This is a genomic window from Rhizomicrobium electricum (assembly GCF_011762045.1).
Classification (GTDB): domain Bacteria; phylum Pseudomonadota; class Alphaproteobacteria; order Micropepsales; family Micropepsaceae; genus Rhizomicrobium; species Rhizomicrobium electricum.
The window spans coordinates 211,868-442,553 of the sequence record NZ_JAASQS010000001.1; the positions used below are offsets into that span (position 1 = coordinate 211,868).

Here is a 230,686-nt window from a genome sequence, read left to right on the forward strand (position 1 = left end):
GCAGCGGAGGCTGCCGCGACGAAGCCCGCAGGGCGAAGTCGGGCTGGACCTCGGATAGCGCGCTCATACGCTGCCGCTATTCGCCGGCTCGGCAAGCCCCTCTTACCTCCGACGATTTTGCTATCTCGACCTACGCTGCGCAGCAGCGGAGGCTGCCGCGACGAAGCCCGCAGGGCGAAGTCGGGCTGGACCTCGGATAGCGCGCTCATACGCTGCCGCTATTCGCCGGCTCGGCAAGCCCCCTCACCTTCAACGATTTTCTGCTCTCGCGTTACGCTGCGCAGCAGCGGAGGTTGCCGCGACGAAGCCCCTTCAGCGAAGTCGGGCCGGACCTCGGATAGCGCGCTCATACGCTGGCGCTATTCGCCGGCTCGGCAAGCCCCCCTCACCTCCGACGATTTTGCTATCTAGCTCCACGCTGCGCAGCAGCGGAGGCTGCCGCGACGAAGCCCGAAGGGCGAAGTCGGGCCGAACCTCGGATAGCGCGCTCATACGCTGGCGCTATTCGCCGCCCCCTCACCTCATCCGATCCCACACCTCGCACAACTAGATCGCAGCTAGTACCGCTTAGGTTTATTCTGCTGTCTGAATCCGGCCGGGGGGCGAGCGATGAAGTATGTCTACATCCTTCGCAGTTTGGGTGCAGATGAGCGTTTCTACGTTGGGCTCACCGATGATCTTCGTGAACGGCTGAGAAAACATAACGCAGGCGAAGTCCCACATACTTCGAAATTCCGCCCGTGGGCCGTCAAAACCTATCTCGGATTCGATAATCCCGATCGGGCTGTCGCGTTCGAGCGCTATCTGAAATCGCCTTCAGGTCGTGCCTTCGCGCGCAAGCGGCTATGACGGCATTTCTTCGCCGTAATCCCCAAGCACGATCCCGTTCACGCGGCGCGTGTATCGTGTTGCGCGTCGCATCGGGGAACTGAACCATGAAATGGTTCGTGCGCGTGGCCGTTACCGGCATTGCCGTCTGTGGGATGGTGGCGCCCTCCTGCGCTTCGCCGGTTGCGGAAAAGTTCGTTGCGGCGGCCGTCGCGTTGCAGAATCCGGGGGTGATCTACGATCCGTCCTACCGGCGCATCGCTTATCCGAATGGCGACGTGCCCTCCTCGACCGGGGTCTGCGCAGACGTTGTCGTTCGCGCCTATCGCGGGATCGGCATCGACCTGCAGAAGCGCGTGCACGAGGACATGGCCAAGCACTTCGCGCTCTATCCCAAGACCTGGCACCGCACCAAGCCCGACAGCAACATCGATCACCGCCGGGTGCTCAATCTGGCGACGTTCTTCGGCCGAAACGGCAAAACCCTGAAGATCACGCCCAACCCAAAGGACTATGCGCCGGGCGATATCGTCACCTGGAATCTCAATCCGCGCGGCGCGCTGCCTCACATCGGCATCGTCACCGACCGTCGCAGCGCCGATGGCACCCGCCCGCTGATGATGCACAACGTCGGCGGCGGCCAAGTCCTGGAGGATGTGCTGTTCGGCTATCAGATCACCGGCCATTTCCGCTATGGTCTCGACTGAGATTCCGAGAGCCCGACTTTGCTGCAACGGAAAAAGCCCCTCACCCGCAAGAAGCCGCTGCGCGCCAAGGCGCCGATGCGGGCGCAGAAGAAAGTCGCGGGCGGCGACAGCGCCGCTGACCAGCGCGCCGATGAGGTTTCCGATGCCGCCGCGCGCAAGCTGTGGCCGCTTCTGGCGGCGCGCAGCGGACCGCCGTTCGTTCAGCACGAGCGCATCGGGCCGTACCGGGCCGATTTTGCCTGCCTGCCGGCGCGGCTCGTCGTTCTGATCGCGAACCAAGACGATCCGGAGCGGCAAGACTGGTTCGAATCCCAGAACTGGCGCGTGCTGCCGTTTGCCGCCGAGACCATCCTCGCCGACACCGACCGCGTGCTCGACGCCGTTGCGGCGGCGTTCACATTGCGCATCGTCAGGCGTTGACGGCAGCCCTGCCGGCACGGCGGTGCACAGCGAAAAAAGCTGCCGCGCGCGCAGGTTACATCTCGGGCAAGACTTCGCGACGAACGGCCGCTAATCTTCGAATCGGCAGTGGCTGTTGTCGGCGCGCTCCGGCTTGATTTCGAAAGGCTGACATCGTGGGTGCATTCATCGACGCCCGGACCGTTCCGTCGGGCACCGTCGTCCATGCGGACTTGGCGATCGTCGGCGGCGGCCCCGCCGGCATTTCCCTTGCGCTCGCCCTCGCCAACACGAAGCTGAAAGTCGTGCTGCTCGAAAGCGGCGGCATGGCCTTCGACGCCAAAACCCAGTCGCTTTACGACGGCTCCAAGGTCGGCGCCCCTTACGTCACGCTGGAAGCATCGCGCCTGCGCTATCTCGGCGGCAGTTCCAACCATTGGGGCGGCTGGTGCCGTCCGCTCGACGCCGTCGATTTCGAGGAACGCGCCTGGATGCCCTATTCCGGGTGGCCGATCACCAAGGCCGACCTCGATCGCCATTTCGTCAAGGCGCACGAGCTCTGCGAGGCCGGCACGCTCTACTACGACGGCGCCGCAAAAATCACCGGCAGCATCGGCCAACCGCTGGCGCTCGGGACGGGCGGGCTCATGACCCGCTGGTTCCAGTTCTCCAAGATGCGCAGTTCGGTGCTGCCCACCCACTTCGGCGAGCGCTATGCATCCGACCTGAAGAAGGTTTCTCGGCTCGCCGTCTATCTGTGGGCCAATGTCACGCGCTTGGGGCTGAACCCGTCCGGCACGTACGTCCGCCAACTCGATGTCGCGACTCTCGACGGCAAGAAATTCAAGGTCAGGGCGAAAGCCTGCGTGCTAGCCGCGGGAGGCATCGAAGTGGCGCGCCTGCTGCTGGCGTCGAACGACGTCATCAAAACCGGGGCCGGCAACAGCCACGACATGGTCGGACGCTTTTTCGCCGATCATCCGGTTCCCCGCGATAACGCCGTACTGGTGCTGTTCGGCGGCGAACCGGCGCCGTTCTATCTCGGCAATCAGACCACCCACGGCGCCATTTTGCGCGCGGGCCTGTTCCCGTCCGAGCACTTCCGCCGCGAGCACGAAGTCATGGCCTCCTCGATCACCGTCGAAGGCAAGGTCGAACTCGACGCCCTGGGCAAGGCGGCGGTGGCGACCACTGCGAACGCGCTCGGCGTCGATGCCTCTAGTGCATCGTTTCACTCGCTCGGCTGCGGCATGGAGATCACGCCCGATCCCGACCGTCGTCTGACCCTGACCAACGAACGCGACGCGCTCGGCATGCCGAAGCTCAAGCTGCACATGCGCCTCGCCGATCAGGACTTCGCCAAATACCGGCTGACGCTGAAGGAACTCGGGCGCCAGCTCCTGGAATCGCGCATCGGCATGTTGAAGCTGAACCTGCGCACCCGCGACGAATGGTATGCCAGTCTCGACTGGGGTAATCACCACATGGGCACCACGCGCATGAGCGTCGATCCCAAGAAGGGTGTGGTAGACGCCAACCTCAAAGTGCACGGCGTCGCCAATCTCTATGTCGCGGGCAGCAGCGTGTTTCCGACCTACGGCGCCGCCAATCCGACGGTGAACCTGCTCGCGTTGGTGCTGCGGCTGGCCGACCACCTCAAGGAAGAGCTGCCATGAAAACCGTGTCGCGGCGACAAACGCTTTGGCTCGGCGGCAGCGCCGCGGTGCTCGTGGCGGGCGGCGTCGGCGGTCGGCTGCTGCTGCGCAAGCGCTACGCGCCCACCCCCTACGACGACCTCATTGCCTTGGCGCACGATCGCGACGCCGCTGCCCAGATCGGCGAGACCGTTCTGGCCGAAGTGGACGATTTCGAGCCGATCGCGATGGCCGTGCGCCTGCGCGCCCGCATCGCCGGCCGCCCGCTCGCAACCGCGCTGACCGACGACGTCGCCAAAGGACACTTGGTGGAAGGCGGCGGCTGGGTCCTGCCCGAAATGCTGGGTCTTATCTGCGCTCTGGCGGCGAAGGCGGCGGGGTAACCATCGAACCTCGCACCAATCCCCTCAGCGAATTGCCGAGGTAGAATTCTTCGGCGAGATCGGCGGGCAGCAGCGGCGCTTCGACGGCGCGGCCTTCGGCGAGGAGCTCGCGACGCAGAACGCCATCCAGGCACCCCGCAGACAAAGGCGGCGTGACCAGCATGCCATCGCGAACAACAAAGACGTTGGTGCGGGCACCCTCCACCACTTCGCCGCGCTCGTTGAGAAAGACGAGTTCGTCGATGCCGGGCGGCGGCGCGATATCGTATGCCTCGCGCCAGTTGATCTTGTGGCGCGCCAGCAGGTCGGTGGATGACAGGCGGCGCTCCGCGAACGCGACAGTCCAAACGTCTTTTGCGGGAGCAAGACGCGCGGTGGTGCAAGCGATCTCGCCGGTTTCGTCGAGCGTCAGGCGCAACCGATGGGCACAGCGGTCCTGCGACGGCAAAGCGAGCGCGTAGGTCGCCTCGTCCAGCACATCCAGCGCGCGGGCGCGATCAAACGACAGGCCGAAAACAGCGGCGGATTTTTCCATGCGGTCGAAATGCAGATCGCGCCGCACGAAGCCCTCGTCCGCCGACCAGCGCAAGGTCTCGATCAATTCGAGCGGACGGCGGGCGGTTTCGAAATAACGGGCCTTGAGCAAGGCCTCGGCGTACTCGTCGGCGCATTCGGAATCCTGCACGATACCGCCGCCGATGCCGAGTTCGCCGCGCCCGCCTGCAAGGGTGAGGGTGCGGATCGCGACATTGAACCGGGCAGAACCATCGGGCGCGAACCAGCCGATGGCACCGCAATATGTCCCGCGCGGCGAGCCTTCCAGTTCGGCAATCGTCTCCATGGCGCGGATTTTCGGCGCGCCGGTAATCGAGCCGCAGGGAAACAGCGCGCGGACGATGGCGGGGATATCGATTCCCGGCTTCAAGCGGGCGGAAACGGTCGACACCATTTGATGCACGGTCGGATAGGTCTCCACGGTAAAAAGCTCGGGCACCGACACGCTGCCGAGTTCGGCGATGCGGCCGAGATCGTTGCGCAGCAGGTCCACGATCATCAGGTTCTCGGCCCTGTTCTTGGCGCTTGCGGCAAGAGCCTCTCGGGCCAAACGATCGGCTTCGGGATCGGCGGCGCGGGCGGCGGTGCCTTTCATCGGCTTGGCCGCGATAGTGCCGTTCGAGATTTCAAAAAACAGCTCGGGCGACAGCGACAGAATCTGCTGCATGCCGGTATCGAGGTAGGCGCCGTAGCGGGCGCCGGAAGCCGGACGCAGCTTGGCGTAGAGTGCCAGCGGATCGCCGGCGAAGGAAAATTGCGCCCGGAAGGTCAGATTGGCCTGATAGAAGTCGCCTGCGGCGATCAGCGCCTTCACCCGCTCGAAACGGACGGCGTAGGCCGCCTCGTCCCATTCCAGCTGCAGGGGACCGGCGTACGCCCTGCCCTCGATCCAGCCGTCCAGCGCAGCGGCAGAGGCTGTGAGGGGCGGGCTGAACACGCCGAACCACAGGAGCGGCCCATGGCGGTCGGGGGGCTCCAGCGGTGCCAAGCGGGGCTCCAGCGCATAGCCCGCCTCGTAGGCCAGATATCCCGCAATAAAGTTGCCAGCGGCGCGTTCGGCCTCAAGAATCTCCAGCGCCGGAGCGACATCCTGCGGCCGGTCAGCCCGGATTACCTTCCGCGGATCCGCGAAAATGGTTAATCCACCGCTGGAACCACCATCAAAAAAGACCGTCGGCCGACCGCGCAAGAATACCTCCGGAACCAGGGTGCAACACTCCGTTGAGGAAGGAGCAACACCCACCTTGAATGACGGTGGATTCACCCCACATTGTAGCCATGCGGTGCCGCTTCCTGGGCCGCACGCTTACGAAGCCGCTTAAGGAGGGCTTTGTCATGAACCGTACCGTCTATTTCAATAGCCCGTTCCTTTTGGGTTTCGAGCGACTGGAACAACTCCTCGAGCGTACCGCCAAGAGCGGTGGCGACGGGTATCCCCCCTATAACATTGAACAATCCAGCGACGACAAGTTGCGTATCACGCTCGCGGTGGCCGGTTTCTGCCGCGAAGAGCTGAATGTGACGGTCGAAGACCGTCAACTTGTCATCCGCGGCAAGCAATCCGATGCCGGCGATCGCAATTTCCTGCACCGCGGTATTGCAGCCAGACAGTTCCAACGCGCGTTTGTATTGGCAGAAGGCATCGAGGTAACCGGCGCAAGTCTGGAAAACGGACTTTTGAGCATCGACCTCGAACGCCCCAAGAGCGCCACGATCGTGCGTACCATAGAGATCGAGGCGGGACATCCGGAGGGAATGAAGGCAAAGCCGGAAAGGACGTTGCCATGAACGAGATCGACATCGAATTCACCCCGGAAGAAGAGCGGGTCGCATACATCAAACCGACCGGCAGTGCCGAAGCGCATCGCCTTGGCCTCATTCCTCCCGGAATCGAATTGCCGCCCGGCGGCAAACTCTATGTGCTGCATGCCGAAGACGGCAGCGTGATCGGCGTCACCGACGATTACGAAAGCGCCTGGGGCGCCGCGGTTCAAAACGAATTCACGCCGGTGTCGCTGCACTGATCGTGTAGAAAGCCGGTATTCCAGAAGCCGGAGGGTCCCCTCTCCCCTCCGGCTTTTCGTTTGCGCGTTTTACGCGTGATCTGAGTTAATCCGCGCTCTTGTTCGCCGATGATTTTTGGGTCCATGTACCTTCGTAAGAGGTACACCATGACCAATCCCGTCTGGACCCAACACTTCGACGTCAACACCATCGTTCTCGATCATCAAAAGCAGCTCAGCTTGGTCGGATTGCTGAACCTGCTGCAGGACACCGCCTGGATCCACGCCGAACAACTCGGCTGGGGTTACGACGCGCTGGTCGAGAAAGGCACCATCTGGGTGCTGTCGCGCCAGAAGGTGGTGATGAAGGAATGGCCGATGTGGCAGGACAAGGTGACCATCCGCACCTGGCCGCGCCGCTCGGGCGCCCTGATGGCGCTGCGCGAATTCGAAATCGTCGCGGAGAACAAGAGCGGCGAAACGCGACGCATCGGCGAATGCTCGACCAGCTGGCTGGTGCTCGACTGGAACACGCGCAAGGTCCAGAAGCTCGACAAGATCATGTTCGGCGTCCCCTCGCTCAGCGAAGGCGTGCTCGATATCTCTGCCGAACGCGTGCCGCCGCGCAGCGATCTTGGCGAGATCGCACGCTTCGAAGTGCGCAACAGCGATCTCGACGTCAACGGCCACGTCAACAACACCCGCTACGCCCAATGGGTGACCGACACGCTGTCGCTCGACGAAATGAAACGTTACGCCATCGACGAATACGAAGTGAATTTCCTCGCCGAGACGCTGGTCGGCGACACGGTCGTGATCGAAAGCGAGACCGGCACGCCGGACGCCGACGGCACGCTCCTGCGCCACTACCAGGGCCGCAAGACGACCGAAGAAAAGCCCGCCTTCACCGCCCGCCTGAAGCTGCGGCCGCGCTAATACTGGGTGGCGGGCGTCACGTAGAGCAATTGGTGCTTGAAATCGATGTAGAGATGCAGGCGCCGTAGCACGCCCATCCCCACGATCATGTTTCTATCCCAACGGCCGCCGCCCAAAACGGCGGCTTCACGGCCAGGCACAAGCTCGATCGCCGGGTTGGAAACACTGACGTCTCCAAACGACAGGGTCTTGAACGGATAGTGGCGCGACCGATCGAGCGCCTTCTTGTCGAGATCGAAGACCTTCGCTGCCCGTTCCAGACTCATGACGCTGTCGGCTGCGCCGGTATCCAGGATGGCGTTGATGTCTTCGCCATCGAGCTTCATCTTCACCACGATATGGTTGCGACCGACCACGAACGGCACGACCCCATAATGGGATGAGGTCCAGTAGGTTTTGTATTCACAATCGTTCGGCGCAATCAGTTTCAGCGAGGCGTTGGCGAAATCGAGTTCGAGATCGAAATTTCTGAGAACGTCCGTTCCCAACAGACCGGCGGAATCGAAATCATCGCTCCTGACGAAAAGCGGGACATCGCGGCCCTTCATCTCGCCGATCGCGAACTCCGAAATCGTCACTTGCTGGTCGTCGAACCTTCCACCAAAGCGTTTCATTCCGGCGCCATACGGCGCAGCCTTCGTCTTCAAGCCCAACGCCTCGACGGTCTGGTGGGCAATCATCGTTTGCGCCGCCCCGGTATCCAGCATGATCCGCTGCGGCGTGCCGTTGAGTGCAATCGGCACGGTGATACGGCCCGTGTTGTCCATCTCCATATCGAGAGCCGCATACAAATGAAGTTTGCACACCGACGGCGGCACCGCAGACGGTGCCGGGTCGGCCGCGACGGCCGCAACGGTCGCCATCATTGCCAGAGCCAAGCAACCGGCCGTACGTTTGAGCATCTCGTCTACTCCTTCGTGACCGGAACGCCGAGCCGCTTTAATTCCGCTTTGGCGGCGTCATATTCGATGAAGCCGAGCGGACAACTGCGCATGGCTTCAAGCAGCAGCGGCGTCGCCTGGGGCGTATCGTTCCGCCCAAGATGCCATTCTGCGATGTAGAAATCGGCTTCGCAGCGCCGGTCCTTGGCTACTCGCACCCGCAAGCTCTCGGCGTCGCTCTCGACGCTCGCCGGCGTGGCGTGTCCGAGATAGAGATCGACCAACGGCTTCGGCCAGCCGCTGTCGATGGCAGCAAGACCGGCCGCGATCTCGGCTGCATCGAGCTTTCCCGCACGATGGGCGACCATGGCCTGCCAAAGCAGCACATAAGGCGCGAGGTCGGAATCCTTTTCGTACTTCTTGAAGGCTTCACGGCTGCTCGCTACGGCCTCGTCATAGAGGCCATAGCGCCACTCCAGCCGCGCGAATTTCCACCAATCGTGGGCCGATATTTTGCCCTTGGCGAGGCTGTCGAGTTCCTTGCGTGCGCCGGCAGTATCGGAGAGGCAAAGATTCACCCATAGGCGCAAACGGATCGCGGGCCGGTCGCCGGTTTTCAAGCCGTCGTGGGTATCGAGGTCCTGCTTGGCCTTGTCGCATTGATCGAGATTGAGATAGGCCTCGGCCCGGCCGCGATAGGCTGCCGATTTGTAGGCCGGCACCAGATCGGGCGCCGCCAGCGCGACGGTAAACGCCGTCACGGCGGCCGCGTAGTCCTCGCGCAGATTCGCGGTCATCCCGCTGGTGAAATCGTCATAGCCGGCCGCGAATGCCGTGCCGCTCGCGGCCAGCAGTGCGGCGAACGCCGCCCCCATTCCCTTCACGAACAACTCCCCCCAGCCCGCAAGTCGCAACTCTAGGGGGAGATTTGGCCGGATGGCAATGCGACGTCTACTTCGCTTCCACCGGGGCTGCCGCCCTAATACTGCGTCGCGGGCGTGACGTAGATCATCTCTTCCTTGTAGCTGATATAGAGATGGAGGCGGCGCAGGATGCCCATGCCGAGCAGCAACCGCGGTCCGCCCCAGTTCAGCATCTTGCTCTTCTTTTCCGAGACCAGCGTGATGTCGGGATTGCTTACCGAGACGGAGCCGAACGACATCGTCTTGAAGGGATAATGCCCTTTGTGCTCGGTCAGGCTCTTCTCGTCGATGTCGAAAAGGTCTTCAGCCTTTTCCAGGCTCATCACCGTATCGGACGCGCCGGTATCGAGGACGGCCCTGACTTCCTTGCCGTCGATCTGAACCGTCAACTGGATGCTGCGATCCTTGTAATCGAAGGGCACCAGACCGACATCACCTTTGGTCCAATACAAAACCTTGCCCTTGCAGTGGTTGGGCGAGATGAGGTTGAGCGTCGCTTTGGCGAAGTCGAAATCGAGATCGAAATAGTAGAGGAAATCCGCTCCCAGCAGCCCGTCGAACGTTGCGGTATCGGTATTCATCACCATGAACTGGGTGCGCTCGCGCGCCAGCCGCCCGAACCCGAACTGGTCGAGATTGACAAAGTGATCGATCACCGCCCCGCCCCAGCCCCTGAGCTCGAAATTGCCGGATCGCTCCATTTTGACGCCGAGAATCTTGGCGGTGCGATCGGTGACGACGGAATAATAGTCGCCTGTATCGACAAGCAGACGGAACGGCGTGTGGTTCAGCGTAACCGGCACCGTCATCACGCCGGCGGGTTCGATGTCCATCGGCAGTTTCGAGACGATCACCAGGTCACAATCTTCAGCAGCCTGCGCCGCAGCGCCGGTCGCAAGCAGCGAGACAATCGCAAGGGCCGTTCGGCGGATCATTTCGCGCCCTCCTTCATACCCAGGCGTTCCGCCTCGGCCTTGGCACCGTAAAGCTCGATGAAGCCCGCCGGACAGCCGGACAGCGCCGATCCGATCAAAGGCTTGGCCGCCGCCGCATCGCCGCGCGCGACTTGCCATTCCGCCAGATAGAAGTCGGCTTCGCATTTCTGGCCGGGGATGGCGTCGCTGTCGCCGCGGGCCGCCTTGGCAACGACTTCTTCGACCTTGCGCTTGCCGAGATAGAAGTCGAGCAGCGGCCTGGGCCAATCGCTGCTGTCGAGAAAATCGACCAGCGTCTCCAGCTTGGTGCGATCGAGAGAACCAATGCGATCCGCCGTGATCGCGTACCACAGCACCAGATAGCGGGCGTGCGGCGTCCGGTCCTTGTCCGCCACCATCGCATCGACCGCCTTGTCGAGAACGCTGCGGGCGCCCCGGAAATCGCCGTACTGCCATTGCATCCGTGCAAAGGCGAAGGCGCGGTCATGGCTGAGGATCGGACCGTTGCCCGCCTCAAAATCCTGCTGGGCTCCGGCAAAGTCTTTGAGACACAGCTTGATGTCTGCGCGCAGGTAATAGCCGGAGCGGTCCAGCGGCCGGACGGCGACGGACGCATTCAGATCCGTCAACGCGTCGCTGCAGCGGCTTTTCTCCCGATAGGCTGCCGCCCGGCCCTGATGGGCCGCAACGACATAGGCCGGAACCAGATCGCCGGCCGCCAGTGCCGCCGTGAATCCCTTGATCGCACCATCCGGATCGTCCCGGATGTTTGCCGTCACCGCCTGAGCAAAATCGTCGTAACTCGTAGCCCCCGCGCCGCCGGCACACAGTGCGAATGTCACTGCGGCCATCACTCCACGCTTCACGGCAATCTCCCCCCGAAGCCCGCGGGAAGATCATATCGTCATGCACGCCGGACTAGCAATCTCCCGGCGCGCTACATTGCTGCCGTGGGGTTCGCCTTGTTCTAGTCCCTATGATGGCGAGCCAGCGCCAAAGCGGCCTCCCGGGTGCCGCCCTAATACTGCGTTGCGGGCGTGACGTAGAGCGTCTCTTCCTTGTAACTGATGTAGAGGTGGAGACGGCGCATGATATCCATACCGAGGATCATCTGAGGCCCTGCACCGCCCATAGATTTGCTGTGCTTGTCCGAAACGAGCTTGATCTGAGGATTGTTCACGGTAACGGCTCCAAAGGACATTGTCTTGAACTTGTCCTTCGACCAGCCTTCGACCGGTTTGCTTCCTCCGAACAAGCCGTTTGCTTCTTCCAGACTCATAACCGTTACGTTCGATCCCGTGTCGAGAACGGCGTTGACCGGTTTGCCGTCGAGCATGATCCTCAGGTTGATGTCGTGGTGCTGATACTTGAACGGAACCTTGCCATAGGCGCCTTGCGTCCAGTAGACGGCCTTGCCTTCGCAACGATCCGGAGAAATAAGATTCAGTTGGGCCTTGGCGAAATCGAAATCGAGGTCGAAATAATAGAGATAGTCCGCCCCGATCACACCGTCGATGGTTTCCGGCAAACTGTACGCAACCATCAAGTTGGTTCTGTCGCGTCCCATCCGGCCAATAGAGAACTGCTTGGCCTCGATGAAAAACGAAGTCATCCATCCACCCCAACCGATCAGAACAAGATCGAGCGTCGGTTGTATCTTCGACTTGAGTGCATCCGCGGTGTAGCCGGAAACGATAGTCGCATAAGCGCCGGTATCGATGATCATCTTGAACGGTCGGCGATCCACCAGAACCGGGACCCGAACCAATCCGTCGTCACCCAGGTCCATCCGGAATGCAGACTTGATCGTCAACGAACAATCCGGGCTTTCCGCGTGAACCGGAGCGGCAACCACTGCTGCCAGCGCCGCAGACAACACCATCCGCCGCATCATTGGTCGTCATCCTTATCGGCAACTTCGGGCAACCCGAGCCGGGCTGCCTCCGCCTTGGCTGCCGAATATTCGATAAAGCCTTTCGGACATTTCGCCACTGCGTCGGCGATCAGCGGCTTTGCGGCATCACCATTGCCATGCGCTATGTGCCATTCGGCGATGTAGAAATGGGCTTCACAGGTCTGACCGGCAGACTTGGCGCCCCACGTCACGGGGCGAACCTGCTCCGGCTTGATTTTGCCGAGATACAGATCCATCAGCGGTCCCGGCCAATCCTCCCGCGCCGCAGTCGCAGCATAAGCAGCGAGTTTTTCCCGGTCGAGACGACCAAGGCGAGCCTCCGTCATGGCGTACCAAAGCAGGGCATAGCTGTCGCTTTGGTCCTTGTTGTTCTGCGAAATCTCCAGCAACGTCTGAAAGCTGCTGCTGGCTTCCTGAAATACACCCTCTCGCCACAGAAGCATGCCTAGCTCCTTGTAGGGATAGACGTCGGACGCATTCGTTTTCATCGCCTCGTAGTCCCGACGCACCCCCGCAAAGTCCTTCGCACAGAGATTGGCGGCAGCGTGCAGCCGACGGACCGACCGGTCCGATGGGATCAGCGCAATAGCTGCATCGGCATCCGCCAACGCCTGCTGACAGTTTTTCTCGGCCAGCCAGATACGCGTACGAACGCGATAGATCGTGGTCTTGTAGGCTGGGGCCAAATCCGGAGCCGCCAACGCGCCCGTCAACGCAGCAATCGCCGCGTCATGATCCCCGCGCACTGCCGCCGCCATGCCTTTAGAAAAATCATCGTAGCCGCTAGCAACGGCGGCACTCGCGGAAGCCGCCAATATGATGGCGACCGCAATCATACGCTTCACGCCAACTCCCCCCTCGAAGCCCGCGAGTCGCACTCTAGGGGGAGCCTTGGCCGGATAGCAATGTGGCGTCTACTTCGCTGCCGCGGGCTTCGCCTTGTTCAAATCCTCAAGCAGCGGCTTCATGGCATCGAGTTCGGCGCCGAAGCCGGCCCAGTCGCCAGCCTTCAACTTGGCGATGGCTTTGTTGTAGTGCTCGAGCGCGGCTTTGGCAGAGCCGGCCGGCACGGCGGCCAGAACCGCTCCCGCCGCGGCTTGCGCCGGCCCGGTCTCGGCCGCAGACGGAGGACGGTCGATATCGAGCGAGCCTTCGGGGGCCCGGAACAGCTTGGCGAGCGTCTGCCCCAGCGTCTCCTCCATCACAACCTTATTGTTGTAGACGGCGATGACCCGCTTCAATTCGGGCAGCTGCCCCGACGCGGCGCGCAGGTACAGCGGCATGACGTAAAGCACCGAATTGTCGATCGGCACCACCAGAAGATTGCCGTGGATGACGCGGCTGCCCGACTGGTTCCACAGCGTGATCTGCTGCGACACCTCGGTGTTCTGGCTGATGAGCGCGTTGATCTGGAACGGGCCGTAGATCAGCTTGTCCTTCGGGAACGTGTAGACGATCAGCTTGCCGTAATGCTCGGGATCGCAGCGCGCGGCGAGCCACGCGATCATGTTCTCCTTCTGGCGCGGCACCATCGGCAGCATCAGCACGAACTCGGTGTCCTTCGCCCCCGGCAGCCGCATATTGATGAAATACGGCTCCATCTTGGATTCCCCGGTGTCGTCGTCGGCCGAGGGTTTCCGGGGGAACTGCCACTGGTCTTCGCGGCTGAAGAACACTTCCGGCGAATCCATGTGGTAGGAGGCATACATCTGCGCCTGGACGGCGAAGAAATCCTCGGGATAGCGGATGTGGCGCTTCAGATCGGAGGGCATCGCCGCGAGCGGCTGGAACAGACCCGGATAGATGCGGGCATAGGTCTTGACCAGCGGATCGCGCGCGTCGGCGAGATAGTACGTCACCGTGCCTTCATAGGCGTCGACCACCACCTTGACCGAGTTGCGGACGTAATTGCCCATGCCGCTGTCGGCCGGCTTCGAATAGGGGAAGACATCCGACGTCGTGTAGGCGTCCTGCATCCAATAGAGCTTGCCGCCCGACACGACGATGTAGGGATCGTGGTCGAGTGTCAGGAACGGCGCAATCTCGGTGATGCGCTGCTGGATATTGCGGCGGAAGACCAGACGGCTTTCCGGCGTCACGTATTTCGACAAGAGAATGTTGATGTCGCCGAAATACCAGGAGAACAGAAGCCGGTTGCCGAGACCGCCGATCGCAACGCCGTCACGCCCCCTGTAGGCGGCATAGACGTTGTTGTCGCCCTTGGGATAATCGAATTCCGGCGTCGAGCTCTTCACGAGGATATAGTTGTCGGTAGCTTCGCCGAAATAGATACGCGGCTCGGTGATCTTGGGGCCGCCGTCCGAAACCGGCGGAATATCCTTCACGTACAATGCCGGCAGGCCGCCGACCTCGGTCTTGGTCACCGGGCTCATCACCACGCCGTTGCCGTGGGTGTAGAGCACATGCAGGTTGACCCAGGTTTGGGCGCTCTGCGGCAACTGGCTGGAATCGAACTCGCGTGCCGTGGTCATCACCTGCTGGTACTTGCCGTCCAGCATGTAGCGGTCGACGTCGGCATCGCTGAATTTGTAGTAGGTGCGGATTTCCTGAAGCTGGGAATAACTCGCGAGCAGCGGCTTGACGTCCCAAAGCCGGATGTTGTCGATCGTCGGCCGGTTTGCGGAGATAGCCGCGGCGGTCAAATTCTCGTCGGCGACGAACGGCTTTTCCTGGATATTGTTGAGGCCGTAAGCCTCGCGCGTCATCGCGATGTTCCGCGCGATATAGGGCGCCTCGAACTGAAGCTGGTTCGGCTTGACGTAAACGCGCTCGTAAAGCCCGGTCATCAGGGGAGCCACCACGACCGATACCGCCATCAGCGCGACCGCCACCAGAGCGGGGTTCTTGAGCGAGTGGCCGCGGAGATTGGCGAACGATACCACCGCACCGGCGATGGCCAGGATCGTCAGCGCCCACAGGATCGGAATCTGCAGGTGCACGTCGGTATAGCTGGCGCCGACCACGGCGCCGTTGTCGCCGTAGACCACCTGAAAGCGCTGCAGCCAGTAGTCCCCAGCCTTGACCAGGAGCCAGGCCCCGAGCAGCACCGAGCCGTGCGCCACCGCGACCGGCGCGATGTAGCGGCGCTGCTGATCGAACAGGATTGCCCCGTGCACCCAGTACAGCACCGCCGCCATGATGCCGCCGACGGTGATGGTGAAAAGCAGCCAGTTCTTGAGCGCGACATAAGCGGGCAGCGAGAACAGGTAGAAGCCGATGTCCATCCCGAACAGCGGATCGGTCTGACCGTAGGGCACCTGATAGATGTAACGCAGCGCCACGCTCCAGTTGCCGAGTTCGGAGGCGGCGATCAGAAGCGCCACGACCAGCGAGACCACGACTATCAGGATGCGCCACGGGAACGACCGGTACAGCCGCTCCAGCAAAACCGGCGGCGTCAACCCTTCGATCGAATTCCACGGCGAGGACACCGCGTGCAAGTTCGGCCGGAACCCGGAGAGGCGCTGCGCGATCGCGGCGTTGGCATAGAGGATCGCCGCCGTCGGCACGAACGCCGCCAGGAAAACCACGATCTTGGCGTTCACGGTCGTCCAGAACACGCCGGCAAAGCCCAGCGAGGCGAACCAGGCCCAATCCACCAGGAAACTGGCGGCAAGGCGCAAGAGGATGAGCGCGAGGAAGATCGCGCCGACGACGATCGCAAGGATTCGGTTTCTGGGGGTCACGGTGGTCCTGCCTGAGAATCGCGGACGTGGGAACGGCGCAAAGTACACCGCGGGCGGGAACCGGGGCAAGCGAAGCCGGCCGCGCGCCCCGCTATGCCGCTTCCGAATCTTTCAGAAGTTTCACCTTGGGCAGGTGCTTCAACGGTCCGGCATCGCCAACGGCCGGCACCACGGATGATCCCCACAACCAGCGCACCCCGCGGGCAAGACAGGATTGCAGCGCCGCCGAAGAATCGACGTGGTCGGCAAATGATACCAACCCCGAGCGACGGGTCTCGGACATCAGCGCTGCGACCTCGGTTTCGCAGGCCGACGGCGAAAGTCCTCTGAGCGAGACCCCCAGCGCCTTGATACCGGCATTGCGGAATGCAGGCAGCGACACCGCGGCCGGACGCGGCGCGCGCGCCAGTACCGCCCCGCAGAACGTCTGCAAGATCGTAACGACCTCGGCGACGCGCGATTGCGGAATGCCGGACGGAAGGTCCTTGATCTCGTAGGCGAGATAGGGCCGCAAGGCGGCGTCCAGCAAGCGGCAGCCGGCCAGGAACTGCATGCGCACCATCGGCACGGACAGGATCACGGCCGATACCGGGACGGTCAGGATGTAGCGTTCGCCGCGGGCGAGATGGCGCTGCAGATCGCGCGTGCCGCGCCGCACCAGGTCCAGCGTTATCGCGGTGATGGCGCGAAGGCGTTCCGGAGAACTCTCCGGGCCATGGCTTTGCCAGCCGTTCGCAGGCTGACAGCGATAGGCGCGGATGACCTGCACTTCGGCATCCCAGACCGGCTGATAGAGGATCTCGAATTCGCCGGGCTGCGGCAGGGCGGCTTCGCAGAGTCCGTTGGCTTGCGACGGTGCGAGTTCCAGACCGGCCTTACCCGTCAGCGCCGTCAGCTCGTCGGGCTCGAACGCCTCCACCTCGATGATGCTGTCGCCGATCGCCTCTGCGGGCGCGACCGTCAAATTGTCGAGAGCACAGGTGCCGAGCAGGCCTTTGGTCAAGTCGTAAGCGATGCGCACGCAGATGACCTCGCCGTCGGCCCGCGCCGCCGCGGGCATGATGACGAGGCGGTTCATGTCGTCGAGCGGCAGGAAACAATCGGCCGGCCCAAGCTGCTCGCGCAGCAACTGGTCGAGACGGGCGGCTGCGATATCGCGCAGCTTCGGCCACCGTTCGCCGACCGCCTTGCGGATGCCGTCGAGGCTGATGACCGTGGCGCTGCCGCCGCCCTTCACCAAGCGGGCAGACGAAGTGACCCAGCTAGCGCTGCGGTCGACGGGTTCGGTGGTTTCGACGCGCATGACGGGAAAAAGCTACGCGCTGGTGGTTGCCGGGCTCTTAAGTGATGCCCGTGCGATGCAGCGAAAAGCGTTACCCGCGCACCAGTACAAAATGCGGTACGGCCGGGAAATTATCGTTACCAAAATCGCGCGTAGGGAGAATTACTTATGCAAACCCGACCGTATCAGGCCGCAACCGAACTGGCGCCGCCGACCGGTTCCGTCAGAATTGCATACAATGCTTCGGCGGTCGTCGCCTTGCGCAGCTTCTCGCAAGCCGCCTGATTGCGCAGGAGCCGCGACACGCGCGCCAGCGCCTTCAAATGATCGGCCCCCGAGCCTTCCGGCGCGAGCAGCATGAACACCAGCTCGACCGGCTGATTGTCCACCGCTTCGTATTCGATCGGCGTATCAAGCTTGGCGAAGATTCCGGAGATCTTCTTGATTTCGGAAAGGCGGCCGTGCGGGATGGCGATGCCCTGCCCCACGCCGGTGGTGCCGAGCCGCTCGCGTTCGACCAGGGTCTCGAGAATGCGCGCCTGCGGCACGCGCGTGATCTGCGCGGCCTTTTCGGCGAGATGATGCAGAAGCTGCTTCTTGTCTTTGGCTTTCAGAGACGGAAGCACACCCTCAGGACTGAGCAAGTCGGAGATTTGCATGACGGCCCTACGGTAACCTTCTCTGCGACGAAGAAGCGGGAAAACACCTATTCGAACGCGTACCCCGAACGCTTGTTGCCAAACTGTCTTATCTGTTTCTCCGGGCCGGTCCCGGCGATTTTCCTTAACCCTACGAGGGGTGTCGTTCGGAAGGCGCGGACCATTAGTCCGGAGGTTTTTTAAAGTCAACGCTTGAAATCAGCGGAGCCCGGAATTCAAGGATTCTCCCGCTTTCAGACGCCGCCGTTCGACCGAAGACGGAATGCGCATCGATTCGCGGTACTTCGCCACGGTGCGGCGCGCGATGTGCACCCCATCGGCAGTCAGCAGTGCAACGATACGATCGTCGGACAGGATTTCGCGCGGCTCTTCGCGCTCGATCATTTCGCGAATGCGATCGCGCACCGCTTCGGCCGAATGGGATTCGGAGCCGTCGAGCGACTGGATGGCGGCCGTGAAGAAGTATTTCAATTCGAAGAGGCCGCGCGGCGTGGCGACGTACTTGTTCGAGGTGACGCGGCTGACCGTCGATTCGTGCATGCCGATGGCGTCGGCGATGGTCCTCAGATTGAGCGGCCTAAGATGGCGCACGCCGTAGGCGAGAAAGCCGTCCTGCTGGCGCACGATCTCGCTGGCGACCTTGAGGATGGTGCGGGCGCGCTGGTCCAGGCTCTTCACCAGCCAGTTGGCGTTGTTGAGGCACTCGGTCAGATAGGTCTTCGATTCCTTGTCGCGCGCATGCGCCGACACCCGCGCGAAATAGCGGGCGTTGACCAAGAGGCGCGGCAAAGTCTCGGAATTCAGCTCCACCAGCCAGCCGCCGTCGGGGCCCTCGCGCACGATCACGTCCGGAACCACCGGCTGCACCGGCTCGGTCGTGAACTTCAGACCCGGCTTGGGGCTGAGGGCGCGGATCTCGGCCAGCATGTCGGCGATGTCGGCGGAATCGACGCCGCAAATCTGGGCCAGTTGGGACATGTCGCGGCGCGCCACCAGATCGAGATGGGCGACCATCGCGGCCATCGCCGGATCGAAGCGGTCTTTTTCCTTGAGCTGCAGCGCGAGGCATTCGGCGAGATCGCGCGCGGCCACGCCCACCGGATCGAAGCCCTGCAAGACGGCGAGGGTTTCTTCGATCAGCGTCTTCTCGCACCCGAGACGGGCGGCCATCTCGTCGAGATCGGCGCGCAGGTATCCCGCCTCGTCCACGGCGTCGATCAGGGCGACACAGATGAACCGTTTGTCCGCGTCGAAGGCGGCGATGGCGAGCTGCTCGAGCAGATGATCCTTCAGCGTGCCGCCTTCGGCGACAGTGGATTCGAGAAGGTCCTCCTCGCCCTCGTAGCGCTGGGCGCTGCCGCGCACCGTCGACCAGTCGGCCAGCGGCGCATTCTCGGCACTGGTCGCGCCGCGCTCCTCGCCGTCGGAATAGCGGTCTTCCCCGGTCGCATCCATGTCGGCGCATTTGGAGAAGTCTTCGCGCGCCAGTTCTTTGTCGAGGGCTTCCGCCGGAACGGCCTCGGCTGGGGGCGGTTCGCGTTCGGCTTCGAGCGCCGGCGTGCTGTCGTCGCGCTCCAAAAGGGGGTTCTTCTCCAGCTCCTGCTCGCAAAACTCCGCCAGCTCGATGTTCGACAGTTGCAGCAGCTTGATGGCTTGCTGCAATTGCGGAGTCATCACCAGGGACTGGCCCTGCCGGAGTTCGAGGCGCTGGGAGACAGCCATCTAGGTTTCCCCCTCCCGTACGCAACGCGGACGCATCGTCGTCATAGCGAGAACCGCTCTCCCAAATAGACACGCCGCACATCGCGATCCTCGACGATCTCGCCCGGCGTGCCTTCCTTCATTACGACGCCATCGTGAAGGATGTAGGCGCGGTCGATGATATCGAGCGCATCGCGCACATTATGATCGGTAATGAGCACGCCGACGCCGCGATCCTTGAGGTGCTTTACCAAGGTGCGGATTTCGCCGACGGCGATCGGGTCGATGCCGGCGAGCGGTTCGTCGAGCAGGATGTAGGACGGATGGGTGGCCAGCGCGCGGGCGATCTCCACCCGACGGCGTTCGCCGCCCGACAGCGCGATCGACGGCGTGTTGCGCACGTGGGTGACGCCGAATTCGGCCAGCAGCTCTTCGACGGCCGCTTCCAGAAGGCCCGGCTCGGGCTCGACCAGTTCGGCCGTGGCGCGGATGTTCTCTTCGGCGGTCAGACCGCGGAAAATCGAGGCTTCCTGCGGCAGGTAGCCGATGCCCATGCGGGCGCGCCGGTACATCGGCAGACGCGTCACATCATAGCCGTCGACCTCGATGGTCCCGGCATCGACCGGGATCAGGCCGGTAATCATGTAGAAGCAGGTCGTCTTGCCGGCGCCGTTGGGGCCGAGCAAACCCACCACTTCGCCACGCTTCACCGAGAGACTGACGGAGCGGACGACAGGACGCTGCTTGAAACTCTTGGCAATGCGCGTCGCAATCAGACCCTTGCCACCCTCGATCACGCGGGGGCGCTGGCCATCGGTTGCGGTTTCAGAAGTCGGGTCCATGCGAGAACTGTGCCTGTTTGTGCTTAAGGATCTCTAAAATTTAGGGTTTTTGCGTACCGTCTTCGTTTTTCGGGGTAAACAAAGCCTGTACTCTGCCGGCCTTGCCCTGACCGCCGTCAAGCGTGGCCTGACCGGTGATGAGGTTCACCACCAGCTTCTGGCCGCGCAGCACGTTTTTGTCCTTGGTGAGGACGACGTTGCCGGTCAGCGTGATGAGCCGCGGCTCGACGTCGTAGACGCCGCTATTGCCGGTTGCGATCCCGCTCGGCGCGTCGATCACCACCCTGCCGTCGGCATAGATGTGGCTGGGATTATTCTTGTCCAGCTTGGCCCGCATTTTGTCGGCGCGCAGCTTCACCTCGCCCTGCTTGACGATGACGTTGCCGGTGTAGACCACCATGCCGGTGTTCTGGTCGGCGAACATGTCGTTGGCCGACAGGTCGATCGGCGCGTTGGGATTGGACATGCCCTTGGTGACCGTCATCTGCTGCGCCAGCGCGGCGCCCATCAGGACGCCTCCGGCCAGCAGGATCGCGATTGATCGCCTCATCGTTTGTTCGCTTTCTTCGGATACAGCGTCATGTGGACGTGCCCCGACAGCCTTAGCTGTTTCTTGGCCCGGTCGAAATGGAAGCGGTCGGCACTGAACTGACCGGTCGGGCCCTGGCCCTTCACGCCTTCGGTGCCTTCCAGAATGTTAGCCTTGATCTGGGCGGTGGCGCTCTTGGTCTGCAGCTGGTAGCCGCTGTCGGTGAACACCGAGATGCCGCCGTCGAGTTTCAGGATGCCGCTGTCGCCGTCGATCCAGCCGTGCGCCGCAGTGGCGTTGATCCAACTTTCGTTGCCGAACTGCATGTCGGCGTCGATCTGCTTCAGCTCGGCGCGCATGGACTTGGCTTTGGGGTCCTGGATCACTTCGCCGGCGGTGATCTTGAAAGGATTGCCCTTCTCGTCGGTGCCGGTGAAGCTCGACTTGGTCATAGTCAGATCGCGGGCGAGATTGCCGCTCTGCTTGATGGCCATCATGCGGTTGTTGTGGCGCGGCAGCACCGAATAGGCCACCACCGACGCCATCAACAGGGCGGCGCTGATCGGCAGGATCTTCTTCATCACACTGACGAAGCGCGAATAGCGCAAGGCGTCGGTCGCCCTCAGACGCTGGCGGGCGGACCAGTCGCGCGGCGGCTGCGGCGGCAGCTGCTGCGCAACGGCGCTGTTGATTTGCTCGCGCCGCGTCATCTGAGACCGGCCCGCAGGCAATCGTGGATGTGCAGGATGCCGACCGGCTTCGCGACTTTCGCCTTGGGATCGAGCACGAAAAGCTGGGTGATCTGCTTGTCGTTCATCAGGGCGACCGCCTCGGCGGCGAGCTGGTCGGTGCGCACGATCTTGGGCGACTTCGTCATCACGTCGGAGGCCTTGGCATCCTTCAGGTTCTGATCGAAGCGGCGGCGCAGATCGCCGTCGGTGACGATGCCGACCAGCGCCCCATCCGCACCGGTGATCCCGATGCAGCCGAAATTGTGTTTCTCCATCACCGCAATGGCTTCGCGCAGCGGCGTCGCTTCGGCCGCCAGCGGCAATTCGGCAGGGCCGTGCATCAGATCCTGCACCCGGATCAAGGCGCGGCCGAGCGATCCGCCGGGATGAAGATTGCGGTATTCGTCGACCGAAAAATCGCGCCGTTCCATCAGCGCCATCGCGAGCGCATCGCCGAGCACGATCATCAAGGTGGTTGAGGTCGTCGGCGCCAGACCGTGCGGACAGGCCTCGCTCACATGCGGCAGCACCAGCGCCACGTCGGCGGCCTTGAGCAAAGTCGAGTCCGCGTTCCACGCCATGCCGATCAGCGGAATGCGGAAGCGCTTGGCATAGACGATGAGGTCCGAGAGTTCCCGCGTCTCGCCGCGCCACGACAATACCAGCAGCGCATCGTTGCGGGTGATCTCGCCGAGGTCGCCGTGACTTGCTTCGGAAGGATGCACGAAATGCGCCGGCGTGCCGGTCGAGGCCATGGTCGCCGCGATCTTGCGGGCGATATGGCCAGACTTGCCGATGCCGCTGACGATCACCCGCCCCTTGGCGGCGAGCAGAATGTCGACGGCTTTCGTGAACTCAGGCCCCAGGCTGTCGCCCAGAAGCCGGACTGCCTCTCCCGCCACCTCGATCACGCGGTGGGCGACAGCGAGATCACCTGCGGCAGGCGCAACATCGTCTAGAACGGCGGACCCCATTCAACCACCCATGACGGCCTCCCGCCGCGAAGTACTCGCGCGGCCGGGAACCTTGTGTTGTCGTCAAGCGCCATTCGCAAACGGCGCCCAGATAAGCGGACGGCACCGGGGGGCGACGCCCTAAAGCGAAATTCGTGCCAAATGTGGCCAAATCCAAGCCGCGGTTCAAGGCGGCACCCTTGCATGGCAGTAAATACCTGAACCGCATACTTAAATTTGTTTCAGTGGGCGAAGATATCGACCTCCGGCCAGCCCTTCAGGTCGAGTTCCACCCTGGTCGGCAGGAAATCGAAGCAAGCCTGGGCCAGCTCGGTACGGTGCTCTCTCGCCAGCATGGCGTCGAGCGCGTCCTTCAGCCGGTGGAGAAACGCGACGTCGTTGGCGGCGTACGCGAGCTGACGTTCCGTCAATTCCGCGGCACCCCAGTCCGAGCTCTGCTGCTCTTTATTGAGATCGACGCCGAGGAGTTCGCGCACGAGGTCTTTGAGGCCGTGCTTGTCGGTATAGGTCCGCACCAGCTTGGAGGCCAGCTTGGTGCAATAGACCGGCGCCGTCACCACACCCAGTTCCTGGCGAAACTTGGCCATATCGAAACGGGCGAAATGGAACAGCTTGAGGGTCTTGGGGTCGGTCAGCATCCGCTTGAGATTCGGGGCCGCGTACGCCCCCGGTTCGAACTGCACCGCATGGCAGACCCCGTCGCCGGACGACATCTGCGCCAGGCACAGCCGGTCACGATAGGGGTTGAGACCCATGGTTTCCGTGTCGATGGCGACGATGGGACCGAGATTGAGACCGTCGGGCAAATCGTTCTTATGGAGTTTGATTTTCAAATTGACACCTGTGTTGCGCACCAATGCGCCTTCCCTCGGGAGTCATAACCCCAAGCAATCGTTCGGACAAATCGGCGAAGCGGCTCTCGCGGCAGGCAACCGGGGATAAACAGCGGCTGTAAAGAGGTTTGACGGACGCCCACACCCAAATGATGCAAGGGCTTGAAAGCGCTGTGACAATTTTGCGGCATGGGGATTGCGAGAGAGGGAACCTTGGTTTCCGAGGGGTGGGATGCAAGCAACGACAATCCGGAAGAACGCGCTGGGACTGGCGGTCATTTTCCTGCTCGGAGGCGTGATCGGGAATCTGATCTATAGCGCGATGCAGAAAAACCAAGTCAGCGCCGCACCAGCCCAAACGGCAGGAAAACCGCCGGGTGACGGCAGTTCAAACGCTTGGTGGACGGTGAGTGGCAAGAAGCTGTCGAGCGGAATCTCGCAAGTTACCCGCCGCGCTGCGGCGCCGCTGAGACACGCGGCCGAGACGACGCTGGCGGCCGTCGATTCGAACGTGGTGCGCGCCGGGACAGGCGGCAGCAGCTCGTTCCATCAGAATACGGTGGTGATCGTGCCGGGCGGACCGACCACGGTGATCGGCGGCGGTGGCTCGGGGGGCGGCGGGTCCGGCGGAGGGGGTGGCGGTGGAGGCGGCGGAGGCGGAGGATCCAACAACGGCGGCGGCGGCTCGCACAACGTTCCCGAAAGCGATACCGCCCTACTCTTCGGACCCGCCCTCATCTGGGCGCTACGCCGCCGGTTCCGGCAAACGAAGACTGCGGCCGTGGCGCTCCAGGAAACCGTTGAACATCCATAAGAGCCATAACGTGCGGCTGTTGTCGGACCAGCCCTGGCGATGCGCCTCGGCCAGCTTGCGAACCGTCGCCATGTCGAAATGCTCGGCCAGCGGCGTAGCCTTGCCCAGCTTGGCGGCGAACGCGTCGCCGAACGAGCCGCGGAACCAGCGCGCCAGCGGCACCGAAAAACCCTGCTTCTTGCGATAGAGCAGATCGTTGGGCACCAGCGGCTCCAGAGCCCGCTTCAAGACCACCTTGCCCTCGCCGCCCGACAGCTTGAGCGGCCGCGGCAGTCCCATCGCCCATTCGACGAAGGTGGGATCGAGCATCGGCACGCGCACTTCCAGACTGTTCGCCATCGCGGTGCGATCGACCTTGGTGAGAATATCGCCGACCAGCCAGGTCTTGAGGTCGACATATTGCGCGGCACTGACCGGGTCCTTCGACGGCGCCTTGGCCATATGCTCGGCAATCAGGTCGGCCGGACGATAGCCGGAGGTGGCACGCTTCAGATCGGGCGAAAACAGCGCGGCGCGCTGCTCGTCGGACAAGACCGCCACGTTATGGAAATAGCCTTCCGCCGCCGATACCGACAATTCCCGGAAGGTCTGGCGGGCACGCATGAACTGCGGCGCCCAATCGAGTTTCGGATAAAGCCGTCCGAGGGTTCCGAACACCGAGCGGCGCACGGGCGCAGGCAACAGACCGCGCAAGGACTCTTCGCGGCCGTGGAACAGATAACGGCGATAGCCCGCGAACAACTCGTCGCCGCCGTCGCCCGACAGCGCCACGGTGACATGGCGGCGCGCGAGTTTGGCCAGGCGATAGGTCGGCAGCGCCGAGGAATCGCCGAACGGCTCGTCGAACATGCCGGGCAAGGCTTCGACGGTTTCCATGTCGTCGGGCGAAACGACTTCGACGTGATGACGGATGTCGTAGCGCGCGGCGACTTCCTCGGCGTAACGGCGCTCGTCGAACTTGGGATCGTCGAAACCAATAGTGAAGCAGGACAGCGCCTGCGGCACGGCTTGCGCCATCAGCGCGGTAATAGCGCTGGAATCGACGCCGCCGGAAAGAAACGCGCCCACCGGCACATCGGCGACAAGCTGGGACCGCACGGCGCCGGACAGCCGGTCGCGCAAGATATCGGCGGCATGATCGAGGTCGCGCTCGCTCACATTGGCCGGATGCGGTTCCCAATAGGTGCGGATTCGCGGAGACTGGCCGCGCTGCAACAGCATGCACTGGCCGGCGCCGAGTTTTCGCACGCCGGCATAGATGGTACGCGGATCGGTGACATAACCGAACGCAAAAAAGTCCTCGACCGCGAGCGGATCGATGACGCGCGGCAGGGCCGGATCGGCCATCAGCGCCTTCAGTTCCGACGCGAACAGGAAGGTGCGGTCGGGCAGGATGGAATAATACAGCGGCTTCTCGCCGAGGCGGTCGCGCGCCAGAAACAAAGTCTGCTCGCTGCGGTCCCAGAGCGCGAAGGCGAACTGACCGTGGATCTGATCGACCACGTCGGGGCCCCACTCCACCCAGCCGCGCAGGATCACTTCGGTGTCGGAGCGGGTGCGGAAGGTATGGCCGCGCCGTTCGAGCACGCGCCTGAGATCGCGGTAGTTGAAGATTTCGCCGTTGAAGACGATGCCGATGCGGCCCGCTTCGGTGAACATCGGCTGCTCGCCGGTGGCGAGATCGATGATCGCGAGGCGCCGGTGCCCGAGCGCCAGACCGGGCTCGAAATGGAACCCTTCGCCGTCCGGACCGCGATGGGCGATGGCGTCGTTCATCGCCTTGGCCAAACGCCGATCCGGGGACCTCAGTCCCGCCATGTCAAACCAACCGCTGATGCCGCACATGCCCTACTCCATCCTGGCGAGGCGGTCCTTGACCGGCTGAAGCGCCGCCGCCGCTTCCCGCAAACGCGCGCGGGCCGTTTCGGTTTCGCCGTCAACCGGCGTCGACAAGGCCAGCAGGGCCGCGCCGCGTCCGCCGGCGAACGCCGACTTCACGTGATCGAGCTTGACCGCAAGGCCGCTTTGGGTGAACGCACCGCCGCTGACATAGGTCCACCAGACAAGGCGCGTGAGGCCGGCCGATCCGATCTGCAATTCATGAAAGTTGACCGGCACCGCACCGACTTTTGCAGTGGCCTGCCTTTCGGCAATCGGATGCCAGACGTCTTCGTCCCAGAATTTGTTGGCGGACGAGATCAGATTGTGGCCCCCGCCGCCGTAATAGTCGACGAACACGTCCACGGCAGCGCCGTCTTCCGTTGCATTGGCACGGCGCATGGCGAATTCGAGCTTGGCATCGGGCGCCTGGAAGCCGGGGGCCCAATCGCGCGACACGGACTCCGTCGAGAAGCCCTGCACCTCCGGAACGACCGCGAACGCGCTCGCATCGACCGGCCTGCCGGTCGCGTGCCATGCGGCGAACGCCGGCACGGCGGAAACGGACAGCAGCGCCAGCAACACCGTCAGCGGCAACAGATGCGCGCGGATCGGTTGCGGCGCCGGTGCGACGGCCGGCTCGGACGGAAAATCGTCGGCAAATTTCGAACCGACGAACATCAGCACCGCCAGGATCGCGACCGAGAAGCCCCAGCCGTACACGAGATGATCGGCGCCGACAGCAATCCGGTTATCGGAGAAGTGCGCCAGGAGAACAATGCCGAGCGCGCGAAAACCGTTGCCGATGATCGGCACGATCACGCATGCCAGCATGAACAGCGCGATCTTGTTCCATTTGCGATAGGTGAGATGCGCGAACAGCGCACCGACCGCGATGGTCGCGATCAGGAAGCGCAACCCGGCACACGCCTCGGCGACCTGGAAGCGGCCGTTGGCAAGCTCGACGATGTTGCCTTCCGTGAAGTGCAGGATACCGAGCACGGTCAGTCCCTGGTCGATGAACCACGTGGTGAAGTGCTGCAGCGGCCCAATGAGATATTCCCCCATCGGGACCAGGAAGAACAAGTATAGCGCCGGAAACAGGATGACGCGATAAATCTTGGGACCGAGCAATGCCAGCGCCAGCACTTGCACAAAGGCGATCAGCGCGAGCTGTTCGATCTCGTTGATCGAGGCGAGTGCTCCGACGAACGCTGCGGCCATCACCGGCAGCGCCAGCAACAGCGCGCGGGGACAGGCGACCGGAGTCAGGCGCGCCAGCGCGCGGCGCTTGCCCCAGATGAGATACGCCACCACCGGAATGATGAGGAAGCAATGCGAAAACGTCGGCGAAACCCACCACACCGTGACGGCCGCGGCGACCGTACGCGCGTACAGGAGGCCGAGCAGAACGATCAGCCCCGCCAGCGCGGCCAAATGGATGGTCCAGGTGGAAACGCTGAGCGCTTGCGGACGGCCGGCACGATCGAGGCTGCTCATTCCGTTTCCCCCACCAGCGCTTCGCTCCACACCGCGGCTTTGCGCACGGCCGGAGGAACGCCGTCCAGAATGCGATCAAGAACGCCAAGCGTAATGTCCCAGCCGTATTCGCGTTCGACCAAAGCGCGGCCGTTGGCGGCAACGCGGTCGCGATCCGGACCGGTGGCGGCGGCGATCACGGCGTCGGCAAACGCCTGCGGATCATCGACCACCCAGAGATCGCGGCCGGGCACGACATCGAGACCGCGCGTCGCGGCAACGGTGGCGACGACGGGCCTTTGATGCGCCAGACCTTCCAGCACCTTGTTCTGCACGCCCCGCGCCAGACGCAGCGGCGCCACCACGGCAGCGGCGTGAGCGACATAAGGAGCAACCTCGGCCACTCTGCCGGTGACCGTCACGCCGTCGCGCGGCTTCTGCAACGCCGGCGCGGGCTTGGCGCCGACGATATAGAAGTGCGCCCGCGGCAGAACCTTGCGCACGCGCGGCAGAACCTCGTCCGCGAACCAGATCGCACCCTCGACGTTCGGCCAGTAATCCATGGTGCCGACCATCGCGAGCGGAATTTCATCGGCTGCATAAGGACTGGCTGAGGGCGGCGCCGGTGTCAGATCGACACCGTTGGCGACGCTGTGGATGCGTCCGTGTGCGTCCGGCGCCAGATCGGCAAACGTCCGCGCCTCGAACGGCGATACCAGCAGCGTGGCGCCGAACGCCGTCGCGGCGCGGCGCTCCAGATCGAGCAGCGTCTTCGCTTCGCGGGCATAGACCCACTTCATCGGCACGCCGGCAGTGCCTGCGTATTGCCGCCATTTGTCGGAATCGACGTCGACCATGTCGAGCACGACCTTGGCCGGATCGAAGTCGCGGCGCTTGAGCAGAAACGGCGCCATCGCCGAACTGAACAACACGACACGATCGATGGCGCGGCGCTTCAGAACCTCGCCAATCCAGCGGTCGAGCTTGGCCGAGGCGAAATAGGACGTGGTCAACGGCGTGCCGGCCAGAAGCGCCAGCGCCATGCGCGCCCGCGTGACAACACGGGACAGCGGCACCAGCAGCATCTCGCCCTTGACGTATTTGCGCAGGGCTTCGATATGGGCGAGATCGGCGGCATCGTCGACAAAGGCCGCCAGATGCACGGTGTGGCGGGCGGCGAGATGCTTCAGAATGTGAAAGGCGCGGATCTTTTCGCCCTTGTCCGGCGGATAGGGAATGCGGTGGCAGAGGAACAGGACGTTCATGGGCCACCCAGGAAGATTTCGTCCATCCGTCCCCAGCGAAAATCCTTCAAGAGGCGGACGAGCTTTCCCTCCATGGCGCCGAGATTGACGTAATGGCGCATGCGGGACTTGAGCGCGGCGCCCGCAATCTGTGGCTGGCCGGGATCGACTTCCCAGGGATGGAAATAGAACACGAGCGGCTGGCGGTCGCGGCGCTTGACGGTATCCAGCGCGAGATGGCTGACGCCGTACGGCAGCAGGCGAAAGTAACCGCCGCCGCCACAAGGCCAATTGCGGTTCATCCAGCGGACCGAACTGACCGGAATCTCAAGAAAGCTGCCGCCCAGCGGATGAAACGCGAACCGCGGCGCTTCGGGGATGCCATACGTGTCGTGCGCGATCGGATAGAGGCTGGAGGAATAGCAGTACCCGGCCCGCGCGAGGGTCTCGTGCGCCCACAGACTGGTGCGTGTGAGCGAAAAACTCGGCGCGCGATAGCCCTTCACCGCCACCCCGGCAATATCCTCGAGCACATACTTGGCGTGCAGCACGTCGCCATAGAACGCCTCGGGCGATTGACGATCGATGCGGCGGTGCTCGGAGCCGTGCGAGGCCAGTTCGTGACCGGCCTTGACGATGTCGTGTACCAGCCGCGGATAGCGTTCGGCGATCCAGGCGAGCGTGAAGAAGGTGCCGCGCGCCCCCGCTGCCGCGAACAGGTCGAGAATGCGGTGCACGTTGGCTTCGATGCGGCATTCGCGCGAGGACCACGACGCCGGGTCGATCACACGGGAAAACGCTTCGACCTGGAAATAGTCTTCGACGTCGACCGTGAGCGCGTTCAGCGACGACACCGCTTTCTCTGCGGGCGAGGCCTGCCACGCCGCGATGACGGTAGCGGGATCGGGGCGTTCGAGGAGGCCGGCATCCATGCGTCTACCCGCGAACCGGGCGCACGGGATCGATCATGTCGGCGAGCCCCACCGCCAACCGGCGCAGCGACTGCTCCTGATGATTGACGCGGGTTTCGAGCGTATCGACGCGAGCCGCCAACTGCTGCTTGTCCATGCGCGTGAGATAAGTTTCGTCCATGTTGTTGGCGACGGGCGTGAGCGAGCGGCCGCAGTATTCCTCGCGCAGATCCGCCGCGACGCGCTCGACATCGGCTGCGGAGAAAGCGTGCATATTGTCGAGGAAACCGAGCAGCAGCAGGCGCGAACACAGCGTATTGATCTGGCGCGGCACGCCGCCGGTCGCGGTATAGACCGCTTCCACCGCACCGTCGTCGAACTGCGGATCGCCGGTCCAGCCCGCGTGCTTCAGCCGGTGCGCCAGATAGAGCGCGACTTCGTCATGGCTCATCGGACCCAGATGATAGGATGCGATGATGCGCTGGCGAAGCTGCTCCAGGTTCGGATGCGACAGCGTCTCGCGGAACTGCGGCTGCCCGACCAGGAAGATCTGGCACGGTGCCGAGGTGCCGACCTGGAAATTCGACAGCATGCGCAACTCTTCCAGCGCGCTGGCGGACAGGTTCTGTGCCTCGTCGACGATGAGCAGCGCCTTGCGCCCCGCGCGTTCGAGGGATTCGAAATAGTCCTGCAAGCAAAGCAGCACGGCGTCCTTCTTCTCGGGCACGTCGCGCATCTTGAACGCGGAGCACACCATGCGCAGAAGTTCGGCGCCGGACAGCAGCGTCGTCACGACATGCGCAGCGACGACCTGCTCGCGATCGACGGTGGCGCAAAGGCGCTGCACAATGGTGGTCTTGCCGGCACCGACCTCGCCGGTGATGACGATGAAGCCCTCACCGCGCGACAGTCCGTACAACAGATGTGCCATCGCCTGCTCGTGGACCTGGCTTTCGTAATAAAAGCGATGGTCCGGCGTGAGCAGGAAGGGTTCGACTTTGAGTCCGTAGAACTCGGTGTACATCGTTTTCAGCCGGTCTTCTCGCCGTAACTGTAGTAGTAGGAATAAGGCGTCGACCGCTGCCATTCGGGCGCCTTGTTGAAGATGAGACTGATCGACGGGCACGCCACCACGCCGGCCAGAGCCTCCTCGACCTGATGGCGGGCCGACTGCCCCGCCGCCACCACCATCAACAGATGATGGACATGCATAGCGAGTGCGGAGGGTTCGGCAGTGGCCAGAACCGGCGGCGCGTCGATCACGACCACGCATTCGCGGAAACGCCGGGACAGCGCCGAACACACCTCGGCCATGCGCTGGCTGGCGAGAAGTTCGGGCGAGGAATCGTCGCGCCGGCCGGAAAACAGGATGTGCAGATTGGGAATGTCGGCGCAGCGGGTCAGCACTTCGTCGATGTTCTGGCGGCGGCCGGTGAGAAGATCGAGAAGACCTTCGGTCGGCGCGCCTTCGAAGTATTGCGCAACCGAAGCACGCACCACGTCGCCGTCGACCAGGATGACGTCGAGATTGCGCTCGGCCGCGAGGCAGATGGCGAGGTTTATCGCCGTATAGGTTTTGCCCTCGCCCGCCAGCGCGGAGGTGATCATCACGATGTTCTTGGTCGTCGCCCGCGTCTCGGGATCGCGCGTCAGCGGCAACAGCTTGCGTTTGATCGAACGGAACTCGTTGTAGGTCACCGAGGCGCGATTGTCGGGCGTCACCATGCGGCCTTCGCGCAGCCGGCCCATGTTGAGAGCGACAGTGTTCGGCCCATGAGGTGTTGCAGCCGGAGTGACGGACGCGCCGTTGGCCGGCTTATATTCCGGCGCCCGCACGGGTTCGGCCGGAGCAGGCGCCTTGGCGACCGGGGCCTCGAGCACGGGCTCGGCGACAGGTTCGCGACGGGGCGGCGCAAAGGCTTCCGCAGTGGGCGCCTTGGCCATCGCGCGCTGAATCAAATTGAGGCGCGGTGGAGTCGGTTCGTTCATATCAGGCTCCCGCCCGTAACGGTGGTATGGAAGAAGACAAGGACGACCATATAGCCGGCCACCAATGCTCCCGCCCCGGCGGCGAAGAACGAAGCGGACCTCCGCATACGGACCATGTCGGCTGCGGTACGCGCGATGGTGACGGCGCCGAGCACCGGCAGCGCAAAGGCCTGACCGAGCTGCTCCATGGTGAGGAAGCGCCCCGACACCGCGCCCAGCGCGATCGCCGCCGCGCCGCCTGCTCCCATCCCGGCAAACAGCACCAGGAGATTGAGCACGATGCGGTTCGGCGAGGCCGGGCGGTTCGCCACGCTCGGCGGCTCGACAACGCGGAAGACCATGTTCGACTGCTGGTCGCCGGCAGCCTGAGAGATATTGGCCGACTCGCGGCGTTCCACCAGCGCTTCGAAGTTCTTCTTCAGCGCCTGATAATCGCGGTCGAGATTGGCGTACTGCTGGCGTATCGCCAGCGACGAACCGACGTTCTTGCCGGCATCGTCGAGCCGCTTCTGCGCCGCCGCCAGCCGGTCGCGTGCCACCGCCAGATTGACCTCTTCGTCCGCCAGCTTGGTCCGCAGCATCAGATGCGTGGGATTGGCGACGGATTGCAGGCTGGGATCTTCGCTGGGAGAGGTTTTCTCGTTGATCTGCTTCTTGAGCCGCTCGACCAACTGCTTCTGCGCGACGACATCGGGATAGTCCTCGGTGTAGGTCGCCCGCAGTTCGTCGAGTTTGGCGCGCGCCTGCCCCAGCGCCTGGCGCTTGTTGTCAACGGTGCCGGCACCACCGACCTGGATCGGCGCGGGCCCGTTGATGTCGAGCGTCGCCGGTGTCGAACCAAGCTGGGCGCGCAGAGAATTGCGACGGGCGGTAACCTCGTCCACCGTCTGCTGCGCCTTGACGATATCGCCCTTGGCTTCGTCGATATCGTTGCCGCCGAAGAAGACGTCGAGATGGGCGGCGCGGAAATCGGCCTTGCGCTTGTCGGCGTCCTGGATCTTCTTCTCGTACACCGCGATCTGCTGGTCGAGGAACGAACGCGCGTCGTCGGATTCGCGGCGCTGGTCGCCGACGTTGGAGTCGACCATCACCGACAGCAGGGTCTGCGCCACCGATTGGGCGTAAGCCGGATCGGGGTCGGTGAAGCCGATCTGATAAAGGTTCTTGGTGCCGAGCGCCTTGAGCTTGACGTTGCTGGTGAGCTCCGCCACCGCATCCTGCATCTTGGCCGCGCCCCAGCTTGCCGACTTCGGATTGGTGGCACGCACCACCCGCTCCATGTTGGGCGCGGTGAGCAGGGTACGCAGCATGACGTCGATTTCCTGCTGCGTGTCGGTCGACACCACGATGCCGCGCAAGAGAGGCCGCATCAGCGTATCGGTGTCGATGTAGACCTTGGCGGATGATTGATACGCATCGGGGATCAGCGCGACGACCACCCAGCCGACGAGGCAGAGCACCCACGCAATACCCAATCCGATCCAACGAAACTGCCAACCGCCCCCCAGGAGGCCGAGCAGCTGAAGCTTCCAGCTCTGCATTTCGTTCCTTGTGTTCCGTGTGCCGCAGTCCGCCCCGCCAGCCCGAAAGGGTCCACCAATTCTGTGGCAAAGCGCGAGTGATCCTTATACTAGTTACAGATAACCCTCAAGGCGCGGCACCCCTCGCGTCGCCGCGGAAGAGATGCAAATGCGTTCGCGTATCATACGGAAAACACCGGAGTTTCACCGGCTACCGTATCGTCATGCACATAACTGCAAAGCTTCGAACCCCAACTTTGTCTTTCGCTCTGTTACGAAATTGACACTGGCTGTCGATGGTTATGGGCCGCATGCAGACGGACCCGCCGGCAACGCAAACAGCTTCCGCTGCCGTCACAGACACGTTTCTAAATCGCGCGACTGACGCGCTGGGAGAACCATGACAACGAACTCCGCGAAGCCTCAAGGCATGGGTGCGCACATGCTGCGCGGGTCTGCCTGGATGATAGGCTTACGTTGGGCAATGCGGCTGATAGGCGTTGTCAGTACCATTATCCTGGCCCGTCTGCTGACCCCGCAGGACTTCGGCGTCGTCGCGGTGGCGATGATCCTGGTCGGCCTGTTCGAGATGCTTAATCTCACCGGCCAATCGGCGGCGATCGTGCGCCACGACGCCCCCACCCGCGAGCACTACGACAGCGCCTGGACCGTTACGCTGTTGATCGGGATCGCCATCGCGGTGGCCATTCTGATCGCTGCACCGTTTACCGAACTCTATTTCCACGAACCCCGCGCGATCCCGGTGATGCAGTGCCTGGCCTTCCGCGCGGTGCTGGGCGGCCTCGAAAATATCGGCACGGTGGATTTCTCGCGCGAGCTGCGCTTCGACCGCTTCTTCATCTACAACGTCCTCACCAAGATCCTGCAGTTCGTGCTGACCGTGGTGCTGGCCATCATGCTGCACAGCTACTGGGCGCTGGTGATAGGCATCCTCGCCGGACAAGTTTCGCGCACCATTCTCTCCTATGTGATGAGCCCGTTCCGGCCCCGCCTTTCGTTCGCACGGACCCGTGAAATATGGGGCTTTTCGATCTGGACCTTCGCCCGGTCGGTGGCGATGTACCTGCAGACCCAGGTCGACAACATCGCCATCGGCGGCATCGCCGGGTCGGCAATGATGGGCCGCTATACGGTGGCCAAGGATATCGCCGCCAGTCCGACCCAGGAGATCATGAATCCGATGGTCGCCGCGCTGTTCCCGGTGATGAGCAAATGCCGCCAGAACCCCGTCGAACTCCGGCAGCTTTACCTGCGGATGCTGGGGTGGTCGGCGATCGTCTGCCTGTCGACCGGCGTCGGCGTGGCGATGGTGGCGCAAGATCTGGTGGCGGTGGTGCTGGGCCCGAAATGGACCGATGCCACGCCGCTCGTGGTATGGATGGCGCTCAACGCCGCCACCGCTGCCGTGCTTTCAGGCACTCCGACGCTGCTTGACGTCAAGGGAATGCCGGCCATGGGCGCCCGCATTCAATGGTCGCGTTTTGCCGTGTTCACCGCAGTGGTCTTCATCGTCGCCTGGACGACGCGCAGCGTAATGGCGGTGGTCGAAACCCGGCTGATCGTATCGGCGCTGTTCATCCCGTCGGTTATTTTCGCGGTGCAACGCGCGACCGGCGTGCCGGCACGCGATTACTGGACGGCGATGTGGCGGCCGTGCGCCGCTGCCGCCGCCATGGCACTGGCGATATTCGCCTTGAACGCCGTCCTGCCGTTTACCGGTGCCGGACGCATGGTGCTCGACATCCTGGTCGGCGCGGCGACCTACGCCGGTGCGGTCTTGGCGCTGTGGCATCTCAGCGGCCGGCCGGAAGGCGCGGAAGCCGACATCCTCACGCTGTGCCGGCGCGTGCACGTCCGGCTGATGGCTTTGCGCCTACCCCAGACCGCGGATGAGAAACGGGCCTAGGAAGTTCGCCACCGGTAACGGCAGCTTCTTCCAGGCCGCGATGAACATCGCGTATTTGGGGTTGTTGGGATTTTTCTGGGGGAGTTCGGAGCCGGGCGACAGGTAGTACTCGTACTCCAGCCATTCCGGCTCGAAGCCCCAGTTCTTCTTGTAGGCGAACGCGCCGGTATCGGCCTTGCTGCGGCCGAAATCGAAAGCCGTACAGCCGCGGCGGGCGGCATGGCGCATCGTTTCCCAATAGACAAGATCGTTGGCGCCGGATTTGCGCGCCGCCAGAGTGCCGCCGCCGTAGTACGGAAGCACTGTGCCGTTATGGTAGAAATTCATCACCGCACTGACGGGCACGCCGCCGTCACGGATCACCATCACATCGCAATCGCTGCCGAAGGCGGCGCGCAACGCGGAAAACCAGCGCTTGGGGAATACCGGCGTGCCGAGATTGCGCACGCTTTCGGAATAGACCCGGAAGAGCGCGTCAACGCCCTCTTCCGCCGCAGCGGTCAACGATCCGGAAATGGCCTTGCGCACCACGGCGCGCTGTTTGCGCGGAATGGCCTTCAGATTGGCATCGTCGTCGGCCGCCAGCGGGCGGACGAAGCAGGCATAGAGACCGGTCTTGGCGATCCAGCCCGGACGGGTGGCCTTGCGGCAGCGGAATTCGACGAAGGGCGCACGCAACTGGGCCATCAGCGCCAGCGCCGCGGAATCGAGCGCTTTGACGGCGGCGGCGTCACCGATCGGCCCGCCTTCCACCACGAACGGCGCCGCAATCAATCCGTCGCCGAACAGCCGGCTCTTCTGATGGACCAGCGGCAGCACGCCGGCGATCTCGCCGTTGCGCTCGGCCACCAGATAGCGCGGCGAGAGCGCAAACACGTCGCGGAACAGATCGTGCCAGGCGAAACGATGGAAGAAGCTGCCTTCCGGATGGGCAAGAACGAAAGCATCCCAGGCGGCGCGATCGCCGTCCGTTGCCGTCCGCACGAAGACACGAGTGTCCGCGCGGAGAAAGTCCCCTTCCTCCACCATTCCCTTGTCCGCCATTACAGTCCTTCGAGTTGGTCGCGCTTCCCGGCCGACAACCGGTGATCGGGAAGCGCGTTAAATCCTGGCCCGCAAGCCGATCAGCACCTGGTCTTCCGTCATATTCCCGGTCGACACACCGACGAGACCGACGGCATCGCGATGCAAGACATGGTTGGAGAGGAACACATCGAGGTGCTCCGACAGATGGTAGTTCACCCGCATGTCGGCAGAATAGATATCGTCCCGCCCGCCGAATTCGTTGCTGCGCGACCAGCCGGCCGAAAGATCGGCGTTCATATCGACATTCAAGGTGCGCGAGACGTCGGCGCGGACGCCATAGACCGATGTGCGCGGCAGAACCGGCGTGCCCGGAGCCACGTCGAGGCGGTCGCGCTCCGATGCAAACACCGAAAGGGTGTAACGCATGCGGTCGTCGGTGTGGACGAACGAACCGTTGATCGAACGGGTGCGATTGATCGAGTTGTCGAGCGCCAGTCCGCCCGGTCCGATCGGCGAATAGCCGCCGTAACCGCCGGAGCCGAGCGAGGTTCCGAGATCGCCGAACGAGCCGTACCCTGTCGCGCCCATGTTGCCGAGACGGCCGAGGATATCGCCCTGCGGCGTCGAGATTCCATCGGTGGCATTGACCACGAACTGCGTTCTCGGCGACAGCGACCAGCGCACCGACCCCATATAGGTCGGGAAATTATGCTGCGTGCCGGCTTGGAAAGTGAAGACGAGATCGGGCGTGGGATTGTAGGTGAAGCCGCCCATCGCAGTCGGGCCGCTGACATCGCGCGCCAGGACCGTCGAGGACTTGAACTCGCTGTAGCCGCCGACGACGAACACCTTGAGCTCGCGCGAAAGCGCGTAGTTCAGGTTTGCAATGCCTTCGGTCTGGCGCTGGGTCCGCACGCTCTGGGAAGACTGCGCATAGCTGCCGACCACGCTCCATTGGAGCCGATCGAACCAGGTTCCGCTCGAAAACTCCTGGCTGATCGTGGTGGAAAGCGAATTGCGCGCCGGATCGACCGGCGGCACGCTTCCGCTGTTGTCCGTCGACGGACGCACGAAGAACACGCCGCCGTGCGAAGCCGAGGTCGACGAAGTGACATAATCCTTGAAGCGCAGCAAAAGCTGCGGTGACACCGAATATCCGTACGTGTCGCGCGAATTGTAGCGCGAGGTCGCGTCGCCGCCGGCCGAGATGTCGCCGACGCGGGAGAGATTGGTCGGCGTCGCAAACGCATTGGCGCGAATGAACAGCATCTCCGGGATTGCCGTCAGTTGCGAAGTCAGATTGAGCCGCTGCGAAAGATGATTGAGCCCGTGGTACTTCGACCAATACTGGCCCGAGAGGGAATAGGACGCATCGGCGTTGAGCCGCGGGTGGTTGTAGTGAAGCGCCCCGCCGATATTGCCGCGCGTGAAGGTATCATCGTGGCCGCTGCCGCGGGCGCTGGACGAATAGCCTTCGGCGATTTCAGCAAACACATTCCAGGTCATCGGCGGCAGAGCCGCCAGCGCGGAATCGGCCCACGCCGTGTCGGTGGGAATTTCCGCGGGAGCGGCGGGCTCAGCCGCCTCCGCGGATATTCCACACATCAGAGCCGCGGCCAAACACCAGCCGCACCTCGCGATTGTCCACGCCGAATGATCCGTCACGCTTACGTCCGTTGCGTTCGCCACTTCACCCCGTCCCCCGCGCCACCCCGCTTCAGAAGTAGCTTTGCGGAATAATGATGACATCCCCCGGCGCAAGCGGCGCATTCGCCGACATGTCGCCATCCTTGATCAGATCGTCGAGGCGCAACCCGTAGCTGACTTGTTTGCCGGACACGCTCCGCACCAATGTGGCGCGGTCACCGGCGGCGAGAGGGGTCAATCCACCGACCGCAATCAAGGCATCGAGAACCGTCATCCGGTCGCGATAGGCCAAGGACTGCGGTTTCTGAGCTTCACCCACAACGCGGACCTGCTGCGAATAGGGCCCTACGAACGAGTGGACGATAACCGTAACCAACGGGTTGTTCACGAATTTCTTTAACTGATCCTGGATATCATTCGAGAGTTCTGTGGGCGTTTTGCCCGCAGCAACGATGTCGTTGACCAGGGGCAGCGAAATCTTGCCGTCCGGCCGCACCGGGACTTCGGTCGACAATTCCTTGTTCTGCCAAACAAAAATCCCGATGGAATCACCAGCGCCGATGCGATAGGCGGTGGGGTTTTCCGGTACTGGCGGCGGTGGCGGCAAATTGCTGGCGCAGCCCGCTGCGAGCACACTCAACGCGAGGATCACAAAAGCTATAGGACGCGATAAGCCCGCACGTGCGAATCCGATCATGGAGAATGCCCCTGGATGTGTTCGAGGGAATCAACTTAGCGGTTAACCTGGAACTTTTCCAATACCACTTTGCATTTAACTGCGGGAACGTGTGTCTTCTCTGCATCTCCCTCGAAACCCCGTGCGGCACGCCGGGAACAGGCTTCGCCCGATTTCGTTGAGCCGGTTAATCCGATGTTCGGAAAACCCTAATTGCCACTACACCGCCTTCGTTAACCTAGTCTCTCGGGGTGCGATAGAGTCTTAAATGCATTAGCTGCCCTTACTGTTGTTCTCTCCATGTCACAATCATTCTTATTAAAAGGTACTTTTTATAAACATTCGAATTCGTTATGGATGGGCCAGCAACCGGTGGGAAGAATGACAATGAGAAACGTTCTCGAAAGTTACAATTCTCAGCCGACAACTAGTGCGTTCAGTCCCACGTCTTGGCACGTTCCGGTTCGCTCCTCGCGCAATGTCGAACTGCCCAGCAGCTCGGCGGCGAACTCGACAATGCGCAAGCGCTTCGTCCCCGGCTCCCGCACCACCCTCGTCGCGCTCGACGTCCTCTTCATGCTCGGGTCGATGGTTGCTCTGATTGCGGCCGTGCACGACCGGCTCGGCCTCTTCACCCTCGCCGAAACATCGCTGGTCATCGCCACCTTGGCCGTGAGCTCGATCGCGTTCGCCTACGCCTCCGGCTGCTATCGCCACGATGCGCTGGTGAACTTCTCGACCTCCATCACCCGACTGGTGGTAGCCCTGGGCGTCGGCGCAGCACTTTCGCTCGCCCTGATCCATTTCGGTTTCAGCCAGCTGTTCGAGACGCTGGCGTTCCGCAGTGCGAGCCGCGGTCTCACCATCGTACTGGTCGGAACCAGCGCCGAGTTGTTCGGCGGCATGATTGCCCGCCCGTTGTTCCTCGCGATGGCGCGGCGCCATTGGTTTCGCCGCCACATCCTCGTCATCGGTACCGGCATTCGCGCGCATTATCTGCGCGACCTGTTCCGCCGCTCCGACCGGCGGCTGGCGGAGCTGAATTTCGTCTCCGAGGAATATCTCGGCGGCGTACCGGCGACGAACCTGCCGGGCGAACCGATCGTACCGCTGCCGAAAGTGCAATCGGTCGAGGAATTGGAAGCCAAGCTCCACATCGACCAGGTCGTCGTTGCGGTCGACGACCCCGCAGACCTGCACTTCGATCACCTGCTGCCGTGGAAAGCCAACGGCGTGCCGGTATTCGACTTCAACACCTTCATCGAACGCGAAACCGGCCGTGTCGATCTCAAATGGACGGAGTCGCACTGGCTGCTCTATTCGGAAGGATTCCGCTTCGGCTGGCTCGACCGCGCCATCAAGCGCCTGCTCGACATCGCCGCCTCGGCCTCGCTGCTGCTTTTGACCTTGCCGACGCTGGCGGTGATCGCCGTCGCCATCGTGTTCGAGGACTTCGGGCCGGTATTCTATCGCCAGGAGCGCGTAAGCCGCGGCGGGCGCACGTTCAAGATCATCAAATTCCGCACCATGCGCGTGGATGCGGAGAAATTCGGCGCCCAATGGGCCAGCGAAAACGACCCGCGCGTGACCCGCGTCGGCCGCATTCTCCGGCGTACCCGCATCGACGAAATCCCGCAGCTCATCAACGTTCTGACCGGCGAAATGTCGATGGTCGGCCCGCGCCCGGAACGCCCGGTGTTCGTCAACCAACTGTCGGAACAGATCCGGCTCTATCACCTGCGCCACTGCGTCAAGGCCGGCGTCACCGGCTGGGCGCAGATCAACTATCCCTACGGCGCCTCGGTGGAAGATGCGATGCGCAAGCTCGAATACGATCTGTTCTACCTGAAGCACTTCTCGGTGCTGCGCGATCTTTCGATCATGCTGCAGACGTTCCGTGTGCTGGTATTCGCGCAGGGCTCGCGCTGAGCCCTTTCGTTTCCATCGCGGCGACGCATATCGTCTCGAACACCAGCCCGACGCTGCGCGCGGAACAGTTTTTCTCGACCATCGCCCGCGCCTCGTCCGCAAGACGGCGGCGTGTCGGCGCATCCACCGCCAGACGCACGGCGGCGGCGGCAAAAGCCTCTTCGGTATCGGCCTTGAGGAAGTGCCGCTCGGGCTCGACCGCAAGGCCTTCGATGCCGACCGAGGTCGACACCGTCGGCAAGCCGAACGCCATCGCCTCGTAAGCCTTGATCCGCGTGCCGCCGCCGACCCGAAGCGGGATGACATACGCCGCCGCCCCTTCGAGATGCGGCCGTACGTCGTCCACGGTACCGGTGAAAATCCAGTTGAGCCTGCGCCGCGCCGCTTCCGCGACAAGACCTGCATCCGGCCTGCGCCCGATCACGCGCATTTCGGCGTCCGGCAATGCGGCGACAATCAACGGCCAGACCTTGTCCATGAACCAGCGCACGCCGTCGATATTGGCGAGCGAATCCATCGACGCCGTAAAAGCGAACACCGGACGCACGTCATCGGGCACGGCCCGGAACGAGAAATAGTCGAGGTCGACACCGGTCGGGATGACCGACGCCAGCACACCATAATCGCGGCGGAATGCATCGCGGTCGCGCTCCGAAACCGCCACCACCGAATCGAACGCCTTGAGCGTCGCCGCCTCGAACGCGCGCATCTTGCGCAACTGGTCCTGCCAGACGAGGCGCTTCACGCCATGGGCGATTTCGCAGTGGCGTGCGAAAATCTCGGTTTCGACATTATGGGTGAACAGCACCGACACCATTTCGCGGTGCGACGGCACCAGCACGGCGGAATGCAGAAAGTCGGCGACCAGCACGTCCGCACCGGCCAAGGTCTTTTGCACGACTTTCCTTGCGGCCGCAGAACGGTCCGTCGCGACGGGAACCGGCAGCGGCGAAAACAGGTGCCGGAGCCGCGTCACGCCGAACAGCGGACCCCGCACCGGCTCCGGCCAAGCGACAAACGCATCGCACATCGCGGCAAGTTCGGCCGCCTGGTCGGGCGGGATATCGCGCGGCGACGGCGAAACCAGCGTGACGTGAAAACGCCCGCCCTTCAGGCCCTTCAGCACATGTGCGGTGCGGATCTTGCCGCCCATATCGGCCGGCAGCAGATATCGCGGCGAAACGAAAACGAGGCGTGGCTTCACCAGCAGATGCCTTGATAATCGGCGCCTGCCTGTTCGAGTTCGGCGACGCCCTGCAGATCGACGATGGTGCGGCCGGCGTGTTGCGCCGCAATCGCCGCGCGTTCCGCTTTGCCGACATGCCCGATCACGATGACGCCCGCCCCATCCAAGGTCTCTTCGACGGTCTGTTTCAGGAGCTTCCCGAGATGGGGGATTTCATGCTCGATGAATGCTTTGTTGGCGCCGGTGAGACGGGCCAGTTCGACGTCGCGGTCGTAGATCGCCAGCTCGTAACCCTTGCCGATCAGCTTTTCCGCCAAGGTCACCAATGGCGACTCGCGCATGTCGTCGGTGCCCGGCTTGAACGACAGACCGAAGAACGCGATCCGCCGCCGCCCGCCCTTCACGATCATGTCGAAGGCGCGGTCGACGTGACGCGCATTCGCAGTCAGCAGACTGCCGAGGAACGGGGTTTCGACATGCTCGCCGGCCGCCAGCGCGAGAAAGCCGCGCAAGTCCTTCGGCAGGCACGATCCGCCGAAGGCGAAACCCGGCTTGAGATAGACCGGGGAGATGTTCAACACATGATCCTGGCAGAACACGTCCAGCGCGGTGCGCGCGTCGATGCCGAGGCTTTTCAGCACCGCCCCCGCCTCGTTGGCAAATCCGATCTTCACGGCGTGGAAGATGTTGCAGAGATACTTGATGCTCTCCGCCGTACGCTCGTCGGTGGTTATGAACGGCGCATCGATGCCGTCGTAAAGCTCGCGGGCGACCGCAACAGCCTTGTCGCTCGACGCGCCGATCAGCGTGAACGGCGGCTTCTCGAAATCGGCGACCGCGCGGCCTTCGCGCAGGAATTCGGGGTTGTCGAGCAACTCCAGCCCGTCGCCAAGTTTCCGGCCCGAAGCGCGCACCAGCGCGGGCGCGATACGGTCCTTCACCGTTCCGGGCGGCACCGTGGAACGGATCACCACCGTATGGGGTGAATTTTTCCGCGCGATGGCCTCGCCGATCTGCACCGCGACATGGTCGATGGCATCCAGCGACGGCGCACCGGTCTTGCTGCTCGGCGTACCGACCGAGACCATCGAGACATCGCTTTCCGCAACGGCAGCATAAGCATCGGTCGTCGCGGTACACCGGCGCGCCGCCACGAGTTCGGCGAGAAGTTCGGGAATGCCCGGCTCCACGATGGGCGATTGCCCGGAATTGATGAGCGCCACCTTGTCGGGATTGACGTCGACGCCGACGACCGTGTGGCCATGCTTGGCGAGGCACGCTGCGGAAACTACGCCGACATATCCCATGCCGAAGATGGACACCTTCATCGATTGCTCCGCACACAAAGTTTCATTCCACACCTTGCAGAAGGATGGTGCACAGACAAGCAAAAAGGAACCGTCAAAAAATGAATTGATTGCACCCACAAACCGATGCGAGAAGGGCCCGCATGCTCTCCATCTTGACGGCAACCACACTCTTCCCCAACGACGCCAAACCCACCCAAGGCGCATTCGTCGCGACACGGCTCGCGAAGTTGTGCGAGAGCGGCGAAGTTTCCGCAGAGGTACTTGCGCCGGTGCCGTGGCTTCCTCCGTTCGTGCGCTATCGCGATGCCGGACGGCTCGATCTCGTCCCGCGCCATACGCAACGCGGCCCCTGGAACGTGTGGCATCCGCGCTATCTGGTGATCCCCAAGATCGGCATGACGGTCACGCCGCATACGCTGTATCTGACGATGCGGAACGCCTTGCGCCGTATGATCGCCGAAGGCCGCCGCTTCGATCTTATCGATGCGCACTATTTCTACCCCGACGGGGTTGCGGCGGTGCGGCTGGCGCGCGAATTCGGCTTGCCTGTGGTCGTGACCGCGCGCGGCACCGACATCAATCTGATTCCGGAGTTTCCAACGCCACGGCGAATGATCTTAAATGCCGCGCGGCAAGCCGACGGGCTCATTACGGTGTGCCAGGCCTTGAAGGATCGCATGATCGAACTCGGCGTAGCGGCGGAGCGGATCACGGTTTTGCGCAATGGCGTCGACCTCTCCTTGTTTCACCCCGAAGGGCGCGATGGCGCGCGCCGGCAGCTCGGTTTCCAGCGCCGAACCATTGGTTCGGTCGGCTGGCTCATCGAGCGCAAGGGCCATCACCATGTCATTGCGGCACTGGCGAAGCTGCCCGATACCGATCTCGTCATCGCCGGCGAAGGCCCCGAACGCGCCCGGCTCGAACGGCTTGCCGTATCGCTGGGGGTCGCCGACCGCGTCCGTTTCATGGGCTCGCTCGATCAGCGCCAGCTCGCGGAGGTTTACCGCGCGCTCGACGCCCTGGTGCTCGCCTCCAGTCGCGAAGGCTGGGCCAATGTTCTGCTCGAAGCGATGGCATGCGGCACGCCGGTGGTCGCCTCTTCCGTGTGGGGAACGCCGGAAGTCGTCGCCGAACCCGCTGCGGGCGTGTTGATGCGCAGCCTCGATGCCGACGGCGTTGCGGAAGGTGTCGCCGCGCTGTTTTCAAAACTTCCCGATCGCGCCGCAACCCGTGCGTATGCGGAACAGTTTTCGTGGGATGCCACCACCCAAGGGCAGCTTCGGATGTTCAAGCGCATCGTAGCGGAGCGGCAGGCCCGTCAACATCACATTGCTACCGTTGCGGCACGTGCAACAAGCCCACATCTGTAACTATTTTATACGATCCGCGCCGTCGCTTGATTGTGAGTGACGCGTGTTATTGCTACTTGTTCAATCTCATTCCTAGTATGAAGAACAAGAATGGGACTGGGCATTTCGCTTTTTGCTGGCCTCGTCGCGGCACTGGCGTACTCCGCCTTCGCTGCGATCCTGCCGGCTTGGGGCAAGCGATCCCGGCTCAACATGACGTTCGCCTTCGCGAGCGCGGCAACGGCGCTGTGGGCGCTTGCCGGTGCGTTCGACGATGCCGGATGGGTGGAACCCTGGACCGTGCGATGCGCCGCCGCCTTGCGCGAAGGCGCGTGGTTCACGCTGCTGATTGCCATTCTGCGCCAGGATGCCGTTCACCATCCGCTGTGGCGCCGGCTTGCCATCGCAGCCGCCGCTCTCGCCGCCGCCAATTTTGTCTTTGCCGCCACCTCCGCGACCATCGACACCGGATTGGGCGTGCGGCTCAACCAGCCCCTGATCGCTTTCGCGGTGGCGGTGATGGGATTGATCCTGGCCGAAAACCTCGCGCGAAACGTCGTCAATGCCCGGCTATGGTCGGCCAAACTGATGCTGATCGCGCTGACGGCGTTGTACGTCTACCACATCCTCGAATACATCCCGGAAATCCTCGCCAGCCAGACGCCGGAGGCGTTCGCGGTCGCCGAGCCGTTGCTGTACCTCCTGGCGCTGCCGCTGTTCGTCGTGACCGCGGTGCGCAGCGATTCCCTCCGGCTGAAGGTGCATTCCTCGCGCCGGGTCGTATTCCACTCCGCCACCTTGATCGTCACCGGCGTGGTCCTCCAGGGTATCGCAGCCGCCGCGCTGTATGTGCGCCATTTCGGCGGCACGCCCGCTGTCGTGCTCACCATCGTGCTCGGCTTCGGCAGCCTCGTCGCCTTGATCGTGGCCCTGTCGACCGCATCGGTGCGCTCGCAAATCCGCACCTTCATCAACGAGAACTTCTACAGCTACAAGTACGATTACCGGCTCGAATGGACCAAGTTCAATCAGGCGCTGTCGCGCTATGAAGACCGCGGCGGCCCGGAGCGCGTGCTGCTGACCTTGTCCGATCTGCTCGACAGCCCCGGCGGCGTCCTGTTCGTGCGGCGTTCGGGTTGGAAACAATACGCGCGGCTCGCCTATTCCCAATTCGGCGAAACCCTGGGGCCGATCCAGGAGACCGATCCGGTCCTCGCCAGCCTTGCCGACGAGCGGATTGCGTTTCTCGAGCTCCGTGACGACGACACGTTATGGAAGCCGCGCGCCCCCGAAACCTGGCTGGTGGTGCCGCTGCGGTTTCGCAACGAACTGATCGGATTCTCGCTGCTCCATAAACCGCGAGCGCCCAAGAAGCTCGACTGGGAAGACCGCAACCTCGTTGCGTTGATCGCCTCGCAGCTTGCCGGTTATCTGGTGCACGAGCAGACGGCACAGGCACTGGCCGATTCCCAGCAACTCGCGGAATTCAACAATCGCGTCACCTTTGCGTTGCACGATCTGAAGAACACGGCGGGACAACTCAGCCTTTTGGTCCAGAACGCGGAAAAGTTCGGCGACAATGCCGCCTTCCGCGCCGACATGATGGAAACCATCCGGCACGCCGTGGACAATCTGCAAGGACTGATCGGCAAGCTCCGCGACGGATCGAAGCCGGCGCAGCCTGCCGCCCCTGCGCGCGTCAATGTCGCCGACATCGTCGCCCGGTTCGCGCTCAAGAAAGCCGCCGCCGGCGTGGTGTTCGCGCGCGACCGCGGCGAAACGCTCGCGTTCGCCGATATCGCCCAGCCCGCGGCGTTCGAGAATGCGCTGGAGCACATCGTCACCAACGCCATCGAGGCCAGCCCCGAGCCGGGCAGCGTCGAACTCAGCGTCGCAGCCGCGAGCGGACGCATCCGCGTGGCCGTGCGCGACCGCGGTCCCGGCATGAGCGCGGACTTCATCGCGCGCGAGTTGTTCCGCCCCTTGCGAACGACCAAGAACAAAGGCCTCGGCATCGGCGCCTATCAGGCCCGCGCCATGATGCGCGACCTGGGCGGCGATATCGAGGTGGAAAGCACAGTCGGCAGCGGGACCACCGTGACCCTGGTCCTGCCCGGCGAAGACGTAAAACTCAAGGAAGCCTCATGACGCGTACGGATAACAAGAAAGACGGCGCGAAGCGCATATTGCTGGTGGAAGACGACGTCGGATTGCAGCGCCAGATGCAATGGACGCTCGATCCCCATCCCATGATCGCCGCCGGAACGCGTGCCGAGGCGCTGCGCGCCTTCGAAGACGGCGACATTCGCATCGTGATCCTCGACCTCGGCCTGCCCCCCGATCCCGACGGCGCCACGGAAGGTTTGCGCGTTCTCGATGCCATTCTCTCGCGCGCGCCGCAGACCAAGGTCATCATCCTGTCGGGCAATGCCGACCACGAAGTGGCGGTCAACGCCGTCGGGCGCGGCGCCTTCGATTTCATTTCCAAGCCGATCGACGGCGAGATCCTGAAGCTGATCGTGCAGCGCGCCGAGCGCATGTACGACCTGGAAGAGGAAAACCGCGCCCTCAGGGCCACGACCGACAAGCGCATGCCCGGCTTCGTGTTCGGCTCCTCGCAGATGCAGCAGATCGCCCAGACCATCGAGCGGGTGGCGCGGACCGATGCCAGCGTACTGGTGCTGGGCGAGAGCGGAACCGGCAAGGAGCTGATCGCGCGGGCCCTGCACGAGTCCTCGCCGCGCGCCAACGCCAAGCTGGTGGCCATCAACTGCGCCTCGATCCCGGAGAACCTTCTCGAAAGCGAGCTGTTCGGCCACGAACGCGGCGCCTTCACCGGGGCTATCAAACAGACGCTCGGAAAGTTCGAAATCGCCGACAAAGGCACGCTGTTCCTCGACGAAATCGGCGACATGCCGGTGGCGCTGCAAGCCAAACTGCTGCGCTTCCTGCAATCCAGGCAGTTCGAGCGGGTCGGCGGACGCCAGGTGCTCAGCGTCAATGTGCGGGTGATCTCGGCCACCAATCAGCCCTTGCAGCAGTTGGTGCAGGAAGGCCGCTTCCGCGAGGATCTCTATTACCGCCTCAACGAAATCCGCGTCGAACTTCCGCCGCTGCGCGATCGCGACGGCGACGCCGTCGTCCTGGCCCAGCATTTCCGCAACCTCTACAACCGCGAGCATTCGCGAAACTTGCGCGGCTTCACCAAAGAGGCGCTGCTCGCCCTGCAATCGCATAGATGGCCGGGCAACGTGCGCGAACTCGAGAACCGCATCAAGCGCGCCGTCATCATGTCGGACGGGCCGCTGATCACCGCCGACGACCTCGAACTCGTCTGCGAGGGCAAACCGCGAAATCTGAACCTGCGCGACCACATGCGCGAGCTGGAGGGTGCCCTTTTGCGCGAAGCGCTGGCGGTCTCCGACGGCAACGTCTCCAAGGCTGCCAAGCTGATGGGGATCAGCCGGCCGCAAGTCTACAACCTTATGGGCGCCCACAAACGGCACGCCTGATCCGGGAGAAACACTCATGACGAACATCCGCCGAGCTCTGACGATCGCTGCCGCCGTCGGCGCCCTTGCCGGGGTTCCTGCTGCAGCCGCGATCCCCAACGCCGCATCGAGCAATTCGAACAATCCTTCCGGTCTCGGCGATCTTTTGCGCCAGGCGCATCAGGCGATGAGCCAGGGCCATCCCAACGTCGCCGTGATCTATTTGAAAAACGCCGCGGCGCTGGCGCCCAAGAATGCCAACGTGAAGATCGAGCTCGGCTACGCGTACTTACAGTCGGGCGATGCGGCTTCTGCGGTACGCGAGCTTCGGGCCGCGCGCCAAGCCGGGGCGCCGGACGCCCGCGTCCTGCCGCTCCTGTTCGACGCCATGCTGGCTCGCAGTGAAGGCCAGGCGCTGCTGGATCAGTTCCCCGCGCCAGCCGCTGGCGACCGCTCGCCGCTGGCCGCCACCACCTTGCGCGCCCGCGCGCTGGCGCTCGCCACCACCGGACATCCCGACGACGCCATCGCCAGCATCGATTCCGCCCTGGCGATCAACCGCGACGCACCGAGCCTGGTGGTGCGCGCGCGCCTTGCCAAGGACAAAAAGGACATGGCGACCGCGCTGAAACTCAGCGAGGAAGCCTATGCCAAGGCCTCCGGCGACCTGAACGTCCAGCTGCTCCGCATTTCGCTGCTGCAGGCATCGGATCACGCCGATCAGGCGCTGGGCATCGCCGACAACATGGTCAAGCGCTATCCCGATAATCCGGTGTCGTATCTGTCGCGAGCCGGCGTTCTGATCCAACTGAAGCAGGACGGACGGGCCAAAGCCGACATCGACACGGTGCTGAAGCGCTGGAAGAACCTGCCGCAGGCGCAATACTTCCAGGCGTTGCTGTTCGAGCGGGCGAAAAATACCAAGGCCGCCTGGGCCGCGGCACAGGCGCTGCCGCCGGAGTTCATCAACGGGCGGCCGGAAATCGCCGTCATGGTGGCGCAAATCGCCGCCGCCGACGGACACAGCGACGTTGCCATCACCGTGCTCAACGGCGCCGTGGCACGCAACCCCGGCCTGGTCGAGCCGCGCGTCATCCTGGCGGCGCATTACCTTAAGGCCAACAATACGCAGCGGGCGCTCGATATCCTGCTGCCGTTGAAGGATTCCGGCGAGCCGCGGGTGATGGCTCTACTCGGACAGACCTACGCCATGCGCAAGGATACCGCGAAGTCGACCGAGTATTTCGACAAAGCCAGCTCCGGCGGCTTCGGCGGCGATCTGTTGAAGCAGCGCCTGGCCGCTTCGAACATCCAGCAGGGCAACTACGACGACGCCGTCAAGCAGCTGCGCGAGCTCGTCGCCAAGCAGCCGGGCGATGCGATCAACGTCGGTATGCTGGTTGCGGCGCAGATGCGCGCCGGCGACATTGCCGGCGCCAGTACTACCGCCGACAAATTCGTTGCCGCCGCGCCCAAGAGTCCCTACGGGCCTCTGTATCAGGGCCAGATTCTGCTCGCCAAACAGAACCTCGACGGGGCCATTGCCGCATTCGGCCGCTCGCTGGCGCTCGATCCGAAATTCGTCCTCGGCCTTTATAATCGCGCCGTGGCCAAGGCGGCCCGCGGCGACGTCAATGGTGCCAACGGCGATCTCACCGCGCTTCTGGCTGCCGATCCCAAGAACGTGATGGCAATGATCCGCAGCGCCGAACTGCAGATCCGCATGGGCCAGCAGGAGAAAGCCGAGGACCTGCTCAAGCGCGCCGTCGCGACCGATCCGAAAAATCCGACGCCCAATCTGGCGCTGTCGACCTTCTATATTACGCGCAGCCGTCTGAAGGAGGCCGGCGGCGTGATCGGAAGCTATTTGAAGACGTCGCCGAACGACATCAACGCGCAGATGGTCCAGGCCGAAATCCAGCTTGCCAGCGGGCAGAACGATCCCGCGCTTGCGACCTTCCGCAAGCTGGCGGCGCAGCGGCCGGATTCGCCGCAGGTCCAACTGATGCTGGCGAGCGCACTCGTCGCCAAGAAAGACAGCAACGGCGCGATGGCGGCCTACAAAAAGGCGCTGCAACTGGCGCCGAAGTTCACGCTCGCCCGCACCGCGTTGGTCCGTTATGCCATTGCCCTCAACAAGCCCGATGTGGCGCTGGCCGCGGCGGAAGACGGCATCAAGCAGGACCCGAGCACGAATTCCGATCTGCTCTATGCCTCGACGCTGACCACTCTCAAGCGCAACGACCAGGCGATGGCCGTACTGAAGAAGAGCCAGGCGCAGCGCCCGAGCGAAAACGGCGCCATCATGCTGAGCCAGCTCCTGCGGCAGACGAAAAAAGCCAAAGAAGCCGATCAGGTGCTGACGTCATGGTCCGCCAAGCATCCCGGCGATGTCGGCGCCCGACTGGAATTGGCGCAGCAAGTGATGATGAGCCAGCCCGATACGGCCGAACGCGAGTTCCGCGCCGTGCTGAAGACGCAGCCGCAAAACATGGTCGCGCTCAACAACCTCTCCTGGCTGCTGCAGAAGAAGGACACCAAGCAGGCACTCGTTTACGCCGAACAGGCAGCCAAGCTGGCGCCGAACTCCGCACCGGTGCTCGATACGCTGGGTTGGGTGAAGTGGCAGGCCAAGGATGCGCAGGGCGCGTTTGCCATTCTGCAGAAGGCCCACGCCCTCGATGCCAACAACGCCGAGATCGCCTATCACCTCGCGGTCGTACAGAACGCAACCGGGCGCCGCGCCGAGGCGAAGAAAACGCTCGCGGCGGTGATCGCCTCGAGCCAGGATTTCTCCGAACGGAAGGATGCGATGGCGCTGAACGGGGCGCTGCGCTAACGGGGCTCTGTCAGCCGGATTGTCCTGCGACCTTGGCGGGCTCCTCGCCCATCAGGTCGCGGGCATCCATGCTGATACGGACCAGCGCTTCCCACGCATTGCGGCAGGTGTCGGTTTCACGCACGCCTTTGAGAGCCGCCAGTTTGCTCTTCAGTGCCTCGAAACGCGCGATCTGAGCCCGGCCGGCACTGGCCGGCGGTTCGCCCAGCGGGAAGTCCGCGATGCCGCGGCAATCGTCCAGCCGCTCGGCGCTGAGAACTTCATCCGTACACGGCATGCGCCCCAAGGTGTTGCGGATCTGCTCGCGCAGCGAGAACAGGCGGTCGGCCAGTTCCGGCGCCTGCGGCGAAGGCGTCTTCACGATGGGTTCGGCGCCGGCGGCCAGTGGTGTCGGAACGACGATAGGCTCGGCCGCGGGGCGGCGACTCTCGGCCGGAGGCACCTTGGCGCGTGCCGTGATGCGAGCCGCGCGGATCACCGAGCGCCCCCAGATCCGCGCCGCGATCAGCGCCAGCACACCGCAGATCAGGATCTGCCAGTCGTAGAGCCAGTGCAGCAGTTCGCCGAACGCCACGGGAAGTACGGTGAAGAAAAAGAAGTTGAGTCCGGATGCGGACATGGTTGCAGATACCATCATCAAAACGCCTCAGCCGCGGCCACTCTGCCCTGATCGCGCGTGCCTTCCAATGCATCGCCTTCAGGTGTCGCAACGGAACCGGCGCGATTGGGGCCGAAGTGTCGCCGCCATGCACGTCCCGCCAGCGTCGGCAGAACATCCGCCGCAAGCGTACGGAGGCCGTTGCCGTACCGCCAATCGGCCGCGATCACGCCGATACGCGTGGTGCACACACCCATCCAATCGCGCTTGTAGGTGTCGTCGCCGCGACCGAAATCGAGCATCGATACACCCTCCTCGCGAAGACAGGTCTCGATCATGCGATGGGTCAGCAGCGTTCCCGGCGACAACGCGGCGGCATCCTCGCGGTGCACCAGCTTGAAAATCGTCGCGCGGCCGCCATGCACCAGCCAGATCTGGGCCGCGACCATCCGCCCTTCGATCTCCAACAGCCCCATGCGGACGGCAGGCGCAAGCCGTTGCACCATCGTTGCAAGAAATGCGGGATGCGGTTCCGGCCCTTTCCACGAGGCGCGCTGAATAGCCTCGTAGTGCGCCAGCGCGGGACCGAAGCCGTCGCGCAAGTATGTGAAGGTCGCGGCCGTCGCAGCCGATTTGCGCCGGACCGTCGTTCGCAATCGCGACGGCCGCCGCGCCCAGTAACCGGCGAAGTCGGCAACCGGCTCCGACCAGTTGACGAAGCCCTGATAAGAAGCAGTGGCGAAGTTCTCGCCCAAACCTTTCAGGAACGCCGCCATCCCTGGATCGGACCGGTCGATGGCATCGAGCCGTACTGCCCCGCCCGCAGCCCCGCGCATCTGCCGGCCCATTTCGTACGCGCTATCAACGTCCGGTAGTGCGGGCGCATAACGTGTGGTGTACGGAGCGGTCAGGCCGCGAATGCCGGAGGGACCGATCGCCACCGGTAACGCCGCTTTCGGCGCCCCACCTGCTCGGCTCACGACGATGGCCGCCCGCTCTCCCGCGTCGAGTGTCGTCTCGGCAAGCGCCTCAAACCAGCCCGGCATCCCTTCCGCTTGGGAACTTTTTGCGAGGAGCGATTCCACGCGCGACAACTCGGACCAAGCGATGGTATCAATCATTTGTTTTACGCATTTTTAAGCCGAGCGCCCGCACCTTGGCGCTGCGTGCACTGGAGCGGCGGGAATGGGCTTTCTTGAGTGGTTTCTGATCGGCTGGGTTGCCATTTCCGTGATGGCGACGCCGATCGTCGCCCGTCTGGTGGCGAACCGCGTCGGCGAGCCGGAACCCGACGAAAGCCTCGCGCCGGAATGGAGCCAGATCGCGCACGACTAGCCCGTCGCCCCAATGGGAACCGCGCGCCATGCGGGTTGCGTGCGCTTCGGACGCACCATTTCCCACAGCGGCAGCATCAGGCAGATGTCGATCACGAACAAATCGTAATAGGCCAAGCTGAGCGCCGCGCCCGAGACGCAGAACACGATCAGGCTCGCCTGTAGCGCCACCCCAAGCTCCGCGACCCAGCGCTGCTCGCCCACGCGGCGGGCCGCCCGGATAATGCGCGACACGCGGAAGAACGATGCCGCGATCAGCAGCAGATAAATCCCGAGACCGATGAAGCCGTGCTCGCCCAGCACCTGGAAATAGATGCTGTGCGCGGCATGGTTCTTCTCGTTGGGAAAGTAGGAATGGAACAAGGGCGCCAACTGCGGGCCATAGAAGCCGGCCCCAAACGGGAAACGGTCCTTGGCGGCATTGAAGGCGACCTTCCAGGCGACGATACGGCCGTGGAAGGACTGGTCCTCCTGCACCGACGCTACCGAATTCATCGTGCTCATGCGGTCGAAATACTGGGCCGGCATGAAATGCGCCGTGAAGGCGATCAGAACCGACGCGACGGCGATATAGGTCAGCCGCCGCTTCATCCGGAGAAGACCGAGAAAACCGAGCGTGGCAAGGCCGATCAAGGCGCCGCGCGAATAGGTTCCGATCACCGCAATCACGGTGAGTATGATGCCGCTCAAAAGACCCAGCCGGACCCACTTGTCGAGCGACTGGCCGCGCAGATAGTTCGCCAGCGGCAAGGTCATCAGCATGGCCACGGCGAGCTGGTTGTTGTCGTTGATCATGGTCCCGGACGGACCTAGCACATGGTTGTGGCCGCCCGTGACGATCGTGAACAACCCGCCTTTGACGCCGTAATAGAACAGCGAAATCACCGCCACCCAGATCACCGCCTGCACCCGCACGCGATTGGTGACCGTTGCGGCCAAGAGAATGCCGAGCGCGAAAGTCTTCCAGGTCCGGTCCCAATAGCCGAAGGACCACTCGGGATCGTACGCGAAGAAGGTGCCGATCGTCGTCCACACAATGAAGATGATGACGCCCCACAGGATGAAGCCGTTGGGCGGAGCCTTGCGCTCCTTCGACATCGCCCACGCCACCAGGGTCACCAGTGCGATCACCATGTTGGCGGAGCCGACGAAACCGTAGGTTTCGCGATGCGGGTTCTGCAGCGTGAACCATTCCCAGATCAGCACGCCGACGAACGGCCAGCGCAAGGTCATGCCGAGCCCGGCGAGGATCGCAATGACAAGCAGGATTTCGCGCAACCGTTCCTCCTAGCTTGCCTGCCGGCGCAGCGCGGCTGGTGCTGTCCATGTCGACGGCCGGTATCCCGCGAACAAAGCCCGCGAGAAGAATACGCCGGCGCGCGCGATATCGCCGTTGGCCAAGGCGATATGGCCGGCGTTGGCGTACCGCTCGGCGAGAATCGCCCGGATTTCCCTGCGCGCGAGGCGATGGCGCAACCGTTCGATGTGATGCCGAATCATCGGCAGCACGTACCGGCCTTGATCCGATGCGCGGTATCGCGACAGCGATTCCGGCTGCACGTAAACTTCGGCCAGCGTCTCCGGCACATAGGCGAGCGCGCCTTCGAGCCCCAGCCGGATCCACATGTCCTGATCCTCACCCACCGGCATGTCTTCGTCGAAGCGAAGCCGCGCCAGCAGCGCCCGCGGCGCCATCACAGTCGGCGTCGCCACGAAATTGCGCCGCAACAGATCCTTCCAGGCATTTGCCCCCGTTTTCACGTCGCGGCCGCGGAACGTGTCTCCGAGCGGCCGACTGTCGCGACCGAACTCTTGCGACGCACAGAACACGAGGCTGACACCCTCGCGCGCTTCGGCGAGCTGCTTTTCGAGCTTCTGCGGCCGCCAGACGTCGTCGGCGTCGAGGAATGCGATCCATGCGCCTTTTGCGGCCGCGATTCCGGCATTGCGCGCCGCTGCAGCCCCTCGCCGTTCCGCCAGCCGCACAATCCTTACGTTGGGAAATGAAAGCGCCACAACGGACGTCGCATCGCCGCTGGCATCGTCGACAACCAGGACTTCGTCGGCCGGAAGAGTTTGCGCGAGCACCGACGCGAGCGCGCGTTTGATCGTCCCGGCCGCATTATGGGCCGGAATGACCACGCTCACGCTCGGAGTTGACGCCATGTGTATTCTCTTTCGCGGGCAGCATCCGATGTCCGCCGCGCGCGCACAATACAAACGCCCGCCGTTTTGTATAGATCGCGCACGTTCTGTTGCGCCCTGTGGCGCCGCCGACGCTTCCGCAACGTGAGCGTTCGGCGTGCTTCTGCTGTCACAAACCGTGTAAAAGCCGTGGCCGCTCGCAGATGCTCGTAGTACTGCAACATGTCGGCGGTATAGATGACGATGCAAACGCACCCTCCGAAGGACGCATGACACCCGACGTATCCGTCGTGATCGCCACCCGCGACCGCCATGAAGCGCTGGCCCGTCTTCTCGCCTGCGTGAAGTCTCAGGACCTGACCAATTTCGAGTGCATTGTGGTGGACGACGCCTCCAACGACGAAGGCGCCTACGATCGCATCTGGCAGAGCCTCGATGAACGATTCCGTCTGCTGCGCTCGCCGACATCGCTGGCCGAGGGCCCTTCCCGCGCCCGCAACCGCGGCATCGCGGCGGCCACGGCCCCTTTGATCGCGTTCTGCGACGACGACGACCGCTGGGTCCGCACCGACCACCTCAGCACCGCCGTCGATGCGATGCGCCGCTACGATGCCGACCTCTATTTCGCCAACATGCAGACCTCACGCGGCGGCGACATCCTGGGCGCCGACTTCTACGGCGTCATCCGCCCGTTCTTGACGCGACGTCCGCTCGGCAACGCCCTGCACGAGGTCGCGCCCGCCGACCGGGCGGCCGCCATGAAACACATCTTCCTGCACTGCGACAGCCTGGTCGCCTCTGCGGCACTGCTGCGCGATGCCGGACTGTTCTGGGAAAAGCTATCGATGGCCGAGGATCGCGACCTCGCCTTACGTCTGCTCGACCGGGCCAAACGGGTCGTCTATCGCGACGTCGTAACCGCCGACTACGACCGCACGGCGCATACCGGCCTCTGCAAGGCCTACACCGAGGATGAAATCCGCCAGTTCGTAGTGATCGCCATGCTGCATGCGGAAACGTCGATGCGCAGCCCATCGCTGCGCCGGGTGGCGCGCGGCTATCGCGCCTGGATGCTGTACGAGTTGGCGCAAAGCGCTCGCAGCGACGGCCGGATGCGGGCGGCGCGCGAACTGGTCCTGCAATCGCTGCTGCTGCGTCCGACCGTGGCCGCATGCCGTTTTTTTCTGGACGGCCGGGCGACGGAGCCGCTGAGCCAACTCAAAAGCCGCCCGGAGGCGCAGTAGGCATGCGCCCCACCATCTCCGTCGTGATCGCCACCAAGAACCGCGCCCCCGCGCTCAAGCGCCTTCTCGCGTGCATCCGCGATCAGGATATGGCCGACCTCGAGTGCATCGTCGTGGACGACGGCTCGTCGCCCGATACGCTGGCGGCGTATAACCAGATCTGGATCGGACTGGACGAACGCTTTCAGCTTCATCTTCGTCAGGATCGCCAGCCCGGCGGACCGTCACGGATGCGCAACCGTGGCATTGCGCTGGCGCGCGGGAAATATATCGCCTTTTGCGACGACGACGACCGCTGGATTCGCAACGACCATCTCTCCACCGCCGTGCGCGTCCTGGAAGCCAATGGCGGCGACCTCTTCTTTGCCGCCATGCAGACCGCCGCGCTCGGCGAAGTGAAGGACCCCGATCTCTATGCGCCGGCGCGCGCCGGCCTGCAGCGCAACCCCATCGCCGGCGAAACCGGGATCTTCCAGGTTCCGGTCGAGGGCATGATCGGGCTCATTCGCCATCGCACGCTGCATACCGACACGCTGGTCGCCGCGCGGACCTTGCTGCACGAGGCCGGGCTCTATTGGGAAAAAACAAGCCTCGCGGAGGATCGCGACTTTTCCTTCCGGCTGGTCGACCGCGCCAAAAGGATCCTGTTCCGCGCCGACACCGTGGGCGAACTCGATGTTTCCCACCACGTCAGCCTTTACCGGACCTTCGCGCACGAGGAAAAAGCGCTGTTCGCCTATCTCGCGACACTGCACAGCGAGTTCGAGGTGCGCAATCCGAAGCTGCGGCGGCTGGCGCGCGCCAATCGCGCCTGGGACCTGCTCGATCTCACGCGCGCCGCGCTCGCCGATGGACGGCGGCAGCAAGCGCGCCAGTTTGCGCTGGAATCGCTGCTGCTTCACCCGTCCTTCAGCGCCTTGCGACTGCTCGCCGCTTGAGCCAGCCCCGCCCGCAGCCGGCGTTCGAGGCGAAACCCCAGTGTCGGCCGCCGGTAGCGGCGCCAGCACATCTCATAGGTCTCGACGCCGAACGATTTTTTCAGGCGGTTGGTACCGGCAAGGAAGTCGTAGGTCGTCATGCCCGCTTGGGCGTAGAGCCCTATCGCCAGCGCATGGCAGACATAGCCCGGCCGCAGCGACGGATCGTCGTCCGAAAATCCGCTCTGATACGAATGCACCACGCCATTGCGTTTGAAATTGTAGAGATAGCCGAGAACCCGGTCGCCGCCGCTGATTTCCAGGAGGTCGACGCTTCCCTCCGCAATGCCGGTGGGGATCAAGGTGCGATGGAAGGGCTCGAAAGCGGGATTATCGAACGCGTTGGTCCGGCCGCGGCGTGTCCAGGAGCGAACATGCAGGGCTTTCAACCGCTCGAAATAGCCGAGGGCCGTGGCCGCATCCGGCGCCACCGAGACCCGCAACTCGCCGCCGAAATCGCGCAGCGACCGGCGCAACTGCTGGCGCGCGTTCCGCGACAGGATCGGCGCAATGCCTTCGCCGCCCAGACCACCGAGCGGCGTTCGATAGGCCGTGCGGCTGTCGTCCAGTACGATCAAATCGTTCGAGAGGGACCGGCAATCGGTCATGCCCGGAACGATCAATTCGTCCGCATTCAATTCTCCGTCGGCGAACCACGAGATCAGATCATCCCACAGCGCCCGGTCATCGCCGCCGGGCAAGGCAAAACCGTTATGCTCGATCATGACCCCATCAAGCGCCCGGTCGCCGCTCGCGTTGAACCAGGCCCGCCGCCAGCGCCGCTTGGCGCACAAGGCGAGCCCCGCCAAAGCGCCATCGCGCGTCGCCTTCAGAACATGCAGGCCGGGCGCGTACCGCAGCAGGACCGATGCCCAGGTCCAGCTCGCGAAGAACGAATGGGCTCCGGTGCGATCGAGCGCCCGCCACTGCCGCTCCAGGGCGGGACCGTCGCGAACGGGCTCGAGCGCGAACGCCGTCGTACCGCTTTTGCGTTCCAGGCCGTTTGGTAAGGCGTGCACACTTTCCCCAGCGATAGCCGCACGGCGCCCTGTGCGCCCCGTTCGTTTCCCCGTAAGCTCGGCGGACGTTCCAAATGATAAGCTCCCACTTTGAGATTAGGTCAAGAATGCGCCGCTTCAAATGCCGTATGCTGATGATTGCCTGTGTCCTGGCGGTGCCTGCTTCCGCCCTGCCGCGCGTCGTACTCGACGGCAACGGACCGGCGACCTTCGGAATGGTGTTCGCGCCCGGAGCCGTGCCCGCGGGCACGTCCCTTGCCGCCACCGACAAGTCGGGAGCCGCGATCCCGCTGCAAGTGGATGTGAAGGCTAGAAACCGCGACGGCTCGCTGCGCCACGCCGTGCTGACCGTGCCGCGCACCGGAACCGTGCAGCTTGTCGGCGGCACACCGGCGCAAGGCGCGCCGGTCGCCCTTTCCGCCCTGCCGTCCGATTTCGACACCGAGGTCACCCTCGATTTCGGCGACCGCAAGCTCACCGTCTCGGCACGCGATCTGTTGGCGCACGGCAAGCCGCAGACCTGGCTCGCGGGACCGCTGGTCAGCGAGTGGTGGATCGCCGGTCCGTTTCGCGATGCCTCCGGCAAGTCCGATCCGCATTTGAGCGCGCGCTTCGGCCTGCGCAGCTATGGTCCGGGGCGGCCGTTGCGGATCGAGGTGGACGTCGAAAACACCTGGACCTGGGCCGCCAATCCCAGGAGCTATCAATACGCCGCTGAAATCCGCGCCCACGGCAAAACCGTGTTTTCGCAAGACAAGATCGTGCAGCAGTCGCATACCCGCTGGCGTCAGGTGTTCTGGTGGGATGAGCCTGCGGAGGCGTCCGCGCGTTACGACATCGCCGACTTCAAGGCGGCGCACGCAATCCCGAACTACAATGCCGACCGCGATGCCGGTCTCGGGGCGCTCGATCGCGCCTACACGGGAAAAAAGCGCGGACCGATGCAAACCGGCATCATCTATCCTGCCATGCCCACGACCGGCCAGCGTCCCGATATCGGCCCCTTGCCGGGATGGACGGTGGCTTGGCTTCTATCGATGGATTCCAAGGCGTCGGAGATGATGCTGAATGCCGGCGATCTCGGCGGCAGCTTCCCGTCCCATTATCGCAACGAAAAAACCGGGCGGCCCGCGAGCACTGAAGAATTCCCCAAGATCAGCACGCACTACAACTTCGTCGGACGCGGCAACGGCAACTTGCCGCTGGCCGATTTTGCGGGCTTGCCCAAGCCGTTCACGGCCGAAGCATCCCACGAACCTTCGCTCGCGTTCGTACCCTATCTCGTCACCGGCGACCGCTATTACCTCGAAGAAATGCAATTCTGGTCGCAATGGAATTCCTGGGGCACGGCGCCGGAATACCACGGCTTCGCCAAAGGCCTGATCGGCTGGGACCAGATCCGCGGTCAGGGCTGGTCGCTGCGGACACTGGCGCAGTCCGCCTGGGCGACGCCCGATGCCGACCCGATGAAAGCTACGCTGCTGCGCCAGATGAAGGCCAATGCCGAGTGGTACGATTCGGCGTACACTAACAATCCGCAGGCCAACATCTTCCATGTCGCCCTGCGCGCCTCGGACAACGCGGACTCGGTGGCGCCGTGGATGGACGACTATCTCACCTGGGCGTCGCAATACGCCGTGCAGCTCGGCTTCGACGAGTTCCGGCCCTTTGCGCGGTGGAAGGGCGTGGCTCCGGTGCAGCGCATGACCAATCCGGACTACTGCTACGTCATGGCGACCAAATACTACATGAAGGTAATGGACCGCCCGCATCATTTCATAACGAACTGGGCCGATGCCTATGTCGCCAATCTGCCCAAGGATTCGCGCGAAGGTCCCAAAGTCGCCTGCGGTAGCGACGACATGGCCCGCATGTTCAAGCTGCACCAAGCCGGCGAAATGATGGGAGACTCGAATTCGCCTGGCGGCTACCCGGCGCAAATGCAGCCCGCGCTGGCGGCGGCGGTCGATGCCGGGGTTCCGGGCGCCAACGAAGCGTGGAGCAAGTTCAAAAGCCGTCCGGTGCAACCCCGCGGCGGCGTCGAGCCCAAATGGGATATCGTGCCCTGGTCGGCTAGATGAGGTCCGACAGATCCAGCTGCGCGCAGGCGTCGCGAAGATCGAAGTGGCGTACCAGCTCCTCGCCCATATTGCGGCGGACATCGGAGCCGTTCGGTTCGCGCACGCCGACGTAATCGGATTTGCCGATCTTGGTGAAATGGCCTTCCGCGAACTCGTCGGCGTCGAGGACGACACAATCGCCGCCGGCGTTGCGATGCCAGTAACGGATGCCGGCACCGTGATCCCAGTAATACCAGCGCCGAATAAACGCCCCGCGGTGCTGGTTGGGATGCGCCCACCACGCCATCCACCAGCCGCAACCCTTTTCGAATTGATCGCGGCTGGCCGCGCGCGTGGTGCAGCCGACCAGCTCCCAATAGCGCTGCCGCCACGGCAGATGGCGATGGCGCAGGCCGGGATCGGCGTAGCAGGCTGCCGTCTGGCCGTCTTTCAGGGTACGGAACAACTCGGCTAGCGGCGCCAGCTTGGCGCGGCGGATCAACAGGTCGGAATGCCAGAACGCAATCCGGTCGGCGAACAGGAAGGCGAATTCGAGCGGGAAATGCGGATATAGCAGCGGCAGGCCGAGCGCCGCGTTGAAATCGAACACCACCGCTCCCGGCACTGCCTGCGGCGGCGGACCGATCCGCGGATCGAAGCCGACGAGCGGCGTCCAGCCCGCCTCGCGCACCAGCTTTTGCTGCACCAGGCACCAATCGCTGTCGACATTCCAACACAGCCAGGGCTTTTCGATCCCGCCGAGCGCACGTCCCCAGCCGGCGGCGATGTCCATCACATCGGCCAGCGAAATATCGAGCGCGCGAAAGGCGCCCCAGACGCCCTGCCCGACTTGCTCGAGTTCGATCGCGTAATCGGTGAACCGCGCAAACCGGGGATGAATAATACGGCCGGGAAGTCTCATGGGATCGGCCCCGGAAAAAGCGACGGCGTCCAGCCGCGCAGACGGTAGACGACAAGCCCGATCCATTCGTGTGCCGCCCAATCGGCTTCGCTCAATCCGGTCACGACACCAGGAAAGAACCCGCTTCCATGCTGCAAGGTATGGAAATCCGCGGGATAGCCGAGCACCGCAAAGCCCGCGCCGCGAAACGACCCCACCGCGCGCGGTAAATCGGCTGCGGAGGTGACGAGCAGCCATGTCTCACCGGGCTTCGGCTGCATCATCCGCGCACTGAATACCGCGTTCTCGTGCGTGTTGCGGCTGCGATTTTCATATCGGAGGCTGCGAATCCCGAGCCCGTCAAAGAGAGTCCGTGCATAAGCCGCTTCGTTGTGGCCCTGATCGAAAGGATCGCCGCTGCCGCCGGTGAACAGCAGACGGGCCTGCGGATAGCGCCGCGCCAGCATTGCGAACGTGGTCATCCGCCCGGCCATGCCATTGAGTTCCGGCGTTCCGCGGTCGGCGCTGCGCGGCAGACTGATGGCTCCGCCGAGAACGACGATACCGTCCACCCTCTCCGGCCGCGGCACGGCGAAGCGCTGTTCCAGCGGACGCAGCATCCAGGTCGACAACGGCAGAACCGCAAAAGCCGCGAGTCCGCCGATCCCTCCAATGAGAAACCAGCGCCCGGCACGGTGCCTACGTAGCGTCAGCACCAGTCCGACGACACAGCATAGCAAGATCAGCATGCTTGGGCGCGCTACAACGTCCGCCATGCGCCCCAGGAAATACAGCATGTCACTCGCCCCGACCTGATGCGACGGTTAGAGTATGGGTCTTGTTCCCCGTCAAGCAGGAGCCTGCGATTGAGATTCCCCAACGTCTGGATTTTTGCGTTCCTGATGCAAGGCGCGGCGGCCGCCACGTTGACCGTAGGTCCGGGACAACCCTATGCGCTGCCCAGCCAAGCCATTGCCGCGGCAAAACCCGGCGATACGATCCATATCCTGCCCGGCACCTATCGCGACTGCGCGGCGTGGCGCACCGATAATCTCACCATCGAAGGCGAGGACGGCGCCGTTCTCAGCGAAGCGATCTGCCAAGGCGCCGGGATTCTGGTGGTCAACGCCCCGCGCGCCACCTTGCGCGGATTGACGTTCGAGGGCGCTTCGATCCCGGAAGGCAATGGATCGGGCGTGCGCGCCAACGGGCTATTCCTGACCGTCGACCGCTGCACCTTCCGCAACAACCAGGACGGCATACTCGCCGCCAACAATCCCGACGCGACGCTTCTGGTACGCCGCTCCACGTTCGACGGCAACGGCGCCTGCCTGCCCGACAAAGGCTGCGCGCATGGCATTTACGCGGGTTTCGTCAACCTTTTCCGGGTGGAGAACTCGCGCTTCGTCAACACGCAGGTCGGTCATCACATCAAATCGCGCGCCCGGCGGACGGAGATCATCGGCAACACGATTGAGGACGGCCCGCGCGGGACTTCGAGCTATCTCGTCGATCTGCCCAACGGCGGCAGCCTGACCATGACCGGAAACACGCTGGAAAAGAGCGCGCGCAGCCAGAACCCGACCGCGGCCGTGTCGATCGGCGAAGAAGGCGGCAAGCGGAAGCCGGGTGAAATCGTCATCTCGGGAAATACGTTCGTCAATCACGGCCGGCCGACCGTGTTCGTGCACAACGCCGGCAAAGATAGCGCCCGCCTGTCCGACAATGCGATCAAGGGACCGGTTCGTGCGCTCAATGGCCTCGGTTCGGCCGACTAGCGCTGCCCGCCTTGCGCATCGCGTCTTCGCGCGTCCAGCGCCGTGACGCCTTGGGCTTTTCCGCTTCGGGCAACGGCATTGCCAAGAGCCCGGTGGTCGGCTCGTTTTCGGGACGCCCGTCGTTTTCCTTGAACCAGTTGAGCACGACGAAGATCGCGATGATCGATGCCAAAAAGAAAAAACCGCCGATCATGCCGTTCCTCCGTACAAGGCGTCGTAAGCCGCCACCATACGATCTTCGCCGTAATCGCGGCAGGCTTTGGTGCGATTGGCGGCGCCGATTTGGGACGCGGCGGCAGGATCGGACAACAGCCGGAAAAGCCCTGCCGCTAGTGCACTGGCATCACGCTGCGTAACGTAAGGCCCGTTCTCGGCGGAAACCATGCCCGTGACATCGCCGACATCGGTCGAAACCACCGGCAAACCGGCCGCCATCGCTTCCAGTACGGCCGTCGGCATCTGCTCGGTGTCGGATGACAGGGCCAGAACCGACAAGGCCGCATAGATCTTTTCGGTCTCGCGGATGTGTCCCGCAAAGCGGACATCGGAACCGAGCCCCAAGGCGGCAGCATGCGCTTCCAGATGCGCCCGTTCGGGCCCGTCGCCCGCGATCAACAACCGGCAGGGCATTTGCGCCCGTACGATCCGGAAGGCATCCAGCAGCCGGACGATATTTTTCTCCGGACGCAACGCCGCAACCGTACCGACGACCGGCCCCTCACCCTCCCAGCGGTAAGGTTCGATATCGGATGCTCCGAAGCGGGCGCAATCGACGCCGTTGGGCACATAGCGCAGCACCGACGGCTTGAGGCGCCAGACGTCCTTCGCGAGCGCATACAGCGTATGGGACGGCAGCACGACGGTGCTTCGCGACAACACGTACCGGCGCGTCAGCACACGGCGGGGCAATTGCCCGTTCGCTTCTTCCGGTCCAAAGCCGTCCTCGATGTGAACGTGTCCGGTCAAGCGCGGCCAATTGGCCATGGCGCACTCGATGCTGCCCCAGTTGTGGGTGACGAGCCGGTGCGGCCGCACGCCGGCCAGAAACGCACGAAAACGCCGCCAATTGCCGAGCGTGTCGCGCGGGCGCAGATCCAGCTTCGCAAAACGGATATCGAGACCGGGCTCGAGCCGCTCGCGGCAGTCCTCACGCCCGTCCATCGCGACCACGACGTGCCGGAAGCGGCGGCCGAGACGGTTGGCGACGACCGCGAACCGCGCTTGCGATCCGCCGACGGCAAAGGTCGGGAAAACGTGCAGAAGTGTGGGGCTCATGAACCGGTGCTAGCGCTGACGCAGCGCGAAGGCCTTCCCGGTGCCGACGGCCTCGTGACGCGTTCCGTCGGGCGCCAGCAGGGACAAATCGCCGTTCATCACGTTCAAGAGCTGCGGAATCTGTTCGAGGTGATAGCGGTGCAGCAGCGCCCCTGTGCGCGTCAATTTCGGACCGAATTCGGTATCGCGGACGATGCGCAGCCGCCACAGCCGTACGATCCGCCCGCCGCGGGTCACCCGCTCGACGCGGCAGAACGGAGCCGCCGCCAACTCGACCCACACGGCGACGGCACCAAGCACAATCACGGGCAGGCAGACATAAAGAAGTGCCAAGGCCATTGCGATATCGCCCAGACGCCGGATGGTCATCGTTCTCCTCATTCGTGTTTTGAGATCCATACAAGTTGAAGCAAGTTTGCAGCGTGAATGCAACGCCGTTCGGCGTGACGAGGCCGTCATAATATTGTTTATGTTACTAGCAATGTTGATCCCAATCACGTTTCGCACGTTTCATAGGTACGACGGACGACAGAAAGCTGTTACCGAATTCGGCGCGACGGTTACGGACTCCCCGCAGCCACGCTATCTTGCCCCAAAGGAGACGGGCACATGTGGTTGGTGATCGGATTGTGGGTCGCGATTTCTGCCGTTGCGGCACCTTTGGTAGGCTATTTTCTGGGCGGCGATAACGCTCCGCTCAGACGGAAGGCGGAAACGGCCTTAGCGCCGCGAAAGCATCCTTAAGACGCGCGGCGTAACGGTCCTGCGAAAGCTCCGTCTCGGCATAGCGGCGTGCCGCACTGCCCAGCCGCATCCGCAACGCATCGTCCTGCAGCAGACGCGTAATGGCCGCCCGCAGCGCCGCCGCATCGCCGCAGGGAACGACCAGACAGTTCTCTTCGTGATGCAGATAATCGCGAATGCCGCGCGCATCGCTTGCCACCACCGCCTTGCCGCAAGCAAACGCTTCCAACAGACTTGAAATGCCGCCGGGATGGCGCATGTCGTAGAGCGGCAGCACCACGATTCTGGCCGCGTGATAGAGCGCGCGCAAATCCTCGTCGCTGCCGCGCGGAGCGATCGCAATGCCCGCCTGCGACGCAACGCGATCCGTGCGCAACACCACCGGCACATCGAGACCGGACACGGCCGCCAGAAGCGTCTCGTAATCGCGGGACAAATCGTTTCCGATCGAGAGGACGTAATCGCCCTCGCCGCCCGACGGCGTAAAGAATTCGGTGTCGATCTGCTGCGGCAGGAACTGAACTTGCGCGCCGGGGTAGCGCTGCGCCAGATAGCCGGTCTGATCGCGGGCGAAGCTGAACACCGCATCGGCGCGCTTCAGGCAAAAGGCGACGATCCGCGCCCGCAAGGGCCAGTTGGAATCGTCCCCGACATCGACGATCACCACCAGCGGCTTGAATCCCGCGACCCGCCGCAGCGCCAGGAGCAACAGTGCGCCGGACTGGTAATACGAAATCACCGCGTACGCTTTGCGGCGCCGGAAGAGAACCTTCGCGGCGCGCCAGGGATCGATGCTGGCGAACAGCGACGCGCACCCGGCGAAGGGGTTGCGCGACGCATCGTTGACATCCAGCACTTCCGCGGCAAAGCCGATCCGCTCGAACGCATCGGCAATTCCGAAGCGCGGCGGCGGTGAGCCCGGCCGCTGCAGCCGGTTCGATGGCAGCAATACGATATCCGGTCTCATGGCAGGGCCGGCGTCAAATCCTTACAGGTTACACGCGCCTGTTCGTATACGTCCTCGACCGTCGCCGGCACGCCGCCGATCTCGCCAAGGAAGAAATCATAAAACTCTTCGAACCAACCGACGAAACGGTCGCGGTCGGCGCGGCTCCGCACATACGGCGTGTTGCCGGGCAACAGCGACGGCGTGTGATAGGACAGCGTGAACGTGCGCGTTCCCCGCTTGAGCAGCGCGCGCACCAGACGTTTGGCGTCGGAGACATTGGTGCCTTCGGGCGTCAGGCGGATGCGCTCCATCAGGCCGGTGCGCGCCATCAGCGAGCGCGACAAGGCATGGCGGGCATCGTTCTCGAACAATCCGTTGGCGAGATGGCGCCAGTTTCCGCTCGACAGCTGTCCGATGTAAGTCGAGGTCAGCGGCAGTTCCAGCACACGCCGGTCGGGATCGAGCCAATACGGCGTGGTTGGCCGCCCGAAGAATGTCGGCCCCCCGGTCGCATGATAGGAGAACTCCGGCACCACGCTGGAATCGACGCGATAGCCGAGGGCGGTAAGCGTTTTCACCGTGTTCGGCCCCACGCCGTAGCGGCCGGCGCGATACGCCACGGGACGCTGGCCGAACCGCGCGGCAATCGCCTCGGTCAACGCGCTCAGTTTGTCCCGCTCCAGCGCCTCCGGCAGATTGCCGGCAAAGCTGTTATAGGCATTCACCACTTCTTCGTAAGGCGGCGTCACCCAGGGATGCAATTGGGCACCGATCCGGCATTTTCCCGCCTTGAGACATTCGGCCAGAAAGGCGTAGCCGTCCGGCTCCATCACAATCGGATACGTGACGAAATAAGTCGGTACGATGCCGAAGCGATCGAACACGCGATGCAGCACGAACTGCTCGTTCATCGAGCCGACGTTGTGGAAGTCGCGCGACAGCGGCTTGTCCCAGTCGAACGCCTCCTCCGCATCGACGGTGGTGACGATCAGCGGGCGCTCGGTCGACGGGCGCACCTTGCGCACAGGTCGTGGCCGCGGGTTCACCAGCCCATGCACCATCGCCGCGACGGTGGAAGCCTGCGTCCGGGCGCTGAACGTCTGCACGAACCACGCCGAGGGTTCGCGCGCGGTCAGCGGCAACGACAGGAATTCCTGCACGCGCCGGTCGGCTTCGGCATCGGACATATCGGGCGCGATCACGACGTGGGCGATGCCGCTCTGCTGCAGGATGCGGTCGACCGGCGAATCCGCGGGCGTGTAGGCGAGAATGGGTTTGCCGATCCGGATATAGTCGAGCAGCTTCGACGGCACTTGGAACGCGGTGTTGCGCTCGTTGACGTCGAGCAGCAGCAGGCAATCGGCTTCGGCGGTCTCGCGCAGCGCCTCTTCGCGCGGCACCAGCGTGTTGTTGACCTCCACCACATCGCTCATGGCAGTCATGAAGGCGCCGTAGGCGCTCATGACGGCCTCGTCGATCGGCCCGATCAGCTTGACCCGCAATGTCTCAGCGCTCGTGCCGAGCCGCTTCAGCGAGCCGAGCAACTGGCCCGGATGGCGTCCGCCATAGAGCGTGCCGATATGCGCCAGCACGCGGTGGCCGCGTTCCGCGGACGGCACCTGCTCGATCGCCTCGTCCGGATCGTAGCTGTTCCACAACACCGATATCGCATCGCGGCACGCGGGATAGCGCTTCCGCCACACCTCGGCGATGGCATCGGTATTGGCGATCACCCGGTCGGCACGTTCGAAAATGCGCCGCTCGAGCAGCGGATCGTAGGGGTAGAACCAGTTGCGGTTGCGGAAAGGATTGTCGCAAACCGGATCTTGGAAATCCGCGATCCACGGCAGTCCGAACTTCCCCTTCAGCCACAGCGCGGCGAAGTGCGACGCGAGAAAAGGAGACGTCGAATAGATCGCGTCGATCTTCCGTGTCCGGATCAACCGGGCCGCCGCGGCGGCAGCGTACGGAACCCACGGCAGACGGTCGTTGTATGGCGCGGCAAAGCGCATGAACACGCGCGCCGCCGCCGATGCCGCCGCCAGCCCGGCCGACTCCCGCTCCGCCGGAACGCGCCAGACCGAGGTTTCCGGATTGATGCCGCCTTCGGCCGACGAGGCAAACACGAACGGCTCGACTCCGAATTCCGGCAAATAGCGGAACAGTTGGCTCGGCCGAGCGGCGGCCGGCGTGTTGTCGGGCTGAAACGCATAACTCAAGAGAAGAAGGTTCGCCATGTTCAGCCCCGCGCCGATGCAGCCTTGCGCGCGGGCGATCCGATGCGGTTCCAAACGGCGCTCGCCAGCGGCAATACCAATCGGCAGAAATAGCGCACCACCGGCATCAGCGGCCGCCACATCACGCCACCGAAACGACGTTCGTAGCCGGCACGGCCAAGTTCGGTCCCCATGAAGGCTTCGGCGACCAGGAGTTCGGAGGTCGACATCTCGCGGCGCCAGCGCTCGATATCGGCCGGATCGGGCTTGCGCCGCAGCTTGGCGTGAATGGCCATCTCGCGGGAGGGAACGAGCCGGTCGACCTTGTCTTCCCAGGCCAGCATCTGCGGCTCGAATTCTTCTCCGAGAAAATCGCAGATGCCGCGGACGGTGCGTTCGGTGTCGCGCACCAGATCTTCGTAGCGGACCAGAAACAGCCGGTCGGCCACCGGCATCCGGCGCCAGCGCGCATCGAGCTTGGTTGCTTCCAGCCATTCGCCCATATTGCGGTTGAGCAGCGGACCGTACCAGCCCACCGACTGGAACGATTTGGCGACGTCGCGACCGTCGCGCAGCAAGTGGATGAAGCGTGCACCCGGATAGAGTTCGGCAAGCTGCGGCACGATACGGATGTAGGCCGGGGTCTTGTCGCCCCAGCGCTGCTTGCCTTCACGCCCCAGGTGGGTGCGATAAACGATTTCGACCAGATCGCGCAGAGTGGGCTGGGGCAACGCCGACGCCTCGGCGGCATATGCATCCGTATCGATGCCCATATCGGGCCAGCGGATGGAACCGGTCACGATCGCGATCGCGCGTGTTATCTCGTCGTTCGTCAACGCCCGTGTCGCCGGAAGCCGCTTCAGCAACGGATCGAGAAAATAGGTTTCGGGCGGAATCGCAAGCCGCGAATGCGAAGCCAGGATCATGCGCAAAAGCGTCGTACCGGAGCGCCCGGATCCGACGATGAAGAACGGTTGGTCTTCGTCTTTCCGTAGCGGCATACACATCTCGGCTGGTCGCCCGCCGCTATCCGAAAAATGGGCGCACAAATCAAGCGGTTTTGCCGAGAGTTAGGAAAATCGTGGAACCTAGCGCCAACTTCGAGGCCGATCATGCCGCAGCGGAAGGCTCTCAGAGATAGCGCACGATCTGAAGTATCGCGCTCGAGGAGCCGCGCAGCGAGCCCCATTCGCTCCTTCGCCCGCCGGTGGTGCCGCTGACGAACGCCGCCACGCTCCAATAATCGGAGAGATCGTAGGACGCGCCCAACTGGCCCGTGCACGAGCCGTCGGCAAGATTGGTCATCACGTAAGCGTTGAGATCGGCGTGCAGGATATGGAACGGCTCGATCCAATCGGCGCGCACGAACGCCTGATGCCGGCTGGTCGGATCCTGACGGTCGGCGGCATAGCCGCGGATGTACCACATCAGCGAGGAGAGCATCGGGTTGGCGCCGGTCGCGAACCAGCTCCGCCACTGGTCCTGCGAAAGCCCCGCCTGATGAAAGTTATATTCGATGCTGATCGTTTCCTTGTCTTCGCCGTTCCAGTAGGCCCCGACGGAGACGTCGTTCTTGAAGCCGCGTCCGGACGCGACCGGCGGCAGCACCGGAACGTAGGACGGCAGCATGCGCGTCCGCTTGCCGAATGCGATGGCATCGACGATCACGCTCGGCGCCTCGCCGCCGGCCCAACTGGCATAGGCGATGATCGAATTGCCGATCGGGTGAGAGGCATTGAAGCCGAACTTCAGCCGGCCGCTGTCGTAGAACGCCAGTACCTGCGGACTGAACTCCTCCAGTTCGAACGAAAAGCTTGCCGACACGCGATCCGAGCCGTTGGTCTGGTCGATTTTGGGATCGAGCGGCCAGGCAAGACCGCCCATCGGCACCGGACTGTGCAGTTTCGGTGCGTAGATCACTTCCAGCGAGCCGCCGTCGAACACATGCTGGCCGCGGAGCATCACCGTGCCGAGCCGGTTGTTGCGCATGGCGCCGGGATCGGACGAAGACTGCGCGACCGAGGTACGGGCGCGGAAAAAATCGGTCGGATTGTAGCCGAACGCCACACCGTAGCGGACATTGATGCGCCCCGCCTCGAGATAGGTTTCCGGCGCCGCTTCCCAGGTGGCGTAAAGCTCGCGCAGATCGTTGCGCACGGACTGGCGGGGAAATCCGATGCCATCGGCGAAGCTGGCGGCGAGCACGTCGCTGGCGGTAATGCGCAAAGTGTCCGACAGCTTCCACGTGACCAAGGCATCGGCGCTGACGCGGTCGTTCCAGCGCGACGGCACGGCGGCCCCCGGCGAAACAACGAACGTGCCGCGATAACCGTACCAGCCGAAAGCGTTGGCGAGCGAATACTTGCCGTGATCTTCGGCCGTCGCCGGCGGCGGCGCCGCCTCTTCGACCGCACCGGGAATACGCGCCAGATCGTCGTTCTCCTGCGCCGCCGCAGGAAGCGCGATGCCGCAAATCGCAATCAGGAAGGCCGCTTTACGCATCGCTCAGTCGATCTTGAGGCGCGGCAGGAAATCGCGCTGGAACCACGAATCCGGAACGGTTTGGAACCGCATGTCGGAAATCGCCATGGTGGTGACGAGATTGGTGTTGACGGAATCGATCACGATCGTCTCGGCCGGAATGATGCGGCCGAGCATCGGCGTGAACTTGTGGTAATAGGCGATCTTCAGGAGCCGGCCGCTGTCGGAATAGAACTTGCCCTTGATCTGGCGGAACGTTCCCTTCTCGACCCAATACTCGACCCGCGAATAGACCGCTTCGTCGTTCGCCGCCTTCAGTTCGAGATGCCAGCAGGCGCGGTTCTGCTTGTCGGCGTCCTGCAAACTCTCTTCGCCGATGAGCTTGGCGGCATAATCCCGCGCCAGATTGACGGTAGCGACGTCGCCGTTGGAAGCCTGCCCCAAAAGACGCTGCTGCGGCGAGATGCGGACCGACGCCTTCGACGACGGATCGTAGAACCACATGTTGGAGCCGTTCATCAGCACCATCTTGCCGGCGTCCCGCGCGGGCTGCACATAGCGGATCAGGTTGTTGTATTGGCGCGTCTTGTTCTCGACCGCGAACACGACGATCTGCATCGAATCCCGCGGCTTGCCGTTGATGTATTCGGTCAGGGTGTCGAGAACGCGAAAGCCCTGTCCCGGATTGCGCCCTTCGTCCACCTTGGCGACGATCTCCTGCGCCGACATCTCCGCCCGCGCCCCCGTCGTCAGCGCCAGGGCCACCACAAGACCGATCAACACGTTTTTCATAATATCCTCACACGTGACGGAGTGCGTCGACGACCTTCATGCGCGACGCGCGATTGGCGGGAACGATGGAGGCAAGCGTCGCAATCGCCGTCAGCAAAATCCAGACGGTGGCGAGCAGAGATTGCGTGCCTTTGGTCAGAAGATAGAGATCAACCGGCGAAGCGTTGCCCGGCGGCGTATAAGTAATGCCGGCGTGATTGATGAGATGCGTCAACCCAAGCGCGATCGCGATGCCGGCGGTTGCTCCCAGCCCGCCGAGGATCGCCCCTTCGAGCAGGAACTGGCGATGAATGCCGCCGCGGCGCACGCCCATGGCCCGCGCGGTTCCGATCTCGTTGGTGCGCTCCATCACGCTCATGCTCATGGTGTTGGCGATGGTGAAGCCGACGATGATGGCCATCACCACCCCGATGAAAGCGAACATCGCCATGAAGTAGCCGAGGATCTGCTTATTCGACGGATACAGCTCGTCGAAATCCTTGGCTTCGAGATCGAGCTTGTCGCGCGCGAAAATCTGGGCCAGCCGCGCTTTGGCGTGCGGGATGTCGGCCGAGTTCTTGAGCTGGATCACGATCGCGGTGGCCTTGTGCTGGTCGCCGCCGTAGAGAAGCTGCTGCGCTTTCGCGAAGTGGAGACCGATATAGCTGTCGTCCATCTCCTTGGCGCCCTGCCCGCTCGCCTTGACGGCGGTGACGCTGACGATGTTCGGCGCCCCGCCCGCTCCCGACAGAAGCTGCAGCTTGGCGGCCGGTTGCGGCACTTCGCTCGCCGGGCAATCCTTCAGCTTGAGCGGCTTGCACAGGCCAAGAATGCGCGCCAGGCCGACGCCGACCACGACCTGATCGGGCTTGGCATCGTCGAGCCCGCTCTTCGGACGATCGCCGTTGGTGATGCCATAGCCGTCCCAGGCGTTCATCTGGTCCTTGTCGGACGGCACCAGACCGGAGCCGAAGAACGTCTTCGATTTGTCGACCGCGGCGTTTCCGGCAATGCCGCCGAGGCTGACGCGCGGCGAAATCACCGTGATCATGGATGCGAGCACACGGTCGCTGCGGATCGTATCGATCGCCTTTTCGTAGTCGGCGATGGAATAGGCGGCCGGCTTGCCGCTGCCGAAATCGAAATAGCCCTTCTTGAAGACCTGCAGGTGGCCCATGCCGCGGACCAGGCCGGTTTCCATGCCGACCTTGATCATCGCATTGTATTCGCCGAGCAGAACCAGCGCGGTGGCTCCGACCACGATCGCCAAGGCGGTCATCAAGGAGCGGCGTCCATTACGCAGGACGTTGCGGAACGCGATCTTGAACACTTCATTCCCCTCAAACGTGCCGCAAGGCGTCGACGACCTTCATCCGCGCGGCGCGACCGGCAGGAACCAGCGCACCGACCGTGGCGATGATCACGAGGCCGATCCAGACGCGATAGATCAGGACCCAATCGTTGGTGAGCAGCCGCACCGGAACCGGATGCGCCTGCCCCGGCGGCGTGTACATGATGCCGGCGTTATTGAACCAGATGGAGAGCAGCGTCGCCAATACGGCTCCGGCCGTGGCGCCGATCACACCGAGCAGAAAGCCCTCGAGAACGAACAGCCGGCGGATACCCGAGCGGCGAATGCCCATGGCGCGCGCGGTGCCGATCTCGTTGACCCGCTCCATCACGCTCATGGTCATGGTGTTGACGACCGTGAAGATCACGATCATCAGCATGATCACCGTCAGGAAGCCGAACATCACGGTCAGGAAGTTGCGGATCTGGACATAGGACGCCGACAGTTCGGTGAAATCGCGCACCTCCAACGGCAGGCTATGCTCGGCAAAGAGCCGGTTCAGCCGCGCCTTGGCGCGTTCGAGATCTTCGGTGCGATGAAGCTGGATCTGGATCGCCACCGCCTTGTGCTCGCCGCGGCCGTAGAGCAGCTCCTGCGCCAGCGCGATATGCATGCCGACAAAGGCGTCGTCGAGTTCCTTGACGCCTTGGCTCTGCGCTTCGGTCACATAAAAGTTGACCACATTGGGCGCACCGTTTGCCGTAGCACCGAGAAGATCGAGCCGCGGCTCGACCGGCGCGGCGCTCGCCGCTGCGGCAGTGCGGTCGCGCGCCGTCAGTTCCGCGAGATCGACCGACAAGGCCGGCGCATTGTTGACGACGGGCGCGGCCTCCTTGGGCGGCGGCGGGCAATTGGCGACTTTCAGCGCTTCGCACAAACCGAGCACCCGCGCCAGACCGACGCCGACGATGCCCTTGTTGATTTCCTTGTCGCCGACGCCGAGCGGCGAAAACACGTAATTCGCCGGACGCAGGCGGTATTCGTCCCAATGCCGCATCCGGTCGCGGTCGGACGGCACGAAACCCGTGCCGAAAAACGTCTTCGATGCGTCGACCGAGAAGTTGCCGGCGATGCCGAACAGCGAAACGGTCGGCGTCACCACGTTGACCATCGGCTTCAGTTCGGGATCGTTCTCGATCAGCCGGATCACGTCCTTATATTTCGAAATCGAATATCCCGAAGGATTGCCGCTGCCGAATTCGAAATAGCCTTTGGCGAACACCGACATGTGGCCCGAGGCCGTGACCGTCTGGGTTTGCAGGCCGAGAAAGGCGAAATCGTTGTACTCGCCGAACAGGATCATGGCGATGCCGCCCACGGCAATCGCCGACGCCGTCATCAGCGAACGCCTGCCATTCCGGAGAATGTTGCGGAAGGCGATCTTGGACAGCATCATCACACGGTCTCCGTGCGATGTTCGACCAGCTTGCCGTCGCGGATGATGTAGGTCTCCTCGGCGTGGCTGATGAGCTGCGGATCGTGGCTGGCGAAGATGAAGCTGACTTCCTGTTCGTGCTGCATCTTGCGCATCAGTTCGATGATCTGCGCGCCGGTCTGGCTGTCGAGATTGGCGGTAGGTTCGTCGGCCAGCACGATCTCGGGATGCTTGACGAGCGCGCGGGCGATGGCGACGCGCTGTTTCTGGCCGCCGGAAAGCTGGTTGGGACGCTGCTTGGCCTGATCGGCGAGCCCGACCGCCTCCAACAGACCCATGGTGCGCTCGCGGCGTTCCTTGGCGGGCATGCCGATTAGGAGAAGCGGATACTCCACGTTCTCGTAGGCGGACAGCACCGGATAGAGACTGAAATTCTGGAAGATGAAGGCGATGTTCTTGGCACGGAAATCGGTGATCTTGTTATCCGATAGCCGGCCGACCGCCTCGCCCGCCACTTCGATGGTTCCCGTGGACGGCTTGTCGATGCAGCCGATCAGGTTGAGCAAGGTCGTCTTGCCGCTGCCCGACGGCCCCACGATCATGGCGAAGCGCCGCCGCGGGATTTCCATGGTGATGCCGTTGATGGCCGTGACCTTGAGACCTTCGTCGTCATAGGTCTTCACGACATCGCGCAAGGCGACGACCGGCGCTGCTACAGACTCCGACACTGATTGTCCTCCCCAGAAGGAACCCGGCTAGGTTGTGATCTTGCCCTAAAGTGAGATGGTTATGCGACCCGCGAGGGGCGAAACCAGCTTGGATGTAGATTACTCTATATAACAGAGTACTCCATCGCAAGCGGCTTCTTGGGGTGCGCGAACTCTCGGGAATCATTCGGTCTTTTGGGTGAAGCGGAGCTTGAGCGCCTGCCGGACGTTCCTGGAACGCACATTATAGGAGACGGCTATGGACGAACGCATCCGCGAGCGCGCCTATCAAATTTGGCTGAGCGAGGGAAAACCGCTCGGCCGCGACGCCGAACACTGGGAACGGGCCCGCCGGCAAGTCGAAAAGGAACTGAGCGACGGCACCGCCGCCCACCGGGCAGGCGTCAACGATGTGCCGGCCTCCAATATCACCGTTCATAAAGGTCCGGCGTCCCCCTCCCCCACGCCGGGACTGGAGCGTGCGGACGGCATCAATACCCCAGGCGTGAAGGCCCGCCGGCCATGAACCAGATTTCGCATCAAACCCATGATGTTCGGCGAGGCGTCAGCCATGCCGGCGCTCGAGAAGATAGCGCACGTTGAAGCGGTCGCGGGCGCCCCAATCGTATTTGTAGGCCTCGTTGCCGCGGAGAAAATCGAACACCCGCGCGCCCTCTTTCGCGGCGCTCTCCATCGCATGGCCCAGCAAGATCGCGCCGGGACTTTCGAATGCGAACGCCGGATCGAAACCGCCGAGGTAGGCGTAAGCGCGGCCGTTGTGCAGAAACCCGTAATACACCGCAGCCACCGCATCGGCGATGGAAAGGGCATAAAGGCGAACCAGCCCCTGCTCCATCAGGCCGGGCATCGCGGCGGAATGAAAGTCCGCGACGCGCGGATCGCCGAAAACGCTGTCCTCTTGTCTCAGCTTGCTCAGACGTGCCAGTTCGCCGATCAGCGCCTGCGCATTATCGGCATCGCCTTCAAGGATGACGCATTCGCCCCGCCGCGCCGCCCGCCGCTTGGCAGTCCGCAGGTGACGCAATGTGGACGGAGCAATCCGCGACGCGGGCAATTCCGTCTGCGGGCACGGGCTGGCGCCCGCCAGCCGCTCATGCCAGCCGAAGATCTCGAGGCTCAACACCGAGGCGTCCGGCGACACCTCGTCGAAGTCGCAAACCTCCACGTCGCGCATCGCCGCAATCGCAGAGGCGATGGCCGCGCGGGCCCGGCTTTGCGGCGAAACCAGAATGTCCTGATAATCCGAGCGCGAGGCGCCGATCGGCCTCAAAACGTTTCCGTCGCGATAGAGCGGTGCAAGGCCGGTGAGTTCGCCATTCTCGTGTATGGCGATCACCCGAAGTTCGCCGGGCGCGAACACATCCCACCACGGCATCAGCCATTCGGGCGATTGAAACGGCGTCGCCGAGGGACAGCGCTGCCAAAGATCTCGCCAGGACTGTCGCAGTGCTGCAAAGCCCGCGGGCTCGGTGACGACCGCTGTTTCTGCGGCTTGGCGCGGAGATGCTAGGCTCAATCCGTTTGTTCCATCTGGCCTGCGCGATGGAAACGTCCGCGGAAGAACTTTGTTGCGGCGGACACAATGCCGCCCTCGCCTGCCATGACAGGTCGGGGTCCCGCTCGTAATCTTGCCGAACGCCATCCGCGTTGAGGAGATTTCGATGACAACCCGCCGCCATTTGCTGCAAACCATGATGACCACCGGTGTCATGGCCCCGCTGGTGGCGGAGGCACGTCCTCGTGCTGACGATCCCTGGGCCGAAGCCGATCGTATCGTGGCGCGGATCGTGCGGCCCCACTTTCCTGCGCGCGATTTCGTCGTCACCGATTTCGGCGCCACGGAAGGCGGCAAGACGAAATGCACCGAGGCATTCGCCAAAGCCGTTGATGCCTGCACCAAGGCCGGCGGCGGTCGCGTGGTCGTGCCTGAAGGCGTATGGCTGACAGGCCCGATCCATCTCAAGAGCAATGTGAACCTGTTCGTTTCGCGCGACGCCACAGTACGCTTCTCGACCGACACGGCCGATTACCTGCCGCTCGTCCTGACGCGCTGGGAAGGCGTCGAGTGCATGAACTATTCGCCGCTGATCTACGCCTTCGAGGCGGAAAACATCGCGGTGACCGGCGAAGGCACGCTCGATGGCCAGGCCTCGGACGTTTACTGGTGGCCGTGGAAAGGCAAAATGAACTTCGGCTGGCGCGAAGGCACGCCGAACCAGGATGCGGCACGCAACAGGCTGTTCGCGATGGGCGATGCGAACACGCCGGTGGCCGAGCGGCTGTTCGGCGAAGGCAGCTATCTGCGCCCCAATTTCTTCGAGCCCTATCGCTGCAAGAACGTCCTGATCGAAGGCGTCACTTTGCGCAATGCGCCGTTCTGGGAAGTCCATCCGGTTCTTTGCCGGTCGGTGACGGTGCGCGGGCTCACCATCGACAGCGCCGGTCCCAACACCGATGGCTGCGATCCGGAAAGCTGCCGCGATGTGCTGATCGAGAACTGCTCGTTCAACACCGGCGACGACTGCATCGCCATCAAGTCCGGCCGCAACGGCGACGGGCGGCGGGTGAACGTGCCGAGCGAGAATATCGTCATCCGCGGCTGCCGCATGAAAGACGGCCACGGCGGCGTGACCATCGGCAGCGAAATCACCGGCGGCGTCCATAACGTCTTCGCCGAGAACTGCCGGATGGACAGCCCCGATCTGTGGAACGCGATCCGGATCAAGAACAACGCCATGCGCGGCGGCAATCTCGGAAACTTCCACTTCCGCAACATCGCCGTCGGACAGGTTGCGCACGCCGTGCTGACTATCGACTTCAATTACGAGGAAGGCGGCAAAGGGGCCTACCATCCGGTGCTGAAGGGCGTGCACCTCAGTTCGATCGTGAGCGGCAAGAGCAAGTACGGCATCGACGCCCAGGGCCTTCCCAACGCCGTCGTCGAGGACATCACGCTCGATCATTGCGCCTTCGACAACGTCTCGGACGGCGTGATCGTCAAATACGTCCGCGGCATGAAATTCCGCGGTCTCACGATCAACGGCAAGCCGGTATCGGCGCCGTAACGCCGCGAACAGGCCGGACAATAAAAAAGGGGCGCCGGAATCCGGCGCCCCGATTTGTTTGCGAGGGAACGCTTAGTACTTCAGACGAACGCCAGCGAAGACTTGGCGGCCGGTGGCGGCATAGTACGCCGACGCCGGATCGGCCAAGTTGGTATAAGCCGAGCGGGATTCGGTCTGGTTGGTCAGGTTCATCGCATCGATGCGGAACTGCATCCAATCGGTGTAGTCCCAGGAGAACGACGCATCAAGATTGAAGGTCGACTTCGTGTAGATGTAGTCGTTCACCAGCGGGCTGTCGCTGTAGCCCGGATTCGCCGTACCGGTCGCGATCGGATACTTGTAGGCGAACTGGCTGCGATAGGCGCCGGAAATACGGCCCGACCACGGACGGTTCTCCCAGTCCTTGCCGTCATAGAACACGGTCCAGTTCCATGCCACCGGCGAGGCGCCGACCCACGGTCCGGGGCCGTACACTGCCGGCGACGAGACCGCACCGTTGCTGAGAACCGCCGGACGCAGCAGGTAGTTCATCTTCGAATGCAGCAAGGTGTAGTTGGCGTTCAGGCCGAACCCGTCGAAGGGCGCCGGCAGGAAGTTCAACTGCTGCTGCCACGTGATTTCGATGCCGTTGAGCACGCCGTTGCCGGTGTTTTCGAAACGTGTGACGTCGAAGGAGTTGGTGTCGTCGAGCAGGAAGTCGTGCTGGGTGGTGCCAGCCGTCGTTCCGAGACCCGCGTAATACGCCGCCAGATCAGTGCGTGCATTGGATGACAGCACCTGGCTGATCGGAACCGCCGGTGTCGTGACCTGCTGGATGATGCCCTTGATCCACTTCGAGAACACCGCCACGGAGATCGCCGACCCTTCGTCGAAATACCATTCGTACGAGAAGTCGAAGGTGTTGGCGCGGAACGGCTTCAGATTGGGATTGCCCATCGTCACCGTACCGGTCGTGAAGGGAACCGTGCTCGGGATCGAAATGCTCGTGATGCTCGGCGACATCGCGGCCAATTGCGGACGCGCCATCACCTTGGAAGCGGCAAAGCGGATCATCATGTCGTCGGTCAGCGAGTACGACAGGTTCGCCGACGGCAGCAAGTCGTTATAGCTCGAATGCGCCGTGGCGTAGACGCCCGGCAGATACGAGCGGCCATCGGCCTGGACTTCGGTGGTAACGAAGCGAAGACCGATGTTGCCGCGCAGTTCGCGCGCCAGGATCATGATGTTGTGGAAGTCGGCCTGCGCGTAATACGCCTTGTCGTGTTCGCTGACCTTGTAGGTCGCGGCATAGGCGCTGCCGGCGTTCTGGGTATAGTCGCTGTTCGAGACGTTGTTCTGCTCGACCGCGGTCGCACCCGAACCGAAGACCTTCACCGAGTTGTCGCCGAGACCGTAGATCGCCCGGAACTTGTCGAGATCGGGCACATACATGGCGCTCGGCGTACCTTCCGGCGCATCGATGCCGCTGCCGAACGACAGGCGCTGGCCGAGATCGGCAACGGTGTAGTTGGTGCCGCCCGCTGCGTTGATCTGGTCGAGACCCAGGTTGTAGGTGTCCGGAACGACGCGGATCGTCTTGTAGGTATTGAAGTCGTAGATGCGGGCCGACATACCGGCCTTCAAGTCGAGTTGATCGATGACGCTGTAGCTCACATTCGCCGAGGCGGTCCGGAACTTGTTGACCGTGCCCCAGATGTAATGGCGCATCGCCGAGAAGCCCTTGACGACATCCCAGTAACCCGCATCGGCCACCGTGTTGGTGCCGTCGGCAGAGAAGCCGAGCTCCGGCATCTCACCGCCGTTGCGCGCGTCATAGGTGAAGCAGCCCGTGCAGGTTCCAGTCGTGGCGTCGTAGGTGCCCACGTCCATGTTGTTGAACTCGGCCAGGATACCGATCTGCTTGTTGCGCGACTGCGAGTAGCCGAACGTGAGGTCCGCCTTCAGCTTTTCGGTGAACTGCTGTTCGGCGCGCAGCGTGCTCTGCACGAACTCGGTGGTGTACTTCGCCTGGTCGGCAGCCGAACGCAGGTCGATGTTCGCCATCTGCAGGTAGGTGGCCTGATTGTTCGACACCTCGGCATTGGCGATCTTGGTGGTCGGCTTGCCGACGAACGAAATCAGGTTCTGCAGGGCGCCGGAGACGGAGCCGGTCTTGGCGACATAATAGTTATAAAGATCGCCGCTGTTGCAGGCGACGTCGGCATAGCCGGCAACGCCCGAGGAATTGGCGCACTTGTAATAGCCGTTCTGCTTGAACGCGGTGTTGACGCTCGTCGCAAAACCGCTCGCGGTGCTGGACGTCACTGCAGCCAGCTGCTGGGTCTGGTTGGCGCGGTTGGTGCCGATCAGGCCGACCTGATAGTTGACCGAGTCCTGATACGTGCTGGCGTATAGGACGTCGGCGACGATCAGGGTGTGATCGGTGGGCTGCCACTGGACCGATGCGGTATTGCCGAGACGGCTCTGATAGAGGTCGCGCTTGTTCAGGTTCGCCAGCGACGGGATCATCGTCACGAACGGCTGATAGGCGTCGGCAACGCCGGCGCTCGAATAATAGGTCTTGTAGTTGCTGCCCATCGCCATCAGGCCGGTGCTCAGACCGGCAGTATTCTTGACGACGGTGTTATAGGCAGTGGTGTTGGAGCCCCTGAAAGCGTTGCAAACGTCGGTATTGGCGAGCGACTGGCCCGGAATGATCGAGTTCAGGTCGCTCGTGTTTGCTGCGTTGCAGGTGGCGGTGGACGGCGCGGAGAAGCCGAAACGGGTGGGATAGTAGTATTCGGACCCGTTGGCGACGCGATAGCCGACGGTTGAAGACCCGTTTTTCGGGCCATAGAAATACACTTGGCGATAGAGGAAGTCGCTCTGGCCGGCCTGACGCATATAACCGTCGAGGACCTGATGGCGCATGTTGTAGGCGCTCGACACCAGCACGCCGAGACGGCCGCCGAGGAAGGTCTTCGAGAACAGGCCGCTGATGCGCGGATTGAAGGGCTTGCCCTGCTCGTACCAGGCGTTCTGCAGCGAAACCACGGCCTTATCGCCGATATCGAAGGGATGGCCGGTGGTTAGTTCCACGGTAGCGCCGAGCGAACCTTCGTCGACGTCCGCGGCCTGGCTCTTGTGAACCTTCAAGCCGGAGAACAGTTCCGAAGCGAAGGTGTTGAAGTCGAACTGGCGCGAACGGTTCGGATCGTCGCCCGACTGGCTCGAACCGGAGGTCGACAACGCTTCGAGACCGTTGACGGTGACGCGCGTGAAGTCGGCGTTCAAACCGCGGACGGTGATGGTACGACCTTCGCCGTTGTCGCGATCCACGGCAATGCCCGGCAGGCGCTGCAGCGATTCAGCGAGGTTGGAGTCGGGGAATTTGCCGACATCTTCGGCGCTGATCGCATCGACCATTTCCGTCGCGGCGCGCTTGATGTCGAGAGATTTTTCGAGAGAGGCGCGGTAACCGGTGACATACACTGTCTCAATGTCGCCACCTTCCTGCGCGAGCGCGGCAGTGCCTGCGAGCATAAGCGCGCCGACCGCGGCGCTGCATGTCAAGGCACAGCGAAATACATCGAGTTTTCCCTGCTTTGCATCGACGTCTGATGTTCTTCTCACTTCTAATCCCTCCCGTTTTCCTAAATCCGTGCGCACCTTGAATCAGGCGCGCGCCAACTCGACAGTTCCCCGCAGTCGCTGCCATCGGATGACACCGGTGGCAATCGTGGCGATATTGCGTCAGAACGTGTCGAAACGTCAATGACGTAGAAGCAACGATGGGGACAGGGGCTGATAGCGCAAACAAATAAGGCAACGATGCTTAATGTGCTTCAATCAGCAAAATTAGAAATAATATTGCAAATTATCCCGTAAAAAGGGTTCTTTCGCTTCATCACAATCGTCTGGTGCAACTGCGCTGCCACACTTATTTGGTCCGGTGTTGCCGGCCTGCAGCAGCGCACACAACCGATGTGGGATTACTCGCTCTTTGTGGACAGTGTCTTCAGCGTCGCGAACCGGTGGCGGACCTGTTCTTCGGCCTGCTTCAGCATCTCCTGGTAGCGCGCGTGATCGGCGTTGTCGGTGATCTTGAAGCGCGTTTCGCCCGCCATGAACTCGCCGAGCGGCAGTGTCGGTTCCTGGCAATCGAGCGCCAGCGGCGCCTGCCCTGCCGCCGCACGGCGCGGATCGTAGCGATAGAGCGGCCAATACCCCGCAGCGACGGCCGCCTTCTGACGCTCCAGCCCAGCGGTGAGATCGAAGCCGTGATGGATGCAATGCGCGTAAGCGATGACCAGCGATACGCCGTCATACGAGGCCGCTTCCGCCAGCGCGGTCACGACCTGGGTGTCCTTCGCTCCGACCGCAACCGTGGCGACATAGACGTCCTTGTACGACATCGCGATGGCGCCGAGATCCTTCTTGGCGCGCACCTTGCCGGTGGTGGCGAACTTGGCGGCCGCGCCCATCGGGGTCGACTTCGACTGCTGCCCGCCGGTGTTGGAATAGACCTCGGTATCGAGCACCAGGATGTTCACGTTGCGGCCCGACGCCAGAATGTGGTCGAGACCGCCGAAGCCGATGTCATAAGCCCAGCCGTCGCCGCCGATGATCCACACCACCTTCTCGACCAGATAATCGGCGAGATCGGTGAGGCGTTGCGCGTCGTTGCCGGTTTTGCCGGCGAGAATGGACTTCAGTTCGGCCACCTGGGCGCGCCGGTCGCGGATTTCCGCATCCGATTTGCCGCCATTGGCGGTCAGCGCCGCGACCAAGCCTTCGGGCAATTCGCCCGCCAGCTTCTGCACCAGGCTGGCCGCTTCCGCCGCATGGCGATCGACCGCGAGGCGCATGCCGAGACCGAATTCGGCATTATCTTCGAACAGCGAGTTCGACCATGCAGGTCCGCGGCCGTCGCGGCCAATCGTATACGGCGTCGTCGGCAGATTGCCGCCGTAGATCGAGGAGCAGCCGGTGGCGTTCGCCACCATCATGCGGTCGCCGAACAACTGCGTCAGGGTGCGGATGTAGGGTGTCTCGCCGCAACCGGTGCAGGCGCCGGAGAATTCGAACAGCGGCGTCATGAACTGGCTGGCGCGCAGGCTCATCTTGAGACCGGCCCGTTCGAGATCGGGCAGCTTGAGGAAGGCTTCGAAGGCCGTCTTCTCCGCCGCGATCACGTCCTCTTTCGGCGTCATTGCCAGCGAGCCTTCCTTCGGGCACGCGGCAATGCAAAGGCCGCAACCGGTGCAATCCTCGGGCGCCACTTGCAGCACATAGGCGCTGCCGGGCTTTGCTTCCTTGCCCTTGAACGGCAGGAATTTCAGCGTCGTGCCTTCAACCTCACCCATCGGCGCCGCCTTGGCGCGCAAGGCCGCATGCGGGCAGACCATGACGCAGCGATTGCACTGGGTGCACGGCGCGGTATTCCACACCGGAATCTCGTCGGCGATGTTGCGCTTCTCGTAGCGCGCGGTGCCGACCGGCCAGGTGCCGTCCGCCGGCAGCGCGCTCACCGGAATCGCATCGCCCTTGCCTGCCAGCATCGCAGCGGTGACCGACTTGACGAAGTCCGGCGCATCGGCCGGAACCACCGGCGGCAGTTCGGCGCCATCGATCATCGCCGGCACCGTCACCTCTTCGAGATGCGCCAGCGTCGCGTCAACGGCGGCGAAATTCTTCTCGACAATCGCCTGGCTCTTGCGGCCGTAAGTTTTTTGGATCGCCTTGCGGATGGCGGCGATGGCTTCGTCTTTCGGCAGCACATCGGCGAGCGCGAAGAAACAGGTCTGCATGATGGTGTTGATGCGACCCCGCAGCCCCGACTTGTGCGCCACCGCACCGGCATCGATCACGAACAGCTTGAGCTTCTTTTCGACGATGGCGCGCTGCACCGCCGCCGGCATCTTGCTCCACACTTCGGACGCCGGATACGGCGCATTGAGCAAGAGCGTGCCGCCGGGCGCGGCGTAGCGCAGAACGTCGTAGCGCTCGAGGAACACGAAATGGTGGCAGGCGACGAAATCGGCCTGATCGAGCAGGAACGCCGAACGGATCGGCTCCGGGCTGAAGCGCAGATGCGAAACCGTCACCGCGCCCGATTTCTTGGAGTCGTAGACGAAATAGCCCTGGGCATAGAGATCGGTATGCCCGGCGATGATCTTCACCGAGTTCTTGTTGGCGCCCACCGTGCCGTCGGCGCCGAGTCCGAAGAACACCGCGCGGCGTTCTTCCGGTTGCACGATCTGGAAGCCTTCATCGACGAACAGCGACAGTCCGCCGACATCGTCGGTGATGCCAACGGAAAACCGCCGCTTGGGCGCACCGAGCGCCAGTTCGTCGTACACCGCCTTGACCATCGCAGGCGTGAATTCCTTCGACGCAAGGCCATAGCGCCCGCCGATCACCGTGGGATCGAGCGTCGACAAACCCTGCGCGCGCGCTTCGGCCAGCGCCGCCACTACATCTTGGTAAAGCGGCTCGCCCACCGCACCCGGCTCGCGGCAACGATCGAGCACCGCGATCTTCTTGACGCTGGCAGGCAGCGCCTTGACGAAGGCGTCGACCGCGAAGGGACGGAACAGGCGCACTTTGACGACGCCGGTCTTGCGGCCCTTTTCGTTCAGCCATTCCGAGGTCATCGCCGCGGTTTCGCCGCCCGACGCCATCACCACGATCACGTCGGTGGCATTGGGATCGCCGACATATTCGTAGAGCCCGTATTGGCGGCCGGTGATCTTGGCGAAGCGGTCCATCGCGCCCTGCACGATGCCCGGCAACGCGTCGTAATAAGGATTGCGCGCCTCGACGCCCTGGAAATAGAGGTCGGGATTCTGCGCAGTGCCGCGCAGCACCGGATGATCGGGCGACAGCGCACGATGGCGCAGCGCCACGATTTCGCTCTCGTCGAGCATGCCGCGCAGATCGTCGTCCGACAGCGGCGTGATCTTGGCGACCTCATGCGAGGTGCGGAAGCCGTCGAAGAAGTGGACGAACGGCACGCGCGATTTCAAGCTGGCGCATTGCGCGATGGCCGCAAAATCCTGCGCCTCCTGCACCGAGGCCGACGCCAGCATGGCGAAGCCGGTCTGGCGCGTCGCCATCACGTCGGAATGATCGCCGAAGATCGAGAGGGCATGCGTCGCGATGGTGCGCGCCGTGACATGCATCACGAACGGCGAAAGTTCGCCCGCGATCTTGTACATATTGGGGATCATCAACAGCAGGCCTTGCGACGCCGTGAAGGTCGTCGCCAGCGCGCCCGCTTGCAGCGCCCCGTGCACCGCGCCCGCCGCGCCGCCTTCGGATTGCATCTCGATCACGTCGAGCACGCGGCCCCACAGATTGGTGCGGCCCTCGCTCATCCACTGATCGGCCAGCTCGCCCATGGTCGAAGACGGCGTGATGGGATAGATCGCCGCCAGTTCGTTCATCCGGTAGGCGACGGAAGCGCAGGCTTCGTTGCCGTCAACGGTGATCATCGGGGACTGGCTCATGGACGCTCCGGAAAACGGGAATTTGCTGGGCACGGTTTAGGCGCCGCACGCCGTCAGGACAAAGCGACATAGTGCGCGGCGGAGAATGGCGGAAAAGCGCGAAAAGCCATTTCGTTACAATGGGTTTAGAGAGGCACCTGTGCACCCGTTCACCTTCTGCGCATTCCGCCGCCCGTTTCTGCCCCACGCGAACGCGGCCCTTTTTCCGCTCGCGCGTCTGCCTTCCTTTTCTGCCCCACGCGGGCACAATAAACTCGACACGTGCACGCAGACCGCGGGGGGAGTGAGTAGCGCCAGCGTACGAACGCGCGCCAGCGCCGAACCGAAGGGGGCTCACCTATCGCTCGTCGCGCACCCGATCACATCGATCGCTAGGCGCCGGGCAGATACGTGTCCAACAGGAACACCACCACACCGGTGTAGAGACCGGAAGTCAGCATCAGCCAGAAGAAGTCACGACGTATTTCCGGTTCGCGCAAACGGCTCAACGGCCCCGTCGCCTGCTTCAGGAAAAAGCGCCCAATAATATAAATAACGGCCACTTGCATTGGCACCAGCAGCAACAATATCAGCGCAGCGACGAGCATCAGACGAGTTCCTGCTTCGCGGTCTTATTCGCCAACACCTTCAGATAGCCGGTAAAGAAGATGATCGGGGACATGATCATCTGCATAACAACAAATCCCCAGATCGCTTCGTCGCGAGACGCAACGTGAACATCCAGACCGCCGATCAGCATGCCGAGCAATATCGTAGAGAACAGCGCCTGCATGAGCCAAAACCAGCACCAGCCCAACAGCCGAGGCGATGCTCCGCGGGCATCCAGCAGCCACAAGCCATAGACCGGCACTTGAAACAGCGCAGGCGCACCGAAGACGACATAGGGAAACACCAGCACCGCCACCGGCTTGTGATAGACGAGATGGATAGCAATGAACGGCAGCAATTCGATCGCGAGGTACCAGCAGACGAACCGGACCGTTTTCGCCCCAGTCCCCGGCAGCAGTTTTTCACTCGCTATATTTCGTCGATCTGAACCGCGCACAACCGCCCCCCTTCGTCCGTCTTCGCTAAGCTACGCCGGACACTTCCCCCCGCAACTGCGGGGGGCAGAAAAGATAGGGCAACAACGAGCGCCAAGAAAGCACGCCTTCTGCGCCTCCGCCCTTTTCTGCCCCGCGCGGGCGCGATGCTCTTGATGCTCGACACTCAGACCGCGGGGTAAGTGGTTCGACGCGTCAGCGCCGAACCGAAGGGTGCTCGCGACAGCGCGTCAAGGCAAACGCAGGCAACTCATGGCGCCAATTCTCCGCGCACGTCCTGCGGCTGAGATTGCCTTTTCTCACTGTCAGACCACTGCCTGATATAGGACTGCAAAGTCTGACTGGCGCCTAATATCTTTGTGTGGACGAGAATGAACTTTTCAACTGCTGCGAAGAATTCGGCGGCAAGCTCCCAGACCTCCCATTCTTTTAGGTCACGAATTGCGCGATATTGAAGGAGCGCGTCGGCATCCCGATGAGCGATTGCTGTGTTGCGAATGTGTGTAAATTGGCTATTAGCCTTCCGCTGAATCTGCCGCAGCTCACGGAGTACATCCACAGCTTCAAGCCTCAGATAGGCAGGTATTGCCATTAAATCGAGTGCTTCTTTGAACTTCTTCCCGGACACCTTATCCGCATCCCATTCAAGAATTGTGAGCAGAATTATTCGGGCATGGAGCTTGCGTGTCCACACGTCTGGATGGGTTAACGCATCGAGCTTCAGCGCCTGGATGTCTTTATTCGCGATCAGCAAATAGAGCCCAATATTGAAGAGTGTTGAAAGCCCGCGATAGCGACCGTTTTCATGCCTGATCGACCACTTCTTGAATTCCTCGAAAGTCGCATCGAGAACCTCTCGATATTTGCGCTCCTTCCGCGAGATGCGCCGTCGTGCAATTGCGCGACCGAGTTGTCGCGCATATCTCGCGACGCGCATACCCCACCAGCGTTGCGCAACTGGCTTGGGTACGTCAGTTAGGGCGCACCGTTTCGTTTGCTCATGCATGGCTACAAACACTAGTGCGGTTTCACCAAAGTCGTGAACGTTGCATATGGCAGCGGAAGCTAGTGTAGTTTCTAGCTGAAGCGTGCGCGTTAGATATTGTAAGCAAGAAGGTCCGAAAGAAGCTTGGTAGACTTGAAAACTGCGCACTCCAGTCAGGCAAGGCGGATTTTCTGCCCATTCTATTTCGCGCCTCCACGTCTCCACGCGAACCACTTACCAGTTGTCGTAGCTCAACCGAGGCGTCCTACCGCAGAAAACTTTAATAGCGCGGCCCCCTTATTAAAGGAAAAGCCGTTTTTCTTTGAATAAGACCACGATTTCCTAGATTTCGTTGCAACCGCCTCTCGCTCCGAACAGCGCATCACTTGTCGCAGCCTCTTGAAAGTTCCCGTTTCGTTCTTATCTTCAAGCCGAACAATCACTTGGAGGCAGGCTGGCAAAATGCAGCGGCGATGGACTTCGCGAAGCTCCGGATCCGCGTCACACCGGAAATAGCTGAACCGAGGCGCGATATGCGCTGGACGGACGGGAACGGCAAAGACCTGCGTAAGCCCGAGTAAGCCCGTGACGAGCGGCATCGGCGGCGGCGGCCGAAAGCGCCCTCTTTTAGAGAGGCGCATCATCGGCAATGCGGCGTGTCCCGCTTCGTACGTTTCAGACGTGGCAGCCTGTGCCCGGTCATTCGCCTGCTTGAGTGGGGCGTTCGCCGGCGCCCTCGCCACCGGGGCGACCCAGCGAAGCGGACATGCGTGAGCATCTCCGCTTTTGCCGCATTTAAAGGGTCCCGCTCAGCGCACCGGCGCCTTCAAACGCAAATCCTGCGACGACGGCCCGACCGAAACGATGCGCGTCGGTCCGGCATCGTTCCAGCGGCCCGCCGACCAATACTGCAGCCGCCGCCGGTCGACCTTGACCGTGATCGTGCGGGTCTCTCCGGCCTTGATCGCGATGCGGTCGAACCCGGCCAGCGCCTTGAGCGCGAACTGCACGCCGGGCGGCGGCTTCAGCGGCGGCGACAGATACACCTGCGGCACCTCCTCGCCGTCGGCCGATCCCGCGTTCTTGATCGCGAAGGTGACCGCGAGCCCGCCGTCGGCCCGGCGCATCACCCGCAAGCCGGAATAGGTAAACCGCGTGTAGCTGAGCCCGTAGCCGAACGGAAAAAGCGGCGCCACGCCTTTCTTCTCGAACCAGCGATAGCCGACATCGAGACCTTCAGTGAAGCGCGTCTTGCCGTCCGGGTTGGCGCCGCTGCGCTCGGGAAATTTGGGATCGGCGGCGGGATAATCGGCGAGCTGCTTGCCCCAGGTGAACGGCAGCCGCCCCGCCGGGTTCTTCCGTCCACTGAGAATATTCGCCGTCGCCCAGCCGCCCTCGTCGCCCGGCCACCACATCTGCACCACGGCCTTGACTTTGGCGAGCCACGGCAACGCCACCGGCTGGCTGACGTTCGTCACCACGATCGTGTTCGGATTGACCGCCGCGACCGCCTCCACCAGTTTGTCCTGATCGCCCGGCAGCGCGAACAGAGGAATATCGCGGCTCCAGACGAACACCACTGCCGTCTTGGCCGCCGCCGCCGCATCGATCGCCGCCTTGAAGCTTTCGGCCTGCATCTGCGGCGTGACCCAGGCAAAACGGATGCGCTCGGGATCGCCCGAGCCGTCGGGCTTCACCTCGATGGCAAGCGCATGCGGTCCGGGCGTGAGATCGACAACGCCGCGCGCATTGTTGAGGCCATCGCGGGTCGGCATCACATCGTCCTGCCCGGCGATCAGCGTGTCGCCGTGGCCGCCGCCCATCGAGCCCGAACTCATGGCGATGGTCTTGCCGTCGATGGTGAGAATGGCGCGGGCGCCGAGCGTCTGCACCGCGAGGATGTAGCGTCCCGCTGACGGCACCACCAGCGTGCCGGTCCAGGAATGGCGGCCGCCCGGTGGCAGCGCCTTGATGCCGGTGAAGTCGACCTGGGCGTCGACGCCATCGATCTCGTCGTTGACGACGTGCGAGAGACCGATGCCGCCCTCGCCGCGCGCCAGCCGGTCGGCCGGAACCGCGACGCCGGTCATGTCATTGGCCACCGCCAGACGGATATCGGCCTCGGGCATCGCCTTTTTCAGCGCCGCATACGGCCCGACCTGCCGCTCCACCAGCCCCACCGACCGTTCGCCCGATTTGCCGATGGCGACAACCTGCGCCGCGCCGGGGCCGATCAATGCGATGGTGCCGGACTTCTCCGACAGCGGCAGCGCGCCACCCTCATTCTTCAGAAGCACCGCCGCGTCTTCCGCGGTACGCAGGATCACGTCCGCCGGATTAAGGCCGGAGGGCGTCTTGATGCGTTCGGCGCGCGAGCCGTCGAGATAGCCGAAGCGATCCATCTGTCCGAGAACGCGCGCCGCGGCGCGATCGATCATCGCCGTCGTCACCACGCCTTCGCTGAGTGCATTCGACAGGTTCTTGTAGTCGCCGGTCGGCGGCGTCAGCGCGAACATCGGCGCTGACGGCTCCTCCGGCACGCGGCCGGTGAAGAGATTGACCGGCGGCAGCTTTTCCAGATCGTCGGCAGTCGGAACGCGCGGCGGATCGGTATCGAAGAACGAGCGGCCGTAGAACGCGCCGGGATCGCCCTTCAGCGGCCGGCCGGGCATCTCCATGTCGAGGCCTTTGGCGAGATAGTCGTAATCGTGCACCGCGCCCCAGTCGGAGGTGACGAAGCCCTCGAACTTCATCTCGCCGCGCAAGATGTCGGTCAGCGTCTCGGAATTGCCGCAGGCATAGGGACCGTTGATGCGATTGTACGAGCACATGATCGACGCCACGCCCGCCTTCACCGCATCCTGGAAGGGCGCCAGATAGACCTCATGCAGCACCTGCGGTGCGATCGTGACATCGACACCGCCGGTATCGTAGCCGACGTAGTGCTTGGCCTGGGCCATCACGCCCCGGTCCTGAATGCCCATGATGAGATCGGCGGCGATCGCGCCCGTGAGCATAGGATCTTCGCCGTAGGTGTTGTAGCCGCGCTCGAACGCCAGATCGCGATCGATGTTGATAAAGGGCTCGAGGACGATGTCGATGCCGAGGCGGTTCGCCTCATCGCCGATGATGATCCCGTTGTCGCGCGCATCCGTCCGGCTGAACGTCGCCGCCAGTCCCATCGTGGCCGTCAGCGCCGGCGACGGTTGGCGAGTCAAGACGCCCGGAGGCCCGTCCGCCAGCCGCAGGCCGGGAATGTTGAGTCGCTTGACGCCCGATAGCCATCCCGCTTGGCCCTGGTTGGTGTCGGCCGGCTCAACCTCGCCGCGGATCAACGCCATCTTCTCTTCCAACGTCATTTGGGAGAGTAGATTCGCCGTCCGGTCCGCCCCATATCCGGATTGCCAGGAAGCGGAAAAAACCAGCATTCCCAAAGCAGCGAAAGTCATCGAACGGCGGCGGCGTGCTCTCATGGCCCCCTCACTGAGGACGAATAACGGTAGCGCTCACATAAAACGGCAGCGTACAAAACCCTTGCGGCACAAGCAGAAGTCGCATCGCGCGCGACCTCATCTTAGGAGACCTAGTGACGGCCCTGCATCACTATAGCAGTTTTCCAGTACCGCGATTGACAGCCTTTCTCGACCCTGGAATACTTACAACTGGAAACGTTTCCAGAAAACATCCTATCCAGGGGGCATTATGAATCGCAAGAGACTTCATGCTTCGGTATCGCTGTTGGCGCTCGCCACGGCATTCGCGGCACCAGCCTTTGCGCAAGAGGTTGAAACCGTAACCGTGTCCGGCTTCCGGCACAGCCTTGAAACTACCGAGGGCATCAAGCGCAGCTCAGTCGGTCTGGTTGAAGCTGTTTCGTCCGTTGATATCGGCAAGCTGCCGGACGTGTCGATCGCCGAATCGCTGTCCCGCCTTCCCGGTCTTGCGGGCCAACGTGTTGATGGGCGTTCACAAGTGATCGCGATCCGCGGTCTGTCGCCGGACTTCGCCGGAACAACCCTGAACGGCCGTGAGCAGGTTTCGACGGGCGACAATCGTGGCGTCGAATTCGACCAGTATCCGTCCGAAATTCTGAGCGGTGTCGTCGTTTACAAGACTCCCGACGCCAAGCTCCTGGGGCAAGGCCTCTCCGGTACGGTCGACCTAAAAACCATCCGCCCGCTTGATTACGATGAAATGCGCTTCGCCGTCGGTATCCGCGGCGAAGTCAACAGCATGGGCAAGGTGTATCGCGTTTCGCCTTACGGCTCGCGTTTCAACATTTCCTATATCGACCAATTCCTGAACGGAAAACTTGGCGTGGCCGTCGGCTATGCCCACCTCGACTCGCCGTTCCAGCAAAAGCACTACACTGCATGGTGGTGGGGCAATCCCGACTCCTGGGGCGCCCATCAGCCGGGCAAGGACGCCGATGCCGTCATGCTGCAAGGTGCTGAGGCTCGTGTCAGTTCCCAGACGCAAGTTCGCGATGGATTGGCGGCCACACTGGAGTTTAAGCCGAACGAGCACTTCCACAGCGTGTTGGACATGTATTATTCCAATTTCAATCAGCGGGAATATATGAACGGCGCGCAGTGGTCGTCATATCCGGACTGCGTCAAGGTCAACCCCACCCTCCCCGATAACGACGTCGATAAAACAAAGACCTGCAACGCCGACCCCAACAAAGTCGTCGAGAGCCTGAACAATCCCACCTATGTCACTTCCGGCGGCGTAAAGCTGGTGCAGGCCGGAGCGTGGTCCAACCTTCGCCTGCTGGGACGCAATGACTACAACACACGCGTTGACGTGCTTTCGGCGGTTGGCTGGCGCAACGAATACACCAACGGAAATTTCTCGTTGGCGCTAGACCTCAGCTATTCCGGTGCCAAACGCAATTCGGCGCAACTCGAATCCTATGTCGGCACGCATAGCCTCGAAAGCAACCTGAAATTCACCGTTCCGCTGACGAATCACGGCTTCCCGACCTTCACGCCAGGCATCAACTATGCCGATCCCAAGGTCATCGGAATTTTCGATGCTCTCAATTACGGTCACGACGCCCGCCTCGAAACGCCGACCCAGAAGGACACCATTCAGGCTGTCCGACTGGAAAGCAAATACCACGTCGGCTACATCGTGAGCGATATTGAAGCCGGTATCGGCTTTCAGAGCCGCTACAAGAAAAAGAGCTCATCGGTCTACTTCTTGGATCTCGCCGACAAGACCAACGTCCAGCCGATCACATCCGACCTGCTCTATCAGGCTCCATCTCTCGCCTTCGCCGGTTTCACGAACGGCGTTCTGGCATACAACGTCAAAGCAGTGACGGATAAATACCTCAACAAAACCCTTAATATGAGCGGCGACGATTACAAAAAAGACTTCTCCGTCAAAGAAAACGTCGTTACGGCCTATGTGATGGCCAACTTGGATTCAAATGTTGGTTTCGCCACGTTGAGAGGCAACGTCGGCGCCCAGCTGGTTCACACCGATCAGATTTCCAGAGCCTTCAATATCGACAACGCGCCTGGAAAGCCGAACGTGCCGCTTGGCGATATGTCCGGTAACAAGAGCTATTATGACTTCCTGCCCAGCATCAACTTGTCGCTAGATTTCGACAACGGCAATATCGTTCGCCTCGGCATTGCGAAGACAATGGCCAGGCCGCGCGTCGATGACATGCGCGCAGCTGCTTCGGCAGGTGTTTCCGATACGTCGCCGTACTTGTGGAGCGGTTCAGGCGGCAATCCGAAGCTGAAGCCCTGGCGGGCGGACTCGATTGACATCGCCTACGAACACTATTTCGGCAAGGCGAGCTATGTTTCGGTGGCAGGTTTCTACAAAAACCTCAAAACCTACATCTACAATCAGAACATCCTCGACTACGACTTCAGAAACTTCACCAACACAACCAAGCACACGCCGGACACGAGCCTCGGCCAATTCAGCACACCAGCCAACGGCAAGGGCGGCTATATGCGCGGGGCGGAAATCAGCGCCCAATTGGACGGAACGCTGCTCACCGACTATCTCGACGGCTTCGGATCGGTGCTGAGCTTCTCGTGGACCGACAGCTCCGTCAAACCGGATGGGCCCGGTACCTCTACGATCGCAACCTTGCCCGGTTTATCGAAGGCGGTGGCGAGCGGTACGCTCTACTATGAAAAGAACGGCTTCTCCGTTCGCATCAGCGAGCGCTATCGTTCCGACTTCCGTGGCGAAATCACGAGCAACTTTGCTCAACGGTCCTATACCCGTATCCTGGCAGAAGCGATCACGGACTTCCAGGTCGGCTACGACTTCGAGGACGGTAAGCTGAATGGGCTGTCGCTTGTTGCGCAGATCGAAAACCTGTTCAACACACCATACCGGACCTACCAGGACGACCGTCTCAGCAACGGAACGAACGAACCTAGAGAGTATAATCTCTACGGCCGCACGATCCTCCTAGGCCTGAATTACAAGCTCTAGGACCCTTGGCCGCGCCTCCATTCCGTCCCCGGAGGCGCGGCCATATTCTCCCACCGTGGTCTAGAGATTCGATGCCAATGCTTCGTCGGCTCCTCCTTGCGACGGTATTGACCGGTGCGTTTACCGTAACGTCATGTGCTGCGGGTGACGTCCAAGTGTGGCTCACCACCGCCGACGGCAGCAAAGCGCTTTCGCGCCAGACCGACATCACCTTCTCCCAGGCTCGTAGCAAGAAGCGCACGCCCGCGGCGGTGGTCATCGATCCCGGCAAACACTACCAAGAAATCGTCGGCTTTGGCGCCGCCCTGACGGACGCCTCGGCGATCCTAATCCACAACCTGCCAGCCTCCCAACGTGACGCGCTCCTCAAAGAGCTGTTCGGACGAGAGAATGGCGGCCTCGGCTTCAGTTTCACACGCCTCACAATCGGCGCATCCGACTTTTCGACCCGACATTACAGTTTCGACGATCAGCCCAAGGGCGCCAAGGATCCCACGCTGAAAGATTTCTCGATCGAGCCCAACCGCGCCGAGGTGCTGCCGGTGCTAAAACAGGCTCTCGCAATCAATCCCGATCTGAAGGTGATGGCCTCGCCGTGGAGCGCGCCGGGCTGGATGAAATCCAGTGATAGCTTGATCCAGGGCTCACTTCTTTCCGAAGCCTACCCCGCCTTTGCCGACTATTTCCGGCGCTATATCGACGCTTATTCTGCCGAAGGTGTGGCGATCTATGCGCTGACCATCCAGAACGAGCCGCATTTCGAGCCGACCGACTATCCCGGCATGCGAGTCAATCCGCAAAGCCGCGCGACGTTCATCGGCGCACATCTTGGCCCCCTCCTTGCGCGGACCCATCCCGACGTGCGCATCCTCGACTGGGATCATAACTGGGACGAGCCGCAATCGCCGCTGACGGTCCTCGCCGATCCCACCGCCGCGCGTTTCGTCGCCGGCGTCGCTTGGCACTGCTACAACGGCAACACCCCGGCTCAAGGCGTGGTCCACGACGCTCATCCCGATAAAGAAACCTGGTTTACCGAATGCTCGGGGGGCGATTGGGTCGACGCCAAGGACGCGTTGGTGACGAGCGCCGGAACGCTGGTGGAAACTATGCGCTACTGGTCCAAGGGCGCGTTATTGTGGAACCTCGCACTCGACGAGAAGCATGGGCCACATCTCGGCGGCTGCGACAATTGCCGCGGCGTTGTCACAATCGATTCCGCGACAGGTGCAGTAACCCGCACCGTCGATTATTATGCGCTCGGCCATTTGAGCCGCTTCGTCCCTCCGGGAGCTGTCCGTATTGAGGCGGGACCGGGGCCCAAAGACACCAATACCGTCGCCTTCCGCAACAAAGACGGTTCGATTGTGGTTCTCGCCGTCAATCGCGGCAAGGGCGCTCGCACCGTATCCATCCGCGAAGGACGACGCGGTTTCAGCTACGACCTACCACCGGGCGGCGTCGCAACCTTCGTCTGGCACTGAGTTTGAACAGAACTGGAAAAAGCCATGTCGCTTAGAACACCTGCCGTTTTCGTTTCCTGCGCCCTCCTCCTGGCGGCGCCCGCTGCGGCCCGTCACGCCTGGGATGACACCTCGCTCAGCGCCGATGCGCGCGCCAACCTCGTTCTCAAGGCAATGAAGCAGGACGAGAAGCTTTCGCTGGTGTTCGGTTACTTCGGGTCGCCGAAGCCCGACAAGAACTTCGTGCCGCCGGCAGAGTCGCGCATGGGCTCGGCCGGATACGTTCCGGGCATTCCGCGCCTCGGCATTCCGCCGCAGTGGATCACCGATGCCGGCATGGGCGTCGCTACCCAGCGCGACTCTGCTGATAGTTTTCGCGAGCGTACTGCGCTGCCTGCCGGTATCGCCGTAGCCGCCACGTTCAATCCCGACATTGCGCGCGCAGGCGGCGCCATGATCGGCAGTGAATCCCGCGCCTCCGGTTTCAACGTTCTTCTCGGCGGCGGCGTCGACCTTCTGCGCGAGCCGCGCAGCGGGCGTAATTTCGAATACGCCGGCGAAGATCCACTCCTGGCGGGAACCATTGTCGGGGCGAGCGTACAGGGCATCCAGAGCCAAGGCGTGATCTCTACCGTCAAGCATTGGGCGCTGAACGACCAGGAAACCGGCCGGCATATCTATTCGACCGATATGGACGATGCTGCGGCGCATATGTCCGACTTCCTGGCCTTCGAACTTGCTCTCGAAAAAGGCCAGCCCGGCTCCGTGATGTGCTCCTATAACAAGGTCCGCAGCCTTTATGCCTGCGAGAGCGATTACCTGCTCAATCAGGTATTGAAGAGCCGCTTCAAATACCCCGGTTATGTGATGAGCGACTGGGGAGCAGTCTATTCGACCGAGCGTGCCGCTCTGGCCGGGCTCGATCAGCAGTCGGCCGGCATCTTCGACGACCAGCCCTGGTTCGGCAAACCGCTGAAGCAGGCGATCCAGAACCATAAGGTCCCGCAGAGCCGGCTCGACGACATGGCACGTCGCATCCTGCGCTCGATTTTCACGGTCGGCCTCTATGACCGGCCGATCACCGACGCCAAGATCGATTTCGAGGCGAACAAGAAAGTCGCCCAGGCGGCCGCTGAAGAATCCATCGTCCTGCTCAAGAACAAGAACAACGTGCTGCCGATCGCACGCACGGCCAAGCGCATTCTCATCATCGGCGGCCATGCGGACCGCGGCATCATTTCGGGCGGCGGATCGTCCACCGTATTCCCCGCGGGGGGCATCGCGGTACCCGGTCTCGATGTGAAGGGTTGGTATGGCCCAATCGTCTATATCCCTTCTTCCCCAATGGCCGCGCTGATGGGCCATCTGCCGCAAACGCCGTTCAAGTATCTCGACGGCAGCGACGCCGCCGCTGCGGCGAAGGAAGCGGCCAAGTCCGACGTCGTGCTAGTGTTTGCCACCCAATGGTCGACCGAAGACGTCGATCATCCGATGAACCTGGATGGCAATCAGGACGAGCTGATCCGCACCGTCGCCGCCGCCAATCCCAACACCGTCGTCGTGGTGGAAAGTGGCAACCCGATATTCATGCCCTGGGCGGACCAAGTCGCGGGTATTGTCGAAGCATGGTTCCCCGGCTCGGGCGGCGGCGAAGCCATCGCACGGGTACTGCTCGGCGAAGTGGATGCATCGGGACGGCTGCCCGCGACGTTCCCGGCGAGCCTCGATCAGTTCCCGCAGCCGACGTTGCCCGGTGCGGGCCTCAAAGACCCATTTGTGATCAATTATCCCGAAGGCGCTGCGGTCGGCTACAAGTGGTTCGACAAGAAAAACCTGAAGCCGCTGTTCCCGTTCGGCTACGGCCTCTCCTACACTCAGTTTGCCTATAGCGACCTCGGCGCCGCCGTGGTCGACGGCAAGCTGACGGTGCACTTTACGGTGAAGAATGTCGGAAGCCGCGCCGGTAAGGACGCGCCGCAGATCTATGTCTCACCCAAAAACGGCGGCTGGGAAGCGCCCAAGCGTCTCGCCGGCTGGTCGAAGGTGAGCCTAGCACCGGGGGCCTCTATCGCCGTTACGCTGACGGTCGATCCGCGGCTGCTGTCGGTCCACGACGGGAAAGGCTGGAAGCTGTCGGAAGGACCGTTTGTGGTGTCGCTCGGCGCCTCTTCGGCGGACATCAAAGAGAGCGTCGAGGCGAGCGGGGCGCTTTCGCGCTGATACGCGCCACCGAACCACGCCAAACCACTTCGGCGGGCAGATCGCGAACAACGGTCTGCCCGTCGTCGTAACAGAGATTGAGCAGGTGATTGAGCGCATTGCGCACGATGTCCTGCCACGGAACCTTGACGGTGGTCAGCGGCGGCACGGAGAAGCCGGCGAGATCGATACCGTCATAGCCCATCACCGAGAGATCTTGCGGTACCGACACGCCCATCTGCTGGAGCGCGGCGAGCGCACCCATTGCGGACTCGTCGTTGGCGCAGAACAAAGCGGTGAAATTCATCCCGCCTTCGAGGAGCGTACGTACGCCAGCGGCACCGGCGGCGGGCGAAAAGTCACCGTTGACGCGCGGAATGGCCGCCACATCGATGCCATGCGCGGCGAGCGCATCGTAGAACCCCTTCATGCGGGCGACATTGTCGGGCGAGGTTTCCGGGCCTTCGATCACCGCCATGCCGCGATGACCGGCTTCGTAGAGTGTCTCCGCCGCCAGCGCACCGGCGGTGCGGTGATCGGGATTGAAGCAGTGGTCGAGGAACCCCGGAAGCGAGCGGTTCAGCACCACCGTCTTGGGCTGCAGCGCCATCAGCTTCTCGCCGTCCTTGGGCTTGAGGCGCGTGCCCATCACGATCAGCCCGTCGCAGCCGCGGTCGGTGAGAAATTCGGCTCCGCTCAGGGCATCCTGGCGCTCCGTCTCCAAGGTCTGGCCGAAATCCACCACCATGTGACGGCCGGTGGCGCGCAAGGCGGTGTAGATGCTGTGCAGGATCGGCGTATAGAACGAGCCTTGGATCAGCGGCACGAACACGCCGACGGTCTGCGACTGGCCCTTCTGCAACACGCGGGCGGCGTGGCTGGGGCGGAAGTTGAGTTCTTCCACCGCCTTCTGAACGCGCGCGGCCGCTTTGGCCGATATCGGTCCGTTGCCGGCGATCGCCCGCGAAGCGGTCCCGACACCGACCCCCGCCCGTCGCGCTACGTCTTTGATGGTCGCCATTCCGGCCCGCCTTTCCGGACGCGATTATGCAATGGAATCCGGCCGCAAAAAAACAATTTGGCGCGACATCATTAGCGGAACCACCAGACCAATCCCGCGGTCACGGCGAACAACGCCAGCGCCCATCCGGCGACCTCGCGCGAGCCGAGCCGGGCTGCCTGCCATGCATTTTTCAAGGTCAGTGACGCATGGCGTGCGCGTTCCTCCGGCGTCTGCCGGCGCGTCAAGCTGGCCAGCACCAGCGATGCGAGTGACACCGCGAACACCAAAAATGCCGCATTGAGGAACGCCAGCGGCCACACCTTGGTCACCGACAGAACGAACAGTGCGATCCCCAGCCCGCTGCCGGTCGCGACCGCCCAAATCGCGCCGCGCCCATTGGCCCGCGGCCACAACATGCCGAGCAGGAACAACGCGGCGGCAGGCGGCGTCGCATACGCCAGCACGGCCTGGAAGTACTGCCACAGGGACGGGAACTTCATGATCTGCGGCGCCCACAGGGCCGATATCACCATGCAGACGATGGTCGAGATGCGGCCCCAGCGGACCACGCTGGCGTCGGAAGCAGACGGGCGCAGGCGGCGGACGAAATCCATCGTCACCAAGGTGGCGGCACTGTTGTAGGCGGCGGAGAGCTGGGCCATCAGCGCGCCGAGGAACGCGGCGACGAGCAGACCAAGCAATCCGGAGGGCATCAGGCCGAAGGCCATGCGCAGGTAAATTTCGTCGGGGCTGGTAAGCTTGGGATAAAGCAAGAGACCGGCGACGCCCGGCAGGACGATCAGGAACAGGATCAACAACTTCAAAAGGCCCGCGAATAACGCGCCTTTCTGGCCGTCGGCGATCGACTTGGCGGCGAGCATGCGCTGCACGATGACCTGGTTGGTGCACCAGTAGTAGAACCCCATTACCGGCAGACCGAACGCCATGCCCGTCCACGGCATGATCGGATCGGACGCGGGCCGGATGAGATTGAGGTGTCCGGGCGGCGCGGCGTGCACCACCGCGTCCCATCCGCCGGCGGTGTGGAAAGCGAAAATCGCCAGGAACAACGCCGAGCCCAGGCCGACAACGCCCTGCACGGCCTGCGTATACAACACCGAGCGCAGGCCTCCGGTCACCGAGTAGATCACCGCCAGCGCGGCGAGCAGCAAAATGGCGACTTCGAAGGACAAGCCGGGCACGATCAGCTTCAAAACCAGCGTGCCGCAATAAAGCGCGCCGGCGGCATCGAGCAGGATGTAGAGCACCAACGTCAGGATCGAGAACCACACGCGCACACGCGGGTCGTACCGGCGCTCGAGAAACTCGGGCATCGTGTAGACCTTGGCGGCCAGCACTGCGGGCAAAAAGAACAGCGCGAACACCACCAGAATGGCGGTGCCGGTCCAATCATAGTTGAAGACCGAGATGCCGAACGCATAGGCCGAGCCGGTGACGCCGATCAGCACGCCGGGCGAAATGTTGGAGCCGACCAGCGCCAGCCCGATGGCGGGCCAGCCCGCTTTGTGCGAGGCCAGGAAATATTCCGACGCCGTAGCCCGGCGACGGGAAAGAATGAGACCGAGCGCCAACAGCCCCGTCAAATACACGGCCAGAACGCCGTAATCGAATGCCGGCAGCACGCAAAGCCCCGCGAACGATACCCCGGACAACTTCTAGCCCGGTTCGCACGAGGATCAAAGCACCCCCTTAAATACGCCAAGAGGCGCGATCCCCTGGCTGCCGGTCCATCCGCCTCTTTTTGCTTGAAGCTCCGGCAGCAAGGATACGCACGAGCCAACGTGCGCCACATGCACCTTTCGCTTCTCCGAGGGTTTCGAGGAGATGCCGGCGACCGGATTCGCAGATGTCAGCCATCTCCATCACGGGCGTGCGCGCGCCCTACCTTGTATGACACATACGCGATCTTCTTGCGGCCGCGCGTTCACCGGCGCGTGGCCCGACATAAGCTCCTCCATCACAAACAGCCCATTCGAGATGGGAAGCGGAACGTACCGATTCAAGAGGGTGCGACAAACGCTGCGTTGTTACGCGCGAGATGCAAATGCAAATATTTCCGGAAGATAACAGACTTCGCCGTTCATCGAGATGAACGGAATTGGTGAAGATCGGAGAGGCCGGCGCACGCGTGCGCGGGGCTCGTTGCAACACAAAGCGGACGAAGAAGATGTCAAATCTTGCATACCCCTTCGCTTGCTGCGCGAGCACATTCCCGCACTCCAGATGCCGTCGAAAACGTATTGCGGATGGAAACGAAGGACGGAATGTTGAGCAGGAAGTCAGCCATACGAATGTAATCGCGGACCAACCAGCGTTGGTTCCATGTCAAGCAGCTTGACAGTTTCTACCTATGCGTCTGCACAAAAAATGACATCACCTTGCGAATAATCGACTTTCGCTTTTGGCACGCCGCTTGCTCCTTCTTTCCTGTAGCGATTGGATAATGTGGGAACAAAACAATGTTGGCGCGCGCAAGACTCTTCATCTCGGCATTATTCCTATCCCTGATTACGGCGACGGCCGCCATGGCGGCGCCGGTGTTCTCGACCGGTTCGTTCGGCTACGGCCTGCCCAACTCGACAACCAGCGACGTCACCACGGTGACGGTGATCCATAACTTCGGCGAGGTGGTTCTGCAGAGCGTGGACGGCGACTTCAGCGGCCACCTGGCGCCGCTCAACGTGTTTGCGGTTCCGAACCCGACCGACTTCACCTCGCTCGCCAGCTTCTCCTGGTCGATGGGCGGCGTCGGCAGCTTCATGGCGGACAGCATCGTCAAAGGCGCGGTTACCACGAACGGCACGCAGGCGACCGCGATCTGGTATATCTACGGCACCTACACCGTCGGATCGGATTACGCCAACGCCGGCGCCGTGCTGGGCGCCATCAAGACGATCTCGCTGACCCAGACCGGCGGCCCCGGCCATGCGATCTCGTATTCGGGAACCGTCTACGTGCCGCCGCCGAATTCCAACATTCCGGAACCGGCAACGCTTCTGATCCTCGGAGGCGGCGCGATGCTCCTGGGCTTCCGCGCACGGCGCAAGCGCAACGCCTGACGATTGCGGATCGATAAGAAAGCGGCAGCTCCGGCTGCCGCTTTTTTTTTGCGCCGGACCGTCCGCGCCAAGGCCACCGGAACCGTGCGCTGCAGGGGGCGTTAGCCACGAGCAGCTCAGGGCGCCCCCTCCATGCCCACCGAAACCTCTTCCGTCTATCCGAAATCGACCGCCCGCATTTTCGGCCATCCCATCCATCCGATGCTGGTGCCATTCCCCATCGTCTGCTTCGCCGGAACCCTGGTGACCGACATCGCCTATACGGCAAGCGGCGAGGTACAATGGGCAAACTTTTCGTCGTGGCTCCTGGTGGCGGGGCTCATCATCTCGATCTTCGTGGTGATCGCCGGTGCTGCCGACTTCTTCGGCGACAGGCGCATCCGCGCGCTCAAACACGCCTGGATCCACGGCATCGGCAACGCGATCGCGCTGATCCTTTCGATCTGGAATGCCTTCGTGCACACCCACGACGGCTATACCGGCGTGTGGCCGACCGGGCTGACGCTGTCGTTCCTCGTGGTCGCCATTCTGCTCATCACCGGCTGGAACGGCGGCAGCATGGTGTACCGCCACGGCGTCGCAGTGGCGCCGGAGAAGAACTCTTGAAGCGGGCCGCGATCCTTCTGAGTGCGGCTGCGCTGCTGCTCGGAGCCTGCGGACCGGAGCCGGTCAATCCCAAGCGCCAGATCGGCGCCAATCCTCCGCTGCCGGAACCGCATCAATACCTGCTGCCGCCGATGAAGGTGCCGGCGCGCGGGGCATGGGGCGACGCCACGCCGTCGGTCGCGGACAGTCTGCGCATCGAGGCCTTGGCCAAGAACCTCGCCAATCCGCGCATGGTGTACGCACTGCCCAACAACGATATCCTGGTCGTCGAATCCGACGGGCCTCAGGAGCCGATCTCGCGGCCGAAATCGATCGCGGTGAAATGGATCGAATCCCGCGCCCATTCCGCCAACGCGGCCGGCAACCGCATCATTCTTTTGCGCGACACCAACGGCGACGGGTTACCGGATGTGCGCACCGTCTTCATCGATCACCTCGTTCATCCGTTCGGCGTCGTGCTGGTGGGCAACGATCTCTATGTCGCCAATACCGACGCCGTGCTGCGGTTTGCCTATCGTCCCGGCGAAACCCATATCGACGGAACCGGCACCAAGCTGACCGACCTGCCGGGCGGCCCTATCGATCATCACTGGACCAAATCGCTGACCGCGAGCGCGGACGGCTCCAAGCTCTATGTCGGCGTCGGGTCCAATTCGAACATCACGGAAAACGGCATGGAAGCCGAGCACGAGCGTGCCGCGATCTGGGAGATCGACCGCGCTTCCGGCGCGCACCGGCTGTATGCCACCGGTACCCGCAATCCCAGCGGCCTCACGTTCGAACCGACGACGCACGCGCTGTGGGCCGTGGTCAACGAGCGCGACGAACTCGGGCCCGATCTGGTGCCCGACTATCTCACGTCGATCAAGGACGGCGGCTTCTACGGCTGGCCGTGGAGCTATTGGGGCCAGCATGTCGACCCGCGCGTCTATCCGCAGCGCCCCGACATGGTGAAACAGGCGATCGTGCCCGACTACAGCCTGTCCTCGCACGTCGCGCCGCTCGGCGTGGTGTTCAACACCGGCAACGGCCTGCCCGCCCACTATCGCGGCGGCGCTTTCGTCGGCGAACACGGAAGCTGGGACCGCGCACCCTACAACGGCTATAAGGTGGTCTATGTGCCGTTCGCCCATGGCCGCCCCAGCGGGACCGCGGAAGACGTCGTGACGGGTTTCTTGCGCGACAGCACGGCGCTCGGACGTCCGGTCGGGCTGGCGCTCGACCGGCACGGCAGCCTGCTGATCGCCGACGATCTCGGCGGCACGGTCTGGCGCGTCAGCGCGAGGTAAAAAAGAAACGGGCGGGATATGCTCCCGCCCGTGTCCGCAAATCGATGCTGCGGCGAAATCAGGCCTTCTTGGCCTCGTCCGCCTTGATCACGCGCTCGACCACATGGGCGATGTTGCGCAGCGACAGCATGTGCATGAAGACCAGCTCAAGTTCGTCGGTCTTCATCAGGCTTTCGAGCGTGTCGCCCTTCAGCGCCTTCAGCTTCTCGCGGTTCACCACCATGAAGCCGTTGACCTTGCGCTCGGGATCGTTCGGCAGCGGCGTCTTCACTTCGACCTGATCGAGCAGGCCGAGCTTGTCGAGCTTGTCGCCGAATTCGCGCGTGCGCACGAACAGCACCTGGAATTCCTTGAGGAACTCCACCGTCTGCTCGACGAACGGGCCGAGCTTGCCGTCGGCGTTGAACAGCTTCTCGCCCTCGCCGTCCTTGTTGAGGCCGGGATAGGCTTCGTCGATCATCAGCGTGAAGGTTTCGGCCTTCTCGTCGGTGCCGAACACGAAGGGATAACGGCGGACGAACGCCGGCACGTAGCGCGCATCCCAGCCGCCTTCCTTGGTCACGAAGGCATTCTCGCGGTCGCGCACGCCCAAAATCACCGAGGGGATCACCCCTTCGTTGGTGCGCGTGAAGACGATCGGATATTCCTCGCTCGCCGGCAGGAATTCGCTGCCGATCAGCGGCACCGCATTAACCTCGCGGGCAAAGCTGACATCGCTGGTGCGCTTCAGCGACAACTCGCCGTGATCGTTCTGGTTCAGCGGCTTAATGTTCTCGTAGATCAACAACTGTTTCATGACACCTTCCCGTTCGGCCCGACGCACGGCGCCGTTGTTATCGTAATTCCGTATTGGATTGCCCCCGACGGACGGACCGCTCCGGCCCTTCCAGCGAACCGTAGCGTGGCAGGCCGCGTTGACACAACGGAAGAAAGTGTCCAAATCGGCGCGGAGGTGCGTCATATAATCATAATAAGATGCATTTGCTGCATCGCGAAAAGACGAAACGCGCCAATACCGAAGACAACAAAAAGGGCGCCCCGAAGGAGCGCCCTCTTCACAAAGAGGTCCTGGTTCAGGAGTTTTTGGCCGTCTTGCCGGCGCCGGGACCTGCCCCGAGATCGGCCCCGGTGACGACGTCGTGGTCCGTCATCGACTTGGTGCGGCGGGCCATAGCGCGCAACGTCTTGTTGTCCGCGGCATCGAGCTTCACCGAAGCGCGGCCGTCGCCGCCATCGACCGCAACCTGGGCCTGCGGGTCGTCGACCCTTTCCCACTGGTCACCGGTATTCCAGGGGCCCTCGGCATCGCCGTTGGTCCGCGCATCGCCTTGCGAAAGATTGTAGTACTTCGACGCGTAGCGCGGATCGCCCGGCAGCTTGCCCGGCGGAAAATTCGGCTCGATGGCGTAGAGCGCCTTTTCGAACGACTTCTGATGCGCGATTTCGCGGGTCATCAGGAAGGTGAGCGCCTCTTTCACGCCGGGGTCGTCAGTGACGTTGATCAGCCGCTCGTAGATGATCTTGGCGCGCGATTCCGCGGCGATGTTGGAGCGCAAGTCGCAGGTCGGATCGCCGATGGAGTCGATGTAGGCCGCCGTCCACGGCACGGTGCCGGAATGGGTGAGCGCGGGTCCGCCGCCATAGAGCAGCGCCGTGGTATGACTGTCGTTGCCCTGACCGAGCGCCACGTACAGCTCCGCCTCTTCCAGCGCCCCTTCGGAGAGTTCCGCCTTCACGCCCTTGTTCAGCATGGCGACGATGCTGCCGATCACTTCGAGATGCGACAGCTCCTCGGTGGCGATGTCGATCAGCATGTCCTTGCGGCCCGGATCATCCTCGGCCAGATGCTGGGTGAAATAGCGCATCGCCGCCGCCAGCTCGCCTTGCGGGCCGCCGAACTGCTCCAGCATGAGATTGGCGAGCGCCGGATTGGTTTCACCGACGCGCACCGTATACATCAGTTTCTTGTTATGCATGAACACGGGAGGGGTCCTTCTCGAAAGGTTGTGCGGCCACGCCGCCCATCAACCCAACGCCCGGCACGCCCCCCTGTTGCCGACCGCGGCGCCCACGCCGCCGCCAACATGACAAAACGATCTCCGCCGACGTTTTCGCGCTGCCGTCGCAGACTGCGCTATCGTCCGGTGTTTTCGGGAGGGGGGCGCGCGGCTTGGCGGCGATCGGCCATACTTATATTTGCACCAGAAACATAAACCTTTCCGGGACCATGCTGCGAAACGCCAAGGCGCGGCGGCGGAAACTGGGTTAAAGTAACCGGCGGCGCGATGCGCCGACTGCTTTTTGGGGGGATTTCATGCCGACCTACACTGCTCAAGACGAAATTGCGTTCATTTCGGGCGTCAACGCGGACGGCACTCTGCCGCTTTACGCCTTCAGCGCCTGGAACCCGAATTCCAACCCAGCCGACTACGGCGGCGGCTACACCAATTCCCACAAATGGGGCAGTTCCGCCGCGGGCACCGCCGGCGGCACCATCGCCTATTACTTCGATCCCGCCTCGAACTGGACGACGCTCGAACAGACCATGCTGGCGAGCGGATTGGCGCTGTGGTCTGCGGTGGCCAACATCTCGTTCGTGGAGACCACGAGCAGCGCCAGCGCCAAGATCACGTTCAAGCGCGGCACCGACGGCGCCCAAACCAACTCCAGCATGACCGGCGAGACCGGCGCCGGCGAGACCGGTGGCTCGGTGCTGCTCCAGACCACGAGCGCGACGATATCGATCCAGACCTCGGTCGCCGGCTTCGGGCCGATCTCCGACAATTTCGACACTTCCGGCGGCTATCCGATCATGACCTTCCTGCACGAGGAAGGCCACGCGCTGGGCCTCGGCCATGCCGGCCCCTATAACGGCGATGTCGACGAGACCAAGCAGCAGTTCAGCCAGTACGACACCCGGCAGTGGACGTTGATGTCGTATATCGACGTCGATCAGACCAAGGCTACCTATTACAACCAATACCCCGTCACCGGTACGGACTGGGGCTACAACTACCCGACCACCTGGATGCCGCTCGACATCCTGGCGATCCAGCGCCTCTACGGCCTGCCGACCACCACCCCGCTCTCGGGCGGCCAGGTTTTCGGCTTCAACTGCAATCTCACCGGTGCGCTCAAGCCCTATTTCGATTTCAGCACCAACAACACCCCGGTCGTCACCCTGTGGGACTCGGGAACCGGCAATACGCTCGACCTGTCGGGATACTCCTCGGCGGCGACCGTCAACCTCGTTGGCGGAGCGTTCAGCAGCGCCGGCGGGCTGGTCAACAATATCGCCATCGCCTACGGCACCAAGATCGACACCCTGAAATGCAGCCAAGGCACCAACGTCGTCACCTGCAACAACGACGGCAATACGATCTATCTCGGCAGCGGCAATGCGACGGTCAACGGCGGCACAGGCGACGATGTCTTCGTTCTCGGTGCCACCAATGCCGGTGTGAACGTCGTACTGCACGGCGGCGCCGGGATGAACATCATCAGCCTCGCCAACATCTCCGTCAACGATTTCAACCTCGATCTCACCGGCGGCAGCTCCACGCAAAAAATCGGATACGCATCCTATTCGATGGACGGCATCAAGGGCGTGATCGGCTCCACATACGGCGGGACGCTGACCGTTTCGGCCGGCGCTTATGTCGACGGCAACAACGCCTGCACCGTCAAACTCGACGAAAGTGCGGCCACGGCCGATATCGCCTTCACCTTCACGCCGAATTCCGCGACGGCCGTCGTGCTGCCGGACGGAACCCGCCTCAAAGGTATCAATAAGCTCAATCTGAAGACCGGATCGGGCAACGACACCATCACGTTCGTCGCCACTTCGAGCATCATGACGTCGGTCTGGGACGGCGGCGGCGGCACCAATACCGCCATCGTCGACTTCCGGAACGTGGCGGGCGTGTACTCCTACACGCCGGACTTCACCAACGTCCAGAAGGTGACCGTCTACACCGGCACGGACCACGGCATCTTCGACGGCGGCGCGGAAGACGACACGTTCTATGCCTCCAGCACCGGCCAGGAACTCAATGGCGGCCTCGGCTCCAACACATTGATCGGCGGTGCCGGAAACGACTCCTTCAGCGACCGGGGAGCGAACTCCTACATCGACGGCGGCGCCGGCACCAACCTGCTGAGGCTGTGGTACTCGGGACTGACGCAATCGGTCAACCTGACCTTCACGGATGGATCGAGTACGGCGGCAGTGCTGCCGAACGGCACCAGCTTCAAGAATATCGAAATTCTCCGCCTCAACACCGGATCGGGCGACGATACGGTCACCTTCAACGCCCTGGTCCACGACACCAATAGCTGGGACGGCGGCGCCGGCACCGACCGTGCGATCATCGACCTTTCCACCGATACCGAGAACCTGACCGTCGGCTACGACGCTACCGGCCAGTCGCTGACTTATCTCGTACTTGCGCCCGGCGACACCCGCTGGTCGTCCCGCCTCGAAATAACGGCGGTGGAAAACTACACCGTGCGTACGGGCTCGGGCGATGATGTGCTCTCGGGCGAAATCGGCGACGACGTGCTCAGCGGCGGCGGCGGCAACGACACGCTTTTCGGCGGTCCAGGCACCAACGTCCTCGACGGCGGTGCCGGCACCGACACAGTGAAGTACGCGCTCGATCCGGGCTCCTATTACGTCCTGACCAACGGCGGCGGCTATACGGTCGGCGGCACGGATTCGACCGACGCGATCACCAACGTCGAGCAGGCCACGTTCGACGCCACGCATCAGACGATGAGCATGGCGCAGTTCCAAACAGCCGCGTTCGATGCGCTCGACTATATCGCCTCCTACAAGGACCTGATGGGCGCGTTCGGCGACAATGCCCAGTGGGGCCTGCAACACTGGCTTGCCAACGGCAAGGCCGAAGGCCGGAAGATCACCTTCAACGCACTTAACTACATCGCCTCGTACGGCGACCTGATCGTGGCGTTCCACGACGACCAGACGGCGGGCGCGGAGCATTACATCAAAAACGGATACGCCGAAGGCCGCAAGGTCTCGTTCGATCCGCTGGCCTACGTCTGCTCCTACAACGACCTTCTGATCGCCTTCAACGACAACCAGACGGCGGCGGCGGAGCACTACATCAAGAACGGATACTGGGAAAACCGCAAGGTTTCGTTCGACGCGCTCGCCTATGTCTGCTCCTACAACGATCTGGTGATCGCGTTCCACGACGACAAGACGGCGGCCGAAGAACACTATCTCAAGAACGGCTATTGGGAGGGCCGCAAGGTCTCGTTCGACGCGCTCGCCTATGTCTGCTCCTACAGCGACCTCCTGGTTGCGTTCCGCGACGACAAAACCGCAGCCGAAGAGCACTACATCAAGAACGGCTTCTGGGAAGGACGCAAAGTCACGTTCGATGCCCTGGCCTACATCGCCTCCTACACCGACCTGATTGGCGCGTTCGGCGACGATGCCGTGGCCGCAGAAGAACACTACATCAAGAACGGATACTGGGAAGGCCGCAAGGTGACGTTCGATCCGGTCGCCTACCTCATCAACAACAGCGATCTCGGCACCGCCGGCTTCACCGCGACGGACGCAACCGAGCATTACCTGAAGAACGGCTATTGGGAGCACCGCACCACCAACGGCGCGTTCGGTTCGGAACAGACCAATCACGATCTCTCAATCGGCAGCAGCGTGTCCGACACCATCGGTACCACCGGCGACAAGGACTGGTTTGCGGTCGCCGTTACGGCCGGTCAGACCTACACCTTCACGCTCGCAGGCGTGGATAGCGGACACGGCACTCTCGCCGATCCGTTCCTGGCGCTGTGCGATGCCCATGGCACGCAGGTCTCGTTCGCCAACGATTCCACCAATCACGACGCCGTGATCCATTTCACGGCCACGACCTCCGGTACCTGCTATCTTGTTGCATCCGCAAACAATACCGGCACCGGCACCTACACGCTGCTCGCCACAGCAGGTTGAAAACGAGCACTTGCGATTGAACTGCAAATCCGGCCGCCATGGCGGCCGGAGGCGCATCGGCGGTATTATTCGCCCGCCGATGATGCTTGGGGGAAACCATGGACACTATCGGAACGACAGCACGTGCGGGGAAGAACATCCGCACAACGACCGAATGGATCGCATCGATCAACGACGCCTTTCGCGGCGTGGATTACGGCCCGTTCCGCGGCAACCAGAACCCCAATTACGGCATCTATCCGACCATCGCGGAGATGGAGCAGGACCTTCCCGCGCTCAAGGCGATGGGCAACGCGCTGCGCGTGTTTTCGGTGCAGAACGGACTCGACACCATCGTCGCCGAAGCGACCAAAACCTATGGGATCGAGGCGATCCCGTCGGCCTATCTGTCCAATGTCGCCCAATCCTGGGCGCCGGCCGCCAACGCCGCCGAAATCGCCGCGCTCGAGGCACTCTTGAATTCGAGCGGCGTCGACCTGACCAAGATTCCGTTCGTCGTGGTCGGCAGCGAAGCGATCCTCAGTCAAGGTTTCTCGGTCGACACCATCGTAGCCAATATCAACGCGGTGCGTGCCGCCTCGCCCGCCGGGATCAAATTCACCACCGCCGAAGTTTGGAGCAATTATCTCTCCGGCAACGCCGCGAACGCACTCGGCAACGCGGTGGACGTCATTTTCGTCAACATCTATCCGTTCTGGGAAAACGTCGCGATCGACTCCGCCGTCGCCTACGTGGTGCAGATCTATCAGAAGCTCACAGCGGCTTATCCCGGCAAGCCGGTGGTCATCAGCGAGACCGGCTGGCCGTCGGCGGGATCGGCCCGCGGCGCAGCGGTTCCCAGCGCGGCAAACGAGCAGCGCTACTGGCATGACTTCCTGATTGCCGCCAAACAGAACGCCATCCCCTATTTCGGCTTCGAAGCCTACGACGAGCCGTGGAAATCGGGCAGCGGCGAAGGCGATGTCGGCGGCCATTGGGGGCTCTATGGCGACAACCGCACGGCCAAGGGCGCTCTGACATCCTTCAATCCATGGACCAGCGGGACCACCGGCAACGACACGCTGACCGGGACCGGCAGCAACGGCGCTTGGCTCGAAGGCCTGGCCGGCAACGATACCCTCACCGGCACCAGCGGCGCCGACGTGCTGTTCGGCGACGACGGCAACGACGTGCTGCGCGGCGCAGCGGGCAGCAATACGCTCGACGGCGGCGCGGGAACCGACACGGCGGCGTTTACCGGAAGACCATCGGACTATTTCATCACGACCAGCGCCGGAACGAGCACGGTGATCGGCACCGGTAAGACCGACACGCTGACCGCTATCGAGCGGGCTTCGTTCGATGGGTCGGGACAGACCCTGACCCTGGCGGAATTCCAGGCGCAATCGTTCAGTCCGCTCCAGGCCCTCGAGTACATCGCCTCCTACAGCGATCTGATGGCGGCGTTCGGCGACGACCCGGTTTGGGGCGCCAGACACTATTTCAACAACGGCCTCTCGGAGGGCCGCACGATCGGATTCAGCGCGCTCGCCTACGTCGCGTCCTATAGCGACCTGATCGTCGCCTTCAGCGACAACCAGATGGCGGCAACCGAACACTACCTCAAGAACGGACGCTATGAAGGCCGGACGGTCACGTTCGATCCGCTCGCCTATGTCTGCTCCTACAGCGATCTTCTACTGGCATTCCGAAACGACAAGACCGCCGCAGCCGAGCACTTCATCAAGAACGGCTATTGGGAAGGCCGGCAGGTCTCGTTCGATCCGCTGGCTTATCTCTGCTCGTACAACGACCTTTTGATCGCGTTCCACAACGACAAGACGGCGGCGGAAGAACACTACATCCGCAACGGCTTCTGGGAGGGGCGCAAGGTCACCTTCAATGCCCTGGCCTACATCGCCTCCTACACCGATCTGATCGCCGCATTCGGCGACAACGCCATTGCGGCGGAGGAGCACTACATCCGCAACGGCTATTGGGAAAACCGGAAGGTGACGTTCGATCCGGTGGCTTATCTCATCAACAACAGCGATCTCGGGTCCTGCGGATTCACGGCCAGCGATGTCAGCCGGCATTACATCAAAAACGGGTATTGGGAGCACCGCACGACCAACGGCGCCTTCGGCTCGGAACAGACCGGCCACGACCTTGCGATCGGCGGTACTGCCTCCGATTCGATCGGCACCAGCGGCGACAAGGACTGGTTCGCGGTCGCCGTCACGGCGGGTCAGACCTATACCTTCACGCTTTCGGGCGTCGACGGCGGCAACGGCACGCTGGCCGATCCGTTCCTGGCGATCTGCGATGGGCACGGCGTCCGGCTCACCTACGCCAACGACTCGATCAATCGCGACGCGGTGATCCGCTTCACGGCGCTGTCGACCGGCACCTGCTATCTCGTCGCGTCGGCCAACGACACCGGCACAGGTACCTACAAATTGCTCGCGGCGGCAGGCAGCGGCTGAAGACCGCCCCCGCGGATTAACCAACATTGTCGCGTAACACGGGTGCCGATCTACCATGTCGCGACACCGCGCCGGTATACAATTTACCGCTACCAACATAATGTGCCGGTAGAGCCATCGACAGCCTCAGGGGGGCCTCATGACAACGGTGACCAATCTCGTTTCGGGCGGGAATGGGTTCTACGATTCCGACCTGTCGGTCATTGCATCGACACCGCTGACGTCGCAAAGCGCGACCTCGTTCACCCTTTCCGACACCGGTTACAGCATCACCGTCACCGGCACCGGACTGACCTATTCGAACGGCCACGTCAGCGGCGGCACCATCACCGGACTGTCGATCTCCAACTCGACCGGCATCGGCATGGCCTCGCAGACCTGGTCGGGCTTCAGCCTGTCGGCGGCGACGGTGTGGAGCGCGATCACCAGCGGCAACACCGCCCAGATGAATTCGTTGTTCTTCGGCGGCAACGACACCTTCACCGGATCCGGCAGCCTAATCTCGTTCTACGGCTTCGGCGGCGACGATACGTTCAACGTGACGCTGAATGGCAGCAGTCAGTTCCTGCCCTCCATCGATGGCGGCAGCGGCTACGACACGCTCAACCTTTCCGGACCGCTTCCCGGCGCCACACAGAGCTACACCGGCACTCCGCTGACGACCTGGATCAAGAGCATCGAGAAGATCAAGCTCGGTGCGGGAAACAACTATTCCCTGACCACCTATTACAGCGATTCCGTCTTGGCGGCGGGAGAAACGCTGACGGTCGATGCCTCGGCGCTCGGCGCCGGCAATACCCTCAAATTCGACGGTTCGTCGGAAACCGATGGCGCGTTCATCCTGACCGGCGGCGCCGGCAACGACACGCTGCGCGGCGGCGGCGGCAACGATACCATCGACGGCGGTGCGGGCACCGATACGCTCTATCTCGGCACCATGGCCGACGGCGTCACGCTCGACCTCAACCTGACCACGGCGCAGTCGCTCGGCAATCTCGGCACCGACACCATCCGCAACATCGAGAATGTCTACGGTTCCGGCACCCTGATCGGCACCAGCGGCAACAACACCTTCTCCGTCACCTCGGGCGCCAATTCCATCGACGGCGGCGCCGGCATCGACACGCTCAACTGCGCCGGGCTCTATTCGGCCACCGTCGATCTCAGCCAGACCGGCCCGCAGCACATCGACGCCAATTCGGGTCTGTGGTCGACGCTGAAATCGATCGAAAACGTCATCGGTACCGGCCAGAACGACACCTTCGTCGGCAACGCCTCCGACAACACGTTCGACGGCGGGAGCGGCTTCGACCGGGTGTCGCTCGCCGATTCGACCACCGGGGTCACCATCGATATGCGTGGCGCCAATCCGGTCGTGACCGGCGCCACCGGCATCGGCAACGACACCTATATTTCGATCGAAGGATTCGTCGGAACCAATTACGACGACACGTTCGTCTACGGCGGCGACTACAGCACGTCCCAGCTTGCCTATGCCACGCTCGACGGCGGCGACGGCAACGATACGATCGACTTTTCCCATTGCACGTCGGGGATCGGCATCGAACTTTCCTCCCCGAAATATGCGTCGATCGAGAATGTCATCGGCACCGCCTATGCCGACCAGATCAGCGCCCCCTTCGGCACGGGCACCCATACCATCGACGCGGGCGCCGGCAACGACCGCATCCTGATGTCGCGCGGCACCAACGTGGTCAAAGCCGGCGACGGCGACGACATCATCTTCATGGATGGCGACGAGCTGCGCGATCAGATCGACGGCGGCGCCGGCAGCGATACGGTTTATTATTCCAACAGCAGCTCGGGCCTCGACGTCTTTGCGGCGAACCGGATCACCAATGTCGAGACGCTGCTGCTCAGCAACAGCGACGCCCAGATCCAGTTCAACGACGGCAACGTCGCCGCCGGCGCCACGCTCACCATCCGCTATCGCGACGATAGCCCTGTGCCATACTATCCCGACAAGTACGACATCGACGGTTCGGCCGAGACCGACGGGCGCTTCGACATCACCACGCTCGGCGGCAACGACACGCTGATCGGCGGCGCCGGAGCCGACAACCTCAAGTCGGGCGGCGGCGACGACACGCTGAAGGGCAACGGCGGCAACGACATCATCGACGGCGGCGCCGGTGCGGATACGGTGCTCTATTCCGGCAACCGGGCCGACTACACCATCACCTTCACCAGCGATACCACGCTGACCGTCGCCGGACCCGACGGCACCGACAGCCTCAGCAACGTCGAGTATCTGCAGTTCGCCGATCAGAAGGTGTCGACGGACCGCACGGCGCCGACTTTGACGGATCAGTACCCGAAAGACGACGCCACCGACGTGCTCGAACAATCCGGCTTCTCGCTGACCTTCTCCGAGAACGTCAAAGCCGGAACCGGCAACATCGTCTTCCATAAGGCCGATGGCACCGTGGTCGCGACGCTCGACATCACCAACAGCCAGCAGGTGACGATCTCGGCCAACAGGATCACGCTGACGCCGAATGCGCAGCTCGAAAGCCTGACCTCCTACTACATCACCATCGATGCCGGCGCGATCACCGACCTTTCGGGCAATGCCTATGCCGGCATCACCTCGCCGACCGCGTACAATTTCACCACCGCATTCATTGCGGACACCGCGCCGCCGCAGCTGATCTCGTCGACGCCGGCCAACTACAATGTCGGTGTCGCCACCGATACCAACCTGGTGCTGACGTTCTCGGAAGCGATGAAGACCGGCACCGGCAACATCACCGTCCGCGACGCCCAGACGAGCGCCGTGCTGCTGACGATTGCAGCCACCGACACCGCTCAGGTTGCGGTGTCCGGCACGACCGTCACCATCAACCCGACCGGCACGATTCCGGCCGGCCACGACTGCACGGTGACGTTTGATCACGGGGCGATCACCGACCTCGCCGGGAATTCCTACGAGGGCTCGATCGTCTTCACCACCGTCCCCAATACCATCACCGGTTCGACCGGCGACGACATCCTCGCCGGCACCGGCATCAACGACGCGATCTTCGGCCTCGACGGCAACGACACGCTGACGGGCGGCGGCGGCACCAACACGCTCAACGGCGGCGCCGGCATCGACACCGTCAGCTATGCCGGCAATGCCACGGCGGTGAACGCCGATCTTACCGGCGGGATCAAGCACGACATCCCGAGCTCGAACAACAACGATGTGCTCGTCAACATCGAAAACCTGATCGGCAGCTCCTACGGCGACATTCTGCAAGGCGACGCCGGTGCGAACGTGCTCGACGGCGGCGACGGCAGCGATGCCCTTTACGGTCTCGACGGCAACGACACGCTGATCGGCGGACGCGGCAATGACTCGCTCGTAGGCGGCGCCGGCACCGACACGATGGTCCTTTCGGGACGCCCCGACCAGTACGTGGTGCAGTGGTATTCCAATACCAACGGGGAATTCTACAGCGTATTCGGCCCCGACGGCAGCGACATCGCCTACGGCATGGAGTTCGCCAAGTTCAGCGACGGCCGGACGCTCTCAATGGCCGACTTCCAGGCGCAGTCGTTCGATCCGCTGGCCTATATCGCGTCGTACAAGGACCTCATTCAGGCCTTCGGCGACGACGCGCAATGGGGCCTTTCGCATTATCTCAACAACGGCTTCGCCGAAGGGCGTACGACCACCTTCAACGCGCTGAACTATATCTGCTCCTATGGCGACCTGGTCGTCGCGTTCCACGACGACAAGACCGCGGCCGAGGAGCACTATCTCAAGAACGGGTACTACGAGGGCCGCAAGGTGACCTTCGATCCGCTGGCGTATGTGTGTTCGTACAGCGACCTCTTGATCGCCTTCCACGACGACAAGACCGCCGCGGCAGAGCACTACATCAAGAATGGCTACTGGGAGAATCGCAAGGTCACGTTCGATGCCCTGGCGTATGTCTGCTCGTACGACGACTTGGTGATCGCCTTCCACAACGACAAGACGGCTGCGGAGGAACACTATATCCGCAACGGCTATTGGGAAGGGCGCAAGGTCACGTTCAATGCCCTCGCCTATATCGCCTCCTACAACGATCTGATCGGTGCCTTTGGCGATGATGTGCAGGCGGCCGAGGAACACTACATCCGCAACGGCTTCTGGGAAGGGCGCAAGGTCACCTTCGATCCGGTGGCCTATCTCATCAACAACACCGATCTGGGGACGTGCGGCTTCACGGCGACCGATGTCACCGAGCACTATCTGAAGAACGGTTACTGGGAGCACCGCACCACCAACGGCGCCTTCGGCTCGGAGCAGACCAATCACGATTTGACGGTGGGTAGCAGTGTGACCGACACGATCGGCACCACGGGCGACAAGGACTGGTTCGCGGTCAGTGTGACAGCCGGTCAGACCTATACCTTCACGCTCTCCGGCGTCGACGGCGGCAACGGCACCCTGGCCGATCCGTTCCTGTCGATCTGCGATGCGCACGGGGTTCAGCTCACTTACGCCAACGACTCGACCAACCACGACGCGGTGATCCGCTTCACGGCGCTGTCGACCGGCACGTGTTATCTGGTCGCCTCGGCTAACGACACCGGGACCGGCAGCTACAAGCTGTTCGCCACCGCAGGCGGCTGAAGCCTTCGCTCTCCAACGAAAAAGGCCCGGAGCAATCCGGGCCTTTTTGTTTTGCGGAACCAGAAGCCAGCCAAACTGCGTGCATTTGAGCGAGCGACACCCATCAACAAGACGTCACGCCCCCTACCCTCGGCGTGTGAAATTGTTTTATTGTTGTAAGATGATGAGAATTGGCGGACCGGGCGGTCCGAGGGGGGCAAATGCCGACGATCATGGGTACGACCGGTAGCGAGACTCTGACCGGGACCGCGGGCAGCGATACGTTCGACATCTCGCAGGGCGGCGACGATGTCGTCTACACAATGGGCGGCTCTGACGATGTGGTTTATGTCGGTGGGGCACTGACGGCGAACGACCGCATCGTCGGGGCGGGTGTCAGCCCCACTACCGGCGGCATCAACTCCGTATCGGTGGTGCTCGACGGCGACTATTCGGCGGGCGTGACCTTCTCGGCCACGACATTCTCCGATCTCACCAATCTGCGCGTCACCGCGGGCCATTCGTATCGCCTGACGTCGAACGACGCCACGATGATTCACTTCTACCAATACATGTCCGACCTCACCGTGGACGGCGCAGCGCTTGGAACCGCCGATACGCTCTATTTCGACGGCAGCGCCGAGACTGATGCCCATCTCGGTCTGACGGGCGGGGCCGGCAGCGACACCTTGATCGGCGGGGTCGCCAATGACGTCCTTACCGGCGGCGACGGCAACGATCAGCTCCGCGGCGGCTCCGGTGATGACGGACTGCGCGGTGGCGCCGGCAATGATGCGCTTTACGGCGGCGACGGCGACGACACGCTCGACGGCGGGACCGGTGCGAACACGCTTGACGGCGCGGCCGGCAACGATACGCTGCAGGCGACCAACAGCGCGGCCGGCAGCTCATTCAATGGCGGCAGCGGCGACGACCTCATCCTCACCGCGCTTCCCAACGGCACGACCTACGACGGCGGCGCCGGCAGAGATGCCATTTACGTCGCGGCCGATCTCAACACGCGAGCACTGTCATTCTCCGTCAATCTGGCGACCGGAACGATTACCGACGGGACCAGTACGGACCGGCTCATTTCCATCGAAGGGGCAATGGGCGGGACCGGCAACGATACGCTGACCGGCGATGCCGGCGACAACTGGCTCAGCGGCGGCGAAGGCTGCGATGTTCTCGAAGGCGGCCTCGGGGACGACGTTATCCTGGGCGAGAAAGATCTCGCCGCTCCGTGGTCGGATTCTCACATCTTTTGGGGCGGGTCGTGCGCCGGCATCCCTGAGATCGACACGGTTTCGTTTGCCCACGCCGCGCGCGGCGAAACCGTCGATCCTGGTGCGGACCAACGCCACCCAGCCCTGCCCACCGGTGTCGCGTACGGCGGCGACGGCCTCGATACCATCATGGTGTGCCAGAACTTCGTTCTGTCGGGCTACAACGACGTCTTCATGGGCTCGCCGATCTGGAACTACACCTACAAAGTCTGGGGCGGAGACGGCAACGACCTCATCAATATCAACACCGGTTTCGCCACCGGGCATCAATGGGACACCGGTACGAATTCCCTCTACGGCGGCAACGGCGACGACGTTCTGATCGGCGGCGACAGCAATCTTTTGCAGAGCTATATCAGCAAGGACGTTATCGACGGCGGTTCGGGTGCCGACACCATGACCGGCGGCACCGGCTACGACATCTTCGAATTCACCAGTGCGTCCGACCTGTCGCTGGAAGCCGATCACATTACCGATTTCGCGCCGGGCGACGATACGCTCGACTTCTCGGCGGTGACCGGCCTGAGTTTCATCGGTACGGCCGCGTTCAGCGGCGCGGCCGGACAATTGCGCTACGTTTTGCAGAACGGACAAACCGTGCTGCAGCTCGATGCCGACGGCGACAAACAAGCCGACGGCCTTCTGGTGCTCGACAACGGAGCCTTTGCCCTGAGCGAGACAACGGCGGGTTCCAAGATTCTGGTCGCCGACGATGGTGCTGCGCCGGTTCTGGTGGGATTGTCACCCGACAACGGCGCAACCATCGGCGGTTCCGCGCCTCCCGTCACGCTCACGTTCAACGAGGCGGTCAGAATCGGCAGCGGCAAAATCGGTCTTTACGACGCATCCGGGCTTCTTTTCGAGATCGATGCCGCCTCGTCTTATGTTTCCGCCGTTGGAAACACCGTGACGATTTCGGGCGCGTTCGGATTCGAGCGTGGGCATTCCTATTGCATCAAGGTTTCCGACGGGGCGATCGTCGATGGTGCGGGACATGCCTTCACCGGCTTGTCGTCGCCTTCGTCCTGGGCCTTCACTCTGACGTCCGCGAATACGGGGCCGGTGCTGCAGAGCGGGGACGTTGCGAAGGACACCAGCGGCGCGTCGCTCAATCCGACCATCACCTTGACCTTCGACAAGCCGGTGCACGCGATTTCCGGCACCATCATGATTTCGAATTCCCAGGCCAATACGCCGTTCATCACCATTTCGGCGACCGACAGCAGCCAAGTCACGGTGAGCGGAAATTCGTTGATCATCAAGCCCACGGCAGCGCTGTTCGGTTCCACGCAGTATGAGATCACCACGGGAAATCTCATCGTCGCCGATGCGGCCGGGAACAGGAACGAAGCCAGGATCGACGCCATTTCCAGCGTTCTCTTCACGACCGTCGCCCGGCAGGACACGACGGCGCCGACACTGATTTCGGCCACGCCGTCGTCCGGATCTTCCGTCAGTCCGGGGGCGAACATCGTCCTGACCTTCAGCGAGGCCGTGCGCCCCGGCTATACGTGGAGCGTCACCGGGCTCAGCTACGATAATTGCTTCTGGATTACGCGCGCCAGCGACGGACATCTCATCAAATCGATTTCGGCGAGCGACACGAGCCAGGTGACGATCTCGGGCAATCAGGTCATCATCAACCCCAACGTCGATCTGCCCGGCGACACGGCTTTCATCGTTTCCTACGGCGCCTACGCCCTCCAGGACATGGCGGGCAATTTCGTGGGCGGCCAGGACATCAGCGGGCTCGCTCCGATCACGGGCCAATTTACGGCGACAACGTTCACGACGACGTCGGAGATCAACGGCACCAAAAGCAATGACGTGCTGCCGGGAACGGCAGGGAACGATGTTCTTTCAGGGCTCGGCGGCAACGATACGCTGTACGGTTATGCCGGCAACGACACGCTGCGCGGCGGCGCGGGCAGCAATACGCTCGACGGCGGAGCGGGAACCGATACGGCGGCGTTCGCGGGACAGGCGTCGGATTATTTCCTGAGTGTGTCCGGTGGCGTCACCACCGTGATGGGCGCCGGCGAAACCGATACGCTGACCAATATCGAGAAGGTTTCGTTCGACGGCTCGGGCCAGACGCTGACGCTGGCCGAGTTCCAGACGCAGTCGTTTTCGAAGCTGCAGGCGCTGGAATATATCGCGTCGTACAGGGACCTGATGGGCGCGTTCGGCGACGACGCGGTGTGGGGTGCGCGGCATTACTTCAACAACGGCAGGGCCGAAGGACGCTCAATTTCGTTCAACGCGCTGAACTACATCTGCTCCTATGGCGATCTGATCGTCGCTTTCCACGACGACCAGTTGGCGGCAACCGAGCACTATCTCAAGAACGGCTCCTATGAGGGACGGAAGGTTTCGTTCGATCCGCTGGCCTATGTGTGCTCCTACAGCGATCTTCTGATTGCATTCCACGATGACAAGACGGCAGCGGCGGAGCACTACATCAAGAACGGCTACTGGGAGAACCGGAAAGTCACGTTCGACGCTTTGGCCTATGTGTGCTCTTACGACGATCTGGTGATCGCGTTCCACAACGACAAGACGGCGGCGGAAGAACACTATATCCGCAACGGTTATTGGGAGGGGCGCAAGGTCACGTTCAATGCGCTCGCCTATATCGCCTCCTACACCGATCTGATCGGTGCGTTCGGTACCGATGTGCAAGCCGCGGAAGAGCACTACATCCGCAACGGCTTCTGGGAAGGGCGCAAGGTCACGTTCGATCCGGTCGCCTATCTCATCAACAATACCGATCTGGGTGCGTGCGGCTTCACCGCAACCGATGCCACCGAGCACTATCTCAAGAACGGATACTGGGAGCACCGCACCACCAACGGCGCGTTCGGCTCGGAACAGACCAACCACGATCTCACGGTTGGCGGTTTGGTCACCGACACGATCGGCACGGCGGGCGACAAGGATTGGTTCGCGGTGAACGTCACCGCAGGCCAGACCTACACCTTTACGCTCTCGGGCGTGGATGGTGGCAACGGCACGCTGGCCGATCCGTTCCTGGCGATCTGCGACGCTCGCGGGGTTCAGCTGACCTATGCCAACGACAGCACCAACCACGACGCCGTGATCCGCTTCACGGCCCTGTCGACCGGCACCTGCTATCTGGTCGCTTCGGCAAACGATACCGGTACCGGTACTTACAAACTGTTCGCCACCGCAGGAGGGTGAGGCTCGGCGTGGATTCTTCGCCGGTACCGCGGCAGAATGTCCCGCGAGGTTGACGGCAGAGCGGCCATCCCTATCCGTCAACTGATCGAAAGCGGGAGAAAACCATGCCGACGATCTCGGGACAAAGCGCGTGGGCCGATCTGAACGGCTGGCGGGTGCAAACCAACGTCTGGAACGCGGGATCGCTCGTCTACGGCACCGACTACACGATCAACGCCACCTATACGGCCGGCGATCTGGCGGGGCGTCCGACGTTCTCCTGGGCGTTCCCGGCGATGACGCAGACCAACTACTACAACGTGCATGCCTATCCCGAACTCATGTTCGGCGGCTCGCCGTGGTGGGGCGGCGCGATGTCGTCGGACCCGCTGCAGGTCTTCCCGATCAAGGTTAACGACCTTGCCAACCTCACCATCAAGTACGACCTCGCCGCCACCGGCGACATGCAGGGCTACAACGTCGCGTTCGAGGTGTTCCTCAACTCGGTTCCGAACGGCACCAACACCACCATGACCAACGAGATCATGGTGTGGTTCCACAAGGGCGCGTTCAGTCCGGGCGGCACCCCGGCCGGCACCTATTCCGACGCCGATTTCACCGGCACGATCTACAATGCCAGCAACTGGAACGCCGGCACCACCTCGTCGCCGTGGACCTATACCGCCATTGCGTCCGATACCGACGATCTGTCCGGCCAGATCGATTTCACGGCGATGCTGGCCAAGCTGAAGAGCATGGGCGTCATCACCGGCAACGAGTACATCTCCGGCCTCGAACTCGGCGCGGAAGTGGCGACCGGCACCGGCTCGCTCACCGTCAATACGCTCGAATACGATGTGCAGGTGGGCGGCGTGACCACGATCCTCAACGGCAGCACCGGGACCGCCGGCGCCGACCGTCTGGTGGGCGACAATCTCGCCGATACGCTGTCGGGCCTCGGCGGCAATGACGCGCTGTACGGGTTCGCCGGCGACGACACGCTGCGCGGCGGTGCGGGTAGCAATACGCTCGACGGCGGAGCGGGAACCGATACGGCCGCGTTCGCCGGAAGCCCGTCGGACTATTTCGTGACGACGTCCAGCGGCACCACAACGGTCATCGGTACCGGTGAGACCGATACGCTGACCAACATGGAACGCGCGTCATTCGATGGGACCGGCCAGACCTTGACGCTGGCCGAGTTCCAGGCGCAGGCGTTCAGTCCGCTGCAGGCGCTGGAATACATCGCTTCCTACAAGGATTTGATGGGCGCGTTTGGCGATGATGCGGTGTGGGGTGCGCGGCATTACTTCAACAACGGCAAAGCCGAGGGGCGGACGATCAGTTTCAACGCGCTGAACTATATCTGCTCCTATGGCGATCTCGTCGTGGCGTTCCATGACGATCAACTGGCGGCGACCGAGCACTATCTGAAAAACGGCTCCTATGAAGGGCGGAAGGTCACGTTCGATCCACTGGCGTATGTGTGCTCCTATAGCGATCTTCTGATTGCCTTCCACGATGACAAGACGGCAGCGGCGGAGCACTACATCCGCAATGGCTATTGGGAGAACCGCAAGGTTACGTTCGACCCGCTGGCCTATTTGTGCTCGTACAGCGATCTGCTGCTGGCCTTCCACAACGACAAGACCGCGGCGGAGGAGCACTATATCCGCAACGGCTATTGGGAAGGGCGCAAGGTTACCTTCAACGCCCTCGCCTACATCGCCTCCTACACCGACCTGATCGGTGCCTTTGGCGATGACGTGCAGGCAGCGGAAGAGCACTACATCCGCAACGGTTTCTGGGAAGGGCGGAAGGTCACGTTCGATCCGGTGGCCTATCTCATCAACAACACCGATCTGGGGACGTGCGGCTTCACCGCGGCCGATGTCACCGAGCATTATCTGAAGAACGGATACTGGGAGCACCGCAACACCAACGGGGCGTTCGGCTCGGAGCAGACCAATCACGATCTCACGGTCGGCGGCTCGGTCACCGACACGATCGGCACATCGGGCGACAAGGATTGGTTCGCGGTCAGTGTGACAGCCGGCCAGACCTACACCTTCACGCTCTCGGGCGTCGACGGCGGCAACGGCACCCTCGCCGATCCGTTCCTGGCGATCTGCGATGCGCATGGTGTTCAGCTCACCTATGCCAATGACTCGACCAACCACGACGCGGTGATCCGCTTCACCGCCCTGTCGACCGGCACCTGCTATCTGGTGGCGTCTGCCAACGACACGGGCACGGGTACTTACAAGCTGTTCGCCACCGCGGGGGGCTAAGGCGGGCTGCCGGATGCACAACTTCTAGGAGAAAATTTAAGCTCCTGGCATAACTGCCGCGCCCCCAAAACGGTTGTAAAGATATATACTGCAGGGCACGGTTGCGAATGTACTGCGGCGGTTCATCGAGGGGGATGCTATGCCGGCACTGGACCTGGAAGTCACGTATCTCAGCGGCGTGAACGCCGACGGCACGATTGCGGACCATAGCTATTGGACCGCCAAGCGCAATGTGGTTCCGCTCGACTATTGGGATCACAGCACCGCCCGCAAAATCGGCGAACGGCTGGCCGGGAAAGGCGCCGAAGTCAAATACTGCTTCGATCAGCTTTCGAACTGGACCGCCGCGGAGCAACAGGAGCTTTACGCGGGTCTCGCGCTCTGGAGCGCCGTAGCCAACATCACATTGACTGCGACGAGCGATCCATCGCAAGCCGATGTCACTTTCGCGCGAGCGAAGTCCACCGCTACTTCAACCCAAACGCCGGGTACCGCAACGGCGGGACAGATCGGGGGGACGGAGCTGCTCGGCTGCCAGTCCACCATCATGATCGGTACCAGCAGATACGGAAGCGGCCCGCTCGACGGCAGCTTCACGCAAGCCGGCGGCAATGTCTGGTACACGGTCGTGCACGAAATCGGCCATGCGCTCGGTCTCGGACACGGCGGGCCGTACAACGGCACCTGGGACTCCAGCACCCAGCAATACAGCCCCTACGATTGCCGCAACTGGACGATCATGTCCTATGTCGGTGTCGACGAAACGCAGGCGCTGTATTACGCCGACGAGCCGGTTCATTCGCACTTCCAAATCCCGAACATGCCGACAAAACAGCCGACCACCTGGATGCCGCTCGACATCCTGGCGCTGCAACGGCTCTACGGAACGCCGACCAGCACGCCTCTTTCCGGCGGCCAGACCTTCGGCTTCAACTGCACGGTCACGGGTGCGATCGCGCCGTTCTTCGATTTCACCAAGAACGTCAATCCGGTCGTCACGATCTGGAGCGCCGGCGGCAACAACACGCTCGATCTCTCCGGCTTTTTAACGCCCAACACGGTCGACCTGCATGCCGGCGCCTATTCAAGCTGCGCCAGGCTGACCAACAACATTGCCATCGCGTTCGACACCGCAGTCGACACCTATGTTGGTTCCGCCGCCACCGATCGCGTCACCTGCAACGACCACTCAGACCACATTTCAACCGGTGCCGGTGACGACTTCATCGTTTCGGGCACCGGCAACGACACCTTGAGCGGCGGGCTCGGTTACGACCGCGTGACCTACGCGCATGCCGCCGCGAGCTATTCCGTCACCCGCAATGCCGACGGCAGCGTGACGATTGCGGGCGCAGACGGCACCGACGTGCTGTCGGGCATCGAGGAAATCGATTTCAGCGACGGCAAAACGATCCTGTCGACCCTCAACGGCACGGCCGGAAGCGAGACCCTTTCAGGCACAGCGGCGGGCGATGTCATCGACGCCACTCAGGGTGGTGCCGATCAGATCAATGCCGCGGGCGGCGACGACATGATCCTCCTCGGTGGCGCCTTGACCGCGAGCGACAGGATCGACGGCGGCGCTGGGACCGATATTGTACGCCTGAACGGCAACTATTCCGCCGGTCTGACCCTGACCGCGGCGACAATGACGAATGTGGAAATCCTGTCACTCGAGAGCGGCCATAGCTACGCGCTCACACTGGCCGACGGAACGGTTTCCAGCGGCTCGAGTTTTTGTATCGATGCCAGTCAACTCGGAGAATCCGATGCTCTGACGCTGAACGGAGCGAACGTCTCGTCCGGCAGCCTTTCGGTGATCGGTGGCGAAGGAATCCTTGGGTTCACCGGCGGAGCCGGCAACGACAGCATCCGGCTCTGGCTCGGCGACGCGGCCATCAACGGCGGCGGCGGATACGATACGGTGTTCATTGCCTGCGAGTACACCAACATTCCCGTGAAATGGAATCTGGACGGCTCGCTCGTCGTGGGCTGGTACGATTTTTCAAGACCGAAATCTTATCAAGCCAGCTTGTCCAACGTCGAAGAAGTCGACTACCTCAATGTCAAAGTGAATGCCGCAATGATCCGCGGCACGTCCGCGAGCGACACGCTGGCCGGAACGGCGATGATCGACGGCATCGACGCCACCCAAGGCGGCGCCGACACCATCACAGCCGGTGACGGCGACGACACCATCTTCCTCGGAGCCGCACTGACCGCTGCAGACGCCATCGATGGCGGCGCGGGAACCGACAAGGTGATGCTCGACGGCGATTATTCGGCGGGCATCGTCCTCGGTTCGCAGACGATCACCAATGTCGAAACGATCGTTTGCGCTGCCGGCCACACCTACAAGCTGACAATCGACGACACGCTGATCGCAACCTCGAATTCGAGCTGCACGATCGGTGGATACGATCTCGGTGCCTCGGACCGTTTGATTGTCGATGCGTCGGCCGAGAAGGATGGCGAGATCGATCTGTCCGGCGGCGGCGGCAACGACATCCTGCGCGGAACCTTCAATACCAACGTTTTTGGCAACGGCGGCGACGACCTGATCATCCGCTCCTTTGCGGCGGGCGTGCAGGGCCTGGCAAGCCTGAACGGCGGCGACGGAATCGACACGGCCGACTATAGCGGCGACACCGCAGGACTCGCGGCCGTTCTGACTGCCGGTTACGGCGGCACGGTGCAGGGTGGCAGCGTTCACGATCAGATCGGTGGCGTCGAGAACTTCATCGGCGGATCGGGTAACGATACGATCACCGGCTACGACGTCGCCAACAGTTTGAGCGGCGGCGGCGGCAACGATGTCCTCAACGGCGGCGCCGGCAACGACGTCCTGTCGGGCGGTTCCGGCACCAACACGATCGACGGCGGCGACGGCACCGACACGGCGGTGCTTGCAGGACAGGTGTCGGATTATCTGGTCACTTCGAACGGCGACGGCAGCACGACCGTGACCGGTGCTGGCGAGACCGATACGCTGATCAACATCGAGAAGGTCACGTTCGGCGGCGGCCAGACATTGACGCTGGCCGACTTCGAGGTGCAGGCGTTTTCGAAGTTGCAGGCGCTGGAATACATCGCATCCTACAAAGACCTGATGGGGGCTTTCGGCGACGATGCGGTGTGGGGTGCACGGCACTATTTCAACAACGGCAAGGCCGAGGGGCGGACGATTTCGTTCAATGCGCTGAACTATATCTGCTCCTATGGCGATCTGGTTGTCGCCTTCCATGATGACCAACTGGCGGCAACGGAGCACTATCTGAAGAACGGTTCCTACGAAGGGCGGAAAGTGACCTTCGATCCGCTGGCGTATGTCTGCTCGTACAGCGACCTGTTGATCGCGTTCCACAACGACAAGACCGCCGCGGCGGAGCACTACATCAAGAATGGCTATTGGGAGAATCGCAAGGTCACGTTCGACGCGCTCGCTTATGTGTGCTCCTACGACGATCTGGTGATCGCCTTCCACAACGACAAAACGGCCGCCGAAGAACACTACATCCGCAACGGCTATTGGGAAGGCCGCAAGGTCACGTTCAATGCGCTGGCCTACATCGCGTCCTACACGGACCTGATCGGTGCGTTCGGCACCGATGTGCAGGCGGCCGAGGAACACTACATCCGCAACGGCTTCTGGGAAGGGCGGAAGGTGACGTTCGATCCGGTGGCCTATCTCATCAACAACACCGATCTGGGGACGTGCGGCTTCACGGCAAGCGATGCCACCGAACACTATCTCAAGAACGGCTACTGGGAGCATCGCACCACCAACGGCGCGTTCGGCTCGGAGCAGACCAACCACGATCTCACGGTTGGCGGTTCGGTCACCGATACGATCGGAACGGCTGGCGACAAGGATTGGTTCGCGGTTTCGGTGACTGCCGGCCAGACCTACACCTTCACGCTCTCCGGCGTCGACGGCGGCAACGGCACCCTCGCCGATCCGTTCCTGTCAATCTGCGATGCGCACGGGGTTCAGCTGACGTATGCCAACGACTCGACCAACCATGACGCGGTGATCCGCTTCACGGCTTTGTCGACCGGCACTTGCTATCTCGTCGCTTCGGCCAATGACACCGGGACCGGCACCTACAAGCTGTTCGCCACCGCAGGCGGCTGAAACAGAAGGGACGAGTTGAATGCTGACGGGGGAAACTCTCGACGCGGAACAACACGCTGTGGCCAGGATGTTTGCCTAAGGATGACGGGTGTAGGGCGAAAATCTGACCCTTACGCGGCGTTTCAGGCTACTTTTTTGGGCCTAAAACTCAAACGGCAGTGTGAGACTCAAACGCAATTGAGATAGACTTCTGCCTGTAAAAAGTCCGGGGGGTTATCATGGGTGCTGCGTCAGACGGTTCCGTCTCGTATGAGGCGGGAGCAGGCGTGATAACGGCGAGCGGAGGGGGCACCGGGACGCCGGGAGTAATCTCTCCCGACACGCCAATCGTTGATGCGACACCTCCTAACCTGACGACTATGTCGCCATGGAATCACGTCGCCAATGTGTCGGTGAATGCCGATATCGTTTTGACCTACGATGAAAACGTTGTCGCCCGCTACGGGAATATCACCCTTGCCAGCCTGGACGGCAGTTTCAGCGAAACGATTTCGATTACCGACAAATCCAAGGTGACCATTTCCGGCAATACGGTCACCATCAATCCTTCGGCGACGCTCGGCTATTTCGCCATGTACAAAATCACGGTTCCGGCCGGAATCGTCAAAGACACCGCAGGCAATGCGTCCCAGTACGGGTTCACAACCGACTTCCGGACGCAATGGGATCCGAACGAGAAGACACCTCCTACCCTGACGGCATCGAGTCCGGCAGCGGGCGAAGGTAACGTCGACTACCTGTCGAATATCACACTGACATTCAGCGAACCGATCGCGGCCGGCGTGGGATCCATCAGCATCTACAAAGCGGACGGCACGTTGGTCACGAAGCTCGCCGCGAACGATCTCACGCAGGTGCAGATTCTCTACGACAATCAAGTCTGGATCAATCCCAATGCCGTCCTCGCCCAGGGCGCCAGCTATTACGTCCTGATCGACGCGAACGCCTTCACCGATCAGGCCGGCAACGCCTATGCCGGCATCACCTCGCCGTCGGCCTTCACCTTCACGACGGCGGCAGCACCGGGGCCGCAATTCACCGATCTGGTCGCCAGCAACGGCGCCAGCAGCACAGCCCTCACCGGTACGCTGCGGCTCGATTTCGACAAGACCGTGGTCGCGGGCAACGGCTCGATCCGCATCTACAAGGCGTCGGACAATTCGCTGGTCACTACGATTGCGATCGCCGATACGACCCAGGTTTCGATCGATGGCGTGATGGTGACCGTCGATCCGACCACCAATTTCGATCCACTCACCGCGTACTACGTAGTCTACGATGCCGGGCTCGTTACCGACAGTTCCGGAACCGGATGCAATGCGGTCACCAGTACGACGGCGATCAGCTTCACGACCGGCCCCGGCGCACCCACGCCCATCACCATCGCCGCCGGTCAGACGGTGAGCAATGTCCTGACCAATGCGGACATGTTCAGCGCCTACCGGTCCGAAACCGATTCCGCACATCCCTCCGCCGAAGTGAAGGGTTTCGCCAATCACGGAAAACTTTCGATCACATCGACTTTTGCCAACGCATCCGTCCTTGGCTTTTATCTGTACGGCCCGACGATGTGGTACGACGGGGCCATCCTCAACGACGGTGAACTCACCATCAACACGCCGAACGCGGACTACGCAGCAGCCATCACTTGCGGCGGGTTCGGGCCGCAGATCACCAATACCGTCAACGGCAAGATCACGGTCGATGCCCAAACCGCGAAGGGCATCATCACGTATGACCCCAACCGGACGGTGGTCAACGCCGGTTCGATTACCGTCAACGGCGTTCTGGGCGCCTACGGCGTCCAGCTTGAGAACTATTCCGCATCGCTGACCAACTCGGGCTCCATAACGGTTCACTCGGGAACGGCCTATGATCCCGACGATCCATGGTTTTCGTTCCGCGCAATCGCTGCAACAGTCTACGGGTATCTCGACAATTCCGGATCGATCGAGTGCACCGCCGACAACTATTCGCGATATTCTGTCGGCGTCCTCTTCAACTACAGCGACCGGATCGCCACCTCCGGCATCGTCAATTCCGGCACCATCAAGGCCGGTATCGCCATCTGGGAAGCAACGCCCAACTGGAGCAACACCCACGTCAATACCGTGAAGAACACCGGTACGATCGAGGGCGCGATCCTGCTCACGTACGGCAGCGACGGACTGATCAACTCCGGCACGATCACCGGCGAAATCGATATGGGCCAGGGCGACAATATCGTCGTCAATTCCGGCACCATCAACGGCATCATCTATCTCGACGCCGGCGATGACGTCTACGAGAGCGACAACGGTGTGGTCAACGGCGGCGTCTACGGCGGCTCCGGCACCGACGTCGCGATTTTCTCGGGAAAGAAAAGCGACTACCAGATCACGACCGACAACACCGGGAAGACGATCGTCACCGGCGCTCACGGCTCGACCACTTTGTGGTATTTCGAGACGGTGAAGTTCGACGACAGTCAGGTCTCGCTCAGCCACTCCAATGGCGACCAGAACATCCAGCCGTTGCTGGTCTATGACGATATGACCGTCGCCGCGGACGCAAACTATTATCTTACGTCCGCCGGATGGAATTTCATCGACTCGACCATCGCGCTCAGGTCGCACGATCTCAACGGTTCCCAATTCCACAATCTGGGAACGATTTCCGCGTCGTCCGGCATCAGCCACGACATCGTTGCCGGCGTGGCCTGCGATACGAGCTCGATCTATACCGGCGGCTCCATCGTCAACGACGGCATGATCAACATCGACAGCAATGTCGCCTCGCTTTCAGCCGGCATTCTGACGACCGGCTACCTGCCGGCCACGACCAACGGCGCCAACGGCGTCATCCTGGTGCGCGGCGGCGAAGCGGTCGGGATCATGAGCTGCGATCCGAGAAACGCCATCCGCAACGACGGCACGATGACCGTGACGGGCAACACGTTCGCGGCCGGCATCGATGTCTCGAACTGCGACTATAAGATCACCAACACCGGCACCATCACGGTTCATTCCGGCACCGGCACGCCGACGGCGCTGAACACGCCGCTCATGGCGTTCGGACTGACCGGAGCCATCGGGCTTTATATACACGGGTCCGGCGATACCATCGTCAACAGCGGCACGATCGCGGTGTCCGCCGATCAGGGTGCGGATCAAACCATCGGCATCACGTGGAACCCGCTGAGCTTCACGCCGGAGACGATCACCAACAGCGGCACGATTTCCGCCGCCATCGCGCTGTATGAAGTTCCATCCGGCAACGACGCGTCGGCCTGCAAGAGTTTGATCACCAACAGCGGAACGATCACCGGCAATATTCTGCTCGATGTCGGGACCGACGTTCTTCGCAATACCGGCACGATCACCGGAAATATCCAGCTCGGGGTCAACACGCTGATCAATGACTGGCAAACCGATGTCGATACATTCGACGGCCGCGGCGGGACCTTCACGGGAACACTGCACGCCGGTCTGGGGGCCGATACGATCTGGGCGGGCGCCGGCAACGCGTCCTATTCCGGCGACGCCGGCGACGATTTCATCGCGGCGGGCACCGGCACGGAAGCCCTCGACGGCGGAGCGGGCACCGACACGCTGAGCTTCGAGAGCGCCACCGGCGGCGTTACGGCGAGCCTTGCAGTGACGGCGGCTCAAACGGTGGGCGGCGGCCTCGGGACCATCACGGCCATCAATTTCGAGAACCTGACCGGCTCCGCATACAACGACGTGCTCACCGGAAACGGCGGCGACAACACGCTGCGCGGCGGTCTCGGCATCAACACGCTCGACGGCGGGGCGGGAACCGATACGGCGGCGTTCGCGGGACGGGCATCGGACTATCAGGTCGTCCTGAACGGCAACGGCAGCTATACCGTGACCGGCGCCGGCCTGACGGATACGCTGACCAACATCGAAAGAGCCTCGTTCGACGGCTCGGGCCAGACGCTGAGCTTGGCCGATTTCCAAGCGCAGTCGTTTTCGAAGTTGCAGGCGCTGGAATACATCGCCTCCTACAAGGACCTGATCGGCGCGTTCGGCGACGACGCGGCCTGGGGCGCCAAGCATTACTTCAACAACGGCCTCGCCGAAGGACGCAAGATCAGCTTCAACGCGCTGAACTATATCGCCTCGTATGGCGACCTCGTTGTCGCCTTCCACGACGACCAGCTGGCGGCGACCGAACACTATCTGAAAAACGGCTATTACGAAGGACGGAAAGCCACCTTCGATCCACTGGCCTATGTGTGCTCGTACAACGATCTGGTGATCTCGTTCCGCGACGACCAGACCGCGGCGGCGGAGCATTACATCAAGAACGGCTACTGGGAAGGCCGCAGGGTCACGTTCGATCCGCTGGCCTATGTGTGCTCGTACAACGACCTGGTGATTGCGTTCGGCGACAACAAGACCGCAGCCGAAGAGCACTACATCAAGAACGGCTTCTGGGAGAACCGCAAAGTCACCTTCAATGCGCTGGCGTATATCGCCTCCTACACCGATCTGATCGCTGCGTTTGGGGACGACGCGCAAGCGGCCGAGGAGCACTATATCCGCAACGGATTCTGGGAAGGCCGGAAGGTGACGTTCGACCCGGTCGCTTATCTCATCAACAACACCGATCTCGGCGCCGCCGGCTTCACCGCGACGGACGCGACCGAGCATTACCTGAAGAACGGCTATTGGGAGCACCGCACCGCCAACGGCGCCTTCGGTTCGGAACAGACCAATCACGATCTCATGATTGGCGATTCGGCCACTGACACAATCGGCACCACGGGCGACAAGGATTGGTTTGCCGTCAGTGTTACAGCCGGACAGACCTACACCTTCAAGCTCTCCGGCGTCGACGGCGGCAACGGCACCCTCGCCGATCCGTTCCTGGCGATCTGCGACGCACACGGCGTCCAGCTGACTTATGCCAACGACTCGACCAACCACGACGCGGTGATCCGCTTCACCGCCCTGTCGACCGGCACGTGTTATCTGGTCGCTTCGGCCAACGACACCGGCACCGGCACCTACAAGCTGTTCGCGACCGGGGGCGGCTGACCCAGGATCGGAAGAAATCTCTCCGGAACGCGGCGAACTGCGCTATCGTCCGCCGTTTTCCGGAGGTGATGCATGTCCATTCGCGCAGCCGTTGCGGCAGTCGTTTTGATGGCGGGTTCGGCGGCGGCGGGCGATTTGTTCCCCTTCACCATGCCCTGGAACGATGCCGGAACCGGCAACATCACCGACATTTCGGCCTGGAACGACAAGCCGGCGGGCGCCAAGGGCTTCGTGACCGTCGCCAATGGACATCTGACGGCGGGCGGCAAACGCCTGCAACTGCTGGGCGTCAACGTGACTTTCGGTGCGAATGCGCCGACGCATGAGGACGCCGATATCGTCGCGCGCCGGATGGCCCGTTTCGGCATCAATATCGTGCGGCTGCATCACATGGACACGCACAACGCGCCGAACGGCCTTCTGGAAAATGACCGCATCACCTTCAACCCCGAATACCTGGACCGGCTGGACTACTTCATTGCCGCGCTGAAACGCCAAGGCGTCTATGTCGACATCAACCTGCATGTCGGGCGCACGTATCCGGGATTTGCGACCTGGCCGGGGGGCGACAACTATTTCAAGGGCGTCGATCACTTCTACCCGCAAATGGTGAAATTGCAGAAGGACTATGCCCGCGATCTTCTCAGCCATCGCAATCCCTACACCGGAACCCGTTACGGCGAAGAGCCGGCGGTCGCCATCGTCGAGATCAACAACGAGAACGGCCTGATCCGCGAATGGGGCGCCGGTGCACTCGACGGCATGACCGAGCCGCTGCGCGGCGAAATCACCCGCCAGTGGAATGCCTGGCTCAAGCAGCGCTACGGCAGCGACGCGGCGCTTCGCAAAGCCTGGGGCGCGCGCAGCGAGCCGCTGGGCAAGGAGATGTTCACCTCCGGCTGGCAACTGCAGACGCTCGGCGGCGCCAAAGCTAAACTCGCCACTACTGCGGCCGGCGTGGCGATGACGATGGAGAGCAAAGGGCAGGAAGACTGGCACGTCCAGATGCACCAGGGCGGTCTCAATTTCATCGCCGATCAGCCCTACACCCTGACGCTGAAGCTCAGGGCCGATCACCCGATGAGCCTCGCCGTGCAGGCGATGCAGACCCACGAGCCCTGGAAATGGCTGTGGTCCGACACCATCAAGGTCGGCACCGAATGGAAGACAGTGAGCGTCACCTTTTCTCCCACATTCGGCGAGACCGGCGCGCGGCTGACGTTGGGCGGGCTCGGTTTCGAAACCGGCACGCTCGAAATCGCCGAAGCGAGCCTTCGCCCCGGCGGTACGTCGGGCCTCAAGCCCGGCGAAAGCCTCGACCGCGGCACCATCGCGATCAGCGAGCACGCGTCCCGCTTCAGCCGCACGCCCGCAGCGCAGCGCGACTGGCTGAATTTCCTGTGGGACACCGAAGTGGGCTACTGGCGCGAAATGCAGCGGTTCCTGAAGGAAGATCTCGGCGTCAAACCGCCGATCGTCGGTTCTCAGGCGGTCTACAGCCCGGCGCCGATCCAGAGCATGCTCGATGTCGTCGACGATCATTCCTATTGGCAGCATCCGCATTTCCCCGGCCGCCCTTGGGATCCGGACAATTGGCGGATCAAGAACGTGCCTATGGCGGGTGTCGAAAATGGCGGCACCATCGCGGAACTGGCGCTGCGCCGCGTGCCGGGCAAGCCGTTCATCGTCTCCGAATATAACGCGCCGGCGCCCAACGATTACCAAGCCGAGACGATGCCGCTGATCGCGGCTTACGGCGCCTTGCAGGATTGGGACGGCATCTTCCTGTTCGATTTCGGCGGCTGGAACAACAACTGGCACACCGATCACATCGACAGCTTCTTCGACAGCCGCTCCAATCCGGTCAAACTGGCAAGCCTGATTGCGACCGCGGCGATGCTGCGGCGGGGCGACGTGACCGCGGCTGCTCCCACCCATGCAACCCTGCCCGATCGTGCGGCCTGGATCGAAGCGCTGCGGCAGTCGGCCTATCCGCCCAGCGGTGCCAATTTCGGCATGCCGAAAGACGCCGCGCTGGCGCGCTCGGTCGGCGCGATTGCCGGCAGCGGTCCGGCGCCCGCGTGGCCGGTCAAGAGCGACACCGGCGAGCTTACCTGGGGGATCGGCGGCAAGACCGTGGTAATCGATGCGGCCCGCAGCAAAGGCCTGATCGGCGCGAAGCTCGGCCAAGCCTACGACGCGCACGGCGTCGGACTGGAACTCACCGAAGCGCAAGGCGACTGGGGCGTGCTGACGGCGACGGTCGTTCAGGGTACGGATTTTTCCTCGCCCGGCCGCATTCTCGTCACCGCCTTGGGGCGCGAAGAGAATACCGGACAGCAATGGACCGATGCCTCGCGGACTTCGGTGGGCCGCAATTGGGGCCAGGCGCCGGTGTTGGTGGAAGGCTTAGGGGCCCGCATCACCCTGCCCGTTGCGGCATCACGCGTGACCGCCTTCGCGCTCGACGAACTCGGCAACCGCAAGGCCCCGCTGCCCGTGACCGGCAGCGCACGCGCGACCGTCGAAATCGGCGAACGCTATCGCACGCTGTGGTATGAAATCGTGGTGAAGTGAGTGCTCACGGCGTCACCGCGTAAAGCGCGTGATGGGTGACGATGTAGAGCCTCGGTCCCGCGAACACGAGTTGCAGCGGGCGGTCGGGCACGTCGATGCGGCCGGTCTCGCGGCCATCGGATGAATAAACGAAGATCTGGCCGTTGGCGACATAGACGCGACCGGATGAATCCGTCGCCACGCATTCGCCGCCGCGGTCGGCGAAGACTTTGAGATCGGTCAGCGCGCCGGATTTGCCCACTTTGGCGCTGTAAGTCTTGCCTTCCGCCGAATTGCTGAGGAAGACGCGCGATCCCGGCGCCGCGGTCGTGAAACCGTAAGTGTCGAGCGCGTGCGAGAAACGCCAGCCGCGATTGTCGGGCGGGCCTTGATGCACCACACGATAATCCGGCAGCGCCAGACTGCCATCCGGCGAAACGTACTGCTTGGCGGGCGCATTGGCGGCATCGCGCGCGAACAACTCGGCGAGCGTGGTGAAATGATCGGTTTTCGGATCGTATTGATCGCGGAATTCGCCGTTCACCCACCAATTGGTCGGCAGCGCCAGCTTTTTCGCGCGTGAAACCGCCGTCGGCTCGAGCGGCACGATCGCGGCATTGGGCGCATCGGGATCGAGACTGAAGGCGGCGCCGTAAAATCCGGCCGACGACTGCACCAAGAGACGATCGGAGGCATCGACGGCGACATTGACCGCATCGAAAGGATGATCGCTGACCACCTCCAGCCCCTTGTCCGACCAGCGATAGATGCGCTGGAACGTGCGGTCGACGAAATAGAACCGGCCTTTCGAATCCGCCGCGCCACCGCCAAGCGCAAAAAAGCCGTCGGCGAGTTTCTTCACCTGCGGACCGGAAGCGGGCTCGGCTGCGGGCGGCTTGCCGGTGACGTCGAGCGACGCGAACTGACGCTCGCGCACCACCGTGCCGGACGTGCGGTCCTCGATGGCGTTTTCATAGGGGAACTTGTTGGGGCGCAGGTAGGTGGTGCAATCCTTGTCCGTATTATCGCAATAGGTGAAGCCGCTTTCGGCATTCACCGCCACATTGCGGAAGCGGATGTTGCGGGCGTTGTAAAGCCTGACCGCGGTGGGTGCCGGGACCAGCGTACGGGTGACGCGATAGGCGTGGTAATTCGCGATCAGGATATCGCGGGAATCGCGGATCTCGAACGAGGTGGCATTGCCGCTTTCGCGATACTCCTCTTCGGTCTGGGGCGCCAGGAACTCCCAATTGGCGACACGTTCGAGCACGATCTCGGCGCGGACATGATGTTCCACGCTCATCTCGTAGGCATGACCGGGCGTGGTGGTGTCGGAGATATAGAACCCGGCGCCCGCATAGGTATCCGGCGTCCAGCAACCGACGAAGGTGCCGCCGCCGCCTTTGGTCACCCACAGACTCGGATACTGCCCATCCCAGCGCGGCGCCGGATTGGGATCGAGGAACGGGTTGGTGTTGACGCGGGCGGCGGTCTGCGCGGCGTTGAACGGGGTCGATTGCGCCATGCCGGTGAAGTCGTTGCCGAGCGCGAGCTGGAACTTGATGTCGTCGACCAGCGAATTTTCGCCCGCCATCCACAGCATCGCCGTGGCGCGCGGATTGATGCCGCCGGAATAGAGCCCGAAACCGGAAACGATCGCATCGCCGCCTTCGGCCGATTGAATCATCGCCTTGGGCGCCCCCACGCCTGCAAACGCCGGCGTCTGATCGTTCAGGATGATCTGGGTCAGGTTGGGATGCAGCGCCACCAGTACCGTATCCGGCTTCAGGCGCAGCGTGTCGCTGATGCGGTAAAACCCGAGCGGCAGATAGACGACACGATGGCTGTCGATGGCGCGCTGCAGCGCAGCGGTATCGTCCGCCTTGCCGTCGCCGACCGCACCGCCATCCCGCACGCTGTACCACTCCGCCACCGGCGGCAGCGGACGGACCAAAGGTGCGTGTTCCGGCGGCAGTGCGGCAAGCGGCGCGATGTCGGATGTTGTCTTGATGGCGCCCATGCGGCCGAGATCGGGCACGTGCACGCCGTGGCTGAAGGCGGCGACGCGATAGGCGCGGCCACTCCCAGCGACCGTCTTGCCGCTGTCGCGGAACTTGGCAAAGACCGGCGTATCGGCAGCGAGCGCGTTGTCGAAACCGACCTGGGTATAGACGGTGTTCTCGTTCGAGATGATCACGCCCGCATCGCGCACACTCTCGAAGCGGACATCCTTGCCCCAAAGCCAATCGCTGTAGCCCTTGTCGATCTCGATGCCGACCGGCACGTTGCGGATCGCGACATTGGCGAGGGTCAGTGCGAGTTCGTGCTCGCGGATGGCGGCGCTGCGTTGGCCTTCGAAGCTGGAATCGAGCACGGTGAACTGCCAGGCGGGCGATGTCTTCTCGCTGACGATGCCGTAACGGCCGCCGTGAAAATGAACGTCGCGGATGAAATTGCTCGCCTGATAGATGCCGGCGAAACCCGAGCCGAGGTGCAGATCCATGTGGCTCAGAAAGCCGTGCTGAGCGACACGGAAGCGGAACGCCGCGGCGGCCGGATTGCCCTCGCCGATCTCGACGTCGACATTGCTCATGGCCGAGTAGAACGTGGCGGAATGGGCGTCGGCGATCTTCGGATCGAACGGCACGATGCCCGACGGCGGGAACGGCACATGGGGGATCACGCCGCGCGGCGCACCGACGAACGCCACCATATAGGAGACGCCCTTCTGGAAGCCGGACGTCTTGTCGCCCAGCACCAGAACGGGGCGCGTGGCGCCGACGCCGAACACGCGCACGCCAGGCCAGACCAGAAGCGTGCGGCTGATGCGGTAGCGGCCGGACGGCAGGAACACGACCCCGCCGCCCTTCTCGCCTTTGTCGATCGCCGCCTGGATCGCTGCGGTATCGTCGGCAACTCCGTCGCCTTTGCCTTGGACCGTCACCGCGCGCGGATCGGCCGGGGCCGTCTGGTAGACGGACGTCGAAGCCAATGCCGGAACGGCCGCGCAAAAGAACGCGATCAGAGCGCCTCGGAGAAACCGCATCGTCCCCTCACAGATTGAAGCGCACGCCGATGCGGTACACCCGGCCCACCAAGTCATAAAGCGCGGGATTGACGTCGAGACCGGTGTTGGTCTGCGGCGATGCCGCCGGATCGCGATCCAAGAGGTTGTCGATCTTGAAATACGCGGTCATCTGATCGGTCAGGTTGTAGGTACCGCCGACATCGAGATAGAACGCGCCCGCCATGTGGTTTCTGTCGAGCGTAGGGAAATTGGTGCTCGTCGCCGGGCATCCGGTGGTGCACTCGATGTATTGGCGGCCGATGACGCCGTCGGAGAACCAGCGCTGCTGCAGCATGATGCCGAACTTCTCGGTGTCCCAGCTTTCGATCAAGAGCAGCTTCCAGTGAGGCGTGTTACCGCTGTTGGTGCCAGCGCTCTGCACCGGAGCCGACCCCGGAATGCCCGGATCAGTGACGAAACTCGAGATGTTGGTGGCCAATCCGTGCACGACGAAGCGTCCCGGCAACCCGACATCCTCAAGGCCGAACTGATAGCTGGCCTCGTAGTCGAAGCCTTCGGTGAAGATCGAAGCCAGGTTGAACTGCTGCACGTTGACATACGGCGTCGGGCCGGTGAGATCGAAGGCACCGCAGGTCTGGGCGATGCCGCCCCGGCAGAAGTTGACGATCTGGTCGGCGGAAAGGCTCGAAATGCCCTTGGTGAGCTTGATGCGATAGTAATCGAACGAGACGCTGAGGCCCGGCATCCAATCGGGCTGCGACAGCACGATGCCGGCCTCGATATTGCGCGCGATTTCTGGCTTGAGCGCCGTGTTGCCGATGGTGTTCTGGAAGATGGTGAGCTTGGACGGCGGATTGGTGAACGGATTGGTGAAGCTGGGGACCGTAGTGGTCGTAGGCGCCGCGAAAAGCTCCGACAGATTCGGGGCGCGCACGTCGTTCGACGTCACGGCCCGGAGGCGGACGCCGTTGAGCGGCGTATCCCAGGTGGCGCCGATCTTCCACGTCCAGACGACGCCGGAGGTCGAATAGTCGGTCCAGCGTCCGGCGACGTTGAGGTTCGCCTTGCCGAGTTCCGGCGTATCCACGAACGGCATGTTCACTTCGGCATAGGCTTCCTTCACGTCGTACATGCCGGTGCCGTTGTGATAGTTGCCGGCATACCAGTTCGAGCCGTTGGTCGACAGCGTCGGATCGGCCGGATAGGCGTCGTTATACGGCGTGCCATTGGCGGAACCGTTGCCGTAGGGATCGGCCTCGACGCGATAATACTCACGCCGGTATTCGCCGCCGAACGCCACCGACACCGGCCCTGCCCACAGCGAAACCGGCTCGCCGTTGATATTGAGGCTGACCACGTCCTGCGCCTGATGGGTATGCTGGAATGGGCCGTTCGACGGCTGGAGATACGCGAGCGTAGACGGGCTCGGCGTGCGACCGCCGAAGATATTGAGCGGCTGGCAGCCGTTCGCACTGGCGACGAGATCGGCGCACACGATCTGACCATTTGAGATCGTCGCGTTGATTGCCTGGCTGTAGTGCGGGTTCAGCAGCATGTTGCGAACGCGAATCCAGGTGAGTTCCTCGCCGTGTTCGTAATAGGTGTCATACCGCCAGTTGGTGCCGCCGAGATCGAACTTGCCGTCGGCGCCCAGCACGGCACGCATCTGTCCGCGCGACGTGTTGACATGGATATTCGGCAGCATCGCGTTGTCGGTACCGAAACTGAAGCCGGTGATGTTGTTGGCCGTACACGCCGCCGCGACCGAAGCGGGCAGATAGGGATTGGCGCACGAAACCGAGATGTTGGACTTCTGGGCACCGGGATTGGGCTGGTTGTTGGTGGTGACCCGCGACCAATTGAGGGTGGCATAGACCTCATTGTCCGAATTGAGGTCGTAACCGATCCTCGTATAGCCGTTGAGGCGCTTGATGCCCGACTTCAGCGACGCGCCGATGCCGACGCCGCCGGAGCGGTCGCCGCCGACACAGAAGCCGCTGATGCAGCCCGTCACATCGCCGTTAGGATTGTGGGTGGGCACTCCGCCGGAGCCGTAAACGAATGGGAACGGATTGCCGTTGACGTCGAACGCCGTTCCCTGCAGCGGACCTTTGCTGATCAATCCGTATTTCGAATAGGCATAGGCCTGGGCGTGATCGCGATAGAGATAGCGGGGACCGCCGTCGTTGACGGTCGGGCCGCGATCGAGCAGCGTCGTCGCCCGGTACCACTGCCGCCCGTTCGGTGCGCTCTCGCCAAATCCGGCAGCCGGCACGCCATCTTCATGATCGTATTCGCCCGACACTTCGACATGCAGCTTGCCGCCGAGAAACGCCTGCCCCACCGCCGCCTGGAGAAGATATTGCGCATCGTCGCCGTAGGTGGAAATGCCGCCCTGGACGTTGGCTTTGACGCCCTCGAAATGCTTGTTGGTGATGAAGTTGACCACACCGCCCACGGCATCGGAGCCGTAGGACGCGGACGCACCGCCCGTCACGACGTCGACGCGCTCGACCAGAAGCTGAGGAAACAGGCTGATGTCGGGAACGCCGGTGACATTGGCACCGACCACGCGCTGGCCGTCGAGCAACGTCAGGGTTCGGATCGTGCCGAGACCGCGCAGCGAAAAATTGGAGAGGCCCTGCTGACCGCTGGAAGTGGAGAAAGTATTCGTGCTTGTGCCGGACGAGCCCTGGAGCGACGGCAACTGGGCGATGGTGTTATAGATGTTGGGCTGCGCGTTCTTTTCGATCTGCTCAGTGCCGACGATGGTGGTCGGCGTCGGCGCGGTGAAGCCGGTCGCCTGAATGCGCGTGCCGGTGACGACGACAGTCTCGGCCATCTCGGCGCTGGGCTGCGCCGTTCCGGGCGTTTGAGCAGCGGACGCATTCGCGAGCGCAACGAGACTGGCGGACGCAAGCAAAGCTGTCAGCGCAAGATGCCGAGGGCGGTTCGCAACGGGTTGGCCGCTCTGTCGCATTGATCTTCACTCCCCAATTGTATGTTGTACGGCTGTTCCGCCGCTCCATGTTGATGATATCGGGAGTTTCGAAGCAGACATCCTCGACCAAGGTCGTAGTTTTCTCGCGGCGGAGAAACCTCGATATTGGGTCACCACATCAGCAGATCGTTGGGGAACCGTGGCGGATTCATCACGCGGCATCGCACCGTTGGCCATCATCATCATGGGCGTGAGCGGCAGCGGGAAGTCGACGCTAGCCCGCGAAATTTCCGCGGCGATGGGCCTGGATTTCCTCGAAGGCGATGCGTTCCACATGCCGGAATCGATCGCCAAGATGGCGGCCGGATCGCCGCTGACCGACGACGACCGCTGGCCCTGGCTCGACCGCCTCGGACACGCCGTCAACGCAAACGTCGAGACGCATGGCGTGGCGCTGGCAACCTGCTCGGCGCTCAAGCGCATCTATCGCGACCGCTTGCGCCAGACCATAGCCGCGCCGGTCAATTTCGTGCTGCTCGAAGGCGAACGCGACGTGCTGGCACGCCGGCTTTCCAGCCGCACCGGGCATTACATGCCGGCGAGCCTTCTATCCAGCCAGCTCGAAACCCTGGAACTGCCCGGACCGGACGAGCACGTGCTCACGCTCGACGCCGCACTGCCGCCAGCGGAGCTGCGCGACGACGTGCTGAAATGGCTGGCGGAGTGTTGAAGCGGCGCGCGCTTACGGACGATAGTCCGGCGCGAAGCTCTTGACGTGATCGGTGAAGTAATTGGCCAGATAGTCCTTCAGACCGGCGCGCCAATCCTGCATGAGATTCATGCCGCGCAAATTGAGCCGGTAATTCACCAACCGCTCGGATGGTGGCCGCGGCGCGAAATACTCGGTTGCGAAATAGCCCGACGAGACCGGAATGACCGCAACCTTGTTCTCCAGGTTCAGCAGCTTGACGAGCTCCTGCGCCACCTCGAGCCGGCTGGTTTCGCCGCCGCAGACCATGTTGTAGAGGCCATAATACGGCGTGTTGATCATGGCTTCGAGGTTGCGCGCAAAATCGACGGTGTAGGTCGGCGTGCCGAAGAGATCGTCCACGACATGGATCTTGTCGACGCCCGTCTCCAGCTGCTTCACCAGCTTATTGATGAACTTCTTGTCCTTCGCCGGACCACCGCCCATCATCCACCCGGCGCGGAAAATGAAATGCTTCGCCACGCGCGTCTGCACGACGAGTTCGCCCTGGTATTTGCTGCGCGCGTAGACACCGAGAGGATTGGGTTTGTCCCAGTCGTCGAAAACCTCTTTGCTGCCGTCGAAAATACCGGCCGTGCTGATATAGACCAGCGGAATGCCGTGCGCGTTGGCGATCGTCGCCGCGTGCTCAACCGACAGCGTGTTGGTTCGATAAGTCTCTTCCGGATGCCGTTCGCAGTATTCCAGATCGGTGTACGCGCCGACATGCATCAGGATATCGGGCTTGAACGCCGACACCATCCGCTCGTATTCGCCGAAATCACGAAAATCGCCGTACTTCAACCACGGCTCATTCACATCGATATCGGTACAAAAAAGCTTGTTCTTGCTCTTCAGTACTTTGTGCAGCGCTTCGCCCAGCATGCCGCCGGCGCCAGCGATGAATGCTCGCATATGATCACTCCCCAAGCGCCGGAATTTAGTAAAGGCGATAGCGGCTCTCAAGGCACATGGATGTACTGCTTCAGTCTGCCACGTACAAACGTAATGACACACTCCGAGATCGTCGGTGCGTAATTTGTTCGTTGGAGAATGAATTAGGCGAATGCAGGAAAAAGCCATTCGGCGATTGCAGAGTACTGCAAGTGAGACGCTTTTCTTTCCGTCGCGTGCACGAACGTCGCAGAGATGTGCATCGCACGCGCGTCATTCCGCCGGTGTAGATCCACAATGATTCAAATGCTGAAAAATTGACCAGCTATCGATGCCGTAATGCAACGAGAGCCGGTGCGATGCGCAGCGCTAAACGAAACGACTCAGCAGAAAAACAAATCCCAATCCCACCACCGAGATGAACGTCTCAAGCACCGACCAAGTGCGGAACGTGGCCGATGTCGATGTTCCCAAATAGCTTTTCACCAGCCAAAAGCCGGGATCATTGACGTGGCTGAAAAACACCGACCCGGCGCCGATGGCGAGAACAACACATTCCGGCGCCACACCCGAGGCCGCCACCACGCCCGGCATCACACCGGCTGCGGTGATGGTCGCAACTGTCGCGGAGCCGGTAGCAAGCCGGATGGCGACCGCTATTAACCATGCCAGGATGATCGGCGACAGCGTACCGACAGCGGCAGCGTGCGCCAGCAACTCCGAAAGGCCGGCGCTGACCAGGACCTGCTTCAGTGCGCCGCCCGCTCCGATCGCCAGAAGGATGCCTCCCGCCGGCTTCACAGCCTCGAGCCAGATCGCGTCCTGGGTGGCAGGCTGTCGCATGCGCGGGCCGAATAGAAGGGGCAAGGCGGCCAGACAGGCGATCAACAGGGCCAGCACCGGGTTGCTGGCGACCGCCAGCCAGGCAAAATGGGGTGCCAGGGCCGGCGGCAGGACGGCTTCGACCTGCCCGGCCGCGATCAGGACCACCGGCAGCAGCACGACGATCAGGGCGCGCCAGACCGCCACCCCTTCCCCGCTGGCCATCTCCACGGGCAAAGGAGACGCGGGGACGAGCCCGCGGGTCGTCAGCCTAGCCAGTAATGGACCGGACAGGATCGCGGTCGGCACCGCCACCAGCACGCCGTAGAGGATTGTGCGGCCGAGATCGGCATTCAGGGTCGCCACCGCCAGCAGGGGCCCCGGATGGGGCGGCACCAGGGCATGCACAACGGAAAGGCCTGCCAATGCCGAGAGCATCAATTGCAGCATGCGCTGAGGCCGCACATCCGCCGCGGCGGCGCTGGCAATGATAGGCAGAATCAAAACAAGCCCGGTCTCGAAGAACAGCGGCAGGCCGATCACCAGCGCAACCGCCAGACTCATCCAAGGCGCCCGCGGCGTATCGGCCCGACCGATCATCACCCGCGCCAGCCTCGAGGCCCCGTTCGACAGCTGGAGCATGGTGCCGAGCGCCAAACCCAGCGCCACGATGAGCCCGATGCTGCCGAGGACGTCGCCGGCCCCCTTCTGGACCGCCTTGGCGGTGTCGGCGAGACTGAGCCCCCCGAGCGGGCCGATCACGAAGGCACCACACAACAGCGCCACGAACGGATGCAGACGGCCGCGCACGATCAACAGGATCGACAGAGCGATGCCGAGAACCGCCGCTAAGGCGATTCGGCCGTCGGCGGCGATCATGCCTTTACGGCGCCCCGGAACAACACAGCATTGCGCTCAGTCATCTTCAGCCCTCCTCGGCTTTCTCCCATTGCTCGCAGCCTTGTTCCCGGCTTTTCGAAAATGCTGTATGACAGATAATGATGAGTAAATCCAACATATTGCTTGATTTATACGAAGACGACGTGACCATCCGCTTGAATCTGTCCGACCAATTCGGTTAGGGTGAACCTGTGACAGCCCGTCGCAAGGCCGACGCTAATTTTCGAGCGTTCCTGTCAACATTAAAGGCCATGGAGACACGGGCGCAAACGGGAGATGGCCATGGACGGATATACGGACGGGTATCTGGCGCCGCAGGCGCCTAGCGGCGAGAGCGCAACCCGCCTGACGCCAATGCAACTGAAAATCCTCAAAGGGGTTCAGTCGGGGCGACTCAACAAGCAGATCGCCTTCGACCTCGGCATCGCCGAGGCCACCGTCAAAGCGCATATGACGGCGCTGATGCGCAAACTCAACGTCCGCAACCGCACCCAGGTCGCGCTGGCGGCGCAATCAATGGACCGGATGGCAATGGAACGGCTGGCCGGTTGAGGCTTCAGATCTTCAGGATCTTGGCGCGCTGGCGGACGTCGGCGAGGCTGAGATCCTTCTTCCGCACCACGTAGCAACAGAATGCGTTGACGCTCATCGCGGTCATCGAGGGCATCATGCCGGAGGCCGAAACATCGGGACCGCCGGGCCCGCCCGGTACCGTCGCAACCATGCCGCCGACATCGGGCTGCCCCCAGAACGGCGACGCATTGGCACTGCCGCGACCGAGGAAGAGGTCGTCAAGCGCCCGCGAGGGACGGCCGGGCAAGGCGAGATCGCCCATCACGTAGTTTTCCGGTTTCTCGACCTTCTGGCGCCAGCCATGTCCTTCGACCGACTCCAACCGATCGGGTGCAAAGGCGAGCGTCAGGAGCAGGTACCGCATCGCGCCTTCGGCGTGATATACGGCGCGGCTCTGGGCAACGTCGGCAACACCGGCGGAACCGAACCCGAAGGTGAGCCAATAGCCCGGCCCCTCCCACAAGGTCAGGAACGCCCCTTTGGTGCACGGCACTTTCACGCCATCGCTGAAATCGAGATAGGGCGGCTTGCCCTTGACCACCGTGGCTTTCGGCAGATCGCTGTCGTCCTCTGCGTGGGCGATGCCGCCCGCCGCCAGCACCGCCAGCCCGGAAATCACAATCGAACGTCTCGTCTGCATGGCGTCCCCCTTGCTGCGTCGGCTTGATATGAATCGGGGCGGCAACCGCCGCCCCGATAGTAAGACCCGTCTGTCTGTTACCGGACAGACTATCAGAAGCGGTACTTCGCGTTCAGCGCCAGTTCGCCGGACGTCTGGAACAGCGAGAACCGGCCGTTGACGCGACCCGCGATTTCCAGCTTGTCGGTGATCTGACGCGCCACATCGATACCGACAACGCCCGTGTTCTCGGAATCGCCGCGCCAGTAGGAACTCCAAGCCTGGCCGTTGTCGACCGGGAACGTGCCCACCACCTTCTCGCCCAGCGCCGAGAAGTCGTGCTCGAGAGCGAGGGTGACGAACAGCTTGGTCTTGCTTTCCGGATGCGACCGCAGCGGATCGATGCGGAAGCCGAGATCGCCGACGAAATAATTGCCGTTGATCGCGTTGTAGCGAAGGTTCAGCAGCGGCGAGCCCGTTTCAACCGAGGCGTCGAGATGCTGACGCGAGAGAGCGCCGCGCAGATACGGAGTCACAAGACCGCGGAACAGCGGCAGGCTGACCTGCAGCGAACCGCCCCAGGCGTAGCCGGACGGGCTCGTCTTAGCCGTACCCGGCGTACCGAACGCACGCTCGGCATCGGTGCTGTAGCCGTTGTAGAACAACGCGCCGTCGAGGCGGAAATACTGCACGTCGGCGCCGCCGTAAGCCGCAACCGTCCACGCATCCATCGAGGCGGTGCTCGCGCCCTTGGCCTTCATGTCGCCGCTCGAATAGGAGACGGCAACACCGACAACCTTATTGGACTCGGTGCGATACTCGGCACCGGCCGTGAAGCCGGCCGTCGTCGCATGATAGCCGACGTCGTTGCGCGACACGCTGGACTGACGGCCGAAGCCTTCGACCCAGACGTACTTGTTGCGGCCGATCTGCTGGTCGCCGCGCGGCGAGTCGACGTTGATCCGGTCGTACAACGACCCGATGAAGTAGGCGTTGTTGAGCCGGTTGACGTCGACCAGATGCCCGACCACGATCGGAGCGGTCGCGGCCTTGCCCTGCACCACCTGGGTCACGACCTGATAGCCGTGATCCGTCCGCGTCACCGCGGCGATGGCGCCCTGCACGGCGCTCGAGGTGGTGATCGACTTGAAATCGCCGGACATGGTGCCGTCGACCTGGACGATGTTGTAGATCTGGGTGGCGTAATTGCCGGCGTCGATCGTGACGTTGAGCGTGCCGCCGAGAGTTGCGTTACCCAGGACATGCAAGCCGGAAACCGCATCCGGGCTCACTTCGACTTTGAGCGTGCCCGTATTGTCCTGCGTGTACGCGGCCACCGTCAGGTTGCCGAGCTTGCTAGAACCGTAGCCCGGCTGGACGACCGCGGCAGAGTTGGCAACGAGCATATCGATCGTGCCGAAACCGCGCAGGATCGGCCCGCCCGAGGTCGAGCCTGTGAGGGCCAGTGTGGTCGCAGTTGCATGGGTCGGATCGCCCAAGATCGCACCGCTGTGAGAGGCATCGCCGACCACCAAGGTCTGCGCGGCCGAAACCACGAGCGAGCCGGCAAACGGATTGGCTCCTGTGTTGGCGCCGTTGATTACCAGCGTGCCGGTATAGAGGTTCAAAGTACCGGTGCCGCTGATCGTCCCGCCCATCACGAGCGGCGAGGATTCCAGCTGATAAATGTCGAGCCTCGAATTCGCCGCCAGACTGATATTGGTGTTCGGGCCGAACGCCGAGGCCGCCTTCGACCAGCTATAACCCAACTCGACATAAGCTTGGTTCTGAAGGGTCATATTCCCGAGGAACTGGTTGGTACCGAGGAACGCCACCAGCGGATTACCCCAGGACTGGGTCGGGCCGGGAAATTCGAATACGAGATCGCCCTTCGAGACCAGCGCCGATTGCAATTCGACGTTACCGAAATACCAGGACTGATTGACGGTCGTCCGGCCGGCAAACGTCAGCGTCGCACCGCTATCGACCGTGATGGTCGGGGCATGGGCGTTGCCGCAGTCCCAATTAAAAACGCAGGAGCCGGTGGTCGAAATGCCGGCATTGCTGCCGTCGTGGGCCGGATCGCCGGCACCCAGCTTCAAGGTGTTGGCAGGCGGCGCCCAAGTGACGTTGTTTTTGACGTAATAAGCGGTCGTGCCAGACACCAGCTCGATGGCGGTATCGGTGCTGGAAAACAAGCTATACGTCCCGCTGGACGAATTGAGCAGGACCGGATCTGCATTGGCGCTGCCCGCGGCAGCGAAGGCGCCCGCGGCGATCGCCAACGCGCTGACAGCCGAGCGAAGCTCGCTGCGGAGGTCACTCTTGTGGACCTTGAACATCTGTTTCTCCCAAACTCGGCGGCTTAAAGCCGCTTCATTGTGCGTCCGTTTCCTAGACCGCCGCCGGTGCCGGGGTGCGCACACATCCTCGGCACCAACGATCCGGTCTTTAGAATTTCACGCGCAGTTGCGACGTGTACCGCGTATCGGCTGTGTACCAGCTGCGGTTTTCCCGATGATTGCCGACGCCCATGTACAAGCGGGCGACGGTCTTCGTCAGGTTCGATGCCTGCAGCGTCCATTCGATATTGTCGGTCAGCGTCAGCGCCAGGTTCGCGTCGAGCGTGCCCATCGGATACTGGAATACCGGGAGGGAGTAATGGACGACGGAACCCTGCGGGACGCCGCCCGCCGAGGATTGGTTGAGCGCATAGTTGTAGGTGTTCGTGGTCTGGTAGGCGGCCGAGGTGACCAGGAAGTCGTCGCGCCAGTTATAAGCAAGGCGGATCGACACCGGACGACGGTCGTACATCAGAGTTGCATTGATCGTGTTCTTCGACAGACCGACCATCGGCAGCCCGTTAATGCGGTTGCCCTTCATGTCGTAAGCGAGGGCGCCCGGCTGCGAGCTGGAAATGTAGGTGTAGTTGAAGTCGACGCCAAAGCTGTTGATCGGATCCGGCAGGAAGTCGGCATATTTGGTCAAACCGACCTCGAAGCCTCTGACGATCGCGTTCTGCTTTTCATTGACCCATGTAACCATCGTCACCGGCACGGTCTGCGGGCAGAGCTCGCCGATCATGTTGGACGCAGGTGTAGTCACTGTGCAGCCCATGTTGCCCTGGCTCAGCGTGCCGCCGGCGACCTTGGTGTTGATGGTGGTGCTGATCTGCGAGGAACCCTGCGCAATGTAGTTGTGGATCTGCTTGTAGAACGGCGAGACGTGGACCATGCCGCTGTGGTCGAAATAGTACTCGATCGAGGCGTCGAACTGTTCCGCCTTCTCGGGCTTCAGCCAGGGGTTACCCACGCTGCCGTTGAAGTAGGATTGATAGGTGCCGACGTAGTTGCCGGAAGCCGAACCCTTGGGATTCAACTGGGCGAAGCTCGGACGCGAAACGCCCTGCGACGCCGCCAAACGAACCTTCAGACCCGGCAGGTTGTCGGGCATCGGCACGACCTGGATATTGAGCGAAGGCAGCGCGTCAACCTGAGAATGGCTGCCGGAACTCTTCACGTAGGTCTTGTCCGCCGTGAAAGTAATCGTATTCGCCACATAGCCGCCGTGGCTGATGCACTCTGCGGGATAATTGCCGCTTCCGGCAGGAGCCAGCTCGGCGCAGCTCGGATATCCCGTCGGAGACATCAGGCTGATCGGGTTGGTGTAGTACGGATTGACGAACGCGCCGCTCGCCTTGTCCTTGTAGGCCACCACGCGCATGCCGATGTTGCCGGAAATCTGCGGGCCCAGGCGGTCGTACGCGAAATTGGCCTGCGCATAAGCCGCAAACATCGTCTCCTTGAGCCGGCTCTGGTCCTCGGGCGCGAAGGAAACCGCCGTCACCGCATCACCGGGCGCACCCAATCCCTTGGAATAGGAATGGATGGTGGTGAAGTCCTGGCTGAGCAGATTCAGCGACGGGAACCATGCCTGCGCCGGCAGCCCGGCCTTGCCGTTATACCATGTGCCGGTGTCGACCAGAGACGAGAAGCTCGGATCCGCACTGCCGGCGGTGTTGACGGCGTGCACCGCAGCGATGTTCTTTGAGGCGCAGGTCGGCGACTGCACAAAGCACTCGATCACCCGCCCCGACGAGTCGTATTGCTCGGTGCCCGCGGCATTAACCTGGACCCAAGCGCTCTGATAGGACGGGGTCAGCGCCTTCCAATTATAAGGCGTTTCCCAATCGTTTTCGGTGCGGTCAGTGACCTTCACGCCGAACTTGAGGGCACGCAGGAAGCCGGTGTCACTCACCTTCCAGCTGCCATCGAGATAGATCGCGTTCTCCTGGCCGGCATTGGCCGTGTTGTGATCCATCGTGTTGTTCCAACCGAAGCGATAGGGGTTGGTCAGATCGATGGAGGGGAACGACAGAACCGGTGCCGCTTCTTCACCGTATCGGCTGAGCGTCACGCCGTAACCCGGAATGAAGGCATAAAGGTCGGCCCACTTGCCGGTATTGCGGGCGAAGGACTCGACGTGCTGTGCCGCGAATTTGATCGCGACGTTGTCGTTGGGATCGAATTCGCCGCCGACCGAAATGTCGGTCGTCTGGTTCACCTGATGGCTCAGGTTCGAATCGAACTGGTAGGGAATTTTCTGATAGGTCCAACCCGAGTTGACGCCGAAGTACGTTGCGGCGCTCGGATCCTGATAGGCGAACGACGTCAGGCCGCCGACCGACGAGATCAGGTTGCCGTTCTTGTCGAACGTGTTGGTGCTGTCCGGAGCCAAGGCCACATAACCCGACACCGTGTTCGAGATCGAACGGGACAGCGTGTTTTCGTTGTAGCGTGAACGGAAGGCGGTCGCGAACAGCGACAGGCGCTCGTTCGGATTCCACTGCAATGCCGCATAGAGACCAGTGCGCTGGCGGTCGTCGTTGCGCTGCGTGTAATTGATCGCCTGCGGAACATAGACTTCCTGACAGGTGAAGCCGGCGGCGCCGGAACAAGCCGTCGGATCGGGGTTGTCGCTCGACAGGCTATAGGAGCTGACATACGGCATGCCCTGTGCCGTCGGATAATTGGGCGACCACACAACGGGAACGTACGGGGAAACCTGCACGCCATCGGCCTTGGTCTTGAGGTCGGAATAGGCAACGTTCAGCAGCAGGCCGATCTCGCCGATCTTGGTCTGCCAGCGGTCGCTGATGAGAGCGACACCACCGAAGCGCGCGGCACCGGCATAGTCGGCATAGTTGCCGTTCACCGAAGCGTTGATCGTAAGCCCGTCGAAATCGAACGGCTGGCGGGTGCGGAGATTGATGACACCGCCGAAGCCACCTTCCGGCATCCAAGAGGAAAGCGACTTATAAACGTCGACGCCCTGGGCCAATTCGGGCGGGATGTCTTCCCACGCCAGGCTGCGGCCGTTGGCCGAGCTGAACGCATCGCGGCCGTTGAGCTGGCTGACGACGCTGTCGAGACCGCGGATGGTGATGCCCGTGCCTTCACCGACGTAGTTTTCGGAAGTGCCGCCCGTCTGGATGCGGGTGATGTTCACGCCCGGAACGCGCTGCAGCACTTCCGTGACGGAGTTGTCCGGCAGCTTGCCGACGTCTTCCGCCGAAACGCTGTCGATGATTTCTTCGGCCTTCGCCTTCAACTGGATGGCGGACTCGATGGCCGCGCGCTGTCCGGTGACGACGACCGTTTCCATCTGCGCATCGGCTTGCGCGCTTGCCGGCCCCCCGTACAACGCGCCGCTGACGAGCAATGCCAGTACCGAGACTGCCGTCTTCTGTTCTTTCAACATACCTTCCCGCTCCTCATGACCTCTTGGTTCCGGCGGCAAGATCGTCACGATCCCGTCAGCCGAGCGACTGGCAGTAAGACCAGTCCCCTTGAGCATCAGATTGAGGGCGGCAATTACATCGAAAGTACCCTTAACTTCGGGGGTAATGACGCCGTGAAGCTGTTCGCCAGGCGCAACAACCTGTATCCCAGCTTGACGAGCAAGTTCGGGTATCGATCTTCCGGCGTCTTCAGACGGAACATCGAACTGGCGAACCTGCGCGACGGCCGGTGAGCCTAAGAACATCCCTGCTACAGTTATCGTTCCGCAGACCGCAGCACGAACAACTGTGGTTCTCACGCCCCACCCATTTTGTTGTAACCCCTCGGGTGATGTGCGCCCTCTCCTGTCACTCGAACAGTTGACGGACGATTTTTCGATTTCCCTATGGGGCCCCATCCGGTTTGCCAGAAAGCTTTACTTCCCGCTCGCTTACTTGGACGTGCAGATTGAGAACTGCCGCGGCAGCTTTGGCAAATCCGATGGGATCGTTGGATACGAACAAGCCCGTAACGGTACGTTTTGCCACGGCCGGATCGACCACGATCCGAACATCACTATAGCGTGCGAATTCGCCGACCGCATCCTGGAGTGTCTCATTGTCGAACGCGAGCCGGCCGAACTGCCAGGCCAAAGTGCGCTCAAGCTTGGATTGAGCAACTCCCGCCGCCACAATCGGAGCGTCAGCAGGTGCAATGGCCTGCGTATACGCCTTAACCCTCACTGGCGGCCCCTTGGCCGGCCCGCTACGTTTCAGTTCGACCACCCCCTCTTTGACCAGAACTTGGATGGGGCGCTGAGGCAGCATCGACACGGTGAAAGCCGTGCCGACGGCTCGCACTTGCATATCGCCCGCCATCACAACAAACGGGCGCTTCTTGTTCTTGGCGACATCGAACAGCGCTTCGCCTTGGACCAAGTGAATCTCGCGCCGCTCCGGCGTGAAGCGCACCTTTACTTTCGAATTGGTGTTGAGGACGACCAGCGAACCATCCGCCAGCGGAATTTCACGCACCTGGCCAAGCCCGGTGGCGTACACCTGCTCGCGCCCCGCCTCCCAGATAGCGGTGCCAAACACACCGAAAGCGGCAAGGCCCGCCGCGATACTGCCGGTCATAACCACGCGCCGACGCGCCCACAGCGGCGCCGGCTTATAGGCGCGCACCTGCTCGATGGCGCCGCTATGAACGCGATCGAGGCGCCCCAGCACGGCTTCCGCCCGGCCGTAAGCGCCGAGATGACGAATATCGGCCGCCAGCCAAGCGTCGAACTCGGCTTGAGCCTCGGGAGACAACTCTCCCAAGTCCCGCCTTACCGCCCAGTCGGCTGCCTGCCGATCAATCTCGTGATTTACTGTCGCCATCGTCGATACACACTTCACCTGACTTAAATGACGTTTGTGACCGGGATTTCCCTCCTCGACCGAATATCTTTATGAGCAGCCGCACCCCGTTAGACATGTATTTTTCGACAGTCTTTTCGCTAATTTTAAGGCGTTCGGCGACTTCCTTCTGCGACAAGCCCTCCATTCGCCGCAGGATCAGGACCTCCCGCGAGAGCTCGGGGAGCTGCGCCAGCGCGTCCGCCACCGCGAGAATTTCACCCTGAAATTCAAGGCGTTCCTCGGTATTCGCCTCCTGAACCGGCGTATCGAGGGCATCCAGGCTGCCGCTCGATGTGATCGAAATGACGCGCGAATGCCGCACGTGGTCGATCACAATCGATTTTGCCGTCTGGACTGCGTACTGGCGTGGATAACGGATGGTATCCAGAGACGGCACCGACAGAATGCGTGCATACATTTCCTGGATCACGTCTTCAACATCGAGGCCGTAAACCGAGATCGCGCTCAATTTGGCGCGCACCAAGGCCTCGTGCGGCAGAACGTTCCGGGCTAGCCATCGCCCGCGCTCGCGAAGATCGTCAGACATGGCGTTAGGAAAGCACGCGTTTGCCCATTTGCAAGGCGCACTCTGCCGCCTCCCGCCGTTTCCCGCACCACTGTGCCTTCTCTCGGTTTCCGCCAACAATTTTGTAGGGAAACCGCACAGTCGTACGTCAGCTATTTAATACGCCGTCGTCGGATTGACCTCTCCCATGTCCATCAGTCGCGCATGACGGCCGACGGCACAACGGTTGCGGGAATGACGCGGCGTCGTCAGGGACAACTTCGAACCCACTTCGGCAAGTTCCTCGTCCACCGTCAACCGGCCCATCATGGCCCCTTGCACCCGCGCGATCGTCACCCGGCCGAAATCGGGGTAACTCTGGCGCCAAACCGCCAGGCAGGCACGAATGCCGATCTGCAGCTCCACCGCATCCGGTGAGACAACGACGCGATGCAGGACCGCCTCAAGATCGCCTTGTCGCCAGTCCTCGCCAAGCAGTCCGACGCGCTTGAGCAGACCGACGACGCGGCGGTCGAGACGCGCGGCCGGAATCCGCGCACGTTCCGAACCATCAGGCGATGACACCACACTGACATAATAGCGCGCGCGGCCCGATGCCGTCCGGCGGCTCGGCACCATCGGATGGCCGGCAGCATCAATTACCAGGCCCGCCAGCAGCGGGTCGCAGCCGTCGTGCGATATTCGCATGCCGAAACGTGTGGGGGTGCCGTGCATAAGCGCCGTGATCCGCAACTACCCGCAGCGCAACCCGCCGTGTTGTGAGGGACGATGTTTGCACGCCGCAATCGCAACCCGAACGGCCCGGGCCGCTCCTGTCGTTTCAGGAGACGGTTGAAAGTTCGCTTTCCCTATGCAGCGCCAGCGTTGCGTATGTCAGAGACCGGTATCAGGCCACCCGGCCGCGGTCGTTCGCGATCGAGATGACATTGCCCGACCGCAGATCGGCGCGCTGGAGGACGGGCGCGACGGCTTCCTTCGCGCGCTTTCCCGCTGTTCCGAAATAGAACCCCGACAGAATGCACAAGCACAGCGGAGCCCAATGCGGCGCGATGGTGGAGACCAACGAGGTTATCCCAACCGAGCCGAGATAGACGACCAGCCCCCAGGTCTTCCCGACCCGATCCTCGAGCCGGTGATGGAAATGATCGCGATCCGGAAGAAATGGCGAACGTCCCCGCCGCATCCGCTCGATCACCACTCGCAGGCAATCGATCACCGGAATGAAGAACCAAACGATGACGGTCTCAATCTGCACCTGGTCGCCGGCGTGTGCGAGGATCACCAGCAAGCCGATGACAAATGTGATCCCGTACGAGCCGCAGTCACCGAGAAACACCTTGCCCCTGGGCTTCAGATTGAACACCAGGAACACCAGACAGAGCACGTGCAAGACGGCCGCTATCGAGCGGCTAGACCCGGTCGTCGAATAGGCCAGACACGCCGTCCAGATCGCGAACATGCCGCCGGCAATGCCGTCTTGGCCGTCCGCCATGTTTACGGAATTCACGATCCCAAGTGCCGCGATCACGACCAAGGCGCTGTAGATCACGACGGGCAGATCCACATCCACGAACAGCATGGAATTGATCCTCGGGACCAACAGACTGGGATCGAGGGCGAAAGCCAGCAGCATGAACACAACAAGGAATGCCAAACGGGCCAGAGGCGTCGTTCCGTTTTGGTCGTCGGTAAAGCCGACCAATGCGACGCCCGAGCCGCACAGCAGGACAGTGGTCACGAACTCGGAATCGCCAAAGCCAAAGGCGGTTCCGATCGCCAGCCACAGCATGAAGCCAGAAAGAACGGCAACACCGCCAATCTGCGGTGTCACCCGGCGATGGAGCTTGCGCGTGTTGTCTGGACGGTCCAGCACGCCAAGCACACGTCCGATCCCCGCAGCACGCCAGCAAATCGCAGTGCTAACGATGATCGCAATCGCGGTGATTGCGAGCATATTCCCCATAACCTCTGCCCCCCAGAACCCGTTACGCGAATGCGCTCCCGAAACGAACCCGGCGGGATTTTATGCACAAAGGATGCGGCTGATCTATGACAAACTTGGCTTTAAACATCGAACTTTATTTTATTCTACTCATGCGATTATCACTAACGTTATTCGTTTCACGACGCGAGAGTTCGATGGACATGCAAACGAGGAGAAGCAGAACTTCCGCAGTAGTTTAGCGGACACTCTATATACGACCTAAGGTATACCCCACTCCTGCAACGAAGTCGCACGAATATTGCGGTCCGGGCATCCGGACTATGGCTGAGCCGCCCACAAAGATGACCAATCGAGATCAGAGGCCGAATTTGAGCGCCATTTCGAACGCCAGCTGGGTGCCGTGGCCGGGTCGCGGCTGATCGTTCTGCCAGCGCCCGACCATGTCGATATGGGCACGGTACTCGCCCCATTGCAGCGGCACGCCCACGCGTCCCTCGACCGCGTGGAAGCGCACCGGCGAGGGGGAGACCACGTTATAGAAGAGATGATTGTCCCTGGCGATCAGCGGAGACGAGACCAAGGCGCGATGATAGGTCAGCGTATAGGTCCATTTTTGCGGATCCACGACCGCAAGCTGCGCGGAATAAAGGATGGAGTCGCTATCCAGACTGAATCCGAGCGAGCGGCCGCGATAGCGCATACCGTCGAGGTACTGGTAGTTGTTGTAAGCCACACCATGCTGCGCACCGCTGCCCCAGAGATTGTTGGTGGCAATGCTGTTGGCGTATTCGAGGGTCAGCCGCGTCGACAGACCCTGGAACGGCAGCCAAACCGATCCGCCGTACAGCCGGCTGGTCGAGGAATGCACGACGGGCGAGCTGTCTTCGTTCATGAACTGGGCGTAGACGGCGAACGGAACCGACAGCAGCGTGTTGGTGTAGCGGATATCCATCGATCCCTGATCGTTGGTGCTGTTGACGCTCTTGGGATCGTTGCTGAATGTGAAATAGCTGGCCAGCGGACTGCAGGTGTGCCTTTGGACCTTGTATAGCGGGTTGACTTCCTGGGTGCCGCACATCTGGGTCGTGCGCGATCCGGCGACTTCGAGACCGGGAATGGGATTCATCGCCCAGCGGACGGCGACGTAGACGGTGTTGCTGGCGCGACGTTGACCGTCCAAGACGCCGACAAATCCTTCGAATTGCCAGGGCCCCATCCAGCTGAGCCACCACGACTGCGACTGGTGTGTCTGCACCCGCGAAAACCCGATCTGGGGCATCGGCCGCGCGTTGTTCGACAACTGCAGGGCCGAGATCCAGCCCGGCCCCCACCAGTGCGGGACATAGCCGGCATAGACGATGACACCGTCGAGCCGCTTCGCGATATAGCTGGAATCAAAGATCAGGGTCTGCTTGTCGGTCCCGGAATTGCGCCGCGCGCCGGCCGCAATACGAACGGCGGCATCGGACGAGACGTACTCGTAAACAGCCTGCGCCTGAGCCGTCGTGTCCGATAAAGCGTCGTAGCCTCGCACCGTTGCCGGATCCGTGGCGGCATTGATCGCGACCCAGGCCCGCGGCCGGTGTATATGGACGTCGTCCTTGCCCTTGAGCTGCAAGCGCTCGACGGCTTCGCGGACGTTATCGGGCAAGACGTCGTCTTTGCTGCGCCGGTCGTGCAGCCCCCCCAGGATGCTGGTCCACGGCAGCGGCCACTCCATGGTGATGCCGTCGACCAGTCCCATCGATGCGGCCAGTTCGACGTCCGACCGTGTCTGGGCATCGCCAACCTCGGCCCACGGGCCTGCTCCGGCCGGACCAACTGCAAGCATCAGGACGAACGCCATCGTGGCGCCCATGCGCAGCCCCACCGCACCGGCAACGCGCGCGGCAAACACCCTCGCCTGGCGCGACACCAAGCCTGCGCTCATCCGTTTTTGGCGCGGCGAACCCATATCGCTCACCAATACTGTGGGGCCGGCGCCGCCATATAATCCGTCCTTACTGCTTGCTCAGCACCGCCAGCGCAGCCGCACTCGTAGCAAGCTGGGCAAAGATCTGGACCGTATCCACCACGAACTGGTGGACGGTGTACGGATCGAGCTCACGCGGAACGAAGACCGTGCTTCCCACCGGGATTTTCGAACCAAACCCGAAATTCAGCCACGAGTTGCTGTTGCTCCGCACCGAACCATCGGGAAGAACGATGATGATCCGCGAGGTGTCGGCCTGCTGCGTCGTGCCACCCGCCCGCTCGATGTAGTCGTCAACCGAGTTGGACGCCTCAAAGCGCTGGGCGCCGGAGCGCATGACCTCGCCCATCACCAATACCGTCGCAGGCTTCTTCGGAATCGTGATGCTGTCGCCGGATTCCAGAGCCGTGTCGAGATCGGGATGCTTCTGGAGCGCCGCCGGATCGGCGGTCACCGGGACACGTCCCAACGCCACGTTCTGCTCCAACTCGGTCATCAAGACTTCCATCGCCTTAAGGGTCTCCCCATTCGGCGCCTGGGCATTGGGCATGCTCGGTTTCACCATGAGAGCGAGCATCTGGTTGCGCATGTCGGCTATGACACGCCGGTTCTCGTCCTGCTCGGCCTCGGCGACGGAATCGCGAAGGAAGACCGCTCCCTCCGGGAAGGCCACATCGGTCATGCCGCCGGCGCGCTGCAGCACCGAACTGAGCTTTTCGTTGCGCAGGATGCTGTAAACGCCGGGATAACGGACCTCGCCGTCGACTTTGACGGATCCCGAATACTTGTCGGAATAGACTCGGCGGAAATGGACGCGGTCGAACGGAGCGACGACGATTTTCGCAAACTGCTCCCTGGTGGCCGGATAAGCGCTGCGCGAGGTGGTCGAACGTCCCGTGGAATTGTCGATCACGGTCGATGTCAGTTCGAATTCCGAGCTGTCGACGTCGTCGACAAGACCGCCGATGGCCGCGAGCACCTCCTCCATGGTGGTTCCGGGTGCGACGAGGTAGAAGCCGGGCGCGTGAACAGCGCCGGACACGTTCACCCAATAATCGCTGAGCGATTTTCCGAAGAATGCACCATCGGCCGCGCTCATGTCACCCTGACCTGGGGCGCCGGAATTTCCGGCATCGCCGGCAGCCGGTGCGCCGGACGGCCCAGCCGAAAGTCCGGCCGAACTGCTCCCGCCCGATCCTGCCGCGGAACGCGCATCCGCCGAAGTCATATCTCCGCCGGAGAATGATCCGGCATTGTTGTTGCCCGACGTGCCGCCCTGGATCGATCGGTAATCCTGCCCGCCACCCTGCTGGCCTGAGCCTCGCGAATTGTCGCCTCTCTGACCTTGGGCATTCGTCCCACGCACCCTCTTGCCGGTGTCGTCGTCCTTTTGATCGGCCTCGTCCAACTCATCTTTCAACGACTGGTCGAATTCCTGCTTGAACAAGCGGTCCCTGGCAAAAGCGGCAGCCAGGATCTTGCGCATTTCGACCTTGGTCAGGATGCGTACCGAGTCGTCCGACATCAGACGGACATTCTCTTTGCCCTGAACGACGTGCAGCGGCGAGAACGGCAAAGCCGAACGCTGGAGGGTCGCCGGATCCATCCGATCGATCACACCCATCAAGGTGTAGGCACCGGGTTGCAGGACATCCATCGACGGCAGGACGTCGTGCAGTGTCGCGTATTTCCCGAGCGCAAAAGAGCCGGGCGTGCGAACGGCACCCGTCAACTGAACCTGATTGATGGACACATCGACGGCCGTGCGCACGAGCACGACTTCGCCGTCTGCCACCGGAGCGTTGCGAGCGCCCGTCACATCGATAAACCGGCGCTTGCCGTCGGGCTGCATCTGCATCAGCGAGATCGTATAGGAGCCCGGCACGGTCGTGCCGTTGGCCAGCCGCATGGCTTCATGAACACTGACGGAGCGAGCGCCCGGAGGAAGCTCGTAAATGCCCGGCCGGCGCACATTGCCCGCAACCGCGAGCGTCCGTCCGAGCGGCGGCACCACGATCTTGTCGCCCTCGGTCAGGACGGCATTATCCGCTGCCCCCCGGCCGATCATCACGCTGTAGAGATCGACGGTCAGGATACGGTCGCCGCGCACGATCTGAATGCTGCGCAGACTGCCGCTTTTCTTGATGCCGCCGGAAACCAGCAGCGCGTCGACCACGGTCGAAAGACCCGTCAGCGTGCGCACGCCGGGGTCGCTCACCTCGCCGCTCACCAAAACACTGATCTGGCGCACGCGGCCGACCGTGACGAAGGCCTCGGTCGACACAAAACTACGCCGAACGGTGGCGAGGAGGTTGCTGCGGAATTTGCCGAAGCTCTGGCCCGCGGCCGGCACCGGGTTCAGCTTCGGAAAGACCACGGAACCGTCGCGATTGATCTCCGCGCGGTATTCCATGTTCTCCTGGCCGCGCAGCGTGAGCACGATCTCGTCGCCGACACCGAGGATATAGCGGTCCTGAACCGCACCGACCTGCGACTGGGTCACAGGACGGCCCTGGCCGAACTGGTCGTAGCCAAATTGCTGAAGCTTTGTTCCGGCGCGAGCCGACAGGATGCGCTCCAAGTCCGTCGTACCCTGTGGGGCCGAAGTGCTGGTCGGCTCGAGGATGGTCTCGGTGCGGGAAACTGGGGGCTGGATGGTCTGCTGGGCGTTGTTACCGCCCTTCATCTGCTGCTGCATCTGCTGCAGCATCTGAAGCTGGTCGGGGGTAACGCCACTTGAGGACTGGGCCATTGCGGCCCCGCCCGGCAACCCGGTGAACAACAGCCCGCACAACCCCGCCATGCCCAACGCCCTCGCCAAATGGAGCGAGAGGCTGTCCTTCAACTGCATGTCGAACCCCCATTTACGGTCGCAGGAACCCACCGATTTTTCGGAAATACCCAGGTTGATCCGATTATTAGCATGGGTTTCCCACGATTTGAAAGTAACCATGCGGCTGCGACATCTGCCCAAACGATGCGGTCTCCATTCGCACGGAGTGGAGATCTTGAGGGGGCCCATCAAGGCCCGCATCGGCGATACCAGCGACCCCGATTACAAAGCCGCTGGAGCCACCAGCAACGGCCTGGCGATCTCGTCGTGATTCGCAAGATACGAGCGATCTAGTCGCATACTATGTCGCATCGCCTCGAACCGCGGGGTCGAACCTCGAACGAAGAGCCTATAACCCGCGCTGGGCGTAATTCATCTTCAGCCAGTCGCGGTAGCTCCCATCCAGGACGGCGCTCCACCACGGCTGATGGCCGAGGTACCAGTCCACGGTCCGGCCGATAGCATCCGCAAAATCGTGGCTCACCGCGTAGCCGAGTTCGCGGCGAATCTTGCTGTCGTCAATGGCATAGCGCCAGTCGTGCCCTTTGCGGTCGGCGACGAACGTCTTCAGCGATTCGCTCTTATTGCCCTTGGCCGCCGGAGCCTCGGGGAAACGCTTCGCCAGATCGGGCCGGGATGCGAATGCGGCATCCACTGCGGCGCAAATGCGGTCGATGACGGCCAGATTGGGAAGCTCCTCGCCGCCGCCGATATTGTAGGTCTCGCCGGGCCTGCCTTTGGCGAGAATCAGCTCAATGCCGCGGCAATGGTCTTCCACGAACAGCCAGTCGCGCACATTGCCGCCGTTGCCGTAGATCGGCAGCGGCTTGCCGCTCAGGGCATTGATGACGAACAGCGGGATCAGCTTTTCGGGGAACTGGTACGGGCCGTAGTTGTTGGAACAATTCGAAACTGTGGTTTGCAGACCGTAGGTCTGGCAATAGGCGCGCACCAGATGGTCCGATGCGGCCTTCGACGCGGAATAGGGCGAATTCGGCTGGTAAGGCGTGGTTTCGGTGAACGCTGCATCGTCCGGCGCGAGCGAACCGAACACCTCGTCGGTCGAGACATGATGGAAACGATGCGGCCGGCCGCTGCCCTGATCGAGCCATTCCGCCTTGGCCGCTTTGAGCAGCGTGTGGGTGCCGACGATGTTGGTATCGATGAACGCATCCGGGCCATGAATCGACCGGTCGACATGGGTCTCGGCGGCAAAATGCACGATGGTGTCGATCGCGCGCTCGGCCAACAGCCGCTTGACCAGATCGTAGTCCCGGATGTCGCCCTGGACGAACGCGACGTCGGGAATGCCATCCAGACTGGCGGCATTGCCGGCATAGGTCAGCGCGTCGAGCGCCACGATGCCGTCGCCGGGATGGGTACGGCGCCAGTAGCGCACAAAATTAGCGCCGATGAAGCCGGCCGCGCCGGTCACCATGAGATTAGGCATGCGGCAGTCTCCCCATCATCTCGCGCAGGGCTTCGCGCCAGTGCCTGCCAACACCGATCGCGGCATGGCTCTTGGATTTGTCCAACACGCTGAAGGCCGGGCGCCGGGCGGGTGTCGGATAGTCCTTGGTGCCGATCGGCACCACCATCGCAGCCTTTTTGAGCGCGCCGGCCGCAAGGCCTTCTTCACGGATCGCCACGGCGAAATCGTACCAGCTCGCCACGCCTTCGTTGGTGAAATGGAAAACGCCGCTCGCACCCTGCCCGGCCAGCGCCCACAGCGCCGCCGCCAGATCGCGGGCATAGGTCGGCGTGCCGATCTGGTCGGCAACCACGGCGAGGCGGTCGCGCTCGGCCATCAGCCGCAGCATGGTCCGCACAAAGTTCCGGCCGGTCTCGTCATAGACCCAGGCGGTGCGCACAACCAGATTGCGAGGATGCGTCAATGCCAGACGCTCGCCCGCCAGCTTGGTGCGTCCGTAAACGCTGAGCGGATTGGGCGCATCGTCCGGCGCATACGGCCGGCCCAGCACACCGTCGAACACAAAGTCGGTGGACACATGCACCAAGCACGCGCCGACACGCACCGCGGCCTCCGCGAGCGCGCCAACGGCTGCGGCATTGACCCGTTCGGCTGCCGCTTCATCCTGCTCCGCCGCGTCCACCGCGGTATAGGCGGCGGCATTGAACACTACGTCGGGGCGTACGCGATCCAGCCAGCCTTGTACCTGATCGGGATCGGTCAGATTGCATTCCGCCTCCGGCGGCGCGACCGCTTCGGCCCCTTCCGGCACGGCGGCAGCGAGCCCCCGGCCGAGCTGCCCATTGGCTCCGATAATCAGAGCCTTCATGGGAACACCTCCGCATCGGCGAGGAGTTTTCCGACCTGATCCTTCGCCGACAGAACCGGCGCCACTCCTTGCAGCGGCCACGTAATGCCGATCGCCGGATCGTTCCAGAGGATCGAACGCTCGTGGGCCGGGGCATAGAAATCGGTGCACTTGTAGAGGAACTCGCTGCCGTCCTCGAGGCAAAGGAAGCCATGCGCAAATCCCGGCGGGATCCAGAGCTGCCGCCTGTTCTCGGCCGACAGTTCGACGCCGATCCAGCGGCCGAAATTGGGAGACGACTTCCGGATATCGACGGCGACGTCGAACACCCGGCCGGCAACCACCCGGATGAGTTTTCCCTGCGTATTCTGGATTTGATAATGCAGTCCGCGCAGCACGCCCTTGCCGGACCGGCTATGGTTCTCCTGCACGAACGACAGGTCGAGGCCCGCTTCGGCCCACGTCCTGGCGTTCCAGCTTTCCAGGAAGAACCCGCGCCGATCCTCGAACACCTTCGGCTCGATGATCTTGACGCCCGCCAGCGCGGTATCAATCACATTCATGAACGCAACTCCGACGTCAACAGACGCATCAGATACTCGCCGTAACCGCTTTTGCGGAGGGGAGCAGCAAGCTTCTCCAGTTGACCGGAGTTGATATAACCCATGCGCCAAGCGATCTCTTCAGGGCAGCAGATCTTGAAGCCCTGCCGGTCCTCGACGATCTTGACGTATACCGACGCGTCGACCAACGAGCGATGCGTGCCGGTATCGAGCCAGGCATAGCCGCGCCCCATCACTTCGACATTCAGCGTGCCGGCCGCCAGATACATGCGATTCAAGTCGGTGATTTCGAGCTCGCCGCGCGCGGACGGCGTGATGGCGTGGGCGTATTCCACCGCCTTCTCGTCATAAAAATAGAGACCGGTCACGGCGTAGTTCGATTTCGGCGTCGCCGGCTTTTCCTCGATGCACTGGGCCTTGCCTTTGGCATCGAACGACACCACGCCATAGGCACGCGGATCGGAGACATAGTAGCCGAACACAGTCGCCCCCGTGGTCCGCGCTGCAGCGCGGGCAAGCAGGTCCCGCAATCCCTGGCCGTAAAAGATGTTGTCGCCGAGGATCAACGTCGAGGGACGGCCCGCGACGAAGTCCTTGCCGATATGAAAGGCCTGGGCCAATCCACCGGGCTCCGGCTGCACGGCATATTCGAGGGAAAGACCCCAATCCGATCCGTCGCCGAGCAGCCGCTGGAAACACGCCAGATCTTCCGGCGTGGTGATGATGAGAATCTCGCGGACGTTCGCCAGCATCAGCACCGACAGCGGATAGTAAATCATCGGCTTGTCGTAGATCGGCACCAATTGCTTGCTCAGCGCCTTGGTCGCCGGATAGAGCCGTGTACCCGATCCGCCCGCCAGGATGATGCCCCTGCGAGATGCCGCCGAAGCGTTCGTTTTCGTGCCGTCGCTCACCGAAGATCCCCTCCGCATCCACGAGATATGTCTTTAGTGGACATGAAGGCAAGACAGTTGCCAAAGAGATGCAACGCTATGCCGCTCATGTCCGAGACTAAAACCTCGCCGAAGCACTGCAAATGCCAAAATTAGTCACATTCCGTCTGCAGACGACGGTATCGCGACTCTCGGTCTCATGCGCTGCAGACTGCATCTCAGTTCTTCCGCCAGATGTGAGAAACCGCCGAAAATCACTAGCATCGGAAATGGCGTGAAAAAGATGGGCTCACTCAGCAAAGCGACGAACAACAGCCCGCCCACGATTTTCGGATGCGGAAACAGCCTTGATGTAAATAAGCCGACGACGAAAGGAATACTAAGCAAGATTCCCGTGCAGACCAACAGCATCACGACACCGTTGGTCGTCGTGCGCAGCATCGTCTTTTCCTGATCGACAAAATAAACGGGATATCCCGCCTTTTTAAGCGCTCTGGCGTAGTCCGTAGGAGCAAAACCGATACCGAACAGCGGATGATCCGTGAAGATATCCACTCCCGCCTTCAAGTCAGTCAGTCTGGCCACATATGAGCCTGCGTCGGCGCCCGAAAACTTGTCGGCGGCATTTCGGTACATATAGGCACCCAGGACCGGCGTGAGGACAATACCGACGACGACGGCAAGGATGACCTTACTTCGCCTCATCGTGCCAAATACCCAAGCGAATTTTATGCAAATCAGGGCGACACATATCATGGCGCCTGTTGTCGACCACGTGGACAACACGGCCAGCAGACCCAGAGAGGACTGCCGCCAGCTTTTGAACACGAACAGGGCCAGATAGAAATAGACGTTCAAATAAATCTGGAAAATACCCGGCTCCCAAAAAAAGCCCGAAGGACGGATGAAGCCATCGTCACTGTCGAGCGCGTAACTTCTAAAATGATAAATCAGCACCAAGAGGAATGATCGCGTATTCGGCCCAAAGAAATCGATCGTCACGAAAAGCGGATTCATCGTGTTCGCGAGTACACACGTAACCACGGACTGAATCGCCATCCATTTCAATATCGGATAAAGGTCCTTTGAAAGCGTATCGCGACCTTCGCACAAATACACATTCAGCAGCAGCGCTGCCCCGAGGAAATTGGCGAGTCTGATGGCGAACTGACTGATCCCAGATTGGTTCGGCCAAATTGTTTGAACAAAGAGCACGACCGATATCAGTGCCAAGACAGGGATAATCCCGCGATGAATCTTGTTCCTGGCTTTTATGAGAACAATGCAAATCCCGAGCAAAATGAGGATCAACGGGATTCGCGGAAACAGAAACCAACCGCCGCTGAGCAGCATGGCCGATACCAGTGCCACTCGCCTGAGCACGTCGATCTTCGTCAGGTCCTGGGTCTTCTGTATCGACATCTGGTTACCCAGCAAGCGGTCATATTTCCCGACAGGCTGATAAGCGTTCCATTCTGAGCGGGGATAACGGTATAGAACGCTCCTCACCCCAACTGCCAGCCAACCTCGACGTTGCCTTCAGCACTCGGCCCCGCCAGCCATATCGCTGCCGTTAAGCGACTTCCTCTCCCGCCATTTTTGCCGCAACAAGATGATTTAGCAAGGACAGTGGGCGCCCCTCTTCAGCGGCCTGTACCATCACCGCCACCGCCGGATCCTGGTACATTTCGTCAAAACTCACCCTGTGCCTGGAGATTTCCATGGGTGTGTAGGGCGTGAACGCCCAGTTTCTGCATTGCGTCAGATAATAGCAGTAGTACGCGTCCCTCTTCATTTCCGGCGTGACCGTCAGACCGCCCCTCGCCGCCTGCAGGAGCGTGGAATGGTAGTCTTGCTGGCTGCGGCAGGCCCATACAAATCCCAGGCCGGAGTAATACGAGTTCGACTCCGTGATTACCGGCTTGCCAAGAGCCGTGGCCTCCACCCCCAGTGTCGAGGTGTACACGATGACGGCAGCCACACTGTCGAGAAGATCATAGCTGTTCACGTCTTCTTCCGCCGCGATGAAGCGGATGCGCGGATCGGCACCGAAATTGCTGGAAAGCAACTTGGCGTAATTATCGGTGGAGCGCGCCCCCTCCAGTCTCTCGGCGGGATGCTGCCGAATGACGATGAGATTGTCCGTGTGGTCGAGCAGGAAGCGAACGGTTTCGACAACCCACTCCATGCTCGTCTTGAAGACGCTATGCAGACCGAGCGCAGCGCCGTCCCACGACGAATTCAACGCGATCATCACGGCGCCCGCGTACTGATGGCAACTGCCGGACGAGCCACGCTTTTGCGATGAGAACTTGTCAGTGCCGGAACGGCGAAGGCCCATTTCCGTATGGGCCATCTTCAAGACATAGTCGTGTTCGGCCGGGCTCGCCAAGCAGCGCTCCTTCAGGGCCCCATGTGCGAGCGGAATGTCCTGAAGCTGGCAAGCGACACCAGTCACTGCCAGCATGGCGACACCGCTCGCCCCACCGTCATAACTGACGATCCGCATGCCGGCGGCCCGTGCACATGCGACCCACAGTCCGCTGTTACCGTACACGCCACCCGGAACGAACAAAACGTCGAACCTGCCGCTCCGCATTACTTCCGAAATTGCGCCGTAAGCCCCGCTGTACTGCGTAGTGAACAAATTGACGAGCTCGGCGCGGCGGTTCTCGATCATCTCGCCGCGCAACGTCCAAACCGTATTCAACTCCGCCAAACGCGAGATGGTGCGGCCGGCTTCCTCATCCAAAGGATTTTCAGGTTTGGTCGAGCTTAAGTAAGCCACTTCGAACCGGCGTCCCACCAGCCCGAGTACCATCCGGATGCAAGCCATCAGGAAATAGTGGCGGAAGATATTGGTCCCGAACCGACTATCATCGACAACAAACGAGACTTTGTGCCCCTTCCTGGCAATCAGCATGGCGAAAGCGAGTGAGTAAAACGGAGTTCCGGAACCCAACCAGGGCGCGATCACGACGAGGTATTTTTCCGCCTCGGCCCGGATCTCACCTCGAATCTCAAAACTCCGCACATAGCGCCGCATCCGCAGCGTGTGCAGAATTGACCGGAGCGGATTGAACCCTATCGTGTTCCTAAGAAACCGCTTAATGAAGAGCATAACCGTCTTATCCCGTTAGGAAACGCTACAAAGCACACAGGTATGACAACTGCGCTGAGCAGGATGAGCTTCAGCAAGATCAGAAGCCCAATCCCCCAATCGAGCAGGTTCAAAAGCGCCGACAAGACAGCGAGGAAACAGACCGCCGCCCCCGACAAAATCAGCAGCTTGAAATACGATAGACGGTTTAGCCTGTACGCCAGAATGAAGCTAGTCGCAGTCATCACCAGATAGGCACATGACGTCGCAATCGCTCCGCCTATGAGGTGGTAGCGCGGGACCAGCACGATCCCCAGGCCCGCCGATATCACCGCCCCCGCGATGGAGTTCACCGTAAGAACCTGCGGGCGACGGTGATACAAAAGCGCCAAGTTTGATGCAAATCCCAGAGAATAGAAAAAGCTGCCGACAAGCAGAATTAAAAGCGCCGTATAACCGTTGAGATAATTCCTGCTGCCCACCACCAGAATGATTTCGCGCGCGAACATCAAGACCTGCGCCGAAACGACAAACAGCAGCAAGATGTATACATTGCTGGAACTGCGCAGGAGATCCTGAGCGTCTTTTTCCGGTGCACCGTATACGATTGGCTGGATCGCCTTGCCGAGAGATGCTCCCAGCAGCGTGATCAGCGTGGCGATTTGCTGCGCCAGTCCGAAAACCGCGATCTGATCGAGCGGGACGTAGTGCTGCAGGGTCAGCAGGTTGAAGCGGTTGACGACGAAGTAGGCGATATAGCCCATCGCGAACGGCAGGCCGAAGCGGACGGATTCGATCACGTAGGCGCGATGGATCGCCGGGCGGAGCTTGCCGCCGATGCGATAGAACAGTGCCGCAGACGCCGGCATGTAGCCGAGGATCAATGCCAAGAGCAGCCCGTTCAGTCCCAATTTCAGGACAACAAGATTCACGAAGGCCGCAATAGCGGTCACCGCCGAGGCCACGATCTGGATCGTGACGAACCGCTTCACCTGTTCGTCAAGGCGAAACCACAACGAGCCGATGCCGGCAAAAAAATTGGCCGCGGCAAGCGCGAGACAATACCAGATGTACGGCCGAGACGCCGTTTGCGGAGCCAGCCGGCGCCAAGCCGCATCGCCGAAAAACTCGAGCGCCACCGCGGCCGCCAGCACCACGACGACGAAGAACATGACGATGGAGTTGAGATACTCCCGCTGCCGCCCCTTGGCCTTGTAGTCGAAATAGATGCGCGCGACGGAGGAGAGCAAACCGAAGTACAGCACGTACTGCAGAATTTCGGCATTGACCTTGACGATCAGGTAATCGGCGAAGGCGGCTTGCGACAGCGTACGTGTGTACAACGGCAACAACAGAAAGCCGCCGACGGCCAGAACGAGCATGTCGCCGATGCCGTAGAGTGCGCTTGCGCTGAGGAAGCGGCGGATGTTCACAACGAATCCGCGTGTCCGTGAGAGCCGGCTGACCAGCTCAAATGATCCGTCATCTCGCAACCACCCTTGTTCCCCCCGAGGCGCCCGCAACCAGGGTTAGTAGTATCTCAGCCGGGGGCGGTAAAGTATTCAAAACCGCGCGTGCCCCGGCGGGCCAGTCGCGGGGACGGCGACGCGCGGTTGGCGGCTCAGCGCGATGCCAACGCCCGCTCGGCGCGGAGCAGGTCCGCTTCCGTGTCGATGTCGATCGACCGCTCGGCCGGCATCACGAAACCGACGGTGTCCTTGTCGACGAAGGCGCGGGTTTTCCGCAGCCAATCGCTCCGGAACGCGTAAAGCGCCCCATTCAGCAGGTATACGGCCGGAAGATCCTGGCGGCGGGCATAGGCGTCCCCGCCCTCTATCAGGCGGCTGAGCTTCCCATCTCCCTCCAGACGATACATCCAATACGGGCTTTCTTCGGCCGCGCAGACGCTGACGCAGCTCGACTTGCCTCGCATCGCCGTGAGACAGCCGTCAATGTCCTCCGCCGTCCGGAGCGGCGATGTCGGCTGCAGCAGGATTGCCAGTTCATATCCGGGGACCGCGTCCAAGGCGTGCAGCACCACGTCAAGCGAGCCCGCCACATCGGTCGCCAGCTCGGCCGGACGGCGCAGCGGCACCGAAGGATCGAACGCAGCCGCCACCGAGAGGATTTCGTCGTCGTCGGACGATACGACGATGCGGTCGACACAGGCTGAGGCTTTTGCCGCTTCCAGCGTCCAGCGGATCAGCGGCTTGCCAGCGACGGGGCGCACGTTCTTGCGCGGCACGCCCTTGCTGCCGCCGCGGGCCGGAACGATAGCCAGGATTTTCATACCGTCGAGCATCCGCCCCACCTGTCGAAGGAAATCGTTACTCGGCCGGCGGCGCGCCGTTGCGCGCCTTTTCGAGATCGTTGGGCCGGCCGACATCGAGCCAAGCTTCGTGCATCGGGAAGGCAATCGTCTTCTCCGAACGCTCGCGCAAGCGCATGAACAGTTCGGGCATATCGCACGGCTCATTGCGGCCGATGAGATCGAGCGCCTGCGGATCGATCACATACATGCCGGCATTGATGTGACAGCGCGACACCGGCTTCTCCTCGAAACCGACGATGTCGACGCCCTCGGTGCGCACCACGCCGAACGGGTTCTGGGTTTCGTAGATGCGCACCGCCATGGTGGCGACCGCCTGATGATAGAGGTGAAATTCCAGAAGTTCGGAATAGCGGAAGTCGGTCACGAGATCGCCGTTGGTGACGATGAACGGCACCGAAGGCCGGCTCTCGAACAACCCAAGCGCACCGGCGGTTCCCAGCGGCGAATTTTCCCTTAAGTATTCGATCTTGACGTTCCAGCGGCTGCCGTCGCCGAAATACTCCTCGATCATGTGCCCGAGGTAGTGGATGGCGATCACGAAATGCTCGAAACCTTCGAGCTTGGCCCGTTCGATCACCCGCTCCAGCATGGGCTTTCCCGCCACCGGCAGCATCGGCTTGGGGCAATTCTCGGTGAAAGGCCTCAGCCGCGTCCCCTTCCCGCCCGCCATCACGACGATCGGATTGGAGCGCGTCTCCGGCACGAGAAATTCGTCCCAGACATGCAGGCCGACCACGCGCCGCGCAGCGTCGACGACCGGCAACTGGCGAATTTTGTTGGCCACCATCAACTGAAGGACCATGTCGTGGCCCCACTGCGGCGGCGCCACGAGAGGATCGCGATGCATGACCTCGTGTACGGGATTCGACAGCAAAACACCCCGTATCAGGCCTCTGCGAATGTCGCCGTCCGTCAGCGTGCCCACCAGCACGCCGCCCGCATCGACGATCATCACAATCTGCAGGCCGCTTCTGTCCAGACAGGCAATCGCTTCCTGAACACTCGCCGTCTCGGGCAACAGGCAGCCTCGCCACTGTTCGGCCGGCAGCGAACCGTCAATTTTCATCGTCAACGTGTCCCCCCAATCCCACTAAACCTGGTCCCGGAAGGACTTATGCAGCAACTTCTCGAGGGGAACGTTTGCCAAGACCTCGACGATCTTCTTGCTCGCGCCGCCATCGCCGTAGGGATTCGTCACTCCGGCCTTCAGCATGCGCTGAAAATCGGCGGAATAAAGCTTCTGGATTGCCGCCGTAATGGCGCCACGCTCCGGCTCGCAGTCGATAACGCTCTGCGCTCTCAACCGTCCGTCCTGGCGGGCCCCGATATTGACCGTTCCGATATTGAACGTCGGCGCTTCGCACAGGCCGCTGGACGAATTGCCCACCACGCCATCGACGTGTTTCAGGCAGGACAGATAGCGCTGCTGGCCGAGCGAAACAAAGCTCTTCGCGCGGGGATGCGTTGCCACGAACTGCTTGATGTCGCCGGCCAACTCGCGTCCGCCGGTGTCGGCGTTAGACGCCGTGAAGATGAGTGTCACATCTTTAAGCGTCGACAGAGCGGCCAACACCTCCTGCTGCTCCGCCGTCGAGTCCACATCGCCGCGCGTCACCGGATGGTAGGTCACCATCAGGCTCTTCGCCCCCAACTCGAGGCCCAGTTCGGCTTCGAGCGCCTTCCGGTCCAAGAGATCGGCGTGCGTGATCGCATCGACACCCAAACCGCCGACCAGATAGACCCGCTCGGGATCCTCTCCCATCTGAATGACCCGTCGGCGATAGTCCTCCGCGGCCACGAAATGCAGATGGGACATCTTGGTCACGGCATGGCGGATGCAATCATCGAAGGCACCCTCGGTGACCTCCCCGCCATGCAGATGTGCAATCGGAATGCGCAGGATCAGGGCCGCGGTTGCCGCCGCGAGCAGTTCGTAACGGTCGCCGAGCAGAACGACGATATCGGGCTTCAGCCGGCTCAAGGCATCGGCGATCCCCATCACGCCAAGCCCGACCGATCGGGCTATGCCGGTGGACGTGTCGGCGCTCAGCAGCATCTCCACTTTCTCGTCAATGGAGAAACCGTCGCCCTCGATCTCATGGAACGTCAGACCGAACTCCGGCGACAGGTGCATGCCGGTAACAAGGACCTGCAGAACTAAGCCCGCATACGACCGGATACCTTCCATAACCCAGCGCAGGCCGCCGTATTCCGCCCGAGTGCCGGTAACGATGCAGATTTTGCGGATCATGGCGTGGGCTCTTTGACGGCTTCGATCAACCACTCACGAACTTCATCCTGGCGGCCGTTCATTGTCCAGGTCGCGAGCTCCAGGCTCGTCTGGCGCAATCCGCCGAGCAGCACTTCGACGTCCTCAAGTGCCGTGAAGCGGATCAGCCCCTCGTCGGCCGTCGGTCCCTTGGTCACATACCAGGCATTGTAGCCGGCGGGCTTACCTGTTCCGTCGCCGACACATCCCTTGGCAAACGCCCGAGAGAAGAACTTCCCCCCCGGCTTGAGAACGCGCCACGCTTCCCGATAAGCCGCCTTCGCATCCTCGAAGCCGGCGCAGCAGATCGCCTCGTGATCGATGACGCCATCGAACACGCCGTCTGCATAGGGCAAATGAACGAAATCACCCGTTTGCAGTTCTCCCGTCCAGCCGGCGCATTCGGCATCAAGGCGTTCGCGGGCAATGTGTATAGCTGTCTCAGAACCGTCGATGCCGAATACGGAAAAGCCTTCCCGCGCCATATACCACAGATTGGCACCCGGCCCGCAACCGAGTTCGCACAGGCGGATTTGAGACCGGTCCGGCGCTGAATAAAAATTGCGCGCGACAAAGCGAATAAGCGGCTCGCTGGGGTATTTGCCCCAAGGCCTGCTACGGAACATCTTCTCCCAAACGGGATCCCACGTCATGACACTTCCCCCAAGCGACCGATTTGCAGATCAGCAACGATAAAACAGGACACGTTGCGGGAACCGGTCGTATTGATCCCTAAACGCAGACTTAAGGTCATCGTACGCCGCCGCGAGATGAATATGTCGGCCTATATGATAAGCGCGGCGTTGGGCGGAAAAACTCGCCTTAAAAAGAAGTAATTTGTCGTCCGGATCGCGGCTGGTGCCGCCACCCAGGTAAAGGCTCGAACATCCTGCGGCCTGGCCGAAGGTTGCCGCAGTGTGCAGAATGGCGGTCGGTGCTCCTTGCGTCCGCCCCTGCGGGGTTGCGCCCGCCAAGTGATATTCCATCAATTTTGGGCCAACCAGAAACAACGACGAAGCCACGATCTGCCCATTCGGATCGCGGCACACGGCGCATTTCATCTGCGCCATTGCCAGCAATTGCTCGAAATACTTTTGCGGGAAGAAATAGGACTCGTCCGCCCCGATTTCTTCCATGGCCGCATGATAAACGACGGGAAAAACCCGCAGCGCCTCGTCCGCATCCAGCCATGTGACGGAATAGACGTTCCGTTCGGCCTTGCGCGCGCGAGCACGCGCGCCGCGCGTGTAGGATGCAAGAAGGTCCGGCTGGCGCAGATCGATATAGACCGTATCACGGTCGAATTCCGTCGTTCCGCCGTAATCGCGCCAGTTCTCCAACATCGGATGAAAGCGGATGAACTCGCAGACCACACGGGCCTCGGCACAATAACGGCACCAGGACGCCCACGCCGCTTCCAAAAAACCCGCACTGTGGTCGTTGGTCAGCGGCCCGCCGTAGCCGTAGGGCGACTGGACATCGTAATAGTCCGTTCCGGGGATGGCGCCCAAATGAAAGGCTTGAAGCAAGCGCGACCCGCCCCGCTCGAACAGCCAAAACGTCGGAATCAAATCAGCCGATCTCGCGGCGTCCGCCAAGACGTAGGACGGCGACAGAGTCGGGGCAGTGCTCTCGGGGGCTAACGAGGAAAAAACGGCTTCGGCTTGGGACAGATCAATCAACATGCTCGCACACGAGATCGTCCGCTTCGTAAGCTCGAGAAGCGCGCTGTCCGAGCAGTTTCCAATAGGTCATCGGCGACATGCCGTTTCCCGGCCGCTTGGCAATAAGGTTCTCCTCGGTAAAAAGTTCTCCGGCAGCGATCGGCACCCGTGCCACAAGGCTTCGCCGGGCGATAGGGATGTTCTTCATCTCCGCCGGTGCCGGCACCTTGAGGCCGTTGCCGAGCGCCGCCTTGGCGGTCCGCACGCCCTCGACCAGGGCCCGCAGTTCGGAGGGTTCAAGCGATGCCCGGTGATCGGGGCCCGGCAAATTGCGATCCAGGGTAAAGTGCTTTTCGATGATGACCGCACCACGCGCCGCTGCCGCGATCGCGACCGCAATTCCTGGGGTATGATCGGACAATCCGACCGGCAGGCCGAACGCCGTCGCCATCGTATCCATGGCGCGCAGGTTGGCTTCGTCCGCCGGCGACGGGTATTCGGTCGTGCAATGCAACAGCGTCACCTTCGAACGAAGCTGTTCCTGCCCTTCGACCGAGCAATAGGCCCGGCGGAACGCTTCGGCCGACGGCTTTTCTTTGCCGCCGAGATATCCGAACGCCAGCACTCCCAGCGCGGCTTCGACTTCTCCGAGAGTGCTCATGCCGGTGGAGAAAATGACCGGTTTCCCGGTGCGAGCCGCCGCCAAGAGCAAGGCGCCATGCGTGACTTCGCCCGAAGCGATCTTGAGCTCCGTGGCGCCGAGTTCGTTGCTGACGAAATCCAGACTGGGCAGATCGAATGCCGTCGTCATGAACGCGATGCCGCGCGCGATGCAATGATCGCGGACTTTATGGAACTGCTCGGCATTGAGTTCGAGCTTCCGGACGAGTTCCACCTGGGTGGCGACGTCGCCGGTATTGCGGCGCTGATATTCCGCAGTCGGAGCATGGCGGCTGATGCCCAGTTCCGTCTTGAAGGTCTGGAACTTGACCAAATCCGCACCGGCTTCGCGCGCCACATCGATCAGCTGCAGCGCAAGATCCAGAGAACCGTTATGATTGACGCCTGCCTCGGCGATGATCCGGATGTTGTCGACATCGCGAATCTTATCAGCTTCGGGCATCCATCGTCTCCCACCATGGCCGCACAAGCGGACTTCAAAAAGGAATAGATAATCTCAATCGTCTTACCGGAAGGACCGCCGCGTCACAAGCCCAGATGGAACCTCACCAAAAGCGCAATACCGGAACCATCGGTAACCGGCGCCACTTCCATCCCACAACCAGACCACACGACCGCGAACGTCAATCAGTCGTGTCGCGATCCCGGCGGTGTCGACGGCTCGAATATCCGCTCCATTTTGATGAACTCGCCATCCTCGCCCGCGTCTTCGAAACCGAGCGACCGGTACAAATTGGCGGCCAGGAGATTACGTTTGTGCACGCGCAGGCCACACTGCTTGAAATCCCGCGACTGAATCGCGGTCAGCGCCGCACTCACCAACGACTTCGCGATGCCCTTCTTCCGACTCTCGGGCCGGACGACGACCATCGTGATGAACGCACCGCGCGCGGGGTCGTTACAATAGAACGCAACGAATCCCTCAAGGACCTCTCTCGTCCAGAGGATGATGTCGGCCTCGGTGCAAATTTTTTCGACATATTGGTGGATTTGATCGGGAGGGACGATCTCGAAGTCCACCAAGGACTGGACTTCGAGCAGCAACGACTCCATCCGCTCTTTGATCATTAGATAGGGAAAGTGGGTCATGTCGCCTCTGGACGTGATCTCAAGCTTTCTCGCTCGGCGCCGAGAACCAAAACGCAGTCAATTCATTCACGCCGCTTCCATGCCACCACAGCGGAACCGACGCTCAACAGACCCCCAATTTCCCGCAATCGCCCCTAGACCGCAACTCCATTTAGTACGGCGTGACGGTCAAATATCGTCACGCCGGCCGCACACTGCTCGGAATGTTAACAACCCGCGATTCCAGCCATTCCGCATTCTCGAGCGGGCCGCGCTGCGCCTCAACAAAAGCTGGAAGCCGATGCATCAGCGTCCAGACCGGCCGCGTCATCACCCCGGTGCCGTTGCTCTCTTCGAGAAAGGCGTCCCGCTCCTCGCGGCCACCCGTGAGGATGGCATTAAGCCAGAAATTTGAAGTCGTTCCAGGACGCTCATCGACGAAACTGATGCCATGCTCCCGGCAGAACCGCCGGTAACGGCCGGCGGTATCGCGCTTGTCCGCCAGCATCTCGGACAACTGCTCCAGCTGGGCACAGGCCAAGGCCGCGTTGAGATTGGGCAGGCGGTAGTTGAAGCCGATCTGGTCGTGGAAGAACTCCCAGGCGTGGGGCACCTTGGCCGTCGTGGTCAGATGCTTGCCCAACCGGCCGAGTTCCTCATCGTCGGTCACGATGCAGCCACCGCCGCCGCAAGTGACGGTCTTGTTGCCGTTGAAACTGAAGGCGCCAAGCAGGCCGAACGTGCCGGTGTGCCGGTTGCCGACCAGCGAGCCGATCGACTCCGCAGCATCTTCCACCAGCACCGTATTCCATTCACGGCAAATCTCGACCAGAGCCTCGATGCGGCCCGGCAGGCCGAAACTATGCATGACGACGACGGCAGCGATGCGCCGGCCAGTCGAGCGGTTGTAGCACCCGCCGTCACGCCGCTCGCCGTTCGCTTCGAGGAACGCGCGCAAGGCTTCGGGAGAAAGACTCATCGTGTCGCGATCGACGTCGACGAAAACCGGATGCGCCCGCTGATAGGCGATGGCATTACAGGTCGCCACGAAGCTCAACGGCTGGGTGATGACCTCGTCGCCGTCGCGCACGCCCGCCAGGATCAGCGACATGTGCAGCGCGAGCGTGCCGTTGGCGGTGGCAATGGCGTAACGCGCGCCGGTCAACTCGCGCATATCCGCCTCGAAGCGATTGACGTACTCGCCGACAGAGGACACGTAGGTGGAATCGATCGCATCAACCAGATAGCGCTTCTCGTTGCCGCGGAACCGCGGTTCGTGCAACGGGATGAAACCGCTTTGCCCGTAAAGCTCGCGGATAAACGTCAGCAGCGCGCGATAGTTTTCCGGCAGGTCAGACATTGTAGATATTCGCCTTGTACTTGGCGAGGTTGGCCGGATCGCCAAACCAGGCGACGGTGCGGCGCAAGCCTTCTTCCAGCGTAAATTGCGGCCGGAAACCCGTCAATTCGCGCAGCAGCGTGTTGTCGCAGCAAAGCCGGAACACCTCCGACTGCGGCGGGCGGATGCGTTCGGCCTCGACCACCGCAGCGGCGTCGGACCGCATCATGCCGCGGATCATCGCCAGCGTATCGCCGATCGACACTTCGGTGCCGGATCCGACATTGACGGTCTTGCCGACCGCCGCATCGCACTCGGCCAGCGCAATGAAACCGCCGCAGGTATCGGCAACGTAGTTGAAATCGCGCGTCGGGCTCAGATCGCCGAGCTTGACCTCTTTGCCGGCGGCAATCTGGGTGATGATCGTCGGAATGACGGCGCGGGCGCTTTGCCGCGGACCATAGGTGTTGAACGGACGCACCAGCGTCACCGGCAAACCGAAGGCGTTATGAAAGCTCATCGCCATCGCATCGGCGCCGATCTTGCTGGCGCTGTAGGGCGACTGCGGCTGCAACGGGTGCTTTTCGTCGATCGGGACATAACGCGCGGTGCCGTAAACTTCGGATGTCGAGGTCACCAGCACACGGCTCACGCCACACTCGCGCGCCGCCTGGCAGATGTTGAGCGTACCGCGAACGTTGGTGTCGACGTAGGAATCCGGCGCGACGTAGGAATAGGGAATGGCGATCAGCGCCGCCAGATGGAACACCATCTCCCGGCCCCGCACGATCTCCTTGCAGAAATGAGGATCACGAACATCGCCACAGACGACTTTGACCCGGTCTTTGCAGCCGACGTCCTCCAGCCAACCCCAATTGTTGAAGGAGTTGTACAGCGAGAGCGCGGTGACGTCGTAACCGCGCGCAACAAGCATCTCGACGAGATGAGAACCGATAAAACCGTCGGCACCGGTGACCAATACCTTCTTCTGCCCGCTCATCGCCGATTCTCTGCCGAAGTGTTCGCCTACCAACCCTCAAGACATTTAGCAGCCCCTAGCCATGTTCGCCACAACTAACGGCGGCGGGGCGCGTCGCGCTCATATGCCGGGTCAGACCGTCATTTAATCAGGCGAATGGTTTCCTCTATGTGGGGTCGCGATGACGCCCCGAACACAACCGACTGAATGTTGAGGCTATTGACGAAGTCGTAGGCCTCTTTCGGCGGCACCGCACCGGACGCCAGCGTCGACATCGCCATCATAGGAAATGCCTCGGGGTCGTTTTCCGCCAGCGCCTGCTTGTACGCCTCCACGCCCGGAGACATCAGGTAGCCGATCTTGTTGATCGAGGAACAAATCACCACCCCGGAGATGCCCCACTCCATCAGCTTGTTCCGGAGGTAAGGCATATTTTGGGTAATCAGCCCCGGCATCGCTCCGTACTTGCGGCGCACGTGCTCACAATATTCGCGGAAGATGTCGGCCGTATCCAGTCCGAGCAGCAGATCCGTGACAATGTTCTGCAAAAAGACGACCTTGATGTTGAGGCCGTCGAACATCTGCATTTCGGCATCGACCAGCATCTTCATCATGCGGACGATGTCCATCGACATCAGCGCCAGACCGCCTTGCGCCAGCTTGCCGATGCCCGACAACCGGCCCTTTTGAAACAAGACGTCGTTCAGAGTTCCGACGATGCCCTTCTCGGCAACCCAATTGGCGTACTTGTGGGGATACGGGATCGAAGGATACCAGCTGAGGCCGGCGTATCGCGAAGGATTGCTGCGGAAGCGGTCGCAGATCTCGGCCGCCCGGCTGTTGCTGTTGAGCATTACGGCGCGGAGGCCGGCGTCGATGGCGGCATCGTAGACCGAGAAAATTGCGTCGAGGTCGTGGAAGCGCTCCGCCAACTGCTGCGCCTTGTCCTGCGACATATGGTTGATGCCGAAGAACTGATTATCGCCGAAAACGATTTGGTCGATCGTGCTCACCTCAGACCATCTCCTTCTCGATCACAGCCGCGTCGCGGAAAATCTCGTCGATCACGGCCAGCGTTGCCGTCGCATCGGCGAAACTGCACATGGTCCGGCGATCCTCCGCGGCTTTGATCTTCTCGATGAAATGGTAGAGCTGCGCCGTAAACTCGACGCCTCTGACGTAAAACGGAACGGAGTTGAACACATCCGTTATATAGAGCGTGTTCCAGCCCCTCTTGAAACCGCGCTCGGGATCGTCGTGATCGAGAAAAAGCTTCAGCCCGTGCTGATCGGCCAGGATCTTGCCGCGGCGCCCGAACACTTCGAGTTTGTTGGTCGGCTTGCGGAAGCTCGCATCGCTCCAGTTCACATACAGCGCGCCGGTGCAGCCCGACTTATAGGCAAACGTGCTGGAGACAACATCCTCCACGTTCTTCGAAAACACATGCGTCAGGCGGCTGCCAGCCACTTTGTCGGGCGGACCGAACAGGAAATTGATGAGATCGATGGCGTGCGAAGCCATCTCGTAGGTCGCTCCGCCGCCATTTGCGTGCGACGAGCGCCAGCCCTCTCCCGCCTCTTCGCGAACGACGGTGCTACTGTACATTTCGCTGCGAAACCGCAGGATTTCGCCGAGCAGTCCGGCCTGCAGATAACGCTTCACCGCAACGAAAACGTCGTTGAAGCGGTTCACATAGCCGACCTGATTGACCAATCGGCTGCCGTCGAACAGTGCGGCCAGCTCTTCGCCCTCACGAACCGAGAGCAGGAAGGGCTTTTCGACAAAGGCGTGCAATCCCTTGCGGTGCGCAGCCGTCAGGATTCCATGGTTGAGCGCGGGCGGGGTACACAGCAGGATCGCGTCCAGCGCCTGCTTGTCGAACATTGTCTCGGCATCCTTGTAGGTCGCCGCCTTCACGGACTTATCGAGGAACAGACGCATCACCGACGAGGGTTCGGCAACAGCCGTAACCTCAACATCCGGGTGCGAGTTAATGATCGCATAGTGCGTAATCCCCATCCGGCCCGCACCAACGATACCAACCCTGATTTTTCCTCCGGACATTGCTCCCCCTTTTTTGAACACCCGCGACAGGAGAGAACCTGACGCTTCCCGCCGGCGTTTGTCGCATCTGCTTCAGCCGGCTTCGCGTTCCGTCGCAAATACCGGAAACCCCTGACGATGTTGGTGTGGTAACACCCCTGCAGGCCCCTGGTTTAGCGCCAACCGGTGGTAAGCAGCAAGTCTCCAGGACACACTATTCGTTGAGTTTGCGTTTGCCGAACCGAGATACGACGGTCCCACGCCAATGATCGGCTTGCCGCCCGCGGCAACGCAGACGCACGCTCATCCCGCCGACGAAAAGGTGCTGCAAATTGTCACGAACGCGACTGGCCGCATCGAACTCCTCCAGTACCGAAGCAACGCACCATGAATCGGCCCGATCGAATGTCGATTTCAAACCTTCTGGTAGGAGTTATCCTGAAACAGAGGATTTTCTTTGCGGGCGAAGAACAGATCCATCTGCCACAACGAATGGTCCGACGGACGCTGCATGGGGTCGGCTAAGTTGAAGCAGCGAAAACCCAGCGTATCGAGCAGCATACACATCTCGGGAAACAGCCGCGTCGTTTCGGTGTGACGGAAATTATAAACTTCCATCACGATGAAGCTGGTCTGCTTCAAAGTCTCCGCCGCACCGTTGAGAATAGGGACTTCGACGCCATGCGTGTCGAACTTCAGGACGAACGGGCCGCGGCAGTTTTTCATCTGCGCGATAGCATCGATCGAATGGGATGGAACGCTTCTGACCCGCCCCTCGCGACCGCCGACGGTGCTTCCGTCCAGATCGTCGCTGACACTGAGCTCGATGGTCTCGTTTGCCTTCTCGCCTGCCACACACAAAACGTAGTCGAACTTCGGGTGGCTCGCCTTCAACTGCTTCAGCGCGGGCTCTCTTTCCGCGAGCGGATCAATGGCGACAAAGTCCGCTTCCGGAAAATACTTCATCGCCGTTTTGCTCCAGCGGCCGTTGGAGGCACCGATATCGATGACGGAGCGGACATCTTGGGCCCCTCTCGCCATCACCTTGATGACGGATTCCATATCGATGCCGCTCTTGTAGAGTTGAACGCCGAACGGGCTGATGATCCCATTGGCGAAATTCAACAGCGTCCTTTTGAGCATCCCACCCTCCGCTCGATCCGCAATTTCGTATGATGTCCGGTCCCATTCGAAGGAAGTTCAGAGACGAAGGACCCGACCAACGCGCCGGTTCCTGTGCAGACATAGTGACGAGTTGGTCCCGTAGTACACGTTTACGATTTAGGCCACAACGCAAACAAAGTCGCGCCCTGGTCCGGCAGACATCCGATCACCGAAGCGGATTTTACTTCATCAAACCCTTGGATTTCATCTCCGCGAGCGAGCCTTCGTAATCGCTCGTCACTGCGCCGATGGTCCGGACCCAGGCGCAGAAACGGTCAAGGCCTTCATCGAAGCTGACCCGCGGCTTGAAGCCCAAGATCCTTTCGATGCGCTCCAGAGAAGCAAAATTGTGGCGGATATCACCGATCCGGAAGTTGCCGGTGACCGTAATCGGAGAATTGCCGTTCAGCTTGCGGTTCAAGGCATTGGCAACGGTCATCACATCCGTGGGAACGCCGGTTCCGACGTTGAACACATAGCCGCTTGCCCGATCGTCCATGATCGCAGCCGCCGTGATCCGCGCGACGTCGTCGATGAACACGAAATCGCGGCTTTCGGTGCCATCCTCGAAGACGTTGATGGGCTTGCCGCTCATGATCAGGTTGGAAAAGATTGAAAGGATGCCGGTATAAGGGTTGGAGAGCGACTGCCCCGGCCCATAGACATTCTGGTATCTGAGCGCGACGGGAGCAACCTTGATAGCCGGGCAGACCGTCATGACAAGCTGTTCTTGAACCTGCTTGGTAATGCCGTATACCGAGGACGGATGGAGTTTCGACTCTTCGTCGGTTGCCGTGAGCGCCAACCGCGAACTGCCGGGGTATTTCACCTCGAAGTCGCCCTTGCTCATGTCCTCGGCGGAACGGTGTTCGGGGTAGACCGCGCCAAGTTCCTTCGAAACGTATTTGCCTTCGCCGTAGATCGAGCGCGAAGAAGCGACCACGAGACGCTTCACGCTGTGCGGTTCATTGGCGAGAATGTCGAGCAGCAGCGATGTCCCGCCCACATTGACCTTCATATAATGGTCGATGCGGTACATGGACTGTCCCGTACCGGTTTCGGCGGCGAGATGGACGACCGCATCCTGGCCCGCCAGCGCGCGACGCAGATCGGCCCTGTCCGTCACATCACCACGGATAAACGCGACCTTGCCGGCGATGGACCGGTAGAGCACGGACTTCTCCGGCTCCTCGCCATGGATCTGGGGCGACAGATTATCGAGAACGGTAACCTTGCATCCCTCGGCAAGCAGCTTGGTCACGAGGTTCGTGCCGATGAACCCCGCCCCTCCGGTGACCAGAATATTTTTCATTTCTACTCCTCGATCGCCCCAAAACCATCGGGCGCCTAAAGCTTTTCCGCATCCGCGGCGGCGGAACGTTAGTCGATCAGGCGCCGTACGAAATTCTGAATGTGATAGGCCTCAATTGCATCGACGCCGCCTTCCAGCCCTCGCGCCAGAAACGTCTTCACGCCCGAAAAATCCAGGTCTCGATACGTGTGAATTCGATCGGGAGAATAGAACGCTTCCTGCAGGACGTTTTCGTTATTGGTGATGATTTTCCTGTCCATGCAGAGATTTTCGATCAGCCGCATGGTGTAGCCCGATTGGCGGTGATTGGCGAAATCGAAGACCGCCACCGAACGCGCGATCATGTCGTGTGCCCGTTTCCCGGATATCGGGAAGAAGGTAACTCCACGCGGAAAAATTCCCTGACGCAGAAGAAGGTAGAAGGCGTAAACGCTGCACGTCATATGCGTGTAGAAGGCGATGCCGTTTGCCCGGCAGTATGCCGCGAACGCCCGGACAGCGAGATAGCGCGGAGCGGTCGCAACATTGCCGATGCAATAGACGGCCCCTTCCGATGGCGGAACCGTCCGCATCGCCTGAAGCGATCGGAGGCAGAACAACGGCAGATAGCCGATCCCGAGCGCCGACGCATCGGCTTTGTCGAAGGTGAATACGCGATCGAAGACGTGCATCACGGGCCGGTAGTCGTGCGTGTATATCGAATCCCAGTTGTAAAGCACGAAGCGCGCCCCGGCGTGCTGGTGACGCAGGGTCTGGAGGTTTTCGACTGAGACTTGATGCGCCTGGATGAAGACCACGAAGTCGTAATGCCGGTTCTGCTCGGCCGCGATGATCGCGCGATGGTGGCGATCGAGCATCCGGCGATAGCGCGACGGCCACAGCCGGCGGACCAGCTGGAACTGCAAAGACCGGGGTTGCACCTCGTGATACGTGACCGCAAATCCCATCCGCTCGAATTCGGCGGCAATTCCGTCCGTATAGGCGTGATAGCGCAGCCCGATCAGCAGCAATCGGCTCGTTTCCGAGGATCGCGTTTGTAGGTCAAGGGTCTCTTGAGATGTCGGCGGAAGGTGCGGGCACATCGGGCTATCTCCTCAGGAACCGTGCGGTAAACAGCCCTTTGAAGAAGATCTCCGCCGTGCCGACAGCGGACCACCATAGCCGCTTGGCGCGCACCTTTGGCTGCATAATCAGACGGAACAGCCACTCCAGCCCAAGCTTTCGGATGATATAGGGGGCCCAGGGCACCACGCCTGAATGGAAATCGAACGCCCCTCCGACGCCGACCATCCAGGGTGCGTTGATGCGCCCGAGATGGCTGGCAATCCAGGCTTCTTGCTTGGGCAATCCCAAGCCAACCCAAACGATGTCGGGCTTGGCCTGATTGATCATCGCGACGATCTGATCGTCTTCCTCTTTCGTGAGTTCGCGAAACGGCGGCGTATATATCCCGCAAACGTTCAGATCCGGGTATTTCTCTCTGAGCCGCCGCGCCATTTCCTCGGCAACGCCTTCCTTGCCGCCGTAATAAAAATGCCGCCACCCCCGGCTCTGGCCGTAACGCGAACACTCGAGCTGGAAGAGAGGTCCGTTGAAACGCCGGATGCGGTAGCCCCAGGTCCAGCCGGCGACGATCACCCCAACGCCATCGCACAGCGAAAAGTCGGAACCCCGGATGAAGTCGCCGTGCCCCGGCCGCCGTAACCCATGGTACAGAGCTTCCGAATTGGTGATCGAGACATAGTGCCCGCACTCTTTGGCCGCAATGGCGCGCCCCACTTCCGCGAGCACCACGTCTGCGGGAGACAGCGAAATGGTCAATCCGCCAATGTTGGCCGTCGCCGGGCGGCGCCCTGGCGCTGGCTCTCCCGCACCTAATTCCTTTTCCGGATTATTCATTGCCCGTTTCTATCCTCCGGAACAACCCAGTGCTCCGGTACGCATACTCGGCGCGAAAGATTATGCGAGCGCGCCCCTCGAGTATCCCGAACTGCCGCTCTACTTCGCAGCAGCCAGAGGCTTATCCCGGTTTGAGACGTACCAGTCGTACGCCACCTTCAGACCGGCTTCGAGACCGGTCCCAGCCGCCCAACCCAGTTGCGTCATGCGCGATACGTCCATCACCTTCCGCATCATTCCGTCCGGTTTGCTGCGATCATAGGTGAATGAACCCGACCATCCGGCCACCTTGGCGACAGCTTCGGCCAACTCCCGGATCGTGGTTTCGCGGCCGGTGCCGAGATTGACGTGCCCGATACCGGAATAGTTCTTCATCAGGAACACCAGACCGTCCGCCAGATCCTCGGTGAACAAAAACTCGCGTTTGGGCGTGCCCGAACCCCAGATTGTCATGGTCGCATCGCCGTTGGTCTTGGCGGCATGCACCTTCATGATCATCGCGGCCACGACGTGTCCGTTCTGCAGATCGTAGCGATCGCCAGGGCCATAGAGATTCGTCGGCATCGCCGAAATGAAGTCGCAGCCGTATTGCCGGCGGTAGTAATCGCACATCTTGATGCCGGCGATCTTAGCGATGGCGTAGCCCTCGTTGGTCGGCTCCAACGGACCGGTGAGCAGCGCCTCCTCCTTCATCGGCTGCGGCGCCTCACGCGGGTAGATGCAGGACGACCCAAGGAACAGCAACTTACCCACGCCCACCGATTTGGCGGCATGAATGAGGTTCGTTTCGATCGCCAGGTTCTGATAGAGAAAATCCGCTGGATAAGTCGAGTTCGCGTAGATCCCGCCGACCTTCGCAGCCGCCACGAACATGGCATCGGGTCTTGCAGCCGCAAGATAGTCCTCGGTTTCCTTCTGGCGGGTCATATCGAGATCGGGATAGCTGATGGTCAGGACTTCGCAGTCCTCGCGCGCAAGCCTGCGTACGATCGACGATCCCGCCATACCGGTATGGCCGGCGACCAGCACACGCTTGCCCTTCAGCGAATAAATCTCACCCATTGGAGCGGTGTTCCTCTTTCAACACATGACTGAGGTCGGCCTGGACCATCTCCTTGACCAGATCCTTGAAGCCGATCCGATGATGCCAGCCCAAAACCTTGTGTGCCTTGGCCGGATCGCCGAGCAGAAGATCGACTTCCGTGGGGCGGAAATAGCGCGGATCTACGCGCACCAACTCCCGCCCGGTGTTGGCGTCGATCCCACGTTCACCCACCCCCGCCCCATCCCAAGCGATCGACACGCCCACTTCGGCAAAGGCCAGTTCGATGAACTCGCGGACGGAATGGGTTTCGCCGGTGGCAAGCACATAGTCGTCGGGCTTTTCCTGCTGCAGGATGCGCCACATGCCTTCGACATAATCGCGGGCGTGGCCCCAATCGCGTTTGGCGTCGAGATTGCCGATGAAGAGCTTTTCCTGCGTGCCGTGGTGGATCGCCGCCACCGCCCGCGTAATCTTGCGGGTGACGAAGGTCTCGCCGCGCATCGGGCTTTCGTGATTGAAAAGGATGCCGTTCGAGGCATGGATGCCGTAAGCCTCGCGGTAGTTGACGGTGATCCAATAGCCGTAAAGCTTGGCGGCGCCGTAGGGGCTGCGCGGATAGAACGGTGTGGTTTCGCGCTGCGGCGTTTCCTGTACCTTGCCGAACAGTTCCGACGTCGATGCCTGGTAGAAGCGGGTCTTGTCCTTCAGACCGAGGAGGCGGATCGCCTCCAGCAGCCGCAGCACACCCAGTCCGTCGGCATTGCCGGTATATTCCGCCGTCTCGAAGCTGACCTGCACATGGCTCTGGGCTGCGAGATTGTAGATTTCATCCGGCTGGGTCTCCTGGACCAAGCGAATGAGATTGGTGGAATCGATCATATCGCCGTAGTGCAGCCTGAACTTGGCGCTCGAAACCTGAGGGTCTTCGTACAGAGCGTCGACGCGTCCGGTGTTGAACGACGACGACCGCCGCTTGATCCCGTGGACCGTATAGCCCTTCTGCAGCAGCAACGCCGCGAGATAGGCGCCATCCTGCCCCGTCACGCCGGTAATCAATGCAACCTTGCCCATGTCATCCCCCATCAAAACAATCAGCTCGATGCAAACACAGCCTTCAAACGGCGCCTCAAGTTTCCCCTGCCGCTCAACCGCGGCCGAACGGAGCGATGAGACGGCCGCACCACGGCCACCACGCCCCAAGAAGCACCAAACCGGCCCAGACAATTACCGAGACCGCCGCAGTGATCATGAGCGCCTTGCCCGGAGAACCCGGAGAAACGGGTATGGGCGACGCATACGGCGGACTGACAAGAACGTAGGCAAAGCGCTTGTCGGCGACCATCATGACCTTGATGTCTTCTTGGTTCGCCATCGTCTGAATCAGTGCCGAGCGCTGCTCCGACTGGGTAACCCGCAGCAACTCACTTTCGATGTACTTAATTCGCGCGTCGACATCGCGCATCTGCTCCTGGCGAATAATATTGTCGGCGCGAAACAAGATTTTCGACAGCAGCAGTTCCGCCTTTTCGGGGCGATCGGACCTCAGTGAGAGAACCAGATAGTTGCTGCTGCCCAAGCCGGCAAAGCTCGCGGTCGCCGATTGGCCCACGCTGCCGGCCTGATCGATCGACAAATGCGATTTGAGATATTGAGCGAGCATAATCGAATTGGGATGGGTGGCGACCGGCCGGTGCATCAGCCGCTTGATCGGCGCCGTGAAGCGCGACAAACCGCCGGGCTCCATCCAGACCTTCTTTTCCGTGTCCCATAGGCCGCCAAACACCACTTGCAGCACGCCATCGTGCTCTGCGAGCTCATTGACGAGCCGCGGGGTCTGCAGCAGTTGCTGGTATTCCTGGAACGGATCGTTGCCGCCGTTACCGCCGCCTCCCAGCAACCGCGACGTCAGCCCGGTGGTGGCCTTCGGCAGCCCAGTCATCGAATTCAACATCGAATTGATTGGCGACGGATTGGGCGGGCCGATCACTGCGGTGGCCACGTACGTCGGCTTGCTCACCGCATAGAAGAGAAAAAACAGGACAACGAAAACGAACAGCACGACCGGGAAAAGCAGGAGATGCTGGCGTAACTTCCGGGCATACCTCGCGATCGCGCCGACAATTTCATCAAGTGCCACTCTGTCGTCGTCAGGATTTTCCATGTGACACCTATGCAGACAAACGATACGGGGGCAGCCGATCTAGCACGCCGATTTCCCCGGCCCTACGAACGCTTGCGGCCGCAGCAGAGGGACGTTTCTACGAGAAATTGAATCGCACGAGATTTTATAGCACCTGTTGTACTTAATCCAGAGGAATGCCCTAGCGTTTTCCTCACTCAATCCGCAAAGCTGCCCATTGCGCTCACCGGCCCCGGACGCGGCCCCGTGCTTTTAGTTCGGATTTGTTCTCCATAGCGCAGCGGATGGCTCAAATCCAGGCGCTCATCAAGCGCATAGCGATAGTGCTCGCGGCCGAAACCGTCGCGACATTCAACGCACCAAAAGCTCAGCCGACAGGTGCGACATTGAGTACATATCATCCGAGCGCCGACGGCATCCGGCGTCCGCGCGGACCAGTCACGTTGAGCACCACGTGCATTCCCGATTTCGCTCAGATCACAAGACGAGCATCCGAAACCTTGAAAACGCATCACGGACGAGTCGCAGAACCACGGCCGCGACGTCATCTACGTTTCGCCCCGCCGCAATCGAACACAACAACTTTCCGGAAGTGGAACTTGCCAAACAAATAGCGCGAGAGGAGTGCCAAGGCGGTGCACTTCCATGTATGGTCGGCGCGCATCACAGGGAAAGCGGATTGGATGTCAAACGTACTGGTTACGGGCGGAGCCGGCTTCATCGGCAGTCACATGACCTATGCTCTTCTCGATCGCGGCGACGAAGTCACCGTGCTCGACAATCTTGCCACCGGCGTGCGGTCCCTGGTTGCACAGCAAGCGGATTTCATCGAAGGCGATGTGGCCGACGCCGGACTGGTGCGCGACATTCTCCGCGGCCGCAAGATCGACGCCGTCATCCATTTCGCCGGATCCGTCGTGGTGCCGGAGTCGGTGGCTGATCCGCTCAAGTATTACGGCAACAACACAGCCGCGACCCGCGATCTTCTCGAAGCCTGCATCGCCGAGCGTATTGGCCGCTTCGTCTTCTCTTCGACCGCAGCAGTCTACGGCATGCCGGACGAGACCATCGTGACCGAAGAAACGCCAACGGCACCGATCAATCCTTACGGCCGCTCCAAACTGATGACGGAATGGATGCTGCGCGACATCGCCAAGGCGCATCCGTTCCGCTTCGTGGCGCTGCGCTACTTCAACGTTGCCGGGGCCGACCCGGCAGGGCGTACCGGACAGTCGACGCCGCGCGCCACCCATCTCATCAAACGCGCCTGCCAGGCTGCGCTCGGCCGGGCTCCGGCGCTCGATATTTTCGGGACCGATTTCTCCACGCCGGACGGTACCGGTGTGCGTGACTACATTCACATCAGCGATCTGATCGCCGCCCACCTGAAGGCGCTCGACGCTCTCGCGAACGGCGCGGAGTCCGACGTGTATAATTGCGGCTACGGCCGCGGCCTCAGCGTGCGCGAAATCGTCCAGGCGGTGGAGCGCGTCGCCGGCATCAAGGTCCCCACGCGCGAAGGGCCGCGCCGTCCCGGCGATCCGGCCATGCTGGTGGCCGATTCAGGCAAGCTCAAACGGACTCTCGGCTGGACCCCGCAACACGGCGATATCGACGAAATCGTCAAATCCGCCTTTGAATGGGAACGCCGTTTGGCCTGACGCCCCGGTTCTATCGCACCAGCCGACAGCCCCATAGGCAGCGGGGGCAAGTTGGGCTAAGAACACCCCGCATTTTGATCGGAGCAGCCATGAGCGTGCTCGTGACCGGCGCTGCCGGCTTTATCGGCTCTCACGTTTGCCATGCGCTTCTGGCGCGCGGCGAAACCGTCACAGGCGTCGACTGCATCAACGATTATTATGATGTGAAGCTGAAGGAAGCACGGCTCGCGCGCCTTACCGAGCGCAAGGGCTTCCGCTTCCTGAAGCTCGATTTCTCCGATCGCGATGCGATGATGACGCTGGCGGACGAGGATATCTCGCACATCGTCCATCTCGGCGCACAGCCGGGCGTGCGCTATTCGCTCACCAACCCTTATGCCTACATCACCGCCAATGTGATGGGACACGTGGTCGTTCTGGAGCTGGCGCGGCGCCTCAGGATGCTGAAGAACGTCGTCTACGCTTCGTCGTCGTCCGTCTATGGCGGCAATACCAAACTGCCGTTCACGGTGGGCGATCCGGTCGAAACCCCGGTCTCGCTCTATGCCGCCACCAAGCGCAGCGACGAGCTGATCTCCCACACTTACGCGCACCTGTACGGCATTCCGCAAATCGGGCTCAGGTTCTTCACCGTATACGGGCCATGGGGCCGCCCCGACATGGCGCCCTTCCTCTTCACCCGCGCCATGCTGGCGGGCGAAGAAATCCGCGTCTTCAACAACGGCGAAATGTGGCGCGACTTCACCTACATCGACGACATCGTTGCCGGTGTGGTCGCGGCGATGGACACCCCGCCTGCGCTCAAGCCGCCGCACAAGGTCTACAATATCGGCAACAACAATTCGGAAAAGCTGACCGACTTCATCGCTGCGCTGGAAAGCGCTCTCGGCATCAAGGCGAAAATGCGTTTCGAACCGATGCAGCCGGGCGACGTGGTGTCGACCTACGCCGATATCGAGGACACCAAGCGCGAACTCGGCTTCGCCCCGACCACACCCATTGCGGTCGGCGTGCCCAAATTCGTCGGCTGGTACCGCGACTTCTACAAGGTGTAGGTCACACCGCCTCGACGCAAAGTGCGATGCCCATGCCGCCGCCGATGCAGAGCGTGGCGAGACCTTTTTGCGCGCCCGAACGCTTCAACTCGTGCAACAGCGTCACCAGGATGCGTGCGCCCGAAGCGCCGATCGGATGACCGAGGGCAATGGCGCCGCCGTTGCGATTGACCTTCACCGGATCGAAACCGAGTTCACGCGAGACGGCCAGCGCCTGAGCGGCGAAGGCCTCGTTGGCCTCGATCACATCGAGATCGGCGACACTCCAACCGGCCTTGGCAAGCGCCTTGCGGGTCGCCGGAATAGGGCCGGTCCCCATCACCGCCGGATCGACGCCAGCCGTCGCCCATGAGGCGATGCGGGCCAATGGCGCGATGCCGCGTTTCTTGGCTTCCGCCGCCGACATTACTACCAGTGCCGCAGCCCCATCGTTGATGCCGGAGGCATTGCCGGCCGTCACGGTGCCGTCTTTAGCAAACGCCGGACGCAGTTTGGCGAGGATTTCGAGCGTGGTGTCGGATTTGATGTATTCGTCTTTGTCGATCACAACGTCGACTTTGCGGCCCTTGACGGTGACCGGGACGATCTCCGCAGCGAAGCGCCCGGCAGCTTGAGCGGCGGCGGCTTTCTGCTGTGAGGCCAGCGCAAATGCGTCCTGATCGGCGCGGCTGATGCCGTATTGCTTGGCGACGTTCTCGGCGGTGATGCCCATATGATAATCGTTGAAGGCATCCCACAGACCGTCCTTGATCATCGTATCGGTGAGTTCGCCGGCGCCCATTTTGACGCCAGCGCGCAGATGCACGGCGTGGACCGCCAAGCTCATCGATTCCTGGCCGCCCGCCACCACGACAGAGGCATCGCCCGCTGCAACCGCTTGGGCCGCCAGCGCCACGGCGCGAAGTCCCGAGCCGCAGACCTGGTTGATGCCGATGGCCGTCGAGCTGATCGGCAAGCCGGCCGCCAACGCAGACTGTCGCGCAGGATTCTGCCCCTGCCCCGCACCCAATACCTGACCAAGGATGACTTCATCGACCTCGCTTGGCGCCACACCGGCCCGCTCCAGCGCAGCGCGAATCGCGGTTTCGCCGAGTTTGACCGCGGAGACGGTCGCGAAGGCGCCGTTGAACGAACCGATCGGCGTGCGGGCGGCGGAGGCGATGACGATCTCGGTCATGAATGGTCTCCTTGGAGAGGCGAACAGCGAGTTTCACGACGAAAAGGGATCGAGGTGAGCGGCAGAGTGCAGCAAGGGCGGCATGATTGCGGGACACACCCGGCGCGCTCACCTCGAAGGGATTACAGGACTTCGAACAATCCCGCCGCACCCATGCCGCCGCCGATGCACATGGTCACGACGACGTATTTGGCGCCGCGGCGCTTGCCCTCGATCAACGCATGCATGGTGCAACGGTTGCCCGACATGCCGTAGGGATGGCCGACGGCAATGGCCCCGCCATCGACGTTGTACAGGTCATTTGAAATGCCGAGCCGGTCGCGGCAGTAAAGCGCCTGCACGGCAAAGGCCTCGTTCAATTCCCACAAACCGATATCTTCGATCTTGAGGCCGAAGCGCTTCAACAACTTCGGAATCGCAAAGACCGGTCCAATGCCCATCTCATCGGGGTCGGTACCGGCAACGGCCATACCGCAATAGCGGCCGAGCGGCTTGAGCCCGCGCTTGGCGGCAAGGTTCGCCTCCATCAGCACGCAAGCCGCAGCGCCGTCCGACAGTTGGCTGGCGTTGCCTGCCGTGACACAGCCGTTCTCGCGCACCGGCTTGAGGCTCTTGAGGCCTTCCAGCGTGGTTTCGGGACGATTGCCCTCGTCCTTCTTGAGAGTGACCTCCTGCATCGACGTGGTGCCGGTCGCCTTATCGACCACGATTTTGGTCGCCGTGACCGGAACGATCTCGGCATCGAAACGGCCCGCGGTCTGGGCGGCAGCGACGCGCTGCTGCGACTGGAAGGCGTATTCGTCCTGCACATCGCGGCTGACGCCGTAGCGCTTAGCCACGATCTCGGCCGTGTCGATCATCGGCGTGTTGAAGGTCGGACGCAGCTTAAGGATCGCCGGGTCGTAGGTGATGCGGAGTTCCTTGGTCTGAACCCGCGAAATGGACTCGACGCCGCCCGCAACGATGACGTCCATGCGGTCGACGATGATTTCCTTGGCGGCCGTCGCAATGGTCATCAGACCCGAAGAACATTGGCGCTCAACGGTCATGCCGGGGACGGTGACGGGCAAACCCGCGGCCAAGGCGCACTGGCGACCGATGACGTCCTGCTCGCCCTGAGTCAGCGAACAGCCGAACAGGCAATCCTCGATCTCGGCCGGATCGACGCCGGCCCTGGCGACCGCGGCGCGAACGGCGTGCGCTGCCAATGACGGCGCCGGCGTGGCGTTGAAGGCACCCTTGTAGGCTTTGCCGATCGGCGTGCGTGCCGCGGCTACGATAACGGCTTCACGGCTCATGTCAGGCTCCCTTCTTGTCGGGGGCGACGTAGCCGGCCTTCTTCAACTCGACCTCGCTCTGCATGAAGCCATAGGGAGGCACGATCTCGTCCGTGCGGTCCACGACTTCCGCCCAGCGCGCCACCAACTCGTCGGCCGACGGCGGATTGCCCGCGACATGGATGCCGTTGGTGAGCGTGATGTTGGCGATTTCGAAACTGCCGGCACCGGCACAGAGGATTGCGCGGGTCGGAGCACTTTCGTCGACCAGCGCCAGGATCGCGGGCGCCACGAAATCGGGCTGCAACAGCTTGAGCTGCTCGTCGGGCAGGATGCCGGAGGTCATGCCGGTCGCCGCCGTCGGCGCGATCGCGTTGACGTGGATGCCGTACTTGGCGCCTTCGATCGCCAGGGTCTGCATCAGGCCGACGAGGCCCATCTTGGCGGCACTGTAATTCGATTGCCCGAAATTGCCGTACAGGCCCGACGACGAGGTCGTCATCACGATGCGCCCGTACTTCTGCTCGCGCATCGTTTCCCACACCGCCTTGGTGCAGGTCACCGACCCCATCAGGTGGATTTCGAGAATCAGGCGGAAGTCGTCGAGCGTGATCTTGGCGAACGACTTGTCGCGCAGGATGCCGGCGTTGTTGACGAGAATGTCGACGCGCTTCCAGTCCTTGACGGTCTCATCGACCATCGCCTGAACGGCAGCGGCATCGGTCACCGAACACTTGGCCGCACGCGCTTCGCCGCCGGCCGCGACGATTTCCTGCGCCACTTTGTCAGCCCCGTCGCCGAGATCGTTCACCACGACCCGTGCGCCACGCTGCGCCAGCAGCAAGGCATAGCTCCGGCCCAAGCCACCACCGGCTCCGGTCACGATCGCAACACGTCCATTCAGATCAATCACATGCGTCTCCTGTCCTGTTCGCGGCCGTGGTGCGGAAAATCCAGCCAGACGTCGGGTGGGTTCGAGCCGAGCCGCAGCTTCGCCATAAGGCCTTTCTCTTTCATTCACTATCGGATGAATGAGTATTGATTGTCTAGTGAATTTATGCCAGTGTGACAGAATGCGCGAAAGAACGCAGCAATGCGCCAAAGAGCGCGCGGGAAACGCAAAGATCACGATCACAGAGAGGGGATTATGAAGACCTACGCACTCATGCTGGGCGCTTCGGTGCTGGCAATATCTTGCTGCGCGACAGCGTTTGCAGCGGATCCGCCGGCATCCAAGAAAGAGACCGCGGAACTCGAAACGGTGGTCGTCACCGGACAGCGCCGCACCGAAAACCTGCAGACCACCGGCGTTGCCGCGACGGTACTCACCGCAACCGACATCGAGAACAAGAACGTCGTCAAGATCGACGACTTGCAGTTCACCGCCCCCGCCGTTGTCATCAACAACTTCGGTCAGGGCATCAACTTCAACATTCGCGGCGTCGGCAAAGGCGAAACCAACACCCAAACGCTGACGGGCGTCATCACCTATCGCGACGGCGTGGCGACCTTCCCCGGCTATTTCACGGAAGAGCCCTACTACGACATCGCCGGCGTCGAAATATATCGCGGCCCGCAGGGCACTTTCGTGGGTCAGAACGCAACCGGCGGCGCCGTCTTCGTCCGCACCAACGATCCGGAGATCGGCGGCGGCTATAACGGCTACATCCTCGGGCAGGTCGGCAACTACTACAACGCGCACGTTCAGGGCGCGATCAACATCCCGGTCAGCGACACGTTTGCGGCGCGGTTCTCGTTCTTCACCTATCGCCGCTCAAGCTATTTCTCCATCACCGACAGCGATCCGAAGGACAACTGCCCCGGCCACAAATATACCGACTGCAAGCCCGGCTATAATCCCGGCGATGCGCAGTGGGCGGCAGGCCGTCTCAGTCTGTTGTGGAAGCCCACCGACGCGCTGACGGTTTCGTTCAAGTACGATGCCGACTATCTCGACAACGGCGCCTATCCGGCCGGCAACTACACCGATACCTGGAAGACCTGGCCGACCAAGGGCGGCATTCCGGCCCCGGCAGAATGGACGGCCAACGGCGGCATCAATCCGCACTACAGCAATGACATTTTCCACGTCACTGCCAACGCGCCGCAATATGCGCTCGACCGCTTCACCCGCGCCGTACTGAAAGTCGATTACGTCTTCCCGGACGGGATCACGCTGCGTTCGGTGTCGGGCTTCCAGAACGGTAACACCAACTGGTCGACCGATCTCGATGCGACGGATTACGGCGCACAGACGTCCTACTATAGCATCACCAATCCCGCCACCGGGGTCGTCAACTATTACCGTCCCAAGAATTGGTCATTCTTCGATCACGTCGACGAAACGATCTGGTCGCAGGAATTCAACCTGATCTCGCCCGATACCTGGCGCGTCAACTGGGTGCTGGGTCTGTCCGCGCAATCGGACATTTACGACTTTCCGCAAGGCAAGTTCTACACGCTCGTACCACATAATAACGAAGTGAGCGTGCCGGGCGTCGACACCACGACCCAGGCGACCTTGTGGGGACAAAACTATCAGGCCTCGTACGCGGTGTTCGGCCAGATCGGCTATCACATCACGCCGAAAGTCGAGGTCCAACTGGGTGGGCGCTACTCGATCAACCGCACCACCAACAACGTCACCTGGAACCAATACGGCCTCGTCGCAAGCCAGAGCGGCAAAGCCGGCAATTTCGAGAAGTCCGACAACTTCTCCTACAAGGCCTCTCTCAACTGGACGATCAACGACAACAACTTCGCCTATGCGTTCATCGCAACCGGCTACAAGCCGGGCGGCCTCAATCCGCCGATCTACAATGCCGTTCAACCGAAGCCGTTCGGGCCGGAGACCATCACCTCGTATGAAACGGGCTGGAAATCGACGATGCTCGACGGCCATCTGCGCAGCTCGATCGACGCCTATTACAACGCCTATAAGGGCTTCATCGTCACGATCGGCTATCCGGACTTCACCTATCCCGGCTACGCCACCGAAGTGAACAATCCTTCGACCACCGTGTCATACGGCTTCGAAGCGGAATTGGAAGCGGTGTTCGGAGACTTCCGCGGCACCGCTGGTGTCGGCCTGATGCATCAGTCGATCGGCAAGTTCTACGCCATCGACGCACGCGCCGTTTCCGCCTTCGGGTTTGGAAAATGCGATCCGACCAAAGGCCCACTACCCGACCAGTACGGGCTTCTGCCGGCGGCCAACGTGTGCGTCAATCTCTCCGGGCATTCGATGACCTACGCGCCGCTGTTCACGTTCAATATCGGCGCGGAATACACCTTCCATCTCGAGAGCGGCGACACGCTGACGCCGCGGCTCAACTTCGGCCACCAGTCGCCGCAATGGGCTTCGCTGTTTGCCAACGAGGGCTTGGGCGACCGCATCGAGGCGCGCAACCTGCTCGGCGGACAGTTCGAGTGGAAGCACGACACCTACATCATGGCGCTGTACGGCACCAACCTGCTCGACCAGCACTACACGGCAGCCGTGCTGCGGCCGCTGCGTATGCCTGGCCCGCCGCGTGAGTACGGCATCCGCGTCACCAAAGTGTTCTGATCTATGCCTTCCGGTCGCCGCGCTCTCGTTGCCAGCCGGCGACCGGCTTTCTTCTCCATATCCGACGGACCGATCGGATGCGGGCGGCACCAGCGCCACTCCGGACAAAGGTCAGGTAACGCAAAATTCCAGCACGTCTCCTGAAAGGTTCGTTCCCAACATGCGTACTGCATCCTTACCAGCGAAGAAAATCACCGCCACTGAAGCGGCCGCCCTGGTGAAATCCGGTTATTGGCTCGATTATAGTGCTTGCCTCGGCCAGCCCGACGTGTTCGACGAAGCGCTCGCCGCCCGCGCCGGCGAACTCTCCAACGTCGGCATTCGTTGCAGCCTCTGTGCCAAACCGCGCGCGGTGCTCGAAGTCGATCCCGAAGGCAAACACTTCCATTGGCATAGCTGGCATCTGTCCGCCTACGAGCGCAGAAAATCCGACGCCGGCATCGCGACCCACATTCCGGAGCACCTGGGGGAGATTCCCGACTATTACCGCCGATTCCTGCCGCCGATCGATATCGTCGCGATCAAAGTGCATCCCGCCGACAAGGACGGCTGGTTCAATTTCGGTCCCACCGCCTTGTGGGCGCGCGCCATCATCGAAAGCGCCAAGACGGTGATCGTCGAAGTTTCGACGGCGGTGCCGTACGTGTTCGGCAAGGACAACGGCATCCATATCAGCGAAGTCGACTACATCATCGACGGCGACAATCAGCCCCTGCCCGAATTGAAGGCGCCGCCGATCTCCGACATCGACCGCACCATCGCCCAGCACATCGCCGGCGAATTCGAAGACGGCGCCTGCCTGCAAATCGGCATCGGCGGCATGCCCAATGCGGTCTGTTCGCTGTTGCGCGATTCCGGCGCCAAGGATCTCGGCATCCACACCGAGATGCTCACCGACGGGCTGATCGAGCTTTACAAGGCCGGCATCGTCAACGGTGCGAAGAAGCAGCTCGATCCGGGCAAGTGCGTTTTCGCCTTCGCCCATGGCTCGCAGAGCATGTACGACGCCACCGACCGCAATCCCGACATGCTATGCTGCGCCACCGACTACACCAACTCGCCGCATATCGTGATGCAGAACGACAAAGTCTTCTCGATCAACTCCACCACTCAGATGGACCTGCAAGGCCAAGCGGCGTCCGAAAGTGACGGCCATCGCCAGATTTCAGGAACCGGCGGTCAGGCCCAGTTCGCCCGCGGCGCCTATGCCTCCAAAGGCGGCAAGTCGTTCATCTGCATGCCGTCGGTGTTCGAGAAGAACGGCGTGCGCAAGAGCCGTATTGTGCTCAACCTGACGCCCGGCAACATCGTCACAACGCCGCGGACGGACGTCATGTACGTCGTGACCGAATACGGCTTGGTCAATCTGAAAGGCAAATCGATCCCCGAGCGTGTCCACGCCATGATCGGCCTCGCCCATCCCGATTATCGCGAGGAACTCGAGCGCCAAGCCTACGAAAACCGGCTTCTCCCGCGCGCGGTGTATCCGGCATTCAATGCGGACAGCCGCAAGATCGGTTGATCCCTCCCCTTCGCTGTAGGCCTGGGCGCCTCGGAAACTCCGGGGCGCCCTTTTTTTGGGCGTCTCCCCCGCGACGCCAAACCGCAACCTGGGGTATCCGTTCGGGATTGCGCGGTTCCGCGCAAGAAACTGAAATATGTATTGACGCCTCCACTTGAGGGATGCCGGGTACAGATGATTGACAACTGTCGATTGCGCGCTTAATTCGCATAGAGACAGTCATTATTCCGCGAATGAATCATTGAGCGTCCCGAACGGTCGGGCTTATCTTCCAGCGTGGTGCCGTCATGTCAGAAGCTGCGAGCATGAAACCAGGAGAGGCGACGGCCAAGCGTCCACGTCGCAGCAAAGCCGAACAGCGCGCCGAAAGCCTCGAGCAGATCCTCGATGCGGCCGAGTACCTGTTCTCCAAGAACGGGTTCTATGGCGTCACCCTGCGCGACGTCGCCGAACGGGTCGGCATTCATACGACGCTGCTGCACTACTATTTCGAGGACAAACGCGACCTGTTCCAGGCCGTGTTCGAACGCCGCGCCGGCACGACCCGCCAGCGCCGCATGGAAGCGCTTGAGAAATACGAAGCCGAAGCCGGCGACCATCCCACCGTCGAAGGCGCGCTGCGGGCGTTCCTCGATACCGACCTCGATCTTTATCGCGAGGGCGGCGAGCAATGGATGAATTACGCCGCCTTCGTCGCCCGCGTTTCGAATACCCACGAAGGCGCGGAGATGATGCAGATCCTGTTCGATCCGGTCGTCCTCAAGCTGGTCAAGCTGTTGAAGCGGGCCCTGCCCGACTACACCGAAGAAGATATTTTCTGGGGCTACCACTTCGTCACCGGCGCGCTGATGAACACGCTGGCACGGACCGGACGCATCGATCATCTGTCGGGAGGCCTGTGCCGCTCCGACGATTTCGAGGCGATCAAGCGGCGCATGGCCAAATTTATGGCGGCGGGCTTTTTGACCCTTAAGTCGTAACCGGGTTCTTCGGCGACCACAGCCCGACATTCCAGTTCCAAGCGATGTCGTGCGCCCGGCGGCGGCGCACCACTTCTTCGTGCAACGCAAACATGCCCGGCATGAGATCGCATGTGGCGTGCAGATCTTCGTCGATCACCAGGGCGTGACCCGATGTCCCAAATGCGGGCCATTCCGGCGCATTGGCCGCTTGCGGCCGGCCGCTACGCGCAAAACTCGACCAATAGCCTACCATGACTTCCGACAGCTTCAGTTCCTGCGGCGTCGAGGGGACCTTCGGCCAGCGCGAGGTGGAGCGATCGGCTGTACCGAACGCATACGGGATTTCGCTGCCGTGGAAAGCGCGCCGACCGGTCGAATCCGCGGCCGGATAGCCGTGGTCCCAGAAATAGAGATATGACGGTTGGCCTGATGATGCTTGCTTGCGGACCAAGCGCTCGGCAGTCCAGCCGTAGAGCGCATCGCGGGTTCCCGCGTAAAGACTCTCCCGCACGTCGGTAGCGGGATAGAGCCGCAGATACTCACCGGCGAGATCGCCATAGCGGTCGCGGATGACGGCTTCATACTCGGTCGCCGTGTCGGGTGGCGGCGGAACCAAAAATCTCAGCGAGCGGATTTCACCGCTGTTGAACCCGGCCAGAAGCGGCACCGGCGCCTGCTCGCCGCGGTCGAACACATCGACCAGCTGATCAGGTAGCACATGCCCGTCGACCGCTCCGAACGGTGCAAAGCCGGCCGCGGAAGCGCGGAGGGCCAAATCGCCCGGCGGCACTGCTCGCAGCACGGCGATATCGTTTGTACCCAGCGCGCGCGCCAGCTTGGCACCCGCCTCCTCGGCGCAGGGAAGACCGTAGCGGCGCTCCTTCAGCATCGGCGTGGTGATCATGTAGGCGCTTTGCGCGATCGCCTTGGCGAACAATCCGCGCGCCAGCGGCGACGCCATCAAATACATGACGCTGAGGGCACCGGCGGACTCCCCCGTAATGGTCACATTGTTGGGATCGCCGCCGAAAGCCGCGATGTTGCGGCGGATCCAGCGCAGCGCTTCGATCTGATCGAGCAAACCGTAATTGCCGCTGATCCCTAGCGGGGATTCGGCACTGAGGCCGGGATGGGCAAGCCAGCCGAACACGCCGAGCCGGTAATTGATCGTCACCACGACAATCCCGCGCGAGGCCAGTTTGGCGCCGTCGTAGAAACCTTCGCGGCTGGAGCCGATGACGAGCGAGCCGCCATGAATCCAGATCAGTACCGGCGCAGCACTGACACCAGCAGGGGCCCAGATGTTCAGCGTCAGGCAATCCTCACTCATCGGCTGCGGATGATCGGCCGAGATCTCGTAAATGCTTCCGGCTGGGGATGGCGGCTGAACGGCGGCAGGACCGAAAGCCGTCGCCCGTCGAACGCCGGACCAGCGCGAGACGGGCTGCGGCGGTTTCCAGCGCTCCGGCGGCTCGGCATACGGAATGCCCCGGAAGACATGCAGCGCGGCCTCTTGCAGCCCTTCCAGGGCGCCATCAGAGGCTTCTACGATCGGGCCGTGGGGCGCCATAGCCCGTCTCCCCTCAGTTGCACGCGGCCGTCTTGGCCGGGAGCTTCGGCGCAGCCAGTCCGGCATTCCAATTCCACGGCTGAGCGCCGCTGGCACGGCGCCGGCAGACCACCTTCTCGACGAGATCGTACATGCCGGGCATCAGATGGGTCGATGTCTGCGGAGACTGCTGAAAGGCAAGATAGGCCGAGGTCGCATCGTACGCGGGCCATACCGGTGCGTTGGCCGCCTCTGGTTTGCCGGTGCGCATGAAACTGACCCAGTAGCTCATCAGCACTTCGGAGGTGCTCCTTTCTTCCGGCGTTTCAGGCACCTTCGGCCAATACGGCCCGACGCGATCGAAGGTTCCGAACAGATACGGCAGTTCTTCCGCGTGGAAACCGTGCAGGCCGACCGAGTCCGCGGCGGGATAAGCGTGGTCCCAGATATAGAGATAAGCAGGTTGTCCAAGCCGCGTTTGCTTTTTGACCAGCCGTTCGGCTGTCCAGCCGTAAAGCGCATCGCGCGAGGCGGCGAAGATGCTCTCCTGCATATTGCTGCCGGGATAGAGGCGCAGGAAGTCGTCAGCGAGATCCTGATAGCGGTCGCGGATGACGGCTTCATAGTCGGACGCGGAGGCCGGAACTGCGGGCGCCAGAATCCGGAGCGAACGGATTTCGCCGCTATTGAACCCGGCCATCAGCGGCACCGGTGCCTGCTCGCCAGCATCGAGAGTGTCGACGAGTTGGCGCTTCAGCACATGACCATCGACAGCCCCGAACGGCGAAAACCGCGCCATCGCGGCCGCAGTGGTCAACTCTTCGGCGTCCATGGCCCGAAGCGCCTTGATGTCGGGTTTGTGCAAAGCGGCCGCCAAAGCGACGCCCGACTGCTCGGCCGAGGGCAGACCGTATTTCGCTTCTTTCAATTCGGGCGTGGTAATCATGTAGGCGCTCTGCGCGATCGCCTTGGCGAACAAGCCGCGCGCCTCGGGCGAGGCCAGCAGATACATCACCGATAGGCCACCGGCGGATTGGCCGGCAATCGTCACGTTCGCGGGATCGCCGCCGAACGACGCGATATTCTGCTTCACCCATTTGAGTGCCGCGATCTGGTCCAGAATGCCCCAGTTGCCGGAAATTCCCAGCGGGGATTCGGCACTGAGTTCGGGATGGGCAAGGAAGCCGAACACGCCGACGCGATAGTTGATCGAAACCACGACCACGCCATGGGCAGCCAGTTTGGCGCCGTCGTACATACGTTCCGAACTTGAGCCTCCGACCAAGGCGCCGCCATGAATCCAGAAGAACACAGGCGCGTTCTTGGCATCGGCCGGTGCCCAGATATTCAGGGTCAGGCAGTCTTCGCTAAGCGGGCCGGGATCGTCGGTGTAGATGTTGGGCAGCTTGCTGATCGGCTGCATGCAGGCGCTGCCGTAGGCGGCGGCGGATTTGACGCCTTGCCAGCGCGGCATCGGGGACGGCGCCTTCCAGCGCAGTTGCCCGACCGGCGGCAAGGCATAAGGAATGCCCTTGAAGACGCTGATTGCGCCATCGCTCCGCCCCTCAAGCTTTCCGGCCGGCGTATCCACGACCGGATTAGCAACGCAATACGAAGCCGAGAACGCAAGACATGCGGCCGCGGCAATGGCAAGACGGCGAAGCGAGATCATGCGACGGTTTCTCCGACGGTGCGGCTTTCTCGGCGCAGTACGCGCGACAGCCAGAAGAAAAGTACGATGGCCAGAACATAGCACGGCACCAGCGCGAACAGGGCGATCTGCAGCGAATTGTGGAACGCCGCGGCGCGGAAATGATCGCTGACCGCACCGACGAAAGTCGGGCCAAGGCCGAGGCCGATGAAGTTCATCACCATGAGCAGCAATGCGCCCGACATCACCCGCTGATCGGGACGCACTTCCTGCTGCACTAGTGTCACCACGGCAGGCAGATAAAAGAAATTGAGGAACATGCACGCGGACAGGAACCCGAGTGCGACGGGCCAGCCGGGGGACCACAAGAAGCCAATATAGAACGGCAGCGAAATCGACAGCGATATGGCGCCCACCAAGCCGTAGGCTCGCTTCGAGCGCCGGGTGAAATGATCCACCGAGCGGCCGGAGACGAACAGTCCGAGGCTCATCACGATCCCAACCACCAGCGCATACCAGAGCGCCACTTCGTTGAGCGTCATCCCCTTCTCGCGCATCAGGAACAGGACGGTGAAATTGCCGACACCGTAGGTGATCATCTGGGTAGCGCCGCCACCGAGGGCGGCCAACACCAGCGCCCGCCGCGAGAAGAACGTCTTCAACGTTTCGAGGAACCCGGATTTCTTGGCCGACTGGGCCGAGGCCGGATCGAGCCCGCCGCGTTTGGGCTCCTTGACGACAAGAAGGATGCCGATCACGGCGAGAATGCCGACGGCACCAAGGCCGCGGAACGCCATTTGCCAGCTGAACGCCGAGGCGATCGACGCGCCGAAAGCAATGGCGAGCGCCGCGCCGATCGGCAGACCGAGATTGTACAGCCCGAGTGCGGTCCCGCGCCGTCCCGGCGGGAAGTAGTCCGAGATGATCGCATAGGACGGCGGCACGCCGCCCGCCTCGCCAAAACCCACCGCCATATAGGACAGCGCAAACTGGAGATAGCTGACGGCAAAACCGCAGGCCATCGTCGCCCCGCTCCAGATCGCACAAGCACAGGCGAGCACCTTGGAGCGGCTGCTTTTGTCGGCGATATAGCCGACCGGAATCGAGATGAACGTGTAGAAGATCGCGAAATAGAAGCCGCTGATCATGCCGAACTGGCCGTCGGTCAGATGCAGCGAATCCTCGATCGGCTTTGCCAAAATGGCCGGCAACTGGCGGCAAAGAAAGTTGAGGACGTATACGATGGTCAGCATCGCAAGAACCGCCCAGGCGCGCCGGCTAGGGCTTTGCGGCTGCACATTCGACGAAACACTGGTCAACATCCGGCTGTTTCTCCAATTTCACGGCTCTCGCGCCGTAGCACGCGCGCAAGCATCAGGAAGACCGCTATCGCTACGACGTAGAAAAAGAGGCAGGTATAAAGCGCCCAGTGAAGCGAGTGATCCGGCGAATATGCACGCAGGAAATCGCTGGCCGCACCGACATAGGTCGGACCAAGGCCGAGGCCGATGAAATTCATCACAAGAAGGAGCAAAGCACCCGACATCACCCGTTGGTTTGGCCGGACTTCCTGCTGCACCAGGGTGACGGTGGACGACAGATAGAAATAGTTGAAGAACATCGTCAGGCAGAGGAACCAGCATGCTCCGGACCAGCCCGGTGCCGAAAGAAAGGCAATGAAGACGGGAACGGCGAAAATCAGCGACGTCGCGGGGATCACGGCGTAGGCCGAACGCGACCGCTTGGTGAAACGGTCGATCAGCAGGCCACTGGCGACCATGCTTCCGGTCATCCCGACGAACACCACCAGAGAATAATAGACGGCGACCTCGCCGAGCGTCATGGCCTTTTCGCGCATGAGATAAAGAACGGCGAAATTCTGCAGCCCGTAGGTCACCAACTGGGTGATTCCGCCGCCGAATGCCGCCAGCGCCAGCGACGGCCGCGAGAAGAACATCCGGAATGTTGCGAGGAAGCTCGCATTTTCCGGCTCATCTGCGCTGCCGGCATCGAGCCCGCCGCGCGGAGGCTCGCGCACCACGAAAAGCACGGCGATAGCGGCCAGAATGCCGACGCTGCCGAGAACCACGAACGCGTAGCGCCAGCTGAAGGCGGCCGCGATGGAAGCACCGAAAGCCACGCCCAAAGCCGCACCAATTCCCGGACCCGTATTATAGATGCCAAGCGCCGTGCCGCGACGATGAGGCGGGAAATAGTCCGAGATGATCGCATAGGACGGGGGCACGCCGCCCGCCTCGCCGAACCCGACCGTCATCCGCGCGATGGCGAATTGCACGTAGTTGATCGCCAAACCGCAGGACATGGTGGCGGCGCTCCAGAGCGCACACGCCAGCGCCAGCACCTTCGACCGCGACGTCCGGTCGGCGAGATAGCCGATGGGAATCGAGATGAACGTGTAGAAGACGGCGAAGTAGAAGCCGCCGATCAGTCCGAGTTGGCCGTCGGAGAAATGAAGCGTGTCCTGGATCGGCTTGGCGAGGATCGGCAGCAGCTGCCGGTCGAGGAAGTTCAGGACGTACACGAAACACAGCATGCTCAGGACGATCCAGGCACGCGATCCGATCCGAGCGGACTGCGCCATCGGTGGATGTGCGATCTGCCCGGTCTGCCTCGCCGGGGCCGGAGGCAACTGCGACATGATCAGTGGCCGCGGCTACGAGAAATGAGAATTAGTCGCAATTTCCTGCGACCGGTCGACGGATCTGACAGGACTTCGGGCGTGTCGGTATCCACATGCCCCTCCCTTTGAATTGATCTTCCTGGTGTTTTTTGAAGCTCACAATGACCCGCCAAACCGGGACTGTCAACATTCACTCTCTCGTGGGTGAATTTGTCATCTGACAACCCAGGTGGTAGGTGAGAAGATTATTGCCGGATAGGCGCCCCCTCGAGGACGCCAGTAAGATCTTTGTCGCTTATCCCTGGAGGTGCGCCGTGGAATCTCCCGCCAATCAGCCCGAATTGAATGGCGGCAGTCGCCGCATGGCCCTCGGCCTGGTGACGACGCTGTTCTTCATGTGGGGGTTCTGCACCGTTCTCAACGATATCCTGGTGCCGCATCTGAAGGCCGTGTTCGAGATGAACTACGTCCAGACGATGCTGATCCAGTTCACCTTTTTCGGCAGCTACCTGGTCTGGTCGTGGCCGTCCGCCTTGCTGGTCCAGAAGGTCGGCTATCGCCACGCGATCGCGATCGGTCTGTCGGTGATGGGCATCGGCTGCCTGATCTTCCTGCCCGCCGCGCAGGGGCCCTCCTACGCGATGTTCCTCGTGGCGCTGTTCGTGCTTGCCGCCGGCATGACCATTCTGCAGGTGGCCGCCAATCCCTATATCGCGATGCTCGGACCGGAACGGACCGCCTCGGCCCGGCTCAATATGGCGCAAGGCTTCAATTCGGTCGGCACACTGCTGGCGCCGCTGTTCGGCAGCATCCTGATCCTGTCGCAGACGAAGGCGGGAACGATGGCGGCGGGTACGGTCACCTCGTTGGCGGACCGCATGTCCGACGCCCGCGCGGTGCAACTGCCTTATCTCGGAATCGCCGCCGTCTTGCTCGCCCTGTCGGCATTGATGTGGCTGACCCGACTGCCGGACGTCCAGGCACACGAAACCAAAAGCGTCGCCGCCAAGGACAGCATCTGGCGGCACAAACCGCTGGTGATGGGGGCCATCGCCATCTTCGTCTACGTCGGCGCCGAGGTTTCGATCGGCAGCTTCCTCATCAACTACATCACCTCGCCGCATGTCAGCGCGATGACGTCGACCGAGGCTTCGCGCTATCTCAGTTTCTATTGGGGCGGCGCGATGGTCGGTCGCTTCTTTATCGGCGCGGTGCTGATGCGATATGTGCAACCGCCGAAAATCCTCGCCGACAACTGCATCGCGGCGATCGTCCTGGTGATCGTGTCGATCACGACGCACGGACCGCTGGCGATGTGGTCGATTCTGCTCGTCGGTCTGTGCAATTCGGTCATGTTCCCGACCATCTTCACGCTCGCCATCAAGGGCTTGGGACCACTGACCGGACGGGGCTCGGGCATTCTTGTCGCCGCCATCTTCGGGGGCGCGGTGATCCCGATGCTGCAGGCGCGGATCGCGGATTCGGTCGCCCTGACCGTCTCCTTCGCCATTCCGATCCTTTGCTACGCCTATATCTGGCTGTTCGCACGCATGGTCACGGATAAAGCCGACGCCGCCAAGCGCTGATCGCCCGCGACCTCGAGGAAAGAAATCCATGGCCACGACCAAACGCAGCTTCCTCAAGGCATCCGCCGCAGGTGCCATGTTGAGCGTCCTGCCAGGAGTATCCGCCGCAGCCGGGCCCGATCCGGTCGACCGCGTACTGACGAGCGGCTGGCAATTCCGCGAAGCAGGGAACGGCGACTGGCTCGCCGCCACGGTGCCCGGCACGGTGCACACCGATCTTCTCGCCAACGGGAAAATCCCCGATCCGTTCTACCGCACCAACGAGCGCGATCTGCAATGGATCGACAAGAAGGATTGGGAATACCGCACTGCTCTCGATCTCGATGCCGAAACCCTGGCGCACGATCACATCGAACTGGAGTTTCTCGGGCTCGACACCTTCGCTGACGTCTATCTCAACGACGTTCAGATTCTCAAAGCCGACAACATGTTCCGCCGCTGGACCGTGGACATCAAAGCACAAGCCAGACCCGGCGCGAACGCGCTGCGCGTGGTGCTGCGTTCGGCGGTGCAAGAAGGACTGAAGAGGCTCGAAGCCCACGGCTATCCGCTGCCGGCGGTGGTCGACTGGAGCGAGATCGGCGGGCTCGGCGACAAGCATGTCAGCATGTTCGTGCGCAAAGCCGGGTATCATTTCGGCTGGGACTGGGGCCCGCGTTTCGTCACCAGCGGCATCTGGCGGCCGGTGCGGTTGCGGACGTGGAACGCGGTGCGGATCGCCGATTTCCATATCGTCCAGAACAGCCTGTCACCGACCGAAGCGCGTTTGACCGCCGCGTTCGAGATTCTTGCCGACGCGGCAGAGCAAGCGCTGATCGAAGTGCAGAGTCCGACCGATGCGAGCGTCAAGGCGCGCACGAGCGTAAGCCTGCTGCCCGGCCGCAATACCGCGAAACTGGAATTCACCGTTGCCAAGCCGCGGCTGTGGTGGACCAACGGCCTCGGCGAAGCCTTTCTCTACGAATTCGCGGGACAGCTTACGACGGCCAGCGGACGCGACCGCAAAGCCGTGAAGACCGGCCTGCGCACCCTCAATCTGGTGCAGAAACCAGACGCAAACGGCACCAGCTTCGCATTCGAACTGAACGGCGTACCGGTGTTCATGAAGGGGGCCAACTACATTCCGAACGACAGCTTCCTGCCGCGCGTGGGCCACGCCACATACGAGCATATCGTGCGGTCGGCCGCCGACACCCACATGAACATGCTGCGCGTCTGGGGCGGCGGCATTTACGAGAACGACGAATTTTACGATCTGTGCGACCGCCACGGCATTCTGATCTGGCAGGACTTCATGTTCGCCTGCACCATGTATCCGGGCGACCAAGCCTTCCTCGACAATGTCCGCGAAGAAGCCATCGATAACGTCAAGCGGCTCCGGGGCCACGCCTGCATCGCCCTATGGGTGGGCAACAACGAAATCGACACCGCCTGGCAGAACGACGTGCCGAACGGCGGCTGGAAGTGGAAGGAAAACTACTCCGAGGCCCAGCGCAAAGAGATGTGGGCGACTTATTCCGCCATCTTCCATCACATCCTTCCCGACGTCGTAACGGCACATGATCCGGAGCGGTCCTACTGGCCGTCATCTCCGCTCGCCGCCTGGGACGGCAAGGATGGTGTGAAGCACGCCGACCTGACCACCAAACTGCAATCGGGCGACATCCATTCGTGGGGCGTGTGGTGGGCAGCACGGCCGTTCTCGAGCTATCGCACCTATGTCGGACGGTTCATGAGCGAGTATGGGTTCCAATCGTTCCCGGAATTGAAAACCATCGCGGCGTTCGCCCAACCGGGCGACTACGACATCTTCTCCGACGTTCTCAAGGCGCATCAACGCTCCTACATCGGCAACGGCACGATCAAGACCTATATGGAGCGAGACTACAAAGTACCGAAGGACTTCCGGCAATTTCTTTACATCGGTCAGGTGCTGCAAGCCGAAGGCATCAAGGTGGCGATGGAAGCGCACCGGGCCAGGAAGCCGTTCTGCATGGGATCGCTGTTCTGGCAGATCAACGATTGCTGGCCGGTCGCCTCGTGGAGCAGCATCGACTATTACGGCCGCTGGAAGGCGTTGCAGTATTTCGCACGCAAGTCCTATGCGCCCGAACTCGTCACGATGAGCGCCGAAAACGACACGGTGAAGATCGCTGTGGTCAGCGACCGCCTCAAAGACCGGCAAGCCACCCTCACCCTCCGGCTGATGGATTTCCACGGCAAGATCCTGAGGACTATCAAACAATCGCTTATCGTGATGGCCAACAGCGTGGCGGATTTCACGATGCCGGTGACAGACGTGCTCGGCGGTGCGCCAGAGAGTGCGGTGCTGCTGCACGCAAGCCTTGCCGCCGGTCCCAAAGTGCTCGCTGAGGACGTGCTTTACTTCGCCCCAGTGAAGGATCTCGTCCTGCCGTCCGCGACGGTGAAGACGACCGTCAAGGTCATCGGCAATGAAACGGCCATCGCGGTGTCTTCACCGGCGCTGGTGAAGAACCTTTACTTCAGCTACGACGAGACCGATGGGTTCTTCAGCGACAACTACTTCGATCTTCTGCCGGGAACGACCAAGGTCGTGCACTTCAGGCCCGCCGGGGCAAAGCCGCCGCGGCAGGCGCCGAAGCTGATGCACATGGCCGAGATCACTTGACGAAGTAGCCCGCGACTTTCCACTCGCCGTTTTCGAGCTTGAGGATGACGGTCTCGGTGGCGCTTTGGTTCATTGCGAACTTGGTGCTCAGCACGATCACGATGTACTTGCCGAACGGCGCCGCAGGCAGCGTTTCGGTCGGTGTCACGCTTTTGGCGCTACGGGACAAGGGCGGCCCGACCGTGTCGCGGACCGCTTTGACCATCGGAGCCCACTGCTCCTTGGTGATCTTGGACTTGAAGTAGTCGCTGGCGGTGTCCCAACTCTGGTCGTATTTGCCGGCATCGATCAACCCAAGCCAAGCGTTGCAGGCATCACCGTAGTTGGCTTGCTGCGCATGAGCGGCGATGGGCAGCAAAAGCGCAAATGCGAGAATCGTCAGGAATTTCATAGCCGGAACCCCCTCCAGGCGTGATCGTGGGGGTCCAGTATAACATTCATTATTTAGTTAGTGAACTACTACCTTTCCACGGCGTAGCGCATCAATGGGCGCGCCGACGGGCAATGAAGCCGGCGGCCCGGTGTTCCCATGACCAGAAAATCCGAACCAAATAGCTCCATAGTTTCATAAGGACGGGCTTCAGCCAGACGGCGATGCGGTCACGCCGGACAAGCAGCACGTCTAGGCCGCGACGCAGCCTTGGCTCGGCATCGTTCCGCCAGATAGTGCTGGCCGAGGCGCCTGCCCTTTCCATGGCACGGTGCAGCCGCGACGGGGCCGGCGGCTGCGGCCGTTCGGGATCGCGCAGCCAGACATAGATCGCCGGTATCACCAGCACGGTCAGCAGCGTCGACGAGGCCAAGCCAAACAGCAGCGAGATGGCGAGGCCCTGGAAAATCGGGTCGGTGAGAATGGTGGCGGCGCCGATCATGGCGGCCAGCGCGGTGAGCAGGATCGGGCGGAAGCGCGTAGCGCCCGCGTCGAGCAGCACCTGCTTGAACGGCTTGTCGCCATGCTGGCCGTGGCGAATGAAGTCCACCAGCAGGATCGAATTGCGCACGATGATGCCGGCGAGCGCGATGAAGCCGATCATCGAGGTCGCGGTGAACGGCGCGCCGAACAGCCAATGGCCGATGACGATTCCGATCAAGGTCAGCGGCACCGGCGTCAGAATCACCAGCGGCAGCTTGAACGAACCGAACTGCGCCACTACCAGAATGTAGATGCCGAGCAGCGCCACGCCGAACGCCGCGCCCATGTCGCGGAAGGTGACATAGGTCACCTCCCACTCGCCGTCCCAGAGCAGCGACGGCTTGGTTTCATCCGTCGGCTGGCCATGCAGAAGGATTTGCGGCTGCGGCAGACCCTTCCAGTCGTGCTTCTTGATGAGATCGTTGACCGCACCCATACCGTAGATCGGTGCCTCGTAAGCGCCGGCCAGTTCGGCGGTGACCATATCGGCGTAATGCATGTCGCGACGGAAGATGGTCGGCGTGCCGGGCTCGCGGTCGATGTGAACGATGTCGCCCAACTCCACCACCGCCTTGTTGCCGGGAATGGCATTGGCGGGGATCGGCGTCGATTCCAGCTTGCGCGTCCATTCGAGATCGTTCTTGGGCAGCCGCACCACAATCTTCATCGGATCGCGATCTTCGCCGCGATGGGAATAGCCGACAGCAACGCCGCCGAGGATCGCTTTCAACGTGTCGTAAACGTCCGATTGCTCGACCCCGAAGTATTCCAGCTTATCCTGATCGATGGTCACGCGCAGGCGCGGCCGCGGCTGGCCGTAGCTGTCGTCGACATCGACGATGAACGGCACCGATTTGAAGAGCTTCTTGACCTCCTCCGCTTCGGCGCGGCGGGTTTTGGAATCCGGGCCGTAAATTTCGGCAAGCAGCGTCGACAGCACCGGCGGTCCAGGCGGCACTTCCACGACCTTGATGACCGCACCGGCAGGCAGCTTCACATTCGCCAACTGCTTGCGCAGATCGAGGGCGATAGCGTGACTTTCGCGCGAGCGTGCGGACTTGTCGGTCAGATTGACCTGCAACTCGCCCATTTCCGGCTTTTCGCGCAGATAGGAGTGGCGAACGAGGCCATTGAAGTTGAACGGCGCCGGCGTGCCGGCGTAGGCCTGGATCGAGGTCACTTCCGGCAGCCTCTGGGCGACGGCGGCCGCTTCGAACAGCACGCGCGCCGTGTCTTCGACCGTAGCGCCTTCGGGCAGATCGACCATCACCGAGAGTTCGGATTTGTTGTCGAACGGCAAGAGTTTTACGGTGACGTTCTTGGTCACGAACAGAATGCAGACCAGTCCGGTCGCGATGGCGACATACTTCAGGAATTTCTTGGAGTTCTCGCGGCTCGAAATGATCGGCCCGGCAATACGGCGATAGAAACGGCCAATAGCCCCTTCGGTGTGCGGCTCGTCCTTGAGAGAACCCTTGCCGTCCTTACCGGAGAGCTTCAACAGCGCCCATGGCGCCACCACCATGGCGACAAAGAACGAAAACAGCATCGCCGCCGAGGCGTTGGCCGGGATCGGCGCCATATAAGGGCCCATCATGCCGGAGACGAACATCATCGGCAGCAGCGCCGCGATGACCGTCAGCGTGGCGACGATGGTGGGATTTCCGACTTCGGCCACCGCTTGAATCGCGGCTTGAAGCCGGGTGCGGCCGTCATTCATATCCCAATGACGGGCAATGTTCTCGATTACGACAATGGCATCGTCGACCAGGATACCGATAGAGAAAATGAGCGCGAACAGGCTGACGCGGTTGATGGTGTAGCCCATCAGGTTCGCGGCAAACAGCGTCAACAGGATCGTTGTCGGGATGACGATCAACGTCACCGCTGCCTCGCGCCAGCCGACCACGAAGCCGATCAACAGAACAATGGAGACGGTCGCGAGGCCCAGATGGAACAGAAGCTCGTTGGCCTTGTCGTTGGCGGTCTTGCCGTAATCGCGGGTGACCTCGGCATTGATGCCGGCAGGAATGATATTGCCGCGCAGCGTATTGGTCCGCTCGATGAGTTGCTCGGCCACCACCACGGCGTTGGCACCGTTGCGCTTGGCAAACGCGATGCTCACCGCCGGAACGGTGGACCAGCTCTTGCCTACCCGGTTGATCGACCAGACGCGATGTTCGGCCGGACTCGGCCCCACGATAACCGTCGCCAAATCGCGGACATAAACCGGACGGCCGTCGCGCGTCGTGACCAACAACAGACCGATGTCGGGAAGGCCGTTCAGCGTCTTGCCGGCGACGGCTTCGACCATGCGGCCACTGTCGCGCAACTGCCCAGCAAGAAACGCCTGATTGGCGCCTTTGATCTTGGCTTCGAGCTGCTGCAGCGTAACGCCGTAAAGCGCCAGCTTTTCGGGATCGGGCTCGACGCTGATTTCGTCGGCGGAGCCGCCCTGGATATAGGTCAGGCCGACATTGTCGACCTTGGCGAGTTCGGCCTGGACCTTGGTGGCGAGCTGATAAAGGTCCTTCTCGTTCCAGTGCGGCGCAGCTTCCGGTGTCGGCGAGAGCGTGAGGACTTCCACCGCCACGTCATTGATGCCGCGCGCAACGATCAAAGGCTCGGGAATGCCGAGCGGGATGCGATTGTAATTCGCCCGCACCTTGGCCTGGACCCGGACGATGGCTTCGTCTTCGTTGGTGCCGGTCAGAAAACGCGCAGTGACGACAACGCGGTCATCCTGGGTCTGACTGTAGACGTGCTCGACACCCGGAATGCCTTTGACGATCTCCTCCAGCGGCTTGGTGACCAATTCGGCCGCGTCGGGACCCTTGAGCCCATCGGCGGTGACGAAGATGTCCACCATCGGAACGCTGATCTGCGGCTCCTCCTCGCGCGGAATGGTGATCACCGCGATAAGGCCGAAGACCACCGCCGCCATCAGGAAGAGCGGCGTCAGGGGCGAACCGATGGTCGCCCGCGTCAGCTTGCCGGAGAATCCGAGTTTCATGGCTTGAGCAGCCTGTCGCCAGGGTTGAGACCGGACAGGACTTCAATGGTGTCGGCTTTGCCGGGACGATGAATCGTCTGACCGCGCTGGATCGGAACATCGAGAGACTGGCTTCCGGTCCACAGCCTGGCGTAATCGATGCCCGACCGCGTGGCGATCAGGTTCGACGGCACAACGATGGCCTTGCGCTGACCGGCACTGACCCAAACGCGCACCCGCTCATTGACAAAATAATCGCCGAGTTCCTGCACCGTCGCATCGGCTACGACATGGCCGTTGTCGATTTCGGGATAGACCAGGCGGACGACGCCGAAGTGCGCGCCGTTGAGACCGATATCGGCACCATCGAGACGAACCGGTTGGCCGACCTTGATGTCCCGCGCATGGCGTTCCGGAACCTGCAAACGCAGCACGAAGTCGCCTTGGGCCACGGTCGCGACCGTATCGCCCTGCAGCAACACGGAGCCGGCGGTTACCGGAACAGTGATGATGCGGCCGGATTGCGGGGCCAGAATCTCGCCTTCATGGGATTGTTGGGTGACGACGGCGCGCTGCGCGGTGTAGGCACTGACCGTCGACTGGGCCACGTTCAGCGCGGTACGCGCCTGATCGAGTCCGGATTTCGAAATGGCGTTCGCCGCCATCAGGCGCTGGGCGCGATCGTAATCCGCCTTTGCCTGGGCCAATTGCGCCTGCGCCGCCGCGACCTGTGCACCATAGGACGAAGCCTGGAAGCCCAGCTTCTTGTCGCTGACGACCGCTATTACTTGGCCTTGCTCGACATGATCGCCCTGCCGAACCTTGAGCTCGACGATAGTACCGCCGATGCGGGCGCGCGCCGGAACGACATTGGCCGACTGCACCGTGGCGAACACCGCCTTCTCGTCCGCCACCATGGTGGACTGGACCTGATAGGTCTTCGGCGGCACAGGCGGAGGAGCTGGCTGCGTACCGAAACCAAGAAACGAGAAAAGGCCGGCTAGGATCAGCATGGCATCACCTTTCCACGGGTAGTCCCGCGGCCATCCAAGCCTGGATGCCGCCTCTCATATGACTGTCGACCGCGATACCCGCCGCTTGGCAGGCCGCCACGGCGCGTGCGGAGCGCCCACCCACTCCGCAGTGCAGAACGATGCGCTTTTGTCCGGCGCCGGGCAACGTATGCGGATCGAATTGGGACAGCGGCACCAGCACAGCACCTTTGATATGAGCACTAGCGTATTCGGCGGGTTCGCGTACATCGATCAGCATGATCTCGTTCTTGCCCAGGAGATCGGCAACTTCAGCGGGTTCGAGGTTCTTGAGGGTCATTGCATTCTTCTCCTGACTCTGGGCCCAAAGGCGCGCCACATCGCGCAGAAAACTAGATAATCCCATTGGAATCACTTGCCTTTCCGTGACTTGTTCGCGGGTCCGCATATCCGCTCGGGCGCGCAGAAGGCCTGATACAGCGTCTCGATAATCCGGCGGGCCGGCTCGCTGTCGATCGAATAGAAGATCGTCTGGCCGTCGCGGCGCGTTGAGACCAAGCCGTCCTTGCGCAAGAGCGCCAGGTGCTGGGAAACCGTCGAGTCGCGGAGATCGAGCAGGGCCGCAAGCTCGCCGACCGACCGTTCACCGTCGATCAATTGGCAAAGAATCATCAGCCGGTGGCGATTGGCCATCGCCTTCAAAAGCTCCTCCGCCGCACTGGCCGAGGCATGCATCTGGTCGGGTTCTATTTTCATAGTTGCGTATCTACGCATGTTAGTATATATTGTCAAGACAAAATGCGCCGGCGAGCGCAAAAGCAGCGGCTTCAATGCCGCAGATTTGGGAGACAGGAATGGCTGAAATCATGGTCCTGGGCGCGGGGCTCGGCGGCACCATCATGGCTTACGAACTTCAGGGAGTTTTGCGGCCCGGCGACCGGCTGACCTTGATCGGCCAGGACAGCCGCTATCACTTCGTCCCCTCCAATCCCTGGGTTGCCGTCGGATGGCGCAAGCGTTCCGATGTCGAGATCAATCTCAAGGCCGTGATGGCCAAGAAAGGGATCGAATTCATCGCCCAAGGCGCCAAGCGCGTGCATCCGGCGGAAAACCGCATCGAACTCAACGACGGCAGCAGCCTTCATTACGATTATCTTGTGCTCGCAACCGGTCCGGAACTGGCGTTCGACGAAATCGAAGGCCTCGGTCCCGATGGATTCACCCAATCCATCTGCCACATTGATCACGCCGAGAAGGCGCAGGCTGCGTTCGAGACGTTCGCCGAAAATCCCTCGCCCATCATTATTGGCGCTGCGCAAGGCGCATCCTGCTTCGGCCCGGCCTATGAATACGCCTTCATCCTCGACACCGAACTAAGGCGCCGCAAAATCCGCCACAAGGTGCCAATGACCTTCGTCACCTCGGAACCCTATATCGGCCATCTCGGTTTGGACGGCGTCGGCGATACGAAGGGTATCCTCGAAAGCCAACTGCGCGAACGCCATATCAAATGGATCACTTCGGCCAAGGTGCAGAAGATCGAAGCCGGCAAGATGATCGTCGAAGAATTCGGAGACGACGGTGCCGTAAAGAAGGCGCACGAACTGCCGTTCGGCTTCTCGATGATCCTGCCGCCGTTCCGCGGCGTGCCAGCGGTACGCGGCATCGAAGGGCTGACAAATCCGCGGGGCTTCGTCCTGGTCGACAAGCACCAGCGCAATCAGAAGTTCCCGAACGTATTCGCCATCGGCGTCGGCGTAGCCATTCCGCCGCTCGGACCCACCCCGGTACCGGTGGGCGTACCCAAGACCGGCTTCATGATCGAATCCATGGTCACCGCGACGGCCCACAATATCGGGGCCCTTCTGAAGAGTGAGACTCCGCACGAAGAAGCCAGCCTCAACGCCGTATGCCTTGCCGATTTCGGCGACCGCGGCGTGGCCTTCGTCGCCGAACCGCAAATCCCGCCGCGCAACGTCAACTGGTCGGCGAAGGGCCATTGGGTCCACTTCGCCAAAATCGGTTTCGAGAAATACTTCATGCGCAAGATCCGCACCGGCGAGAGCGAACCCTTCTACGAACGCTGGATCATGGAAGCGCTCGGCATCTCCCGCCTCGCCCGCCCCCGCTGAAAAGGAGTTTTGAATGAACGTCGATAGAGCCGTATTCGTTTTCGCCGGACTGGTGGTGCTTGCAAGCCTCGGCCTTGGTCTTCTCGTGAGCCCGTGGTGGTTCCTGCTGACGGCCTTTGCCGGCCTCAACATGATTCAGGCCGCATTCACCGGTTTCTGTCCTGCCGCGATCATCTTTGCCAAGCTCGGCCTCAAGCCCGGTGCTGCATTCGGCAAATAGCCGTCAGCGTCCGGCCTTGCCTGCGACGGAGGAGCCGTCGCAACAGCGTTGGAAATCGCCGCCGCCGATTTGCAAAGCAGCCCCTTCGGCCAAGGCTCTCGCTACGGCAGCGCGCGCGCTTGCCAAGACGCGACTGAAGGTCGGGCGCGAGATGCCCATCTGCTGCGCCGCCGCCTGCTGATCGAGGTGCCGGTAATCGGCCAGCCGGATCGCTTCCCATTCCTCGTCCTTGAGCGTCACGATCTGAAGCTCACATAGCGGAATGCCACGCGGCTTGAAAAAGCGCGCCGAAGGCGTCGAGCGGATGATGCGGCACTTGCGAGGTCTCATGGCCCAGCCGATCCTGCGGCGCGGAATGTGCGACCATCCGGCGCCAATGGACATTTGAACGTATGTTCATAACCGCGCTATAAGCTATCGTCAACGAGGCGCCGCAGCGGTGCAAGGAGGGAAGATCATGACCAGCATGAAAGCGTTCTTCATCGCGTCGGCTTTGGCGGCAGCGAGTCTGATGCCGTCGGCTGTAGCCCAGACGGCACCCGCACAAGTCCCCCTGATCGAACCGGCCCAGGTGCGCACACTGATGGCACCCGGCTCCAAGATCACCGTCGTCGATGTCCGCACGCAGGCCGAATGGGATCAGGGCCACATCAACGGGGCGATCCTGATGCCACTCGACCAGCTGCCCAACACCTATTCCAAATTGCCCAAGACTGGGAAGCTGATCGTCTATTGCCGTTCGGGCCATCGCAGCGGGCAGGCGGTGCAGTTCCTGCTCGCGCACGGCTACACCAATGCCGTCAGCATGAACGGCGGCTTTATCGCCTGGTCGCAGAAATAGTTGGAGAATACCGTGAAGTTTGCCGTTGCCAGCGATGACTTTCAGTCCGTTTCCGGTCATGCCGGTCACGCCGCCCGCTTTCTTGTGTTCGAAGCCGAAGCCGGCCAAGAGCCGGTGGAAGTCGCCCGGATTGATCTCACCGAAGATCAGACGATCCACAACTTCCAGGGCGGGGCCCACCCGCTCGACGGCGTCGAGGTACTCATTGCCGGCAGCGCCGGCAGTTGCTTCGTCGAACGCATGCAGTCGCGCGGCATCGCCACCGTGGTGGCGAAAGGTATCACACCGGCAATGGCGGTGACGGCCTATCTGGCCGGCGTCATCAGACCTCTCACCGAGGCCGGCGCCTGCGAATGCAGCGGCGGACACCATCACCAGCACTGAACAAAAGGGAGCCTTCGGGCTCCCTTTTTCGTTGGAAGACATGCTTCACGAGCAAACGGCAGGGTCATGGCCTTCGCCACTTCCCTGCCGTCTATTGTAAGAAGGTCATCTTTCGATGCTCTATCTTACGCCATATCAACACCCGAGCCCCGATGGGGTTCCAGGGAACCAAAGAAAAAATCGCACCCTTGCGCTTTCCTGCTGTCGAACGCAGAGTTCGCGCGGGAGAGACGACCATGACGGCTCTGCGCCTGCTCGTAGCGATGCTCGCTGCCGGATTGGTCGCGAATGCAGAGGCCGTCCGCACCCCACAACAGTTATATGGACCGCTCTACCGCGCCGTAGAAGAAGCCCATCTCTTTCTCGACAGCAAGGAATTCGCCGATGCGTCGCCGAAGGCTTCGCCTGACGCCATACCCGAGCCCCGATGGGGTTCCAGGGAACCAAAGAAAAAATCGCACCCTTGCGCTTTCCTGCTGTCGAACGCAGAGTTCGCGCGGGAGAGACGACCATGACGGCTCTGCGCCTGCTCGTAGCGATGCTCGCTGCCGGATTGGTCGCGAATGCAGAGGCCGTCCGCACCCCACAACAGTTATATGGACCGCTCTACCGCGCCGTAGAAGAAGCCCATCTCTTTCTCGACAGCAAGGAATTCGCCGATGCGTCGCCGAAGGCTTCGCCTGACGCCATCATGACGGACTGGCGTCAGTCAGCACCGCAGACGCCGGCCGCACTGAAGTCGTTTGTCGCCGACCATTTCACAATGCCGGAACAAACGACGGTTCCCAACGGCCCGTCCGATACCCGTCCGCTCAGTGTGCATATCGATGCGCTGTGGTCGCACCTCGTACGCCGCACGCCAACGGCGCCGCCGAATTCTTCGTTGCTGCCGCTGCCCTACCCTTATGTCGTGCCCGGAGGACGTTTCCGCGAAATCTATTACTGGGACTCATATTTCACCATGCTGGGTCTCGTCGAAAGCGGGCGGCAGGATCTCGTGCGCGACATGGTGCGCAACTTCGCCCATATGATCGACGCCTACGGCCACATTCCCAACGGCAGCCGTACTTATTATCTCAGCCGTTCGCAGCCGCCGTTCTTTTTCGCCATGGTGGGTCTTGTCGATCCGGATGACCCCGCAAAAATCTATGCGCAATACTTGCCGCAACTGAAAGCCGAGTACCGTTACTGGATGCGCGGCGCCATCAATCTCAAGCCGGGAGAGGCCCGCGAGCGCGTTGTGGCGCTTTCCGACGGTACCATCCTCAACCGCTACTGGGACGACAGCGACACGCCGCGCGACGAATCCTTCCGCGAAGACGAACAGCTGGCGCGAGCCTCGTCGCGGCCGCACAACGAAATCTATCGCAACGCCCGCGCGGCAGCCGAAAGCGGCTGGGATTTTACGGCGCGATGGTTTGACGACGGCAAAACGCTCACCTCCATCGTCACGACCGAAATCGTTCCCGTCGATCTCAACAGCCTGATCTTCGGGCTTGAGGACGCGATCCACCTAGGCTGCGAACGCGTGCGTGACACGGCCTGCGCCCATGAGTATGCGGACCGGGCCGCCAAGAGGCGTAATGCCATCAACACATATTTGTGGGACGACAAACTCGGCGCCTACGGCGACTGGCGCTGGACGCAGAAGCGCTTTACCGGCACCCTCTCCGTTGCAACGTTCTATCCCCTCTTTTTCGGCGTCGCCAATGCGGACCGCGCCGCAAGCGTGGCCGAAGCAGGCCGCAAATCGTTGCTCCGGCCCGGCGGCCTCGTCAGCACACCCATCACTACCGGTGAACAATGGGACGCGCCAAACGGCTGGGCGCCGCTGCAATGGATGGCGGTTGGCGGCCTCAGGCGCTATCACAACGATCTCGCTGCGGTGATTTCCTGCCGTTGGATCGTCAACGTGAACGCCGTGTATCGGCGCACCGGCAAGCTGGTCGAAAAATACGACGTGGTCACGCCGAACCGTCCCGGCGGCGGCGGCGAATACAAGCTGCAGGACGGCTTCGGCTGGACCAACGGCGTCACGCGCAAGCTGATGACCGTCTACCCCGCCTACGCGCGCTTCACTGCCGCCGATCGGTGTCCGGCAACCTGATCGCTCACATGTTCGGGTAGTTCGGTCCACCGCCGCCTTCGGGAACCGTCCAGACAATGTTCTGCGTCGGATCCTTGATATCGCAGGATTTGCAGTGGATGCAGTTCTGCGCGTTGATCTGCAGCTTGGGACCCTCGACGATCTCATAAACGCCTGCGGGGCAATAGCGCTGCTCCGGCGCATCATAGAGCTTAAGATTGACCGCGACCGGGACCGACGCATCCTTCAACTTCAGATGTGCGGGTTGGTTTTCCTCATGATTGGTATTGGAGAGGAACACCGAACTCAAGCGATCGAACGTGATCTTGCCGTCGGGCTTGGGATAAAGGGGCGGCACGCTCGTGGCTGCGGATTTGAGGCGCGTATGATCGGGCTTGTGATGAAACGTCCACGGCGCGCGGCCGCGCAGGATATAGGTGTCGAGCGCGCCATAAGCGAGCGCGGGGAACAATCCCCATTTGAACGCAGGCTTGATGTTGCGGACGTGATGCAGTTCGCGCCACAACCAGCTTTGCCGGAGGCGCTCGGGATAACTTGCGGCTTCGGGGGCACCGGCATCGAGCGCATCGGCAACCGCTTCGGCCGCAAGCATGGCCGACTTCATCGCGGTATGGCTGCCCTTCAATTTCGGCACATTGAGGAAGCCGGCCGTATCGCCGACCAGAACGCCACCCGGAAAGGTCAGCTTGGGGATGGATTGCCAGCCGCCGGCGGAAATCGCGCGCGCGCCATAAGAAATGCGCCGACCGCCTTCGAGCGTCGAACGGATCAGTGGATGCAGCTTGTAGCGCTGGAACTCGTCGAACGGCGACAAATACGGGTTAGCGTAATCGAGCCCAACAACGAATCCGACCACGACCTGATTGTTCTCGAGATGATAACAGAACGAACCGCCATAGGTGTTCGGATCGAGCGGCCAGCCGACGGTGTGGACGATCTTTCCGGGCTGGTGTTTGGCCGGCTCGACTTCCCACAATTCCTTGAAGCCGATGCCGTAGACCTGCGGATCGACACCATCGCGCAAACCGAAACGATCGAACAGCGTGCGGGTCAGCGAGCCGCGGCAGCCTTCAGCGAAGATCGTCTGGCGTGCGACGAGTTCGACACCGGGCGTATAGGATGCGGTTTTCTCGCCATCCTTGCCGATCCCCATATCGCCCGTGGCGACGCCGATAACGCGACCGTCTTCATAGAGAATTTCAGCCGCAGCAAAGCCGGGGAAGATCTCCACGCCCAACTCTTCGGCTTGTTGCGCCAGCCAGCGGCAGAGATTGCCGAGACTGATGATGTAGTTACCGTGATTGCGCATGGTCGGCGGCGTCGGCAGCTTCAGCGCGCGGGTCTGGGTGAGGAAATAGAAGCCGTCCTCGCCCGCGGGCGTATTGAGCGGGGCGCCTTTGGCTTTCCAATCGGGAAGCAGCTCGTTCAGTGCCCGCGGTTCGAACACCGCGCCGGACAGAATGTGCGCGCCAACCTCGGAGCCTTTTTCCAGCACGCAAACCGACAACGCCGGGCGGAGCTGCTTCAGCCGGATAGCCGCCGTGAGGCCGGATGGGCCGGCGCCCACAACGACGACGTCAAATTCCATGCGCTCGCGCGTCATCGGTTCGACAGAAGCTCACAGAGTTTCGGCAGTTCGGTGAACAGATCGCCGACAAGACCGTAATCGGCGATCTGGAAAATCGGCGCTTCTTCGTCCTTGTTGATGGCGACGATGACCTTCGAGTCCTTCATGCCGGCGAGATGTTGGATGGCACCGGAGATGCCGACCGCGATGTAAAGATCGGGCGCGACGATCTTGCCCGTCTGGCCGACCTGGAAATCATTGGGCGCATAGCCGGCATCGACCGCAGCACGGCTGGCGCCGATGGCGGCACCGAGTGCATCGGCGAGTTTTTCCATCAGAACGAAGTTTTCCTTCGAACCGAGACCACGGCCGCCGGACACCACGATGCGAGCGGCGGTGAGTTCCGGGCGTTCCGACTTGACGACTTCGCGGCCGACGAAGGCCGACTGCGCCGGATCTGCGGCAGGAGCGACCGTTTCGACGGAGGCCGAACCGCCCTCTTCCGCGGGCGAGAACGCGGTGGTGCGGACGGTGATGACCTTGCGCTTGTCCTTGGTCTGCACCGTCGCCAGCGCATTACCCGCGTAGATCGGGCGAACGAAGGTATCGGGCGCCTTCACCGCAACGATATCGGAGATCTGCATCACGTCGAGCAAGGCGGCGACACGCGGCATCACGTTTTTGCCGAACGTCGTGGCAGGCGCCAGGATCGCGTCATAATTCTCCGCGAGCGAAAGGATCAGTGCCGTCAAAGGCTCGGCGAGACCCTGTTCGTAGGCGGGTGCATCGGCGTGAAGCACTTTTTCCACACCGGTGATGCGCGCCGCGGCGGATGCGACTTCCGTCGCGCCTTTACCAGCGACCAGCACATGCACGGAACCGGAGCCGAGTTCCTGCGCGGCCGTGACCGTGGTGCGCGTAGCCGGCGAAAGCAGAGCGCTGTCGTGTTCGGCGAGGACGAGAACGGCCATGTCAGATCACCTTCGCTTCATTCTTGAGCTTGTCGACCAGCGTGGCGGCGTCGGCCACCTTGACGCCCGCCTTACGCTTTGGCGGCTCTTCCACCTTCAGCGTGACGAGACGCGGAGCGATATCGACGTCGAGATCGACGGCAAAGGTCGTCTCGAGCGGCTTTTTCTTCGCCTTCATGATATTGGGAAGGCTGGCATAGCGCGGCGTGTTGAGACGCAAATCGGTCGTCACCACGGCCGGCAGCGCGAGGCTGACCGTTTCTAGACCGCCATCGATCTCGCGCGTGACCACGGCACGGCCCTCTTCGAGAGCGAGCTTGGACGCAAAGGTTCCCTGCGGCCAGCCCAGCAGTGCCGCCAGCATCTGACCGGTCTGGTTGGAATCGTCGTCGATTGCCTGCTTGCCGAGAATAGCAAGGCCGATCTCTTCGCGCTTGGCGATGGCGGCGATCAGCTTGGCCACGGCCAAGGGTTCGACGGCTTCATCGGTCTGGATCAGAATGGCGCGGTCGGCGCCCATGGCCAGCGCGGCGCGCAAGGTTTCCTGCGCTTGCGCCGGTCCGATCGAAACGACGACGATCTCCTGCGCCTTTCCAGCCTCTTTCAGCCGCACGGCTTCTTCGACGGCGATTTCGTCGAAGGGATTCATCGAGAATTTGACGTTGGTGGTCTCGACGCCCGATCCATCGGCCTTGACCCGGACCTTGACGTTGTAGTCGACCACGCGCTTGACGGCGACAAGGACTTTCATGCTTCCTCCGGTTCGAGTTGGCGGGCGGGCACCCCGAAACCGCGGTCGGCTTCGCGCCACGCGGCGATCCAGCCCGGCAGTTGCGGCGTGACCGCAGCCTCGCCCAATGCGTCAGCCATCTCAGCCGGCGCCACCATTCCTTCAGATCCCAGAAACGCACCGCGGATCATCGACTGACAGGCCAGAACCGCACCAGCCGCGATGCGATGCTCGATGTAAAACCAGCGCTCGTCCCAACCGATCAAGCGGCTGACGAGTTCCATACGCTGGAAGGGCCGCAAAGGACGGCGATAACGCACAATGCAGCCGGCGATCACCGCCTGCCAATGATGATGCCACATCGCCCGCCATAGCCCCGTGCGCAGGATGAGATCGACGCGACCGACATCCATCAACGCGAGATAGCGGGCATTGTTCATATGGACATTGTAGTCGAGGTCGTTGGGCAACACGTGGAACGCCAGCCGTGACTCGCCGAGCAGTCCCAGCCGGGGGCGGAACGGCGCGGCGAGTGCTGTGCCCAACATGCGCACGGCTGCGGTCATTACGTGGCTCCGATCAGAACGCGGCCTCGGGAAACTCAATCATTGTGGACCCGCCCGCCATGATCGACGAGAACAACGCTCCGGTCTGCGGCAGAACCCTGTCCATGAAGAACGCACCGGTGGCGAGCTTGGCGCGATAGAAATCGTCCTCGCCCGTCTTTTCCTCGAGTTTCTTCAGCGACACCTCGGCCATGCGCGCCCATTGATAGGCGAGTGCGACGAGACCGAAGAGACGCAGATACTCGGTCGCCGCCGCGCCGGCTTCTTCCGGACGCTTGAGGCCGACCTTGGCGATCTGGCCCGTCGCCTGCTGCAAGCGCACGAAGGCCTTGGTCAGCGGGTCGACATAGCGCGACAGCGCGGGATTGTCCGAACGCGACTGAATGAACTCTGCAACCGGATGGAAGAAGCTGCGCAGATTGCGGCCCATATGCGCACCGAGCTTGCGGCCGACGAGATCGAGCGCCTGCACGCCGTTGGTGCCCTCATAGACCTGGGCGATGCGGGCATCGCGGACATACTGCTCCATGCCGTGCTCGCGGATATAACCGTGACCGCCCATCACCTGAACGCCATGATTGGCCGTTTCGAATCCGTAGTCGGTGAACAACGCCTTCACGATCGGCGTCATCAGGGCGACGAAATCTTCCGCCTCCTGCTTCGCCTTGGGATCGTCGGTGTGCGCGGCGATATCGACAGCCTGCCCGACCCAGGCGCCGAGCGCGCGGCAGCCTTCCGCGGCGGCGCGCATAGAAAGCAGCATGCGGCGAACATCGGGATGAACGATGATCGGATCGGCGGGCTTGTCGGGATACTTGGCGCCCGACAGCGACCGGCCCTGCAAGCGCTCGCGCGCATACGCCACCGCGCCTTGATAGGAGACTTCGGCGAGGCCGAGACCTTGCAAGCCGACGGCAAGCCGCTCTTCGTTCATCATCGTGAACATCGAGCGCATGCCCTTGTGCGGCGAACCGACCAGCCACGCGGTCGCCTCGTCGAAATTGAGCACGCAGGTCGCGGACGCCTTGATGCCCATCTTGTGCTCGATGGCGCCGCAGGAAACGCCATTGCGCTTGCCCGGCGTGCCGTCGGCGTTGGGCAGGAATTTCGGTACCAGGAACAGGCTGATGCCTTTGATACCTGGCGGTGCATCGGGAAGACGCGCGAGCACGAAATGGATGATGTTCTCGGTGAGATCGTGCTCGCCGGCGGAGATGAAGATCTTCGTGCCGGAAAGACGATAAGTGCCGTCGTCGTTCGGTACCGCCTTGGTGCGGCAGAGACCGAGATCGGTGCCGCAATGCGGCTCGGTCAAACACATCGTGCCGGACCAGGTGCCTTCGACCAGCTTCGGCATATAGCGCTCTTTCAGCTCATCGCTGCCGTGCGCCACCAAGGCTTTGCAGGCGCCCTGCGTCAGGCCGGGATAAAGACCGAACGACAGATTGGCCGAACAGATCATCTCGGTGATGAGGACATTGACGATATTCGGAATGCCTTGGCCGCCATAGGCCGGATCGGCCGTGATCGATGTCCAGCCGCCTTCACGGAAGGTTTTATAGGCTTCGATAAAGCCCTTCGGCGTACGCACGACGCCGTTCTCGAACTGGCAGCCTTCCTCGTCGCCGCTACGGTTGAGCGGGAACAGCACTTCCTCGCAAACCTTGGCCGCCTCTTCGAGCACGGGATCGAAGAGTTCCGGTGTCATGTCTTCGAGGCCGGGCAGAGACGACAGCGCGGCACCGTCGTGCAGTTCGTAAAGGACGAAGCGCATGTCGCGCAGGGGAGCCTTGTACGTTGCCATGATGTCAGTTCCTCAGAGGCTTGCCGGTTTCGAGGACGTGTTCGATCCGCGCCAGCGTGTCGGGATGATGCAGCAGTTTCTGGAAGCGGCTGAATTCGAGCGCGAGCACATCGCTTTCGCGCAGCGTGCGGGTGACGTCGGTATCGCCGCCCGACAACACTTCGGCGAGCGTGCCCGAAACGACGAGATCATGCTTGGTCGCCAGACCGCGGCGATGGAAGCTCTCCGCCGCCAGCCCCATCGCCACCGCAGCGCTTTCGCCGGGCAGCACGAACTCGGGCTCCTGCGGCGGGACGTAATCGCGTGCCAGTTCCAACGCCTTCGCCTTGGCGTCGGCCAGAAGACGATAGCGGTTCATGGTGATGCCGTCGTTGGGCTTCAAGAACAGCAGCTCTTTCGCCTCGGCCGCGGACTTGGCGACCGTAGCGGTCGAGATCATCTCGAACACTTTGGCGACGGCAGGCATCGGGCCTTTTGGCAATTTGCCCAACGTCGACCAGCGATGCAGCATCTCCTTGCAACCGCCCCAGGCCGGGATCAGGCCGACGCCGCATTCGACAAGACCGATGTAGCTTTCGGCGTGCGCTTGCAGCGCGTCGCAATGAAGGAGGATCTCGCAGCCGCCGCCGAGTGCGAGGCCGGATGGGGCACCGACCACAGGGAACGGCGCGTATTTGAGCCCTTTGTAGACCGCCTGCCCTTCCGTGATCATCTGTTCGAGGATCGGCCATGCGGCAATGTTCACGGCAAACAAGGCAAGCCCGAGATTGGCGCCGGCAGAGAAAGCGGTGCCCTCGTTGTAGATCACCATCGCCTTGAAATCGCGGGCGACGAGCTTGGTCGCCTTGGCGAGCAGAGCCATGATGTCGGCGTCGATGGTGTTGAGCTTCGAGGTGAATTCGAAGCAGGCAACGCCGTCGCCGATGTCCCACAACGCAGCCGAGCCGTTTTTCAGCAATGGCTCACGGGTGCGCTTGATGTCTTCCAGCAACAGCACACCGTCCGGGCGGACGATGTCGTGATATGCGCCGTCCGGGCCGAGCATCTGGCGACGGCCATTTTCGACGCGATAGAACGGACGTCCCGCGGCGGTGCGGAGCAGCTCCGGGACCGGCAGGCCGTCTTTCTCCAGCCGCGCGACGAACCACTCGGTGCCGAGACGGTCGATCATTTCGAACGGGCCCTGCTTCCAGGCATAGCCGAGGCGCATGGCTTCATCGACCGAAGCGATATCGTCGGCGACTTCCGGCACCAGCATCGCGGCATAGGACAGCGTGCGCGCCATCACCGCCCAGGCATACCGACCGGCCTTGGTGTCGGACGCAAGTTGCGCCTTGATGTCTTTCGGAATGTCGAGGTCGGCCTTTTGCTGCGGCCGGTATTCGCCAGTCTTGAGCGACAGGGTTTCCTTGACCTTGGCGCCGCCGTCGCGATTGAGACGATAAAACCCGCCCTTGCCTTTGCGGCCGGTATAACCCTCGGCCAGCATGCGATCGATCAGCGGCAGATCGCGGACCGCCTGCTGATAGGGATCGTTCTTGGGCAATGCAGCGGTCATGCTGGCGTGGATGTGCGGCATGAGGTCGAGGCCGACGAGATCGAGCAAGCCGAACACGCCGGTCTTAGGAAAGCCCATCGGCTTGCCCATCACCGCATCGGCTTCTTCGACTTCAAGGCCGAGATCGAACGCCTCCACCACGGCCGTCTGCAGCCAATAGACGCCGAGACGATTGCCGATGAAGCCGGGACGATCCTTGCAATGCACCACGCTCTTGCCGAGCTTGAAGTCGGCGAAGCGTTCGACGGCTTCCAGAGCGTCGGGGCGCGTCTGCGGGCTGGTCACGATTTCCAACAGGCGCATATAGCGCGGCGGATTGAAGAAATGGGTGATGAGAAAATCGCGCGCGAAGGTCTCGCCGAGGCCCTTGGTCAACGCGGCGAGCGGAATGGTGGAGGTGTTGGACGACACCACCGATCCGGCTTTGCGCACCGCATCGATACGGCGATAGAGCGCCTGCTTGACGTCCAGCTTTTCGACCACCGCTTCGATGATCCAGTCGCAATCGGCGAGCTTGGCGAGATCGTCTTCGGTATTGCCGGGCGTGACTAGCCGGGCAGCGGCCTTGGACATGAACGGCGCCGGATCGGCCTTCTGCATCTTGGCGATGGCGCCTTCGGCGATGGCGTTGCGGTTGTCGGCGCCCTTCGGAACGATGTCGAGCAGCAGCACGGGCACGCCCGCGTTGGCGACGTGGGCGGCGATTCCGGCCCCCATGACGCCGGCGCCGATGACGGCGACTTTGGCGATTTCTGCCATCACACCGCCTCCAGGACCGTCGCGATGCCCTGCCCGCCGCCGATGCACATGGTGGCGAGCGCATAGCGGCCGCCGGTGCGCTTCAGAAGCGACGCGGCCTTGCCCGTGATGCGCGCGCCCGAAGCACCGAGCGGATGGCCGACGGCAATGGCGCCGCCGTCGATGTTGACCTTGGCGGGATCGAGATCGAGGTCGCGGATACAGGCCAGCGCCTGGGCAGCGAAGGCTTCGTTGAGTTCGACCACATCGAGCGCCGTCGCCTTGATACCGGCACGCGCCAGCGCTTTGCGGCTGGCTTCGATCGGGCCGATGCCCATGATCTCGGGCGCCACACCGGCAATCGCGATCGAGGCGACGCGAGCAAACGGCTTCAGGCCATTCTTGTCGGCATATTCGGCGGAGCAGACGATCGTGGCGGCGGCACCGTCGGTCAGCGGCGACGACGTGCCGGCAGTGACGGTCCCTTCGGCGGTGAAGGCGGGCTTCAACTGCGCCAGGGCTTCCGGCGAGGTGTCGGTCCGGATGCAGCCGTCGGTATCGACGATGCCCTTCTTGGTATCGACCGGGATGATCTCATCCTTGAAGTAGCCGGCGGCTTGCGCCTTGGCAGCCCGTTGATGGGACTGGAAGGCGAAGGCTTCCTGATCGGCGCGCGAGATATCCCATTGGCGGGCGACGTTCTCGGCGGTGTCACCCATGCCCATATAGGCGCCAGGCAGGGAGCGGGCGAGGTCGGGGTGGGGAAACAGGTTGAATCCTGTCATCGGTACGCGGGTCATACTCTCGACCCCCGCACAGATGAATGCCTCGCCCGCTCCCATCTGGATAGCTCCGGCAGCGGTATGAATGCCTTGCATGGAAGAACCGCAGAAGCGGTTGATGGTCTGGCCGCCGACGGTCTGCGGCAGACCCGCCATCAGCACGACGAGGCGGGCCATGTTGAGCCCCTGCTCGCCTTCGGGAATGGCGCAGCCGAGCAGAAGATCCTCGATATCGGCGGCGTTGATGCCGCTGCGCGCGACGAATTTCTTGACGAGCTGGGCCGCCATTTCATCCGGCCGCGTTCCGGCCAGAGCGCCTTTCTTGGCGACGGTGAATGGCGTGCGCGCGTATCCCGCGATGACGACGGTCTTCATCGGTTTCTCTCCAGACTGGTTGAGGCCGGAGAGAAAGAAGACTGCCTTCTTTCCGTCAGGCCGGTTCGACGGCGCCCTTCTGTGCCAGGGCTTCGACGGTGAGCTTTTCGATATCCTTGAGTTCGCGCAGGGTCTGATCCAGCGCCCGGCGCTGCTCTTCCAACTGGCGCGAACGCTCGCGCACCTTGGTCAGCAACAGCTGCATCTGCTCGGTCTGGGTCACATCGACCACGTAGAGGTCGAGAAACTCCTTGATCTCCTTGATCGAGAAGCCGAGCCGCTTGCCGCGCAGGATCAAGATCATCCGAGCCCGGTCGCGATGTGTGTAGACCCGCGTCGCTCCGGCACGCTGCGGTGCGATCAAGCCCTGGTCCTCGTAGAAGCGGATGGTGCGGGGCGTGATGTCCAGATCGCGCGCGAGTTCGGTTACCGAATAGATCTTTTCCATGGCACGCATCCTTGGCCCAACCATCTCCGGCGACCGGTGATGAGCGTATTGGGGAGGAAGCTCCCCAATTGGTCACCTTTCCGACGCGCATATTGAACAGATTCATGGACTTCTCCAAGAGGGGACACCTACTCTGTAGTGCCGCTCACGGCGTGTTCTTGGGCAATCAGGTCTTTTTTCGAGAGTTTGCCCACCATGGTCTTGGGCAATTGCTGGCGGATCTCGATGATCTTCGGCATCTCGATGCGCGACAGGTAACCGGCGAGGAATTCCTTGAGCTCGGTCGGCGTGGCGCGGTGGTTTTCGCGCAGACAGACGAACGCCTTCGGTGCCTGGCCGCGATAAGGATCGGGCACGCCGATCACCACCGCTTCGTTGACGGCAGGATGCTGGTACAGCGCCTCTTCGATCACTCGCGGATAAACGTTGTAGCCGCCGCAGAGGATCACATCCTTGATACGGTCGACGAGATAGAGATAGCCGTCCTCGTCGAGATAGCCGATGTCGCCGGTGCGCAAGGCGCCGTCGGTCATCACTGCCTCGCTGTCCTTGGGACGCCCCCAATAGCCGGCCATCACCTGCGGCCCGCGCACGCAGATTTCACCCTTCTCGCCGACATCCATCTTTTGGGTGCGGGCGATCGGCGAATAAACCTCGATGATCGTACCGGGCAGCGGCAGACCGACCGAGCCCGCCTTGCCGCCGGTATCGAGCGGATTGCAGGTCGCAACCGGCGAGGTTTCCGAGAGACCGTAACCTTCGACCAAACGGCAGCCGGTGAGCGCTTCGAAACGGTTTTTCACTTCCAGCGGCAGCGGCGCACCGCCCGAAATGCAGGTCTGGATCGACGACAGATCGGCGGAGCTATGTTCGGCGGCACCGATCAGTGCGGTGTAAATGGTCGGCACACCGGGGAACATGGTCGGCCGCTTCTTGGCGATGGTCTTCATCACCTGATCGAGTTCAAACCGCGGCAGAAGGATCAGTTCGGCCGCAAACGCGATCCCGAGATTCATGCCGACCGTCATGGCGAAGACGTGGAACAGCGGCAGCGCCAGCATCATCCGCTCCTCGCCCGGACGCGGATCAGTCATCAGGCGGTAAAGCTGGTCGACATTGGCGGTGAGATTGCCGTGCGTGAGCATCGCGCCCTTGGGCACGCCGGTGGTGCCGCCGGTATATTGCAGCACGGCCAAATCGCGCGCGGGATCGATTTCGGCGGGCTCGACCTTGCCGTCGTTGGCGATCAGCTTGTCGAAGCGAATATGGCGCAGATCGTTCGGCACCTCGGCGATTTCCGAGCGCTTGAACACCGAGAACAGCGCACCCTTGACCAGAGTCAGAGCCCCGCTCATCGGGCAGACGACGATGCGTTCGAGCGACGTCTCGCCCAGCGCCGCCGCCACCTTGGGATAGATCTGGCGGATGTCGAGAGTCACCATCAGCGTGGTGCCGGAATCCTCGATCTGGTGGCGCATCTCGCGCTCGACATAGAGCGGATTGAAATTGACCACCACGCCGCCCAGCCGCAGCACCGCGAAATAGCAGATCACGTAATACGGCGTGTTGGGCAGGCAGAGCCCGACACGGGTGCCCTTCTTCACGCCCAAATGCTGGAGGCCGCAGGCGGCGCGCGCCACGAGTTCGCCGAGTTCGCCATAGGTGGTGCGGCGGCCGAGGAAATCCATCGCCGGACGGTTCGGGAATTTCGCCACCGCCTGATCCAGGATCGCGGTAACCGGCGTGCAAGCGATCTGCGGATCGGGCGCAGCGCTTGCCGGCTCGGAGCGATAGTCGAACGAGGCTTCGGTGCTCATGCGGCTGCCCACGGTGCTGTATCTCCCTGCTGGCGGCATCTGACGCACCGCTCAAGCAACCTGATTAGAATATCTCTAATTCTATTTCGTCAAGCACATAACGTTTACGTCAGTGCAAAAAAATGCAGTGGTAACGCTAAAACTGACCCAGCATGACGTAATCGTTAGATAACAAACGGAAAGTGCCGCAGGGACAGTTCCTGCCCCTGCGGTGCTATTTCAATGGCTTGCCTTCACCTCACGGCGGAAGCGATTGAGAATCAGTTCGGTGTAGCCATTGGGCTGCCGGAACGCCTCGAAGATCAGCGCCGACGCGGCGCGGAAGGCAGGGCTGTCCCAGTGATCCGCCATGGTGCTGTAGGCACGATCGCCTGCGTTCTGCTCGTCCACGATGCGCGCCATTTCCTCCAGCGTTGCGAGGACCTGCTCGCGGCGGCAGACGCCGTGGCGCAGCCAATTCGCGACGTGCTGGCTCGAAATGCGCAAGGTGGCGCGGTCTTCCATCAGGCCGACATTGTTGATGTCCGGCACCTTGGAGCACCCGATGCCCTGGTCGATCCAGCGCACGACGTAGCCGAGGATGCCCTGGATGTTGTTCTCCAGTTCGGCCTGGATCTCCCATTCGGTCGGTCGCGTTCCGGTCATCAGCGGGATTTCGAGCAGCGCATCCACCGGCGGACAAGTGCGCGTCTCGGCTTGATACGCCGAAACATCGGCTTCGTGATAATGCAGCGCATGCAGCACAGCCGCGGTCGGCGACGGCACCCAGGCGGTGTTGGCGCCGGTACGCACCTGCCCGATCTTCTCTTTGTAAAGATCGGCCATCTTGTCGGGCTTGGCCCACATGCCCTTGCCGATCTGGGCGCGGCCTTGGAAGCCGCAAGCCAAGCCGATGGCGACGTTGCGTTCTTCG

169 protein-coding genes (1 of these 169 only partly in view) are annotated in these 230,686 nt (G+C 62.1%); 51 read left to right on the plus strand and 118 right to left on the minus strand.

The annotated features are described in order from the left end of the window. The first annotated feature begins 609 nt into the window (after window positions 1-609). The 5 genes from FHS84_RS01015 (at window position 610) to FHS84_RS01035 (ending at window position 3,972) form a co-directional block, all read left to right on the plus strand. Window positions 610-849, plus strand: a complete 240-nt coding sequence (locus FHS84_RS01015) for a GIY-YIG nuclease family protein (RefSeq protein ID WP_166929371.1) — start codon at window positions 610-612, stop codon at window positions 847-849. An 86-nt stretch (window positions 850-935) separates the two neighbouring features. Then, the gene (locus FHS84_RS01020; protein ID WP_208393609.1) at window positions 936-1,535 is read left to right on the plus strand and encodes a DUF1287 domain-containing protein; all 600 of its coding nucleotides are present in this window, start codon (window positions 936-938) and stop codon (window positions 1,533-1,535) included. Window positions 1,536-1,553: 18 nt separating this feature from the next. Next, complete coding sequence (locus FHS84_RS01025) at window positions 1,554-1,955, plus strand: endonuclease domain-containing protein (RefSeq protein WP_166929373.1); 402 nt, start codon at window positions 1,554-1,556, stop codon at window positions 1,953-1,955. Between the two features lie 155 nt (window positions 1,956-2,110). Beyond that, complete coding sequence (locus FHS84_RS22145) at window positions 2,111-3,610, plus strand: GMC oxidoreductase (RefSeq protein WP_166929375.1); 1,500 nt, start codon at window positions 2,111-2,113, stop codon at window positions 3,608-3,610. Then, window positions 3,607-3,972: a hypothetical protein gene (locus FHS84_RS01035; RefSeq protein ID WP_166929377.1), complete on the plus strand. Its 366-nt coding sequence runs from the start codon at window positions 3,607-3,609 to the stop codon at window positions 3,970-3,972. The genes FHS84_RS22145 and FHS84_RS01035 overlap by 4 nt, the downstream gene beginning before the upstream one ends. Here FHS84_RS01035 and FHS84_RS01040 read toward each other — a convergent pair. Next, on the minus strand, window positions 3,938-5,716 hold the full coding sequence (locus tag FHS84_RS01040; protein ID WP_166929379.1) for an aminodeoxychorismate synthase component I: 1,779 nt from the start codon (window positions 5,714-5,716) through the stop codon (window positions 3,938-3,940). The genes FHS84_RS01035 and FHS84_RS01040 overlap by 35 nt on opposite strands. Window positions 5,717-5,862: 146 nt before the next feature. Between FHS84_RS01040 and FHS84_RS01045 the strand changes: the two genes are divergently transcribed. From FHS84_RS01045 to FHS84_RS01055, 3 genes are all read left to right on the plus strand, one after another. Then, the gene (locus tag FHS84_RS01045) at window positions 5,863-6,315 is read left to right on the plus strand and encodes an Hsp20 family protein (protein WP_166929381.1); all 453 of its coding nucleotides are present in this window, start codon (window positions 5,863-5,865) and stop codon (window positions 6,313-6,315) included. Further along, window positions 6,312-6,551: a DUF1150 family protein gene (locus tag FHS84_RS01050; protein ID WP_166929383.1), complete on the plus strand. Its 240-nt coding sequence runs from the start codon at window positions 6,312-6,314 to the stop codon at window positions 6,549-6,551. The genes FHS84_RS01045 and FHS84_RS01050 overlap by 4 nt, the downstream gene beginning before the upstream one ends. 147 nt (window positions 6,552-6,698) lie before the next feature. After that, a complete protein-coding gene (locus FHS84_RS01055) occupies window positions 6,699-7,466 on the plus strand; it encodes an acyl-[acyl-carrier-protein] thioesterase (protein ID WP_166929385.1) in 768 nt (255 codons plus the stop codon). On the opposite strand, the gene FHS84_RS01060 is transcribed toward FHS84_RS01055, so the two are convergent. From FHS84_RS01060 to FHS84_RS01130, 15 genes are all read right to left on the minus strand, one after another. After that, window positions 7,463-8,368 (minus strand): retroviral-like aspartic protease family protein, encoded by a 906-nt coding sequence (locus FHS84_RS01060; protein WP_166929387.1) that lies wholly within the window; start codon window positions 8,366-8,368, stop codon window positions 7,463-7,465. The two genes, FHS84_RS01055 and FHS84_RS01060, sit on opposite strands and share 4 nt — an antisense overlap. Window positions 8,369-8,373: 5 nt before the next feature. Continuing rightward, window positions 8,374-9,231, minus strand: a complete 858-nt coding sequence (locus tag FHS84_RS01065) for a hypothetical protein (protein WP_166929389.1) — start codon at window positions 9,229-9,231, stop codon at window positions 8,374-8,376. 95 nt (window positions 9,232-9,326) lie between these two features. Continuing rightward, a complete protein-coding gene (locus FHS84_RS01070) occupies window positions 9,327-10,205 on the minus strand; it encodes a retroviral-like aspartic protease family protein (protein WP_166929391.1) in 879 nt (292 codons plus the stop codon). Then, window positions 10,202-11,071: a hypothetical protein gene (locus tag FHS84_RS01075; protein ID WP_166929393.1), complete on the minus strand. Its 870-nt coding sequence runs from the start codon at window positions 11,069-11,071 to the stop codon at window positions 10,202-10,204. The genes FHS84_RS01070 and FHS84_RS01075 overlap by 4 nt, the downstream gene beginning before the upstream one ends. A 152-nt stretch (window positions 11,072-11,223) precedes the next feature. Continuing rightward, window positions 11,224-12,099: an aspartyl protease family protein gene (locus tag FHS84_RS01080; RefSeq protein WP_166929395.1), complete on the minus strand. Its 876-nt coding sequence runs from the start codon at window positions 12,097-12,099 to the stop codon at window positions 11,224-11,226. Further along, window positions 12,096-12,965, minus strand: coding sequence for a hypothetical protein (locus FHS84_RS01085; RefSeq protein WP_166929396.1), 870 nt, complete (start codon window positions 12,963-12,965; stop codon window positions 12,096-12,098). Before FHS84_RS01085 ends, FHS84_RS01080 begins: the two co-directional genes overlap by 4 nt. A 69-nt stretch (window positions 12,966-13,034) precedes the next feature. Then, window positions 13,035-15,827, minus strand: coding sequence for a UPF0182 family protein (locus FHS84_RS01090; RefSeq protein WP_208393611.1), 2,793 nt, complete (start codon window positions 15,825-15,827; stop codon window positions 13,035-13,037). A 91-nt stretch (window positions 15,828-15,918) separates the two neighbouring features. Next, the gene (locus tag FHS84_RS01095) at window positions 15,919-17,130 is read right to left on the minus strand and encodes a hypothetical protein (protein WP_166929398.1); all 1,212 of its coding nucleotides are present in this window, start codon (window positions 17,128-17,130) and stop codon (window positions 15,919-15,921) included. Window positions 17,131-17,294: 164 nt separating this feature from the next. After that, window positions 17,295-17,768 carry a PTS IIA-like nitrogen regulatory protein PtsN gene (gene ptsN / locus FHS84_RS01100; protein ID WP_166929400.1) on the minus strand — a complete coding sequence of 158 codons (474 nt, stop codon included), beginning with the start codon at window positions 17,766-17,768 and terminating at the stop codon, window positions 17,295-17,297. A gap of 198 nt (window positions 17,769-17,966) precedes the next feature. After that, complete coding sequence (rpoN, locus tag FHS84_RS01105; protein ID WP_166929402.1) at window positions 17,967-19,490, minus strand: RNA polymerase factor sigma-54; 1,524 nt, start codon at window positions 19,488-19,490, stop codon at window positions 17,967-17,969. A gap of 41 nt (window positions 19,491-19,531) precedes the next feature. Further along, a complete protein-coding gene (gene lptB / locus FHS84_RS01110; protein ID WP_166929404.1) occupies window positions 19,532-20,311 on the minus strand; it encodes an LPS export ABC transporter ATP-binding protein in 780 nt (259 codons plus the stop codon). Window positions 20,312-20,351: 40 nt separating this feature from the next. Further along, a complete protein-coding gene (gene lptA / locus FHS84_RS01115) occupies window positions 20,352-20,861 on the minus strand; it encodes a lipopolysaccharide transport periplasmic protein LptA (protein WP_166929406.1) in 510 nt (169 codons plus the stop codon). Beyond that, the gene (lptC, locus tag FHS84_RS01120; protein ID WP_166929408.1) at window positions 20,858-21,550 is read right to left on the minus strand and encodes an LPS export ABC transporter periplasmic protein LptC; all 693 of its coding nucleotides are present in this window, start codon (window positions 21,548-21,550) and stop codon (window positions 20,858-20,860) included. Before lptC ends, lptA begins: the two co-directional genes overlap by 4 nt. After that, complete coding sequence (locus FHS84_RS01125; RefSeq protein ID WP_166929410.1) at window positions 21,547-22,545, minus strand: KpsF/GutQ family sugar-phosphate isomerase; 999 nt, start codon at window positions 22,543-22,545, stop codon at window positions 21,547-21,549. The genes lptC and FHS84_RS01125 overlap by 4 nt, the downstream gene beginning before the upstream one ends. Before the next feature lie 221 nt (window positions 22,546-22,766). Further along, on the minus strand, window positions 22,767-23,378 hold the full coding sequence (locus tag FHS84_RS01130) for a ribonuclease D (protein WP_166929412.1): 612 nt from the start codon (window positions 23,376-23,378) through the stop codon (window positions 22,767-22,769). A 232-nt stretch (window positions 23,379-23,610) separates the two neighbouring features. Here FHS84_RS01130 and FHS84_RS21075 point away from each other — a divergent pair, with 232 nt between their 5' ends. Continuing rightward, entirely contained in the window at window positions 23,611-24,192 is a 582-nt protein-coding gene (locus FHS84_RS21075; protein WP_208393613.1) for a hypothetical protein, read from the plus strand. Here FHS84_RS21075 and FHS84_RS01140 read toward each other — a convergent pair. The 7 genes from FHS84_RS01140 to FHS84_RS01170 are packed head-to-tail and all read right to left on the minus strand — an operon-like array spanning window position 24,124 to window position 33,234. Next, a complete protein-coding gene (locus FHS84_RS01140) occupies window positions 24,124-26,037 on the minus strand; it encodes an XrtA/PEP-CTERM system amidotransferase (RefSeq protein ID WP_166929414.1) in 1,914 nt (637 codons plus the stop codon). The two genes, FHS84_RS21075 and FHS84_RS01140, sit on opposite strands and share 69 nt — an antisense overlap. A gap of 3 nt (window positions 26,038-26,040) precedes the next feature. Further along, window positions 26,041-27,570, minus strand: a complete 1,530-nt coding sequence (gene xrtA / locus FHS84_RS01145; RefSeq protein ID WP_166929416.1) for an exosortase A — start codon at window positions 27,568-27,570, stop codon at window positions 26,041-26,043. Next, entirely contained in the window at window positions 27,567-28,814 is a 1,248-nt protein-coding gene (locus FHS84_RS01150) for a TIGR03087 family PEP-CTERM/XrtA system glycosyltransferase (RefSeq protein WP_166929418.1), read from the minus strand. The genes xrtA and FHS84_RS01150 overlap by 4 nt, the downstream gene beginning before the upstream one ends. Beyond that, a complete protein-coding gene (locus tag FHS84_RS01155) occupies window positions 28,811-29,725 on the minus strand; it encodes an XrtA system polysaccharide deacetylase (protein ID WP_166929420.1) in 915 nt (304 codons plus the stop codon). The genes FHS84_RS01150 and FHS84_RS01155 overlap by 4 nt, the downstream gene beginning before the upstream one ends. A 4-nt stretch (window positions 29,726-29,729) precedes the next feature. Next, entirely contained in the window at window positions 29,730-30,728 is a 999-nt protein-coding gene (locus tag FHS84_RS01160; RefSeq protein ID WP_166929422.1) for an XrtA/PEP-CTERM system-associated ATPase, read from the minus strand. 5 nt (window positions 30,729-30,733) lie between these two features. After that, window positions 30,734-31,693, minus strand: a complete 960-nt coding sequence (locus FHS84_RS01165) for an AAA family ATPase (protein WP_166929424.1) — start codon at window positions 31,691-31,693, stop codon at window positions 30,734-30,736. Continuing rightward, window positions 31,690-33,234 carry an XrtA system polysaccharide chain length determinant gene (locus tag FHS84_RS01170; protein WP_166929426.1) on the minus strand — a complete coding sequence of 515 codons (1,545 nt, stop codon included), beginning with the start codon at window positions 33,232-33,234 and terminating at the stop codon, window positions 31,690-31,692. The genes FHS84_RS01165 and FHS84_RS01170 overlap by 4 nt, the downstream gene beginning before the upstream one ends. A 379-nt stretch (window positions 33,235-33,613) precedes the next feature. Here FHS84_RS01170 and FHS84_RS01175 point away from each other — a divergent pair, with 379 nt between their 5' ends. Then, window positions 33,614-35,140: a lipopolysaccharide biosynthesis protein gene (locus FHS84_RS01175; protein ID WP_166929428.1), complete on the plus strand. Its 1,527-nt coding sequence runs from the start codon at window positions 33,614-33,616 to the stop codon at window positions 35,138-35,140. Here the strand turns inward: FHS84_RS01175 and FHS84_RS01180 are convergent. The 3 genes from FHS84_RS01180 to FHS84_RS01190 all read right to left on the minus strand — a co-directional run bounded on the left by FHS84_RS01180 (window position 35,108) and on the right by FHS84_RS01190 (window position 38,510). Then, window positions 35,108-36,184 (minus strand): FemAB family XrtA/PEP-CTERM system-associated protein, encoded by a 1,077-nt coding sequence (locus tag FHS84_RS01180; RefSeq protein ID WP_208393615.1) that lies wholly within the window; start codon window positions 36,182-36,184, stop codon window positions 35,108-35,110. The two genes, FHS84_RS01175 and FHS84_RS01180, sit on opposite strands and share 33 nt — an antisense overlap. A gap of 57 nt (window positions 36,185-36,241) precedes the next feature. Then, window positions 36,242-37,771 carry a porin family protein gene (locus FHS84_RS01185; RefSeq protein ID WP_166929430.1) on the minus strand — a complete coding sequence of 510 codons (1,530 nt, stop codon included), beginning with the start codon at window positions 37,769-37,771 and terminating at the stop codon, window positions 36,242-36,244. 112 nt (window positions 37,772-37,883) lie between these two features. Beyond that, window positions 37,884-38,510, minus strand: coding sequence for an XrtA/PEP-CTERM system exopolysaccharide export protein (locus tag FHS84_RS01190; protein ID WP_166929433.1), 627 nt, complete (start codon window positions 38,508-38,510; stop codon window positions 37,884-37,886). Between the two features lie 495 nt (window positions 38,511-39,005). On the opposite strand from FHS84_RS01190, the gene FHS84_RS01195 reads away from it, so the two are divergent. Continuing rightward, window positions 39,006-40,418, plus strand: coding sequence for a TIGR03013 family XrtA/PEP-CTERM system glycosyltransferase (locus tag FHS84_RS01195; protein WP_166929435.1), 1,413 nt, complete (start codon window positions 39,006-39,008; stop codon window positions 40,416-40,418). On the opposite strand, the gene FHS84_RS01200 is transcribed toward FHS84_RS01195, so the two are convergent. Together FHS84_RS01200 and FHS84_RS01205 are read right to left on the minus strand one after the other, a co-directional pair. Continuing rightward, window positions 40,369-41,622 carry a glycosyltransferase gene (locus FHS84_RS01200; protein WP_166929437.1) on the minus strand — a complete coding sequence of 418 codons (1,254 nt, stop codon included), beginning with the start codon at window positions 41,620-41,622 and terminating at the stop codon, window positions 40,369-40,371. The two genes, FHS84_RS01195 and FHS84_RS01200, sit on opposite strands and share 50 nt — an antisense overlap. Next, the gene (locus FHS84_RS01205) at window positions 41,619-42,932 is read right to left on the minus strand and encodes a nucleotide sugar dehydrogenase (protein ID WP_166929439.1); all 1,314 of its coding nucleotides are present in this window, start codon (window positions 42,930-42,932) and stop codon (window positions 41,619-41,621) included. The genes FHS84_RS01200 and FHS84_RS01205 overlap by 4 nt, the downstream gene beginning before the upstream one ends. A 122-nt stretch (window positions 42,933-43,054) precedes the next feature. Between FHS84_RS01205 and FHS84_RS01210 the strand changes: the two genes are divergently transcribed. The 4 genes from FHS84_RS01210 to prsT all read left to right on the plus strand — a co-directional run bounded on the left by FHS84_RS01210 (window position 43,055) and on the right by prsT (window position 50,593). Further along, window positions 43,055-44,284 (plus strand): glycosyltransferase family 4 protein, encoded by a 1,230-nt coding sequence (locus tag FHS84_RS01210; protein WP_166929441.1) that lies wholly within the window; start codon window positions 43,055-43,057, stop codon window positions 44,282-44,284. A gap of 90 nt (window positions 44,285-44,374) precedes the next feature. Continuing rightward, window positions 44,375-46,411 (plus strand): XrtA/PEP-CTERM system histidine kinase PrsK, encoded by a 2,037-nt coding sequence (gene prsK, locus FHS84_RS01215; RefSeq protein ID WP_166929443.1) that lies wholly within the window; start codon window positions 44,375-44,377, stop codon window positions 46,409-46,411. Beyond that, entirely contained in the window at window positions 46,408-47,775 is a 1,368-nt protein-coding gene (gene prsR / locus FHS84_RS01220; protein WP_166929445.1) for a PEP-CTERM-box response regulator transcription factor, read from the plus strand. Before prsK ends, prsR begins: the two co-directional genes overlap by 4 nt. Window positions 47,776-47,791: 16 nt before the next feature. After that, window positions 47,792-50,593, plus strand: a complete 2,802-nt coding sequence (prsT, locus tag FHS84_RS01225) for an XrtA/PEP-CTERM system TPR-repeat protein PrsT (protein ID WP_166929447.1) — start codon at window positions 47,792-47,794, stop codon at window positions 50,591-50,593. A gap of 10 nt (window positions 50,594-50,603) precedes the next feature. Here prsT and FHS84_RS01230 read toward each other — a convergent pair whose 3' ends face one another. Beyond that, entirely contained in the window at window positions 50,604-51,212 is a 609-nt protein-coding gene (locus tag FHS84_RS01230; RefSeq protein ID WP_166929449.1) for a hypothetical protein, read from the minus strand. Window positions 51,213-51,229: 17 nt separating this feature from the next. Continuing rightward, entirely contained in the window at window positions 51,230-52,237 is a 1,008-nt protein-coding gene (locus FHS84_RS01235) for a GNAT family N-acetyltransferase (protein ID WP_166929451.1), read from the minus strand. 139 nt (window positions 52,238-52,376) lie between these two features. Between FHS84_RS01235 and FHS84_RS01240 the strand changes: the two genes are divergently transcribed. Further along, window positions 52,377-52,526 carry a hypothetical protein gene (locus FHS84_RS01240; RefSeq protein WP_166929453.1) on the plus strand — a complete coding sequence of 50 codons (150 nt, stop codon included), beginning with the start codon at window positions 52,377-52,379 and terminating at the stop codon, window positions 52,524-52,526. Here the strand turns inward: FHS84_RS01240 and FHS84_RS01245 are convergent. Together FHS84_RS01245 and FHS84_RS01250 are read right to left on the minus strand one after the other, a co-directional pair. Then, entirely contained in the window at window positions 52,523-53,803 is a 1,281-nt protein-coding gene (locus FHS84_RS01245) for a putative O-glycosylation ligase, exosortase A system-associated (protein ID WP_166929455.1), read from the minus strand. The genes FHS84_RS01240 and FHS84_RS01245 overlap by 4 nt on opposite strands. Before the next feature lie 9 nt (window positions 53,804-53,812). After that, window positions 53,813-54,691, minus strand: a complete 879-nt coding sequence (locus tag FHS84_RS01250; protein WP_166929457.1) for a glycosyltransferase family 2 protein — start codon at window positions 54,689-54,691, stop codon at window positions 53,813-53,815. A 248-nt stretch (window positions 54,692-54,939) separates the two neighbouring features. Here FHS84_RS01250 and FHS84_RS01255 point away from each other — a divergent pair, with 248 nt between their 5' ends. Further along, window positions 54,940-55,914, plus strand: a complete 975-nt coding sequence (locus tag FHS84_RS01255) for a glycosyltransferase family 2 protein (protein ID WP_166929459.1) — start codon at window positions 54,940-54,942, stop codon at window positions 55,912-55,914. A 2-nt stretch (window positions 55,915-55,916) separates the two neighbouring features. Continuing rightward, the gene (locus FHS84_RS01260) at window positions 55,917-56,852 is read left to right on the plus strand and encodes a glycosyltransferase family 2 protein (RefSeq protein ID WP_166929462.1); all 936 of its coding nucleotides are present in this window, start codon (window positions 55,917-55,919) and stop codon (window positions 56,850-56,852) included. On the opposite strand, the gene FHS84_RS22150 is transcribed toward FHS84_RS01260, so the two are convergent. Next, window positions 56,813-57,910 (minus strand): GNAT family N-acetyltransferase, encoded by a 1,098-nt coding sequence (locus tag FHS84_RS22150; RefSeq protein ID WP_166929466.1) that lies wholly within the window; start codon window positions 57,908-57,910, stop codon window positions 56,813-56,815. The genes FHS84_RS01260 and FHS84_RS22150 overlap by 40 nt on opposite strands. 128 nt (window positions 57,911-58,038) lie before the next feature. Here FHS84_RS22150 and FHS84_RS01270 point away from each other — a divergent pair, with 128 nt between their 5' ends. Next, complete coding sequence (locus FHS84_RS01270; protein WP_166929470.1) at window positions 58,039-59,991, plus strand: RIFT barrel domain-containing protein; 1,953 nt, start codon at window positions 58,039-58,041, stop codon at window positions 59,989-59,991. On the opposite strand, the gene FHS84_RS01275 is transcribed toward FHS84_RS01270, so the two are convergent. Beyond that, window positions 59,984-60,892: a hypothetical protein gene (locus tag FHS84_RS01275; protein WP_208393617.1), complete on the minus strand. Its 909-nt coding sequence runs from the start codon at window positions 60,890-60,892 to the stop codon at window positions 59,984-59,986. The genes FHS84_RS01270 and FHS84_RS01275 overlap by 8 nt on opposite strands. Continuing rightward, entirely contained in the window at window positions 60,889-61,668 is a 780-nt protein-coding gene (locus FHS84_RS01280) for a YdcF family protein (RefSeq protein ID WP_166929473.1), read from the minus strand. Before FHS84_RS01280 ends, FHS84_RS01275 begins: the two co-directional genes overlap by 4 nt. Before the next feature lie 69 nt (window positions 61,669-61,737). On the opposite strand from FHS84_RS01280, the gene FHS84_RS01285 reads away from it, so the two are divergent. Next, window positions 61,738-62,649: a right-handed parallel beta-helix repeat-containing protein gene (locus FHS84_RS01285; protein WP_166929476.1), complete on the plus strand. Its 912-nt coding sequence runs from the start codon at window positions 61,738-61,740 to the stop codon at window positions 62,647-62,649. Here the strand turns inward: FHS84_RS01285 and FHS84_RS01290 are convergent. The 11 genes from FHS84_RS01290 to FHS84_RS01340 all read right to left on the minus strand — a co-directional run bounded on the left by FHS84_RS01290 (window position 62,624) and on the right by FHS84_RS01340 (window position 74,539). After that, window positions 62,624-62,842: a hypothetical protein gene (locus FHS84_RS01290; RefSeq protein WP_166929479.1), complete on the minus strand. Its 219-nt coding sequence runs from the start codon at window positions 62,840-62,842 to the stop codon at window positions 62,624-62,626. The genes FHS84_RS01285 and FHS84_RS01290 overlap by 26 nt on opposite strands. Then, on the minus strand, window positions 62,839-63,924 hold the full coding sequence (locus FHS84_RS01295; RefSeq protein WP_166929482.1) for a glycosyltransferase family 4 protein: 1,086 nt from the start codon (window positions 63,922-63,924) through the stop codon (window positions 62,839-62,841). Before FHS84_RS01295 ends, FHS84_RS01290 begins: the two co-directional genes overlap by 4 nt. A 9-nt stretch (window positions 63,925-63,933) precedes the next feature. Continuing rightward, complete coding sequence (locus tag FHS84_RS01300) at window positions 63,934-64,293, minus strand: sugar transferase (protein ID WP_166929484.1); 360 nt, start codon at window positions 64,291-64,293, stop codon at window positions 63,934-63,936. Between the two features lie 328 nt (window positions 64,294-64,621). Further along, entirely contained in the window at window positions 64,622-65,635 is a 1,014-nt protein-coding gene (locus tag FHS84_RS01305) for a glycosyltransferase family 4 protein (RefSeq protein ID WP_166929487.1), read from the minus strand. Beyond that, window positions 65,632-67,854, minus strand: coding sequence for a glycosyltransferase (locus FHS84_RS01310; RefSeq protein ID WP_166929488.1), 2,223 nt, complete (start codon window positions 67,852-67,854; stop codon window positions 65,632-65,634). Before FHS84_RS01310 ends, FHS84_RS01305 begins: the two co-directional genes overlap by 4 nt. Window positions 67,855-67,856: 2 nt before the next feature. Further along, window positions 67,857-68,834, minus strand: a complete 978-nt coding sequence (locus tag FHS84_RS01315) for a sulfotransferase family protein (RefSeq protein ID WP_166929489.1) — start codon at window positions 68,832-68,834, stop codon at window positions 67,857-67,859. Between the two features lie 130 nt (window positions 68,835-68,964). Beyond that, the gene (locus FHS84_RS01320) at window positions 68,965-70,335 is read right to left on the minus strand and encodes a hypothetical protein (RefSeq protein WP_166929490.1); all 1,371 of its coding nucleotides are present in this window, start codon (window positions 70,333-70,335) and stop codon (window positions 68,965-68,967) included. Window positions 70,336-70,338: 3 nt separating this feature from the next. After that, complete coding sequence (locus tag FHS84_RS01325; protein ID WP_166929491.1) at window positions 70,339-71,106, minus strand: outer membrane lipoprotein-sorting protein; 768 nt, start codon at window positions 71,104-71,106, stop codon at window positions 70,339-70,341. Window positions 71,107-71,113: 7 nt separating this feature from the next. After that, window positions 71,114-72,415, minus strand: a complete 1,302-nt coding sequence (locus FHS84_RS22155; protein ID WP_166929492.1) for an FtsX-like permease family protein — start codon at window positions 72,413-72,415, stop codon at window positions 71,114-71,116. Between the two features lie 10 nt (window positions 72,416-72,425). Then, the gene (locus tag FHS84_RS01335) at window positions 72,426-73,832 is read right to left on the minus strand and encodes an ABC transporter permease (RefSeq protein ID WP_166929493.1); all 1,407 of its coding nucleotides are present in this window, start codon (window positions 73,830-73,832) and stop codon (window positions 72,426-72,428) included. Further along, window positions 73,832-74,539, minus strand: coding sequence for an ATP-binding cassette domain-containing protein (locus tag FHS84_RS01340; RefSeq protein ID WP_208393619.1), 708 nt, complete (start codon window positions 74,537-74,539; stop codon window positions 73,832-73,834). Before FHS84_RS01340 ends, FHS84_RS01335 begins: the two co-directional genes overlap by 1 nt. A gap of 238 nt (window positions 74,540-74,777) precedes the next feature. On the opposite strand from FHS84_RS01340, the gene FHS84_RS01345 reads away from it, so the two are divergent. Then, entirely contained in the window at window positions 74,778-75,044 is a 267-nt protein-coding gene (locus FHS84_RS01345; protein WP_166929494.1) for a DUF2934 domain-containing protein, read from the plus strand. Window positions 75,045-75,083: 39 nt separating this feature from the next. Here the strand turns inward: FHS84_RS01345 and FHS84_RS01350 are convergent, their stop codons facing one another. After that, complete coding sequence (locus tag FHS84_RS01350; RefSeq protein ID WP_166929495.1) at window positions 75,084-75,914, minus strand: GNAT family N-acetyltransferase; 831 nt, start codon at window positions 75,912-75,914, stop codon at window positions 75,084-75,086. Window positions 75,915-76,200: 286 nt separating this feature from the next. Here FHS84_RS01350 and FHS84_RS01355 point away from each other — a divergent pair, with 286 nt between their 5' ends. Further along, entirely contained in the window at window positions 76,201-77,604 is a 1,404-nt protein-coding gene (locus FHS84_RS01355; RefSeq protein WP_208393620.1) for a glycoside hydrolase family 28 protein, read from the plus strand. Between the two features lie 72 nt (window positions 77,605-77,676). Here FHS84_RS01355 and FHS84_RS01360 read toward each other — a convergent pair whose 3' ends face one another. The 6 genes from FHS84_RS01360 to FHS84_RS01385 all read right to left on the minus strand — a co-directional run bounded on the left by FHS84_RS01360 (window position 77,677) and on the right by FHS84_RS01385 (window position 90,463). Beyond that, window positions 77,677-81,126 carry a TonB-dependent receptor domain-containing protein gene (locus FHS84_RS01360; RefSeq protein ID WP_166929496.1) on the minus strand — a complete coding sequence of 1,150 codons (3,450 nt, stop codon included), beginning with the start codon at window positions 81,124-81,126 and terminating at the stop codon, window positions 77,677-77,679. Window positions 81,127-81,575: 449 nt separating this feature from the next. Continuing rightward, entirely contained in the window at window positions 81,576-85,094 is a 3,519-nt protein-coding gene (nifJ, locus tag FHS84_RS01365; protein ID WP_208393622.1) for a pyruvate:ferredoxin (flavodoxin) oxidoreductase, read from the minus strand. Window positions 85,095-85,465: 371 nt separating this feature from the next. After that, window positions 85,466-85,681, minus strand: coding sequence for a hypothetical protein (locus tag FHS84_RS01370; protein WP_166929497.1), 216 nt, complete (start codon window positions 85,679-85,681; stop codon window positions 85,466-85,468). Further along, a complete protein-coding gene (locus tag FHS84_RS01375; protein ID WP_166929498.1) occupies window positions 85,681-86,139 on the minus strand; it encodes a hypothetical protein in 459 nt (152 codons plus the stop codon). Before FHS84_RS01375 ends, FHS84_RS01370 begins: the two co-directional genes overlap by 1 nt. Window positions 86,140-86,387: 248 nt before the next feature. Then, window positions 86,388-87,074 (minus strand): hypothetical protein, encoded by a 687-nt coding sequence (locus tag FHS84_RS01380; RefSeq protein WP_166929501.1) that lies wholly within the window; start codon window positions 87,072-87,074, stop codon window positions 86,388-86,390. 857 nt (window positions 87,075-87,931) lie between these two features. Further along, on the minus strand, window positions 87,932-90,463 hold the full coding sequence (locus tag FHS84_RS01385) for a beta-glucosidase (RefSeq protein ID WP_208393624.1): 2,532 nt from the start codon (window positions 90,461-90,463) through the stop codon (window positions 87,932-87,934). A 361-nt stretch (window positions 90,464-90,824) separates the two neighbouring features. Here FHS84_RS01385 and FHS84_RS01390 point away from each other — a divergent pair, with 361 nt between their 5' ends. The 3 genes from FHS84_RS01390 to FHS84_RS01400 all read left to right on the plus strand — a co-directional run bounded on the left by FHS84_RS01390 (window position 90,825) and on the right by FHS84_RS01400 (window position 97,276). Next, window positions 90,825-93,593 (plus strand): TonB-dependent receptor, encoded by a 2,769-nt coding sequence (locus tag FHS84_RS01390; RefSeq protein WP_166929506.1) that lies wholly within the window; start codon window positions 90,825-90,827, stop codon window positions 93,591-93,593. A 77-nt stretch (window positions 93,594-93,670) separates the two neighbouring features. After that, entirely contained in the window at window positions 93,671-95,077 is a 1,407-nt protein-coding gene (locus FHS84_RS01395) for a glycoside hydrolase family 30 protein (RefSeq protein WP_166929509.1), read from the plus strand. 24 nt (window positions 95,078-95,101) lie between these two features. Then, a complete protein-coding gene (locus FHS84_RS01400; protein ID WP_166929511.1) occupies window positions 95,102-97,276 on the plus strand; it encodes a beta-glucosidase family protein in 2,175 nt (724 codons plus the stop codon). On the opposite strand, the gene FHS84_RS01405 is transcribed toward FHS84_RS01400, so the two are convergent. After that, window positions 97,236-98,276: a LacI family DNA-binding transcriptional regulator gene (locus FHS84_RS01405; RefSeq protein ID WP_166929515.1), complete on the minus strand. Its 1,041-nt coding sequence runs from the start codon at window positions 98,274-98,276 to the stop codon at window positions 97,236-97,238. The two genes, FHS84_RS01400 and FHS84_RS01405, sit on opposite strands and share 41 nt — an antisense overlap. Window positions 98,277-98,347: 71 nt before the next feature. Further along, window positions 98,348-99,901, minus strand: a complete 1,554-nt coding sequence (locus FHS84_RS01410) for a sodium:solute symporter family transporter (protein WP_166929517.1) — start codon at window positions 99,899-99,901, stop codon at window positions 98,348-98,350. Window positions 99,902-100,738: 837 nt separating this feature from the next. On the opposite strand from FHS84_RS01410, the gene FHS84_RS01415 reads away from it, so the two are divergent. The 3 genes from FHS84_RS01415 (at window position 100,739) to FHS84_RS01420 (ending at window position 103,233) form a co-directional block, all read left to right on the plus strand. Further along, on the plus strand, window positions 100,739-101,338 hold the full coding sequence (locus FHS84_RS01415; protein WP_166929519.1) for a PEP-CTERM sorting domain-containing protein: 600 nt from the start codon (window positions 100,739-100,741) through the stop codon (window positions 101,336-101,338). 132 nt (window positions 101,339-101,470) lie between these two features. Continuing rightward, on the plus strand, window positions 101,471-101,944 hold the full coding sequence (locus tag FHS84_RS21080; protein WP_208393626.1) for a DUF2231 domain-containing protein: 474 nt from the start codon (window positions 101,471-101,473) through the stop codon (window positions 101,942-101,944). Then, the gene (locus tag FHS84_RS01420) at window positions 101,941-103,233 is read left to right on the plus strand and encodes a PQQ-dependent sugar dehydrogenase (RefSeq protein WP_208393628.1); all 1,293 of its coding nucleotides are present in this window, start codon (window positions 101,941-101,943) and stop codon (window positions 103,231-103,233) included. Before FHS84_RS21080 ends, FHS84_RS01420 begins: the two co-directional genes overlap by 4 nt. Window positions 103,234-103,291: 58 nt before the next feature. Here the strand turns inward: FHS84_RS01420 and FHS84_RS01425 are convergent, their stop codons facing one another. Then, window positions 103,292-104,029, minus strand: coding sequence for a SapC family protein (locus FHS84_RS01425; RefSeq protein ID WP_166929525.1), 738 nt, complete (start codon window positions 104,027-104,029; stop codon window positions 103,292-103,294). A gap of 277 nt (window positions 104,030-104,306) precedes the next feature. Next, window positions 104,307-105,215: a manganese catalase family protein gene (locus FHS84_RS01430; protein WP_166929528.1), complete on the minus strand. Its 909-nt coding sequence runs from the start codon at window positions 105,213-105,215 to the stop codon at window positions 104,307-104,309. A gap of 332 nt (window positions 105,216-105,547) precedes the next feature. Here FHS84_RS01430 and FHS84_RS01435 point away from each other — a divergent pair, with 332 nt between their 5' ends. The 8 genes from FHS84_RS01435 (at window position 105,548) to FHS84_RS01470 (ending at window position 134,804) form a co-directional block, all read left to right on the plus strand. After that, window positions 105,548-109,219 (plus strand): M10 family metallopeptidase, encoded by a 3,672-nt coding sequence (locus tag FHS84_RS01435; RefSeq protein WP_166929531.1) that lies wholly within the window; start codon window positions 105,548-105,550, stop codon window positions 109,217-109,219. Window positions 109,220-109,317: 98 nt separating this feature from the next. Further along, window positions 109,318-111,684, plus strand: coding sequence for a glycosyl hydrolase family 17 protein (locus FHS84_RS22010; protein WP_166929535.1), 2,367 nt, complete (start codon window positions 109,318-109,320; stop codon window positions 111,682-111,684). 139 nt (window positions 111,685-111,823) lie between these two features. After that, on the plus strand, window positions 111,824-116,311 hold the full coding sequence (locus FHS84_RS01445; protein ID WP_166929538.1) for an Ig-like domain-containing protein: 4,488 nt from the start codon (window positions 111,824-111,826) through the stop codon (window positions 116,309-116,311). Between the two features lie 200 nt (window positions 116,312-116,511). Then, window positions 116,512-120,777, plus strand: coding sequence for an Ig-like domain-containing protein (locus tag FHS84_RS22015; protein WP_166929541.1), 4,266 nt, complete (start codon window positions 116,512-116,514; stop codon window positions 120,775-120,777). 104 nt (window positions 120,778-120,881) lie between these two features. Continuing rightward, entirely contained in the window at window positions 120,882-123,047 is a 2,166-nt protein-coding gene (locus FHS84_RS22020) for a GH12 family glycosyl hydrolase domain-containing protein (RefSeq protein WP_166929543.1), read from the plus strand. A gap of 139 nt (window positions 123,048-123,186) precedes the next feature. Further along, the gene (locus FHS84_RS01460; RefSeq protein ID WP_166929545.1) at window positions 123,187-127,182 is read left to right on the plus strand and encodes a M10 family metallopeptidase C-terminal domain-containing protein; all 3,996 of its coding nucleotides are present in this window, start codon (window positions 123,187-123,189) and stop codon (window positions 127,180-127,182) included. 218 nt (window positions 127,183-127,400) lie between these two features. After that, the gene (locus tag FHS84_RS01465) at window positions 127,401-132,227 is read left to right on the plus strand and encodes a beta strand repeat-containing protein (RefSeq protein WP_279589250.1); all 4,827 of its coding nucleotides are present in this window, start codon (window positions 127,401-127,403) and stop codon (window positions 132,225-132,227) included. Window positions 132,228-132,299: 72 nt separating this feature from the next. Continuing rightward, a complete protein-coding gene (locus FHS84_RS01470) occupies window positions 132,300-134,804 on the plus strand; it encodes a carbohydrate binding domain-containing protein (protein ID WP_166929550.1) in 2,505 nt (834 codons plus the stop codon). Window positions 134,805-134,808: 4 nt separating this feature from the next. Here the strand turns inward: FHS84_RS01470 and FHS84_RS01475 are convergent, their stop codons facing one another. Further along, window positions 134,809-137,829 (minus strand): glycosyl hydrolase family 28-related protein, encoded by a 3,021-nt coding sequence (locus tag FHS84_RS01475; protein ID WP_166929552.1) that lies wholly within the window; start codon window positions 137,827-137,829, stop codon window positions 134,809-134,811. A gap of 7 nt (window positions 137,830-137,836) precedes the next feature. Beyond that, a complete protein-coding gene (locus FHS84_RS01480; RefSeq protein ID WP_166929553.1) occupies window positions 137,837-140,791 on the minus strand; it encodes a TonB-dependent receptor domain-containing protein in 2,955 nt (984 codons plus the stop codon). Between the two features lie 160 nt (window positions 140,792-140,951). On the opposite strand from FHS84_RS01480, the gene FHS84_RS01485 reads away from it, so the two are divergent. Continuing rightward, entirely contained in the window at window positions 140,952-141,482 is a 531-nt protein-coding gene (locus FHS84_RS01485) for a gluconokinase, GntK/IdnK-type (RefSeq protein WP_208393632.1), read from the plus strand. Window positions 141,483-141,494: 12 nt separating this feature from the next. Here FHS84_RS01485 and FHS84_RS01490 read toward each other — a convergent pair whose 3' ends face one another. Both FHS84_RS01490 and FHS84_RS01495 read right to left on the minus strand, forming a co-directional pair. Further along, window positions 141,495-142,415, minus strand: coding sequence for an SDR family oxidoreductase (locus tag FHS84_RS01490; RefSeq protein ID WP_166929556.1), 921 nt, complete (start codon window positions 142,413-142,415; stop codon window positions 141,495-141,497). A gap of 348 nt (window positions 142,416-142,763) precedes the next feature. Then, window positions 142,764-144,095 (minus strand): GntT/GntP/DsdX family permease, encoded by a 1,332-nt coding sequence (locus FHS84_RS01495; protein WP_166929558.1) that lies wholly within the window; start codon window positions 144,093-144,095, stop codon window positions 142,764-142,766. 303 nt (window positions 144,096-144,398) lie between these two features. Between FHS84_RS01495 and FHS84_RS01500 the strand changes: the two genes are divergently transcribed. Continuing rightward, window positions 144,399-144,668, plus strand: a complete 270-nt coding sequence (locus FHS84_RS01500; RefSeq protein ID WP_166929561.1) for a response regulator transcription factor — start codon at window positions 144,399-144,401, stop codon at window positions 144,666-144,668. 4 nt (window positions 144,669-144,672) lie between these two features. Here the strand turns inward: FHS84_RS01500 and FHS84_RS01505 are convergent, their stop codons facing one another. The 34 genes from FHS84_RS01505 to FHS84_RS01670 form a co-directional block, all read right to left on the minus strand. Then, window positions 144,673-145,329 (minus strand): hypothetical protein, encoded by a 657-nt coding sequence (locus FHS84_RS01505; protein ID WP_166929565.1) that lies wholly within the window; start codon window positions 145,327-145,329, stop codon window positions 144,673-144,675. A gap of 92 nt (window positions 145,330-145,421) precedes the next feature. Beyond that, entirely contained in the window at window positions 145,422-147,650 is a 2,229-nt protein-coding gene (locus FHS84_RS01510) for an autotransporter outer membrane beta-barrel domain-containing protein (protein ID WP_166929567.1), read from the minus strand. Between the two features lie 109 nt (window positions 147,651-147,759). Next, complete coding sequence (locus tag FHS84_RS01515; protein ID WP_166929572.1) at window positions 147,760-151,068, minus strand: TonB-dependent receptor; 3,309 nt, start codon at window positions 151,066-151,068, stop codon at window positions 147,760-147,762. 424 nt (window positions 151,069-151,492) lie between these two features. Further along, window positions 151,493-152,470 carry a FecR family protein gene (locus FHS84_RS01520; RefSeq protein ID WP_166929575.1) on the minus strand — a complete coding sequence of 326 codons (978 nt, stop codon included), beginning with the start codon at window positions 152,468-152,470 and terminating at the stop codon, window positions 151,493-151,495. Then, complete coding sequence (locus tag FHS84_RS01525) at window positions 152,445-153,038, minus strand: sigma-70 family RNA polymerase sigma factor (protein ID WP_166929578.1); 594 nt, start codon at window positions 153,036-153,038, stop codon at window positions 152,445-152,447. The genes FHS84_RS01520 and FHS84_RS01525 overlap by 26 nt, the downstream gene beginning before the upstream one ends. 135 nt (window positions 153,039-153,173) lie before the next feature. After that, on the minus strand, window positions 153,174-153,704 hold the full coding sequence (locus FHS84_RS01530) for a hypothetical protein (RefSeq protein WP_166929581.1): 531 nt from the start codon (window positions 153,702-153,704) through the stop codon (window positions 153,174-153,176). A 199-nt stretch (window positions 153,705-153,903) separates the two neighbouring features. Then, a complete protein-coding gene (locus FHS84_RS01535) occupies window positions 153,904-154,971 on the minus strand; it encodes a glycosyltransferase family 4 protein (protein ID WP_166929584.1) in 1,068 nt (355 codons plus the stop codon). A 346-nt stretch (window positions 154,972-155,317) separates the two neighbouring features. Then, entirely contained in the window at window positions 155,318-156,892 is a 1,575-nt protein-coding gene (locus tag FHS84_RS01540) for a capsule assembly Wzi family protein (RefSeq protein ID WP_166929586.1), read from the minus strand. A 70-nt stretch (window positions 156,893-156,962) separates the two neighbouring features. Beyond that, window positions 156,963-159,785, minus strand: coding sequence for an SLBB domain-containing protein (locus tag FHS84_RS01545; protein ID WP_166929588.1), 2,823 nt, complete (start codon window positions 159,783-159,785; stop codon window positions 156,963-156,965). 331 nt (window positions 159,786-160,116) lie between these two features. Beyond that, a complete protein-coding gene (gene rfbB, locus FHS84_RS01550; protein WP_166929590.1) occupies window positions 160,117-161,217 on the minus strand; it encodes a dTDP-glucose 4,6-dehydratase in 1,101 nt (366 codons plus the stop codon). Then, a complete protein-coding gene (gene rfbD, locus FHS84_RS01555) occupies window positions 161,210-162,067 on the minus strand; it encodes a dTDP-4-dehydrorhamnose reductase (protein ID WP_166929593.1) in 858 nt (285 codons plus the stop codon). The genes rfbB and rfbD overlap by 8 nt, the downstream gene beginning before the upstream one ends. Next, a complete protein-coding gene (rfbC, locus tag FHS84_RS01560; protein ID WP_166929595.1) occupies window positions 162,064-162,609 on the minus strand; it encodes a dTDP-4-dehydrorhamnose 3,5-epimerase in 546 nt (181 codons plus the stop codon). The genes rfbD and rfbC overlap by 4 nt, the downstream gene beginning before the upstream one ends. Continuing rightward, window positions 162,606-163,523, minus strand: a complete 918-nt coding sequence (gene rfbA, locus FHS84_RS01565; protein ID WP_341801803.1) for a glucose-1-phosphate thymidylyltransferase RfbA — start codon at window positions 163,521-163,523, stop codon at window positions 162,606-162,608. The genes rfbC and rfbA overlap by 4 nt, the downstream gene beginning before the upstream one ends. Before the next feature lie 135 nt (window positions 163,524-163,658). Further along, window positions 163,659-164,924: an O-antigen ligase family protein gene (locus tag FHS84_RS01570; RefSeq protein WP_166929599.1), complete on the minus strand. Its 1,266-nt coding sequence runs from the start codon at window positions 164,922-164,924 to the stop codon at window positions 163,659-163,661. 151 nt (window positions 164,925-165,075) lie between these two features. Further along, complete coding sequence (locus tag FHS84_RS01575) at window positions 165,076-166,623, minus strand: capsular polysaccharide export protein, LipB/KpsS family (RefSeq protein WP_166929601.1); 1,548 nt, start codon at window positions 166,621-166,623, stop codon at window positions 165,076-165,078. Further along, a complete protein-coding gene (locus tag FHS84_RS22160; protein WP_166929603.1) occupies window positions 166,587-168,035 on the minus strand; it encodes an oligosaccharide flippase family protein in 1,449 nt (482 codons plus the stop codon). Before FHS84_RS22160 ends, FHS84_RS01575 begins: the two co-directional genes overlap by 37 nt. Before the next feature lie 188 nt (window positions 168,036-168,223). Further along, window positions 168,224-168,904, minus strand: coding sequence for an acylneuraminate cytidylyltransferase family protein (locus FHS84_RS01585; protein ID WP_166929605.1), 681 nt, complete (start codon window positions 168,902-168,904; stop codon window positions 168,224-168,226). 25 nt (window positions 168,905-168,929) lie between these two features. Next, window positions 168,930-170,000, minus strand: a complete 1,071-nt coding sequence (locus FHS84_RS01590; RefSeq protein WP_166930140.1) for a nucleotidyltransferase family protein — start codon at window positions 169,998-170,000, stop codon at window positions 168,930-168,932. Window positions 170,001-170,024: 24 nt separating this feature from the next. Continuing rightward, window positions 170,025-171,185, minus strand: a complete 1,161-nt coding sequence (neuC, locus tag FHS84_RS01595; protein ID WP_166929607.1) for a UDP-N-acetylglucosamine 2-epimerase — start codon at window positions 171,183-171,185, stop codon at window positions 170,025-170,027. Continuing rightward, a complete protein-coding gene (locus FHS84_RS01600) occupies window positions 171,182-171,856 on the minus strand; it encodes a class I SAM-dependent methyltransferase (RefSeq protein WP_166929610.1) in 675 nt (224 codons plus the stop codon). The genes neuC and FHS84_RS01600 overlap by 4 nt, the downstream gene beginning before the upstream one ends. A 30-nt stretch (window positions 171,857-171,886) precedes the next feature. Continuing rightward, entirely contained in the window at window positions 171,887-172,888 is a 1,002-nt protein-coding gene (locus tag FHS84_RS01605) for a GNAT family N-acetyltransferase (protein WP_166929612.1), read from the minus strand. After that, window positions 172,878-173,990: an N-acetylneuraminate synthase gene (gene neuB / locus FHS84_RS01610; protein ID WP_166929614.1), complete on the minus strand. Its 1,113-nt coding sequence runs from the start codon at window positions 173,988-173,990 to the stop codon at window positions 172,878-172,880. The genes FHS84_RS01605 and neuB overlap by 11 nt, the downstream gene beginning before the upstream one ends. Before the next feature lie 185 nt (window positions 173,991-174,175). Continuing rightward, on the minus strand, window positions 174,176-174,637 hold the full coding sequence (locus tag FHS84_RS01615) for a GNAT family N-acetyltransferase (RefSeq protein WP_166929616.1): 462 nt from the start codon (window positions 174,635-174,637) through the stop codon (window positions 174,176-174,178). Window positions 174,638-174,815: 178 nt separating this feature from the next. Continuing rightward, complete coding sequence (locus tag FHS84_RS01620) at window positions 174,816-175,976, minus strand: LegC family aminotransferase (protein ID WP_166929618.1); 1,161 nt, start codon at window positions 175,974-175,976, stop codon at window positions 174,816-174,818. Next, a complete protein-coding gene (locus FHS84_RS01625) occupies window positions 175,969-176,955 on the minus strand; it encodes an NAD-dependent 4,6-dehydratase LegB (protein WP_166929620.1) in 987 nt (328 codons plus the stop codon). Before FHS84_RS01625 ends, FHS84_RS01620 begins: the two co-directional genes overlap by 8 nt. Before the next feature lie 119 nt (window positions 176,956-177,074). Next, the gene (locus FHS84_RS01630; protein ID WP_166929622.1) at window positions 177,075-177,947 is read right to left on the minus strand and encodes a hypothetical protein; all 873 of its coding nucleotides are present in this window, start codon (window positions 177,945-177,947) and stop codon (window positions 177,075-177,077) included. A 1-nt stretch (window position 177,948) separates the two neighbouring features. Beyond that, window positions 177,949-178,998, minus strand: a complete 1,050-nt coding sequence (locus FHS84_RS01635) for a Gfo/Idh/MocA family protein (protein ID WP_279589251.1) — start codon at window positions 178,996-178,998, stop codon at window positions 177,949-177,951. Between the two features lie 393 nt (window positions 178,999-179,391). Continuing rightward, window positions 179,392-180,102, minus strand: a complete 711-nt coding sequence (locus FHS84_RS01640; RefSeq protein ID WP_166929626.1) for an FkbM family methyltransferase — start codon at window positions 180,100-180,102, stop codon at window positions 179,392-179,394. Window positions 180,103-180,322: 220 nt separating this feature from the next. Beyond that, entirely contained in the window at window positions 180,323-181,453 is a 1,131-nt protein-coding gene (locus FHS84_RS01645; RefSeq protein WP_166929628.1) for an NAD-dependent epimerase/dehydratase family protein, read from the minus strand. Between the two features lie 68 nt (window positions 181,454-181,521). Then, on the minus strand, window positions 181,522-182,463 hold the full coding sequence (locus tag FHS84_RS01650; protein WP_166929630.1) for a WaaS/CpsH family glycosyltransferase: 942 nt from the start codon (window positions 182,461-182,463) through the stop codon (window positions 181,522-181,524). 76 nt (window positions 182,464-182,539) lie between these two features. Next, window positions 182,540-183,352, minus strand: a complete 813-nt coding sequence (locus FHS84_RS01655) for a WecB/TagA/CpsF family glycosyltransferase (protein ID WP_166929632.1) — start codon at window positions 183,350-183,352, stop codon at window positions 182,540-182,542. A gap of 99 nt (window positions 183,353-183,451) precedes the next feature. After that, window positions 183,452-184,414, minus strand: coding sequence for a GDP-L-fucose synthase family protein (locus tag FHS84_RS01660; RefSeq protein ID WP_166929634.1), 963 nt, complete (start codon window positions 184,412-184,414; stop codon window positions 183,452-183,454). Further along, on the minus strand, window positions 184,407-185,468 hold the full coding sequence (gene gmd, locus FHS84_RS01665; RefSeq protein WP_166929636.1) for a GDP-mannose 4,6-dehydratase: 1,062 nt from the start codon (window positions 185,466-185,468) through the stop codon (window positions 184,407-184,409). The genes FHS84_RS01660 and gmd overlap by 8 nt, the downstream gene beginning before the upstream one ends. A gap of 73 nt (window positions 185,469-185,541) precedes the next feature. Beyond that, on the minus strand, window positions 185,542-186,558 hold the full coding sequence (locus tag FHS84_RS01670) for a hypothetical protein (protein ID WP_166929638.1): 1,017 nt from the start codon (window positions 186,556-186,558) through the stop codon (window positions 185,542-185,544). Between the two features lie 662 nt (window positions 186,559-187,220). Here FHS84_RS01670 and galE point away from each other — a divergent pair. Then, window positions 187,221-188,198 carry a UDP-glucose 4-epimerase GalE gene (gene galE, locus FHS84_RS01675; RefSeq protein ID WP_166929641.1) on the plus strand — a complete coding sequence of 326 codons (978 nt, stop codon included), beginning with the start codon at window positions 187,221-187,223 and terminating at the stop codon, window positions 188,196-188,198. 89 nt (window positions 188,199-188,287) lie between these two features. Continuing rightward, complete coding sequence (locus tag FHS84_RS01680; RefSeq protein ID WP_166929643.1) at window positions 188,288-189,253, plus strand: NAD-dependent epimerase/dehydratase family protein; 966 nt, start codon at window positions 188,288-188,290, stop codon at window positions 189,251-189,253. 1 nt (window position 189,254) lies between these two features. On the opposite strand, the gene FHS84_RS01685 is transcribed toward FHS84_RS01680, so the two are convergent. The 3 genes from FHS84_RS01685 to FHS84_RS01695 all read right to left on the minus strand — a co-directional run bounded on the left by FHS84_RS01685 (window position 189,255) and on the right by FHS84_RS01695 (window position 192,617). Then, window positions 189,255-190,430 carry an acetyl-CoA C-acetyltransferase gene (locus FHS84_RS01685; RefSeq protein WP_166929645.1) on the minus strand — a complete coding sequence of 392 codons (1,176 nt, stop codon included), beginning with the start codon at window positions 190,428-190,430 and terminating at the stop codon, window positions 189,255-189,257. A 122-nt stretch (window positions 190,431-190,552) separates the two neighbouring features. Next, the gene (locus FHS84_RS01690; protein ID WP_166929647.1) at window positions 190,553-191,728 is read right to left on the minus strand and encodes an acetyl-CoA C-acyltransferase; all 1,176 of its coding nucleotides are present in this window, start codon (window positions 191,726-191,728) and stop codon (window positions 190,553-190,555) included. 1 nt (window position 191,729) lies between these two features. Further along, on the minus strand, window positions 191,730-192,617 hold the full coding sequence (locus tag FHS84_RS01695; protein WP_166930143.1) for an SDR family NAD(P)-dependent oxidoreductase: 888 nt from the start codon (window positions 192,615-192,617) through the stop codon (window positions 191,730-191,732). 237 nt (window positions 192,618-192,854) lie between these two features. On the opposite strand from FHS84_RS01695, the gene FHS84_RS01700 reads away from it, so the two are divergent. From FHS84_RS01700 to FHS84_RS01710, 3 genes are all read left to right on the plus strand, one after another. After that, window positions 192,855-195,275 (plus strand): TonB-dependent receptor, encoded by a 2,421-nt coding sequence (locus FHS84_RS01700; RefSeq protein WP_166929649.1) that lies wholly within the window; start codon window positions 192,855-192,857, stop codon window positions 195,273-195,275. Window positions 195,276-195,435: 160 nt separating this feature from the next. Then, entirely contained in the window at window positions 195,436-196,797 is a 1,362-nt protein-coding gene (locus tag FHS84_RS01705; RefSeq protein WP_166929651.1) for an acetyl-CoA hydrolase/transferase family protein, read from the plus strand. Between the two features lie 305 nt (window positions 196,798-197,102). After that, the gene (locus tag FHS84_RS01710) at window positions 197,103-197,777 is read left to right on the plus strand and encodes a TetR/AcrR family transcriptional regulator (protein WP_166929653.1); all 675 of its coding nucleotides are present in this window, start codon (window positions 197,103-197,105) and stop codon (window positions 197,775-197,777) included. On the opposite strand, the gene FHS84_RS01715 is transcribed toward FHS84_RS01710, so the two are convergent. Genes FHS84_RS01715 through FHS84_RS01730 form a run of 4 tightly spaced genes read right to left on the minus strand, consistent with a single transcriptional unit; the run spans window position 197,767 to window position 203,561 of the window. Further along, window positions 197,767-199,329, minus strand: a complete 1,563-nt coding sequence (locus tag FHS84_RS01715; protein ID WP_208393635.1) for a carboxylesterase/lipase family protein — start codon at window positions 199,327-199,329, stop codon at window positions 197,767-197,769. The genes FHS84_RS01710 and FHS84_RS01715 overlap by 11 nt on opposite strands. Window positions 199,330-199,342: 13 nt before the next feature. Then, window positions 199,343-200,980 (minus strand): carboxylesterase/lipase family protein, encoded by a 1,638-nt coding sequence (locus FHS84_RS01720; protein WP_166929657.1) that lies wholly within the window; start codon window positions 200,978-200,980, stop codon window positions 199,343-199,345. Next, window positions 200,977-202,281, minus strand: a complete 1,305-nt coding sequence (locus tag FHS84_RS01725; protein ID WP_166929659.1) for a spinster family MFS transporter — start codon at window positions 202,279-202,281, stop codon at window positions 200,977-200,979. The genes FHS84_RS01720 and FHS84_RS01725 overlap by 4 nt, the downstream gene beginning before the upstream one ends. Continuing rightward, window positions 202,275-203,561 (minus strand): spinster family MFS transporter, encoded by a 1,287-nt coding sequence (locus FHS84_RS01730; RefSeq protein ID WP_208393636.1) that lies wholly within the window; start codon window positions 203,559-203,561, stop codon window positions 202,275-202,277. The genes FHS84_RS01725 and FHS84_RS01730 overlap by 7 nt, the downstream gene beginning before the upstream one ends. 353 nt (window positions 203,562-203,914) lie before the next feature. On the opposite strand from FHS84_RS01730, the gene FHS84_RS01735 reads away from it, so the two are divergent. After that, window positions 203,915-205,186 carry a glucose/galactose MFS transporter gene (locus FHS84_RS01735; RefSeq protein WP_208393637.1) on the plus strand — a complete coding sequence of 424 codons (1,272 nt, stop codon included), beginning with the start codon at window positions 203,915-203,917 and terminating at the stop codon, window positions 205,184-205,186. A gap of 28 nt (window positions 205,187-205,214) precedes the next feature. Then, window positions 205,215-207,836: a beta-mannosidase gene (locus FHS84_RS01740; protein WP_166929663.1), complete on the plus strand. Its 2,622-nt coding sequence runs from the start codon at window positions 205,215-205,217 to the stop codon at window positions 207,834-207,836. Here FHS84_RS01740 and FHS84_RS01745 read toward each other — a convergent pair. The 5 genes from FHS84_RS01745 to FHS84_RS01765 all read right to left on the minus strand — a co-directional run bounded on the left by FHS84_RS01745 (window position 207,829) and on the right by FHS84_RS01765 (window position 213,489). Continuing rightward, window positions 207,829-208,227: a DUF4019 domain-containing protein gene (locus FHS84_RS01745; RefSeq protein WP_166929665.1), complete on the minus strand. Its 399-nt coding sequence runs from the start codon at window positions 208,225-208,227 to the stop codon at window positions 207,829-207,831. The two genes, FHS84_RS01740 and FHS84_RS01745, sit on opposite strands and share 8 nt — an antisense overlap. A 91-nt stretch (window positions 208,228-208,318) precedes the next feature. Then, complete coding sequence (locus tag FHS84_RS01750) at window positions 208,319-211,762, minus strand: efflux RND transporter permease subunit (RefSeq protein WP_166929667.1); 3,444 nt, start codon at window positions 211,760-211,762, stop codon at window positions 208,319-208,321. Continuing rightward, the gene (locus FHS84_RS01755; RefSeq protein ID WP_208393638.1) at window positions 211,759-212,754 is read right to left on the minus strand and encodes an efflux RND transporter periplasmic adaptor subunit; all 996 of its coding nucleotides are present in this window, start codon (window positions 212,752-212,754) and stop codon (window positions 211,759-211,761) included. Before FHS84_RS01755 ends, FHS84_RS01750 begins: the two co-directional genes overlap by 4 nt. A 4-nt stretch (window positions 212,755-212,758) precedes the next feature. Then, complete coding sequence (locus FHS84_RS01760; RefSeq protein ID WP_166929669.1) at window positions 212,759-213,073, minus strand: rhodanese-like domain-containing protein; 315 nt, start codon at window positions 213,071-213,073, stop codon at window positions 212,759-212,761. A 71-nt stretch (window positions 213,074-213,144) separates the two neighbouring features. Continuing rightward, window positions 213,145-213,489: a metalloregulator ArsR/SmtB family transcription factor gene (locus FHS84_RS01765; RefSeq protein ID WP_166929671.1), complete on the minus strand. Its 345-nt coding sequence runs from the start codon at window positions 213,487-213,489 to the stop codon at window positions 213,145-213,147. A 98-nt stretch (window positions 213,490-213,587) separates the two neighbouring features. On the opposite strand from FHS84_RS01765, the gene FHS84_RS01770 reads away from it, so the two are divergent. Then, window positions 213,588-214,865: an NAD(P)/FAD-dependent oxidoreductase gene (locus FHS84_RS01770; protein ID WP_166929673.1), complete on the plus strand. Its 1,278-nt coding sequence runs from the start codon at window positions 213,588-213,590 to the stop codon at window positions 214,863-214,865. Window positions 214,866-214,878: 13 nt separating this feature from the next. Next, the gene (locus tag FHS84_RS01775; protein WP_166929675.1) at window positions 214,879-215,085 is read left to right on the plus strand and encodes a YgaP family membrane protein; all 207 of its coding nucleotides are present in this window, start codon (window positions 214,879-214,881) and stop codon (window positions 215,083-215,085) included. Window positions 215,086-215,088: 3 nt separating this feature from the next. Here the strand turns inward: FHS84_RS01775 and FHS84_RS01780 are convergent, their stop codons facing one another. Continuing rightward, window positions 215,089-215,415, minus strand: coding sequence for a DUF134 domain-containing protein (locus FHS84_RS01780; protein ID WP_166929677.1), 327 nt, complete (start codon window positions 215,413-215,415; stop codon window positions 215,089-215,091). A 127-nt stretch (window positions 215,416-215,542) separates the two neighbouring features. Here FHS84_RS01780 and FHS84_RS01785 point away from each other — a divergent pair, with 127 nt between their 5' ends. The 4 genes from FHS84_RS01785 (at window position 215,543) to treA (ending at window position 218,417) form a co-directional block, all read left to right on the plus strand. Beyond that, window positions 215,543-215,926, plus strand: a complete 384-nt coding sequence (locus FHS84_RS01785; protein ID WP_166929679.1) for a rhodanese-like domain-containing protein — start codon at window positions 215,543-215,545, stop codon at window positions 215,924-215,926. Window positions 215,927-215,938: 12 nt separating this feature from the next. Continuing rightward, window positions 215,939-216,310, plus strand: coding sequence for a NifB/NifX family molybdenum-iron cluster-binding protein (locus FHS84_RS01790; RefSeq protein WP_208393642.1), 372 nt, complete (start codon window positions 215,939-215,941; stop codon window positions 216,308-216,310). 236 nt (window positions 216,311-216,546) lie between these two features. After that, window positions 216,547-216,825 carry a hypothetical protein gene (locus FHS84_RS01795; RefSeq protein ID WP_166929683.1) on the plus strand — a complete coding sequence of 93 codons (279 nt, stop codon included), beginning with the start codon at window positions 216,547-216,549 and terminating at the stop codon, window positions 216,823-216,825. Continuing rightward, a complete protein-coding gene (treA, locus tag FHS84_RS01800) occupies window positions 216,822-218,417 on the plus strand; it encodes an alpha,alpha-trehalase TreA (RefSeq protein WP_166929685.1) in 1,596 nt (531 codons plus the stop codon). Before FHS84_RS01795 ends, treA begins: the two co-directional genes overlap by 4 nt. Before the next feature lie 4 nt (window positions 218,418-218,421). Here the strand turns inward: treA and FHS84_RS01805 are convergent, their stop codons facing one another. The 10 genes from FHS84_RS01805 to FHS84_RS01850 form a co-directional block, all read right to left on the minus strand. Beyond that, window positions 218,422-220,020, minus strand: coding sequence for a 4Fe-4S dicluster domain-containing protein (locus tag FHS84_RS01805; RefSeq protein WP_166929687.1), 1,599 nt, complete (start codon window positions 220,018-220,020; stop codon window positions 218,422-218,424). Beyond that, window positions 220,017-220,955, minus strand: a complete 939-nt coding sequence (locus tag FHS84_RS01810; RefSeq protein WP_166929689.1) for an electron transfer flavoprotein subunit alpha/FixB family protein — start codon at window positions 220,953-220,955, stop codon at window positions 220,017-220,019. The genes FHS84_RS01805 and FHS84_RS01810 overlap by 4 nt, the downstream gene beginning before the upstream one ends. 1 nt (window position 220,956) lies before the next feature. Then, entirely contained in the window at window positions 220,957-221,706 is a 750-nt protein-coding gene (locus tag FHS84_RS01815; RefSeq protein ID WP_166929691.1) for an electron transfer flavoprotein subunit beta/FixA family protein, read from the minus strand. After that, window positions 221,703-222,251, minus strand: a complete 549-nt coding sequence (locus tag FHS84_RS01820; RefSeq protein ID WP_166929693.1) for a thioesterase family protein — start codon at window positions 222,249-222,251, stop codon at window positions 221,703-221,705. The genes FHS84_RS01815 and FHS84_RS01820 overlap by 4 nt, the downstream gene beginning before the upstream one ends. Window positions 222,252-222,264: 13 nt before the next feature. Further along, window positions 222,265-224,055, minus strand: coding sequence for an acyl-CoA dehydrogenase C-terminal domain-containing protein (locus FHS84_RS01825; protein ID WP_166929695.1), 1,791 nt, complete (start codon window positions 224,053-224,055; stop codon window positions 222,265-222,267). 4 nt (window positions 224,056-224,059) lie between these two features. After that, window positions 224,060-226,372, minus strand: a complete 2,313-nt coding sequence (locus FHS84_RS01830) for a 3-hydroxyacyl-CoA dehydrogenase/enoyl-CoA hydratase family protein (RefSeq protein WP_166929697.1) — start codon at window positions 226,370-226,372, stop codon at window positions 224,060-224,062. Then, entirely contained in the window at window positions 226,372-227,508 is a 1,137-nt protein-coding gene (locus tag FHS84_RS01835; protein ID WP_166929700.1) for a thiolase family protein, read from the minus strand. The genes FHS84_RS01830 and FHS84_RS01835 overlap by 1 nt, the downstream gene beginning before the upstream one ends. A 55-nt stretch (window positions 227,509-227,563) precedes the next feature. Beyond that, a complete protein-coding gene (locus tag FHS84_RS01840; RefSeq protein ID WP_166929702.1) occupies window positions 227,564-227,956 on the minus strand; it encodes a MerR family transcriptional regulator in 393 nt (130 codons plus the stop codon). A gap of 128 nt (window positions 227,957-228,084) precedes the next feature. Further along, window positions 228,085-229,773 (minus strand): long-chain-fatty-acid--CoA ligase, encoded by a 1,689-nt coding sequence (locus FHS84_RS01845; RefSeq protein ID WP_166929704.1) that lies wholly within the window; start codon window positions 229,771-229,773, stop codon window positions 228,085-228,087. Between the two features lie 219 nt (window positions 229,774-229,992). Further along, window positions 229,993-230,686 carry the 3' portion of a malate synthase G gene (locus FHS84_RS01850; protein WP_166929706.1) on the minus strand. The gene runs 1,487 nt beyond the window's last position, so 694 of the gene's 2,181 nt are visible here — the last part of the coding sequence; its start codon lies beyond the right edge, outside the window; its stop codon occupies window positions 229,993-229,995.

What these genes read in the sequence shown, in the direction of transcription:
- FHS84_RS01015 (WP_166929371.1), top strand. Translation starts at nt 610, where the DNA reads ATGAAGTATGTCTACATCCTTCGCAGTTTGGGTGCAGATGAGCGTTTC.
- FHS84_RS01020 (WP_208393609.1), top strand. Translation starts at nt 936, where the DNA reads ATGAAATGGTTCGTGCGCGTGGCCGTTACCGGCATTGCCGTCTGTGGG.
- FHS84_RS01035 (WP_166929377.1), top strand. Translation starts at nt 3,607, where the DNA reads ATGAAAACCGTGTCGCGGCGACAAACGCTTTGGCTCGGCGGCAGCGCC.
- FHS84_RS01045 (WP_166929381.1), top strand. Translation starts at nt 5,863, where the DNA reads ATGAACCGTACCGTCTATTTCAATAGCCCGTTCCTTTTGGGTTTCGAG.
- FHS84_RS01050 (WP_166929383.1), top strand. Translation starts at nt 6,312, where the DNA reads ATGAACGAGATCGACATCGAATTCACCCCGGAAGAAGAGCGGGTCGCA.
- FHS84_RS01055 (WP_166929385.1), top strand. Translation starts at nt 6,699, where the DNA reads ATGACCAATCCCGTCTGGACCCAACACTTCGACGTCAACACCATCGTT.
- FHS84_RS01060 (WP_166929387.1), bottom strand. Translation starts at nt 8,368, where the DNA reads ATGCTCAAACGTACGGCCGGTTGCTTGGCTCTGGCAATGATGGCGACC.
- FHS84_RS01070 (WP_166929391.1), bottom strand. Translation starts at nt 10,205, where the DNA reads ATGATCCGCCGAACGGCCCTTGCGATTGTCTCGCTGCTTGCGACCGGC.
- FHS84_RS01080 (WP_166929395.1), bottom strand. Translation starts at nt 12,099, where the DNA reads ATGATGCGGCGGATGGTGTTGTCTGCGGCGCTGGCAGCAGTGGTTGCC.
- FHS84_RS01095 (WP_166929398.1), bottom strand. Translation starts at nt 17,130, where the DNA reads ATGCGCGTCGAAACCACCGAACCCGTCGACCGCAGCGCTAGCTGGGTC.
- ptsN (WP_166929400.1), bottom strand. Translation starts at nt 17,768, where the DNA reads ATGCAAATCTCCGACTTGCTCAGTCCTGAGGGTGTGCTTCCGTCTCTG.
- rpoN (WP_166929402.1), bottom strand. Translation starts at nt 19,490, where the DNA reads ATGGCTGTCTCCCAGCGCCTCGAACTCCGGCAGGGCCAGTCCCTGGTG.
- lptB (WP_166929404.1), bottom strand. Translation starts at nt 20,311, where the DNA reads ATGGACCCGACTTCTGAAACCGCAACCGATGGCCAGCGCCCCCGCGTG.
- lptA (WP_166929406.1), bottom strand. Translation starts at nt 20,861, where the DNA reads ATGAGGCGATCAATCGCGATCCTGCTGGCCGGAGGCGTCCTGATGGGC.
- lptC (WP_166929408.1), bottom strand. Translation starts at nt 21,550, where the DNA reads ATGACGCGGCGCGAGCAAATCAACAGCGCCGTTGCGCAGCAGCTGCCG.
- FHS84_RS01125 (WP_166929410.1), bottom strand. Translation starts at nt 22,545, where the DNA reads ATGGGGTCCGCCGTTCTAGACGATGTTGCGCCTGCCGCAGGTGATCTC.
- FHS84_RS21075 (WP_208393613.1), top strand. Translation starts at nt 23,611, where the DNA reads ATGCAAGCAACGACAATCCGGAAGAACGCGCTGGGACTGGCGGTCATT.
- FHS84_RS01140 (WP_166929414.1), bottom strand. Translation starts at nt 26,037, where the DNA reads ATGTGCGGCATCAGCGGTTGGTTTGACATGGCGGGACTGAGGTCCCCG.
- xrtA (WP_166929416.1), bottom strand. Translation starts at nt 27,570, where the DNA reads ATGAGCAGCCTCGATCGTGCCGGCCGTCCGCAAGCGCTCAGCGTTTCC.
- FHS84_RS01150 (WP_166929418.1), bottom strand. Translation starts at nt 28,814, where the DNA reads ATGAACGTCCTGTTCCTCTGCCACCGCATTCCCTATCCGCCGGACAAG.
- FHS84_RS01155 (WP_166929420.1), bottom strand. Translation starts at nt 29,725, where the DNA reads ATGGATGCCGGCCTCCTCGAACGCCCCGATCCCGCTACCGTCATCGCG.
- FHS84_RS01160 (WP_166929422.1), bottom strand. Translation starts at nt 30,728, where the DNA reads ATGTACACCGAGTTCTACGGACTCAAAGTCGAACCCTTCCTGCTCACG.
- FHS84_RS01165 (WP_166929424.1), bottom strand. Translation starts at nt 31,693, where the DNA reads ATGAACGAACCGACTCCACCGCGCCTCAATTTGATTCAGCGCGCGATG.
- FHS84_RS01170 (WP_166929426.1), bottom strand. Translation starts at nt 33,234, where the DNA reads ATGCAGAGCTGGAAGCTTCAGCTGCTCGGCCTCCTGGGGGGCGGTTGG.
- FHS84_RS01175 (WP_166929428.1), top strand. Translation starts at nt 33,614, where the DNA reads ATGACAACGAACTCCGCGAAGCCTCAAGGCATGGGTGCGCACATGCTG.
- FHS84_RS01180 (WP_208393615.1), bottom strand. Translation starts at nt 36,184, where the DNA reads ATGGCGGACAAGGGAATGGTGGAGGAAGGGGACTTTCTCCGCGCGGAC.
- FHS84_RS01185 (WP_166929430.1), bottom strand. Translation starts at nt 37,771, where the DNA reads ATGTGTGGAATATCCGCGGAGGCGGCTGAGCCCGCCGCTCCCGCGGAA.
- FHS84_RS01190 (WP_166929433.1), bottom strand. Translation starts at nt 38,510, where the DNA reads ATGATCGGATTCGCACGTGCGGGCTTATCGCGTCCTATAGCTTTTGTG.
- FHS84_RS01195 (WP_166929435.1), top strand. Translation starts at nt 39,006, where the DNA reads ATGCGCAAGCGCTTCGTCCCCGGCTCCCGCACCACCCTCGTCGCGCTC.
- FHS84_RS01205 (WP_166929439.1), bottom strand. Translation starts at nt 42,932, where the DNA reads ATGAAGGTGTCCATCTTCGGCATGGGATATGTCGGCGTAGTTTCCGCA.
- FHS84_RS01210 (WP_166929441.1), top strand. Translation starts at nt 43,055, where the DNA reads ATGCTCTCCATCTTGACGGCAACCACACTCTTCCCCAACGACGCCAAA.
- prsK (WP_166929443.1), top strand. Translation starts at nt 44,375, where the DNA reads ATGGGACTGGGCATTTCGCTTTTTGCTGGCCTCGTCGCGGCACTGGCG.
- prsR (WP_166929445.1), top strand. Translation starts at nt 46,408, where the DNA reads ATGACGCGTACGGATAACAAGAAAGACGGCGCGAAGCGCATATTGCTG.
- prsT (WP_166929447.1), top strand. Translation starts at nt 47,792, where the DNA reads ATGACGAACATCCGCCGAGCTCTGACGATCGCTGCCGCCGTCGGCGCC.
- FHS84_RS01230 (WP_166929449.1), bottom strand. Translation starts at nt 51,212, where the DNA reads ATGTCCGCATCCGGACTCAACTTCTTTTTCTTCACCGTACTTCCCGTG.
- FHS84_RS01235 (WP_166929451.1), bottom strand. Translation starts at nt 52,237, where the DNA reads ATGCCGGGCTGGTTTGAGGCGCTTGCCGAGACGACACTCGACGCGGGA.
- FHS84_RS01240 (WP_166929453.1), top strand. Translation starts at nt 52,377, where the DNA reads ATGGGCTTTCTTGAGTGGTTTCTGATCGGCTGGGTTGCCATTTCCGTG.
- FHS84_RS01250 (WP_166929457.1), bottom strand. Translation starts at nt 54,691, where the DNA reads ATGGCGTCAACTCCGAGCGTGAGCGTGGTCATTCCGGCCCATAATGCG.
- FHS84_RS01255 (WP_166929459.1), top strand. Translation starts at nt 54,940, where the DNA reads ATGACACCCGACGTATCCGTCGTGATCGCCACCCGCGACCGCCATGAA.
- FHS84_RS01260 (WP_166929462.1), top strand. Translation starts at nt 55,917, where the DNA reads ATGCGCCCCACCATCTCCGTCGTGATCGCCACCAAGAACCGCGCCCCC.
- FHS84_RS01270 (WP_166929470.1), top strand. Translation starts at nt 58,039, where the DNA reads ATGCTGATGATTGCCTGTGTCCTGGCGGTGCCTGCTTCCGCCCTGCCG.
- FHS84_RS01275 (WP_208393617.1), bottom strand. Translation starts at nt 60,892, where the DNA reads ATGAGACTTCCCGGCCGTATTATTCATCCCCGGTTTGCGCGGTTCACC.
- FHS84_RS01280 (WP_166929473.1), bottom strand. Translation starts at nt 61,668, where the DNA reads ATGCTGTATTTCCTGGGGCGCATGGCGGACGTTGTAGCGCGCCCAAGC.
- FHS84_RS01290 (WP_166929479.1), bottom strand. Translation starts at nt 62,842, where the DNA reads ATGATCGGCGGTTTTTTCTTTTTGGCATCGATCATCGCGATCTTCGTC.
- FHS84_RS01295 (WP_166929482.1), bottom strand. Translation starts at nt 63,924, where the DNA reads ATGAGCCCCACACTTCTGCACGTTTTCCCGACCTTTGCCGTCGGCGGA.
- FHS84_RS01300 (WP_166929484.1), bottom strand. Translation starts at nt 64,293, where the DNA reads ATGACCATCCGGCGTCTGGGCGATATCGCAATGGCCTTGGCACTTCTT.
- FHS84_RS01305 (WP_166929487.1), bottom strand. Translation starts at nt 65,635, where the DNA reads ATGAGACCGGATATCGTATTGCTGCCATCGAACCGGCTGCAGCGGCCG.
- FHS84_RS01310 (WP_166929488.1), bottom strand. Translation starts at nt 67,854, where the DNA reads ATGGCGAACCTTCTTCTCTTGAGTTATGCGTTTCAGCCCGACAACACG.
- FHS84_RS01315 (WP_166929489.1), bottom strand. Translation starts at nt 68,834, where the DNA reads ATGCCGCTACGGAAAGACGAAGACCAACCGTTCTTCATCGTCGGATCC.
- FHS84_RS01320 (WP_166929490.1), bottom strand. Translation starts at nt 70,335, where the DNA reads ATGCGTAAAGCGGCCTTCCTGATTGCGATTTGCGGCATCGCGCTTCCT.
- FHS84_RS01325 (WP_166929491.1), bottom strand. Translation starts at nt 71,106, where the DNA reads ATGAAAAACGTGTTGATCGGTCTTGTGGTGGCCCTGGCGCTGACGACG.
- FHS84_RS01335 (WP_166929493.1), bottom strand. Translation starts at nt 73,832, where the DNA reads ATGATGCTGTCCAAGATCGCCTTCCGCAACATTCTCCGGAATGGCAGG.
- FHS84_RS01345 (WP_166929494.1), top strand. Translation starts at nt 74,778, where the DNA reads ATGGACGAACGCATCCGCGAGCGCGCCTATCAAATTTGGCTGAGCGAG.
- FHS84_RS01350 (WP_166929495.1), bottom strand. Translation starts at nt 75,914, where the DNA reads ATGCCGTGGTGGGATGTGTTCGCGCCCGGCGAACTTCGGGTGATCGCC.
- FHS84_RS01355 (WP_208393620.1), top strand. Translation starts at nt 76,201, where the DNA reads ATGACAACCCGCCGCCATTTGCTGCAAACCATGATGACCACCGGTGTC.
- FHS84_RS01360 (WP_166929496.1), bottom strand. Translation starts at nt 81,126, where the DNA reads ATGCTCGCAGGCACTGCCGCGCTCGCGCAGGAAGGTGGCGACATTGAG.
- nifJ (WP_208393622.1), bottom strand. Translation starts at nt 85,094, where the DNA reads ATGAGCCAGTCCCCGATGATCACCGTTGACGGCAACGAAGCCTGCGCT.
- FHS84_RS01370 (WP_166929497.1), bottom strand. Translation starts at nt 85,681, where the DNA reads ATGCTCGTCGCTGCGCTGATATTGTTGCTGCTGGTGCCAATGCAAGTG.
- FHS84_RS01380 (WP_166929501.1), bottom strand. Translation starts at nt 87,074, where the DNA reads ATGCGCGTCGCGAGATATGCGCGACAACTCGGTCGCGCAATTGCACGA.
- FHS84_RS01385 (WP_208393624.1), bottom strand. Translation starts at nt 90,463, where the DNA reads ATGGCGTTGATCCGCGGCGAGGTTGAGCCGGCCGACACCAACCAGGGC.
- FHS84_RS01390 (WP_166929506.1), top strand. Translation starts at nt 90,825, where the DNA reads ATGAATCGCAAGAGACTTCATGCTTCGGTATCGCTGTTGGCGCTCGCC.
- FHS84_RS01395 (WP_166929509.1), top strand. Translation starts at nt 93,671, where the DNA reads ATGCTTCGTCGGCTCCTCCTTGCGACGGTATTGACCGGTGCGTTTACC.
- FHS84_RS01400 (WP_166929511.1), top strand. Translation starts at nt 95,102, where the DNA reads ATGTCGCTTAGAACACCTGCCGTTTTCGTTTCCTGCGCCCTCCTCCTG.
- FHS84_RS01405 (WP_166929515.1), bottom strand. Translation starts at nt 98,276, where the DNA reads ATGGCGACCATCAAAGACGTAGCGCGACGGGCGGGGGTCGGTGTCGGG.
- FHS84_RS01415 (WP_166929519.1), top strand. Translation starts at nt 100,739, where the DNA reads ATGTTGGCGCGCGCAAGACTCTTCATCTCGGCATTATTCCTATCCCTG.
- FHS84_RS21080 (WP_208393626.1), top strand. Translation starts at nt 101,471, where the DNA reads ATGCCCACCGAAACCTCTTCCGTCTATCCGAAATCGACCGCCCGCATT.
- FHS84_RS01425 (WP_166929525.1), bottom strand. Translation starts at nt 104,029, where the DNA reads ATGAAACAGTTGTTGATCTACGAGAACATTAAGCCGCTGAACCAGAAC.
- FHS84_RS01435 (WP_166929531.1), top strand. Translation starts at nt 105,548, where the DNA reads ATGCCGACCTACACTGCTCAAGACGAAATTGCGTTCATTTCGGGCGTC.
- FHS84_RS22010 (WP_166929535.1), top strand. Translation starts at nt 109,318, where the DNA reads ATGGACACTATCGGAACGACAGCACGTGCGGGGAAGAACATCCGCACA.
- FHS84_RS01445 (WP_166929538.1), top strand. Translation starts at nt 111,824, where the DNA reads ATGACAACGGTGACCAATCTCGTTTCGGGCGGGAATGGGTTCTACGAT.
- FHS84_RS22015 (WP_166929541.1), top strand. Translation starts at nt 116,512, where the DNA reads ATGCCGACGATCATGGGTACGACCGGTAGCGAGACTCTGACCGGGACC.
- FHS84_RS22020 (WP_166929543.1), top strand. Translation starts at nt 120,882, where the DNA reads ATGCCGACGATCTCGGGACAAAGCGCGTGGGCCGATCTGAACGGCTGG.
- FHS84_RS01460 (WP_166929545.1), top strand. Translation starts at nt 123,187, where the DNA reads ATGCCGGCACTGGACCTGGAAGTCACGTATCTCAGCGGCGTGAACGCC.
- FHS84_RS01465 (WP_279589250.1), top strand. Translation starts at nt 127,401, where the DNA reads ATGGGTGCTGCGTCAGACGGTTCCGTCTCGTATGAGGCGGGAGCAGGC.
- FHS84_RS01470 (WP_166929550.1), top strand. Translation starts at nt 132,300, where the DNA reads ATGTCCATTCGCGCAGCCGTTGCGGCAGTCGTTTTGATGGCGGGTTCG.
- FHS84_RS01475 (WP_166929552.1), bottom strand. Translation starts at nt 137,829, where the DNA reads ATGCGGTTTCTCCGAGGCGCTCTGATCGCGTTCTTTTGCGCGGCCGTT.
- FHS84_RS01480 (WP_166929553.1), bottom strand. Translation starts at nt 140,791, where the DNA reads ATGCGACAGAGCGGCCAACCCGTTGCGAACCGCCCTCGGCATCTTGCG.
- FHS84_RS01490 (WP_166929556.1), bottom strand. Translation starts at nt 142,415, where the DNA reads ATGCGAGCATTCATCGCTGGCGCCGGCGGCATGCTGGGCGAAGCGCTG.
- FHS84_RS01495 (WP_166929558.1), bottom strand. Translation starts at nt 144,095, where the DNA reads ATGATCGCCGCCGACGGCCGAATCGCCTTAGCGGCGGTTCTCGGCATC.
- FHS84_RS01500 (WP_166929561.1), top strand. Translation starts at nt 144,399, where the DNA reads ATGGACGGATATACGGACGGGTATCTGGCGCCGCAGGCGCCTAGCGGC.
- FHS84_RS01505 (WP_166929565.1), bottom strand. Translation starts at nt 145,329, where the DNA reads ATGCAGACGAGACGTTCGATTGTGATTTCCGGGCTGGCGGTGCTGGCG.
- FHS84_RS01510 (WP_166929567.1), bottom strand. Translation starts at nt 147,650, where the DNA reads ATGTTCAAGGTCCACAAGAGTGACCTCCGCAGCGAGCTTCGCTCGGCT.
- FHS84_RS01515 (WP_166929572.1), bottom strand. Translation starts at nt 151,068, where the DNA reads ATGTTGAAAGAACAGAAGACGGCAGTCTCGGTACTGGCATTGCTCGTC.
- FHS84_RS01520 (WP_166929575.1), bottom strand. Translation starts at nt 152,470, where the DNA reads ATGGCGACAGTAAATCACGAGATTGATCGGCAGGCAGCCGACTGGGCG.
- FHS84_RS01525 (WP_166929578.1), bottom strand. Translation starts at nt 153,038, where the DNA reads ATGTCTGACGATCTTCGCGAGCGCGGGCGATGGCTAGCCCGGAACGTT.
- FHS84_RS01530 (WP_166929581.1), bottom strand. Translation starts at nt 153,704, where the DNA reads ATGCGAATATCGCACGACGGCTGCGACCCGCTGCTGGCGGGCCTGGTA.
- FHS84_RS01535 (WP_166929584.1), bottom strand. Translation starts at nt 154,971, where the DNA reads ATGCTCGCAATCACCGCGATTGCGATCATCGTTAGCACTGCGATTTGC.
- FHS84_RS01540 (WP_166929586.1), bottom strand. Translation starts at nt 156,892, where the DNA reads ATGAGCGCAGGCTTGGTGTCGCGCCAGGCGAGGGTGTTTGCCGCGCGC.
- FHS84_RS01545 (WP_166929588.1), bottom strand. Translation starts at nt 159,785, where the DNA reads ATGCAGTTGAAGGACAGCCTCTCGCTCCATTTGGCGAGGGCGTTGGGC.
- rfbB (WP_166929590.1), bottom strand. Translation starts at nt 161,217, where the DNA reads ATGCCTAATCTCATGGTGACCGGCGCGGCCGGCTTCATCGGCGCTAAT.
- rfbD (WP_166929593.1), bottom strand. Translation starts at nt 162,067, where the DNA reads ATGAAGGCTCTGATTATCGGAGCCAATGGGCAGCTCGGCCGGGGGCTC.
- rfbC (WP_166929595.1), bottom strand. Translation starts at nt 162,609, where the DNA reads ATGAATGTGATTGATACCGCGCTGGCGGGCGTCAAGATCATCGAGCCG.
- FHS84_RS01570 (WP_166929599.1), bottom strand. Translation starts at nt 164,924, where the DNA reads ATGTCGATACAGAAGACCCAGGACCTGACGAAGATCGACGTGCTCAGG.
- FHS84_RS01575 (WP_166929601.1), bottom strand. Translation starts at nt 166,623, where the DNA reads ATGCTCTTCATTAAGCGGTTTCTTAGGAACACGATAGGGTTCAATCCG.
- FHS84_RS01585 (WP_166929605.1), bottom strand. Translation starts at nt 168,904, where the DNA reads ATGCTCGACGGTATGAAAATCCTGGCTATCGTTCCGGCCCGCGGCGGC.
- FHS84_RS01590 (WP_166930140.1), bottom strand. Translation starts at nt 170,000, where the DNA reads ATGAAAATTGACGGTTCGCTGCCGGCCGAACAGTGGCGAGGCTGCCTG.
- neuC (WP_166929607.1), bottom strand. Translation starts at nt 171,185, where the DNA reads ATGATCCGCAAAATCTGCATCGTTACCGGCACTCGGGCGGAATACGGC.
- FHS84_RS01600 (WP_166929610.1), bottom strand. Translation starts at nt 171,856, where the DNA reads ATGACGTGGGATCCCGTTTGGGAGAAGATGTTCCGTAGCAGGCCTTGG.
- FHS84_RS01605 (WP_166929612.1), bottom strand. Translation starts at nt 172,888, where the DNA reads ATGTTGATTGATCTGTCCCAAGCCGAAGCCGTTTTTTCCTCGTTAGCC.
- neuB (WP_166929614.1), bottom strand. Translation starts at nt 173,990, where the DNA reads ATGCCCGAAGCTGATAAGATTCGCGATGTCGACAACATCCGGATCATC.
- FHS84_RS01615 (WP_166929616.1), bottom strand. Translation starts at nt 174,637, where the DNA reads ATGACCCACTTTCCCTATCTAATGATCAAAGAGCGGATGGAGTCGTTG.
- FHS84_RS01620 (WP_166929618.1), bottom strand. Translation starts at nt 175,976, where the DNA reads ATGTCTGACCTGCCGGAAAACTATCGCGCGCTGCTGACGTTTATCCGC.
- FHS84_RS01625 (WP_166929620.1), bottom strand. Translation starts at nt 176,955, where the DNA reads ATGAGCGGGCAGAAGAAGGTATTGGTCACCGGTGCCGACGGTTTTATC.
- FHS84_RS01635 (WP_279589251.1), bottom strand. Translation starts at nt 178,998, where the DNA reads ATGTCCGGAGGAAAAATCAGGGTTGGTATCGTTGGTGCGGGCCGGATG.
- FHS84_RS01645 (WP_166929628.1), bottom strand. Translation starts at nt 181,453, where the DNA reads ATGAAAAATATTCTGGTCACCGGAGGGGCGGGGTTCATCGGCACGAAC.
- FHS84_RS01655 (WP_166929632.1), bottom strand. Translation starts at nt 183,352, where the DNA reads ATGAATAATCCGGAAAAGGAATTAGGTGCGGGAGAGCCAGCGCCAGGG.
- FHS84_RS01660 (WP_166929634.1), bottom strand. Translation starts at nt 184,414, where the DNA reads ATGGGTGAGATTTATTCGCTGAAGGGCAAGCGTGTGCTGGTCGCCGGC.
- gmd (WP_166929636.1), bottom strand. Translation starts at nt 185,468, where the DNA reads ATGGGCAAGGTTGCATTGATTACCGGCGTGACGGGGCAGGATGGCGCC.
- FHS84_RS01670 (WP_166929638.1), bottom strand. Translation starts at nt 186,558, where the DNA reads ATGGAAAATCCTGACGACGACAGAGTGGCACTTGATGAAATTGTCGGC.
- galE (WP_166929641.1), top strand. Translation starts at nt 187,221, where the DNA reads ATGTCAAACGTACTGGTTACGGGCGGAGCCGGCTTCATCGGCAGTCAC.
- FHS84_RS01680 (WP_166929643.1), top strand. Translation starts at nt 188,288, where the DNA reads ATGAGCGTGCTCGTGACCGGCGCTGCCGGCTTTATCGGCTCTCACGTT.
- FHS84_RS01685 (WP_166929645.1), bottom strand. Translation starts at nt 190,430, where the DNA reads ATGACCGAGATCGTCATCGCCTCCGCCGCCCGCACGCCGATCGGTTCG.
- FHS84_RS01690 (WP_166929647.1), bottom strand. Translation starts at nt 191,728, where the DNA reads ATGAGCCGTGAAGCCGTTATCGTAGCCGCGGCACGCACGCCGATCGGC.
- FHS84_RS01700 (WP_166929649.1), top strand. Translation starts at nt 192,855, where the DNA reads ATGAAGACCTACGCACTCATGCTGGGCGCTTCGGTGCTGGCAATATCT.
- FHS84_RS01705 (WP_166929651.1), top strand. Translation starts at nt 195,436, where the DNA reads ATGCGTACTGCATCCTTACCAGCGAAGAAAATCACCGCCACTGAAGCG.
- FHS84_RS01710 (WP_166929653.1), top strand. Translation starts at nt 197,103, where the DNA reads ATGAAACCAGGAGAGGCGACGGCCAAGCGTCCACGTCGCAGCAAAGCC.
- FHS84_RS01715 (WP_208393635.1), bottom strand. Translation starts at nt 199,329, where the DNA reads ATGGCGCCCCACGGCCCGATCGTAGAAGCCTCTGATGGCGCCCTGGAA.
- FHS84_RS01720 (WP_166929657.1), bottom strand. Translation starts at nt 200,980, where the DNA reads ATGATCTCGCTTCGCCGTCTTGCCATTGCCGCGGCCGCATGTCTTGCG.
- FHS84_RS01725 (WP_166929659.1), bottom strand. Translation starts at nt 202,281, where the DNA reads ATGTTGACCAGTGTTTCGTCGAATGTGCAGCCGCAAAGCCCTAGCCGG.
- FHS84_RS01730 (WP_208393636.1), bottom strand. Translation starts at nt 203,561, where the DNA reads ATGGCGCAGTCCGCTCGGATCGGATCGCGTGCCTGGATCGTCCTGAGC.
- FHS84_RS01740 (WP_166929663.1), top strand. Translation starts at nt 205,215, where the DNA reads ATGGCCACGACCAAACGCAGCTTCCTCAAGGCATCCGCCGCAGGTGCC.
- FHS84_RS01745 (WP_166929665.1), bottom strand. Translation starts at nt 208,227, where the DNA reads ATGAAATTCCTGACGATTCTCGCATTTGCGCTTTTGCTGCCCATCGCC.
- FHS84_RS01750 (WP_166929667.1), bottom strand. Translation starts at nt 211,762, where the DNA reads ATGAAACTCGGATTCTCCGGCAAGCTGACGCGGGCGACCATCGGTTCG.
- FHS84_RS01755 (WP_208393638.1), bottom strand. Translation starts at nt 212,754, where the DNA reads ATGCTGATCCTAGCCGGCCTTTTCTCGTTTCTTGGTTTCGGTACGCAG.
- FHS84_RS01760 (WP_166929669.1), bottom strand. Translation starts at nt 213,073, where the DNA reads ATGACCCTCAAGAACCTCGAACCCGCTGAAGTTGCCGATCTCCTGGGC.
- FHS84_RS01765 (WP_166929671.1), bottom strand. Translation starts at nt 213,489, where the DNA reads ATGAAAATAGAACCCGACCAGATGCATGCCTCGGCCAGTGCGGCGGAG.
- FHS84_RS01770 (WP_166929673.1), top strand. Translation starts at nt 213,588, where the DNA reads ATGGCTGAAATCATGGTCCTGGGCGCGGGGCTCGGCGGCACCATCATG.
- FHS84_RS01775 (WP_166929675.1), top strand. Translation starts at nt 214,879, where the DNA reads ATGAACGTCGATAGAGCCGTATTCGTTTTCGCCGGACTGGTGGTGCTT.
- FHS84_RS01780 (WP_166929677.1), bottom strand. Translation starts at nt 215,415, where the DNA reads ATGAGACCTCGCAAGTGCCGCATCATCCGCTCGACGCCTTCGGCGCGC.
- FHS84_RS01785 (WP_166929679.1), top strand. Translation starts at nt 215,543, where the DNA reads ATGACCAGCATGAAAGCGTTCTTCATCGCGTCGGCTTTGGCGGCAGCG.
- FHS84_RS01795 (WP_166929683.1), top strand. Translation starts at nt 216,547, where the DNA reads ATGACGGCTCTGCGCCTGCTCGTAGCGATGCTCGCTGCCGGATTGGTC.
- treA (WP_166929685.1), top strand. Translation starts at nt 216,822, where the DNA reads ATGACGGCTCTGCGCCTGCTCGTAGCGATGCTCGCTGCCGGATTGGTC.
- FHS84_RS01805 (WP_166929687.1), bottom strand. Translation starts at nt 220,020, where the DNA reads ATGACGCGCGAGCGCATGGAATTTGACGTCGTCGTTGTGGGCGCCGGC.
- FHS84_RS01810 (WP_166929689.1), bottom strand. Translation starts at nt 220,955, where the DNA reads ATGGCCGTTCTCGTCCTCGCCGAACACGACAGCGCTCTGCTTTCGCCG.
- FHS84_RS01815 (WP_166929691.1), bottom strand. Translation starts at nt 221,706, where the DNA reads ATGAAAGTCCTTGTCGCCGTCAAGCGCGTGGTCGACTACAACGTCAAG.
- FHS84_RS01820 (WP_166929693.1), bottom strand. Translation starts at nt 222,251, where the DNA reads ATGACCGCAGCCGTGCGCATGTTGGGCACAGCACTCGCCGCGCCGTTC.
- FHS84_RS01825 (WP_166929695.1), bottom strand. Translation starts at nt 224,055, where the DNA reads ATGGCAACGTACAAGGCTCCCCTGCGCGACATGCGCTTCGTCCTTTAC.
- FHS84_RS01830 (WP_166929697.1), bottom strand. Translation starts at nt 226,372, where the DNA reads ATGGCAGAAATCGCCAAAGTCGCCGTCATCGGCGCCGGCGTCATGGGG.
- FHS84_RS01835 (WP_166929700.1), bottom strand. Translation starts at nt 227,508, where the DNA reads ATGAAGACCGTCGTCATCGCGGGATACGCGCGCACGCCATTCACCGTC.
- FHS84_RS01840 (WP_166929702.1), bottom strand. Translation starts at nt 227,956, where the DNA reads ATGGAAAAGATCTATTCGGTAACCGAACTCGCGCGCGATCTGGACATC.
- FHS84_RS01845 (WP_166929704.1), bottom strand. Translation starts at nt 229,773, where the DNA reads ATGAGCACCGAAGCCTCGTTCGACTATCGCTCCGAGCCGGCAAGCGCT.